202 protein-coding genes, 6 tRNA genes, 1 other RNA gene and 1 riboswitch (2 of these 210 cut by a window edge) are annotated in these 230,686 nt (G+C 61.8%); of the genes, 138 read left to right on the top strand and 71 right to left on the bottom strand.

Annotated features, from left to right (window positions below):
• From LDN75_RS16615 to LDN75_RS16600, 4 genes are all read left to right on the top strand, one after another.
• On the top strand, positions 1-691 hold the 3' portion of the coding sequence (locus LDN75_RS16615) for an ABC transporter ATP-binding protein (protein ID WP_223933582.1). It extends 41 nt beyond the left edge of the window; 691 of the gene's 732 nt are visible here — the last part of the coding sequence; its start codon lies beyond the left edge, outside the window; it ends in the stop codon at positions 689-691.
• A gap of 74 nt (positions 692-765) precedes the next feature.
• On the top strand, positions 766-2,880 hold the full coding sequence (locus LDN75_RS16610; RefSeq protein WP_223933580.1) for a DUF6541 family protein: 2,115 nt from the start codon (positions 766-768) through the stop codon (positions 2,878-2,880).
• Positions 2,881-2,882: 2 nt separating this feature from the next.
• Positions 2,883-3,368, top strand: coding sequence for a GtrA family protein (locus tag LDN75_RS16605; RefSeq protein WP_223933578.1), 486 nt, complete (start codon positions 2,883-2,885; stop codon positions 3,366-3,368).
• A 3-nt stretch (positions 3,369-3,371) separates the two neighbouring features.
• Complete coding sequence (locus LDN75_RS16600) at positions 3,372-4,328, top strand: glycosyltransferase family 2 protein (RefSeq protein ID WP_223933576.1); 957 nt, start codon at positions 3,372-3,374, stop codon at positions 4,326-4,328.
• Positions 4,329-4,398: 70 nt separating this feature from the next.
• Here LDN75_RS16600 and LDN75_RS16595 read toward each other — a convergent pair whose 3' ends face one another.
• Positions 4,399-7,734 carry a chitobiase/beta-hexosaminidase C-terminal domain-containing protein gene (locus tag LDN75_RS16595; protein ID WP_223933574.1) on the bottom strand — a complete coding sequence of 1,112 codons (3,336 nt, stop codon included), beginning with the start codon at positions 7,732-7,734 and terminating at the stop codon, positions 4,399-4,401.
• A 325-nt stretch (positions 7,735-8,059) separates the two neighbouring features.
• On the opposite strand from LDN75_RS16595, the gene LDN75_RS16590 reads away from it, so the two are divergent.
• Together LDN75_RS16590 and LDN75_RS16585 are read left to right on the top strand one after the other, a co-directional pair.
• Positions 8,060-9,019, top strand: coding sequence for a hypothetical protein (locus LDN75_RS16590; protein ID WP_223933572.1), 960 nt, complete (start codon positions 8,060-8,062; stop codon positions 9,017-9,019).
• Between the two features lie 35 nt (positions 9,020-9,054).
• Complete coding sequence (locus LDN75_RS16585; protein WP_223933571.1) at positions 9,055-9,483, top strand: hypothetical protein; 429 nt, start codon at positions 9,055-9,057, stop codon at positions 9,481-9,483.
• Positions 9,484-9,553: 70 nt separating this feature from the next.
• Here the strand turns inward: LDN75_RS16585 and LDN75_RS16580 are convergent, their stop codons facing one another.
• Positions 9,554-10,900: a neutral/alkaline non-lysosomal ceramidase N-terminal domain-containing protein gene (locus LDN75_RS16580; protein WP_223933569.1), complete on the bottom strand. Its 1,347-nt coding sequence runs from the start codon at positions 10,898-10,900 to the stop codon at positions 9,554-9,556.
• 247 nt (positions 10,901-11,147) lie between these two features.
• A complete protein-coding gene (locus tag LDN75_RS16575; RefSeq protein ID WP_223933567.1) occupies positions 11,148-13,868 on the bottom strand; it encodes a GH25 family lysozyme in 2,721 nt (906 codons plus the stop codon).
• Between the two features lie 286 nt (positions 13,869-14,154).
• On the opposite strand from LDN75_RS16575, the gene LDN75_RS16570 reads away from it, so the two are divergent.
• The 13 genes from LDN75_RS16570 to ssrA all read left to right on the top strand — a co-directional run bounded on the left by LDN75_RS16570 (position 14,155) and on the right by ssrA (position 24,589).
• On the top strand, positions 14,155-15,378 hold the full coding sequence (locus LDN75_RS16570) for an ATPase, T2SS/T4P/T4SS family (protein WP_223933565.1): 1,224 nt from the start codon (positions 14,155-14,157) through the stop codon (positions 15,376-15,378).
• Positions 15,378-16,235, top strand: coding sequence for a type II secretion system F family protein (locus LDN75_RS16565; protein WP_223933564.1), 858 nt, complete (start codon positions 15,378-15,380; stop codon positions 16,233-16,235). Before LDN75_RS16570 ends, LDN75_RS16565 begins: the two co-directional genes overlap by 1 nt.
• Positions 16,232-17,173 carry a type II secretion system F family protein gene (locus tag LDN75_RS16560; RefSeq protein ID WP_223933562.1) on the top strand — a complete coding sequence of 314 codons (942 nt, stop codon included), beginning with the start codon at positions 16,232-16,234 and terminating at the stop codon, positions 17,171-17,173. The genes LDN75_RS16565 and LDN75_RS16560 overlap by 4 nt, the downstream gene beginning before the upstream one ends.
• 92 nt (positions 17,174-17,265) lie before the next feature.
• The gene (locus LDN75_RS16555; RefSeq protein WP_223937691.1) at positions 17,266-17,508 is read left to right on the top strand and encodes a hypothetical protein; all 243 of its coding nucleotides are present in this window, start codon (positions 17,266-17,268) and stop codon (positions 17,506-17,508) included.
• Between the two features lie 45 nt (positions 17,509-17,553).
• On the top strand, positions 17,554-17,940 hold the full coding sequence (locus LDN75_RS16550; RefSeq protein WP_223933560.1) for a TadE family protein: 387 nt from the start codon (positions 17,554-17,556) through the stop codon (positions 17,938-17,940).
• 118 nt (positions 17,941-18,058) lie between these two features.
• On the top strand, positions 18,059-18,475 hold the full coding sequence (locus LDN75_RS16545) for a hypothetical protein (protein ID WP_346347145.1): 417 nt from the start codon (positions 18,059-18,061) through the stop codon (positions 18,473-18,475).
• 69 nt (positions 18,476-18,544) lie between these two features.
• Entirely contained in the window at positions 18,545-18,955 is a 411-nt protein-coding gene (locus LDN75_RS16540; protein ID WP_223933559.1) for a pilus assembly protein TadG-related protein, read from the top strand.
• A 70-nt stretch (positions 18,956-19,025) separates the two neighbouring features.
• On the top strand, positions 19,026-20,141 hold the full coding sequence (gene prfB / locus LDN75_RS16535) for a peptide chain release factor 2 (protein WP_223933557.1): 1,116 nt from the start codon (positions 19,026-19,028) through the stop codon (positions 20,139-20,141).
• A 180-nt stretch (positions 20,142-20,321) separates the two neighbouring features.
• Positions 20,322-21,086 (top strand): cell division ATP-binding protein FtsE, encoded by a 765-nt coding sequence (gene ftsE / locus LDN75_RS16530; RefSeq protein ID WP_223933555.1) that lies wholly within the window; start codon positions 20,322-20,324, stop codon positions 21,084-21,086.
• Positions 21,083-21,997, top strand: coding sequence for a permease-like cell division protein FtsX (ftsX, locus tag LDN75_RS16525; protein ID WP_223933554.1), 915 nt, complete (start codon positions 21,083-21,085; stop codon positions 21,995-21,997). Before ftsE ends, ftsX begins: the two co-directional genes overlap by 4 nt.
• Positions 21,998-22,052: 55 nt before the next feature.
• Positions 22,053-23,465 (top strand): M23 family metallopeptidase, encoded by a 1,413-nt coding sequence (locus LDN75_RS16520; RefSeq protein WP_223937612.1) that lies wholly within the window; start codon positions 22,053-22,055, stop codon positions 23,463-23,465.
• 152 nt (positions 23,466-23,617) lie between these two features.
• Entirely contained in the window at positions 23,618-24,088 is a 471-nt protein-coding gene (gene smpB / locus LDN75_RS16515) for an SsrA-binding protein SmpB (RefSeq protein ID WP_026540087.1), read from the top strand.
• Positions 24,089-24,220: 132 nt separating this feature from the next.
• Positions 24,221-24,589, top strand: a transfer-messenger RNA (tmRNA) gene (gene ssrA / locus LDN75_RS16510).
• Positions 24,590-24,610: 21 nt separating this feature from the next.
• Here the strand turns inward: ssrA and LDN75_RS16505 are convergent.
• A complete protein-coding gene (locus LDN75_RS16505; RefSeq protein WP_223933552.1) occupies positions 24,611-25,177 on the bottom strand; it encodes a transposase in 567 nt (188 codons plus the stop codon).
• A 365-nt stretch (positions 25,178-25,542) separates the two neighbouring features.
• Between LDN75_RS16505 and LDN75_RS16500 the strand changes: the two genes are divergently transcribed.
• On the top strand, positions 25,543-26,550 hold the full coding sequence (locus LDN75_RS16500) for a trypsin-like peptidase domain-containing protein (protein ID WP_223933551.1): 1,008 nt from the start codon (positions 25,543-25,545) through the stop codon (positions 26,548-26,550).
• A gap of 54 nt (positions 26,551-26,604) precedes the next feature.
• On the opposite strand, the gene LDN75_RS16495 is transcribed toward LDN75_RS16500, so the two are convergent.
• Positions 26,605-26,979 (bottom strand): hypothetical protein, encoded by a 375-nt coding sequence (locus LDN75_RS16495; RefSeq protein ID WP_223933550.1) that lies wholly within the window; start codon positions 26,977-26,979, stop codon positions 26,605-26,607.
• A gap of 114 nt (positions 26,980-27,093) precedes the next feature.
• Here LDN75_RS16495 and LDN75_RS16490 point away from each other — a divergent pair, with 114 nt between their 5' ends.
• Entirely contained in the window at positions 27,094-28,548 is a 1,455-nt protein-coding gene (locus LDN75_RS16490) for an MFS transporter (RefSeq protein ID WP_223933548.1), read from the top strand.
• 18 nt (positions 28,549-28,566) lie between these two features.
• On the opposite strand, the gene LDN75_RS16485 is transcribed toward LDN75_RS16490, so the two are convergent.
• From LDN75_RS16485 to LDN75_RS16455, 7 genes are all read right to left on the bottom strand, one after another.
• Positions 28,567-29,280, bottom strand: a complete 714-nt coding sequence (locus tag LDN75_RS16485) for a metal-dependent transcriptional regulator (protein WP_223933546.1) — start codon at positions 29,278-29,280, stop codon at positions 28,567-28,569.
• Between the two features lie 9 nt (positions 29,281-29,289).
• Entirely contained in the window at positions 29,290-30,096 is an 807-nt protein-coding gene (locus LDN75_RS16480; RefSeq protein ID WP_223937611.1) for a class I SAM-dependent methyltransferase, read from the bottom strand.
• Positions 30,097-30,184: 88 nt separating this feature from the next.
• Positions 30,185-31,591: an aminotransferase class V-fold PLP-dependent enzyme gene (locus LDN75_RS16475; RefSeq protein ID WP_223933544.1), complete on the bottom strand. Its 1,407-nt coding sequence runs from the start codon at positions 31,589-31,591 to the stop codon at positions 30,185-30,187.
• Positions 31,592-31,622: 31 nt separating this feature from the next.
• A riboswitch (SAM riboswitch) is annotated at positions 31,623-31,736 on the bottom strand.
• A gap of 182 nt (positions 31,737-31,918) precedes the next feature.
• Complete coding sequence (hisN, locus tag LDN75_RS16470; protein ID WP_223933543.1) at positions 31,919-32,731, bottom strand: histidinol-phosphatase; 813 nt, start codon at positions 32,729-32,731, stop codon at positions 31,919-31,921.
• 55 nt (positions 32,732-32,786) lie between these two features.
• Positions 32,787-33,902: a ribosome small subunit-dependent GTPase A gene (locus tag LDN75_RS16465; RefSeq protein ID WP_223933542.1), complete on the bottom strand. Its 1,116-nt coding sequence runs from the start codon at positions 33,900-33,902 to the stop codon at positions 32,787-32,789.
• A gap of 2 nt (positions 33,903-33,904) precedes the next feature.
• Entirely contained in the window at positions 33,905-35,293 is a 1,389-nt protein-coding gene (gene aroA, locus LDN75_RS16460) for a 3-phosphoshikimate 1-carboxyvinyltransferase (RefSeq protein ID WP_223933539.1), read from the bottom strand.
• Positions 35,294-35,299: 6 nt separating this feature from the next.
• The gene (locus LDN75_RS16455) at positions 35,300-35,815 is read right to left on the bottom strand and encodes a DoxX family membrane protein (RefSeq protein ID WP_223933537.1); all 516 of its coding nucleotides are present in this window, start codon (positions 35,813-35,815) and stop codon (positions 35,300-35,302) included.
• A gap of 191 nt (positions 35,816-36,006) precedes the next feature.
• On the opposite strand from LDN75_RS16455, the gene LDN75_RS16450 reads away from it, so the two are divergent.
• Both LDN75_RS16450 and rsrA read left to right on the top strand, forming a co-directional pair.
• Positions 36,007-36,819, top strand: coding sequence for a sigma-70 family RNA polymerase sigma factor (locus tag LDN75_RS16450; RefSeq protein WP_275959786.1), 813 nt, complete (start codon positions 36,007-36,009; stop codon positions 36,817-36,819).
• Entirely contained in the window at positions 36,816-37,076 is a 261-nt protein-coding gene (rsrA, locus tag LDN75_RS16445) for a mycothiol system anti-sigma-R factor (protein ID WP_216923992.1), read from the top strand. Before LDN75_RS16450 ends, rsrA begins: the two co-directional genes overlap by 4 nt.
• A 285-nt stretch (positions 37,077-37,361) precedes the next feature.
• On the opposite strand, the gene LDN75_RS16440 is transcribed toward rsrA, so the two are convergent.
• The 5 genes from LDN75_RS16440 to LDN75_RS16420 all read right to left on the bottom strand — a co-directional run bounded on the left by LDN75_RS16440 (position 37,362) and on the right by LDN75_RS16420 (position 44,128).
• Complete coding sequence (locus tag LDN75_RS16440; protein WP_223933536.1) at positions 37,362-37,976, bottom strand: PadR family transcriptional regulator; 615 nt, start codon at positions 37,974-37,976, stop codon at positions 37,362-37,364.
• Entirely contained in the window at positions 37,976-38,824 is an 849-nt protein-coding gene (locus LDN75_RS16435) for a DUF4097 family beta strand repeat-containing protein (RefSeq protein ID WP_223933534.1), read from the bottom strand. Before LDN75_RS16435 ends, LDN75_RS16440 begins: the two co-directional genes overlap by 1 nt.
• An 81-nt stretch (positions 38,825-38,905) precedes the next feature.
• Positions 38,906-39,334, bottom strand: a complete 429-nt coding sequence (locus LDN75_RS16430) for a serine hydrolase domain-containing protein (protein WP_223933532.1) — start codon at positions 39,332-39,334, stop codon at positions 38,906-38,908.
• Between the two features lie 237 nt (positions 39,335-39,571).
• On the bottom strand, positions 39,572-40,171 hold the full coding sequence (locus tag LDN75_RS16425) for a GDSL-type esterase/lipase family protein (RefSeq protein ID WP_223933530.1): 600 nt from the start codon (positions 40,169-40,171) through the stop codon (positions 39,572-39,574).
• 141 nt (positions 40,172-40,312) lie between these two features.
• Complete coding sequence (locus LDN75_RS16420) at positions 40,313-44,128, bottom strand: multifunctional oxoglutarate decarboxylase/oxoglutarate dehydrogenase thiamine pyrophosphate-binding subunit/dihydrolipoyllysine-residue succinyltransferase subunit (RefSeq protein WP_223933528.1); 3,816 nt, start codon at positions 44,126-44,128, stop codon at positions 40,313-40,315.
• A gap of 486 nt (positions 44,129-44,614) precedes the next feature.
• Here LDN75_RS16420 and LDN75_RS16415 point away from each other — a divergent pair, with 486 nt between their 5' ends.
• The 5 genes from LDN75_RS16415 (at position 44,615) to LDN75_RS16395 (ending at position 50,022) form a co-directional block, all read left to right on the top strand.
• Positions 44,615-45,967, top strand: a complete 1,353-nt coding sequence (locus tag LDN75_RS16415; RefSeq protein ID WP_223933526.1) for a hemolysin family protein — start codon at positions 44,615-44,617, stop codon at positions 45,965-45,967.
• On the top strand, positions 45,964-47,037 hold the full coding sequence (locus tag LDN75_RS16410; RefSeq protein WP_223933524.1) for a hemolysin family protein: 1,074 nt from the start codon (positions 45,964-45,966) through the stop codon (positions 47,035-47,037). The genes LDN75_RS16415 and LDN75_RS16410 overlap by 4 nt, the downstream gene beginning before the upstream one ends.
• Positions 47,038-47,172: 135 nt before the next feature.
• Complete coding sequence (locus tag LDN75_RS16405) at positions 47,173-48,144, top strand: zinc ABC transporter substrate-binding protein (protein ID WP_223933522.1); 972 nt, start codon at positions 47,173-47,175, stop codon at positions 48,142-48,144.
• Positions 48,145-48,315: 171 nt separating this feature from the next.
• A complete protein-coding gene (locus LDN75_RS16400; RefSeq protein ID WP_223933520.1) occupies positions 48,316-49,131 on the top strand; it encodes a metal ABC transporter ATP-binding protein in 816 nt (271 codons plus the stop codon).
• On the top strand, positions 49,132-50,022 hold the full coding sequence (locus LDN75_RS16395) for a metal ABC transporter permease (protein ID WP_223933519.1): 891 nt from the start codon (positions 49,132-49,134) through the stop codon (positions 50,020-50,022).
• On the opposite strand, the gene LDN75_RS16390 is transcribed toward LDN75_RS16395, so the two are convergent.
• Complete coding sequence (locus tag LDN75_RS16390) at positions 50,019-50,486, bottom strand: Fur family transcriptional regulator (protein ID WP_223933517.1); 468 nt, start codon at positions 50,484-50,486, stop codon at positions 50,019-50,021. The two genes, LDN75_RS16395 and LDN75_RS16390, sit on opposite strands and share 4 nt — an antisense overlap.
• Before the next feature lie 94 nt (positions 50,487-50,580).
• On the opposite strand from LDN75_RS16390, the gene LDN75_RS16385 reads away from it, so the two are divergent.
• Positions 50,581-51,270: an MBL fold metallo-hydrolase gene (locus tag LDN75_RS16385; RefSeq protein ID WP_223933516.1), complete on the top strand. Its 690-nt coding sequence runs from the start codon at positions 50,581-50,583 to the stop codon at positions 51,268-51,270.
• On the opposite strand, the gene LDN75_RS16380 is transcribed toward LDN75_RS16385, so the two are convergent.
• Positions 51,267-52,349 carry a PLP-dependent cysteine synthase family protein gene (locus LDN75_RS16380; RefSeq protein WP_223933514.1) on the bottom strand — a complete coding sequence of 361 codons (1,083 nt, stop codon included), beginning with the start codon at positions 52,347-52,349 and terminating at the stop codon, positions 51,267-51,269. The genes LDN75_RS16385 and LDN75_RS16380 overlap by 4 nt on opposite strands.
• Positions 52,350-52,446: 97 nt before the next feature.
• Here LDN75_RS16380 and LDN75_RS16375 point away from each other — a divergent pair, with 97 nt between their 5' ends.
• Genes LDN75_RS16375 through LDN75_RS16365 form a run of 3 tightly spaced genes read left to right on the top strand, consistent with a single transcriptional unit; the run spans position 52,447 to position 54,946 of the window.
• The gene (locus tag LDN75_RS16375) at positions 52,447-53,376 is read left to right on the top strand and encodes a sulfurtransferase (protein ID WP_223933512.1); all 930 of its coding nucleotides are present in this window, start codon (positions 52,447-52,449) and stop codon (positions 53,374-53,376) included.
• On the top strand, positions 53,373-54,521 hold the full coding sequence (locus LDN75_RS16370; RefSeq protein ID WP_223933510.1) for an NAD(P)-dependent alcohol dehydrogenase: 1,149 nt from the start codon (positions 53,373-53,375) through the stop codon (positions 54,519-54,521). Before LDN75_RS16375 ends, LDN75_RS16370 begins: the two co-directional genes overlap by 4 nt.
• Positions 54,518-54,946: an HIT family protein gene (locus LDN75_RS16365; RefSeq protein ID WP_223933508.1), complete on the top strand. Its 429-nt coding sequence runs from the start codon at positions 54,518-54,520 to the stop codon at positions 54,944-54,946. Before LDN75_RS16370 ends, LDN75_RS16365 begins: the two co-directional genes overlap by 4 nt.
• Before the next feature lie 82 nt (positions 54,947-55,028).
• Here the strand turns inward: LDN75_RS16365 and hrpA are convergent, their stop codons facing one another.
• Both hrpA and LDN75_RS16355 read right to left on the bottom strand, forming a co-directional pair.
• The gene (gene hrpA / locus LDN75_RS16360) at positions 55,029-59,060 is read right to left on the bottom strand and encodes an ATP-dependent RNA helicase HrpA (protein ID WP_263422330.1); all 4,032 of its coding nucleotides are present in this window, start codon (positions 59,058-59,060) and stop codon (positions 55,029-55,031) included.
• A gap of 206 nt (positions 59,061-59,266) precedes the next feature.
• Positions 59,267-59,437 (bottom strand): hypothetical protein, encoded by a 171-nt coding sequence (locus LDN75_RS16355; protein ID WP_223933505.1) that lies wholly within the window; start codon positions 59,435-59,437, stop codon positions 59,267-59,269.
• A gap of 81 nt (positions 59,438-59,518) precedes the next feature.
• On the opposite strand from LDN75_RS16355, the gene LDN75_RS16350 reads away from it, so the two are divergent.
• Complete coding sequence (locus LDN75_RS16350; RefSeq protein WP_223933503.1) at positions 59,519-60,487, top strand: helix-turn-helix domain-containing protein; 969 nt, start codon at positions 59,519-59,521, stop codon at positions 60,485-60,487.
• Here LDN75_RS16350 and LDN75_RS16345 read toward each other — a convergent pair.
• From LDN75_RS16345 to LDN75_RS16320, 6 genes are all read right to left on the bottom strand, one after another.
• Positions 60,484-60,786: a protealysin inhibitor emfourin gene (locus LDN75_RS16345; RefSeq protein WP_223933501.1), complete on the bottom strand. Its 303-nt coding sequence runs from the start codon at positions 60,784-60,786 to the stop codon at positions 60,484-60,486. The genes LDN75_RS16350 and LDN75_RS16345 overlap by 4 nt on opposite strands.
• Positions 60,787-60,867: 81 nt before the next feature.
• Positions 60,868-61,911, bottom strand: a complete 1,044-nt coding sequence (locus LDN75_RS16340; RefSeq protein ID WP_223933500.1) for a M4 family metallopeptidase — start codon at positions 61,909-61,911, stop codon at positions 60,868-60,870.
• 226 nt (positions 61,912-62,137) lie between these two features.
• A tRNA-Arg gene (locus tag LDN75_RS16335) sits at positions 62,138-62,210 on the bottom strand.
• Positions 62,211-62,363: 153 nt separating this feature from the next.
• A complete protein-coding gene (locus LDN75_RS16330) occupies positions 62,364-63,866 on the bottom strand; it encodes an oxidoreductase (protein WP_223933498.1) in 1,503 nt (500 codons plus the stop codon).
• Positions 63,863-64,735, bottom strand: a complete 873-nt coding sequence (locus LDN75_RS16325; RefSeq protein WP_223933496.1) for an FAD:protein FMN transferase — start codon at positions 64,733-64,735, stop codon at positions 63,863-63,865. Before LDN75_RS16325 ends, LDN75_RS16330 begins: the two co-directional genes overlap by 4 nt.
• Positions 64,736-64,740: 5 nt before the next feature.
• The gene (locus LDN75_RS16320; RefSeq protein ID WP_223933495.1) at positions 64,741-65,217 is read right to left on the bottom strand and encodes a hypothetical protein; all 477 of its coding nucleotides are present in this window, start codon (positions 65,215-65,217) and stop codon (positions 64,741-64,743) included.
• Positions 65,218-65,435: 218 nt separating this feature from the next.
• Here LDN75_RS16320 and argS point away from each other — a divergent pair, with 218 nt between their 5' ends.
• The 25 genes from argS (at position 65,436) to LDN75_RS16195 (ending at position 92,840) form a co-directional block, all read left to right on the top strand.
• Positions 65,436-67,085: an arginine--tRNA ligase gene (gene argS, locus LDN75_RS16315; RefSeq protein WP_223933493.1), complete on the top strand. Its 1,650-nt coding sequence runs from the start codon at positions 65,436-65,438 to the stop codon at positions 67,083-67,085.
• A 4-nt stretch (positions 67,086-67,089) separates the two neighbouring features.
• Entirely contained in the window at positions 67,090-68,553 is a 1,464-nt protein-coding gene (gene lysA / locus LDN75_RS16310) for a diaminopimelate decarboxylase (protein ID WP_223933492.1), read from the top strand.
• Positions 68,546-69,856, top strand: coding sequence for a homoserine dehydrogenase (locus LDN75_RS16305; RefSeq protein ID WP_223933491.1), 1,311 nt, complete (start codon positions 68,546-68,548; stop codon positions 69,854-69,856). The genes lysA and LDN75_RS16305 overlap by 8 nt, the downstream gene beginning before the upstream one ends.
• Positions 69,857-70,960, top strand: a complete 1,104-nt coding sequence (gene thrC / locus LDN75_RS16300) for a threonine synthase (RefSeq protein ID WP_223933490.1) — start codon at positions 69,857-69,859, stop codon at positions 70,958-70,960.
• Positions 70,961-70,962: 2 nt separating this feature from the next.
• Positions 70,963-71,937, top strand: a complete 975-nt coding sequence (gene thrB / locus LDN75_RS16295; RefSeq protein ID WP_223933489.1) for a homoserine kinase — start codon at positions 70,963-70,965, stop codon at positions 71,935-71,937.
• Positions 71,938-72,244: 307 nt separating this feature from the next.
• Positions 72,245-74,401, top strand: a complete 2,157-nt coding sequence (gene rho / locus LDN75_RS16290) for a transcription termination factor Rho (protein WP_223933487.1) — start codon at positions 72,245-72,247, stop codon at positions 74,399-74,401.
• A gap of 247 nt (positions 74,402-74,648) precedes the next feature.
• Positions 74,649-75,722 carry a peptide chain release factor 1 gene (gene prfA / locus LDN75_RS16285; protein WP_223933485.1) on the top strand — a complete coding sequence of 358 codons (1,074 nt, stop codon included), beginning with the start codon at positions 74,649-74,651 and terminating at the stop codon, positions 75,720-75,722.
• Positions 75,723-75,743: 21 nt separating this feature from the next.
• Positions 75,744-76,616: a peptide chain release factor N(5)-glutamine methyltransferase gene (gene prmC, locus LDN75_RS16280; protein ID WP_223933484.1), complete on the top strand. Its 873-nt coding sequence runs from the start codon at positions 75,744-75,746 to the stop codon at positions 76,614-76,616.
• Positions 76,617-76,628: 12 nt separating this feature from the next.
• Positions 76,629-77,417, top strand: a complete 789-nt coding sequence (locus LDN75_RS16275; protein ID WP_223933482.1) for an L-threonylcarbamoyladenylate synthase — start codon at positions 76,629-76,631, stop codon at positions 77,415-77,417.
• The gene (locus LDN75_RS16270) at positions 77,414-78,199 is read left to right on the top strand and encodes a WecB/TagA/CpsF family glycosyltransferase (protein WP_223933481.1); all 786 of its coding nucleotides are present in this window, start codon (positions 77,414-77,416) and stop codon (positions 78,197-78,199) included. The genes LDN75_RS16275 and LDN75_RS16270 overlap by 4 nt, the downstream gene beginning before the upstream one ends.
• The gene (locus LDN75_RS16265) at positions 78,200-79,156 is read left to right on the top strand and encodes a glycosyltransferase (protein ID WP_223933479.1); all 957 of its coding nucleotides are present in this window, start codon (positions 78,200-78,202) and stop codon (positions 79,154-79,156) included.
• Between the two features lie 282 nt (positions 79,157-79,438).
• Positions 79,439-80,557, top strand: a complete 1,119-nt coding sequence (locus tag LDN75_RS16260) for an MraY family glycosyltransferase (RefSeq protein WP_223933478.1) — start codon at positions 79,439-79,441, stop codon at positions 80,555-80,557.
• A 113-nt stretch (positions 80,558-80,670) separates the two neighbouring features.
• A complete protein-coding gene (locus tag LDN75_RS16255; protein ID WP_223933476.1) occupies positions 80,671-81,162 on the top strand; it encodes a hypothetical protein in 492 nt (163 codons plus the stop codon).
• The gene (locus tag LDN75_RS16250; RefSeq protein WP_223933474.1) at positions 81,149-81,484 is read left to right on the top strand and encodes a hypothetical protein; all 336 of its coding nucleotides are present in this window, start codon (positions 81,149-81,151) and stop codon (positions 81,482-81,484) included. The genes LDN75_RS16255 and LDN75_RS16250 overlap by 14 nt, the downstream gene beginning before the upstream one ends.
• 81 nt (positions 81,485-81,565) lie before the next feature.
• A complete protein-coding gene (gene atpB, locus LDN75_RS16245; RefSeq protein ID WP_216923956.1) occupies positions 81,566-82,366 on the top strand; it encodes a F0F1 ATP synthase subunit A in 801 nt (266 codons plus the stop codon).
• A gap of 77 nt (positions 82,367-82,443) precedes the next feature.
• Positions 82,444-82,647, top strand: coding sequence for an ATP synthase F0 subunit C (gene atpE / locus LDN75_RS16240; protein ID WP_009356484.1), 204 nt, complete (start codon positions 82,444-82,446; stop codon positions 82,645-82,647).
• A 56-nt stretch (positions 82,648-82,703) separates the two neighbouring features.
• On the top strand, positions 82,704-83,261 hold the full coding sequence (locus tag LDN75_RS16235) for a F0F1 ATP synthase subunit B (protein ID WP_216923955.1): 558 nt from the start codon (positions 82,704-82,706) through the stop codon (positions 83,259-83,261).
• Positions 83,261-84,088, top strand: a complete 828-nt coding sequence (locus tag LDN75_RS16230) for a F0F1 ATP synthase subunit delta (RefSeq protein ID WP_223933472.1) — start codon at positions 83,261-83,263, stop codon at positions 84,086-84,088. The genes LDN75_RS16235 and LDN75_RS16230 overlap by 1 nt, the downstream gene beginning before the upstream one ends.
• A gap of 84 nt (positions 84,089-84,172) precedes the next feature.
• Entirely contained in the window at positions 84,173-85,810 is a 1,638-nt protein-coding gene (gene atpA, locus LDN75_RS16225) for a F0F1 ATP synthase subunit alpha (protein WP_223937609.1), read from the top strand.
• A gap of 76 nt (positions 85,811-85,886) precedes the next feature.
• On the top strand, positions 85,887-86,777 hold the full coding sequence (locus LDN75_RS16220; protein ID WP_223933470.1) for a F0F1 ATP synthase subunit gamma: 891 nt from the start codon (positions 85,887-85,889) through the stop codon (positions 86,775-86,777).
• Positions 86,778-86,861: 84 nt separating this feature from the next.
• Positions 86,862-88,313 carry a F0F1 ATP synthase subunit beta gene (gene atpD / locus LDN75_RS16215; protein WP_223933468.1) on the top strand — a complete coding sequence of 484 codons (1,452 nt, stop codon included), beginning with the start codon at positions 86,862-86,864 and terminating at the stop codon, positions 88,311-88,313.
• Position 88,314: 1 nt separating this feature from the next.
• Positions 88,315-88,599: a F0F1 ATP synthase subunit epsilon gene (locus LDN75_RS16210; RefSeq protein ID WP_216923952.1), complete on the top strand. Its 285-nt coding sequence runs from the start codon at positions 88,315-88,317 to the stop codon at positions 88,597-88,599.
• Between the two features lie 10 nt (positions 88,600-88,609).
• Positions 88,610-89,041: a DUF2550 domain-containing protein gene (locus LDN75_RS16205; protein WP_223933465.1), complete on the top strand. Its 432-nt coding sequence runs from the start codon at positions 88,610-88,612 to the stop codon at positions 89,039-89,041.
• Positions 89,042-89,046: 5 nt separating this feature from the next.
• The gene (locus tag LDN75_RS16200) at positions 89,047-90,345 is read left to right on the top strand and encodes an alpha/beta hydrolase-fold protein (protein ID WP_223933463.1); all 1,299 of its coding nucleotides are present in this window, start codon (positions 89,047-89,049) and stop codon (positions 90,343-90,345) included.
• Positions 90,342-92,840, top strand: a complete 2,499-nt coding sequence (locus tag LDN75_RS16195) for a DUF2156 domain-containing protein (protein ID WP_223933462.1) — start codon at positions 90,342-90,344, stop codon at positions 92,838-92,840. The genes LDN75_RS16200 and LDN75_RS16195 overlap by 4 nt, the downstream gene beginning before the upstream one ends.
• 177 nt (positions 92,841-93,017) lie before the next feature.
• Here the strand turns inward: LDN75_RS16195 and LDN75_RS16190 are convergent, their stop codons facing one another.
• The 3 genes from LDN75_RS16190 to nucS form a co-directional block, all read right to left on the bottom strand.
• The gene (locus LDN75_RS16190; RefSeq protein ID WP_018776337.1) at positions 93,018-93,221 is read right to left on the bottom strand and encodes a cold-shock protein; all 204 of its coding nucleotides are present in this window, start codon (positions 93,219-93,221) and stop codon (positions 93,018-93,020) included.
• Between the two features lie 277 nt (positions 93,222-93,498).
• Positions 93,499-94,746, bottom strand: coding sequence for an amidohydrolase family protein (locus LDN75_RS16185; RefSeq protein ID WP_223933460.1), 1,248 nt, complete (start codon positions 94,744-94,746; stop codon positions 93,499-93,501).
• A gap of 32 nt (positions 94,747-94,778) precedes the next feature.
• Positions 94,779-95,474 (bottom strand): endonuclease NucS, encoded by a 696-nt coding sequence (gene nucS, locus LDN75_RS16180; protein ID WP_223933458.1) that lies wholly within the window; start codon positions 95,472-95,474, stop codon positions 94,779-94,781.
• Positions 95,475-95,523: 49 nt separating this feature from the next.
• On the opposite strand from nucS, the gene LDN75_RS16175 reads away from it, so the two are divergent.
• Both LDN75_RS16175 and LDN75_RS16170 read left to right on the top strand, forming a co-directional pair.
• The gene (locus LDN75_RS16175) at positions 95,524-95,868 is read left to right on the top strand and encodes an ATP/GTP-binding protein (RefSeq protein ID WP_223933456.1); all 345 of its coding nucleotides are present in this window, start codon (positions 95,524-95,526) and stop codon (positions 95,866-95,868) included.
• Positions 95,869-95,956: 88 nt separating this feature from the next.
• Positions 95,957-96,754 (top strand): alpha/beta fold hydrolase, encoded by a 798-nt coding sequence (locus LDN75_RS16170; RefSeq protein ID WP_223933454.1) that lies wholly within the window; start codon positions 95,957-95,959, stop codon positions 96,752-96,754.
• A gap of 13 nt (positions 96,755-96,767) precedes the next feature.
• Here LDN75_RS16170 and LDN75_RS16165 read toward each other — a convergent pair whose 3' ends face one another.
• Entirely contained in the window at positions 96,768-98,060 is a 1,293-nt protein-coding gene (locus LDN75_RS16165; protein WP_223933452.1) for an AI-2E family transporter, read from the bottom strand.
• Between the two features lie 242 nt (positions 98,061-98,302).
• Here LDN75_RS16165 and LDN75_RS16160 point away from each other — a divergent pair, with 242 nt between their 5' ends.
• The 8 genes from LDN75_RS16160 (at position 98,303) to LDN75_RS16125 (ending at position 107,752) form a co-directional block, all read left to right on the top strand.
• On the top strand, positions 98,303-100,081 hold the full coding sequence (locus LDN75_RS16160) for a hypothetical protein (protein WP_223933450.1): 1,779 nt from the start codon (positions 98,303-98,305) through the stop codon (positions 100,079-100,081).
• Between the two features lie 38 nt (positions 100,082-100,119).
• Positions 100,120-101,121, top strand: a complete 1,002-nt coding sequence (locus LDN75_RS16155; RefSeq protein ID WP_223933448.1) for a tetratricopeptide repeat protein — start codon at positions 100,120-100,122, stop codon at positions 101,119-101,121.
• A complete protein-coding gene (locus LDN75_RS16150; protein ID WP_223933447.1) occupies positions 101,121-102,221 on the top strand; it encodes an NADH:flavin oxidoreductase/NADH oxidase in 1,101 nt (366 codons plus the stop codon). Before LDN75_RS16155 ends, LDN75_RS16150 begins: the two co-directional genes overlap by 1 nt.
• Positions 102,222-102,334: 113 nt before the next feature.
• On the top strand, positions 102,335-103,099 hold the full coding sequence (locus LDN75_RS16145; RefSeq protein WP_223937608.1) for an ABC transporter ATP-binding protein: 765 nt from the start codon (positions 102,335-102,337) through the stop codon (positions 103,097-103,099).
• Positions 103,081-104,652, top strand: coding sequence for a transporter (locus LDN75_RS16140; protein ID WP_223933446.1), 1,572 nt, complete (start codon positions 103,081-103,083; stop codon positions 104,650-104,652). Before LDN75_RS16145 ends, LDN75_RS16140 begins: the two co-directional genes overlap by 19 nt.
• 86 nt (positions 104,653-104,738) lie before the next feature.
• On the top strand, positions 104,739-105,521 hold the full coding sequence (gene nagB, locus LDN75_RS16135; protein WP_223933445.1) for a glucosamine-6-phosphate deaminase: 783 nt from the start codon (positions 104,739-104,741) through the stop codon (positions 105,519-105,521).
• Between the two features lie 7 nt (positions 105,522-105,528).
• Positions 105,529-105,864: a DUF3039 domain-containing protein gene (locus LDN75_RS16130; protein ID WP_223933444.1), complete on the top strand. Its 336-nt coding sequence runs from the start codon at positions 105,529-105,531 to the stop codon at positions 105,862-105,864.
• A gap of 112 nt (positions 105,865-105,976) precedes the next feature.
• Positions 105,977-107,752, top strand: coding sequence for a DEAD/DEAH box helicase (locus tag LDN75_RS16125; RefSeq protein WP_223933442.1), 1,776 nt, complete (start codon positions 105,977-105,979; stop codon positions 107,750-107,752).
• A gap of 21 nt (positions 107,753-107,773) precedes the next feature.
• On the opposite strand, the gene LDN75_RS16120 is transcribed toward LDN75_RS16125, so the two are convergent.
• Both LDN75_RS16120 and LDN75_RS16115 read right to left on the bottom strand, forming a co-directional pair.
• Positions 107,774-108,400: an isochorismatase family protein gene (locus tag LDN75_RS16120; RefSeq protein WP_223933440.1), complete on the bottom strand. Its 627-nt coding sequence runs from the start codon at positions 108,398-108,400 to the stop codon at positions 107,774-107,776.
• Positions 108,400-109,728, bottom strand: coding sequence for a nicotinate phosphoribosyltransferase (locus tag LDN75_RS16115; protein WP_223933438.1), 1,329 nt, complete (start codon positions 109,726-109,728; stop codon positions 108,400-108,402). The genes LDN75_RS16120 and LDN75_RS16115 overlap by 1 nt, the downstream gene beginning before the upstream one ends.
• Before the next feature lie 37 nt (positions 109,729-109,765).
• Here LDN75_RS16115 and clpS point away from each other — a divergent pair, with 37 nt between their 5' ends.
• From clpS to rdgB, 6 genes are all read left to right on the top strand, one after another.
• Positions 109,766-110,128, top strand: a complete 363-nt coding sequence (clpS, locus tag LDN75_RS16110) for an ATP-dependent Clp protease adapter ClpS (protein WP_223933436.1) — start codon at positions 109,766-109,768, stop codon at positions 110,126-110,128.
• Entirely contained in the window at positions 110,121-110,687 is a 567-nt protein-coding gene (locus LDN75_RS16105) for a DUF2017 domain-containing protein (RefSeq protein ID WP_223933434.1), read from the top strand. Before clpS ends, LDN75_RS16105 begins: the two co-directional genes overlap by 8 nt.
• Positions 110,688-110,751: 64 nt before the next feature.
• Complete coding sequence (gene murI, locus LDN75_RS16100) at positions 110,752-111,888, top strand: glutamate racemase (RefSeq protein ID WP_223933432.1); 1,137 nt, start codon at positions 110,752-110,754, stop codon at positions 111,886-111,888.
• Positions 111,885-112,682, top strand: coding sequence for an MBL fold metallo-hydrolase (locus LDN75_RS16095; protein WP_223933430.1), 798 nt, complete (start codon positions 111,885-111,887; stop codon positions 112,680-112,682). The genes murI and LDN75_RS16095 overlap by 4 nt, the downstream gene beginning before the upstream one ends.
• A 78-nt stretch (positions 112,683-112,760) precedes the next feature.
• Positions 112,761-113,519 (top strand): ribonuclease PH, encoded by a 759-nt coding sequence (gene rph / locus LDN75_RS16090; protein ID WP_254186194.1) that lies wholly within the window; start codon positions 112,761-112,763, stop codon positions 113,517-113,519.
• Positions 113,516-114,178 (top strand): RdgB/HAM1 family non-canonical purine NTP pyrophosphatase, encoded by a 663-nt coding sequence (rdgB, locus tag LDN75_RS16085; RefSeq protein WP_223933428.1) that lies wholly within the window; start codon positions 113,516-113,518, stop codon positions 114,176-114,178. Before rph ends, rdgB begins: the two co-directional genes overlap by 4 nt.
• Before the next feature lie 73 nt (positions 114,179-114,251).
• Here the strand turns inward: rdgB and LDN75_RS16080 are convergent, their stop codons facing one another.
• Positions 114,252-115,016: a VTT domain-containing protein gene (locus LDN75_RS16080; protein ID WP_223937607.1), complete on the bottom strand. Its 765-nt coding sequence runs from the start codon at positions 115,014-115,016 to the stop codon at positions 114,252-114,254.
• Positions 115,017-115,146: 130 nt separating this feature from the next.
• On the opposite strand from LDN75_RS16080, the gene LDN75_RS16075 reads away from it, so the two are divergent.
• Positions 115,147-116,193, top strand: coding sequence for an exonuclease domain-containing protein (locus LDN75_RS16075; protein WP_223933425.1), 1,047 nt, complete (start codon positions 115,147-115,149; stop codon positions 116,191-116,193).
• Positions 116,194-116,253: 60 nt separating this feature from the next.
• Here LDN75_RS16075 and LDN75_RS16070 read toward each other — a convergent pair whose 3' ends face one another.
• Positions 116,254-117,324, bottom strand: a complete 1,071-nt coding sequence (locus LDN75_RS16070) for an ADP-ribosylglycohydrolase family protein (protein ID WP_223933423.1) — start codon at positions 117,322-117,324, stop codon at positions 116,254-116,256.
• 95 nt (positions 117,325-117,419) lie between these two features.
• Here LDN75_RS16070 and LDN75_RS16065 point away from each other — a divergent pair, with 95 nt between their 5' ends.
• From LDN75_RS16065 to LDN75_RS16040, 6 genes are all read left to right on the top strand, one after another.
• Entirely contained in the window at positions 117,420-117,776 is a 357-nt protein-coding gene (locus LDN75_RS16065) for a DUF202 domain-containing protein (RefSeq protein ID WP_223933420.1), read from the top strand.
• Positions 117,777-117,829: 53 nt separating this feature from the next.
• Positions 117,830-118,174: a DUF202 domain-containing protein gene (locus tag LDN75_RS16060; protein ID WP_223937606.1), complete on the top strand. Its 345-nt coding sequence runs from the start codon at positions 117,830-117,832 to the stop codon at positions 118,172-118,174.
• Between the two features lie 129 nt (positions 118,175-118,303).
• Positions 118,304-119,218 (top strand): aquaporin, encoded by a 915-nt coding sequence (locus LDN75_RS16055; protein WP_223933418.1) that lies wholly within the window; start codon positions 118,304-118,306, stop codon positions 119,216-119,218.
• A 71-nt stretch (positions 119,219-119,289) separates the two neighbouring features.
• Positions 119,290-120,465, top strand: coding sequence for an exonuclease SbcCD subunit D (locus LDN75_RS16050; protein ID WP_223933417.1), 1,176 nt, complete (start codon positions 119,290-119,292; stop codon positions 120,463-120,465).
• Positions 120,462-123,470 carry an SMC family ATPase gene (locus LDN75_RS16045; protein ID WP_223933415.1) on the top strand — a complete coding sequence of 1,003 codons (3,009 nt, stop codon included), beginning with the start codon at positions 120,462-120,464 and terminating at the stop codon, positions 123,468-123,470. The genes LDN75_RS16050 and LDN75_RS16045 overlap by 4 nt, the downstream gene beginning before the upstream one ends.
• Before the next feature lie 87 nt (positions 123,471-123,557).
• Positions 123,558-124,994, top strand: coding sequence for an MFS transporter (locus LDN75_RS16040; protein WP_223933414.1), 1,437 nt, complete (start codon positions 123,558-123,560; stop codon positions 124,992-124,994).
• Here LDN75_RS16040 and LDN75_RS16035 read toward each other — a convergent pair.
• The gene (locus LDN75_RS16035) at positions 124,985-125,596 is read right to left on the bottom strand and encodes a TetR/AcrR family transcriptional regulator (RefSeq protein ID WP_223933413.1); all 612 of its coding nucleotides are present in this window, start codon (positions 125,594-125,596) and stop codon (positions 124,985-124,987) included. The two genes, LDN75_RS16040 and LDN75_RS16035, sit on opposite strands and share 10 nt — an antisense overlap.
• Before the next feature lie 231 nt (positions 125,597-125,827).
• Between LDN75_RS16035 and LDN75_RS16030 the strand changes: the two genes are divergently transcribed.
• The 6 genes from LDN75_RS16030 to LDN75_RS16005 are packed head-to-tail and all read left to right on the top strand — an operon-like array spanning position 125,828 to position 132,606.
• A complete protein-coding gene (locus tag LDN75_RS16030; protein WP_223933412.1) occupies positions 125,828-127,528 on the top strand; it encodes an amidohydrolase in 1,701 nt (566 codons plus the stop codon).
• 47 nt (positions 127,529-127,575) lie between these two features.
• Complete coding sequence (locus LDN75_RS16025) at positions 127,576-128,568, top strand: ABC transporter substrate-binding protein (protein WP_223933411.1); 993 nt, start codon at positions 127,576-127,578, stop codon at positions 128,566-128,568.
• 27 nt (positions 128,569-128,595) lie between these two features.
• On the top strand, positions 128,596-129,369 hold the full coding sequence (locus tag LDN75_RS16020) for an ABC transporter permease subunit (RefSeq protein WP_223933410.1): 774 nt from the start codon (positions 128,596-128,598) through the stop codon (positions 129,367-129,369).
• A gap of 14 nt (positions 129,370-129,383) precedes the next feature.
• A complete protein-coding gene (locus LDN75_RS16015) occupies positions 129,384-130,148 on the top strand; it encodes an ABC transporter permease (RefSeq protein WP_223933408.1) in 765 nt (254 codons plus the stop codon).
• The gene (locus LDN75_RS16010; RefSeq protein ID WP_223933405.1) at positions 130,145-130,999 is read left to right on the top strand and encodes an ABC transporter ATP-binding protein; all 855 of its coding nucleotides are present in this window, start codon (positions 130,145-130,147) and stop codon (positions 130,997-130,999) included. The genes LDN75_RS16015 and LDN75_RS16010 overlap by 4 nt, the downstream gene beginning before the upstream one ends.
• Positions 130,996-132,606, top strand: coding sequence for a sulfatase-like hydrolase/transferase (locus LDN75_RS16005; RefSeq protein ID WP_223933403.1), 1,611 nt, complete (start codon positions 130,996-130,998; stop codon positions 132,604-132,606). Before LDN75_RS16010 ends, LDN75_RS16005 begins: the two co-directional genes overlap by 4 nt.
• A gap of 77 nt (positions 132,607-132,683) precedes the next feature.
• Here the strand turns inward: LDN75_RS16005 and LDN75_RS16000 are convergent, their stop codons facing one another.
• A complete protein-coding gene (locus LDN75_RS16000; RefSeq protein ID WP_223933401.1) occupies positions 132,684-133,643 on the bottom strand; it encodes a helix-turn-helix domain-containing protein in 960 nt (319 codons plus the stop codon).
• Positions 133,644-133,879: 236 nt separating this feature from the next.
• Here LDN75_RS16000 and LDN75_RS15995 point away from each other — a divergent pair, with 236 nt between their 5' ends.
• Entirely contained in the window at positions 133,880-135,355 is a 1,476-nt protein-coding gene (locus tag LDN75_RS15995; protein ID WP_223933399.1) for an APC family permease, read from the top strand.
• A 106-nt stretch (positions 135,356-135,461) separates the two neighbouring features.
• On the opposite strand, the gene LDN75_RS15990 is transcribed toward LDN75_RS15995, so the two are convergent.
• Positions 135,462-136,256 (bottom strand): MoaF C-terminal domain-containing protein, encoded by a 795-nt coding sequence (locus LDN75_RS15990; RefSeq protein ID WP_223933397.1) that lies wholly within the window; start codon positions 136,254-136,256, stop codon positions 135,462-135,464.
• Between the two features lie 124 nt (positions 136,257-136,380).
• Positions 136,381-137,127, bottom strand: coding sequence for an IclR family transcriptional regulator (locus LDN75_RS15985; protein WP_223933396.1), 747 nt, complete (start codon positions 137,125-137,127; stop codon positions 136,381-136,383).
• A 248-nt stretch (positions 137,128-137,375) separates the two neighbouring features.
• On the opposite strand from LDN75_RS15985, the gene LDN75_RS15980 reads away from it, so the two are divergent.
• Entirely contained in the window at positions 137,376-138,710 is a 1,335-nt protein-coding gene (locus LDN75_RS15980; protein ID WP_223933394.1) for an MFS transporter, read from the top strand.
• A gap of 65 nt (positions 138,711-138,775) precedes the next feature.
• On the opposite strand, the gene LDN75_RS15975 is transcribed toward LDN75_RS15980, so the two are convergent.
• A complete protein-coding gene (locus LDN75_RS15975; RefSeq protein ID WP_223933392.1) occupies positions 138,776-139,459 on the bottom strand; it encodes a phosphoribosyltransferase family protein in 684 nt (227 codons plus the stop codon).
• A 69-nt stretch (positions 139,460-139,528) separates the two neighbouring features.
• Between LDN75_RS15975 and LDN75_RS15970 the strand changes: the two genes are divergently transcribed.
• Positions 139,529-139,942, top strand: a complete 414-nt coding sequence (locus LDN75_RS15970) for a MarR family transcriptional regulator (protein ID WP_223933391.1) — start codon at positions 139,529-139,531, stop codon at positions 139,940-139,942.
• Positions 139,943-139,997: 55 nt separating this feature from the next.
• Here the strand turns inward: LDN75_RS15970 and LDN75_RS15965 are convergent, their stop codons facing one another.
• The 5 genes from LDN75_RS15965 to LDN75_RS15945 form a co-directional block, all read right to left on the bottom strand.
• Complete coding sequence (locus tag LDN75_RS15965) at positions 139,998-140,828, bottom strand: alpha/beta fold hydrolase (RefSeq protein ID WP_223933389.1); 831 nt, start codon at positions 140,826-140,828, stop codon at positions 139,998-140,000.
• Position 140,829: 1 nt separating this feature from the next.
• A complete protein-coding gene (locus tag LDN75_RS15960; protein ID WP_223933387.1) occupies positions 140,830-141,159 on the bottom strand; it encodes a biotin/lipoyl-containing protein in 330 nt (109 codons plus the stop codon).
• Positions 141,152-142,228, bottom strand: a complete 1,077-nt coding sequence (locus tag LDN75_RS15955; protein WP_223933385.1) for an alpha-ketoacid dehydrogenase subunit beta — start codon at positions 142,226-142,228, stop codon at positions 141,152-141,154. Before LDN75_RS15955 ends, LDN75_RS15960 begins: the two co-directional genes overlap by 8 nt.
• Positions 142,221-143,270 (bottom strand): thiamine pyrophosphate-dependent enzyme, encoded by a 1,050-nt coding sequence (locus LDN75_RS15950; protein WP_223933383.1) that lies wholly within the window; start codon positions 143,268-143,270, stop codon positions 142,221-142,223. Before LDN75_RS15950 ends, LDN75_RS15955 begins: the two co-directional genes overlap by 8 nt.
• Before the next feature lie 138 nt (positions 143,271-143,408).
• Complete coding sequence (locus LDN75_RS15945; RefSeq protein WP_223933381.1) at positions 143,409-144,794, bottom strand: amino acid permease; 1,386 nt, start codon at positions 144,792-144,794, stop codon at positions 143,409-143,411.
• Between the two features lie 175 nt (positions 144,795-144,969).
• Here LDN75_RS15945 and LDN75_RS15940 point away from each other — a divergent pair, with 175 nt between their 5' ends.
• From LDN75_RS15940 to LDN75_RS15915, 6 genes are all read left to right on the top strand, one after another.
• Positions 144,970-145,443, top strand: a complete 474-nt coding sequence (locus LDN75_RS15940; RefSeq protein ID WP_216923913.1) for an Lrp/AsnC ligand binding domain-containing protein — start codon at positions 144,970-144,972, stop codon at positions 145,441-145,443.
• Positions 145,444-145,555: 112 nt separating this feature from the next.
• Positions 145,556-146,275: an NUDIX domain-containing protein gene (locus LDN75_RS15935; protein WP_223933379.1), complete on the top strand. Its 720-nt coding sequence runs from the start codon at positions 145,556-145,558 to the stop codon at positions 146,273-146,275.
• Positions 146,272-147,579, top strand: a complete 1,308-nt coding sequence (gene nadA, locus LDN75_RS15930; protein ID WP_223933377.1) for a quinolinate synthase NadA — start codon at positions 146,272-146,274, stop codon at positions 147,577-147,579. The genes LDN75_RS15935 and nadA overlap by 4 nt, the downstream gene beginning before the upstream one ends.
• A gap of 46 nt (positions 147,580-147,625) precedes the next feature.
• Positions 147,626-149,374 carry an L-aspartate oxidase gene (gene nadB / locus LDN75_RS15925; protein WP_223933375.1) on the top strand — a complete coding sequence of 583 codons (1,749 nt, stop codon included), beginning with the start codon at positions 147,626-147,628 and terminating at the stop codon, positions 149,372-149,374.
• A complete protein-coding gene (gene nadC, locus LDN75_RS15920) occupies positions 149,367-150,257 on the top strand; it encodes a carboxylating nicotinate-nucleotide diphosphorylase (RefSeq protein WP_223933373.1) in 891 nt (296 codons plus the stop codon). Before nadB ends, nadC begins: the two co-directional genes overlap by 8 nt.
• A gap of 6 nt (positions 150,258-150,263) precedes the next feature.
• On the top strand, positions 150,264-151,430 hold the full coding sequence (locus LDN75_RS15915) for a cysteine desulfurase family protein (protein WP_223933370.1): 1,167 nt from the start codon (positions 150,264-150,266) through the stop codon (positions 151,428-151,430).
• A gap of 61 nt (positions 151,431-151,491) precedes the next feature.
• On the opposite strand, the gene LDN75_RS15910 is transcribed toward LDN75_RS15915, so the two are convergent.
• The 4 genes from LDN75_RS15910 to LDN75_RS15895 all read right to left on the bottom strand — a co-directional run bounded on the left by LDN75_RS15910 (position 151,492) and on the right by LDN75_RS15895 (position 154,283).
• Positions 151,492-151,977 carry a GtrA family protein gene (locus tag LDN75_RS15910; RefSeq protein ID WP_223933368.1) on the bottom strand — a complete coding sequence of 162 codons (486 nt, stop codon included), beginning with the start codon at positions 151,975-151,977 and terminating at the stop codon, positions 151,492-151,494.
• Positions 151,978-151,995: 18 nt separating this feature from the next.
• Positions 151,996-152,844: a fumarylacetoacetate hydrolase family protein gene (locus LDN75_RS15905; protein ID WP_223933366.1), complete on the bottom strand. Its 849-nt coding sequence runs from the start codon at positions 152,842-152,844 to the stop codon at positions 151,996-151,998.
• A gap of 89 nt (positions 152,845-152,933) precedes the next feature.
• The gene (locus LDN75_RS15900) at positions 152,934-153,458 is read right to left on the bottom strand and encodes a DM13 domain-containing protein (RefSeq protein ID WP_223933364.1); all 525 of its coding nucleotides are present in this window, start codon (positions 153,456-153,458) and stop codon (positions 152,934-152,936) included.
• A 150-nt stretch (positions 153,459-153,608) separates the two neighbouring features.
• Positions 153,609-154,283 carry a DUF1684 domain-containing protein gene (locus LDN75_RS15895; RefSeq protein ID WP_223933362.1) on the bottom strand — a complete coding sequence of 225 codons (675 nt, stop codon included), beginning with the start codon at positions 154,281-154,283 and terminating at the stop codon, positions 153,609-153,611.
• A 62-nt stretch (positions 154,284-154,345) separates the two neighbouring features.
• Here LDN75_RS15895 and LDN75_RS15890 point away from each other — a divergent pair, with 62 nt between their 5' ends.
• Both LDN75_RS15890 and LDN75_RS15885 read left to right on the top strand, forming a co-directional pair.
• A complete protein-coding gene (locus LDN75_RS15890) occupies positions 154,346-155,200 on the top strand; it encodes a hypothetical protein (RefSeq protein WP_223933361.1) in 855 nt (284 codons plus the stop codon).
• 70 nt (positions 155,201-155,270) lie between these two features.
• Positions 155,271-156,077, top strand: coding sequence for a transglutaminase family protein (locus tag LDN75_RS15885; protein ID WP_223933359.1), 807 nt, complete (start codon positions 155,271-155,273; stop codon positions 156,075-156,077).
• Positions 156,078-156,150: 73 nt separating this feature from the next.
• On the opposite strand, the gene LDN75_RS15880 is transcribed toward LDN75_RS15885, so the two are convergent.
• The 7 genes from LDN75_RS15880 to bcp all read right to left on the bottom strand — a co-directional run bounded on the left by LDN75_RS15880 (position 156,151) and on the right by bcp (position 165,261).
• Complete coding sequence (locus LDN75_RS15880) at positions 156,151-156,627, bottom strand: MarR family winged helix-turn-helix transcriptional regulator (RefSeq protein ID WP_223933357.1); 477 nt, start codon at positions 156,625-156,627, stop codon at positions 156,151-156,153.
• Positions 156,627-157,751 (bottom strand): LLM class flavin-dependent oxidoreductase, encoded by a 1,125-nt coding sequence (locus LDN75_RS15875; protein WP_223933355.1) that lies wholly within the window; start codon positions 157,749-157,751, stop codon positions 156,627-156,629. Before LDN75_RS15875 ends, LDN75_RS15880 begins: the two co-directional genes overlap by 1 nt.
• A gap of 136 nt (positions 157,752-157,887) precedes the next feature.
• Positions 157,888-161,097 (bottom strand): efflux RND transporter permease subunit, encoded by a 3,210-nt coding sequence (locus LDN75_RS15870; protein WP_223933353.1) that lies wholly within the window; start codon positions 161,095-161,097, stop codon positions 157,888-157,890.
• Positions 161,098-161,162: 65 nt separating this feature from the next.
• Positions 161,163-162,668, bottom strand: a complete 1,506-nt coding sequence (locus LDN75_RS15865; protein ID WP_223933351.1) for a malate:quinone oxidoreductase — start codon at positions 162,666-162,668, stop codon at positions 161,163-161,165.
• A 79-nt stretch (positions 162,669-162,747) separates the two neighbouring features.
• A complete protein-coding gene (locus LDN75_RS15860) occupies positions 162,748-164,415 on the bottom strand; it encodes an ABC transporter substrate-binding protein (RefSeq protein ID WP_223933349.1) in 1,668 nt (555 codons plus the stop codon).
• 228 nt (positions 164,416-164,643) lie between these two features.
• Positions 164,644-164,725: transfer RNA gene (locus LDN75_RS15855), tRNA-Leu, on the bottom strand.
• A 62-nt stretch (positions 164,726-164,787) separates the two neighbouring features.
• Positions 164,788-165,261 carry a thioredoxin-dependent thiol peroxidase gene (bcp, locus tag LDN75_RS15850; RefSeq protein WP_223933347.1) on the bottom strand — a complete coding sequence of 158 codons (474 nt, stop codon included), beginning with the start codon at positions 165,259-165,261 and terminating at the stop codon, positions 164,788-164,790.
• Positions 165,262-165,355: 94 nt separating this feature from the next.
• On the opposite strand from bcp, the gene LDN75_RS15845 reads away from it, so the two are divergent.
• Positions 165,356-165,805 carry a MarR family transcriptional regulator gene (locus LDN75_RS15845; RefSeq protein WP_346347144.1) on the top strand — a complete coding sequence of 150 codons (450 nt, stop codon included), beginning with the start codon at positions 165,356-165,358 and terminating at the stop codon, positions 165,803-165,805.
• A 68-nt stretch (positions 165,806-165,873) separates the two neighbouring features.
• Here the strand turns inward: LDN75_RS15845 and LDN75_RS15840 are convergent.
• The 4 genes from LDN75_RS15840 to LDN75_RS15825 form a co-directional block, all read right to left on the bottom strand.
• Positions 165,874-165,946, bottom strand: a tRNA-Lys gene (locus LDN75_RS15840).
• Positions 165,947-166,140: 194 nt separating this feature from the next.
• Positions 166,141-166,216: transfer RNA gene (locus tag LDN75_RS15835), tRNA-Lys, on the bottom strand.
• Between the two features lie 117 nt (positions 166,217-166,333).
• Entirely contained in the window at positions 166,334-167,464 is a 1,131-nt protein-coding gene (locus tag LDN75_RS15830; protein WP_223937605.1) for a PQQ-dependent sugar dehydrogenase, read from the bottom strand.
• Positions 167,465-167,606: 142 nt separating this feature from the next.
• A complete protein-coding gene (locus LDN75_RS15825) occupies positions 167,607-168,575 on the bottom strand; it encodes a hypothetical protein (RefSeq protein WP_223933345.1) in 969 nt (322 codons plus the stop codon).
• A 229-nt stretch (positions 168,576-168,804) separates the two neighbouring features.
• Between LDN75_RS15825 and ilvD the strand changes: the two genes are divergently transcribed.
• The 8 genes from ilvD (at position 168,805) to metG (ending at position 181,716) form a co-directional block, all read left to right on the top strand.
• A complete protein-coding gene (ilvD, locus tag LDN75_RS15820) occupies positions 168,805-170,526 on the top strand; it encodes a dihydroxy-acid dehydratase (protein ID WP_223933344.1) in 1,722 nt (573 codons plus the stop codon).
• A gap of 345 nt (positions 170,527-170,871) precedes the next feature.
• Positions 170,872-172,776, top strand: a complete 1,905-nt coding sequence (locus LDN75_RS15815) for an acetolactate synthase large subunit (protein WP_223933341.1) — start codon at positions 170,872-170,874, stop codon at positions 172,774-172,776.
• A gap of 2 nt (positions 172,777-172,778) precedes the next feature.
• Positions 172,779-173,291: an acetolactate synthase small subunit gene (gene ilvN / locus LDN75_RS15810; protein ID WP_216923893.1), complete on the top strand. Its 513-nt coding sequence runs from the start codon at positions 172,779-172,781 to the stop codon at positions 173,289-173,291.
• A gap of 101 nt (positions 173,292-173,392) precedes the next feature.
• Entirely contained in the window at positions 173,393-174,418 is a 1,026-nt protein-coding gene (gene ilvC, locus LDN75_RS15805) for a ketol-acid reductoisomerase (protein WP_263422329.1), read from the top strand.
• Between the two features lie 266 nt (positions 174,419-174,684).
• Positions 174,685-176,280 (top strand): phosphoglycerate dehydrogenase, encoded by a 1,596-nt coding sequence (gene serA / locus LDN75_RS15800; protein ID WP_223933339.1) that lies wholly within the window; start codon positions 174,685-174,687, stop codon positions 176,278-176,280.
• A 210-nt stretch (positions 176,281-176,490) separates the two neighbouring features.
• The gene (locus tag LDN75_RS15795; protein ID WP_223933337.1) at positions 176,491-179,301 is read left to right on the top strand and encodes an FtsX-like permease family protein; all 2,811 of its coding nucleotides are present in this window, start codon (positions 176,491-176,493) and stop codon (positions 179,299-179,301) included.
• Entirely contained in the window at positions 179,298-180,053 is a 756-nt protein-coding gene (locus LDN75_RS15790; RefSeq protein ID WP_223933335.1) for an ATP-binding cassette domain-containing protein, read from the top strand. Before LDN75_RS15795 ends, LDN75_RS15790 begins: the two co-directional genes overlap by 4 nt.
• A gap of 103 nt (positions 180,054-180,156) precedes the next feature.
• A complete protein-coding gene (gene metG, locus LDN75_RS15785) occupies positions 180,157-181,716 on the top strand; it encodes a methionine--tRNA ligase (RefSeq protein ID WP_223933333.1) in 1,560 nt (519 codons plus the stop codon).
• A gap of 110 nt (positions 181,717-181,826) precedes the next feature.
• Here metG and LDN75_RS15780 read toward each other — a convergent pair whose 3' ends face one another.
• From LDN75_RS15780 to LDN75_RS15765, 4 genes are all read right to left on the bottom strand, one after another.
• Complete coding sequence (locus LDN75_RS15780; protein WP_223933331.1) at positions 181,827-184,292, bottom strand: ABC transporter permease; 2,466 nt, start codon at positions 184,290-184,292, stop codon at positions 181,827-181,829.
• Between the two features lie 3 nt (positions 184,293-184,295).
• Positions 184,296-185,090, bottom strand: coding sequence for an ABC transporter ATP-binding protein (locus LDN75_RS15775; RefSeq protein ID WP_223933329.1), 795 nt, complete (start codon positions 185,088-185,090; stop codon positions 184,296-184,298).
• A 112-nt stretch (positions 185,091-185,202) separates the two neighbouring features.
• Complete coding sequence (locus LDN75_RS15770) at positions 185,203-185,916, bottom strand: response regulator transcription factor (RefSeq protein ID WP_223933327.1); 714 nt, start codon at positions 185,914-185,916, stop codon at positions 185,203-185,205.
• Between the two features lie 3 nt (positions 185,917-185,919).
• Positions 185,920-187,104, bottom strand: a complete 1,185-nt coding sequence (locus LDN75_RS15765; RefSeq protein ID WP_223933325.1) for a histidine kinase — start codon at positions 187,102-187,104, stop codon at positions 185,920-185,922.
• A 122-nt stretch (positions 187,105-187,226) separates the two neighbouring features.
• On the opposite strand from LDN75_RS15765, the gene LDN75_RS15760 reads away from it, so the two are divergent.
• The 10 genes from LDN75_RS15760 (at position 187,227) to LDN75_RS15715 (ending at position 197,753) form a co-directional block, all read left to right on the top strand.
• On the top strand, positions 187,227-188,279 hold the full coding sequence (locus LDN75_RS15760; RefSeq protein ID WP_223933323.1) for a 3-isopropylmalate dehydrogenase: 1,053 nt from the start codon (positions 187,227-187,229) through the stop codon (positions 188,277-188,279).
• Between the two features lie 117 nt (positions 188,280-188,396).
• The gene (locus LDN75_RS15755) at positions 188,397-189,509 is read left to right on the top strand and encodes a branched-chain amino acid aminotransferase (RefSeq protein ID WP_223933321.1); all 1,113 of its coding nucleotides are present in this window, start codon (positions 188,397-188,399) and stop codon (positions 189,507-189,509) included.
• Between the two features lie 208 nt (positions 189,510-189,717).
• Positions 189,718-190,521 (top strand): MBL fold metallo-hydrolase, encoded by an 804-nt coding sequence (locus tag LDN75_RS15750; protein ID WP_223937603.1) that lies wholly within the window; start codon positions 189,718-189,720, stop codon positions 190,519-190,521.
• Positions 190,522-190,560: 39 nt separating this feature from the next.
• Positions 190,561-191,337, top strand: a complete 777-nt coding sequence (locus tag LDN75_RS15745) for a fumarylacetoacetate hydrolase family protein (protein WP_223933319.1) — start codon at positions 190,561-190,563, stop codon at positions 191,335-191,337.
• 122 nt (positions 191,338-191,459) lie between these two features.
• Positions 191,460-192,980 (top strand): glutamate--tRNA ligase, encoded by a 1,521-nt coding sequence (gltX, locus tag LDN75_RS15740; protein ID WP_223933318.1) that lies wholly within the window; start codon positions 191,460-191,462, stop codon positions 192,978-192,980.
• Between the two features lie 12 nt (positions 192,981-192,992).
• Entirely contained in the window at positions 192,993-193,721 is a 729-nt protein-coding gene (locus LDN75_RS15735) for an HAD family hydrolase (protein WP_223933316.1), read from the top strand.
• A 137-nt stretch (positions 193,722-193,858) separates the two neighbouring features.
• Positions 193,859-193,930, top strand: a tRNA-Gln gene (locus tag LDN75_RS15730).
• Between the two features lie 127 nt (positions 193,931-194,057).
• A tRNA-Glu gene (locus tag LDN75_RS15725) sits at positions 194,058-194,130 on the top strand.
• Between the two features lie 207 nt (positions 194,131-194,337).
• Entirely contained in the window at positions 194,338-196,137 is a 1,800-nt protein-coding gene (locus LDN75_RS15720) for a dynamin family protein (protein WP_223933314.1), read from the top strand.
• Positions 196,134-197,753, top strand: a complete 1,620-nt coding sequence (locus LDN75_RS15715; protein ID WP_223933312.1) for a GTPase — start codon at positions 196,134-196,136, stop codon at positions 197,751-197,753. The genes LDN75_RS15720 and LDN75_RS15715 overlap by 4 nt, the downstream gene beginning before the upstream one ends.
• A gap of 8 nt (positions 197,754-197,761) precedes the next feature.
• Here the strand turns inward: LDN75_RS15715 and LDN75_RS15710 are convergent, their stop codons facing one another.
• Complete coding sequence (locus LDN75_RS15710; protein ID WP_223933311.1) at positions 197,762-198,298, bottom strand: DUF1697 domain-containing protein; 537 nt, start codon at positions 198,296-198,298, stop codon at positions 197,762-197,764.
• Between the two features lie 27 nt (positions 198,299-198,325).
• On the bottom strand, positions 198,326-199,045 hold the full coding sequence (locus LDN75_RS15705; protein ID WP_014922101.1) for an IclR family transcriptional regulator: 720 nt from the start codon (positions 199,043-199,045) through the stop codon (positions 198,326-198,328).
• Between the two features lie 151 nt (positions 199,046-199,196).
• On the opposite strand from LDN75_RS15705, the gene leuC reads away from it, so the two are divergent.
• The 6 genes from leuC (at position 199,197) to LDN75_RS15675 (ending at position 205,833) form a co-directional block, all read left to right on the top strand.
• A complete protein-coding gene (leuC, locus tag LDN75_RS15700) occupies positions 199,197-200,648 on the top strand; it encodes a 3-isopropylmalate dehydratase large subunit (RefSeq protein WP_223933309.1) in 1,452 nt (483 codons plus the stop codon).
• A gap of 9 nt (positions 200,649-200,657) precedes the next feature.
• Positions 200,658-201,257 (top strand): 3-isopropylmalate dehydratase small subunit, encoded by a 600-nt coding sequence (gene leuD, locus LDN75_RS15695; protein ID WP_223933307.1) that lies wholly within the window; start codon positions 200,658-200,660, stop codon positions 201,255-201,257.
• A 217-nt stretch (positions 201,258-201,474) separates the two neighbouring features.
• Positions 201,475-202,800 (top strand): UDP-N-acetylglucosamine 1-carboxyvinyltransferase, encoded by a 1,326-nt coding sequence (murA, locus tag LDN75_RS15690; RefSeq protein WP_223933305.1) that lies wholly within the window; start codon positions 201,475-201,477, stop codon positions 202,798-202,800.
• 11 nt (positions 202,801-202,811) lie between these two features.
• Positions 202,812-203,645, top strand: a complete 834-nt coding sequence (locus LDN75_RS15685) for a lysophospholipid acyltransferase family protein (RefSeq protein ID WP_223933302.1) — start codon at positions 202,812-202,814, stop codon at positions 203,643-203,645.
• Entirely contained in the window at positions 203,642-204,694 is a 1,053-nt protein-coding gene (locus LDN75_RS15680) for an NAD(P)H-dependent glycerol-3-phosphate dehydrogenase (RefSeq protein ID WP_223933301.1), read from the top strand. Before LDN75_RS15685 ends, LDN75_RS15680 begins: the two co-directional genes overlap by 4 nt.
• Entirely contained in the window at positions 204,694-205,833 is a 1,140-nt protein-coding gene (locus LDN75_RS15675; protein WP_223937602.1) for a D-alanine--D-alanine ligase family protein, read from the top strand. Before LDN75_RS15680 ends, LDN75_RS15675 begins: the two co-directional genes overlap by 1 nt.
• 11 nt (positions 205,834-205,844) lie before the next feature.
• Here the strand turns inward: LDN75_RS15675 and LDN75_RS15670 are convergent, their stop codons facing one another.
• Positions 205,845-206,354, bottom strand: coding sequence for a DUF3515 domain-containing protein (locus tag LDN75_RS15670; protein ID WP_223933299.1), 510 nt, complete (start codon positions 206,352-206,354; stop codon positions 205,845-205,847).
• A gap of 149 nt (positions 206,355-206,503) precedes the next feature.
• On the opposite strand from LDN75_RS15670, the gene thiL reads away from it, so the two are divergent.
• The 4 genes from thiL to rsmD are packed head-to-tail and all read left to right on the top strand — an operon-like array spanning position 206,504 to position 211,500.
• Positions 206,504-207,532, top strand: coding sequence for a thiamine-phosphate kinase (thiL, locus tag LDN75_RS15665; protein ID WP_223933297.1), 1,029 nt, complete (start codon positions 206,504-206,506; stop codon positions 207,530-207,532).
• A gap of 22 nt (positions 207,533-207,554) precedes the next feature.
• Positions 207,555-208,616: a DAK2 domain-containing protein gene (locus tag LDN75_RS15660; protein ID WP_223933295.1), complete on the top strand. Its 1,062-nt coding sequence runs from the start codon at positions 207,555-207,557 to the stop codon at positions 208,614-208,616.
• The gene (locus LDN75_RS15655) at positions 208,606-210,876 is read left to right on the top strand and encodes an ATP-dependent DNA helicase RecG (RefSeq protein ID WP_223933294.1); all 2,271 of its coding nucleotides are present in this window, start codon (positions 208,606-208,608) and stop codon (positions 210,874-210,876) included. Before LDN75_RS15660 ends, LDN75_RS15655 begins: the two co-directional genes overlap by 11 nt.
• Positions 210,877-210,933: 57 nt before the next feature.
• Positions 210,934-211,500 carry a 16S rRNA (guanine(966)-N(2))-methyltransferase RsmD gene (gene rsmD, locus LDN75_RS15650; protein ID WP_223933293.1) on the top strand — a complete coding sequence of 189 codons (567 nt, stop codon included), beginning with the start codon at positions 210,934-210,936 and terminating at the stop codon, positions 211,498-211,500.
• Here rsmD and LDN75_RS15645 read toward each other — a convergent pair.
• Together LDN75_RS15645 and LDN75_RS15640 are read right to left on the bottom strand one after the other, a co-directional pair.
• Complete coding sequence (locus tag LDN75_RS15645; RefSeq protein ID WP_223937601.1) at positions 211,497-212,291, bottom strand: fused MFS/spermidine synthase; 795 nt, start codon at positions 212,289-212,291, stop codon at positions 211,497-211,499. The two genes, rsmD and LDN75_RS15645, sit on opposite strands and share 4 nt — an antisense overlap.
• Positions 212,288-213,538 carry an aminotransferase class I/II-fold pyridoxal phosphate-dependent enzyme gene (locus tag LDN75_RS15640; RefSeq protein ID WP_223933291.1) on the bottom strand — a complete coding sequence of 417 codons (1,251 nt, stop codon included), beginning with the start codon at positions 213,536-213,538 and terminating at the stop codon, positions 212,288-212,290. Before LDN75_RS15640 ends, LDN75_RS15645 begins: the two co-directional genes overlap by 4 nt.
• 35 nt (positions 213,539-213,573) lie before the next feature.
• On the opposite strand from LDN75_RS15640, the gene coaD reads away from it, so the two are divergent.
• The 9 genes from coaD (at position 213,574) to LDN75_RS15595 (ending at position 220,258) form a co-directional block, all read left to right on the top strand.
• Positions 213,574-214,056: a pantetheine-phosphate adenylyltransferase gene (gene coaD / locus LDN75_RS15635; protein ID WP_223933289.1), complete on the top strand. Its 483-nt coding sequence runs from the start codon at positions 213,574-213,576 to the stop codon at positions 214,054-214,056.
• Between the two features lie 183 nt (positions 214,057-214,239).
• Positions 214,240-214,767, top strand: coding sequence for a YceD family protein (locus tag LDN75_RS15630; RefSeq protein WP_223933287.1), 528 nt, complete (start codon positions 214,240-214,242; stop codon positions 214,765-214,767).
• Positions 214,768-214,800: 33 nt separating this feature from the next.
• Positions 214,801-215,004, top strand: coding sequence for a 50S ribosomal protein L32 (gene rpmF, locus LDN75_RS15625; RefSeq protein WP_011775139.1), 204 nt, complete (start codon positions 214,801-214,803; stop codon positions 215,002-215,004).
• Between the two features lie 23 nt (positions 215,005-215,027).
• On the top strand, positions 215,028-215,738 hold the full coding sequence (gene rnc, locus LDN75_RS15620; protein WP_223933285.1) for a ribonuclease III: 711 nt from the start codon (positions 215,028-215,030) through the stop codon (positions 215,736-215,738).
• Positions 215,739-215,757: 19 nt separating this feature from the next.
• Complete coding sequence (gene mutM / locus LDN75_RS15615) at positions 215,758-216,714, top strand: bifunctional DNA-formamidopyrimidine glycosylase/DNA-(apurinic or apyrimidinic site) lyase (protein WP_223933283.1); 957 nt, start codon at positions 215,758-215,760, stop codon at positions 216,712-216,714.
• 46 nt (positions 216,715-216,760) lie between these two features.
• Entirely contained in the window at positions 216,761-217,195 is a 435-nt protein-coding gene (locus tag LDN75_RS15610; protein ID WP_223933281.1) for a hypothetical protein, read from the top strand.
• Positions 217,192-217,896 carry a hypothetical protein gene (locus LDN75_RS15605; RefSeq protein WP_223933279.1) on the top strand — a complete coding sequence of 235 codons (705 nt, stop codon included), beginning with the start codon at positions 217,192-217,194 and terminating at the stop codon, positions 217,894-217,896. Before LDN75_RS15610 ends, LDN75_RS15605 begins: the two co-directional genes overlap by 4 nt.
• A gap of 86 nt (positions 217,897-217,982) precedes the next feature.
• Positions 217,983-219,224 carry an MFS transporter gene (locus tag LDN75_RS15600; protein WP_223937600.1) on the top strand — a complete coding sequence of 414 codons (1,242 nt, stop codon included), beginning with the start codon at positions 217,983-217,985 and terminating at the stop codon, positions 219,222-219,224.
• Positions 219,221-220,258 (top strand): hypothetical protein, encoded by a 1,038-nt coding sequence (locus LDN75_RS15595; protein WP_223933277.1) that lies wholly within the window; start codon positions 219,221-219,223, stop codon positions 220,256-220,258. The genes LDN75_RS15600 and LDN75_RS15595 overlap by 4 nt, the downstream gene beginning before the upstream one ends.
• Positions 220,259-220,399: 141 nt before the next feature.
• On the opposite strand, the gene LDN75_RS15590 is transcribed toward LDN75_RS15595, so the two are convergent.
• The gene (locus tag LDN75_RS15590; RefSeq protein WP_223933275.1) at positions 220,400-225,142 is read right to left on the bottom strand and encodes a DUF4082 domain-containing protein; all 4,743 of its coding nucleotides are present in this window, start codon (positions 225,140-225,142) and stop codon (positions 220,400-220,402) included.
• 367 nt (positions 225,143-225,509) lie between these two features.
• Here LDN75_RS15590 and smc point away from each other — a divergent pair, with 367 nt between their 5' ends.
• A complete protein-coding gene (gene smc, locus LDN75_RS15585) occupies positions 225,510-229,094 on the top strand; it encodes a chromosome segregation protein SMC (RefSeq protein ID WP_223933273.1) in 3,585 nt (1,194 codons plus the stop codon).
• Positions 229,095-229,114: 20 nt separating this feature from the next.
• Positions 229,115-230,323, top strand: coding sequence for a signal recognition particle-docking protein FtsY (ftsY, locus tag LDN75_RS15580; protein ID WP_223933271.1), 1,209 nt, complete (start codon positions 229,115-229,117; stop codon positions 230,321-230,323).
• Positions 230,324-230,400: 77 nt separating this feature from the next.
• On the opposite strand, the gene LDN75_RS15575 is transcribed toward ftsY, so the two are convergent.
• On the bottom strand, positions 230,401-230,686 hold the end of the coding sequence (locus LDN75_RS15575; protein ID WP_223933269.1) for an MFS transporter. 935 nt of this gene lie beyond the right edge of the window; the window shows 286 of its 1,221 coding nt (coding positions 936-1,221); its start codon lies beyond the right edge, outside the window; it ends in the stop codon at positions 230,401-230,403.

Raw genomic sequence — 230,686 nt, 5'->3', positions numbered from 1 at the left:
CAACCTGCGTCACTCGCACTCCCTTAAAGAGACGCTGGTTTGGCTCGTCAAGGGACGCAAGGGAGAACTCACGAAGAAGTTCGATGCCCTGCACGATGTCAGCTTTGAGATTCAAGATGGGGAGACTGTAGCTCTCTTGGGCTTCAACGGCTCCGGTAAATCCACCTTGCTGAAGCTGATTTCCGGGGTCATCCTTCCAGATCAGGGCACGGTGCGGACCAAGGGCCGCGTGGCCGGACTGATCGAGGTTGGCGCCGGTTTCCACCCGGATTTGTCTGGCCGCGAGAATGTCTTCCTCAACGCTGCAATCCTTGGAATGACAGAGCAGGAGATTAACGAGAAATTCGACGAGATCGTTGCTTTCTCCGAGATTGAGCAGTTCATTGACACGGAAGTGAAGTTCTATTCTTCCGGAATGTTCCTGCGCCTGGCGTTTGCTGTTGCGGTCCATACGCAGCCGGACATCTTCCTTGTGGATGAGATCCTGGCCGTTGGCGATGAACCTTTCCAGCGGAAGTGCTTGGCCAAGATCAAGCAGCTGTCCGATGAAGGCAGGACCCTGGTGGTTGTTAGCCATGACCTGGACATGATTTCGCGGATCTGCGATAGGGGAGTCGTGTTGTCTTCCGGCACTGTCCAGTTTGAAGGGCCGGCCGATCAGGCTGTCGCCTGGTTGCGGGAACGCAACTAAGTCCGGCATCCAATAGCAAGAGTCGTCTGTCAACGGATGGCTAGTGGAAGCATCTAAGAAAGGCGATCGTAGGAATGGGTATCGGCCCACTGCTTTTGTGTGTACTCCTGATCGTTGTGTTGTGGTGGGGTCCAGGCTGGCTTCTCGGGGAAGCGCTGGGAGTGCGCCGAACCCTCCTGCCCGTCGTGGCACCACTTTTGGGCATGGGTGCCCTGACGGTCATCGGCGTGATGGGCAATTCCCTCGGGCTTAGCTGGCAACTGCTTCCAGTGGCCGCAGTTCTGCTGGTGTTGGCTGCGGTCCTGTTCTCCTTAAGGCTTCTGCTGAAGCGCCGGTTCCCTGACAGGTTCGAGGCACCCCTCCGAACGCAGCCCAGCATTTTCGGAAAGCATCGTTTTGCCGGATCCTGGTGGATCCTGTTGGCCGGACTTCTTGCCGGCGGTGCCGTTGCAGGGGTGTCATGGTTTGTTGGGACTGAAGGCCTCCTGGGCATTAACCAGGACTGGGACATCCCTTGGCACGCCAATATGATCCGGCTTATCTCGGTGAATCATGAATGGGACCCGGCCATTGCGGGCAATTTCGCCTACTACGACACCACCATTTCTGATGCGCCCATCCGTAGCTACCCGATCGCATTCCATGCAGTGCTCTCGCTGTTCTGGCCGATGAGTGGCGTCAGTATTCCGGTGTTCCTGAATGTTTTCGTCTTGGTGATGATGGCTGTCCAGCTGCCGCTGAGCGCCATGGCCTTGACGATGATTCTCACGCGCCGCCCGATTGCGGTGGCCGCTGCGGCTGCAGTCTCGGGTTGGTTCACTGTTTACCCCTATGACCTTCTATGGCGTGGCCCGCTGATTCCGTTCTTCGCGGGCATGGTGTTGGTTGGACCCTTCGTCTTTCTGGCTGTCAAGGGTGCCTTGGAACGGCAAAAGTTCTGGGTCCTTGGCATTGCCTTCGGCGCCGTGGGGCTCATTGCCGTCCACCCCTCGCTGGCATTCGTAGTACTGCCCGTGCTTGTCTTCTGGCTGCTCTCCGCACTCATACGGCGTAAGGGCAGGATCCTTGGTATCACTGTTTACCTGGCAGTGTCAGGGGTTCTGGCGATGATAATCGGCTTGCCGATTATCACTCAGATGCTCAAGGAATCTGAGCGGGTCTCCAAAATGACGTGGGCCCCGGACACTGATCGCAGTGGTGCCATCCAGAACATTGTCTTCCTGAACCATGGCTCCATGGCAATGCCGATCCTGACAGCTCTTGTTGCCCTTGGGTGCCTTGCAGTTGCTTTCAGGGTCCGCATGTGGTGGTACTTCGGCCCGGTCCTGGCCTTTGCGTTTCTTTCGGTCTACACCATGGGCAGTGACAGCCCTAGATTCCTTAACCTGACGGCTCCCTTCTACGACGACCAATGGCGCATTTTCGGTATCTTGGTAATGCTCCTCGTGCCGCTTGCCGGATTGGGTGTTGCCCAGTCCGCCGAGGCAATCGAGTGGGCGGTCCGCCGGCTCCGCAATCGTCGGGCAAAATCCCATGAATCCGAAGGCAAAGACGGACGCAGGCCGAACCACGTCATCATGGCTTCGGCCGCAGTGGCAGTCCTGTTGGCATGCGGCGTCGGAGCGGTCCCGTATTTCAAGCAAAACGCCGAGCGCATCAACATCAATACAAAGGTGGATGGACCCACCCTGAGCTCGTCTGAAGTGGATCTGCTCAGCAAAATCGACCAGTACGTCCCTCAGGACGCCACGGTGCTGAATGATTCCTGCGATGGTTCCGTATGGATGTACGCACTGGGAAACCGGATGCCAATGATCCGACACTTCGAGATACTTCCCACGAATCGGCAGCTACTGGTCCTTCAAAAGCTTCCCGAGCTTGCGACTGATCCCGACGTACGGGCGGCCGCCTCGGAGCTTGGTATCGAATGGGTATACATTGCTGACGGTCGGATCAGGGCCTGGGACGAGCCCAAGGCGGGGTTGACCCATCCGGATTCCATCCCTTACCTGAAGCTCGTTGTGCGTGATGGAAACGCGGCCCTGTACCGGATCGATTGGTCCCAGTTGCCTGGAGGCAAGGAAGCCTTTGAGGCCGCTGCCAAGGACCGCGTCCAGCTTGGTGGAGTTCCGGGAATCCTCGAGAACCGGAACCCCGACGGCATCGCCCCGCTTGGAAGGATCTGCTAGCCATGAAGGCATTCATCAAAAAGTTCCTCTCGTCCAGCTTGTTCCGCTTCCTCGTGGTGGGCGGACTGAGCTTCATTGTGGATCTCGGTCTGTTGGCGCTCTGTTTCCAGGTGTTTGGGTGGCCGCTTTGGTTGGCCACGGGTGCAGGCTTCTGGGGGAGTTTCTTCTTCAATTACTTCCTGCAGCGCCACTTTGCCTTCGGCGGTGGCGGAACCGCCCTGGGTGGAGTGCTGAGGTATTCCGGGCTCCTGGCTTTCAACACTGTGGCTGTCATGGGAATCGTGGAGCTTTTCCAGTTCCTCGGTGCTGGATATGTTGCCGGTAAAGTGGTTGCGACGATTGTGACCATGGGATGGAACTACTTCATTTACAAGCACTGGATCTTCCCGCAAAAGAAGCAACCGAAGAGCGCCAGCGAACAGACAGATGGCGGGTCGGGCACCGACGCGCCAGCACAGAAACTCACACCTAACAGCAGCGAAGGATAATCGATGTATCGAGGCGTTCGAATTGCCGCGGTAGTACCGGCCTACAAAGAAGAGAACCACATCGCGCAGGTCATCGAAACGATGCCTGATTTCGTCGATGACATTGTCATTGTTGATGACTGCAGCCCTGACGACACCTCAGGGGCTGCCCTTCGTGCCGACGACGGTCGGGTCACCTTGATCCGGCATGAGGTCAACCAAGGCGTAGGCGGGGCAGTCCTGACTGCCCACAAAGCAGCAATGGAGCTGGGCTCCGACATCAACGTCGTCATGGCCGGCGATGCCCAGATGGATCCGGAATACCTCCCCCAGTTGCTCGATCCGGTGGTGGATGGCTACGGCTTTGCGAAGGCAAACCGCTTCTTCTCCGGTGAGTCTTTTGCCGGTATGCCCGGTTACCGTATCTTCGGCAACATCGTTCTGTCATTCATGACCAAGCTCGCTTCGGGTTACTGGCACATCTTTGACCCCCAGAACGGCTACACCGCAATCCGGACCGAAGTTCTTCGCCGCCTTCCTATGAACAAGGTGGCCGCACGCTACAGCTTTGAGAACGATCTCCTGATTCACCTGAACATCCTCGACGTACCGATTGTGGATGTGCCGATCCCTGCTGTTTACGGCAATGAGGTTTCCAGCATCAAGCTTCGGAAGGTGATCCCCGAGCTTCTGGCCATGCTCTTTGGCGGCTTCTGGCGCCGGGTTTGGTGGAAGTACATGGTTTGGTCCTTCTCAGCGGTTGCTCTCCTGCTGATCGCAGGTATCGCCCTCATCGTCATGGGTCTCGTTGCCGGGATCTGGGTCCTCGCTGCAAGCGTGGGATCTCCGACTGCGGGATCGGTGATGTTGGCTGTGGTGCCCTTTGTGCTGGGTGTTCAGATGCTGCTCGTATCCCTGCAGTTGGATATACAAGCGAGTCCGAACCGCCCCACGATGCATCCCATGAAGGAACGTTCGTAGCTGGTTCTACGGTAAAAAAGGGGAGGGCCAGGACGTTTTTGTCGTCCTGGCCCTCCCCTTGTCTTTCATCCTAGGGGAGTGAGGTGAAACCTCCCCAGCCCCATCCGACCTGGCTCCTGGAGAGCCATCCGGATGTTCCGTTGCCGGGGTACAGGAAGAGGTTGCCACCGGAATCACGTGCCAGGACATCGTTCTTGCCGTCGCCGTTGAAGTCGCCGGGGCCCAGGATAGCGGTCATCCCGCTCCAGCCGCTTCCAACCTGGACCCTGCTGAGCCATCCGCCGGCTCCGTTCCCTGGATACAGCCAGAGAATACCTGAGGTGTCCCTGGCCAAGACATCGGTCTTGCTGTCGCCGTTGAAGTCGCCAGTACTCAGGATCGCTGTCATGGCGTTCCATCCAGTGCCAACCTGGGCACTGGATGCAAAGCCGCCGGTGCCGTTTCCACGGTAGAGCCACAGAGTGCCGGCCGAATCCCGCGCCAATACATCGGCCTTGCCATCGCCGCTGAAGTCGCCTGGCGCGAGGATGAGCGTCATGCCCGTCCACGCCGTGCCGGCCTGCACCCTGGGCTGGAGCCCGCCGGCCCCATTTCCGGGGTAGAGCCAGAGGACGCCGTTGGTATCGCGCGCCAGGACGTCGCTTCGTCCATCACCGTTGAAGTCCTTGGTGGGGACGATGGCGTTCAGCGTGTTCCACCCTGTGCCCAACGAACGTTGAGTCAGCCAACCGCCGGTGCCGTTGCCTGGATAGAGCCATAGCGTGCCGCCATTGTCCCGCGCAACGACGTCGTTCTTTGCGTCGCCGTTGTAGTCTTTCCAGGTGTTGGCTGGTGGCGCTGTCACGGTGTAGGCCTGGCTGACGATCGCCGAACTATTGTTGGAGGCATCCACTGCGAAGTACTTCAACGTCATCGCGGCGGTCAGCGTGATGGCTGTGGAGTATTTATTGGCGGCTGTGGCTGTCGGTGTAGTGCCGTTGGTTGTGAAGTAGATGCTGGATCCGGCTTCATTAACCGTGAGGGTGATCTGCTGGTTTACTGGGTAACTGCCCGCAGGGGGTGTCGCAGTGACCACCGGTGGGGTGGTGTCCAGAATTGTGTAGGCAACGGTTGTAATCGCTGAGGCGTTTCCGTAGGCGTCCACAGCAAGGCCCTTCACTGTGGTGTTGGCCGTGAGTGCGAACGGATTCGAGTATGCTTTCGTGCTTCCCGTGACTGCAGTAGCGGGCGTGCTCCCATCCGTTGTGTAGAAGATACTGCCTGATTCGCTGGAAGTCATCGTGACAAGCTGCCCTGAAGCGTAGGCTCCGGCAGCCGGAGCAACTGTCAAAACTGGCGCTGCGCTGTCAAGTACGTACGTTTGAGTCGCAACGGTTGAATCGTTCCCCGCGGTGTCCCGTGCGAAATACTTCAATGTCATCGACGTCAACGCTATCGGCCCTGAATAGACAGGACTGGATGTTGTAGGCGTCGCGCCATCGGTTGTGACGTAGATCGTGGCTGCTTCGTTGACCGAGAGGCTGATGGTTTTGCCGGGCCCGTATGTTCCTGCGGCAGGATCGACAGAGACCACCGGCGGTGTTGTGTCGGCAGCGAAGACTGTGACATTCCTGGTAGCAGTAGACGTGTTCCCTGCGTTGTCCCGGACTTCCACCGTGAACGTGACAGGACCATTGGGTAGGTTGGTGTACGACTTTGGTGACGTGCATGCTGTGAAGGCGTTGGCGCCCAACTTGCACCTGAACCCGGCAACGTCCGTGGACGTTGAGGCAAAGGTGAACGACGGCGAGATGCCCACTGTTGCACCCTCTGCAGGAGAGGTGATGGACACCTGCGGTGCAGTCAAGTCGGCGGTCACAGTCACCGATGCCACGGTGCTGATGTTGCCTGCCATGTCTGTCGCCCGCACTCGAAGGACGTGCTGGCCCGCGGTAGTGAGGTTGAAGACGAACCCGTTACTGCAAGCCGTGAAAGTTGTCGTCGAATCTACCGAGCAGGACAGGATGGTATCCGCCTCGGAGGTTACGCCCAGGACAGGCGCACCGTTGACTGTTGCCCCAGCGGTAGGTGAGGTGATGACCGGAGCGGCGGGGGCGGTCAGATCAACCGTGAATGACCGGGATACCGGAAGCCCCGTCGGTGCCGCACGTACCGAGAATGTGTACGCGCCGTTGGCCAAGGCTGTGGCTGGCGTATACGTGCCACCCGTGCACACCTGCCAGACAGGTGTTGCGGTGCTCAATTGGAGGCTGCATTCAAGTGCGCCGCCGGGAGGCGTCGAGGCTACCGTAAAGGTAGGAGTGGAGTCATTGGTGAACGCTGGGTTGGCTGCCTGGGTTCCGTCTGCCGCCGTCGGACCGCTCACGATCGAAGGTACGACGCCACCAAGGGAGAGCAATCTTCCCTGCTGGGCGGGTTTGGCAGGATCCAGCTGACCTGGATCTTCCATGACCAGCAGCTTGCCGCCGCGCATTGCCAGGCCGCCAATCTTGCTGAAACCGAGGGCCCATTGGTTGTTCACGGTGTCAGTGCTCAGGTCAATGCGCGAGACCGTGTCCTTGCCGGCGTCGGCCGTGGTGGTTCCCACACTTGTTCCCGTGTAAAGGACCAGGGGCGACTGCCAGTCGTAGTAGATGGCTGTCGGCTTGCCGACGTTATAGAGAGGCGCGGGTACGAAGTTGGTGAGTACGCCGTCCTCAGGTGCCGTGAACACGGTCAGTCCCGAGGTTTCAGCGACATAAACAACGACGTTGCCGGCACTGTTGCGGTGGGTGGCAGCAAGGCTCAAGGAGCTTGTGCTCACTGAAGCTATTGATTCGATGCTGGGATGGAGAGCCGTTGGATCCACGATCTTCACAATCGACCGGGCATTTGCGAACGACAAATAGATGTTGCCATCGGGGCCGTCACTGACGGCATTCGGGCGGAGGTCGCCGTCGAAGATGGTCAACTGGCTGTCGTAGTCGAATAACCCGGCGGTGGGGTTCCAGACCGCACGAACTACCTCGGAACTTCCGACGGCGGCATCCGGAATGAACGCGATTTCGTCACCATTGCCGTTGTTGGCGGGAGACGGATCGATCATTGCAGGAGTCCCAGCCAGCGCGGGACCCCTTTTGTGTCCAGCCAAGGTGCCTCCAAGGCAGGTGCCTGTTTCGAGGCCGCCCGGTGTAGCTCCTGATGCCTCGGTCACGCGGCAGAATCCGGCACGAGCATCCGAAACCCAGATCCTTCCACCGGGATCCACAACAGCGCCTGCGGCCTTGGTCAGACCAACAGCCAGCGTCTGGCGGGCTTGGTCAGCTGCGGCAGGCCCTCCGGTAAGCACTCCTGTCAGCGCCGCAGCAGCGAGGCTGGCAGTGGCAAGAAGGGCGGTTAATGTACGGCTATGCCGTCTTCGATCCACTCGGCCCCGGGACGGGCTATGGGAGTCTACCTGAGAGGTTCTTGAGCGACCGGCGAGGGCAAGACATGCCAAACCAAGCTGAAGAACACTGCGATTGCGCGTGTCCACCGAGGGATCCCCACTTCATTCGGATGCTCCCCAGCTCCGCATGCATTGGTTATTCGCCCCACGCCGTTCCCGGCTGCGTCTACGTACATCTTCCCCCAATTTCCACATTTGTCACTAGTGACTTTTTGATGCAGGGCATTTTTTTGGCCTCGCGTTCGCCGGTTCCAATGTCTTGACCGCGCCTACGCAGCCCCGCACGATTGAGGTGGAGGTCACAATGCGCAGACTGTTTCCGATCGTGGTGCCGCTGGTGGTGCTGTTGGCCGCCTGCACGGGTCCGTCGCCCCAACCCACCCCGGGAACGACTACGGCGTCGGCAACAGCAACCACCAGCGGAACAGCGGAACCCAGCCACTCGCCGTCGACGGTTCCCAGCAGCAGCACCTCAGGGGACGGCGAACCGTTGGGGGAGGGCGATGAACCCGACCGCTACGCCTATCGCTGCACAAGTCTTGACGCCTCGCCGGAAGTCCAGTTGTCGAGTCTGGCGGAGGTCTGGGCCGCGACAAATTACACACGGATGGGCTCGTGCGATGTCACCTACACCGGCCCGGAACCGTTCCAGCCGACGCCTCGGGAAGCAGAGGCAATTTCGACGGCGGCGCCGGGCGGAGCGGGCGATGATGACGGCCTTGCTGTGATGCTGGACGTCCTCCGCCTGTGTACGCGGGTCAGCGATGAAAGCGGTCCCGGCGGTTTCCAGGGCGCAGGTCACGGGGCGTTGCTCGCCGCAGCCTCGCTTTGCCCAGATGCTCCGCAGGGCAAAATCATCGCAGCGTGGGCCGATGGCACACGGGTAGGCGATGGCATGTACCAAGTGGGGGAGTCAGTCCAGCCGGGCAAGTATCAACTGGTCAAGCAAGGCCCTGTCGCAGCTGAATGTAAGTGGTCCGTTGCTGCTGCGGGGGGCGCCCTTGCTGCCGGCGGAGGGCTCCCAGCGGCGGGCCAGAGTATCGATCTCGCTACCGGCCAAAACTTTACTAGTGACAAATGCGGAATTTGGGGGAAGATGTACGTAGACGCAGCCGGGAACGGCGTGGGGCGAATATCCAATGCATGCGGAGCTGGGGAGCATCCGAATGAAGTGGGGATCCCTCGGTGGACATGCGCAGGCGCAGTGTTCTTCAGCTCGGTGTGGCAGCTCTTGCCCTCGCCGGTTGCTCAGGAACCAGTGTAGAAACTTCCCAACCACCAGCACTCGATATGGCGCCTGTGGTCGCAAACGACAACAAAATCCCCGTTGAACGTCCGGAACCTTTGATCCGGTATCAGTTCACGTGCACAGCGGCCGATGGCAGCCTGATAGGCAAGTTCTCGAGCCTTGACGAAGTCTGGGCGTCCACGCGATACATGCACGTCACTGACTGCCAAGTGGACTATGTCGGAAATGGACCGCATACCCTGACTCCCGAGGAGACGGCCGCCGTCAATGCCGCCCTGGCAGCGGGTGCCGTTCCGGGAGACGCCTCGGCCCTTTGCCTGCGCATCATTAAGGCCTGCACCCGGACGGATCCCAGGACGCTCGCAGCCTCACTGGCCGCTTATGGAGTTCCTGTGGTGAAGGGGGCCTTGACGCTTGCGCCCTTGGCGCCACAGGCGGCCGTGCTCACCAAATGGCTTAAGACGGCAGTGTCCGGATAGGCGGGCGGCTCCCACAAACAGGCAGGGCGCGGACCTCTTTGGGTCCGCGCCGTTTTCACAGTTCCTGGCGTCAGGCAAGCAAGCTATTCATCGCATTGATCAGCGTGGTTTCCACGCCATTCGTGCCCGCCTTGAAGTGGGCCAGATGCCCGTAAACGGTCATTGATCCACCGGCTATTCCCGGGAAATCCGGTTCCCAGCCGCCCTCATAACTGCCAAGCGGCATGAACGGTGGAAAGAATTCGTTGCTGGGTATGTAGCAGCAGGATTCGTTCGCGTATCCACCAACGAGGATTCCGTTGGTTCCGCCGTTGCGATTGCGGAAATAGGCCGCATAACCGCTGACGAGTTCGCCCCCGATCATGGCGATCTTTAGTTGCGGACTGCCGTTGAACTTCCACACCTGGAAGGGGGAAGGCACCGCTGTTTTGTAGCTATTGCTGTCGATCCGTCCGATCATGACCTGGGCGTGACGCTGATACCACAGCGGCTGGCCGTTGGGGTTCGCCAAACGAGCCACATATGCGGCGCGAACGGCGGCCAGGTTGTCCGCCGTCGGTGTGATATCCAGTGGAAGCTGGACCTCCTGATAGCGCGTCACCATCGGGCCGCTGAGTGCCCGGCCCGCGGACTGCATGTTTGAATTGACAGTCGCGCCGAGGGCGTCCCCATGCTGGTCCCTGAGTTCCCAGCTGCGGACTCCTCCGGGGTCCTGGTCCCCGGCTGGTCCCTGCACGAACATCGCGAAACAATTCGGGTTCCGGTTCTCGATGTAATTGCAGGCGCCCGCCGCGAAATCTCCGTCAAAGAGTGTGCGCAAACCTGCACTGATCGGGTGGCAGCCGTAGCTGAAGATCACGGCTGCGGGTGTGCCGTTGCCCCGCCTGGCTACCAGAATGGGGACGGCGGTTTCTGTGTATGGCAGGCCTACCCTGTTCGCGGAAAAGTTCTGAGTTGAAACTTTGTAGTCGAAGGTGACTGACTCTTCATTCGCGTTCAAGGCTTCCTGCGCTAGGTTCACGACCGTGTCCTCCAGGTCGTCGCTGTACGAACGGACCAATCCCAGGTCTGCCAGTCCGTAGGCCATGAAGGGATGCAGGGTGTCGATCAGGGCGGGACCATTGTGCGTATGTGTCGCTTGGATCAGGATGTCGCTGCTTGACCAATTGGCGAGTTGGATGATCCTGTCGCGGATCCGCTGATGCATGGCACGAGGCAACGCCAAGACATCCAACGAGATGATGATGTGGGGGTGGGTGTCTTCCCAGATGAGGATCGCCCGAGCGTAGAGGGGCTCGAACGGCGAGCTACTGGTGGCCTCGCGTCCGCCGTCGGTGGTTCCATATCCGGCCATGTACGGATTCGTGCTCAGCGACGGCGTAATATCAGCGCTTGCAGTTCCAACTCTAAACGCCATAAAAGATCACTCCTTGATTGTGCGCAATGGGTGATCTTCGCTTGCCCCCAAACAAAGTCCGTATCCCAAAATGCGCTGAACAGCCAATACGTGAGACCACCTTCATTAGACCATGTGATCCCCGAATTTAGGCCGCTCCACGGGGATATTTATCGCATGGCCGGACGTCGCACAGGCTGGAAATCAACCGAGGGCCCTTTCACGGAAGTTTTCCACGAAAGGGCCCTCGAAAGGGGCGGGTTGCATGCTATTTGGCGGCTGGCGCCAGGATCGTGAGGCTGTTCCAGCCCGTGCCGATCCGAGATAGTGTTCCCCACGACCGGTTCGAACCCACAGGGTAGTACCGGAGCTCGCCAAGTGTGGTACGGGCGATGATGCCGCTGGAGCCGGCTCCGGCAAATCCGCGAACCGCACCGAAGCTGGAAATAATATTCCAACCTGTTCCGACCACGCCGGGAGCTTCCTGCATAAAGTTGCCAGTGCCGTTCGAACGGTACAGCTTCAGATCACCTTCTGAGTTCTTGGCCAGGAGGTCCGCATTGGAATCTTTGTCAAAGTCCATCTGCACTATGTCCAGGCCGGTCCAACCGACTCCAATGGATACGCCTGTGGACACCGTTTTTCCCGTGGGGTTGCTGAAGTAATACAGGCGACCAGTGGAGTCGTATCCTACGAGGCCGGGATGGGCATCTGCTTTCTTCCACGTGCCAACGGTCAGCGTCCAATCCTTCCAGTTGCTGCCGAGGGCGATCGGAGACCCAAAACCGCTGCCTGTCCGGCCCGGGTAGACGTTTAGCCGGCCGTCGGACCACTGCGCAACAATGTCCAGGGCGCCGTCTCCGTTCCAATCGGTGACGAACCCGGCCTTCAAGCCGGCCCATCCCGTTCCGATGAGGTCCTCCGGGAGAAGCGCGGTGGTGCCCGTTCCGGGATAGCGGTAGAGGTTGGCGTCTGGGCGGACCGCCACCACATCCTCTTGGTCGATGCCGAGGGTTGTCTCTACATCCAGGGGAGCGTCGCTGATCCGGATTGCGTCATCCCAACCCAATCCGATGAGACTGCGGTTGCCCCACGACCCTGAGACTGCAGGGTAATAGTAGAGGTCACCGTTGGCGGTACGGGCGTGAAGCCCCTGCGACCCGGCGTCACTGAAGCCGATGGCTGAACTGACCGACGTCATGCCGTTCCATCCGGAACCAATCACTTGGGGGGCTTCGTTGAGGAAGCTGCCCAAACCATTCGAGCGATACAAGCGAAGGGTGCCGTCGGACGTTCGCGTAACTATGTCCTGGCTGCCGTCGCCATCGAAGTCGATCTGGTTCAGTTGGTGGCCACTGAAACCGGTCCCTATCAGGGTCCCGTTGCTGAGCGTTCCACCGCCTGTGTTCGGGTACCGGTACAAATTGCCCAGGTAGTCCTGTCCTATGACTCCCGGATAGGCATCCTTGGAGTTCCACCACCCCACAGTCAGGGACATTTCCTGCCAGCCGGAACCGACCTGGACGGGGGCGTAGAAGCTACCCCCGGGAGCTCCCCGGAAGAACTTCAACGTCCCATCGGGCCATTGCGAAAGAATGTCCTGGACACCGTCCTGGTTCCAGTCCACTACGTACAGCGATTTTGCTCCTGCCCACCCCGAGCCGATTGCCACGGGGCCACTGATCCGGCCGCTTCCGCTTGCCGGGAACACATCCAGGCGGCCAGTAGAGCTTGTCGTGAGAATGTCCGCACCGGACTTGATGGATGGGTTGGAGGGGGTTGAGACGCCGCGTGCGAACGTTCGCAGCTGGTCGTAACTACCGTTGAAGATGTTGGAATCACCTTCGAACGGCCCTGTGCTGCTGTACTGCCACATGCTGTAATCGCCCCAGCTTGCGGGCAGGTAGCCGGGAGAATTCGTGGGGTTGTTCCAGTAGGAAGCAATCCAAAGTGGGTAGCTGCCGAACGTGGAGTTGCCTACGCACGTATTCCACCAGTCCGTGGTGCTGTAGATAACCGGGAAGCGGCCCGTCAGGGCTTTGACCGTGTTGCCGAAGTCCGCAGCCCACTGGCCAAGCTGTGCTTTGGACATGTTGTAGCACGTGTTGCCGAAGTAGAACCCGTTGATGGTTCGCCCGGCGTAGGGGTTGTATTCGATGTCCAGGACGGGTGGAAGCGTGTAGCCATCCGCTGCCCATCCGCCTCCGTTGGCGACGAAGTACCTTGCCTGGTCCGCACCTGAGGACCAGTTGGGGATGGCGAAGTGGTAAGCGCCGCGTACCATTCCGACGTTGCGTGAACCGTCGTATTGCTGCGTGTAGTTTTCGTTGACGTAGTAGTTGCCCTCGGAGGCTTTTACGTAAGCCCAACGTGAACCTTGGTTCCATTGGCTCTGCCAGTTGACGTTGCCTTGGTGCGCACTGACATCCTGTCCGTGGACACCAATAGTAGGCCTCCAGTGCCCTGGGTCGGCCGCCATGGGCACCACTTGGCCGACTGCCCGTGCGCCGGCAGGCCCTGAATTTCCGTTATCTTGCTTTGCCGCCACCACCCTGGGCGAGCGCTGACCCATTTCTGCTCCACCCGCCGGAATTGCGGCACGCATTGCCGCCTTCATGGTTTCGGCGTCCGGAGCGTTGCCGGGCATTGCCAGGGTCGTTGGAAGCGTAGCTGGATCGTCCGCCGCGGGGCCGACAGCCGGCAGGGGTGGAACAGCAGGAGGAGGCTCGACGGCGGTGGGCGACGGCTTCTGACTCGTCACCACCGGGGCGCTTTCCGCCGGGACAGCCCGGGGTTCTGTCGACGGAAGGAGTGAGCCTGGCGCTGCCGGGGTCTCTTCGGCGGTGGGAGCTGGAACCGGCCGAGGGCCGGAATTCACGGCCCATGCAGGAACGCCGGGAAAGGTGCCTGCCAGCAGGGCCAGGCAAAGGGCGATTCCAGTCCTGGCAAGTGGCATGCGACGGACCGACTCTACTGAGGTTCTTGTCATATCCAATTCCGGCCCTGTGCCGCGGCTCAGCGGCGCATGGTGTGGCTTGCTGACAAGCTCCGGGGCGGGCGCCTGCGCATGGGACCAAAGGCCAGCTCCTAACGGGCTTTACCCTAACATTCCGGAACTGGAGTGACTAGTGGGACTGGGGATACTGGAGGGACTCTTGTTTCAATAGTTATCCACAAGCGGCCAAGCAGGACTTGGACCCGGACCATGGCTGTCCTAGCGTAGGTGACTCGAGAGACGCCTCTCGGATACGGACACGAAGGTTTTTGGGGGATATATGGAGGCTGTTCGGATTGTGGAGGGTGAGGTCCGCGAGCTTATTAGGCGCCGCGGGTTAGACCCCCTCGAACAGGCAGCGGACGTTCGGCGCTTGGTGGAAGATGCCGTCAACGACTATGACGAAAGGGCTCTCCTGGGACCCCTTCCGCCACTGGGACATCTGGAAACTGCCCGCCGGCATGTCTTTGATGCCGTAGCCGGATTCGGTCCGCTGCAACCTTTCCTGGATGATCCCGGCATAGAGGAAATTTGGATCAACGCGCCTCACGAAATCTATGTCGCGCGCAATGGGGACTCCGAACTCACGGGAATCACCCTGGGCGAGCAGCAAGTCCGGGATCTCGTGGAACGGATGCTCAAGAGCTCGGGCCGGCGGTTGGACTTGTCGTCCCCGTTCGTGGATGCGGCCCTGCCGGATGGATCCCGGTTGCATGTTGCCATTCCTGACATCACCCGGAAGCACTGGGCCGTCAACATCAGAAAGTTCATCGCCAGGGCGAGCCGGCTTGAGCATCTCGTCGAATTGGGCAGCCTCACGCCCCAGGCTGCGAGGTTCCTCGGTGCAGCGGTTGCAAGCGGCCTTAATATTCTGGTCTCAGGTGCCACCCAGGCAGGGAAGACCACAATGCTGAATTGCCTTGCGGCAAGCATTGGCTCACGTGAGCGCGTAGTGACGGTTGAAGAGATCTTTGAATTACAACTCCCACTGCGTGATGTCGTGGGGCTCCAGTGCCGGCAACCGAACCTCGAAGGCCACGGTGAAATTCCGTTGCGAAGACTCGTTAAGGAAGCCCTTCGCATGAGGCCTGACCGTCTGGTGGTCGGTGAAGTCCGAGAAGCCGAAAGCCTCGACATGCTGATCGCGTTGAATTCCGGGCTTCCGGGCATGTGCACGGTCCACGCAAACTCGGCCCATGACGCGGTCACCAAGATTTGCACCTTGCCCCTACTGGCAGGGGCGAACATTTCCAGTGCATTCGTCGTGCCAACAGTCGCCTCATGTATTGACTTGGTAGTCCACTGTGCCCGGCAGTCCAATGGGCGCCGGCAGGTAACCGAAATCCTGTCGCTGGGACGCCGTGTGGAAAACGGCGTCATCGAATCCTCCGTGGTGTTCCGCATGCTTGAGGGGCAGTTGCAGCCCAAAGCCAACTCCATGCCAGCCGTCGACAAGTTTGCCTTGGCTGGTTTTGATGTCGCAGCCCTGCTGGAGCTGAACTGATGGCCCCGTTACTGGGGATCCTTTGCGGCAGTGGAGCTTTCCTCATTTGGTGGTCGACCTGGGAGCATCCACCAGCAGCCACGGCCAGGGAACCCCATCCCCGGCGGTTGGAACTGCTCTTGCTCTCGGCAGGCATAGAAAAGGTCACCGGTGCGGGCCTGCTTCTCAGCTGCGCTGGCTGCGGACTCGTTGCGATGCTCCTATTCTTCGTTCTCACCTCTTCACTGCCCGTCTGCCTTTGCTTCGGGATCTTCGGCGCTTGGATCCCTTTTGGCCTCGTACGTCGTCGGGCGCGGAAACGCCGCGCGATGTTGCGCCAACTCTGGCCGGATGTTGTGGACCATCTCAGGTCAGCCATTCGCGCTGGCCTGGCATTGCCAGAGGCCCTGATCCAACTCGGGCATAAAGGGCCAGACGAACTACGCAGCCTGTTCCTTGATTTTGGTGCCGACTATCGATCGGGCGGTCACTTCGACTCGGCGGCAAACAGGCTCAAGGACCGCCTGGCAGATCCGGTGGCTGACCGGATTATTGAGGCACTCCGGATGACGCGGGAAGTGGGTGGCTCGGACCTTGGACGCATGTTGGGAACGTTGGCCGGCTTTCTGCGGGAAAGCGCCCGGACGCGCAGCGAACTCGAGGCCAGGCAATCCTGGACAGTCAACGGTGCCCGGCTTGCTGTCGCTGCGCCGTGGATAGTCTTGGTGGTTATGGCTGGCAGGCCGGAAGCCATGCTTGCCTATAACACCGGGGTGGGGGCCATAGTCCTGCTGGGCGGACTGCTTGTCTCGGTCATTTGTTATGCAGTCATGCTGCGCATTGGGGCGTTGCCCGAGGATGAGCGGGTCCTGCGATGAGCACGTCGACCGCCATTGCAACGCTCCTCGGACTACTCCTCGGCGGAGGGGCATGGTTGATTCTGGTACGACTTCCATTTATGCGTGGCAGGACCTTCGCGGATCGAATTGACCCGCAGCTTAAGTCGCACAATCTCGAGTCGCGCCTCCTCAGGGCGCCAACGCATAATCTCACACCCTTCGGACCTCTGGAACGCATACTCCGCCCCGTTATCCAGGACGGAATCGGCCACTTGTCCCGCTTCAATGGTGGTGGAGCAGCGCTGCGAAAAAGACTGGCTCGAGCCGGGTCGGCGAAGACGGTGCTGGATTTCCGTGCGGAACAACTTGTGTGTGCCGCAGGTGGATTCTTTCTCGCCCTGCTCGGCGTAGGGCTGGGTGCTGCCTCCGGACGATTCAGCCCGCTTCCATCGCTGATGGCGGTGATCGGAGGTGCTTTGTGTGGATACTTGCTTCGCGATTTCATGCTTGGCCAAAAGATCAAGCGTCGCGAATCGGTGATTCTCGCGGAGTTTCCAAGCCTTGCCGAACTCATGGCACTTGCCGTCGCGGCCGGTGAGAGCGCCGTGGGTGCGATGGACAGGATATCCCGCAGCTCCACCGGCGAGCTTGCCAAGGAATTCACCGCTGTTCTGGCCGACACGCGTTCAGGAAAGTCACTGGTCCAGGCACTCCAGGCGTTCTCGACCCGAACAGAGCTGCCGCCCCTCGTCCGTTTCGTCGACGGGTTGGTGGTGGCCGTGGAGCGGGGGACTCCATTGGCCGATGTACTCCGGGCACAAGCTGCCGATGTCCGGGACGCTGCGAAGCGGGAACTTATGGAATCAGCCGGTCGAAAGGAAATCGGCATGATGGTGCCTCTTGTATTTGGAGTCCTTCCACTAACGGTCATTTTCGCAGCGTTTCCAGCACTCGCTGCGCTGCAGTTGAGCCTTTGACAGGACCCAGCCGGCACATTGACCACCTAGCCTTATCCCTCCACAGCACCTACACATCCAGAAACACAAATCAAACACACATTGGGGAAGTAATGAACAAGCACGGACGCCCGTTTTCTGCCACAAACACGATGACCTTGCCCCTTTTCCCATGGGCGTTCGCGGTGATGGCGGGAAATGCAGTATCGCCACTGGAAGATGGTGAGCGCGGTGACGTCCCTGGATGGGTGATGATCACCTTAATGTCCGCCATATTGGTCGCGGGTCTTCTCGCCATTGCATCGCCGGCATTGGCGGACCTCTTCGCGCAGGCCATGGCCAAAGTGGGCGGCTAGGACATGGGGCAGGTACGCTGCCGCGTACAGAATCGCCATCTCCACGTGCCCAGCGCAAAGGAATCTGGGGAACGGGGTTCTGCAGTTGTGGATTTTGTGCTGGTTGGCGCACTGCTGACGTTGTTTTTCATGGCAATCGTCCAGCTCACGCTTGTCCTTCACGTGCGGAACACGCTTATTGATGCTGCAGCGTCGGGAGCTGGGTATGGGGCCCTTGCCGATCGAACGGCCGCAGACGCGAAGGCAAGGACATCCGAACTGATCGAAATGACGCTCAATGGCGACTTCGCAACAGACGTGGCTACCGCTGAAACAAGACTGGATGGAATTCGTACCTTGGAAGTGACCGTGAGGGCCCCCATTCCAGTCGTGGGGCTCATCGGCCCTGGAGGATTCATGGAGGTGAGCGGACATGCTGCGCTGCCGGAGTAGCGTGCAGAGTCCGACGCCGTTACCCACTTCCACAATGCACGCCATGAGGCATCGGCTGGGTGGGATCCGGCAGCCGGAGCCCGACCCCTCACGAGACACGGCTGCGAATTGGGCAGGCGTGGAAAGTCAACGGGGCAGCGCAATGGTGGAGTTCACGTTCCTGGCTGTGTTGCTCATGGTTCCGGTGGTCTATTTCCTGGTAACCGTAGGCCAAATCCAAGGCGGATCCTTCGCGGTAGTCGGTGCGGCAGATCAGGCAGCAAAAGTTTTTGTTTCGCAGACTAAACCCGCCCTCGCGAGGACTGCCGCGGAGCAGAGTGTCCTCGTGGCGCTGAAGGATTACGGCTATCCGGCGCAAGCGGCCAAAATTCAAATCTCATGCGACCGGTCAGACTGCCTTTCGGCAGGGGCAACAGTGACGGTATCGGTTCGACTGACTGTCCCCCTACCGATGGTTCCGTTTGGTGACGCACTTCATTTGGACGCTGCCGTGCTCAATGCCTCTGCTACTCAAGTCGTTGGGCGCTTCAAATGAGCCAAAAGTGAGGAGGAGGCACAGGTGATGGCGAAAGGGCGGATAAGAGGCAGTGCCGAAGAGGGGCAAATGAGTGTGCTGATTGTTGGCTTCGTGCTTCTGGCGCTCCTGCTGGCCTCGGTGGTCATTGCTACTTCGGCGATCTACCTGGAACACAAGAAACTCCTGTCCTTGGCTGACGGTGCGGCCCTTGCCGCGGCTGATTCGTACGTAGTGGGCGACATCGAAGGAATCAGTGCGCCCTCAGCATCGCTGGTGGATGAGCGGGTACTGGGCGCAGTTGATCTGTATCTGGGCAGCAGCGATGCCTTCTCCAAGCACGATCACTTGGCAATTGCTCCTGGAACGGGCAGTTCAAACGGTGGTACCGCGGTGGTGGTCTTGAGTGCCATCGCCCATCCGCCGTTGGTCAATTTCCTGCTGCCCGGGGGAATTCCCGTTGAAGCCAGATCCACGGCCAGGTCCCGGCTCACGCAATAGCGCAATGATACGGACGCAATGACGTAGCCCAGTCGGGGGAGCCCGGCTGATAGCGTACGCTGGAAAGACCATGGCTGAGATTGATTTTCCCGCAGAAATCCGCGCGCTTCGCGCCACTTACAGTTCCATCGAGAACGTCACCGATGTTGATGCCTTGAAGGCCGAGATCGCCGAATTGAGTGAGCAAGCTGGGGCGCCGGACCTTTGGGATGACCCCGCATCCGCGCAGGTTGTCACTTCGCGTTTGTCCCACCGGCAAGCCGAAGTGGAGCGCTTGTCCAAGCTGGCTTCCCGGATCGACGACCTCGAAGTTCTCGTGGAGCTCGGCCAGGACGAGGGCGACGAAGCGTCCATGGACGAGGCAGCCAAGGAGCTTGCCTCTATTCGCAAGGCCCTCGCCGAGCTCGAAGTTGTCACCCTGTTGTCAGGCGAATACGACGAACGGGAAGCTGTGGTGACCATCCGGGCAGGAGCAGGTGGCGTTGACGCCGCTGACTTCGCCGAGATGCTGATGCGTATGTACCTGCGGTGGGCGGAGCGCCACGGTTACCCCACCACCGTGATGGACACGTCCTATGCCGAAGAAGCAGGTCTGAAGTCCGCCACGTTCGAGGTCAAGACGCCGTACGCTTTTGGCACGCTGAGCGTCGAGGCTGGCACACACCGCCTTGTCCGTATCAGCCCCTTCGACAACCAGGGCCGCCGGCAGACCTCGTTCGCCGCCGTCGAGGTGATCCCGCTGATTGAACAGACCGACTCCATCGAGATTCCGGACAACGAAATCCGCGTTGACGTCTTCAGGTCCTCCGGGCCTGGAGGACAGTCAGTCAACACGACCGACTCCGCCGTGCGCCTGACACACATTCCCACGGGGATCGTCGTGTCAATGCAGAACGAAAAGTCGCAGCTTCAAAACCGGGCCGCGGCCTTGCGTGTGCTGCAGTCGCGGTTGCTGCTTGTTAAGAAGGAACAGCAGGACGCTGAAAAGAAGGCCTTGGCTGGCGACGTCAAGGCATCATGGGGAGATCAGATGCGCTCCTACGTGCTCAATCCGTACCAGATGGTCAAGGACCTGCGCACGGAACACGAAGTAGGCAATACGTCGGCGGTGCTGGACGGCGACATCGATGACTTCATCGATGCCGGTATCCGTTGGCGCACGGGCAACCGGAACGCAGCCAGCTAGGTTCTCGATTCGCCGTTCCGGTAGTGTCCGATTCGGCGACACGCCCCGGAAACCCCCGGAATCCCGGCTGCTGCGTGCGTATAGTCGAGTGGCCGGTGCTCTCACTTCCCCCATCGAAAGCCCGCGCTCCGGCTGTTGGACTGGGCGAGTACGTCATGTCCGGCGGGGTTCTAAAGGGCCATGATCAGATTTGAGAATGTCACCAAGGTCTACGAGCAGAATGCCCGACCGGCGCTCGATTCTGTCAGCCTTGAGATCAACCGCGGTGAATTCACCTTCCTTGTGGGCGCCTCGGGCTCAGGAAAGTCCACGTTCCTGAGATTGATCCTGAAGGAAGACAAAGCATCCTCAGGTTCGGTTTACGTAGCCGGCCAGAACGTGGCCAACATTTCGAGCTGGCGAGTGCCCAAGCTGCGAAGGGGTATCGGCGTCGTCTTCCAGGATTTCCGCCTGCTCCCGCAGAAGAATGTCTTCGCGAACGTGGCATTTGCCATGCAGGTCATCGGCAAGAGCCGCTCCATCATTCGGGAGACAGTTCCTGAAGTATTGAAGACCGTGGGTCTTGAGGGCAAGGAACGGCGGATGCCCCACGAACTCTCAGGTGGCGAGCAGCAGCGCGTGGCCATTGCCCGTGCGGTGGTAAACCGCCCAGGTATCCTCCTCGCGGACGAGCCCACCGGAAACCTTGACCCCATTACCTCGATGGGAATCATGGGGGTCCTGGACAAGATCAACCAGAACGGCACCACTGTAGTCATGGCTACCCACGACGACGACATCGTTAACGAAATGCGCCGCCGTGTGGTGGAACTCAAGAATGGCAAGGTCATCCGAGACGAAGCTAAGGCCCTGTACACGTCCATGATCCCGGTTGTGGGTGAATCCCGCCGGCTCCGGGATGCCAGTGGCGAAGAAATCAACCGCGCGCAGGGGGCACAGCTGTGAGGCTCCTTTTCATCCTCGGGGAAATCGGCAGCGGTTTGCGCCGCAACCTGTCCATGGTGATCTCGGTCGTATTGGTGACCTTTGTTTCCCTGACGTTCGTTGGCGCAGCGGGTATGCTGCAGATGCAAATCAACCAGATGAAGGGCTACTGGTACGACAAAGTCCAGGTTGCCGTATTCCTTTGCAACGACGGCTCGACGGCGGTTGGTTGCGCCTCGGGGCCAGCCACCAAGGAACAGCAGGACAACCTGCAGGCCATGTTGGAGTCTCCCGCCGTCAAGCAATACATCAACGACTTCCAGTTTGAATCCCAGGCCGAGGCCTACAAACACTTCAAAGAGCAGTTCTCCAATTCACCCATTGTTGATTCTGTGTCCGAGGACCAGTTGCCGGCCTCGTTCCGCATCAACATGAAGAACCCTGAGAAGTACCAGATCATCAGCGAAACATTTTCCTCGCAGCCGGGCGTTGAGACGGTGAGTGACCAACGCCAGGTCTTGGAGCGCATCTTCTCTTGGATGAATGGCGCTTCTGTGGCCGCGATGGGTGTGGCCGCGGTGATGATCTTCTGTGCGGTGCTTCTAATCACCACCACGATCCGGCTCTCCGCCTTCAGCCGGCGCCGGGAAACGGGCATCATGCGCCTGGTGGGCGCCTCGAAGACAGTCATCCAGTTGCCGTTTATCCTGGAGGGCGTGATCGCCGCCGTCGTCGGGGCCGTGTTGGCATCCGTGACGCTGTGGCTCATGGCACACTTCTGGCTCAACGGTGACCTCTCCAGGCAGTTCCTTAACACTCCCTTCATCTCATCGACGCAGGTCCTGGTGATCGCGCCGGTGCTGATTGCGCTCGGCGGTGGCTTGGCCGGGATATCCTCCTTGTTGACCCTCCGGCGCTACTTGAAGGTTTAGTGATGACGGACGTATGGCGACGAACGACTGTGCTGACAAGCGAAAAGGACTCATGATGACCACGTTGGACCGGAACTCCCTGCGCTGGCGCCTTGCGTCCGGCCAAGCCAGGATTCTTGGTGGCGTGCTCGCTCTGGGCCTCGCTGTGAGCCTCCTGTCGGGTGCCCCCGCTGCCCACGCGGACAGCCTGGACGACCAGCAAGCTGCGCTCGAGGCTGAGTCGGCCCGCGTCCAGGCGTCCTTGGAGTTTGTGGACTCGAAGATCGCCAAGGCGGCGGGCGATCTCGTCATCTACCAAGGACGCCTCCCCGGCGCCCAGCAGGCACTTCTGGAAGCACAGGGCCGAGTGGCCAGTGCCGTCAAGGAGGTCGAGGCTTTGGCTGCCAGGGTGGAGCTTGCCCAGCAGAACAAAGCCAAAATTACTGAGCAGCTTGAGAGCGACAAGCAGAAGATCACCGATACGAAGAAGCTGATCGGACAGATCGCCTCACAGGCCTATAAGTCGGGGGGCGTTCCCACCAACATCGCCCTGCTCTTCGGATCCAACGAGTCCGGCAGCCTGACAGAATCCATGGACCTTGCTGATCAGGCCATGCGCAGCCAGAACGCTGCAATGACCAAGCTAACCCAGCAGAACGCTACCAACGTGAACTCCCAGGCACGATTGGCCGCAGTCGAGGCTGAGATCCAGGACCTGAAGGCCAAGGCTGACGCCGCGCTTGAGCGGGAGAAGGCAGCACGCGACGAGGCTGCGAGTAAGAAAGCCGAAGTCGACAAGCTCATCGAGGACACTACCCGCCTGAATGGACAACTGCAGGCGGCAAAGCCGGGCATCGAAGCCGATCTGGCCCGCGTGAAAGCGGAACAGGACTCTGTCGCGGCCGAAATCGTCGAGAGGGACCGCAAGCTGAGGGAGGCGTGGGAAGCCGAACAGCGTCGGCTCGCGGCGGAAGCTGCTGCCGCTGCGGCTGCCGCTGCGGCAGCGCAAGGAAGACCGGCACCTCCTGAGCAGCCGTATGTTCCCCCGGTGGGTTCGCCCTCCGCCTTTGGTTTGCGGCACCCGTTCGCCAGCTATGTACCCATCACGTCAGGATTCGGCTGGCGGGCAACCCCGCCCGGCACCATCGATTTCTACGGTACGGGCGGTTACATGCACACTGGCATCGACTTCGGCGCGGCCTGTGGTACGCCGGTCTATGCTGCAGCGGCTGGTACCGTCTTCAACTCTGGTTGGAACTCGGCCGACGGCGGTGGATGGCGCGTGAAGCTGTCCCACGGCGTGGTGCAGGGCAACTCCCTGACAACGATCTACTACCACAACAGCAGCATTGTGGTGGCCAATGGCCAGCAAGTTTCGCAGGGGCAACTTATTGCGTACTCGGGTAGCACAGGTAACTCGACGGGGTGCCATGCACACTTCGAGACCTGGCTGAACGGTGCGGCAGTGGATCCCATGACCCTCCTCTAGGGGCCGGTCCGGTGCCTTCTTCAGGGAACAGGCGTCAGGGAACAGGCGTCAGGGAACAGGCGTCAGGGGACGGGCTTCAGAAGCTCAGAAACCAGGGCCGGCGGGCTCTGGCGTACACTAGTTGAAATCCGCATCTAACAAGGAGTTCTACCGTGCCCAAGGAAAGTGGCCGTAAGGTAGTGGCCACCAATCGGAAGGCCCGGCACAACTACCATGTCCTGGATACCTACGAGGCCGGCATTGCGCTAATGGGTACCGAAGTGAAATCCCTCCGTGAAGGCCACGCCTCCATGGTGGACGGCTTCTGTACCTTCTACAATGACGAACTGTGGATGGAGGGTATCCATATCCCTGAGTACCATCAGGGGAGCTGGACCAACCATGCCGCGCGCCGCCGTCGGAAGCTTTTGCTCCACCGCGAAGAACTGGACAAGATCTCGCAAAAGATCCGCGAATCCGGCTTCACGGTGGTGCCGTTGCAGCTTTACTTCCTGGACGGTAGGGCAAAGGTTGAAATTGCCATAGCACGCGGTAAAAAGGACTACGACAAGCGCCAAACGCTGCGTGAGCAGCAGGACAAACGCGAATCGTTGCGCGAACTGCGGGAACGCAACCGCCGGTAGGCGTTGGACGCCAACGCGCCCCGCCAAAGCTTGTGTCGTGGGAATGATCTTCGGGGCGCATGCGTTATGATGGATAGTCCGGTAGGGATTTGATCACTTGATGAATGCCTTGCCGGTTTGGTAACAAAATACGGGGATGATCGGTTTCGACGATGTTAGTCGCGACAGGTGAAGCGGGCCGAGGATGCAGAATTATCTCGTAAACGCTGTCTGCAAACCAATAAGTGCCGAATCTAAGCGCACTGACTTCGCTCTCGCTGCCTAAGCAGTAAGACAGTCCGTCAGCCCGGGGTTGCTATCGCCCCGGTTCCTGGCGTCATTTAGATAGCCACTGCTGTTTGCCTTCGTCATTGAGGTAAACGGGACTCTTAGATGACTGGGCCCGGATCAGCCACCTGTTTGCAGGATGGCTGGGGCCGAGAAAATCCGACGCAAACTGCGCCCGGAGAAGCCCTGACAAAACGACATCGGACGGGGGTTCAATTCCCCCCATCTCCACCGTGTGATGTAGCGGGACATCCTTTACGGATGTGTCGGGACATCATTGACACCCCCGGTCTTCGGACCGGGGGTGTTTTGTTTTTTCTGGTAGCCGCGGTCTGGGTTGATTGTGAACTCCGCGAGGACTTCGCCGGTTCCGTGTTCGATGGTCAGGACGTGTTCTTCGTGGCCGAGCAGGATCACTCGTTTGTGCTTGTGGAGTCGACCGATGCCCAGGTGGCGGAGGCGTCCGGCGTAGCGGAGTGAGACTTTCCCGTCGGCATCGACCCGGTCGGTGCGGGTCCGCCAGTGGTCGCCTTGGATGGCGAGCTTCGGGGCGGCTTTGGGGGCGGCGTTGTAGGTGGTTGCCGGTGTGCGCCGGTTCAGGGCACGGTGCGGGCGTTCGTGGTTGTAGATCTGCTTGAACTTCGCGAGCTGGTGGTTCAGGTCCTCGAGGGTGTGGGCGCGAGGCTGCCCGGCAAGCCATTTTTTCAGGGTCTGGTGGAATCGCTCGATTTTGCCTTGGGTTTGGGGATGGCCTGGGTGGCCGTTCTTCTGCGTGATGCCGCCCTCAAGGACGGCCAGGACGATGACCTTGTTCTTCGACATGGCCCAGCCCATCAGGGCATGTGTCGTCTATGTCCCGCGACATGCCGGCAGTGTCGACGATGTCCCGCCACAGGCACTGTCAAGGATGTCCCGCCACATGTGTAAATGATGTCCTGAAATCACACACCCCCATCTCCACCGGAAAGCCCTCGGATCCTTGTGATCCGGGGGCTTCTTCTTTGCCCGAACAGGATGCTCGGGGCCGTTCACCCACGGCGTAGGGGAACGAGGACTAGCGGGCATGTCCCGGCCGTTGTACAGGGTAGGCACTGAACGTACTGGATCCAGTCGCTAATCATGGATTGGAGCCGGACAGGACGTGCATGGCCGCCGGCAAACGGCGCCACGGCAGCAGGAGGCATGGGATGAGTACCGAGCCAGAGTTTGACATTCCGGACGTCGGCCCGGAGCAAGAATCGGATGCGCGCGAGGATGGCGACGCCTTGGATGCGTACTCCCAGATCGTCATTCGCGTCGCGGACTCCGTCACGCCCCACGTCGCCGCGATCGAGATGACAAGTGCGCGCCGGAACGGTCAACTGCGTGTGGGCAGCGGATCGGCTGTGGTTTTCACTGGTGACGGGTACATGCTGACCAATGCCCACGTCGTGGCAGGCATCCAGTCCGGAAGGGCAGTGTTCGCGAACGGCAAGCAGACGGACGTGGAACTCGTGGGTGCTGACCCATTGTCTGACCTTGCCGTCGTTCGTGGTCTCAAGCCCACTCCGCCACCCGCCATCCTGGGTAACGCCGATTCGTTGCGGGTTGGCCAGCTGGTGATCGCGGTGGGCAATCCCTTGGGCCTGGCCGGATCAGTGACTGCAGGGGTGGTCAGCGGCTTGGGACGATCCATTCCCGTCAGGGCAGGTGAGCACAGGCGTGTTATTGAGGACGTCATCCAGACCGACGCTGCCCTCAACCCGGGCAACTCCGGTGGCGCCCTGGCCGACACCCGGGGCCGCATCGTGGGCATCAACACGGCCGTGGCTGGATTGGGCCTTGGACTCGCCGTACCTATTAATAGGACCACCCAGCGGATCATCGCCTCCCTGCTCAGGGATGGGAGGGTGCGCCGCGCCTACCTGGGTTTGGTGAGTACGCCTATTCCGCTGGATGCCAGTGCGGTGGTGCGGACTGGCCAAAAAGAGGGGCTGCGTGTGGTGGAAGTCATTGCCGGCTCGCCCGCGGAATCATCCGGGCTCCAGCCAGGGGACCTGGTGCTTCGCGCCCAGGGCAGGGCTGTGTCCAGTGCAGAGAGCCTGCAGAAGCTGCTGTTTGCCGAGGCCATAGGCGAACCTTTCCCGCTGACCGTGCTTCGTGATGGCAAAACGTTGCAGCTGATAGCGGTTCCTTCGGAGATGAGCCAGCAGTGATGAGCCAGCAATAAAGAGAAAGGCAACAGTGAGGCGGGCAGCAGCCGGACCAGCCTAGGCTCGCTCCTCGCGCACGTCGACCACGCCGATGAAGCGGCTGCCAACACCTTCATATTCGCTGCGTACGTCGCCCAAGAACAGTTCCGGCAATTCACTGTTCTTGTGGTGTCCGCAAAAGACGAAGGAGAAGTCGGGCCACCACTTCTTGGGCCGTACCGCCTCTGAATACCCGCACACGGCGCATGTAAGGTGGACCCAGACAGGCCGTTTGCCCGTTCGGTTGGCACGTGACTGGACCAACCAGGCCGGTGGATTGTCCTGGAGATCGCGAAGCTCGGCTTCTGACAGCCGTGACGGAATGCCGTGGCGCTGGGCCATTTCCATGGAGATATCAAGGGCCAATGCTGCGTCACGTCTGCTAATCACCATTCAACGATACGGGACATCGCGGCGGAGGAATGCCAGGGCTGCCTATGACGAATGGCCGGAGGGGCGGACTTGCTCCATAGTCTCTCCGGACCAAGCCCACCTGAAGCGTAGGCTGTGCACATGACGGATGCTTCCGCCCTGCCGCCCCGGACACCGCTTCAAAAACGGGTGCTCGTGGTTGCAATTGTGGCTTCTTTTATTGCCATCCTGGATGGTTTCGTGGTGAACCTGGCACTCCCGGCCATCGGGCGCGAGCTCGGCGGTGGCTTGGTCATCCAGCAATGGGTGGTGGATGCGTATCTATTGACCCTCGGGGCCCTGATTCTGGTAGCCGGTTCATTGTCCGACCACTTTGGCCGGGCACGGATCCTCGAATGGGGGCTGGCGGGCTTTGCCCTGACGTCAGTGATGTGCGGCCTGGCTTGGAACGGGGAGGTCCTTGTGGTGTCCCGCGCACTTCAGGGTATTGCGGGGGCCCTCCTTGTGCCCAGTTCGTTGGCCATGATCATTACGTCCTTCTCCGGGCCATCCCAGTCCAAAGCGATTGGCCAGTGGTCCGGCTGGACGAGTGCTGCCGCCATCGTTGGGCCGCTGATTGGCGGGGTCTCGGTGGACATGTTGTCCTGGCGCGTTATCTTCTTCATCAACGTTATTCCGGCCATTGCAATTTGGCCTCTGCTCGCGGGCCTTCGGGCCTCCGACGCGGCCAGGGACAAGAGCAAGGGAATCGACTACCTCGGTGCGGTCCTTGCCATGATCGGTCTGGGTGGTCCTGTCTACGCCTTTATTGAACAGGGCCGGATGGGTTGGTCGAGTGTGCAGGTCTGGATGCCACTCGTGGTCGCTGTCGTGGCCATGGCGTTGTTCGTTGTCCACGAAGCGAGGACCAAGCAACCGATGTTGCCGTTAAGGCTGTTTGCCATTCGCAACTTTGGCTGGGGCAACCTGGCGACGCTCGCGATTTACGGTGGGATATCGCTTGGATTCTTCGTCCTGGGAATCTACCTCCAGCAGGTGGGAGGCATGGGGGCTACCATCGCGGGAATTGCACTGCTTCCAGCGACCGTCATCCTGATGCTGACGGCGTCCTACTTCGGTGGGTTGGCCGGAAAGTATGGTCCGCGATGGTTCATGACTGTGGGGCCGCTGTTGTGCGGTGTTGGTTTTCTCATGTCCCTATCCGTCCAGGAGCCACTGAACTACTGGACCCAGGTGTTGCCGGGCCAGATAGTCTTTGGTGTGGGACTCACCACCCTCGTCGCGCCACTCACTGCTGCGATTCTGGGCGCGGTACCGCAGGAAGAGGCCGGAATCGGTTCGGCCGTCAATAACGCTGTGGCCCGTATCGCCGGCCTCATCTGTATTGCTTTTGCCGGCCTGATCGTCGGTCCGGTGTTCTCACGGCAAGGTTTGTACAACGCCTTGATAGTCACGGCGGTACTGTTCGTTGTCGGGGCGGTGGCGTCCGCCGTCGGGATCCGTAACCCCGCTCCGGAAGCCGCAGTTGCCGCTGGGAGCGAACCGGATGCAGCGTCCGACGACGGCGGGTCGGCCAGCCAGCGTACGTAGCCTGGGCAGCGCATCGGGTCATCGTGCGGGAAGTACGCAACCTTCGTGGACTTCGGCGCTCTGGACCCAAAGTGCCGAGGTAACTTCGTCGGCAAGATCAAACTCGCGGCGCTGTGGACCGCTGCCAATCCGAACAACGAGGGCTCCGCCGAAAGGTTTGCGGCCCACAACTTCCACCGGAGCGTCCAAGGTGATCTCTTCCGACGCGAGGTAGCGGAGGAGATCGGGGTTTTCATCGCTGATCCGGGTGATGCGGCCTGAGTGGCCCTCGTCCAACTCGATCATGCGGTAGGCGTGCGGCAACTCCACCGATCCGTCTGCCGAGGGAATGGGGTCGCCATGGGGATCCCGGAGGGGATGGCCAAGCTTGGCGGCCATGCGCTCGATGAAGGTATCGGACACAGCGTGTTCCAACATCTCAGCTTCGTCGTGGACTTCATCCCAGCTGTAACCGAGTTCGTCCACGAGGTAAGTCTCAATGAGGCGGTGGCGCCGGACCATGGACAGTGCCAGGCGCATGCCCTCCGGAGTCAGCCTGATAGCACTGTAAGGCTGGTGATCCACCAAGCCCTGGTCCTTGAGTTTGCGGACCATTTCAGACACCGAGGAATTGGCAACGCCAAGCCGCTGGGCAAGCTGGGAGGACGTAATTGGTTTGTCCTGCCACTCCGTGTAGGAGTAGATGACCTTGACGTAGTCCTCGATCGAGGAGGAGGGCGTACTGGTCTTCACACACCAAGCCTACCGTGGCAGGGCGCCCTGGATCTTGCGGGCCCGCCAAGTCTGCGTCACGTACGGCAGTTCCAGGAGCTGGCCGGGGGCGTGGCCCAGATGATCGTAGAGGTACCATTCCAGGTTGCCCATGACCTTCGCCCGGGTGGCCTCGTTGGCGCGGAGGTAGTAGCTGCGCGATTTGGTGAGCTCCATGATGTCCTCCGGCGACACAGCGTCCAGCCAACTGGTGAGATGGCTCTCCACATCCGTGAATTCCGGTCCGATAACTGGCCGGAAGCCGGGCTTGTGCACATCTCCGGCGTGCATGATGCGCGATAGCCGGTGGACCCAGGGCACAGAAGTGTCCAGTTGGTTCCATACGAGGCCAAGAACTCCGTGGGGGCGAAGGATTCGGGCGATTTCCGTGCTGGCCTTGAGCGGGTCACACCAGTGCCAGGCCTGGGCAACGCTGACGACGTCGAATGCTGAGTCCGTCAGCCCTGTTGCCTCGGCCGTTCCCTCCAACGCCTTGACGTCAGGATAGGACTTTTGCAGTTGCTCCAGCATGTCCAAGGAAGGATCGACGGCGGCCACCTCAAGTCCGCGTTCCACCAAGAGGGCAGTGAATTTTCCCGTTCCCGCTCCGAGATCCGCGGCGGACTTCGCTCCCAGAGGAAGAAGCCAGTCCACTGAATCTGCGGGATAGCCGGGCCGAACGCGATCGTAGTGTTCCCCGCCGTCCTGAAAGCTCAGGCCCAGCTCGCGGCGGCGGGTGGCATGCAGCTTGGGTCCACCGGGGCTACCCGTGCCTCCGGAAAGACCTCGGGAATGCATGGCCACGCAACAACTCCTTTACCGCAAACGCCTGGGATACCCTACGAATTTACCGTAAGGACCATGCTGACGATCCGGCTCAGGCCGCTTAGTCAATAGTGCAGGGCGCGGCACCTGCGGTGCCGGGCGTATTCGGTGCCCATTCCGGGTAGCTGCGGTGGTCATTGGCCGGTACCCAGCGGCCCTCGTCCACCACGTAGTCCCAGCCGAGCCCGGTGCGCTTGAGTTCCTCGATACCCGCCAGCAGCCGTGTGGCATCCTCCAAGCGGGAGCCCACGCCGAAGCTGGCCCGCAGCGAGCCCGAAGGGAGTCCGAGCCGCTTGAGCAGGGGGTGCGCGCAGAAGCGGCCGTCACGAAGCCCTACACCGTGTTCTGCGGCGAGGTAAGCCGCGACCAATCCGGCGTCGAATCCTTCCACCGAGAAGTTGACCACGCCGATGGTGTCCTCGGAGTCGCTGAAGATCCGGTGGACGGTAACGCCGTCGATTGCCTCAAGTCCCTGTACCAGGTACGAGCGGATGGCCGCTTCATGAGCATGCCAGGCCTCTTGGTCCAGCCCGGCGAGCACCTGCGTAGCGCGCGCCAATGTTGCCGCGCCCAGGACGTTGGGGGAGCCGCCCTCGTGACGTGCGGGACCGGAAGCCCAACTGACCGAGTCGAGGCGGGCTTCACGAACAGCGCCGCCGCCGGCAAGGTGGGGAGTGCCGGCGTCAAGCCAGTCAGGGCGCCCTACAACAACGCCGGCGCCGAACGGAGCGTAGAGCTTATGCCCGGAGAATACGATGTAGTCGACGTCTGATTCGGTGATGTTGATGCGGCGGTGAGGGGCAAGCTGGGCTGCGTCCACCACAATCCGTGCACCGTATTCGTGCGCCAGGGCGGCTAGTTCGGCGATCGGCAGGATTTCGCCCGTCACGTTCGAAGCCCCGGTAACTGCCAGCAAGGACACGCCGCCTTGACTGAGTTCCTCGCGGAGCTTTGCCACGGTAGCGGTCAGTGTAGAAGCAGCTACGACGCTGCGGTGCGGAACGCCCTGCCAAGGCAGGAGGTTGGCATGGTGCTCGATGTCCAGGTAGAGGACCTCGCCGGTCGGCTTTCCGTCGAGTTGCGGAAGGCAGCCTGCCAACAGGTTGAGTGAATCCGTGGTGTTCCGGGTGAAGATGACGGAATCGTCGGGGCGGCCGCCAATGAACTCACGCACGATGTCGCGGGAGTTCTCGTAGACGGACGTGCTGATCTGGGAAGCGTAGCCCGCACCGCGGTGGACACTCGCGTAGTAGGGGAGGATCTCATTGAGATACGCAGAAACGATGGTCAGGGCCGGAGCCGACGCTCCGTAATCGAGGTTGGCGTAGCGGACGTGGCCACCCTGGATCAGGGGAGCTTGCAGCTCCGCGCCCGTGACAGCGGCCAGGGGCCTGCCTGCAGCGGCTTCCTGCGCTGCTCCGACCGCAAAGGACGGCAGGACGGTGGAGTTGAACGTAGCAGTGCTCATGGGACCTCACTCAAGAAGGACCCCCACAGGGGATCCGCGCTTGCCGTATCCCTTCCGGACCGGCCAGGTCGTCACCCGGGGCACCCCACCGCGAATGGAGGGTTGCCGGCCAGCAAACCGGGGTTTAGCGCTGGCACTCGTGACCTGTAAAGAGGTTAGGGCAAGCCTCCGGCCTGTTCCAAAGTCGCTTCGCTTTGTTAAGCGGATTGTTACGAAGCGTGCCGAAACAGCCCTTTGGGCGAAGAAAAAACGGCGGATGCCCCGTAAAGGAGGCATCCGCCGTCGAAAATTCTATCCACAGCCAGATGTCTTGCTCGTATCGCTGGATCAGAGGAGGTCATCCAAGGCGGGGTTTAGCCGTTTGAGGACCTCTGAATGCAGGATGGAGTTGGTGGCCAAGGCGTTGCCCCCGAAGGGGCCATCCTCGCCTTCCAACGAGGTGAAACGGCCGCCGGCTTCCGTGACGATGGGTACAAGCGCGGCCATGTCGTAAAGGTTCAATTCCGGCTCGCAGGCGATATCCACGGCCCCCTCGGCCACCAAGCAATAGGACCAGAAGTCGCCGTAGGCACGCGTGCGCCAGATGTCTTCCGTCAGACCTAGGAATTCGTCGAGATTGCCGCGTTCCTTCCAACCGGAAAGGCTGGAATATGACATCGAAGCATCGGCCAGGCGCGAAACGTTGGACACCTTGAGCCGGGTGGCCGAGGCCAGGGAGCGCCCCATATAGGCGCCCATGTCCTTTGCCGCCCACCAACGTTTGCCGAGTGCGGGAGCACTGACAACTCCAACCACCGGCTCGCCTTCGTCCACGAGTGCGATCAGGGTGGCCCACACTGGAACGCCACGCACGAAGTTCTTGGTGCCGTCGATGGGGTCGATGATCCAGCGCCGGGAGCCGTGGCCGCTGCTGCCGAACTCCTCGCCGAGGACAGCGTCCCGGGGGCGCGAGCGCGACAGCTGGCCCCGGATTGCTTCTTCCGCAGCCTTGTCGGCATCAGTAACGGGAGTGAGGTCAGGCTTGGTCTCGACCCGCAGATCCAGTGCCTTGAAGCGGTCCATGGTTTGGGCGTCCACGGAATCCGCCAGCACGTGGGCCAGTCGCAGATCATCGTTGTAGCTGGATACGGGTTGGGTCATGCCACCAAACTATCGTGAAACTTTCCCTGCAGTTGGATCCGTGTTCCACCAATGTTTAGTTGACGGTACCCAGTTCCTTGGTTTCCTTCGCTTCCAAACGCGGGTCTGCGCCCAGCAGCCGCCGGAGCGAAGACAACCGTGCCACTCCGGAAGGACCGGCGTTTCCCTCGTTCACCCACGCGTCAAGTCCACAATTGATGGCACTGGCATCGTGTTTGCAGCCGCGGTCGCAAGCTTCGGTGCCCGGTTCCAAATCGGGGAAGGAATGCAGGATGCGATCGGGGTCCACGTGCGCGAGTCCGAAGGAACGAATACCGGGGGTATCGATGATCCAGCTACCGGACGGCGCGTCCGCCAGCTTCAAGGCCAACGCCGACGACGACGTATGCCGGCCCCTTCCGGTGACAGCATTAACGCCACCCGTAGCGCGCTCAGCGCCGGTCAGGGCGTTGACCATGGTGGACTTGCCGACTCCCGAATGGCCAAGCATGACTGTCACTTTGCCATCAAGGTGGGCCCGCAATTGGGCAACGGCGCTGCTGTCCAGACGCGCGGACAGTCCGTCGTCCGATCGGGCGTCAATACCGGAAGCTTCGGCGTCGGCCGTACGGCTGATGATGACAGGGAAGTCCAGGCTGAGATAGTTGGACAACAGCTCGGCAGGATCCTTGACGTCAGCCTTGGTGACGAGCAGCAGTGGCTCGATCCCGGCGTCGTAGGCTGCAACCAAGGCGCGGTCGATAAAGCCAGTGCGCGGTTCCGGGTTGGCCGCGGCGACCACCACCACAAGTTGGTCCGCGTTGGCCACCACCACTCTTTCGATGGGGTCGGTATCATCGGCGCTGCGGCGAAGGACCGTCTTGCGTTCTTCGACACGCACCAGCCTTGCCAGGGTGTCCGGCGCCCCCGATACGTCGCCCACCAGCGCGACGAAATCGCCGGGGACCACGGGATTTCGCCGTAGTTCACGCGCGCGTGCGGCGATGATAATACGCTCGTCCGCGGAGTCTTCCCCAACGATGGCCGTGTAGCGCCCGCGGTCTACCGTGATGATCCGGCCGATGACTGCGTCATCATGGCTGGGGCGGTCCTTGGTCCGGGGCCTTGATCCTTTTTTGTTCGGACGGATCCGGACGTCCGATTCGTCCCAGGAGCGTGCGTCGCGGCCCATGGTCAGTTGCTGGCCTCACTGGTGACGGTCTCATCGTCGCCTGTGCGCTGCTGCAGCATGGCCTCCCACATCTGTGGAAATTCGGGCATCGTCTTGGACGTCGTGGCGATATCTTCCACCTGCACACCTTCAACGGCGAGCCCCAGAATGGCGCCCGCCGTAGCCATGCGGTGGTCGGCATAGCTGTGGACGACGCCTGCGTGCAAAGCAGCCGGGCGGATGATAAGGCCGTCGGCTGTTTCCTCTGCGTCGCCGCCCAGCCGGTTGATTTCAGCGGCCAACGCGGCGAGCCGATCGGTTTCATGGCCACGAAGGTGGGCGATACCGGTCAGCCTTGACGGGCCCGTAGCCAGGGCGCACAGCGCTGCGACCGTGGGCGCAAGTTCGCTGGTTTCGTCGAAGTCCGCGCCCTTGATTTCCGGACCGCCCTTCACGGTGAGGGTACCGTTCTCGAGGGTTACGGTGGCCCCCATGGCAGTGAGTATGCTGCGCCAGAGGTCGCCAACCTGGGTGGTTTGCATGGGCCAATTGGGGATCCGGACGGTTCCGCGGGTTGCCAGTGCAGCAGCGAGGAACGGGCCGGCGTTGGAAAGGTCCTGTTCGATCCGCTGGTCGAATGCCTGGATGGCTCCGGGGGAGACCCGCCAGTGGTTGGGCACCGAGTCATCGACCTTGACGCCGACGCTGCGCAGGACGGCCACGGTCATGTTGATGTGGTCAAGGCTGGGCACTGGCTTGCCGACGTGCTCCAGGTGCAGGCCCTCAGTGAACCGCGCCCCGACGAGCAGCAAAGCCGAGACGAATTGGGACGATGCGCTTGCGTCGATCACCAGGTGGCCACCCCGGACCTCGCCCGTGCCGTCCACCGAGAAGGGAAGGGCCGACGGCGTCCTGCCGCCTTCGGTGGCGACGGGAACTCCGAGAGCGAGCAGTGCTTCGATGATGGTCCCCATGGGCCGCTTGCGGGCGTGGGGATCGCCGTCGAACATGGTCGAACCATTGCGCAGCGCAGCCAAAGGTGGAACGAACCGCATGACTGTCCCGGCAAGGCCGCAATCGATGGCAGTGTCCGCACCCGCAGCTGAAGGATCCATGGGGGTGATCTCAAGGTCCGGTCCGTAACCACCGTCGCCGGGTACCTCGGTGACGGTGGCGCCCAGTTGCCTCAGCGCCTGGATCATCAGGACGGAGTCACGGGAATGAAGGGGGGCCCGGAGCCGGGAAGGTCCGTCGGCCAACGCTGCAAGGACCAGGAACCGGTTGGTGAGCGATTTTGAGCCCGGCACCGTCACTGTGGCATCCACTGGCCTTGTGGCATAGGGAGCCGCCCACAGAGGCAGGGTATGGATGGAGTTCGTTGAGCCCGTGTTTGCTGCGGTGGTACCTGTCATGCTTCCTTATGCTCCAACTGCGTTGTCTACGGCCTTGCGTACTGCTTTGTCTGCCCTCTTGAACTGCTTTCCGGTGACCTTCCTGGCGTCGGCCGCCAGGTGTTCGGCCCGCCATGCCAGGCTCGGGCGGCCTTCTGTGTCGACAGACGCCAGCAAAACGCCGCCGGTAAGGGAAATGTTCTTCAGGAGTTGGGCCCGGCGTGCATTCCGGCCTTCCTTGGAGCTGATGTCCGCTGACCGCCACTCCACATAGGAGTTCAGCGCGGAAGTCAGCGCCAGAACCGTCGCAGCGAAGCGGGAAAATTTGCCAAGCCCCAGCAACGCGCCGGCACCTAGTTGCGCCCCGCCGATAACCCGGGCCAGGACTTTCTCGTCAGTCGGGAAAGGCAGGGACTCAGAGGCGCGGCGAAGCACAGGCGACAATTGCTTCGCAGTGTCGTCCGCGTTCTTGAGCTTGTCCAGACCTGCGATGACGAAGCTGGACGCGAGCATCGGCCGCGCGAGAAAACGGATAACAGACATGTCTTGCCTCCTGGATGGCTTGTCATAATTTCATGACGTTATTCAGTAAGTGCTGTGTTCAAGGGGTGCAGTCTGCTCTAGTCTTGCACCTTTGCGGAATATTTACCCAGCGCCTGCCGTTGTGAACAACAAGCACGGTGAAGACCGGGCCGCGGCATGGTGTTGCCGCTTCGCTGAACGGAGTTGGTTTTTTGACCTTGGTTAAGGACCGAGTGGGTCTCCTGGAGCCTGGGTATCCTGCGCAGCCGGATTCCCGGAAGCTGACAGTAGACTTGGCAACGATGAGCACCATTGAACCGGCCGCAGCGGCCATGTACGAAGCAGCCGACTCGTCCCCGGAGGATAGCGCCGCCGATGCCCCGGCACCGGCCGACGTCGATGTCGCTACGGAAACTCCCGAACAGCGGCGGGAACGCTTCGAGCGCGACGCCATGCAGTATGTGGACCAGCTGTATTCAGCGGCTATGAGGATGGCTCGTAATCCGTCCGACGCCGAGGACCTCGTCCAAGAGGCTTATACCAAGGCGTTCTCGGCTTTCCACCAGTACAAGCCGGGGACCAACCTCAAGGCCTGGCTTTACCGGATCCTGACGAACACCTACATCAACCTCTACCGGAAACGGCAGCGGGAACCGCTGCAGTCCAACTCGGACACGATCGAGGATTGGCAGTTGGCCAAGGCTGAGTCGCACACGTCGTCGGGCTTGCGCTCCGCCGAGGCTGAAGCCTTGGACCACCTGCCGGATTCCGACGTCAAGAGCGCATTGCAGGCCATCCCGGAGGAATTCCGGTTGGCTGTCTACTTCGCGGACGTCGAGGGATACGCGTACAAGCAAATTTCAGAGATCATGAACACCCCCATCGGCACTGTCATGTCGCGACTGCACCGCGGCAGGAAGATGCTGCGGGACATGCTGGCGGACTACGCCGCAGAACGGGGCTTCAAGGCCCACACCGAAGACCAGGCCACGGCCGGGAGCAACAATCAGGAGAAAGAGCAATGAGCGACTGCCAGGGATTGGGCGATTGCGACGACACTCGGATGCAGCGGATCTATGAGTACCTCGATGGCGCGCTGACACGCGAGGACCTCACGGAAATCAAACAGCACCTGGATACTTGCGAGGAGTGTGCCGAGCAGTATGACCTTGAATGCCTGATCCGCACCATGGTCAAGCGTTCGTGTACCGAGTCCGCGCCGGAGAACCTCAAGAACTCAATACTTGACCGGATCCACTCCATCAAGCCGGTGGAGGCCTGATCCAGCGCTGGCCGCTGATCCAGCCAGGGCTTCGGTAAAGGCCCAACAACGCCAAGGGCCCCGGAAACCGTAAGGTTTCCGGGGCCCTCGCTTTTAAGCCTTGACGCTAAGCCGCTGGCTTAGGTGTTGGGACGCTTGCCGTGGTTCGCGCCGCCGCGCTTACGGTCACGACGCTTACGTGCACGCTTGCTCATAGCTGGCCTCCTTCAATGATTGATACTCAATAGAGCTGCCCTCCAGTTTCGCACATCCGGGCGTTCGGTCGCGAACCGGGTTGGGCGGTTGTCAGCTTCGCAGCGAATTCCTGATCGAGATGCGGGCCTGGTCCAACACGGCACGCACTGTCTCAAGGGTGACGGGATTCAACGGGTGCGAGGCGCTGTGCTGGCGCAGCTCCACGCGGATGTCATCCCGGAATGATTGGACCAACAGCTCGGCCTCTTTGAGCATTCGCTGGCCCTCAGGGGAGAAGCCTGCTGTCCGGCTCTGGTAGGTGGCGGCCGTCGCATTGATGCGTGCGGCCTCAGCCGTGGCGGCGAGATCTGCCTTCAGCCCACGCATGTTGCTTCTGATGTCTTCCCGCAGGTTGTCTGCCAGCCGGCGAACAGAGGCCGAGATATTATCCTCGACGTCCGCCAGCTCCAGGCGCCGACGGTTCAGTTCCGCCAGCCCTGCCTCCGTGATGAAGTACTTGGTGCGCCGGCCTTCTGTCCTTGTGACCACAAGGCCTTCCTCCTCCAGCTTCCCAAGACGCGGATAAATCGTCCCGGCGCTGGGGGAGTAGGTACCGCCGAAGCGGTCACCCAAGTCCTTGATCAGCTCGTATCCATGCTTGGGCCCTGGCTCAAGGAGTGCCAGTAGGTACAAGCGCAGGGCGCCGTGCGCAAAAACAGGAGGCATCAGAGACCTGCCTCCCCGGGCACCGGGTGGTCATTTTCAGAGGCCGGCTCTGTGCCGTGGATGATGTATGTCTTGCCCGAGACTGTATTGGTCCGCACCACCATGAGCCGTTCATCCGGACCGACGATTGTCTCCACCTTGCTTCCGGGCTGGGCATACATCTGGTCATCAATGATGACGGTGCCGCTGGCGGACTTTGCAATGATGTCCAGGCCGACGTCGTGCGGCAGCCGGATGGTCAGGTCACCTGACACGGAATTGGCTCCGAGGTCGTTGGTGTAGTCGTGGAGATCGAAGCTCAGGTCCCCGCTCACAGTGCTGGCCCTGACATTCTTGAAGTTGCCCGAAGCGGTGACTTCACCCGAGACGCTCTTGGCGGTCAGGACGCCGTCGTGGTTTCTTGCGATGACTTCGCCACTGACGGTGTTGACGTGCAATTCACCGCTGGTCCCATCCGCCATAACCGAGCCCGAAACTGTGTTGAGCCGGACCCGGCCGTTGATGCCGGAGACCATGCCATCGCCGTTCACGGTTCCCGCTTCGACGTCCACTCCAGGCGGCAGCGCGATCCCGACCACTACCGAGTTGGTGCTGGTGTTGTTGACAGTCCCCATCAGGTTTCGGAACCATCCTTGTGGTCCTTGGAGCTGATGGCGTACCTCGAGGCGGCCGTTCACGAGTGTGATGGTCAGGGGGTCGCCGCTGATCTCGCTGACCTCTATCCGGACGAAGGGTTCGTCGTGGGTGACGACGTCGAACCTGCCCTTTACTATTCCAAGTTTGAGCGAGTGGACATCATCCACGTCGATGGTTTGTGGGCCGGTTACGGTCCAGAGCTCGTCAGGCATGATCCCTCCAAATTGCGATATATCGCGTTGATGAAAACACGATATATCGCGAATGAAGAAGAGGCAATGGCCTGGGGAGAATCAAGCGGCAGGGCGGTAGATCTTGCCGATCAACGCGCGGGCGATGGATCCAGGAGGCTTTCCCTCGATTTTCTCGGCAATGAGACCCAAGAGGACCGTGTTGGTGTTGGAGTAGTGGAACCCCTCGCCTGGCCCAAAATATGGGGGATGGGCGAACGCCAGGGCAAGGAGCTGTTCCGGCTCCCATACTCTCTGCGGTTCCTGGTCCATGGCAGAGTTGAGCTCCAGGGTCTCGGTGTAGTTGAACAGCCCACTGCGCATGGTCAGGAGTTGTTCCACGGTGATCCTGTCACCGCCGGGAACGTCGGGTCGATGCTTGGAAACGGGATCGTCCAGGGAAAGCTTGCCCTCCTGCACGAGTTGCAGGATGACGGTGGTTGTCCAGGTCTTGGTGACAGATCCGACTCGGATATGATCGTCCGCCGACACAGGGCGTTCGCTACCCCGAACGCCCGTGCCCTAGGAAGCGCTGAGTTTTCCTTCCGGAGTGCGCAACAGCACCATGGCGCCTGGCACCATGAGTCGAGGGTGCCTGCGTGGCCGGCGACGACGATCATGCCGATCGCGATGGAGGGCCGGAACTGCAGGAAACTGTGGCAGCCAGGATGGCAACAACTGCCGCTGTGGAAACGGCTCTGACACAACCCTGCAGGTCCGGCGTCATGGCTACTCCGGTTGAGCGATATTAAGCCATTGGAACCAGCCACGGTGCAGGACGAGCCACGCAATCAATCCGTAGCCGGCCTGTCCCGGTGTTCCCCCATTGGCTGCGAGGTCCGTCCTCCACTGCTCATGGTTGAGCAACGGGGAGAATGTGTCAACGTAGTGGTGGTTGCGCCGGGTGGTGACATCGGCAAAAGCCGTGTTGAGATCGGCCAGGCGCTTGTTGCGAGCGGGGTCCAGGGTGGGCGGGGGACCAACGACGAAGACTTCGACCCCACTGTGCGATGCACCATCAAGGATGTTGGCGAGGTTCAAGCGGCTGCGCGCCGTGGAAAGGCCGAACTCCAGGTCGCGGCCGGAGAGTCCTATCACCAGCCGGTTTTCGTGCGAGTCGCTGAAACGCCGGCCAGCTTCGTCCTGCCATCGGGAAGCCAAGCCCTCAGTGCCTTCCATGGGGCAGGGGAGTGAGAAGCTTTCCACCACGACGCTGTCCTGGGGTGTACGGGCCAGCACTCTTCCGAGCCAACCCAAGGCGCGGGGGTCACCCAGGCCAGCGAGCAATTCATCTCCTACAGCCGCGATACGCAGCTTCCTGTCTTCCACGGTTACCTCTTCACACTCGTTACGGTCCTTGCACGGCTTTTGGATCTGCGGCCGGCTTGATGAACCGGGTACCTGTCCCATTAAACAGAACTGCCCGGTCGGAGGTGCATTGACAGCACCTCCGACCGGGCAGTTTTTTGGCTACTTGCGTTCGAACGCCTGCTTGATCAAGGCATCCTGCTCAGCAGCGTGGCGCTTCATGGAGCCTGCGGCAGTAGATGCAGATGCCGGACGCGATACGAGGCGGAGCTTGCGATCCAGCTCCGGTGCCAGGTTCAGGCCCATGAACGGCCACGGACCCTGGTTGGCGGGCTCGTCCTGGGCCCAGACGATGTCCGCGTTCGGGTACTTGGCGAGCTCTGCATCAATCTCGGCCTTCGGCAGCGGGTACAGCTGCTCCACGCGGATGATCGCCGTCGAGGTGTCCCCGGACTTCTGTCGGTTGGACAGGAGGTCATAGTACAACCGGCCGGAAACCAGGATGACGCGGTCCACGTTGGCAGCCTGCACTTCGGGATCACTGATGACTGGCCTGAACCCGCCGGTGGTGAAGTCCTCGACGGCGGACGCGGCACCCTTGAGGCGGAGCAACTGCTTCGGCGTGAAGATGATCAACGGCTTGCGCGGACGGCTGTAAGCCTGGCGACGCAACAGGTGGAAGTGCGACGCTGCCGTGGTGGGGTTGGCGACGATCATGTTGTCCTCGGCACAGAGCTGCAGGAACCGCTCGATGCGTGCCGATGAGTGGTCAGGACCCTGGCCTTCGTAGCCGTGCGGCAGCATCAGGACGAGCGAGGAACGCTGGCCCCACTTTTGCTCTGCGGAGGAAATGAATTCGTCGATGATGGTCTGCGCACCGTTGACGAAGTCACCGAACTGGGCTTCCCACAGCACGAGGGCGTCGGGGCGCTCCACCGAGTATCCGTATTCAAAGCCCATGGCGGCGTATTCGGAGAGCAGGGAGTCGTAGATCCACAGCTTGGCCTGGTTGTCCGAGAGGTTGCCCAGAGGCAGCCACTCGTTGCCATTGGCGCGATCGTGGAACACTGCGTGACGCTGCACGAAGGTACCGCGGCGCGAGTCCTGGCCGGCCAGGCGGACGGGAACGCCTTCCATGATCAGCGAGCCGAAGGCCGCGATCTCGCCGAAGCCCCAGTCAATGCCGCCTTCACGGGACATTTGCTCGCGCTTTTCCAGAAGCTGCTTGAGCTTGGAGTGAACCGTGAAGCCCTCAGGGATCTCAAGGTGGGCCTTGCCGATCCGTGCCAAGGTCTCAGGGGAGATGGCTGTAGAAGCCGGCGAGTTGATTCCAAAGTCCGCCTGCTGGGCAATCGGGCGCTCGATGTCCGAGACCGCAGCAGAATCAGCCGTGATGATCGGGATGGGGGAGGTCTGCGCAGCATGCGTCTCAGCGAAGACCCGCTCCAGGCGTTCCTGGTAGTCACGGAGCAATTGCTCTGCTTCTTCCTCGGTGATATCGCCACGACCGATCAGCGATTCTGTGTACAGCTTGCGCACCGAGCGCTTGGCTTCGATCAGGTTGTACATCAGGGGCTGCGTCATCGAGGGGTCGTCACCTTCGTTGTGACCACGGCGGCGGTAGCACACCATGTCGATGACGACGTCCTTGTGGAAGCGCTGGCGGAACTCGTACGCGAGCTGCGCAACGCGCACCACGGCCTCAGGGTCGTCGCCATTCACGTGGAACACGGGGGCCTGGATCATCTTGGCAACATCAGTGGAGTACGTCGATGAACGCGAAGAGGACGGTGCCGTGGTGAAGCCAACCTGGTTGTTCACGATCACGTGGATGGTGCCGCCGGTGCGGTAACCACGCAACTGGGAAAGGTTAAGTGTCTCGGCAACAACGCCCTGGCCTGCGAATGCTGCGTCACCGTGAACCATGATGGGCAGGACCGGGAAGGATTCGCCCTGGTCCAGGCGGTCCTGCTTGGCGCGGACGATGCCTTCGAGTACGGAATCGACTGCTTCAAGGTGGGAGGGGTTGGCGGCGAGGTAGACCTTGGTCTGCTTGCCGTTATCCGAGGTGAACGTGCCTTCAGTGCCGAGGTGGTACTTGACATCTCCGGATCCCTGGACCGAGCGCGGGTCCTGGGTGCCTTCGAATTCACGGAACACCTGTGCGTAGGTCTTGCCTGCGATGTTGGTGAGCACGTTGAGGCGGCCACGGTGGGCCATACCGATGGCGACTTCGTCCAGGCCGTCGTCGGCGGCGTCCGAAATGACGGCGTCAAGCAGCGGAATAAGCGACTCGCCGCCTTCAAGGGAGAAGCGCTTCTGCCCGACGAACTTGGTCTGGAGGAAGGTTTCGAAAGCCTCGGCTGCGTTCAGCTTGGAAACTATGCGCAGCTGCTCTTCGCGGCTCGGCTTGGAATACGGGTGCTCCAACTGGTCCTGGAACCACTTACGCTCAGCCGGCTCCTGGATGTGCATGTATTCGATGCCCGTAGTGCGGCAGTAAGCATCCCGGAGAACACCCAGGATGTCGCGGAACTTCAGCTGCGGCTTGCCGCCGAAGCCACCGGTAGGCCATTCGCGGTCCAGGTCCCAGAGCGTGAGGCCGTAGGTCAGGACGTCCAGGTCAGGGTGCTTGCGCTGAACGTATTCCAGGGGATCCGTGTCCGCCATGAGGTGGCCACGCACACGGTAGGAGTGGATCAACTGCTGGATGCGGGCAACCTTGTTGATCTCGTCTGCAGGGTCAACCTGGAGATCAGGGCTCCAACGGACGGGCTCGTAGGGAATGCGGAGGGCTTCAAAGATTTCATCGTAGAAGTTCTGTGCGCCAAGCAGGAGCTGGTGGACGAGCTTAAGGAACTCGCCACTGCCTGCGCCCTGGATAACCCGGTGGTCGTAGGTAGAGGTCAGCGTGAGGATCTTGCTGATGGCGTTCTGGGCGATGATCTTCTCGCTGGCACCCTGGAACTCCGCCGGGTAATCAAGGGCACCGACGCCGATGATGGCTGCCTGGCCCTTGGACAGACGCGGTACGGAGTGCACCGTGCCAATGCCGCCGGGGTTGGTCAGGGAGACCGTGGTGCCGGCGTGGTCATCCGCCGTGAGCTTGCCGCTGCGGGCACGCTTGATGAGGTCCTCATAGGTGTGCCAGAACTCGGCGAAGTCCATGGTCTCCGCCTTCTTGATGTTGGGAACCATCAGGAGGCGGGTGCCATCGGGCTTGGGCATGTCAATAGCGATGCCGAAGTTGACGTGGGCAGGCTGGACGGCGCTCGGCTTGCCATCAATTTCGTCATAGTAGACGTTCATCGACGGGAACTGGGACAGCGCGCGAACTACTGCGTAGCCGATGAGGTGCGTGAAGGACACCTTGCCGCCGCGGGCACGTGCAAGGTTGGAGTTGATGACGACGCGGTTGTCGATCAGCAGCTTGGCGGGAACTGCCCGGACGCTCGTGGCGGTTGGCACTTCAAGGCTGGTCACCATGTTGGTAGCGATGGCCTTGGCCGGTCCGCGGAGGACGGAAACGACGTCTTCTTCCGGAGCAGTTGGCGCTTTGGTGCTCTTGGGTAGCTGGGCGGGAATCGGTTGTGCGGCGTTGCCGCCGACGGGCTTCTTTGCTCCGTCCTTGGCTACCGTGGCCGGGGCTTTCTTCGCCGGGGCCGCAACAGCAGCTTCACCGGCAGCAGCGGCAGGGGTGGTCGCAGGGGCAGCTTCGGGAGCGGCCGGCGCCGGTGCCGGTGCCGCTGCAGCCGGAGCTACCACGGGAAGTACTTGGGTGGGGGGATTGGCAGCGGCTGGGGCTGCGGAGGTTCCGTTGGAAGAAGTGCCGTCACCGGTGTCGAAGGATTCGAAGAGCGGCCACCACTTGGCGTCGACCGAATTCTTGTCCTGCTGGTACCGCTCGTACAGTTCGTCAACGAGCCACTCGTTTCCGCCAAATTCCTCTGGTAGACGGTGGCTGGGCTGCTCTGGCACTTGAAATACGCCTCTTCCATGAGTTTTGATTTCCCGCTGGCCAAGGTTGCTTTTCCGCAACGATGCACCAGGGTCCGGGTCCCGCGAACTCAGACCTTTGTCAGTCTAGTTAGGATCGTTGGTTAACTGCCAATAGTGGTGACCTAAATCATGTTGAGGCCGACGTAATGCTCGGGCACTCCATTTTCTTCAAGCAGGAGACCACTGCGCGGGCCCGCGGCACCTGCCCTGTAGACTGAAACCCTTATGGACAGTAAATCTAGGTGCCGGCCTGGGAACTGTCGGGGGAGCCAATCAGGCAACTCCGCACAGCGCACCCCTCGAGCCGGCAACACCCGTTCACATGCCCATCACGCGCCGGCGTTCCAAGCCGGTGGTGCCACGGACCATGCGTCTGAGGCACCCGATCAGCCTCCGCCGGGGCGAATCTCCCCCGTCAGCGGAACTTCCAAACTGCAAGCGCCTGCCCTTGGAGGGATGCGCTAAGTGGAATGGGTTCTTCTCCTTGCCGGCTTTGCCCTGATTCTTGGCACCGGCTTCTTTGTAGCAGTTGAGTTTTCCTTGGTCGCCTTGGACCAGGCCAGCGTTCAGCGGGCAGTCGAGAACGGCGACCACGCCGCGGCTCCGCTCCTGAAATGCTTGAAGTCCCTGTCCACCCAGCTTTCCAGCTGCCAACTTGGCATTACGATGACCACGCTCCTGACAGGTTTCGTCATGGAGCCATCTGTGGGGCAGCTGCTTGTGGGTCCGCTGGGCCTGCTTGGCCTCACTCCGGAAGTCGCACACTCCATAGCCCTGGTTGTCGCGATGGCCTTCGCCACCCTGCTGTCGATGCTCCTGGGCGAGCTGGTGCCCAAGAACATGGCCATCGCCCTGGCATTCCCGCTGGGCAAGAGGCTGGCCCGTGCGCAGCTCATTTTTACCGCCGTCTTCAAGCCCGCGATCGTGGTGCTCAACGGTTTCTCCAACAGGGTGCTGAACCTGTTTGGACTGGAAGCGAAAGAGGAAATCTCGGGAGCGCGGACTCCGGCCGAGTTGGCTTCCCTCGTCCGGCGCTCTGCCGAGCTGGGCACGCTGGACGCCGGCACCGCAAACTTCGTAGCGAGAACCTTGAACTTTTCGGGGCGCACAGCAGCGGACGTCATGACGCCACGGATCCGGATGGAAACGATCGACGCGGACCAGCCCGTGGCTGACATCCTCGACGCCGCCCGGAGGACCGGATACTCCCGCTTCCCGGTCATCGGTGACTCGGCTGACGACATCCGCGGCGTGGTCCACGTCAAGAAGGCAGTGGCCGTGCCCGCGGACCGTCGGGCAAAGCTGCAGGCAGGTGCCATCATGACGGACGTACTTCGCGTTCCAGAGACCATCCATCTGGATGCGCTTCTGTCCGAACTGCGCGAAGGAAACCTGCAACTGGCTGTTGTACTCGATGAATATGGTGGCACTGCCGGTATCGCTACCCTGGAAGATCTTGTGGAAGAGATCGTTGGCGAGGTCTCGGACGAGCACGACAAAGTCCGTCCGGGCCTTCTGCAGAGTGCGTCCGGCGACTGGTACTTTCCCGGCCTGCTGAGGCCGGATGAAGTGTCCGAACAAATCCCCAACCTGACCGTTCCAGATGAGTCTGCCTACGAAACTGTTGGCGGTTACGTGATGAGCAAGCTTGGCCGCATTGCAAAGGTGGGTGATGTGGTGGACGCCGGCGGGGGCACGTTGACGGTGACACGGATGGACGGGCGGAGAATTGACCGGATCTGCTTCCACCACATTGCCGATGACGAGGCCACGCTTAAGGACACGCAGAATGACCGCCACGAAGCAGGTGCCGTATGAGTGACTGGGCAGGAATTGCCTGGCTCGTGGTCCTCTTGATCGGCAATGCCTTCTTCGTTGCTGCTGAATTCGCCGTCATGTCCGCGCGCCGTAGCCAGATCGAGCCTTTGGCGGAGGCTGGCTCAAAGCGGGCCCAAACCACCTTGCGGGCCATGGAGAGCGTGTCCCTGATGCTGGCCTGCGCACAACTGGGCATTACAGTCTGCTCTCTCCTGATTCTTCAGGTTGCAGAGCCGGCCATCCATCACCTTTTGGCGGAGCCGCTTGAGATGGTTGGCGTGCCGATGGAACTGGCGGATGTCATCGCCTTCGCGATTGCACTCCTGTTCGTCACGTTCCTGCACGTGACCTTCGGAGAGATGGTACCCAAGAACATCTCGGTCTCCGTGGCAGACAAGGCGGCCCTCCTGTTGGCGCCGCCGCTGATGTTTATTGGCCGTCTGGTCAAACCGGTGATCTGGACACTTAACTGGCTGGCAAACCACATCCTCCGATTGATGAAGATCGAGCCCAAGGACGAAGTGTCGTCCTCGTTCACCCTCGAGGAAGTCCAGTCGATTGTCCAGGAGTCCACGCGGCATGGCCTGGTGGACGACGACGCAGGTTTGCTCAGCGGTGCTTTGGAATTCTCTGAACACACGGCGTCGCACATCATGGTTCCGTTGGACAAGTTGGTGGTCCTCAGGACGGCGACGACTCCGATCGAGTTGGAAAAGGCTGTCAGCCGTACCGGCTTCTCGCGTTTCCCCATGGTGGACGACGACGGCGAACTCGCCGGATACCTGCACGTCAAGGACATCCTCTCCATACCGGAGGAGGGGCGCCGCCATCCTATTGCTGAGGGGCGGATCCGTTCCCTGGCGAACCTCTCCCCGGAGGACGAGATCGAACAGGCGATGTCTGTGATGCAGCGGACCGGGTCCCACTTGGCCCGCGTGGTTGATCCCGGAGGGGCGACGCAGGGCGTGTTGTTCCTTGAGGACGTGATCGAGCAACTGGTGGGCGAGATCCGCGACGCCACCCAGGCGACGGGAATCCGCCGCCTGGGCGGTCCGCAGACGCAGCAATAGCGACAATCATGGCTGGCGTCGGCCTTTGGGTGGTCGACGCCAGACATGCTAAATAGGAATCATTCCCATTTAGGGCTAAGCTGAACTCAACCAGTAGATGTTTTTGATTCTCATTTGAGTAGATGTGAGGTTCCCGTGCGCCGTTCCGTCGCCCGCATGTCAATGGCCGCTTCTGCCGGCCTTGCCGCCCTGTTGCTTTCTTCCTGTTCCGGAAGCGCCGGGGCAGGAGCGCCGTCCTCATCGTCGGGAGCCATTGAAGTGGTGACCTCCACGAACGTGTACGCGGATGTCGTCAAAGCTGTTGGCGGGGACAAAGTCAAAGTGAATGCGATTATCACCAAGACCAGCCAGGACCCGCATTCCTACGAAGCCAGTGCACAGGACAAGCTGGTTATTTCCAAGGCCAAGCTCGTGGTGGAAAACGGCGGAGGCTATGACGAGTTCCTCCACAAGATTGCCGACGAGACCAAGGTCGGCCACGAAAACATGATCAGCGCCGTTGAGGTCTCGGGGCTGGCTCCCGAAGAGGAAAGCCATAGCGACGCTGCGTCCTCCGAAGAAGAGCACAACCATGACCACGGCGGGTTCAACGAGCACGTCTGGTACAGCCTGGACACGATGGCCAAATTCGCCGATGCGGTTGCCAGCAAGCTCGGTAGCCTGGATGCTGCGTCGGCCTCGACTTTTTCAGCCAATGCCGCCACGTTCAAGGCGAAGCTGACAGAGATCAACGGGAAGCTCGGTGCCCTCAAGGAAGCCAACGACCACGCTCCTGTGGCGATCACCGAGCCCGTTCCCTTGTACCTGCTGGCAGCAGCTGGCCTGGAGAACAAGACTCCGGAGGCCTACAGCGCTGCCATTGAAGAGGGGATCGACGTTCCGGCATCTGTCCTGAAGGAAACAACTGACATGGTCAGCGCCGGAGGTGTCCGGCTGCTGGCTTACAACGAACAGACGGAAGGGCCGCAGACTGAGTCCGTCAAGCGGGCCGCGGAGGCTGCGGGCGTGCCGGTCGTGAACTTCACGGAAACATTGCCGGACGGAAAGGACTACGTGCAGTGGATGACAGGCAACGTGGATTCCATCGCGGCTGCACTCAAGAAGTAGATTTCCTGGCCTTCCATTGCGGTGCCGGCCCCGTGCGCGTCCTAAGATATTCAGGATGGCTGCGGGGCTCCCGTCTCTCACCAGCACAGGATCCTGCACCAGCACAGGCGCCAACCTAGAGGCGCCAACAACAGTTGCGTTCGCCAGCAACGCATGAATCGAGGACGACTTTTGACACCCGTAGTGAGCCTCCGCGGAGCGAGCCTTCAGTTCGGCAAGAGGACACTTTGGCGTGATCTTGACCTCGACATCAATCCGGGGGAGTTCTTTGCCGTCCTCGGGCCCAACGGCAGTGGTAAGACCAGCTTCCTGAAAGTTCTGCTGGGCCTTCAGGAACTGAAGTCGGGAACGGTTTCCTTGGGCGGGCACCCGGTTGAACGGGGAAGCAAACGGATCGGTTACATCCCCCAGCAAAAGTCCTTCGCGCCCGATACGCCTTTGCGCGCACGTGACCTGGTTGGGCTGGGCATCGACGGGCACCGTTGGGGTATGCGGCTGTCCTCGGGCAAGGTAAACCAGCGCATCGATGAACTGCTGGAGCTGGTGGGAGCCTCGGACTATGCGAAGGTGCCTGTCGGGCAGTTGTCCGGCGGAGAGCAGCAGCGGCTTCGGGTGGCGCAGGCATTGGCCACGGAACCACAGGTGCTCCTTTGTGATGAACCGCTGCTGTCCTTGGATCTGCATCATCAGCAGGGCGTCAGTTCGCTCATTAACGAGCAATGCCATGCGCGCAACAGTGCCGTTGTCTTCGTAACCCACGAAATCAATCCCGTAATCGACTACGTTGATCGCGTCCTGTACTTGGCTGGCGGCCATTTCCGCGTCGGGACGCCACAGGAAGTCATGACCACTGAAGTTTTGTCGGAGCTTTACAACAGCCATGTGGAGGTCATCCACGCCAACGGGAGAATCGTCGTCGTCGGGCTTCCTGACGCGACCACGCACTTCCACGACGACGCGCACGCCACCGCTGGGCAGGAGTTCTAAATGGACCTGGATGGAATCCTGCAGACCATCTTCAACTTTGAGAACTATGGCGAATTGCTGGTACTTGTCCAGAACTCCATCTGGGCCGGGGCTGTCCTGGGACTTCTTGGCGGGCTTGTTGGCACGTTCGTGATGAAACGGGACCTGGCCTTCGCCGTCCATGGCATCTCTGAACTGTCCTTCGCGGGTGCGGCTTTTGCCCTGCTGATCGGGGCCGACATCATTTTCGGCTCGCTGATTGGCTCAGTGGCTGCGGCGGTCCTGCTGGGATTCATGGGTGTGAGGGCCCGTGACAAGAACTCGATCATCGGCGTGATCATGCCGTTCGGGCTTGGCTTGGGCATCTTGTTCCTTGCCCTGTATGAGGGCCGTGCCGCAAATAAATTCGGCTTGCTCACAGGCCAGATTGTTTCCGTGGACACTGTCCAGCTTCAGGCCCTCGCCGGCACGGCCGTTCTGGTGATGATTGCCCTTGCCGCAATCTGGCGCCCGCTCAGTTTCGCAAGCGTGGATCCTGAAATGGCTGAAGCCCGCGGTGTGCCTGTTCGTGGCCTGGCGATCGGCTTTATGGTGCTGCTTGGAGTCAGCGTGGCCTTATCCATCCAGATTGTCGGCGCACTGTTGGTCTTGGCACTGCTCATTACGCCAGCCGCGGCCGCACTGCGGGTTACTACCTCACCACGCCTTGTGGTGCTGTTGAGTGTTGTGTTCGCGACCGTCGCCACGGTGGGTGGCATTCTGCTTGCCCTTGGCAGCCGGATACCCATTAGCCCCTACGTCACCACGTTGTCATTCCTTATCTACGTGGCGTGCCGCGTGATCGGGCGGGTGCGGGCAGACCGTGGGCTCAATGGCCGCGTCTCAAGGGACCAGCCTGCGGGCGCCCTCTAAAGCCTGCCGGCGGCCTTCTTGGCTGTGCATTCGGGGCACAGTCCAAAGATCTCGACAGTGTGCGCGACCTCAGTGAAACCATGCTCAGCGGCTGTACGCGCCGCCCAGGTTTCGACGGCGGGGGCCTCCACTTCCACAGCTTTGCCGCAGTTCCGGCACAGCAAGTGGTGATGGTGTCCCGTCACTGTGCAGCGGCGGTAGACGGCTTCGCCCTCACCGTTGCGGAGGACATCAATGAGTCCATCGTCTGCAAGGGACTGCAGGATGCGGTAGGCCGTAGCAAGGGATACAGAGATGCCCTTGTTCTGCAGCAGTCGGTACAGTTCCTGGGTGCTGACGAAGTCGTCCAATTCATCCAGGGCGGCACTGACGGCCAGGCGCTGCTTGGTAACGCGCTGCTCCCTGACGCCGGTGGCCGCAGGCGAAGCTGGGCCTGTCGTGGCGGAATTGGTGCCCTGTGGCATTGAAAGACTCACTTCCCTGGGAACGCTGGCAAACCCCAATTTTACCAGCAGGGGAGGCTTGGAAACTGTCGGCGGCCGCCCCTAGGCTGTGACCATGAAGCTCACCAAGTTCACGCATGCCTGTGTCCGCCTGGAGAAGGACCGGCGGGTCCTGGTTATCGATCCCGGCACCTTCTCCGAGTCCGAGGAAGCCTTGGCAGGCGCACATGCAGTACTTGTAACCCACGAGCACAACGACCATATTGATCGCCCGGCCGTGCTGGCCGCCCTACGCAGCAACTCTTCGCTTGAGGTATATGCGCCCGCGGGCGTTGCGAAATCCCTCACCGAGGCAGCACAGACCGACGCAACTGGATCCGACGCTGGATCCGACGCTTTGGTCAGGCGCATCCACGTGGTTGAACCGGGATCCGGTTTCGAGGCAGCGGGGTTCCAGGTGCGGACCTTCGGTGGCCAGCATGCCGTTATCCATGCGCAGATTCCCGTGGTGTCCAACATCGGTTACCTGGTGGATGGGAATGTCTTCCACCCGGGTGATTCATTCGTGGTCCCGGACGGAATCAATGTCCAGACTCTCCTGGTGCCCATTCATGCGCCATGGTCCAAAGTGGGGGAAGTGGTGGACTTTGTCATCTCCGTGCGCGCACCCCGGGCGTTCCCCGTCCATGACGGTCTGCTTAATGAGCTGGGCAGGGGAATTGTGGAGGGCCACGTCACCCGGATCGGCGCCCGTTACGGAACCACTTACACGCGACTCGCACCCCGCGAATCCATAGAGGTCTAATCCGTCCAAATACCGGTTTCGTGGAAGCGGTCCAGCGCAGCTTCGTACGGTGAAGGGTCCAGTCCTTTGCTGGCCAGCCACGCGGCGTCGTTATAGCTGCCGGTATAGCGCTCGCCGCCGTCGCACATGAGCGAGACAATGCTTCCCTTCCGCCCCTGGGAAACCATCCGGGCCACGAGTTGCCAGACGCCCCAAAGGTTGGTGCCCGTGGAGGGCCCTGCGTGCAAGCCCGTGAGCTTGCGCAGGTGCCGCATTGCTGCCACGGAAGCTGCATCCGGGACCTGGATCATGTGGTCGATTACAGCCGGGACGAAGCTCGGCTCGGCGCGCGGACGGCCGATACCTTCAATGCGGGACGGCAAACCGGTGGCCGCGGCAGGGTCACCGTCCCGCCATGCCGGGTAGAAGGCAGAGTTCTCCGGGTCCACCACTGCAAGGCAGGTGCTATGCCTGTTGTACCGCAGGTAGCGGCCGATGGTCGCACTCGTGCCGCCCGTTCCTGCGCCCACTACGATCCACTCGGGTACCGGATGCTCTTCGCGGGAGAGCTGCTGGAAGATTGATTCAGCGATGTTGTTGTTGCCCCTCCAGTCCGTGGCGCGCTCGGCGAAGGTGAATTGGTCCATGTAATAGCCGCCCGACGTTTTCGCCGTCTCCTCCGCCACCGCGTATACCTCCGAGGCGTGGTCCACAAGGAGGCACGCGCCACCAAATTCCTCGATGAGGGCGATCTTTTCCGGGCTGGTGGTCTTGGTCATCACAGCGATGAACGGCAGGCCAATGAGACGGGCGAAGTACGCTTCCGAGACTGCAGTGCTGCCGCTGGAGGCTTCCACGATCGTGGTGCCCTCCGTGATCCAGCCATTAACCAGGCCGTAGAGGAACAGCGAACGGGCCAAGCGGTGTTTGAGGCTGCCGGATCGGTGCGTCGACTCATCCTTCAGGTAGAGATGGACGCCCCAATGCTCGGGCAGGGGGACTGCGTAGAGGTGCGTATCTGCCGAACGGTTGTTCTCAGCTTCGATCTTGCGAATGGCCTCGTTGGCCCAAACCCTGTCCTGGATGCACGAATTGCTCACCGGACAAGCGTACCGGCGCGGTAGGGAACACAAGACTAGGCTGGAAGACTGGCAAGGGTGGCAGAGCGCCCACGCACTCAGACCTGAAGGAGAGCAGATGACCATTCTGATGGACGCGTCCGAAGTACACCGGCGGCTCGCGGCGGGCGTGCGGACCATACTCCTGGACGTTCGATGGGTCCTGGGGAGAACGGATGGACGTAGCCGGTACTTGGAAGGCCATCTGCCAGGTGCGGTTTTTGTGGACCTGCCCAGCGAACTCGCGGACCACGCGCAGCCCGCCTTGGGCCGCCATCCCCTTCCGTCCGTGGACAGCTTCCAGGTTGCCGCGCGACGATGGGGGATCAACGACGGCGACACCGTAGTCGCGTACGACGACAGTGGCAGCATGGCCGCGGCCCGAGCCTGGTGGATGCTGAGGAACGCAGGCGTGGAAAACGTCTACCTGCTCGACGGCGGCCTGGCCGCTTGGCGCGCGGAAGGTCACCCGACGGAGGCAGGCGAGGTGACTCCCGACGTCGGGAATGTCACCCTGGGCGGCGGCAACATGCCGACGATCACCGAGGAGGAAGCTGCGCACTGGCATGAACAAGGCGTACTGCTGGATGCACGGGCCGGGGAACGGTACCGGGGCGAAATCGAACCGATCGATCCCCGTGCCGGACATATTCCGGGCGCTGTGAGCGCACCGACCACCGGAAACGTCACCGCGGAAGGCACGTTCCTGCCAGCGGAGGAATTGCGCAGGCGCTTCGCTGAATTGGGAGTTGACGCCTCCGCCAACGTCGCTGTGTATTGCGGTTCCGGCGTAACGGCCTCGCATCAGGTCGCCGCCCTGGAACTTGCCGGATATTCAGCGGCGCTCTTCCCGGGTTCGTTTTCGCAATGGTCAAACAATGCGGACAATCCCGTAGCCGTTGGCAGTGAACCGTTCGAGGCTGAACGCGAGGCGAAGGATGGGGATACCCCAATCGCCCGCCGCCCAAGTGGCACAAGCGCCGTTGCCGGGAGTAGCGTCGGATCATGACGCCTGGACGCCCCGTGCCCCCGCCCCTAGCGAAGCCAATCCCCGTGCAATCATCGGAACTGGCAGGATCCACGCTCGCGGCAGCGTTTGGTGCCACCTCCCCGGACAGCGGACTGGTACCGCTGACCGTGGCGCGAAGGGCGCCGAAGGAAGACGATGTGGAGATCGCGATCGAGTTTTGCGGTCTTTGCCACTCGGATGTTCATGCGACACGTGGTGAATGGCGTTTGCCACCCTATCCGCTGGTCCCGGGCCACGAGATCGTTGGCCGGGTTACCCGAGTCGGCGCCGCAGTGCAGGGTTTCGTTCCTGGTGACCGTGTCGGCGTTGGCTGCCTGGTGGATTCCTGCCGCGAATGCGAGAGCTGCCTGGAAGGACTGGAGCAGTACTGCGAGCGGGGCAATGTTGGCACGTACGGAGTTCCGGACCCGCGCAATGGCGGCGCAATCACGCAGGGCGGATATTCGACGTCGGTGGTGGTTGACCGGCGCTTCGTGCTGCGCATCCCTGAAGCCCTGGACGCCGCGGCCGCCGCTCCGCTGTTGTGCGCCGGAATCACCACTTATTCGCCGTTGAGGTATTTCGACGTCGAAGCGGGAGATTCGGTGGGAGTGGTGGGGCTTGGCGGCTTGGGCCACATGGCCGTCAAGATCGCCAAGGCCATGGGCGCGGAGGTAACTGTGTTTACCACTTCTGAAGCGAAGTTCGGCGCCGCACGGGAATTGGGAGCGGACCACGTGGTGTTCTCGAAGGACCCCGAGGCCATGGCGGGTGCCAACCGCAGCATCGATGTCATGATTGACACCGTCGCCGCGCCACACGACCTCAACCCCTACTTCCGCACGCTGCGGCTTGATGGAGCACTTTTCCAGCTTGGACTGCCGGGTGAAGACATGCCGCCCGTCAGCCCGGGGCTCCTGATACGCCGTCGATTGGCCTATACAGGTTCGCTGATTGGCGGGATCGGGGAAACCCAGGAGATGCTCGACTTCTGCGCCGCGCATGGAGTTGCCAGCGACATTGAGATCGTAGGCGCCGAACAGCTCAATGAAGCGTACGACCGCATGGTGGCCGGGGACGTAAAGTACCGTTTCGTGCTGGACACCGCAACACTTCAGGAACCGTCAGAAAGGGCAGATGCATGAGCACGCTGTTCACCAAGATCATCAATGGGGAAATCCCAGGCCGCTTCGTCTGGAAGGACGAGGACGTTGTGGCTTTCCTGACCATCGCCCCGATCACGCCGGGCCACACGCTGGTGGTGCCTCGTGAGGAAGTGGATTCCTGGACGCACGCCAGCCCGGAGCTGTTGGCCAAGGTTATGGACGTTGCCCAGAGCATCGGCAAGGTCCAGGAAGAGCTCTTCAGTGCCAAGCGCGTGGGCGTCCTGATGGAAGGCTTCGAGGTTGAGCACTTGCACGTGCACATCTGGCCCGCCTATTCAATGGCGGACTTTGAGGTGCACAACGTGGACCATAACCCGGATCCTGCGGTCATGGATGCCACGGCCGTGAAGCTCCGCGCTGCCTTGCGGGCTGCCGGCCACGAAAGCTTCGTGCCCGAGGACTGAGCGTTCCAGACAAGTTAACCCGGCGGTGCTGAATCAGCACCGCCGGGTTGCTTTTAAGTCGGACCTAAGCAGGCGGCCGGACCTAGGCAGGCGCCAAGGCCTGGTTGAGGACCGTTCGGATTCGCTTCTCGGAGACCGAGTAGGCCGTACCCAATTCGACGGCGAAGAGGCTGACGCGCAGTTCCTCGATCATCCAGCGCACCCGGGTTAACTCCGCCCCTGCCCGGCGTCCAGCGTGCAACGCTGACACAGCGTCGTCGTAGTCATCCTCCAGCGCCTGAACGATTGCCATATTCAGTCCATCGCGTTGCACGTTGCCCGGGAGCTTCTCCAGCCGCTTCTCGATCGCTTGCAGGTACCGCGGGAGCTGGCTCAGCTGCGCGTAGCCCGTCTGTGCCACAAAGCCCGGAAAGACCAACTGTTCCAGTTGGCTCTTCATGTCATTCAGGGCGCTGATGAGGGGCAGGCTGGCACTGGACTTCAGCTGCTTCTGGATCCTGCGCGTGCTCGCCAGGATGCGTTCGACGACGGCTGTCACCGTAAATACCGTATCTATCAGCTCAGCGCGGACTACTTCATACAACGCATCAAAGGCTTCTTTATCCCAAGGAAGTGCCTCTGGCGTCAGTTTGTCGATGGCGGCGAGGGCGCAGTCTGCGATCAGGGCACTGACGGAGCCGTGTGGGTTTTGGCTGAACGTCAGCTTCTCCGTATTGCTCAGATGCTCCAGCACGTATCGGTCCGGGGCGGGGATTCGCAGTGCCAGGAGCCGGATCACCCCACCACGCATGGCAGCTTCCTGCTCTTGCCGGGTTTGGAAGACGCGGAGGGCTACAGATGTACCCTCATCCACGATCGCCGGGAAGCCGGTGACGGCGTGTCCCTTGACCGTTCGGGTGACTTGGCGCTCCACGGTCCCGAAATCCCACTCGGTGATCCCAGTGCGTTCGGCAACAACTCCAGGAGCAGGGGAGGCGTCGGGGTGCACGCCATGATGTGCATCAGGGCTCAACCTGGCGCCGGCCGCCGAACTTGACCCGCCTTCTGAACTGGCCCCGGCCGCTTTTCCGTTTGACGCGCCCGGCCTTCCGGTTCCTTTGCCACCCTTGCCCGGGGCCGTCGTCGCCGGTGTCGCGCCGAGCGACTCTGCGATTGCCCGACGAGTCGCCGGGGCCAGCTTTTCCTGCAGCTGTGGCAGGTCCTTGCCTTCATCGAGGACCTTGCCCTTGCTGTCCACCACCTTGAAGCTCACCCGAAGGTGGGGAGGCACTGCCTCCCAATTCCATGATCCCGGTGGGATGATGTGCCCGCGAAGCCGGCGAAGAACCAGCTCCAAGGATGGCTCGAGCTCGTCCGTGGCGGGGTCGAAGTCCTTTTCCAAGGCTGCGGTAGCCTGGCGGGCAACGTCAGGTGCAGGCACAAAGTTCTTCCGGACCTGCTTCGGGAGGGATTTGATGAGCGCCGTGACCAGCTCCACGCGTTGTCCCGGAATCTGCCACCGGAATGGTGCATCGTCCAATTGGTTCAGGAATAACACCGGAACCTCTGCGGTGACGCCGTCGGAGGGATTCGGAGCAGACCCGGGAGCTACCGGGTGGAACTCATAGCTCAGGGGGAGTTCGAATCCCTTGTGCAGCCACGTCTTGGGGTAGGCGGAATCATCCAGGGCCTCGGCGTCCTCGCTCATCAACAGCGATTGGTCGAAGTCCAGCAGCGCAGGATCCGCTTGGCGGGCCTCCTTCCACCATTTGTCGAAATGCCTTTCAGACACGACGTCCTTGCCCACCCGGGCGTCATAGAACTCGAAGAGCGTCTGGTCATCCACAAGAATGTCCCGCCGGCGCATTCTGGTCTCAAGCTCCTCGATCTCCTGCAGGAGCGCGCGGTTGCGGTGGAAGAACTTGTGGTGGGTCTTCCACTCGCCCTCCACCAGTGCGTGGCGGATGAAGAGTTCACGGGACAATTCCGGATCGATGCGGCCGTAGTTGACCCGCCGGTTTGGGATGATTGGCACGCCGTACAGCGTGACTTTCTCGTGGGCCATCACAGAGCCCTGCCGTGCGGACCAATGGGGCTCGCTGTAGGAGCGCTTCACGAGGTCCGGGGCTACCTGCTCCACCCACAAAGGATCGAACCTGGCAGCTACCCGTGCCCACAAGCGGCTCGTTTCCACCAGCTCGGCGGCCATGACGAATGCAGGAGATTTCTTGAACAGGGCAGAGCCGGGGAAGATCGCGAAGCGGCTGCCGCGGGCGCCCGCGTATTCCCGCTTGCGCTCATCAAGGAGGCCGATGTGGCTCAGCAGGCCTGACAGCAGGCTGATGTGGATCCCCTCGTGGTTGCCTACGGGGTCAGCTTCACGCTTATTGTCCAGCGTGATGCCCAGGGGCTTGGCGAGTTGGCGAAGCTGGGTGAAAAGGTCCTGCCACTCACGGACGCGAAGATAGTTGATGAACTCGTTACGGCACAGTCGCCGGAACTGTGTGGAGGACAACTCGCGCTGCTTCTCCTGGACGTAGTTCCACAGGTTGAGGAAGCCGGTGAAGTCCGAGTTCTCGTCCCGGAACCGCGCGTGTTTCTCCGAGGCGAGCTGCTGCTTGTCGGTCGGCCTTTCGCGTGGATCCTGGATGGTAAGGGCTGCCGCCAGGATCATGACTTCGCGGACACACCCGCGCTTTCCGGCTTCGACAATCATGCGGCCGAGCCGGGGGTCCACCGGCAGTTGGGCAAGCTTCTGCCCGACGGCGGTCAGGCCACTGCCGCCCGGACGGTTACCGCGGGGATCTTTGGACGCAGGCGTGCCCGTTGTCGCCGGGCTGAGGGCGCCCAGTTCGCGCAGTAGGGTGACGCCGTCGTTAATGGCGCGGGAATCAGGCGGTTCCACGAACGGGAAGTTCTCAACGTCTTTGGGACCGCGGGCAACACCCATGGCCGTCATCTGGAGAATAACGGCGGCAAGGTTGGTCCGCAGGATCTCCGGGTCCGTGAACTGCGGGCGGGACTCAAAGTCCTCTTCGGAGTAGAGGCGGATGGCAATACCCTCGGACACGCGGCCACAACGCCCGGACCGCTGGTTCGCCGAGGCTTGGGACACGCGTTCGATCGGTAGCCGTTGGACCTTGGTCCGGTGCGAGTACCGCGAGATGCGGGCCGTGCCGGTATCGATCACGTATTTGATGCCGGGGACAGTCAGCGAGGTTTCCGCGACGTTCGTGGCGAGGATGATGCGCCGCTTTCCACCGGGATTGAAGACCCGATGCTGCTCCTGCAGGCTCAACCTGGCAAAGAGAGGCAGGACTTCAGTGCCGGCGAGGCGTCGGTTGGTCTGTATGCGGCCATTGATGGCCTCGGCGGCGTCGCGGATTTCGCGCTCGCCGGAGAAGAAAACGAGGATGTCGCCGGGTGCTTCCTTGGCCAGCTCATCCACGGCGTCACAGACTGCATCCAGTGGGTCCCGGTCCTCTTCCAGTTCGTCGTCGGAGCTGTCCTCGTCCGCGCCGGCAGGCTGTGACAAGGGCCGATACCGAATCTCTACCGGGTAGGTGCGGCCGGAAACCTCGATGATGGGCGCGGGGGATTCCTCCGTGCCGAAGTGCTTTGCGAAGCGTTCAGGATCGATGGTGGCCGAGGTGATGATAATTTTCAGGTCGGGCCGCTGGGGCAGGATCCGCTTGAGATATCCCAGGATGAAGTCGATGTTGAGGCTGCGCTCGTGGGCCTCGTCAATGATGATGGCGCTGTACCTTCGCAGGAGCTTGTCCCGTTGGATCTCGGCAAGGAGGATGCCATCGGTCATGAGCTTGATTTTGGTTGATGCGCTGACCTCCCCAGTGAAACGGACCTGGAAACCGACTTCCTGGCCAATCTCGACGTCCAGCTCCGACGCTATGCGCTCTGCAACGGTCCGGGCCGCCAGTCGGCGTGGCTGCGTGTGGCCGACCAGGCCTTTATCGCCCAAGCCGAGTTCCAAGCACATCTTGGGGATCTGGGTGGTTTTGCCCGAGCCGGTTTCGCCGGCAATGATGGTCACCTGGTTTGCGGCGATCGCCGCCATCAGATCCTCGCGGCGCTCGGATACCGGCAGCTCAGCGGGGTAGGAAATATGAAGTGTCATGGCTGCTGCCAGTCTACTGTGGCTTCTCGCCAACGTCCGCTGTCCCCGTCACATGTCAGGCAGGCCCGGCAGTCCTTCAACAGCAGCGCTGGAAGCGGGGCGCATAGGGACGCCCGTCGTTCAGGAAATCCTGATGAATTCCGTGAAGGACGGGCGTCGGTGGGATGGGCCGTTGCTGAGTGCTTCCAGTGCGCTGCCGGTGGCGGCTAGTAGATACGTGGATTCCAATACGGCGTGCTGGGAGCATCAAAGGCGCTCCAAGGCTCCTTGGAGTTGACGGGCGGGTTGTGGCCGCGGCCGTCCTTCAAGAGGGCGCCCAAGGTGGCGGCGACAGCAGTGACTAGGACGATGAAGAGGATGATTCCGAAGATTTCCATGCCTCCATCCTTCTCCGGGGGACATCCAGGAAACAGTGGCAGAAATGCCCCATTTAGACAATTTTCTGCCACACTTGAGATATGTTGAAGTCAGTAGCCGTGATAGTTGTCCCCAACTTCTCGATCTTCGAGTTCGGTACGGCCTTTGAGGTCTTCGGAATCGATAGATCTGACCGTGGCGCAGGCGTACCTGCTTTCGACTTCAGGGTGTGCGCGCCGGAACCGGGGGACATTCGAATGAAGTCCGGGCTCTCGTTGCACGTCGACCTTGGACTGGAGGCTGCTGCTGATGCTGACCTCGTCATCATGGCGCCCTTCGGGAGGGACCAGGAGGTCCCCGAATCTGTCATGGATGCACTCCGGGCGGCTCACGCCCGCGGCGCGTGGGTGATGTCCATCTGCTCCGGCGCTTACGCGTTGGCCCGGGCCGGCCTGCTTGATGGCCGGCGATGCACCACCCATTGGCACTACTCGCAGGATCTGGCGAGCCGCTACCCGGCAGTGGTAGTGGATGAGAATGTCCTCTATGTACAGGATGGAACCATCATTACCAGCGCAGGAACTGCCGCCGGAATTGATGCCTGCCTCCATCTTGTCCGTGTAGAGCTGGGAGCCAACGTAGCTGCCGCGATCGCGCGCGACATGGTAGTCCCGCCACATCGCGACGGCGGCCAAGCCCAGTTCATAGACCGGCCAATGCCGCGCTGTGGGTCAGCGCCCATGGAGGAACTCCTGCGGTGGATGGTTGAACACCTCGACGAAGAACACAGTGTCAACGAGTTGGCTGGCCGGTTGCACATGTCGCCCAGAACATTCGCACGCCGCTTCAGGGCGGAAACAGGGACTACACCTGCGGCTTGGTTGAACTCCCAGCGTGTGCTCCGGGCGCAGGAACTGTTGGAGTCCACGGAGCTCAATATCGATGAGATTGCCCGCGAAGCAGGGTTCGGGCATTCCGTTCTGCTGCGCCACCACTTCACCAAGGTGCTGGATACGAGTCCGCAGAGTTACCGGAGGGCCTTCCGTGGGCAATTGGCCGAGGCGATCTAGCGGCGGACCCCCAGGCGGCCGCGGGATTCGGAGCCTTCAGCCTTGGCGCATTCCACCAGCTCCTGCCAGGGTCCTGTGACGGCGCGCTCGGGCAGCGTCGCCCGCCGTTGGCCTGCCCTGATGGAGTACATGAAGCGATCCGGTTCGTTCGCCGTCCTGGCGTGGTTCTTTGCCTCGTCCCAGGGGCATGCCTCAACGATCGGGAGCCAGCGCTCTTTTTCATCGTCAGAAACTGCCTCCACGCTCCAGACGCGTGTCATTGCGGCTATGCCCCCACTGCGTTGGACGGTGATTTTCATGACCGGCTGCTTCTCGTTCGACGTGTTGGCCTAGCCAACGACGGCGGGACGGCCCGTGGCCGGACGGTCCCGCCGGCTGGTCTAAACCTTGACCTTCACAGTCTCCCACGCCTTAAGGACGGCGTCATGCTCTACGGAACCAACTCCAAAAAGTTCTTCAGCTGTAGCCGCAGTGGTCTTGGCGAACTTGCCAAAGGTGCAAGCTGGCGGAAGTGACCCTCCAGTGAGCGTCCCGTACCAGATCTGCCCCGGCACACCCCAAGCGTTGCCGCCCAGCTCGGAGGCAACAAGGTAGAACGCCCTGTTGGGGATGCCCGAATTGATGTGCACTCCGCCATTGTCCGCACTGGTCCGAACGTACGTGTCCATGGAGTCAGGTTGCGGGTCCTTACCCAGGATGTCGTCATCGTAGGCGGTACCGGGGGCCTTCATCGAGCGCAAGGCCGCACCTTGGACCTTGTCGGTAAAAAGGCCCTCGCCGATCAGCCAGCTTGCTTGCTCGGTGGTTTCCTGCTTCAGGTACTGCTCCACGAGCACCCCGAAGACGTCCGACATGGACTCGTTCAGGGCTCCGGCCTGGTTACGGTAATTGAGCCCAGCAGTAAATTGAGTGACACCGTGGGCCAGCTCGTGGCCGATTACGCTGACGGACTTGGTGAAGCGCTGGAAAATCTCACCATCGCCATCCCCAAAGACCATCTGGTTCCCATCCCAAAAGGCATTGTCGTACAGATTGCCGTAGTGAACGGTCGCGTCCAGTGCCAGGCCGGCACCATCGATGGAATCCCGGCCGAAGATCTCTGCATAGAGTCGGTGCGTGCTGCCCAGGCCGTCATAGGCCTCGTCGGCAGCGGCGTCCCCAGTAGGGGCAGTGCCTTCCTTGCGGACCACCCGGCCGGGCAGGTTTTCGGAGGTATCGGCGTCGTAGATGGTGCGCTTGGGTGGGCCCGGCTTGGCCGCCAGGGCGCTTGGTGCCACCGCGGGGGCCGGGGACGCGCGGACCGCCTGAAGATCCTTAATATGCAGGAGCGACTCCTTCGCGGCACGGGCAACAGCCCATAACCGTGGTTCGCTCTGGGCAGCAATCCTTCGCAGCATGTAAGGCGGAATGATCGAACACTTCACGGTAACCCCTCTTGGCTCTTGGCGACTGGCAGTTGTGATCAGCCTAGGAGTGGGGGATGACAATTTTGGGGTGTGCGCCCGGCAAGCCCCGAACTGATAGTGGCAACCCGGGTTGCGGAAGATGGCCCGCCCCGGGTTATGCAGTTGCGGGAGGGGGCATGGGACAACGTGTATGGATGGAATGCAAAAAATACCCCGCCAGTTGGACTGGCGGGGTATCCGTATGTGCCCTCGATAGGATTCGAACCTACGGCCTTCTGCTCCGGAGGCAGACGCTCTATCCCCTGAGCTACGAGGGCATCCGGGGTTCCCTCCGTTGCCGGTGGGACGTCCTAGAGCTTAGCAGCCACTGAGCCCCAAAAGAAAACGCGGCGCGGGTCCAAGCACAATGCGCTCTTGAGCGCCGTGCACCACAAGGCGGGGCGGGTAGCGCCAGCGCGGCACCCTGCGGGTCAGTACCCTGCGAACGAGTCAACATGTACCCGCCGCGCGCCTGCGCCGCGTGCTGCGGCACGCAGGGAGTCCACGCTCGCCGGGGAACCAGAGACGTATACCTCGCGGTCTGCGATGTCCGGTACCAGTTCCTTGAGGCGCTGCGCGTCGATTCTGGAGGTTCCGGCGTCGTGCATGAAATCCGGGGGAGTGGAGCCGTCCGCGAGCCGGGCGATGACCTTCACCCCGGATTCCTCCAATTGCTCACAGGCGGCGAGTTCGCTGCGCCCTGCGGCAAGGTACAGGACCACGGTGTCCCGGGTGGCGGCGTCGGACGCAAGGTGGGAAAGAAACGGCGTGATTCCGATACCAGCAGCTATCAGCAGGACCGGCTTGGCGGCGTCGCGCGGGAGCACGAAGTCTCCGCCCACCGCAGTGGCGGAAATCGTGTCACCAGGCTTCAACGCCAACAGGGTCTTCTTGGCAGTGGACAATGGCTCGGCAGTTCCAACGCCGAAAGTTACTTCCGGAGCGCCGGGGGCGCTGGTGATGCTAAAGACGCGGCGGCGGCCCTTCCCGTCAGATCCTGAATGCGGCAGGTTCAGCTCCATGAATTGACCGGCTGTGAAGCGGACAGGGCGCTTTGGCTCGAACCGGAACTCCCTGGTACCCGGCGTGAGGGCACGGGATCCTTTGAACGCCAGCTCCACGCGGCCTCGCTGGCCGAGGAAGAAAGCGATGAGGTTGCCCACCAAGAGCGCGAGCTCAGGGGAATTGGCCACGAAGCCGAGGTTGTACGGAACCGCAAAGACAACGCCTACGACGCCGGCAAGCGCCAGTTGCTGCCAGCGGCGCGGAGGGAGTGTGAGCGGCTCGGTAAGCATGAAACCCACGAAGAAGAGCAGGGGGCGCTGGGCCAACGGCTGCCACAGGGCCTGGCCGAACGTCATGCCGCGGCCCAACAATTCCACACAGACGATACTTGTGGCCATCAGGAGGAAAACTGTGGCCATGAGTATTTTTCGGGTGCGGTAAAGGACCGCAAGCACCCCTGGAACAAGGAGCCACAACATGGCGGGCGTTGCTGCCCACCACGTGGCTATGTTCAGTCCAGTCAGGCCCGTGATGAAAGCGCCCGCGGCAGCCGGGTTGAAAACGTGGCGCCCACGGAAAGCCAATGCGTACTTGGAAGCGCTGGCCAGGACGCAAGCCAGCGCAACACCCACCATGTCGGTGGGGACGAACGTGGGCCAGAACAGGAAATACAGGAGCAAACCGGTAATGAGTGAAGACTCCGAATGCGGTGTGGTCCTGAAAACGACGGCAAGCAGACGGTTTGACGCATAGGTCACGCCCAGGCACAGGCAAAGGTGAACCAGCATCTGTGGCAGGCCAAACGTCAGCCACCCCAGGACGTTCAAAAGCAGGCTGTAGCCCGCCAGCACACCGAGCACCCACAAAATCAAGCGGTACATCGTGAACCGGCCCAACCAGGTGTCCAATCCCGACTTCATGGCATTCATGTGAACAGTCTCCCCTCAAAGCCAGCCGAAAATGTGGCTGTACCATCCGAAAACACCCGCAGCCACGAAAAGTCGAACTCAGCCTCAAGGAGGGCGGGCTCCACCATGAAGAGAGCCGTGGCCAGCGCATCGGCCACCATCGCGCTCGCAGCCATGGTCCAGGTGGCGACTGTGGTTTGAATGGGTTGCCCGGTGATTCCATCCAGTACGTGGTGCAGTCCGTCGCCCCAGGTCCGGCGGTTGGAAGCAGAAGCGCAGAGGGCGGAATTATCCAACTCCACAGTGCCGATTGCCTGCTTCGGGTTGTACGGATGTTCCAAGGCCACAGTCACGGGCAGGCTTCCCGCATGCAGCAAGTCACCGCTGCCATCCACAAGGAAGTCCAGATGGCCGGCGGAACGGAGGACTTCACCGATCAGGTCCACCAGCTGTCCTTTTCCTGCGGCGCCAACGTCCAGTACCAAAGGAACCTTGGCCGATACCGTGGCCCCCGACCATTCAAGGACGTCTTCCCACTTGGCCGCACCCTCCGGGCTGCCTGAAGGAATCAAGGTGTAGCTGGAGTCATAACCAAGGCGGTTCAAGCTACTGCCGATCAGGGGTGTCATGGACCCATTACTGAGCCGGTACAGCGTTTCGTAGACGTCGTGGAGGGCCACAGCGTGCCCGGGCAGGGAAATCCGCCCTGGCCCGCGCTGCAGTTTGGACACCAGGGAATCGGACCTGAACCGCGAATAGGTTTGGTCGTAATCAGCCACGGTTGCAAGCACTTGGCGCTGAACATCCGGTGCCAGAATCGCCGACGTGGAAATCTCCCAGTGCGTACCGATCCCTTCGAAGCTGAAGATGCTCCAGCCCGGGTGCGGCATGGCTGCTACTTTGCCTGGGACTTGATCTGTTCCACGGCTTCGTTGAAGCCGCCAGAGGTCAGGGATGAGCCGGCCACCTTGGAAACGTTGAGTTCGTCGATGTCTTTGCCGACGATCTGCGCCGCGATACCGCTGGCGAACTCGCCTTGGAACTTTTTCGTGTTTGGGTTGGACGGGTGAACGGTGATGTTCACGGCCGATACCTTGTCCCCGGCCAGCGTGAGCTCAACTCCAACTGTCTCCTGGCCGTTCGGCGATGTGTACGTTCCGTCTGCGCTGTATGTGCCGTCCTTATACGTTGAGCTACCGTTTCCAGCCGAAGCGGATGAAGAGGGACTGCCCGTCGAGGCCTGTCCGCCATTCTGGGTAGCGGGCGACTGGGTTGAAGGGGCTTGCGTTGCCGGGGCGCAGGCAGCTGCCGTCCCGATGATGGAGACGCTGGCGAAGCCGACGTAGAGGCTCTTGCGGAGTGGCGTAGTCACGTTCTGCTCGTTTCAACTGGACAAGATGTGGTCAACGGATGGTTGCGGTCCCTGGATGACCGCTAAAGCCACCTCTTACGTCTTCACAACGTTGAAATCAGCGTAATGGTTCAGCCTGTGGGCGCCGCCAGCCGTTTATGTGTATCCGCTGTGTCCAAGATATCCACATATACGAGCCTTAATTCCTCGAGTTCGCAGGCCCCCGGTAGGCTGGATACGTGACTCCCGAAGAACTCTCTGCTGCCATATCCACCTGCCTTAAGGACGCCGTCTCTGCCGGCGAAATCGCCTTGGCGGAATCCGCTGTCCCCGGCGAAGTCCGGGTGGAGCGCCCCAAGAACAGGGACCACGGAGACTGGGCCACCAATATTGCCCTCCAATTGGCTAAGCAGGCCGGTACGAATCCGCGCGAGTTCGCGGGGATCCTTAGCAATCGCCTGCAGGAAATCCCCGGCGTGACCGGGGTGGAAATCGCAGGCCCCGGCTTCCTGAACATCACCGTTGATGCTGCCACGGCAGGCGCGCTCGCCAAAGCGATCGTTGAGGCGGGCTCGGCGTACGGGACCAACCGGGTGCTCGCGGGCCATGTAGTGAACATGGAATTCGTTTCTGCCAATCCCACCGGTCCCCTTCATATCGGCCATACCCGGTGGGCCGCGCTCGGCGATGCGATTGCGCGTGTACTCCGGGCTTCCGGTGCCGATGTCACTGCCGAGTACTACATCAACGACGCCGGTTCGCAGATGAACGTGTTTGCCAACTCCGTACTCTCCCGGCTCCATGGCCGGGGCGTCCCGGAGGGCGGCTACCCCGGTGAGTACATTCGCGAACTCGGCGATGAAGTGCTCAGGGCCCACCCGGACATCCACGAACTGACGGACGAGGCTGCGCTGCCAGTCATCCGTGCTGCTGCCTACGAGGCACAAATGGCAGATATCAAGGCAACGCTGGCAGATTTCGGTGTGGAGTTCGACGTCTTCTTCTCAGAGAAGGAACTGCACGACGCCGGTGCCATCGAATCTGCCGTTGCCCGCCTACGCGAACAAGGCCACGTGTTCGACGACGGCGGTGCGGTTTGGTTGCGCACCACCGACTTCGGCGATGACAAAGACCGCGTCATGATCCGCGCCAACGGCGAACCGACATACTTCGCTGCCGATGCCGCGTACTACCTCTCCAAGAAGGACCGCGGTTTCACCGAGAAGATTTACCTACTCGGTGCCGACCACCACGGTTACATCAACCGCCTGAAGGCCATTGCGGCGTGCGCGGGCGACGATCCCGAAGTGAACATCGAGGTCCTCATCGGACAATTAGTGTCCGTCAACGGCGCCAAGTTGTCCAAGCGTGCGGGCAACATCATCGAACTCAAGGACCTCATTTCCTGGCTGGGCAAGGATGCAGTGCGCTACTCCCTGGCGCGGTTCCCGGCTGATTCGCCTCTGACACTGGATCCGGAGCTGCTCAAGAAGAACAGCAACGAGAACCCCGTGTTCTACGTCCAATACGCCCATGCCCGCTCCAGGGGAACCGCGCGCAATGCCGCCGAGGCTGGCGTGGACCGTTCCGTGTTCGACGCATCACTTCTGGATCACGCGACGGAGAACGAGCTTCTCTCCTACCTAGGCAGTTACCCCTCCATCGTGGCCAAGGCCGCCGAGCTCCGCGAACCGCACCGCGTGGCACGCCATCTTGAAGTCATCGCCGGCGCCTACCACCGCTGGTACGACGCCTGCCGTGTCTCGCCGCAGGGCGAAGAGCCTGTCCAGGACGTCAACCGCACACGACTGTGGCTCAACGACGCCACCAGCCAGGTGCTTGCCAATGGACTCGGACTGCTGGGCGTTTCAGCCCCGGAACGGATGTAGAGCCATGAACACGAACGCTTCGCCGCTGGCCCCTGGGTGGTTGGCTGTCCCTGAAGACCTCAACGCACTGCAGTCGCCCATGTGGGCTGCCGGAGTGGAGAAGAACGATGCCGGTGAGGTCACCATTGATGGTATTTCCGTCAGTGACCTGAAGGAACAATTCGGCACGCCCCTCTTCGTGATGAGTGAAACTGACTTCCGGTCCCGTGCACGTGCCTTCAAGGACGCCTTCGACGACGCTTTCGCAGACATCTGCGGGGGAGTGGACGTCTACTACGCAGGCAAGTCCTTCTTATGCACGGCCGTGGCCAGTTGGGTGGCCGAGGAAGGCCTGCGCCTGGACACGTGCTCAGGCGGCGAACTTGCCGTTGCAGCCCGCGCAGGAATCGACGGCGCCAACCTCGGACTGCACGGCAACAACAAGTCCGATGCCGAGATCACCCGCGCGCTGGACATGAAGCTGGGCAGGATCGTGGTGGATAGCCTCGACGAGTTGGAACGTGTGGCGAAAATCGCATCGAGCCGCGGCGAAACGGCCAAGGTGATGCTGCGCCTGACCCCCGGTGTCCACGCCCATACGCACGAGTTCATCGCCACAGCACATGAGGACCAGAAGTTCGGGCTCTCCATGGCTGAGGACTCCACCGAAGAAGCCGGATTGTCCGCCGCCGAAGAAGCCGTAGCGGCAGCGACGTCCTACCCGAGCGTGGAGCTTCTGGGCCTGCACTGCCACATCGGCTCACAGATTTTTGAGCCGGACGGCTTCGAGCTGGCAGCGGAGAAGCTCCTGGGCTTCCTCGCCGTCATGCAGGCCAAGTACTCCATCGTCCTGCCGGAATTGGACCTCGGAGGTGGATACGGCATCGCCTACACCCCGGTGGACACGCCGCGCCCGCCAGCCGAGATCGCGCAGGCGATGGCCGCCGTCGTACGGTCCAAGTGCGCCGAGTTGGGCATCACATCACCGCGTATTTCCATCGAACCTGGCCGCGCCATTGTTGGCAGCAGCACGTTCACCTTGTACGAGGTCGGTACGCTGAAAACGGTCCGCGTGGACGCACCCGGTGGAGCCGAAGGGCAAGAGAACGTTACGTATCCGCGTCGCTATGTGTCGGTAGATGGCGGAATGAGCGACAACGCCCGTCCGGTGCTTTACGACGCGGATTATTCGGCGATTTTGGCGTCCCGTGACTCCGACGCAGCTCCGCAGCTGTCCCGCGTAGTGGGCAAACATTGCGAGAGCGGCGACATAGTTGTTAGAGATGTATATCTGCCCGCGGATGTGGCAGCCGGTGATTTGCTCGCAGTACCGGGTACCGGCGCCTATTGCTGGGCCCTCTCAAGCAACTACAACTACCTGGCCCGGCCTGGCGTTGTCGCTGTGCGCGACGGAGCCGCCAGGCTTATTGTCCGCGGGGAAACCGAAGAAGATCTCTTGAACCGCGACATGGGAGTGGCGAATGTCTGAAGTGCGAACCCTGAAGGTGGCCCTGCTGGGCTGTGGCAACGTTGGGGCCCAGGTCGCGCGGATTCTTATTGACGACGCCGAGGCATTGGCTGCACGCAGCGGTGCCCGTCTGGAGCTTTCCGGTATTGCTGTTCGCAATATCGATTCCCCCCGCGACGTCGAACTGCCGCGTGAACTCTTTACCACGGACGCCGAGACCCTGGTTAAGGACGCAGACCTCGTCATCGAGCTCATGGGCGGGATCGAACCCGCGCGTACGCTCATTGTCACCGCCATCCAGAATGGTGCATGCGTTGTCACCGGCAACAAGGCATTGCTCGCCCAGGACGGCCCCACTCTTTATGAAGAGGCTGACAAAGCTGGAGTCCAGCTGTCCTATGAAGCCGCGGTGGCCGGTGCCATTCCCATCCTGCGTCCGATTCGCGACAGCCTCTCCGGGGACCGCATCACCCGCGTGCTCGGCATCGTCAACGGAACCACCAACTTCATCCTTGACCAGATGGACAGCACCGGTGCCCAATTCGCGGACGCCCTCGCCGAAGCGCAGCGCCTGGGCTATGCAGAGGCTGACCCCACGGCAGACGTCGAAGGCCATGACGCAGCTGCCAAGGCCGCAATCCTGGCATCACTGTCCTTCCACACCCGCTTCTCCTTGGACGATGTCTACTGCGAAGGGATCACCAAGGTCAGCGCCGCCGACATCGCCTCGGCCAAGGAAGCCGGCTTCGTCATCAAGCTGCTCGCGATCGCCGAGAAGATCGACAATTCAGAAAGCGGCATTTCGGTACGCGTGCACCCGACGCTCCTGCCCCGCGAACACCCGCTGGCCGCCGTCCGCGGTGCCTTCAACGCCGTCTTCATCGAGGCCGAAAACGCCGGTGAGCTGATGTTCTACGGCCAGGGTGCCGGCGGTACCCCGACGGCGTCTGCCGTGCTCGGTGACCTCGTCTCCGCTGCCCGGCGCTTGGTCCTGGGTGGTCCAGGCCGAACGGAAACAACTACCGGGCACGTTCCGGCACTGTCCATTGACGCTTCCAACACCAGCTATTACATCGGTCTGGACGTAGCGGACCAAGCTGGAGTGTTGGCTCGCATCGCCCACATTTTTGCGGAGAACGGCGTATCCATCGAAATCATGCGTCAAACGATCCACCGCGATTCTGCCTCGAATGTTGAGTCGGCTGAGCTGAAAATCGTGACGCACCGTGCATCCGAAGCTGCACTCGCAGCAACCGTCGAGGCCGTGAAGGGCTTGGACGTCATCAATTCTGTGACATCCGTACTGCGGGTAGAAGGGGTCTAAGTGGCTCACCAATGGCGCGGAGTAATCCGCGAATACGCTGATCGTTTGCCCGTAACGGAAGCCACCAAGGTCATTACACTCGGCGAGGGCGGCACGCCCCTCGTCCACGCCCAGAAGCTTTCCGAGCTGACCGGCTCGCAGGTGTACCTGAAGGTCGAGGGCATGAACCCCACAGGTTCCTTCAAGGACCGCGGCATGACCATGGCCATGACTGCGGCCGTGGAAGCGGGCGCCAAGGCTGTGGTGTGCGCTTCCACCGGTAACACCTCGGCCTCGGCCGCGGCTTACGCAACGGCTGCCGGGCTCAAGTGCGCCGTGCTGGTCCCCGAGGGCAAGATCTCCATGGGCAAGCTCAGCCAGGCGATCGCGCACGGCGCCACGCTGCTGCAGGTTGACGGCAACTTCGACAACTGCCTGGACATCGCCCGCAAGCTTGGCGAGTCCTACCCGGTGTTCCTGGTGAACTCGGTCAACCCTGCACGTATCCAGGGCCAGAAGACCGGCGCCTTCGAGGTTGTTGACTCCCTGGGCGATGCCCCGGACATCCATGTGCTGCCTGTCGGCAACGCCGGCAACATCACTGCCTACTGGAAGGGCTACAAGGAGTACTCTGCTCCCTTCGAGACGGCCAACGGCACACTGCCCGCCGTTTCCACCAAGACGCCGGTCATGTGGGGTTTCCAGGCCGCAGGTGCCGCGCCGTTCGTTGCCGGGCACCCCATCACGGAGCCTGACACCATTGCCACTGCCATCCGCATCGGCAACCCGGCTTCATGGGACACCGCTGTCGCTGCCCGCGACGAATCCGGCGGCCTGATCGAAGCTGTCACGGATGAGGAAATCCTGGACGCCCACCGCTGGCTCTCTTCCAAGGAAGGCGTCTTCGTTGAGCCGGGCTCTGCTGCGGGTGTGGCAGGCCTTATCAAGAAGCACGCTGCTGGTGAAGTTCCTTCCGGCAAGACCATCGTCATCACTGTTACCGGCCACGGACTCAAGGACCCCCAATGGGCTCTCCGTACGGAGGACGGTAGCGACGTCCAGCCGGTCAAGGTTTCCAACGACGTCGTTACCGTTGCCGCGGAACTGGGACTGGAAGAAAAGTAAGAGTGGAACAAACGCAGCCCACCGCGACCGATCGTGAATTCGTCGCGGCAGGCCAGCGGCTGACCGTCAAGGTCCCTGGTACGAGCGCCAACCTGGGTCCCGGCTACGACAGCCTCGGCTTGGCCCTGTCCATTTACGACACCTTGACGGTGGAAACGCTCACCACCGGAGAGCTCGAATTCCAGCTCTCCGGTGAGGGCGCCGATACCCTTCCCCGCGACTCCAGCCATTTGGTGGTGCGTGCGATCGACCTCGCCTTGGACCGTTTGGGTTTCAAGCACTCGGGCCTGAGGATCACGGCGGACAACGTCAATCCACATGGACGCGGATTGGGTTCCTCGGCCTCTGCAGTCGTGGCGGCCGTTACGGCTGCCAATGCTTTGGTTCCGAAAGAGGCACAGCGGGATCTCGACTGGATCCTTCAACTGACCAGCGAAATGGAAGGCCACCCGGACAACGTCGCCCCCGCGATTTTCGGCGGACTGGCGCTGTCATGGCAGGACAGCGAGCAGTACAGCAGTACGCGTGCTGAAGTAGCCCGGTCCGTGGTTCCCGTGGTGGCTGTTCCGGATTACGAACTCTCCACCGAAACTGCCCGGGGGCTGTTGCCTGCGTCTGTGGGCCACCACGCTGCTGCAATGAACTCCGGGCGCGCAGCGTTGCTGATCCACGCGCTGACCACCCAGCCGGAATTCCTGCTGCCCGGCACCGAAGACTACCTACACCAGAGCTACCGCGCCGAAGCGATGCGGCCCAGCGCAGACCTCATTGCAGCGCTGCGGACTGCCGGCCACGCCGCAGTGGTTTCCGGTGCTGGTCCCACGGTCATGGTTCTCGCCAACGGGCCCGGCGAGGCCGCAACGGTTGCCGAATTCATCGAGGCCTTCACAGCGGCCAACACACCCAACGTCAGTTGGCGCGTGATGACGCTGGCTGTGGACGTTGAAGGTGCTAGAGTGGAAGTGCACCGGCGGTAAAGCCGCGGGCAGTTCCCTGATTTTGGATCTTGGCGGTTTCGCTGTTCCTTTCGTCAACTGTGCCAACGTCTGGCGGTGCCGTCTCCTTCCGGCCTGTCTCAGGTGCCGCAGAACTCTCTCTGTTCCCTGAATATTCAGTCGGCTGTCCGGGCAACTGGATTCAATGAAGACGATCAGTATCCGGCCCTGTTGGCCACAATCCATCAGGCACGGCCGAAATCACCGGCTGCAGATCTGAACTGCAGCCCAGAACAAATCATCGCGTCCAGCTCTCGCTCTGGACGCCGTCGAGGGGGAAGGATCCTTCGTGACAGAAACCACTGAGCTGGCTTCAGCTGTGGACACAACAACTTCTGCTGCTGAGTCGTCAACAGCAGCAACCACCAAGAGCAGTGGCCTTGCAGGCCTTAAGCTCGCCCAGCTTCAGGCTCTTGCCAGCCAGCTGGGGATCTCGGGCGGGTCCCGTATGCGCAAAGGGGACTTGGTAACCGCCATTTCCGCCCATCGTGCCGGGACCTCTACCGCCAAGGCCCCGGCCAAGGCGTCGTCGAGGGCTGCCACCGCGCCCAAGGAAGCGCCGGCTGCCGAGGTCAAGGTTGCAGAAAGCAGCGCTCCTGCCGCTGAAGTAAGCGCCGAAGCGCCGACGCAGGAAGCTCCTCGCGGACGTGGACGTGGCCGAAGCCGCCGCGCCACCAGCGATGGCGTTGTGGCAGCGGCAGACTCTGCTGCGCCGGCTGAAACGCAGACAGCGCCGGTTTCGGAGGCTGAAGCAGCACCGGAGGCCAGCGAAGCCGGCACCGAGCGCCGCCAGCCCCGCACCCGCAATCGCCGTCGCGGCGAGGCGGCTGCAGCTCCGGTCGAAACCGAAGAAGCCCCGGCCGCTGAGCAGCGTGCCGAGCGGACGGAACAGCGTGAGCAGCGTGCTGAGCGGACGGAACAGCGTGAGCAACGTGCTGAGCGGACGGAACAGCGTGAGCAGCGTGCTGAGCGGACCGAACAGCGTGAGCAGCGTGCTGAGCGGACCGAACAGCGCGAACAGGCTGACTCCGGCGATCAGTCGCAGCGTGAACGTCGTGACTCCCGCGGACGGCGCGAGGACAGCGTCGATACCGAAGAGACTGGCAACCGCCGCAACCGCCGCAACCGTCGTGATCGCAATGATCAGAACGACCGTAGCGACCGCCGCGGTCAGGACAGCCGGGACGGCAACACCCGCAGCGACCGCTTCCGCGATCGCAACGAACGCCGCCGTGGCCGTGCACAGGGACCGGATGTTGACGACATCGAAGTCACCGAAGACGACGTCCTGCTGCCCGTAGCAGGCATCCTGGATGTCCTGGAGAACTACGCGTTCATCCGTACGTCCGGCTACCTCCCGGGAGCAAACGACGTTTACGTTTCCCTGGCGCAGGTCAAGAAGTACAACCTTCGCAAGGGTGACGCCGTAGTTGGTGCCATCCGTGCACCACGCGAAGGTGAAGACCGCAACCAGCAGTCCTCACGCCAGAAGTTCAATGCCCTCGTTCGCGTCACTTCAGTCAACGGTAAGACGCCGGAAGAACTGAAGGACCGCGTCGAGTTCGCCAAACTGGTGCCGCTGTACCCGTCTGAGCGCCTGCGCCTGGAAACGGACCCCAAGAAGATTGGTCCGCGTGTCATCGACCTCGTGGCTCCGATCGGCAAGGGCCAGCGTGGCTTGATCGTCTCCCCGCCGAAGGCAGGCAAGACGCTCATCCTGCAGTCCATCGCCAACGCGATCACAACCAACAACCCTGAGGTCCACCTCATGATGGTGTTGGTTGACGAACGTCCCGAAGAAGTAACGGACATGCAGCGCACCGTCAAGGGCGAGGTCATTGCCTCCACCTTCGATCGTCCCGCAGATGACCACACCACGGTTGCTGAGCTCTCCATTGAACGTGCCAAGCGCCTCGTGGAAATGGGCATGGACGTGGTGGTCCTGCTGGACTCCATGACCCGCCTTGGCCGTGCGTACAACCTGGCAGCACCGGCCTCCGGCCGCATCCTGTCCGGTGGTGTGGACTCCGCAGCCCTGTACCCGCCCAAGCGCTTCTTCGGTGCAGCCCGAAACATCGAGAACGGTGGCTCGCTCACCATCCTGGCAACCGCTCTCGTCGAGACCGGCTCCAAGATGGACGAAGTCATCTTCGAAGAGTTCAAGGGCACTGGCAACATGGAGCTCCGCCTGTCCCGCCAGCTGGCAGACAAGCGCATCTTCCCGGCCGTGGACGTCAACGCATCCGGTACGCGCCGCGAAGAGAACCTGCTCTCGCCTGAAGAAGTCAAGATCATGTGGAAGCTGCGCCGCGTGCTTTCCGGCCTGGAGCAGCAGCAGAGCCTTGAGCTGCTGACCAACAAGATCCGGGAGACGCAGAGCAACGTCGAGTTCCTCATGCAGGTACAGAAGACGACGCTCGGAGCGAAGTCGGACAACGACAAATAGCGTTACGTGGGGTGGGGCCGTCAAGTATTTTTGCCGGCCCCGCCCCTTCGCGTTGCTGCTGACGTACTGCGTACGTCAGCAGCAACGCTACGACAGGCCCGATGCCACTCCCGGGCCGGCAAAATTACACGACGGCGGACTCGTCACCTTTGCGTCCAGCCGTCACCTCCCCGGCGCGGGAATTCGTGCGGCCTACGGAATCGTTGGCGCAAATTAGACTTGGATACGAGTCGAAAGAGGTTTGAAAATGTTTGAGTCCGTACAGGGATTGCTTGATGAGCATGCTGCTATCCAGGCGCAGTTGAGCGATCCTGCTGTTTATGCCGATCAGTCTGCGGCCCGGAAGTTGGGGCGGCGTTCTGCCCAGCTCCAGGGCATTGTGGAGGCGTACAACAAATGGCGCGGGCTCAATGATGATTTGGAAGCTGCCAAAGAGATGGCAGACGAAGATCCCGAATTCGCTGCAGAAGTTGTGCAGTTGGAGGAGCAGATTCCTGCGGCACAGGAGCGGCTGCGCCGTTTGTTGATCCCTCGTGATCCGGACGATGCCCGCAACGTGATTCTTGAAGTCAAGGGCGGCGAAGGTGGCGACGAAGCTGCCTTGTTCGCTGGCGACCTTCTGCGGATGTACATGCGTTACGCCGAGTCGCGGGGCTGGAAGACTGAAATGATCTCCGCCACCGAATCCGATCTTGGTGGATACAAAGACGTCGCCGTGGCCATCAAGGGCAACTCCAACGACCCCGCAGAGGGCGTCTTTGCGCGGTTGAAGTTTGAAGGTGGCGTCCACCGCGTGCAGCGCGTTCCGGTGACGGAATCGCAGGGCCGCATCCACACTTCCGCGGCGGGTGTCCTGGTGCTTCCCGAAGTGGACGAACCCGAAGAACTTGAAATCAACCAGAACGACCTCAAGATCGACGTCTACCGGTCCTCCGGTCCCGGTGGCCAGTCCGTGAACACCACCGACTCAGCAGTCCGCATCACCCACTTGCCTACGGGCATCGTGGTGGCCATGCAGAACGAGAAGTCGCAGCTACAAAACCGCGAAGCGGGTATGCGCGTGCTCCGCGCCCGGCTCCTGGCCCACCAGCAGGAACAGATCGACGCCGCCAACTCCGAACAGCGCAAGTCGCAGATCCGTACAATGGACCGCTCGGAGCGCATCCGCACCTACAACTTCCCGGAAAACCGCATTGCGGACCACCGCACGGGCTACAAGGCGTACAACCTCGACGCCGTGATGAATGGTGATCTGGAACCCGTTATCCAGTCGGCGATTGAAGCGGATGAGCAGTCCCGCTTGGACGCCCTCGGCGAATAGCCGAGCACCACGGGTATAGATATGGCGTTTTACCCAGGACAGAGCCTCGCGGACGCGGTTCGCGAGGCTACTGCCGTTTTGTCCGACGCCGGTGTCCCCACCCCGCGCGTCGATGCCGAACTTCTTGCGGAGCACCTGTTGGGAGTGGGCCTGGGCCGGTTGCGGGCAATGCTCCTGGGTGATTCCCCCGCCCCTGAAGGCTACGCCGAACTCGTGGCTGAGCGTGCCGGACGCGTACCGCTTCAGCACATCACCGGCGTCGCGTATTTCCGCCACCTTGAGCTGCAGGTGGGGCCGGGTGTGTTTATTCCCCGGCCCGAAACGGAATCCGTTGTCCAGCTTGTCATCGACCACGTCGCCGGCATGTCCCACCCTAAGATCGTGGATCTCGGCACCGGTTCCGGAGCCATTGCCGGTTCAATAGCCCACGAGGTTCCAGGAGCCGAAGTCCATGCAGTGGAATTCAGCATATTTGCCCATGCCTGGGCCAGCAGGAACCTGGAACCGCTGGGAGTCACGTTGATCCAAGGCGATCTCAGGAATGCGCTGTCCGAACTCAACGGCAGCTTCGACGTCGTCGTTTCGAATCCGCCGTACATCCCAGCCGAAGCCATACCAAACGAACCTGAAGTGGCGCTGCACGATCCTCCTGAGGCACTGTACGGTGGGGGAGCTGACGGCATGGAACTCCCGACGGCGGCAGCAGCCTCTGCACGCCGCCTCCTGAAGCCTGGCGGCTACTTCGTCATGGAACACGCGGAAGTCCAGGCCGACTGGATCACCGGCATGTTGCGTCGCGCGGGACGTTGGCAGGACATCACCACGCACTTTGACCTTAACGGCAAGGAACGTGCCACGAGCGCGGTGCTGGCAAACAAGGCTCCTGATGAGTGAAAGAATAGCGCTGTGACCACAACCTACAATTGCACTTCCGACGACCAGCGGGCTGAAGGACTTCAACACGCGCAGCGTGCCATCAGCGAAAAGAAGTGCATCGTGCTGCCCACGGACACCGTATATGGCATCGCAGCAGACGCCTTTTCCCCCTTGGCCGTGACAATGTTGTTGGCTTCCAAGGGACGCAGCCGGCAAATGCCCCCGCCGGTCCTGATTCCACGCATCAATGCCCTGGATGGACTGGCGAGCGATGTGACTGCCGACGCCAGGGCTTTGGCACAGGCGTTCTGGCCAGGTGGCCTGACGCTCATCCTGCATGCCCAGCCGTCCTTGGACTGGGATCTGGGTGATACAAAGGGCACGGTTGCCCTGAGGATGCCCGACGACGAACTCGCCCTTGAGCTCCTGGGCCTCACCGGGCCACTGGCTGTCTCATCAGCCAACCGCACGGGTCAGGAAGCAGCCCAGACCGCTTCCGAAGCACGGCTGCAGCTGGCAGATTCCGTAGAGGTGTACCTTGAGGGCGGCTTCCGGCCTGTGCAAGGTACTGCTGCAGTGCCGTCCACGATCGTGGATGCGACGTCCTCGCCGTTCCGGGTAGTGCGTCAGGGAGCCATATCCCTGGAACGCCTCCGTGAGGTTGTTCCTTCCGTTGTGGGCGTTGACGAGCCCGTCTCCGAGGCGGCCACAACGCCAGAGGCACCGATCGAAGTAACGGAAGCCCCCGCCGTCGAGGATCCGGCCCCTGCTGTCTCAGCATCCGAGCCCGACGCCCCACGTGAAGTCAAGCCCGAATGATTCCAGACCGCCAGCGCGTCCCCGTCCTTGACGTCGACGCGACTCCGCTGCGCGTCAATGAACTGATCGATGCCCTGGGCGGACTCATCTCTGCCGGAACCACCGGTACTGTGCTGGGTCACAATCTTCACAGCATTACGCTCTTCCATTCGTGTGCAGATTTCCGTTTACTTTACGATCAAAGCTCGATCGTCCTCCTCGACGGCGCCCCGGTAGCCATGCTTTGGGGCTTGGCCCATAAACGGCAACTGAAGCCGCTGGGACAGGGCCCTATGGCATACCGGCTGGGTTCGATGGACTGGATTCCTGCCCTTGGGGGAGTGCATGGCCTGGAACGCGTGGCCGTGATCGGTGCCGGACGCGCAGCCAATACGCAAGCGGTGGCCCGGCTACGGTCGATTATTCCTGAGGCAACAGTAGACGGCATGCCCGGCGAAGGATGGGACGACGCCCTGGAAATCGCTGTCGTTGAGTGGCTAAAGAGCTTCCGTCCGCAATTGGTGCTGCTGGGCCTTGGCATGCCGCTCCAGGAGACCGTCCTGCGTCGACGACTCACGGAGTTTCCGCCCGCTGTGTATTGTGCCGTTGGCGGCGCCATCGAACAGGTTGCCGGCGTCCAGAAGCTCGCGCCACGTTGGCTCGGCCGCCTGGGCCTCGAATGGGCGTGGCGACTGGTTCTCCATCCCGGCCGCGTTGCCTACAGAGTTTTTGTTGAACCGTGGAAGCTTGCGGGCCTGCTGATCCGGCGCCACTTCCAACCATCCCAGACCAAAGGCCAGTAAATGTCGTCCAAACCTGTTGTGGTCGCCGTCGTGGTGACCTTTAACCGGCGTGAACTCCTTGAGACCACTTTGGCGGGCATCACCGCCGGCGCCGAGGTGCCGGACGCCGTCGTTGTCGTGGACAATGCCTCCACGGACGGAACGGCAGAATTCCTCAGAACCTACAGTGGCCCCGTTCCCACGGACGTCGTTACGCTCAATGCCAATGTGGGCGGTGCGGGAGGTTTTGTCGTGGGCATGGAGCGTGCGGTCCTGGACCACCGGGCCGACCACGTCTGGATCATGGACGACGACACCGAGCCGCAGCCGGGCGCACTTCGCGAGGCCCTGGAGGTGTCCGAGGCCTACGAGCAGGAAACGGGCGAAGCTCCCGCCTTCATCGCCAGCCGGGTGGTGTGGACGGACGGGCGTGACCACCCTATGAATCGCATGCGTCCACGCATTGGGGCCAGCGAGGCGGCGCGCAGCATGGCTACCCGCTTGGGCGCGGTACAGATTCGCAGCGCTTCGTTCGTTTCCGTCCTGATTCGTGCGGACGAGATCCGGCGTCACGGACTCCCCATTGCCGACTACTTCATCTGGAACGACGACCTCGAATTTACGGCGAGGGTTTCGCGCCACGGAACTGCCTTGGCCACCAACGCATCGGTAGCCAACCACCACACCAAAGTGTTCGGAGATGCAGGCGCGGACCCCGGTCCCCGTTTTTACTACGAAGTCCGTAACAAGCTCTGGGTCTACACGCGATCCAACGCTTTGGCCCCATGGGAAAAGGTCCTCTTTACCGGAGCATCCCTGCGCAACTGGGCAAAGACCATTGCTTCTTCGTCGAACCGCAAAGTACTGCTTGAAGGCTTGTTCAAGGGCTTGCGGCACAGTTTGAAGGCACCCAGGTCCAATGCCGAAGTGCTTGAAGGCATCTACGCCCTGCGCAACGTCCAGGAGCCAGCCAAATAGAAGCCTGCCGCTTTGGCACAGCACATCTGCTGTGGCTTTGCGGCTGCGTCACGCCGGTAGTCACGGCCGTTGGCATTAGTATCGTGACTAGAGTCCACAGAAATCCCAGCATCATTCGGCACAGCCGGTGCAGGCATGGCGACGGAGTAGTTCCATTTATCGACAGACAGAAATCCACACCTTGACCTGCCCAGAACTGCATGGCTTTCCAGCGGCGCACCGGCTGCGTACGTTGGTCTGCGTTCCTGATACGGGCAGCGGGCAGCCTTCCGGAGCCGCGTCATGATCATGTATCTGCTGATGGCACTCACGGCTGCAGTGGTGTCTTATGCGGGAACGTGGGGAGCCCGCGTGCTGGGGAACAAATTGCGGCTTTACCGTCCCATCCGCAGCAGGGACATGCACTCCGCGCTCATCTCGAAACTGGGCGGGCTTGGCATCTTTGCGGGCTTTTTTGTTGCCCTTGTGGTGTCAAGCAACTCCTTCTTCGTCAAGGACATCTTCAGGCACAACGATGCTCCCTGGGGCATTCTCGCCGGAGCCGTAGTGATCGTGGCGGTGGGGGTGGCAGACGACATCCTCGACATCCGCTGGTGGATCAAACTCCTCGGGCAGGCAGCAGCCGCTTTCATCGTCGCGATTTGGGGTGTGAGGATGTCCGTGGTTCCTTTCATCCCGGAACCGATACTGATTGATTCCGAACTCATCCAGATTGTCCTGACAGCCGGGCTGATTGTTACCACCATGAATGCCGTCAATTTCATTGATGGCCTGGATGGACTGGCTGCCGGGGTAGCCACGATAGGCGGCGGGGCATTCTTCCTCACGGCGTACTGGGTCCACCGGAACAACCCTTCAACTGACAATTCAGATCTGGCGACACTCCTAATGGCGATCCTGGTGGGTGGCTGCATCGGATTCCTTCCGCATAACTGGTTTCCGGCCAAGATCTTCATGGGCGACTCCGGCGCCATGCTCATCGGTCTCCTGATGGCTTCAGCCGGTGTAGTGGCCACGGGCCAAATTGGATCCGGGCTCTATGACCGCGCCAACGGTATTCCTACGATCATCCCGATCGTCTTGCCGTTCGCCGTACTATCCCTTCCACTCCTGGATTTCGGAATGGCCGTGGTTCGCAGAACTGCGCGTGGGCAGTCTCCCTGGTCCGCAGACCGTGGGCACCTCCACCACAAGCTGGTGGACCTCGGGTACTCGCACCGCACGGCCGTCGTCATGCTTTATGTTTGGACCTGCATCCTGGCCTTCGGCGGCGTGGCCTTTGCGGTGTTCCCTTGGCAGATTGTTTTGATTGTGGTGGTTGTTGCGGCCCTTGTCATGGCCGCCGTAACGGCATGGCCATACTTCACCCGGAATGCGGCGAGGCCGGGGGAGCGCTCATGACGTCCGGTTATGGTCACAGTTCTATCTCATGTAGAATTCTTTCTGCGGACAGTCACTCGCCCGTAACCCCACTTTGAGAATATGGCACCTGTGCCACGAGGATTGGTATCCCCATGACATCCAACGCCGATTCCGGACGCCCGTCCGGTAAACGTGTTGTTGGAGTTTCCGGGGAGACGTCCAATCTGTGGCTCCGCTTGCTGCTCTTGAGTTCCGCTGCTGCTCTAGCCGGCCTGGCCGTGACAAGTATCGTGGCAGCATTCATGAACGGCGGCCAAGGCGCGCTTTCAGCGGCTTTCGGGGCCGCGCTGGTCATGCTTTTCTTTGCGATCAGCCTCTTGATCGGTCATTTTGTTGGCCGCAATAACCCTTCCGGCGCTGTCGGCCTGTTCGTTGCGACGTACTTCGTAAAGGTCGTTGGATTTGCCGTGGTCCTCTTTGTGATCGGCACTCCCGACTGGCTGCACGGCCGATGGTTCATCATCGGGGCAGTTGTGGCGGTGGTCCTTTGGCAGGCTGCAGAGATCTATGGTTTCAGCAAAGCCCGCCTGCAGATCTACAACGATCCTGCGGATGGGAAAGGCGGCCCTGATGTATCTGCGTAAGCGCAATTCCCGGCAGGCCAGCCCCGCTCAATCGCAAGGTGTGGCCAACGAATCTTCCGAGGCCGGAAACGATGGCGGATACAACGCCGGCATCGCCGTCTTCAGCTACATCGTTGGCGGGATCATTGTCTGGAGTTTGATAGGCTGGGGTCTGGATAATCTGTGGGGGACCCGCTGGATTGTGCTCCTTGGCGCTCTGCTGGGAGCCGCAGGAGGGTTCTATCTTTCCCATATGCACGGCCTCACCAGGCAAAGCTCTTCTTCTGGCGAGAGCAACGCAGACAGCGGTCCGTCCACGGACGGGGACAGTAATGCCAAATAATTTCACACGGAATATGGATGCGTCGAGCGCGTCCGGCTTCCAACCAATGCCCAATGATGGACACAGCAGAGAGGAAACGCGTTGATCGCGCTTGCGCTCCCCGCCCAGGATTCGGGGTCATTCACCCCACCCGGAATCGACGAAATGCACCTGCCGGCAATCCTGCCTTGGGGTGCGCACGATGGCTTCTCCAAGCAGATGCTGCTGGTGATCCTTTCGGTCGTCATTATCGCTACATTCTTCATCCTCGCTGCACGTAAGCAGCAGCTGGTTCCCGGCAAGCTGCAGTTCGCAGGCGAAATGGCCTATGGCTTCGTCCGCAACAGCATCGCCAAGGACATCATCGGCGGCAAGGACTTCATCAAGTATGTCCCGCTGTTGTTCAGCTTGTTCTTCTTCATTCTGGTGAACAACATCTACGGCGCCATCCCCGTGATCCAGCTCCCGAGCTTCTCGCACGTAGGCGGCGCCTATGTGCTGGCCGGCATCGTGTACTTCACCTGGATCATTATCGGCATCAAGAAGAACGGCCTGAAGTATTTCAAGCTCGCAACCGTTCCGTCCGGCGTGCCGTGGTACATCCTGCCGATCGTTGTTCCGATCGAAATCATCTCCAACTTCCTGGTCCGTCCCGTTACGCACAGCCTTCGTCTGTTCGCGACCATGCTGGCAGGCCACTTGATCGTCATGCTCGCCGGTTCCGGTATTGAGTTCCTGATCATGCAGGAGAACGTCCTCTTGAAGGGCACTTCCGTTCTCGTCCTCGTCGGCGCTATCGCCATGTACATGCTGGAGGCCCTGATCATGGCCCTGCAGGCTTACGTGTTCACGCTGCTGACCGCGATCTACATCGAAGGCGCACTGCACGCCGACAGCCACTAGGCTCAAAAACTTCCCCTTGAGGGGATTGAAGTAAACCAAACAACCTGCCACATGGGTGGCATCTTGAAAGGAAAAAAATGGAAGGCAATCTCAACCTCGTAGGTTACGGTCTGTCCGCAATCGGCGGTGGTATCGGTGTGGGTCTCGTATTCGCGGCTTACATCAACGGTGTTGCTCGTCAGCCGGAAGCTCAGCGCGTGCTGCAGCCGATCGCATTCCTTGGTCTGGCACTGACCGAAGCTCTTGCCATCCTCGGCCTCGTCTTCGCTTTCGTTCTCTAGTCTTCGGCTTCCGAACAAAGCGAATTCCGCAACCGAGTAGATAGGACGGGTGAAATATGAATCAGCTGATCATCTCAGCCGCCACTGAAGGCGAAGAGGCCACTAACCCTCTCGTTCCCAATGTTTGGGAAATGGGCGTCGTCCTCGTCGGCTTTGCTGTCCTCCTGTACATCGTGGTCAAGTTCATTGTCCCGATGTTCGAGAAGACGTTCGCAGAGCGCGCCGAAGCGATTGAAGGTGGCATCGCAAAGGCAGAAAAGGCTCAGGCCGAAGCTTCTGCAGCTCTCGAAGAGTACAAGCAGCAGCTCACCGATGCCCGCGCCGAAGCCAACCGGATCCGCGAAGAAGCACGCGCTGAAGGCGCCCAGATCCTCGCTGACCTGAAGGCCAAGGCAGCTGCCGAGTCTGCCCGCATCACCGAGCAGGCACACGCCGCCATTGAGTCCGAGCGCCAGGCAGCTGTTGTCTCGCTTCGCTCAGAGGTGGGTACTTTGGCTACCACGTTGGCTGGCCGCATTGTTGGTGAAGCACTCACTGATGATGAGCGCGCCGCACGCGTTGTGGACCGCTTCCTGGCAGATCTGGAGACCCAGAACGCAGGTGCAGCTAAGTAATGGCAGGTATATCGAGCGAATCGCTGACCACGGCGCTGGCGCAGTTGGAAGCCAAGCTTCCTTTTGCCTCGCTGCAGTTGGCAAAGGACCTCTTCGGAATCCTGGGAACGGTGGACAGCTCGGCTGGCTTGCGCCGCGCCCTGACTGACCCGTCCCGTAGCGGAGACGAGAAGTCGGCGCTGGTCAAGCAGCTGTTTAGCGGAAAAGTCTCCGCTGATGCTGCTGAAATCGCAGGCGGATTGGCTAGCTTACGCTGGGCATCTGCACGCGATATCGGCGATGCACTCGAGACTCTTGCCGCCACGGTTGTCATTGCCGTAGCTGAAAACAAGTCGGCCGTTTCTGCCTCTGGTATTACGGGGCTGGAAGAGCTGGAAAACGATCTGTTTGCTTTCAACCAGACCGTCGCTTCCAGCCACGAAGTACAACGTGCTCTGTCTGAGCCGCAGGCATCCGCCGCGGCCAAGGTGGTACTGGCCGAGAAACTTGTTCCTGGCATCAGCGAGGAAGCAAAGGTTCTCATTGGCCAGGCCGTAACACAGCCGCGCGGTGTCAAGCCGAGCAAGCTCGTCGAGTCCTTCGCCAAGCTTGCAGCAAAGCGTCAGCAGCGCTGGATTGCAACTGTCAGCGTTACCCGTCCGTTGACGGAAACGCAGGCCAGCCGTCTGCAGGCCGGGCTGGATGCCCTGTACGGCCGCGAGCTCAAGGTCAACGTCAATGTTGACCCGCGCCTGATTGGTGGAATCCGCGTCCAGGTAGGCGATGAAGTGCTTGACGCTTCAGTTATCGGCCGCCTGACCGACCTCCGCCGTCAGCTCGCTGGCTAGCCAGACAAAGCACAACTTAACTGATATAAAACCCGGTCATCGTGAGCAACGATGATCACGAAAACAGGAGAGCAGGGACTGCAGATGGCCGAATTGACCATCAACGCCGACGACGTCCGTAATGCGTTGAACGAGTTCGCGGCGTCCTACGAACCCGGAAACGCAGAGCGCGTAGAGGTTGGTCGTGTGACCACCGCAAGTGACGGCATCGCCCGTGTTGAGGGTCTTCCCTCGGTCATGGCGAACGAGCTGCTTCGCTTCGAAGATGGCACGCTGGGCCTCGCCCAGAACCTTGACGTCCGCGAGATCGGTGTCATTATCCTCGGTGACTTCACCGGTATCGAAGAAGGCCAGGAAGTTCACCGCACCGGTGAGATCCTGTCCGTTCCGGTTGGCGATGCCTTCCTCGGTCGCGTTGTCGACCCGCTGGGCCAGCCGATCGACGACCTCGGCGAGATCAAGGCCGAGACCACCCGTGCACTGGAACTCCAGGCTCCGGGCGTCACCGAGCGCAAGTCGGTTCACGAACCGATGCAGACCGGCCTCAAGGCTATTGACGCCATGATTCCGATCGGCCGTGGCCAGCGTCAGCTGATCATTGGTGACCGCCAGACGGGCAAGACCGCAATCGCTGTGGACACCATCATCAACCAGAAGGCCAACTGGGCTTCCGGCGATGTTACCAAGCAGGTACGTTGCGTTTACGTTGGTGTTGGCCAGAAGGCTTCCACCATTGCCGCAGTACGCCAGACCCTTGAGGACCACGGCGCGCTGGAATACACCACCATCGTGGCCTCCCCGGCCTCGGACCCCGCTGGCTTCAAGTACCTGGCACCGTATGCAGGATCGGCCATCGGCCAGCACTGGATGTATGGCGGCAAGCACGTTCTGGTGATCTTCGATGACCTGTCCAAGCAGGCTGAAGCCTACCGCGCCGTGTCGCTGCTGCTGCGTCGTCCGCCGGGACGTGAAGCTTACCCCGGTGACGTCTTCTACTTGCACTCCCGCTTGCTGGAGCGTTGCGCAAAGCTCTCCGACGAGCTCGGCGCAGGCTCGATGACCGGCCTTCCGATCGTCGAAACCAAGGCAAACGACGTTTCCGCCTACATCCCCACCAACGTGATCTCCATCACCGATGGCCAGATCTTCCTCCAGTCGGACCTCTTCAACGCCAACCAGCGCCCTGCTGTTGACGTTGGTGTGTCCGTCTCCCGCGTTGGTGGCGCTGCCCAGGTCAAGTCGATGAAGAAGGTCTCCGGTACCTTGAAGCTGGACCTTGCCCAGTACCGAGACATGCAGGCATTCGCCATGTTCGCCTCGGACCTGGATGCGGCTTCCCGCCAGCAGCTGACCCGTGGCGCACGCCTGATGGAACTGCTCAAGCAGGGCCAGTACTCACCGTTCCCGGTTGAGGACCAGGTTGTTTCCATCTGGGCTGGTACCAACGGCTACCTGGACGACGTCCCGGTTGAGGACATCAGCCGCTTCGAGTCCGAGTTCCTGGAGCACCTGAAGCACAAGTCCTCCATCCTGACCACGCTGGCTCAGACCAACGTCCTGGATGACGACACCGCCGCAGCACTGAAGGAAGCAATCTTGTCCTTCAAGAAGGGCTTCTTCGGTGAAGGCGACAACCGACTGGTTGGCGCCGGCCACGAAGAGCACGAAGCGATTTCCGGCGGCGACGTCGACCAGGAAAAGATCGTCAAGCAGAAGCGCTAGTTTCGATGACCTGTTCTGCCGGGGTCCGCAAGGGCCCCGGCAGGGCAGTACATCGAGAACTTAGGAAAGGATAAGTATGGGAGCCCAGATTCGGGTCTACCGTCAGAAGATCAGCTCGACGACGTCGATGCGCAAGATCTTCAAGGCGATGGAACTGATCGCTACCTCGCGCATCGGTAAGGCCCGCGCCCGCGTAGCAGCTTCACTGCCTTACGCGAACGCGATTACCCGCGCCGTTTCTGCTGTCGCAACTCAGAGCGAAATCGACCACCCGCTGACCACTGAGCCGGAGCAGATCCGCCGTGCCGCAGTCCTGATTATTACTTCGGACCGTGGCCTTGCAGGATCCTACTCCGCGAGTGTAATGAAGCAGGCTGAAGGTCTCACCGAGCTTCTTCACGCAGAAGGCAAGGAAGTCAAGGCGTACCTGATGGGCCGCAAGGCGCAGGCGTACTTCGATTTCCGCAACCGTGAATACGCCCGCAATTGGACTGGCGGCACGGATGCACCGGAATTCGAAACCGCACAGGAAGTCGGAGCTGCACTCCTCGAAGACTTCGCCACTGACTACGAAGAAGGTGGCGTGGACGAAATCCACGTCGTTTACACCCGATTCAAGTCCATGGTGACGCAGGAGCCGACGGTTATCCGTTTGCTCCCGCTGGAGGTCGTCGAAGAAGAAGCTGCTTCGGAGTCCGATCTGCTGCCGTTGTACGAGTTTGAACCGGAAACGGAGCAGGTCCTTGATGCCCTGCTCCCGCGTTACATCGAGTCCCGCATCTTTGCAGCCATGCTGCAGGCTGCAGCTTCCGAGCTCGCTGCCCGCCAGCGCGCCATGAAGTCGGCCGGTGACAACGCCACGGAACTGATCAAGAAGTACACGCGCCTTCGCAACACGGCCCGCCAGGCCGAGATTACGCAGGAGCTTTCCGAGATCGTGGCCGGCGCCGACGCCCTCGCGTCCTAGCCGGTAACGGATTCGGCTCGAAGCCGCACCTGCACCAAACAGATAAACTTAACCCCACGCCATCTACTGAGTGAAGTGAGAGAGATGACTGCCACTGCTACCGAACACGTAGCAACGGCCGGTGCCACCGGCCGCATTGCCCGTGTTATTGGTCCGGTTGTCGACGTCGAATTCCCGGCTGACGCAATCCCCTCGATTTACAACGCTCTGACCACTGAGATCACACTCAATGGCCAGACCAAGACCATCACGTTCGAGACCTCCCAGCACCTGGGTGACAACCTCGTCCGCGCCATCTCCCTGCAGGCTACCGACGGACTCGTCCGCGGTACCACCGTGCGGGACTCCGGCGCTCCGATCTCCGTGCCCGTCGGCGACGGCGTCAAGGGCCACATCTTCAACGTCCTCGGCAAGCCGCTGGACGTCGAAGAATCCGAGATCAAGGCTGACGCCTACTGGCCGATCCACCGCAAGGCTCCGGCTTTCGCTTCCCTCGAGGGCTCCACGGAGATGCTCGAGACCGGCATCAAGGTTATCGACCTCCTCACCCCGTACATCAAGGGTGGAAAGATCGGCCTGTTCGGTGGCGCCGGTGTTGGCAAGACGGTTCTGATCCAGGAAATGATCACGCGTGTTGCCCGCAACTTCGGTGGTACGTCTGTGTTCGCCGGTGTTGGCGAGCGTACCCGTGAAGGTAACGACCTCTGGGTCGAAATGGAAGAGGCTGGGGTTCTCAAGGACACCGCCCTTGTGTTCGGCCAGATGGACGAGCCGCCGGGAACGCGTCTGAGGGTCGCACTGTCGGCTCTCACAATGGCGGAATACTTCCGCGATGTTCAGAACCAGGACGTGTTGCTCTTCATCGACAACATCTTCCGCTTCACGCAGGCTGGTTCGGAAGTTTCCACGCTGCTTGGCCGCATGCCGTCCGCAGTGGGTTACCAGCCGAACCTTGCTGACGAGATGGGTCTCCTGCAGGAGCGCATCACCTCCACCAAGGGCCACTCCATCACGTCGATGCAGGCCATTTACGTGCCTGCTGATGACTACACCGACCCGGCTCCGGCAACGACCTTCGCACACCTCGACGCGACCACGGAACTTTCCCGTGAAATCGCCTCCCGTGGTCTGTACCCGGCCGTTGACCCGCTGACGTCGACCTCCCGTATTCTGGACCCCCAGTACATCGGCAAGGACCACTACAACACGGCTGTCCGTGTTAAGCAGATCCTGCAGAAGAACAAGGAACTCCAGGACATCATCGCCATCCTTGGCGTTGACGAACTGTCTGAAGAAGACAAGATCGTCGTGTCGCGTGCACGCCGTATCCAGCAGTTCCTGTCCCAGAACACCTACACGGCCAAGCAGTTCACCGGTGTCGAAGGCTCCACCGTGTCCATCAAGGACACCGTTGAAGGCTTCACCGCTATCTGCGACGGCGAGCTGGACCACATCGCAGAACAGGCGTTCTTCAACGTCGGTGGCCTGGATGACGTCGAGCGCAACTGGGCCAAGATCCAGGAACAGACCAAGTAGTATGGCTGAGCTCGAGGTTGAGATTGTCGCAGCGGACCACTTTGTGTGGTCCGGCGCGGCCAAGATGGTGAAGGCCCGCACCAGCGATGGTGAAATCGGAATCCTGCCGGGCCACTCACCCCTCCTGGCCATCCTGGCCGAGGGTGAGCTGGCAATCCAGCCGGTTTCCGGTGACCGTATTGCGGTAGTTGTCGACGGCGGATTCTTCTCCGTCGACAACGATCGCGTGGTCATTGTTGCTGACAACGCCCAACTGGGCGAAGCGGCTACAGCGGGGATCCGATAGCACGACCTTGATGGACGATTCCCTTATTCCGTTCATCGCCCTGGCAACGGCGTTTGCGTTGCTGATCTTCACACTGTGCCTTTTCGGGGTGCGCCGCTTCAATCTGCGGCGTGCCCTGGGCACGGTCGACGCCTCCATTTGCACGGCTGGAAACAGCTGGCAGATGGGGGTTTGTCGTTATCAGGACAATGAACTTGAGTGGTTCCGCTTGATGTCCCTCAGCGTGATCCCGAAGCATCGATATAAACGCAGTTCGCTGGAGCTGCTTGGCCGGCGTCAACCTACTGAGGAAGAACTCGTCAGGGTGCAACCTGGCGTGGTCGTGGTTGAACTTCAATACGAAGGAAGGAAGTTCATGCTTGCCATGAACTTCGATGCCTACGCAGGCCTGTCGTCCTGGTTGGAAGCCGGACCTGTTATCGGCGTTGGAACCTGGCGCTAGGCGTCATGGATTTCCTCCTGGACGTCAGCCTTGTTGATGGACCATTCCTTTGGTTGAGCATCGCCGGGGGTGTGGCGGGAGCGGCTTACCTTCTGTGGCGGCCCCGGCGTTCCTGGCCCCTGGTCGTGGCAGCCTGCTTGGCTGGTGCCATAGGCGTGGTGGCGCTGCTCCATTGGATTCTGGTTGATCTGATGGCCGTTTTCTCGGAAAACCTTCCATTTGAGACGTTGGCCTGGTCCGTTCCGGCGGTCTCAGCCGCCCTGCTGTGTGCGGCGCGCTTTCCCCGCACCACTTGGAAAAGCCGGGCTGGTAGCCTGGCAGCGATGCTTGGTGTGGTCCTGCTGAGCGTCGTCCAAGTGAACGTCTACTTTGGGCTCAACAACACTGTCGCGGACCTTCTTGGTACGGCAGTCGCCAGGATTCAACCGCTGGAGGCCAGCCTTCAACGTGCCCCGGACGCCAAGCCCGGCCCAGCGCCGTCGCTGTGGATAGCTCCCGAATCAATGCCGCGCGGCGGCATCCTTAGGAAGGCGGAAATCCCGGGAACCACGTCCGGCTTCACCGCACGTGAAGCGTACATCTACCTCCCTCCGGCCTACCAGACCGCCGCACGACCAAGTTTGCCGGTGCTGGTGCTCTTTTCGGGCCAACCTGGTGGCCCGGCCGACTGGTTGACTGGTGGCCAGCTACGCGCCCAACTGGACAGATTCGCTGAAGACCATGGCGGTATTGCCCCGGTCACAGTCGTTGTCGACCCTAATGGATCGGGCAACGCCAATACTATGTGCATGGATAGCCGAATTGCGCAGGCAGACACTTACTTATCCCAGGACGTACCTGCCTGGATCGCTTCCACTCTGGACGTATCGAACGATCATCGGCTATGGGCAGTGGGTGGTTTCTCGTTCGGCGGTACGTGTGCGGTGCAGATGGGCACAAGCCATCCCGAGCTGTTCCCGTCGGTGGTGGGTTTTTCCGCTGAGCGGGAACCGTCGCTGGCGAAGGATCGTAACAAGACCATTGCGGACTCGTTCGACGGCGACGTAGCTGCGTTCGAGTCCAGAACCCCGTTGTTTTTGATGCAGCAACGAAGCTTTGCAGGCAGCGGCCTCTACTTGGCAGCAGGGGCAACGGACCCTGAGTTCACCGACTACATGCACGTTCTTGCCGACGCTGCCAAGGAAGCAGGTTTCACCACGCAAACCCAGTCCGTCCAACATGCTGGCCACTCCTGGGACGCAGTGGTCCGTGGGATGCCTGATGCTTTGGACTTCTTGTCTTCCCGTTGGGGTCTTCCCCAATGAGCCTCGCCTTGAAAGGCGTCGTGCAGCCGGTCCTGAGACAGGCCTACAAACATCTCCGCGCCACACCGTTTACCTCACTTGTGCTTGCCCTGTTTGTGGCAGTATCCATTCTTTCCGGGAGCATCCTGGCGGGCCCCGAAGAATCGATGCTGCCTGTGGCGGGCGTGACCCTGGCCGGTTTGCGGTCGGGGGAGTGGTGGTCGATATGGACATCCCTGTTCTTCACCACCAACCTGCTGGCATTCGTCACTGCGGCTCTCATGATCCTGTTCCTCTTGGGGCTTGCGGAGCGGAGTTTCGGTTTCTTGCGGACGGCTGGAGTTTTCCTGGGAAGCCAGTTTGCCTGCGTTGCGGCCTTCCTCACGGTCACCCAGGTAGCTCGGTACATCGATGACGGTTGGATCTCCAGGATGGTGGATACCCCGCTGATAGGACCGTATGGTGCCTTGATCGCCACAGCACTTGCAGCCAGTGCCCTGCTCCCAACGCTCTGGCAACGACGCCTGCGCACCGTAGTCCTCTCGCTATCCCTGCTGTTGGTGCTGTATATCGGACACGCTGAGACGGTGATGGGCCTTGTGGGAGCGCTGATTGGCCTGGGGGCCGCGTGGTGGACCCAGAGCAGCCAAGGGCACCTGCACCTACACCGCTCCACAGGCCGCGAGGTCCGGAACCTGCTGGCGCTTACCATGGCGATTTTTGCTGCCGGCCCCATCCTTACGGCTGCCGCCAAGAGCCCTTCTGGTCCGCTGGCCTTACTGAGGGAAGTCATTCTTAACCCGCTCCCCACGCTGAGTCAATTGGAAAGCAATTGCGGCGGAACCATCGACGTGGCTTGCCTTGAGCTAAGCCGCCAAGGCTACACGGGCCCTTTCGGCCTTGCCCTGGCTGTTGTGCCTGTGGTGCTGCTCCTGATATGTGCCGACGGCATGCGCCGTGGCCGGCGGTTGGCCCTCGGGATAGCCATTGGTGTCCAGTTGGTAGTGGTGGGACTTTCGACCGTTTACTTGGGACTCTTCGCGAGCATGCCATTGCCTTCTGGGCGTCAAGTGGCCCTGATGAATCCGGCAGTTGCCCATCTCATCCCCTTGGTTCTGGTTCCGCTGACTCTTGCTTGCGTTTTATTCGCCTACCGCGGACACTTCCGTGTGGAGTCCTCCGCCCGTTTGCGGCGGCGTGTCTTCTGGCTGGTTGGACTCACCGGTGGGACGTTGGCCCTTGCCTACACTGCGGTGTGGCTGGCCTCCGGCGGCATGACGCGCGACGGCGGCTTGTTGGGTTTGGGTGCAGAACTCGCAAGGCAGTACTTGCCGGTTCCGTTGCCCAGCGTGTACCGCAAAGTGTTTGCTGAGCGCGACGCTTTTGAAGTCTTTCTGTTTTCCTACTCCGGTACCTTCTTCTGGCTTGTGGCGTTGATTGGGGTCTGGCTCCTTCTCATCCGAGGCCATCATTCCGCTGGGTTGGACCACTTGGGGCGCGATCGCGCACGTGAGTTGGTGAAAGCCGGCGGTGATTCGTTGTCCTGGATGGCGCTCTGGGAACCGAACAAATACTGGTTCACTCCGGGCGGCACAGGGGGAATGGCCTACCAGCAACACGGCCACGTCGCCCTGACATTGGCGGGTCCCGTGGGCCCAGCGGAGCACCATGCGGAAACCGCACGGGGCTTCCTTGAGTACTGCTCCCAACATGCGTTGATACCTTGCCTTTACTCGTGCACGGATGAGTTGTGGCCCATGCTTCAGGCCCGGGGTTTTCGTAGGGTTGCTGTCGCGCAGGAAACCCGATTGAGGATCAGGGACCTGGAGTTCCGCGGCAAGGAGTGGCAGAACGTCAGGACATCCCTCAACCGGGCAGCAAAGATGGGGATCACCGCCACATGGGGCCGGTATGCCGGGTTGCCCCATGCCCTGCGTGCGCAAGTGGGCGAGGTGTCCGAGGAATGGGCTGCACAAAAACGCGTGCCGGAGATGGGATTCACGTTGGGGGGTCTGGATGAGCTTGAAGACCCCGATGTGTTGTGTTGCGTGGCCACAGATGCAGAGGGGTTTGTCTACGGAGTGACAAGCTGGCTTCCTGTCTATCGGAATGGCAGCGTTGTGAGCTGGACTTTGGACTTCATGCGTCGCCGTGGTGATGCGTTTCCGGGCGTGATGGAATTCCTGATTGCCTCGGCCATCCTCCATCTCCGGGACTCCGTGGAGGTCATCTCGCTTTCCGGTTCGCCCTTGGCCCGGGAGAAGGGTGAGATTGATCAGCGCGCCGAGGGGCTCGCAGGGATGCTGGACTTGATTGGCCAAGCCCTGGAACCCGTTTATGGTTTCCGGTCGCTGGCTTCCTTTAAGTCCAGGTTCCAACCGGACTACCGCACGCTGTACATGTATTACCAGGATCCGTTACACCTCCCGGCAATAGGCAGGGCACTGAGCCGCGCATACCTTCCCGGATTGTCAGTGCGACAATCTGCCAGGCTACTGCGAACTCTGGTCGGTTGAATTGTCACCGCCTATTCTGCAAAAGGGTTTAGCATTTCTTCACTGTTTGTAACAGCAGTTGTCGAAATATCAGACATTTCAACGGCCTATCCGACTGTTAAACACGTTTGGTCCCGGCTGGAAGCCGGGACCAAACGTTTTGTTGAAACTGCAACAAGCATAAATCAACAGATAAAACTAGACGACCGTAACGCCGGTTGCCTGGGGGCCCTTGGCGCCCTGACCGATCTCGAACTGAACGCGCTGGTTCTCATCGAGGGTCTTGAAGCCGCCGGTCTGGATCTCGGAGTAGTGAACGAAGACGTCCCCATCCGAGTCATCCGGGGTGATGAAGCCGAAGCCCTTTTCAGCGTTGAACCACTTGACGGTTCCCAGTGCCATGTATTTCTCCTCATTATGGAACATCAGTCCGATACACCTCGTACCGGCCTTGTTACTCCGCGAGAAGATCCGGATTCCGTCCAGGGCTGGCCCGTCCGGTTTCGCAGGAGCTTCACGCTCGCAACTCGTCTTGCGAGCATGAAAACCACCTACACAAAGACTGCTACAACACTTTCATGTGCCGTGCCGGAGGTCAACGGTCTTTTAGGCAATTCGGGAAAATTTTCGGTAAAAAGAAGGTAACGCGGACGCCCACAATTCACGTGGGCTGAGTCCACTAAGCCAGCCACTGTCCGTTGCGCATGACTGCAGTAAGGCCGAGTTCCTGATCGGTAGTAATAACATCCGCGCGCAGGCCCCGACGCAATCCACCGATTTCGTCAGAGAGGCCAAGGATGGCTGCGGGCACCGCAGTGGCCGAACAGATGGCGTCCGGAAGGGCGACGCCCGCCGCTACGGTCTTGCGGACCACTTCCAGGAGCGTGGCTGTGCCGCCCGCGATGGAACCAGTAGCATCGAGGGTTGCAACGCCATTGCTGACGGTCACCGGCGACGGCCCGAGCATATAGTTTCCGTCCGAAAGTCCGGCTGCGGCCATCGAATCCGTGACCAGGAGAATGTTGCTTGCGCCCACCAATTGAAAAACGGTAGCCACAATGCTGGGGTCCAGGTGGGTGTCGTCCGCGATGAGCTCCACCACGGCTTTCCCCGCCTGGGCGGTCCGCAGGCAAGCAGCAACCGGGCCCGGCGCACGGTGATGCATCGGGGGCATCCCATTGAAAAGATGCGTTACCGTCGGCAGCGAGCTGACGCCGTCGAACCCTGCAGATTCAAGTCCCTCACGGGCTGCAGCCAGCGACGCCGCGGCAGTGGCGTCGTCGCAATCCGTATGTCCCAATGACGGCGTCACGCCGTGGAAGGTCATCAAGTCCACCAAGGCGGCGGCACCGGGCAATTCCGGGGCATACGTCATGGTGGCAAGCTTGCCGGCGGCAGCACCGACGAGTTCGTTCATGAGGTCCAGGTCCGGCTCCAGCAGGTAGTCGGGATTCTGCGCGCCGCATCGTGCGTGGGAGAGGAAAGGTCCCTCAAGGTGGATGCCTGCTACGAGACCCTCGTCTGCGAGCTTCACGTAGAGCTCAATTCCCCGAAGGAGGTCCTCCCGGGGTGCCGTGACCATGCTGGCGAGGAGGGTGGTGGTACCGGAGCGATGCAGGAACTCCACAGCCTTACGGGCCGAGGCCTCCTCCCCGCCTGGGAAGTCGCCGCCATTTCCGCCGTGGCAGTGGACGTCCACCAAACCAGGGAAGATAAAGTGGCCGCTGGGCGCGCCGATGCGTATCGCGTGCCCGAATCCTTCAAACTCATCCGCGTCAAAGCCGTCCGCCGGACCTGCATACGCGATGCGGTCACCCTCGATGGCCAAGAGGCCGTCTTCCACCACCACGCCGTCGCTTACGAGTGTTCCCGTGAGGATTTGGTGGCTGGGCGCGGAAGAAGGGGCGAAATGGTGTGCGGCAGTCATGACTCTGATTCTAGTGGCCTGCGGCACACTCGCTAGAAGAGCCGGGACTCGCTGTCATCCACACCGCGCATGGCGTCATAATCCAGCGTAATGCAGTCAATTCCGCGGTCGTTGGCCAGGACTTTGGCCTGCGGCTTGATCTGCTGCGCCGCAAAAATCCCACGGACCGGTGCCAGCAGGGGATCCCGGTTCAGCAATTCCAGATACCGCGTGAGCTGCTCGACGCCGTCGATGTCGCCGCGCCGCTTCAGCTCAATCGCCACTGTGGCGCCGTTGGCGTCACGGGCAAGGATGTCCACAGGGCCAATGGCGGTGAAGTATTCCCTGCGGATGAGTGAATATCCGGTTCCGAGGGTCTCGATCTGCTCTGCCAGGAGTCGCTGCAGGTCAGCTTCCACGCCGTCCTTGATCAGTCCGGGATCAATACCCAGCTCATGCGAGGTGTCATGGAGTTGCTCATAAATGTTGATGATGAGCCGGTCATCTGTCTTGGCCGACTGCACGGTCCACTGCTCAACCACGCCCTCTTCCACCTCAGCCTCTTCAGGGGAGGTTACGCGGAGTGTGGCGGGAGGGCTCATCCAGTTCAGCGGCTTGTACGAGCCGCCGTCGGAGTGCACCAACACCGAGCCATCGGCCTTGACCAGCAGGAGCCGGGTGGCGAGTGGGAGGTGGGCCTTGAGACGGCCAACATAATCAACAGAACAACGGGCTATGACGAGTCGCACCCGCCTTACCTTACCGGGTGGCGGCCAGTCACTGGGGCAGAATGGAATTATGCCCCGCTCCAACCGCCCTCGCCGCAACGGCCCAAGCACACGTTCCAACAAACCTGCCGGCAAATGGGCGGACGAGGCCCCCGAGCTGGACTTGGAACGCGCCCGGGCGGGTATTGCCCGCAGGGAAAGCGCGCCGGACGGTGACTGGATGGTCCGCACAATGACGGCCAGGAAAGCGGAGAAGCAGTATATCTGCCCAGGATGTTCGACAGCCATCCTGCCGGGGATTGCACACCTGGTGGTGTGGTCAGACAACCACCTCTTCGGCGAAGCCGCCGGACTCGCCGAACGAAGGCACTGGCACACCAACTGTTGGACTTCACGGACCTACCGGTACCGCTGACCCGGTACCGCTAACCCGGTACGAATGGTCATGTGCCGCTGATCACCTCCCGCTGATCGGCCCCGCTGATTCGCTTAGGCTTGGAGGCATGACTTTCGACCCCGCCTCGTTCGTTTTCACTGCGCAGGATGCTCCGTCGGCGATCCGGGCCAGCACCGTCCTTCCCGCCCGCCGCGAGAATGTGGAATTCACCACCGAAGACGGAAAGGTCCTGCTGGGGGAGCTCGCCCTGCCGGAGTCGGGAGATATCACGGCGACGTTGATTACCCTCCACCCGCTGCCGACCCATGGCGGTTTCATGGACTCGCATGTCTACCGCAAGGCGTCCTACAGGCTGCCGGCGCTGGCAGGCGTGGCGGTCTTGAGGTTCAATACCCGGGGCACGCACTCACCGCGCGGTACCAGCCAGGGCCAGTTTGAAGAGGGCATCGGCGAGCGTTACGACGTCGAGGCGGCCGTCCGTTTCGCCGTTGAGCGTGGCCTGCCGAACCGGTGGTTGGTTGGTTGGTCGTTCGGGACGGAACTTGCGCTGATGTATGGCGCGGTGGAGCCGGTGGCGTCCCGGATTGAGGGGGCGGTCCTGCTGTCGCCGCCGCTGCACAGGGCCACGGATGTCCACCTTAAGGAGTGGGCTGCATCCGGCAAGCCGCTGACCGTGCTGGTTCCGGAACACGATGATTATCTTCAGCCAGCGGAAGCAGCCCAGCGCTTCAGCCTGGTACCGCAGGCCCGGCTCGTCGGCGTCGACGGTGCCAAGCACCTGTGGGTGGGGGAGAAGTACGCGGCGCGGGTCCTGGACGAAATCGTCGACGACGTCACTCCGGCAGGTGCCGGTGTGGACGGCCTGCCACGGGAGTGGGCGGGGCCGGTAGCCACCGCGGCTTGAACGTCCAGGAAAGTCAGTGCCTGTCTTGCCGCATAATGAAGACTTCCTTGATCAGCAGCATGATGGCCGCCGCCGTCGGAATGGCAATCAAAGCACCGAGGACGCCCAGCAGGCTGCCGCCGGCGATGACTGAGATCACGGCCACGGCGCCGGGAACGGCAACTGCCCGCTGCATGATGCGCGGAGAGATGAAATAGGCCTCGAACTGCAGGTAGGCAAAGTAGGCGATGGCGTAGATCACGGCCGTTTGCCAGCCGGCTGTGAGTGCCACGAGGATGACCACTACGGCGGCGATCATGCCGCCAACCAGCGGAATGAAGGCCAGCAGCGCCACCACGAAAGCAAGCAGGACGCTAAAGGGAATGCCGAGGATGCTCATGACGATGAAGGCAAAGAGGGCGTTCAGCAGGGCAACGCACGCCTGGCCAATCACATAGTTGCCAACCGAATCGGTGATCGCTTCCGAAAGGGCCTCGACGCGGGGCCGGCGCGACCTCGGCGCCAGGCGGTAGGCCCACCTCTTCATGGACGGGAGAGCTGCCAGGAAGTACAGGCTGAGCACAAGGACAATCAGCGTGCCAAACAATCCGTTGGCCACCGTGGAACCGAAGCCCACCACACCGCCGAAGATGCCGCCCATGGCTTCGGGGTCTTTGACGAACTTATCCAGTTCGGTGGTGATGCGGTCGCGAACGCCGAACTGGCTGTCCACCGTCCGGAAGAAATCAGAGTCGAGGAAGCCTCGGATCCATTCCGGGGCCTGCCGGACGATCTCCGACACCTGTTCAACGATGGTCGGAATCAACGTTGCAAAGAACCCGGCAACCGCGAGGACCAGGACAGAGACAGATATGAGGATGCCGCCAGGGCGCGGAACCTTTCGGGTCTCAAGCCAACGGACTACCGGGTCCAGTCCGAGGGCGATGAAGAGGGCCGCCACGATCCACAGGATCAGCTGGGTGGTATTGCTGGCGATGTAGAAGACCAGCAGCGCCACGCCGACACCCGCGGTGCCCATGAAGCCTACGTACAGCGGGTGTTGGGATGACATGCGGGGCCCTGGAGCGCCGAAACCATTGTCCTCGTCGGCCTTGATGCCTTCCGCTGCGGCAACGGGCTCGTCCTCAGGGGGCATCTCGAACCGGACACGGGTGCGGGCGCCGGGTATGGGCTGCCTCAGCTTGCGGGTTATTGCGGCCAGGCGTCCGGTGCGGACCGGAACGCTGGCGGAAGTCCCATCTGCGGGGGCGTCCACGACACTTGACCCTGACTCATCGATGGGACGGGGCTCCAAGTGGTCTTTCACGCGGTTCTACTGCCTTTTCTACGTTGTTGCACTGATTGTCTACGTTATTGCACGGTAAATACGGTGATGGCGCTGCGGAAGCAGGCGGTGGTGGCCCGGATATCATGATCATCGCCACACTATCAGGAGCCCGGAATCACGCCGTGGCGGCGCCATTGCAGGGAACCAAGCGTCTCCATCGGGACGGGCCGATCTGACTCTTTGATAACAAAACGGTTACCCTTGAAGTTCAACGACCGCTGATGATAGGTGATCCTGTGCGTTTGAAGACTGCAGCCTTGCTGGTGCTGCTGGGCCTGCTGACGATGCTGGCCGGCATTGGCCAGCTGACCTTCTGGGCCCCCGCGGAGACCGTGACGGCCTCGGCTCCCAGTGACACAAAAGCTGCCCCGCTGACCGTGATCGACCAAAAGTTGATCGCCCTCCATGACGGGCCGGTGAAGATCAAAATCCAGGGCGAAGGCAACTTCATCGTTGCTACGGGCCGCCCGGACGACGTCGAAGCCTGGGTGGGTAAAACTGCCCACAACACCCTGACGGGTGTCTCCCAGGACCAGAAGTCCCTTGAAGTGGCCTCTACTGATGGCGAGGCAACAGCCCCTTCTCCCGTGGGTTCGGACCTCTGGGTTAACACAGAAGACGCCAGTGGAGAGCTGGACTACACCTGGAATCCGCCTGCCGGAGGCGAGTGGTCCCTCCTGGTAGCCAGCGACGGAACCAAGCCGGCGCCGTCGTCAATTTCAATGACTTTCCCCAATAACGCAGCTACGCCGTGGGCAGTGCCCCTGATCGTGCTTGGCATCATCATCATCCTTGCCGGAGCGGCCCTGCCGTTCGTAACCAAGGCCATCAGCAATCGCCGCAAGGGCGACGAGCACCGCAAGGGGGGCGACTTCGACGGGCCGCACAGCGGCGGGGAAACCACCACCCTGCCGGTCCAGGCCCCGCCTGGCAACGCCGAAGGTCGCCGGGGCGCCGGAACGGAAGGCTCCAGCCTGCGAATTACTGCCGTTGCCGCAGCACTTGCTGCCGCCCTCGTGGGAGGCACGGCGATCGCCGCCCAGGCCACTTCCAGCCCCGGCGCGACGAACCCTTCCAGCCCCTCTTCTTCGGGTGCGACGGAAGGCGACGCAGCACCTGTGATGCTCGAGTCGCAGCTGCAGCGCATCCTTGAGCAGGTTGCCAGCACTGTGGACGCCGCAGACGCCGCAAAGGATGCTGCGAAGCTCGCGCCGCGCGTGGACAAGATGGAGCTCCAGGTCCGCACCCAGAACTACAAGATCCGCTCCACGGTTTCCGCTTACGAGCCCCGCATGCCGGTTCGAGCCACCAAGCTCCAGAGCAGCGTCATCAGTACCAAGCGCGACTGGCCCCGTACTGTCTTTGCCCTGACCCAGGGCGAGGGCAACGTTGTGCCCCAGGTCCTGACCCTGGTACAGCTTTCACCGCGGGAAAACTACAAGCTCTGGGGCAGCGCTCCGCTGCAACCGGGCACCAACTTCCCGTCGTTCCCCGTCCCACGTGACGGAACCGCTCCTGCTGCGGCCGACGACAAGACCGGCCTGGCTTACAGTGGCAACGAAGCCTTGGGAATCCTCGGGGAGATGCTGACAACCCCCGACTCGCCGAACAGGAGCAAGCTGGCCGATGGTCAGTCCTCGCCCTACATCGCCGGTGCCCTTGCTTACCAGGCGGATACCGTGAAGAACGGAACAAGTGCCAACTTCAAGTTCTCCCACACACCGGTGAACAACCAGACCGTTGTGCTGCGCACGGCCGATGGTGGCGCCCTGGTAGTGGGCCGCTTGGACTTCGCCTTCGAAGGAACACCGAAGGCGGCTGGGGACAAGCTCATTCTTGAGGACGACTCCGCTGTTTTCGCCGGCGGCAAGGAAACCACCACCGGGATGGTTCTGAACTTCGCCGAGTCGGTGGCGGTATACATTCCGCCGGCGGGTTCTGCTGATCCCATGAAGCTTGTAGCAGCTACCCGGGGACTTGTGGGAGCCAGCTTCAAGTAGGGCATGCCCTTGGCAAGGCAGCGGCTAGAGTGGACGGTATGAGTTCGCCCGGATACCGACCCACTCCAGCCGCTGCCAGCCAGCTCAACCTGCGCGGCGCCGTCGACCTCTCGTCGTTGCGCCGCCCTGCCGCGCCACCCCAATCGCCGCCCGCCAACGGGGCTGCCGATTCCGGTACTCCGGAATCGGGTGGACCCAGCGGAGCCGAATCGGGACGTGCGCCCCTTCGCGTGGACGCCACCGAAACCAATTTCCAGGATCTGGTGCAGTTGTCCGCCCAGATACCTGTCCTCTTCCTTCTCTGGTCACGCTATGCCGCCGAATCTCCGGCTGTCCTGGATGCAGCCGAGCGCGTCGTCGAAAGCTATGGCGGACGTTTGGTTCTTGCTGCTGCTGACGTTGATACGTTCCCTCAACTTGCACAGGCCTTTCAGGTCCAGGCAGTTCCCACGGCTGTCGCGGTGGTCAAAGGCCAGCCCGTGCCGTTGTTCCAAGGTCCTGCGGATGACGAGCAGATCCGCAGCCTGGTTGATGAACTGCTCAAGGTGGCAGCTGCCAATGGCGTGACCGGGAGCATCGGTGACGCTGGGCAGGAGGGTGAATCGGAACCAGCACCACTGCCTCCCCTCCACCAAGCCGCCATCGATGCGATCGAGGCCGGAGACTACGCCGGAGCAGCCCAGGCCTATAAGCAGGCACTGCTGGAAATGCCCGCCGACGCCGATGCCAAAGCAGGTCTGGCGCAGGTGGAACTGATGGCCAGGCTCGAGAAGATCTCAGCCCCCGAAGCAGAAAACCTCCGGAAACTGGCCGCGCAGGAGCCTGATAATGTTCAGGCCCAGTTGGGCGTGGCCGACCTCGACATCTCCGGCGGCCACATCGAGGATGGATTCAACCGCATCATCGCGTTTATCGGCCGGAATTTCGGTCCGGAGCGGGAGACCGCCCGGCTACGCCTCCTTGAACTCTTCGAGGTGGTCGGTACGTCGGATGAGCGGGTGGCCAAAGCCCGTCAAGGACTTGCGAGGGTTCTGTTCTAGTGCCCTCCGCGCTGTTCACGCCCCTGCAGCTGCGTTCGCTCGGCATTGCGCATCGTGGATGGGTCTCACCCATGTGCCAGTACAGCTGCCATCCGGAAACCGGGGAAGGCGTACCCAACGATTGGCATTTGATGCACCTCGGATCGTTTGCCGCTGGTGGTGCGGCCTTGATCCTGAGTGAAGCCGCTGCGGTGAATACCGCCGGCCGGATCAGCCCGTTGGATGCGGGCCTGTACTCCGATGAGCAAGCGGCGGGCTGGGAAAGGATTGTGCACCTCGTCCACCGGCACGGCGCCGTTGACTGCAAGATCGGCGCGCAGCTCGCGCACGCCGGGCGCAAAGCGTCCACGTACTGGCCGTTTTCGGGCCGGTCCGGTTCCGTTGCCGCGTCCGACGGCGGCTGGGCTACGTTTGGTCCTACCACCCAGGCCTATGACGGCTATGCTGCTCCCCAGGCAATGGGCGAAGACGACATCCAGGGAGTAATCGCCGACTTTGCAGCTGCGGCTGCGCGCGCTGTTGCCGTAGGTTTCGATACCGTGGAGATCCATGGCGCCCATGGGTATCTTCTGCATCAGTTCCAAAGCCCTCTGATCAACACCCGGACGGATAGGTGGGGTGGCGATGAGGATGGGCGGAACCGGCTGATGCTTGCCGTGGTGGACGCAGTGCGGGAGGTCATTCCTGATTCCATGCCCTTGTTGTTGCGGATCTCCGCGTCTGATTGGGCTGAAGGGGGAGTGGACGTTGAGGCTTCCGTCCGCCTCGCGAAGGCAGCGTCGGAACACGGGGTGGACCTCGTGGATGTCTCCAGCGGCGGGGCGGTTGCACATCAGGACATCAGGCCCGCTCCCGGGTACCAGGCTGGATTTGCCGAACAGGTAAAACGCGACGCCGGTGTACTCACCGGTGCGGTGGGCTTGCTGACAAGTGCCACCCAGGCCGAGGATATCGTGGCGAACGGGCGCGCCGATGCCGTCTTCATGGCCCGGGCCGCGCTACGGGATCCGCATTGGTGGCTCAGGGCCGCTTACGAGCTCGGACACGATATTTCCTGGGTTCCGCAGTACCAGAGGGCCATCCCCCGCCACGGCTTCTAGCGCCTCCCGACGCCACTGGAAGCCGGGGCTAGGCTGGACCCATGACGGAATCACGCCATGAACCAAGCCATGAACAAGTGTCCCAGCCATCGCATCCCCAGGCGGACTTGCCAATGCCGGCCCCAATGTCAGCCCTGTCCATCCGTGGCTTGGCCAAGCGGTTCGGCGGGAAGATTGCTGTCGATGGCGTGAGCCTGGAGGTTCCTGTTGGTTCGTTCTATGGAATGGTGGGTCCGAACGGTGCCGGCAAGACCACCACGTTGTCGATGGCCACTGGACTGCTGCGGCCGGACTTCGGAACGGCGTTGGTCCACGGCGTGGATGTCTGGGCCCAGCCCTTGGCTGCCAAGAAGCTCATGGGTGTGCTGCCGGACGGCGTCCGCTTGTTTGACAGGCTGACCGGGGAGCAATTGGTCATGTACGCGGGCCTGCTCCGCGGCATGGACCGGGACGTGGTTCGCCCTCGTGTAGCCGAACTGCTGGCCGCCTTGGACCTGGAAGCCGATGCCGGATCCTTGGTGGTGGACTATTCGGCCGGCATGACCAAGAAGATCGCCCTGGCTTCGGCGTTGATCCATGCTCCCCGCCTGCTGGTATTGGACGAGCCTTTTGAATCGGTGGACCCCGTATCTGCGGCCAATATCAGGGGCATCCTGGAGAGCTATGTATCTTCCGGTGGAACTGTCATTGTCTCCAGCCATGTCATGGACCTTGTACAGCGCATGTGCAGCCATGTGGCGGTCTTGGCAGCAGGGCGCGTGCTGGCTGCGGGGTCCGTGGATGAAGTGCGCAACGGTTCCACACTGGAGGAACGGTTCGTTCAGTTGGTGGGCGGCGGGCACCGGACGGAGGGGCTGGAATGGTTGCGCACCTTTTAAGCCTTAAGTGGCGGTTGCTCCTCAACGGCTTCAAGCGCAGCCCGGCACAGCTCATCGGCATGGGCATCGGGATCCTGTACGCACTGGGAATCATGGTCCTGTTGATCGGAGCATTGATTGCCCTGCGGTGGGCGGATGCTGAAATCGCCCATACCGTGGTGGTGTTGGGAGGTGCTGCAACACTGCTTGGCTGGGCGGTGGTTCCCCTTCTTGCTTCCGCGGCGGACATGACGCTGGATCCGGCACGCTTCACCCCGTCCGCGATTCCAGCCCGGCAGCTGCTCACTGGCCTTGCCTTGGCAGGTTTCATAGGAATCCCCGGTCTCTCCACGGCTTTGACCGCGCTTGCCACTGTTGGCACTTGGTGGCGCAGTTTTCCAGCTGTGGCGGGTGCGTTGCTGGGCGCCATATTGGGGGCGCTTACTTGCATACTGTTGTCCAAAGTGGTGACGACGGCGACCACCAGCCTGGCGTCGTCCCGCCGGTTCAAGGACGTCAGCAGCATTGTCTTCTTCATCCCGCTCATGTTGATGGGTCCCATCATCGTGGGTATCGTCGACGGAGTCCGTGGTTCTGCGGACTATCTCCCTGCGCTTGCCCGTACAGTCTCATGGACTCCTCTTGGCGCGGCCTGGTCCCTGGGTGGGGACCTCGAGGCCGGAGATGTTGCTTCGGCCGGACTGAAATTCCTCATCGCTGCCGCAACCGTTTCCGGACTCCTGCTGTGCTGGCACGTGCTGCTGCAGCGTGCCTTGGTGACGCCGCCGTACGCTGGAGGTTCGGCCAGGAAGGGCGGTAAGCGTGGCCTGTTCGATGTCCTGCCCGGCACTCCGGCCGGGGCGATTGCTGCCCGGGCTTTGATTTATTGGCTGAAGGATCCTCGCTACGCGGGCTCGCTGGTGGTGGTGCCACTATTTCCCGTGATCTTCTTCTTCAGCGGTAGCCAGAGCGGCGATTACAGCATGCTCATGCTTCTTGGGCCGCTGACTGCTTTTGTCATGGCCTGGTCCATCTGCGCTGACGTTTCCTATGACAACACCGCTTTTGCGCTCCATCTGGCATCGGGTGTCAGGGGTGTGGATGATCGCTTGGGGCGTGCCACGGCATGCTTGGCCATTTCCCTGCCTCTTGTGCTTCTGTTTGCCATAGGTCCGTTCTTCTTTACGGGTTCCTGGGAGTGGGCTCCGAACCTGATCGGTCTCTCCTTGGGTACGTTGTTCACGGGGTTGGGCCTGTCCTCAGTGATCTCGGCGCGATACAACATTGCGGTCCCATTGCCTGGCGACAGCCCGTTTAAGAAGCCGCCCGGCAACGTTGCCCAGACACTCGCCGTGCAGATGATAGGCATGGGTGTCCTAGTTCTTTTGCTCCTCCCGCAACTTGCGCTCATGGGAGCCCAACTGTTAAGCGGCAGCGTGGTGCCGGGCTGGATTAACCTTTTGGTGGGCCCACTTCTGGGCGCAGCCCTGTTCGTTGTTGGCCTGCGCCTGGGAGGCAAATGGTTGGACGCCCGGGGGCCGGAGATGTTCGCCGAGCTCAGTGTGAACCGTTAGTCCCGTAATAACCATGGCAAGCTCATGGGACATGGGATAACCTCGTTGTCAGATACCTCGCAATTTCTACTGGAAAGGCTGTGACGATGGAAGTTGTCATTCTCCCCGGCACCAAGCAGATCGGCGCCCTGGCGGCAGATGCCATCGAAGCCCTTGTGCGCCGCAAGCCCAATGCGGTCCTGGGCTTGGCCACGGGTTCCTCTCCCTTGCCGATCTACGACGAATTGGCCCGTCGCTACGAAGCCGGCAGCGTGGACTTCAGCGAGGCGCACGCGTTTGCGTTGGACGAATACGTCGGACTGGAGGCCGGGCATCCGGAATCCTACCGCGAGGTTATCCGGCGGGAGTTCACTAACCGGGTGAATATCAAGCCTGAGAATGTGCATGGCCCGGACGGTGCCGCCGAGGACCTGGAAGCAGCCTGCCAGGCCTATGAGGATGCCATCAAGGCTGCGGGCGGCGTAGACCTGCAGATTCTGGGAGTGGGCACGGACGGCCACATTGGGTTCAATGAGCCCGGTTCATCCCTTGCGTCCCGCACCCGTATCAAAACCTTGATTGAGCAGACACGCAAGGATAACGCCCGCTTTTTCGACAGCATCGACGACGTTCCGCACCATGTGGTCACCCAGGGCTTGGGCACGATCATGGATGCCCGCCACGTCATCCTGGTGGCTACGGGTGCACAAAAGGCCCAGGCGGTGCGTGACTTCGTCGAGGGCCCGGTAGCTGCCATATGCGCTGCATCGATCCTTCAGATGCACCCGCACGCCACGATTCTGGTGGACGAAGCGGCTGCGTCGTCGCTGAAGTTGGCCGACTACTACCGCCACACCTATGACAACAAGCCGGAGTGGCAGGGCCTGTGACGGTAAGATGGATGCCATGACTACGCTTCCTCCGGATCCATTCGAAAACGACCCCATGCGCGAGCTTTCCGGAGCCGGTACGTCCACATCCACCATTGAGCGCGAGGAAACGCGCCAGGAAGTGGAGCCCGGCGACCGCGAGCGATTCGCGCATTATGTCCGCAAGGAAAAGATCATGGAGTCGGCTATGACCGGCGAACCCGTCATTGCCCTCTGTGGCAAGGTCTGGACGCCGGGGCGCGATCCCCAGAAGTTCCCCGTATGCCCGGAGTGCAAGGAGATCTATGAAGGCCTCCGTCCCGGCAAAGACGGTGGAGACAGCGGCCCGGGCAACTCCAAGTAGTGGGTGGGAAGAGAACACAGGCCCCATCTGATCGCGACCGCAGTGCGGTCCGTTGCCGCGTGCCCGGAGAGCCGGGGCTAATTTTCGCTGCCATCAGGCCGGGGGAGTCCGCATGACAGAAACATTATTTGGTGGCCCATCCCTGCCACCCGCCTATCCTGAACGCGCCGCATGGGGCACAGCTCCCAAGCTGCGTGCATGGCAGCAGGAGGCTTTGGACCTCTACATGGCCCGTCATCCGAAGGACTTCCTCGCCGTGGCTACGCCGGGTGCTGGTAAGACGACCTTCGCGCTGCGTATTGCAACCACGCTTCTGGACAGTGGTGTTGTTAACAGAATTACGATCGTCGCACCCACCGACCACTTGAAGCGGCAGTGGGCTGACGCCGCTGCCAGGGTAGGTATTGCCATTGACCCCAACTTCAAGAATTCCGATGGTCAGCATGGCCGTGGATTCGTGGGTGTCGCTGTGACGTATGCCCAAGTGGCGAGCAAGCCAATGCTTCACCGCGCCAAGACAGAAGCCGCCCGGACGTTGGTCATCCTGGACGAAATCCACCACGGTGGAGAGGCGCTGTCCTGGGGAGATGGCTTGCGCGAGGCCTTTGATCCAGCGGCAAGGCGCCTCTCCCTGACCGGTACCCCCTTCCGTTCCGATACTTCGCCCATCCCGTTCGTGGAGTACGCAGAGGACCGCGATGGTATTCGGCGCTCCAAAGCCGATTACACGTATGGCTACGGCAATGCCCTCCGGGACCACGTGGTGCGTCCCGTGCTTTTCATGGCCTACTCCGGCCAGATGCGGTGGAGGACCAGTGCCGGTGATGAAATGGCAGCCTCCCTGGGGGAAGCGGCGGTCACCAAGGACATCACCTCACAAGCGTGGCGCACTGCGTTGAACCCGGCCGGCGAATGGATCCCGGCAGTCCTTGCTGCCGCGGACAAACGCCTCAGCGAGGTTCGCCGGACTGTTCCGGACGCCGGTGGACTGGTCATTGCCACGGACCACGAGGACGCCCGCGCCTACGCAGGACAGCTTAAGAAGATCACCGGTCAATCGCCCACCGTGATTCTTTCTGACGACTCCAAGGCTTCCAGCAAGATCGAGGACTTCTCCGAGGGAGACAAGCGTTGGATGGTCGCCGTCCGTATGGTGTCCGAAGGTGTGGACGTTCCGCGTCTCTCGGTCGGTGTCTACGCCACGTCAACCTCTACGCCGCTGTTCTTCGCCCAGGCAGTGGGCCGCTTTGTGCGTGCCCGCAAAAGGGGAGAGACGGCGTCGGTCTTCCTGCCGTCAGTGCCGCCGCTCATGGTGCTGGCCAACACCATGGAGGCCGAGCGGGACCACGCGCTTGACCGGCCGGAAAAGGACGAGGACGGACTCTTCAACCCTGAAGAGAACCTCATGGCCGAGGCCAACCGCGAGGACAAGGCTTCGGATGAGCTCACCAAGGGCAAGTTTGAAGCCCTGGACTCGCAGGCTTCCTTTGACCGCGTCCTCTTCGACGGCGGTGAGTTTGGTACCGGAGCGGACATTGGCTCTGATGAAGAGTTGGACTTCCTCGGGATCCCCGGTCTTCTTGACGCCGAGCAGGTGGGGACGCTGTTGCGGCAGCGTCAGCACGAGCAGCAGTCGCGCAAGAAGCGCCAATCCCCGTTGGCAGCCGCGGCTTCTCCGGCCGTGCCCGATCACCGCATGCTCATGGACTTGCGCAACGAACTGGCCAAGAACGTCGCCGCATGGTCCGCCCGGACAGGCACACCCCATGGGGTGGTGCACACTAAACTGCGCGAGCTATGCGGCGGACCTGCTGTAGCCCAGGCGAACGAGGAACAACTGCAGGCACGCCTGCGTAAGTTGCAGGACTGGTTCATCGGCCGGAAGTAGCTGGTCCTGGCTGCCTTCAACCTAGCTGCGTTCGACCTCGACGCCGGCTGCCTCCAGTTCGTCGAAGGTCTCGCTGAGGTCCTCGGCGATTCCTGCTGTGAGTTCTGCAATGACCGTGGTGTTGTACCCCGCTTGGACGGCATCAAGGGCAGTTGCCCTGACGCAATAGTCCGTCGCGATGCCCACGACAACGACTTCTTCGACGTCGTGGCTTTGGAGCCAGTCATCGAGCCCGATGGCATCTTCATCCAGGGCCTCGGACACGGCGGCGCCGGCCTTGAGGTCGCCGGAAGGGACGTCGTCCTCCGGTGCGAGGACGCCCTCGAACCCGGAGTAGGCCGCGGTGTACTGTCCTTTGCGGAAGTAGGCCTGGATGTATTCCGGGTCCAGGTCCTCGTGGAGTTCGGCCCCTTTGGTCCGGGCGCGGCAATGTGGCGGCCAGGAATCCACCATGTCCGGATCATCGGAGAAATGGCTTCCCGGTTCGATGTGCCAATCCTGGGTTGCCACGATGTGGTCGAAATGCTGCTGGTTTGCGTCCACGTACTCGGTGATGGCACCGGCCACGGCAGCGCCTCCTTCGACGGCGAGGGTGCCGCCCTCGCAGAAGTCGTTCTGGACATCGACGATGATCAGGGCCCTGGACATCAGTTCTCCTCGTAGATGGTGGGGATGGCGGCTTCGCCGCGCTGCAAGCGGTTCACTACGGCAGGCAGTTCGGCCATGCTGGCTGCGTGGCGTTCTTTGGCGCGGACCACTCCTTCGGGGCCTGTCCAGCCGGGCAGGAGTTCGCCGTTCTTGATGAATTGCTGCAACAACGAACGGTCATTTCCGTCGTCCTCCGGCCGGTGGCCTATTCCAACGATCTCCTGTGTAGCCCGCCCGTGTTCGTTGAGTTTGCGGAGGGCGTACTTGCGTCCGCCTACGCTGGCTTTGTTCTTGGCTGCCTTCGCAACCGAGATGAACTCGCCGGCGTCGTTGGTCCTGCTGACCAGCTTGTACACCATGCTCGCGGTCGGAGCGCCGGAGCCCGTAACCAGGGACGTGCCAACCCCGTAGGAGTCCACCGGAGCGGACTGCAGGGCCGCTATGGCGAATTCGTCGAGGTCGGAGGTGACCACAATCCGGGTATCCAGGTTTCCAAGGTCATCCAGCAGTTGCCGGACCCACTGGGCCTGGGCAACAAGGTCGCCCGAGTCCAAACGGACGGCGCCCAGTTTGTCACCTGCGAGTTCGACGGCGGTGCGCACGGCTGTCTCGACATCGTAGGTGTCAACAAGCAGCGTGGTTCCCGGCCCGAATGCAGCGATCTGTGCTTCGAAGGCCTCGCGTTCTGTGTCGTGGAGGAGCGTGAACGAGTGGGCGGCAGTGCCCACCGTCTTGATGCCGTATCGGCGTCCGGCCTCGAGGTTGGAGGTGCTGGCGAAGCCTGCGATCACGGCGGCGCGTGCTGCCGCCGTCGCGGATTCCTCCTGCGTGCGCCGGGAGCCCATCTCGATGCACGGGCGGTTGCCGGCCGCTGACGTCATCCGTGATGCGGCGGAAGCGATGGCACTGTCGTGGTTCAGGACGGAGAGGATGTAGGTCTCCAGGATGCAGGCTTCGGCAAACGTGGATTCGACGATCAGGATGGGGGAGTTTGGGAAGTAGGCGTCGCCTTCTGCGTAACCCCAGATGTCTCCGTTGAATTTGTAGTTGGCGAGGTAGTCCAGTGTCTCCTGGTTGACCACCTTGTTCCGCTCAAGGAACGCGAGCTCGGCCTCACCGAAGCTGAAGTCGGCGATCCCTTCCAGAAGGCGGCCGGTTCCGCCAACCACGCCGTAGCGGCGGCCGTCAGGCAGTCGCCGGGCGAAGGCTTCAAACACCGAGCGGCGGTGGGCGGCCCCGGAGTGCAAGGCGGCCTGAAGCATCGTCAACTCGTAGTGGTCGGTGTACAAGGAAGTGGCGGGGTGGTCCCAAGACGTGGCTCTACTCACGAATTCACTCTAGTGCGAGCCGCCATAGAATGGACAGATGACCCCTAGCGTTGCATTTGGCACGGACATTGATGAGCGGACGGAAGCTGCAGAGCAGACGTCTACCGATGTCCTGACCGCCCCGGATATCCCTTGGAACCTGGTGATCTGGAATGATCCCGTCAACCTCATGAGTTATGTCAGCTATGTGTTCCAGACGTACTTCGGTTACTCCGAGTCCAAAGCGCACAAGCTCATGATGGAGGTCCACAGGAAGGGCCGTTCCATCGTGGCGCATGGGAGCAAGGAACAGGTTGAGCAGCACGCAGTAGCCATGCACGGCTTCGGCCTCTGGGCCACCGTGGAGAAAGCGGCAAGCGGAAACGAAGCACCCGGGAAGGGCGGCCGCCAGCGTGGCTAAGGCATTCAAATACGGACTCAAGGGAATCACCGGTTACCTCGAGCCTGCCGAACGGGATCTTTTACGGGGGCTGCTGGACGATGTCATCTCCATGCTGGAGTCCGATGTCAAGGAGAACGAGGACCCGCTGACCGCGTTGATCGGCTTGGACATGGACGTGAAGCAACCGAGCGATCGCGCCCTGTTGCGGCTCTTGCCAAACGTCATGAAGGACGACGACGGCGGCTCGCTTGAGTTCCGGCAACTCACCGAACGCTCCGTTCGGGAAAACAAGATTGGCGCGTTGAAGGCTACAGCCATGGGTCTGGACAAGGACGATCTTGTACTGACGCCGGAGGACGCGACACGCTGGTCGATGGCGTTGAACGACGTTCGCCTGGTATTGGCCGAACGGCTGGACATCCGCGACGAAGCGGACGCCGAGCACATCCACAGCATGCAGGACTGGAGCCAGGCAGAAGATGTGGAGAGTTACCTGGCGTTGGTCTACAACTTCACCACCTGGCTCCAGGAGTCGCTGGTGCAATCGATGATGGCGGCAAGGCAGGCAAAATCCTGATCAGAAAGGCCACCGCTGGGCAGCTGTTTGTGACACATCAGACACGAGGCGGAGGCCACAGGTAATGGCCGCAACACAGGGGAAGCCTTATTCTCGAATAATCATGACTTCAGCATCTGGCAGTTCAACGGGCGGCAGTTCACCAGGCGGCAGTTCAAGAGGCGCCGGATCACCAAGCGCCGCGGCAGGGGCCCCGGTTGCTGCCTCCCCGGGTGGGCTGCCGGTCTCCAACGAGCTCATGGGATCCCGCCCGATTGGCGTCTTCGATTCCGGTGTGGGTGGATTGACGGTAGCCCGGTCCATCATCGATCAACTCCCCAACGAATCAATCCTGTACGTGGGGGATACGGCCAATGGTCCCTATGGGCCGCTGCCCATCGCCGAAGTCCGGGCCAACGCCCTGGGCGTGATGGACGAGCTGGTGGATTCGGGCGTGAAGCTGCTGACCATTGCCTGCAACTCTGCCTCTGCCGCGGTCCTCCGGGATGCTCGTGAACGCTACACGGCGCGTTACGGCATCCCTGTTATCGAGGTCATCCAACCAGCAGTGCGGCGAGCGGTGGCGGCCACCCGTTCCGGCAGGATCGGTGTCATTGGAACGTCCGCTACTGTAGGCTCGCGCGCCTACGAGGACACTTTCGCGGCAGCCCCGGATCTTGCCATCACCTCTGTGGCTTGCCCGGCCTTCGTGAGCTTTGTTGAAGCCGGCATCACCACCGGCCCGGATCTCCTGGCAGCGGCCAATGAGTACCTGGAGCCACTCAAGCACGCCGGCGTGGACACTGTGGTGCTGGGCTGCACGCACTACCCCTTGTTGACCGGGGTGATCTCCTTTGTCATGGGCGAGGACGTGACGTTGGTGTCCAGTGCGGAGGAAACCGCCAAGGACGTCTACCGTGCCCTGGCCAATCACGGTATCCAGCGAACCGATACCAGTGCCCCGAGCCATGAGTTCATTGCAACAGGCGATGCCGTCCAATTTGAAACACTGGCGCGCCGCTTCCTTGGCCCCGAGGTCTTGTCCGTCAAACACGTTGACCACGTAGCTGCGCAATACCCCACCGGCAGCCTTGCGCGCATAACCCCGGAAATGCTGGAAGCGGCACGGGCCGGGGCCGGATTGTCGCGACGTTCCTACTTCGTGCAACCGGAAAGGGGACCCAGCCCAGGTTCCAGCGCACCCTTGGGACGTGGCCTGTGAAACTGACCATCGTGGGCTGTACGGGGTCCTTTCCCGGTCCCGGCTCGCCGGCGTCGTGCTATCTGGTGACCGCACACGACGGTGAGCGGGAATGGAAGATCGTGATGGACCTCGGGAGCGGAGCGTTGGGAGCCATCCAGCGGTACACGGATCTTGAGGACATTGACGCCATTTTCCTCACGCACCTGCACCCGGACCATTGCATGGACCTGTGCGGCCTTCACGTAGCCGTCCGGTGGAAGCCCGGCGGTTGGGGTCGGGACCGGATCCCCGTGTGGGGGCCTGCAGCCACCGCGGACAGGATGGCGACAGCCTACGGGCTGGATCTGGATCCGGGCATGCACGAGGAGTTCGACTTCACTCATTGGGCTGAACAGAAGCCTGTTACGGTGGGCCCGTTCACGGTGACCCCTTACAGCGTCAACCATCCGGTGGAGGAGGCATACGCACTTCGCGTCACTGCAACGGAGCCAGCCAAGGACGGTACGCCGGTGACCCGGGTGCTGACATATTCGGGGGACACCGATTCCTGCCAGGGCCTGGAAGATGCAGCCAGCGGCGCCGACTTGTTCCTGTGCGAGGCCGCGTTCGAGGAAGGCCGCGATGACGGCATCAAGGACGTCCACCTCACGGGCAAGCGTGCCGGGGAGGCCGCCAGGAACGCCGGAGCCAAGCGCCTGCTCCTGACCCACATTCCGGTGTGGACTTCGCAGACCAAAGTAATGTCCGAGGCAAAGCCGGTGTTTGCCGGGGACGTCGCTGTTGCCGTCGCCGGGGTCCACTACACCATCTAGGCCTATCAAGGTGGTGCCGTGCGCGCCCGACGTGCCGTCCGGCGTCGGGCGTTGTCACATCGTCGCTAAGCTTGAAGCATGACTTCTGAAGCTACAGCCACACCCGTTATCCGCGCCGATGGCCGGACGCCCGACCAATTGCGTCCCATCAGCATCACCCGCGGCTGGTCCAAGCAGGCCGAGGGCTCGGCGCTCATCGAGTTCGGCAACACGCGGGTACTGTGCACAGCTTCCCTGACGGAGGGTGTTCCCCGCTGGCTCAAGGGCGAGGGCCGTGGCTGGGTGACCGCCGAATACGCGATGCTTCCCCGGGCAACGAACACCCGCTCCGACCGCGAGTCCGTGAAGGGGAAGATCGGCGGACGCACACACGAGATCTCCCGCCTCATTGGCCGTTCGCTGCGCTCCATCATCGATACCAAAGCGCTCGGCGAGAACACGATCGTCCTTGACTGCGATGTCCTGCAGGCCGACGGCGGTACCCGCACCGCTGCGATCACCGGTGCTTACGTGGCACTTGCCGAAGCGATCCGCTTTGCGCGCGAAAACAAGCTCATCGCCCGCAATGCCGAGCCGCTGGTAGACACGATTGCTGCCGTTTCGGTGGGCATCATCGATGGCGTGCCGATGCTGGACCTCCCGTACGTCGAAGACGTCCGTGCCGAAACCGATATGAATGTGGTGGTCACGGGATCCGGGAAGTTCGTTGAGGTCCAGGGCACCGCAGAGGGCGCCCCGTTCGACCGCGATGAACTCAACGCCTTGCTGGACCTCGCCCTGATCGGCACGGGCCAGCTTGCGGCCATCCAGCGCGAGACACTGGCGGAGGCTCCGTGAGCGGCGACGGTGCCTCCAGTGCTCCGCGGCTGGTCCTGGCAACACATAACCAGGGAAAGCTGAAGGAACTTCGCGAGCTGCTGCGCGGCCAGGTCCCAGGGCTCGACGTCGATACCCAGGTGGTGGACGCAACTGCTGCCGGTGCGCCGGACGTCGCCGAAACCGGAGTCACTTTTGCAGAAAACTCACTGCTTAAGGCGCGTGCCGTGGCTGGGGTAACGGGTTTGGTAGCCATCGCTGACGACTCGGGGCTTGCCGTTGACGTCTTGGGCGGTGCACCGGGCATCTTTTCCGCTCGATGGTCGGGAAAGCATGGGGACGACGCAGCGAACCTGCAATTGCTGCTCGCCCAACTCTCCGACGTACCCGACTCCTTCCGCGGGGCCGCCTTTGTCTGCGCAGCAGCCTTGGCAGTGCCCGGGGCAGATGGAATCAGCCACGAAACAGTTGAGTACGGGCAGCTCGAAGGTACGCTGCTGCGCGAGCCCCGGGGGGAGGGCGGGTTCGGTTATGACCCCGTGCTCCAGCCGGTGGGAATGGATCGCAGCTGTGCGGAACTGACATCCGAGGAAAAGAACGCCATCAGCCACCGGGGCCAGGCGTTCCGGGCTTTGCTCCCCGCAATCGTCGCCGCACTTTCGGGTGTCCACTCCAGTTAGCGGGGGATCAACGAAGAAGGCACCCGGCCAACGCCGGGTGCCTTCTCCTGTCTGCCGTCAACTTCGCTAAAACCTACTTGTCGCGGTGTTTTCCGCCTTCGTGCTCCTCGATGAATTCCTCCACGGGGTTGCTCCCTTCCGCGGCAGCCTTACGCTTGGCAACGACGCCACGGGCTACCTCGATGATGATGGGAATGACCGAGATCAGGACAATGACGATGAAGATGATGTCCAGGTTGCTGCTGACCCACGGAACGCGGTCCCCCAAAAGGTATCCAAGCAAGGTGACACCACCGCCCCAGAGCGTGGCGCCGATCACGTTGAAGAGGAAAAACTTGCGCTTGTCCATTTGTGCCACGCCGACGATCACCGGAACGAACGTGCGGATGATGGGGACGAAGCGGGCAAGGATCAGGGCTTTGCCGCCATGCTTCTCAAAGAACGCATGGGCGCTTTCGACGTTCTCCTTCTTGAACAGCCGGGAGTCCGGGCGGTTGAAGATGGCAGGGCCGGCCTTTGAACCAATAAGGTAGCCGGTCTGGTTGCCGATGATCGCCGAGACGATGATGAGGCCCGCAAGGGCCCAGACATTGAACTTGATGGTGTCTGTGGCCACCAGGAGACCAGCGGTAAAAAGCATGGAATCGCCGGGCAGGAAGAAGCCCACCAGCAGGCCGGTTTCAGCAAAGACGATGCCGCAAACCAGCAGCACAACCCACGGCGCCAAGGCTGGATCAGCCAGGAAGACCTGGGGGTTCAGCCAGTCCGGCAGGAACGAGGCCATGGGCGGACGCACTGGTCCCGCGCCCCCGAAAGTGGATACGGCAAAGTCGCTCATCGCAGAAAAGATCACCCATCAAGCCTACTGGACGGCCGTCGTCGTAACCCTCACCACAAAGCGGCCGGAAAGACAGCCCCGCCGCGGAAACGGGCAAGAGCGCACCCTTTGGAGCCTGTAACCTTGTCCAGTGGCATTGGACTTTACGGCGATCGACTTTGAAACAGCCAACGGCTTCAGGGGGTCGCCATGTTCGGTCGGCCTCAGCAAAGTCCGCGGCGGCGTTGTGGTGGAGGAAGCCTCCTGGCTCATGCGGCCACCGGAGAACCACGACCATTTCGAGTTTCACAACACACGCATCCATGGCATCCGTGCCGAAGATGTTGCCGGACGTCCCAGGTTCGGAGAACTCTTCCCGGAAATCGGTGCCTTCATCGGTGACGACGTCCTGGCAGCCCACAACGCAGCCTTTGACCTGGGTGTGATCCGGTCCGGCTTGGAGGTCTCCGGGCTTGCAGGCCCGGCTTACGAATACGTCTGCACGGTCATGCTGTCCCGCCGCTGCTACTCGTTGGTGTCCAACTCGCTGCCTTACGCTGCGGAGGAAGCCGGAGTGCCGCTGGTCAACCACCACGATGCCGCCGAGGACGCACGCGCCTGTGCAGGAATCCTGGTGGACATCGCCCGCCGTAACAACGCCAACAGCATCGCGGAACTCTATCTTTCGCTGGGCCTGACGTTACCCAGGCAACCAGCGTTCGATCCCATGAACGGCCTCTCCAAGCCCACCCTCGCCGCTCTCGCAGGCAGGGCGACCGCAGGCAGGGCGACCGCAGGCAAGAACGCAAATAGCCCGGCGGAGCAAACCTTGGAAGCCGCCCTGAGCGGTCCCGGACGTGCATGGTCAGCGTGGCCCGAGGAAGGCCCTAATCCGTTGCCGAATCCCACGGCCGAACCCGGGCATCCGCTATTCGGCCAGACGGTGGTGTTCACTGGCGACCTCATCATGACCCGCCCCGAGGCCAAGTCCCGGGCTGCAGAGATGGGTGCACGCCCCGAAAGCAGGGTGACCGCGCGCACCACGGTCCTTGTGGTGGGAGATGGATTCGTGGCCGGGGACCTGCGTGCCGGGCGGCTGACGGGCAAGGCCAAGCGGGTCTTGGAACTCCACGCGAAAGGCCAGCAGATCGAAGTGGTCTCGGAGGGCGAGTTCCTGCAAATGGTTGGCGGTAACTAGCGCCGTCGTTCTGTTTTCACAGGAAACGTGGCGCTGCGACGAGCGTGAGGCGAGGGCTGGTCAGCCTGTGGTGACAGCGAGCAGCCGGTCCGCCATGCCACGAATGACCTCCGTGCCTTCCAGAGCCCCGAGCCATTCGGCAGGAAGGCATGCTTCGCCGTAGTAGGCGCCCAAAATGTTCCCGGCGATGGAACCGATGGAATCGCTGTCGCCACTGTGGTTGATGGCCACCGCGATGGCCTGGCGGAAGTGCTCCATGGGCTCGCTGACTTGCGTGGACAGGACGGCATAAAGCCCGACGGCGAGTGCCTCCTCGGCAACCCAGCCCTCACCCAGCGCCGTGACCAGCTTTTCAGGACTAAGGGGAGTGGGCTCCGAGGACAACCTCAACGCCGCTTCCAAACGCTCGGGCAGTTCGGGGGCTTTGGTGGGCACGTGGTTGACGTAGTCCAAGGCACCGGTAGCTGCGGTTCGGATGTCGCCACCGGCCACAATATTGTGGATCAACAAACTGAATGCAGCAGCGCTTAGCCGCGCTGACGGGTGTCCATGCGTCAATGACGCAGCATCTGAACTGAGTTTGTAGACGGCCTCACGGGAAATATGGGGAACGAGTCCGAAAGGTGCCGAACGCATGACTGTGCCACAGCCCTTGGAGTCGGGGTTGACTGGCCTGGCCACAGTGCCCATTTCTCCTGAAGCCAATCCGCTGAGGCACGTGTTTCCCGGAGCCCGGCGACGCCGCAGGACTTCCTGGCCGTCAATCCATCGCGGTTGTGGAACTGGAGCAGAAGGGGACACGGCAACGTCCTGGGTTGCCAGCCAGCGAAGGTAAGCCAGCCAGAGGCAAGCGATTTCATCTGCGGCGACCCCATCGTTTGCCCATTCGAGCGCGTCGACCAGGCCGTCCACTGTGTACAGCGTCATCTGGGTATCGTCCGAAAACTGGCCGACGGCGTCGAGCTGGTCAAAGGAGGTGAGGCCGGCGGAACCGTAACGGGCACGGATGGCCTCGAGGCGATCGAACTCCACTGCATAGCCAAGTGAATCGCCCAAGGCGCCTCCCAACAACGTCCCGTGGACGCGGGATTCAAACGACGGGCTGGTGGGGGAGGAGGCTTCAACTCTCATGCAATCAACTTACCGTGCCGTGGTAGGCCGGTGATGTGGTAAGCCGCTGATATGGTGAGGAGGCTGCCCAGCACTAGGAAACTTGGAGAGAGAACGTGCGTGAACCGGCTTGGCGACGGACAGGCAAGACACCTGACTACAGGTTTTCCTTGGCGAACGAACGCACCTTCCTTGCGTGGATCCGGACGTCATTGGCGTTGCTGGCGGGAGCCATTGCCATCGATCAACTGGCTCCGAACATTGCCCCACAGCCGGTCAGGATCGTCCTCTGTGTGCTCTTGTCCCTGATCGGCGCTGGTCTGGCTGCGCTTTCCTACCGGAGATGGGGGCAAATGGAAGCTGCGATGCGCAACGAAGAAGCCTTGCCGTTCTCCTGGCTCATGCTGTTGATGACTATCGTGGTGGCCGTCGCGGCCTTCACCTTCGCCGTCTTGATATTGGTGGCCCGTTGACCGGGGAACCGCGTTGATGATGCAGGCCTGGAGAGCATGGAGGCCTGGTGGCCATGGACGTCCGTGATCCCGGCCTTCAGCCGGAACGCACCACGCTGGCCTGGCGGCGAACGCTCATATCGCTAATGGTGGTTGATCTGTTCATCTGGCGCAGTTGGCTGACCTCGGAGCCCTCTACGGGCCATCTGGTTCCTGGCCTTCCCGGCCTGGACTACCAAGGCATTTGCGCCCTTATGGCCGCTGCCGCCACCATCGTCCTGGCTTGTGCGGTGTGGGTCCGTTCACGGCAGCTTCACGGTGGAAACGAGGCAGCCTCGGCGCGACTCATCTTTGTCAGTACCCTTGCCGTGATAGGGCTGGGCGGAACAGCGATCGCGGCCATCGCCTTGGGCGGCTAAGCTCGGAACGGGACCCAGCGTGGACCCAGCATCTGTTCAGATTCGACTGGCAGGATGCTCAAGTATCCCTCGGCCAGCATCGAAGCCGATCAGCGGGTCCACACCACCAATCGTAAGGAACCATTCGACATGACCTCACCTGTGCAAGCCACGTCCGACCCCGAACCGGGCCTCCTCGCGCGGCTGTCGGCTGAAGCCGTCGGTTCGCTGTTTGTTGTGCTCGTAGCGGTGGGTGTGTCGATTTTCTCGAACCCGTCCTCAGCGCCCCTACCCGCTGCACTCGCTACGGGCCTGACCGTTACTGTGGCCATGCTGGCCTTCGGTCATGTATCCGGTGGTCACTTCAATCCAATAATCACGCTGGGCAACCTGATTGCCGGCCGTATTCGTGCGGTGGCGGCCGTTGCCTACCTTGCGGCCCAGATCATCGGCAGCGTGATCGGCGCAGCCTTGGCCTATGTGGTAGTTCTGACAGTTCCGGTCTTGACGGATGCGCGGGCAGCCTTCGGTTCTGTGGCGGCAGGCTATGGCGAGCATGCCGCTGCCCAAACCCAGATGGCGGGGGTCTTTATCGTTGAGGTTGTTGGCTCTGCCTTGCTGGTTGCGGTGTTCCTCGGAGCGACTGCCGGACGCCGTGCGTTTCCGGCCGTGGCTCCCTTTGCCGTAGGCCTTTGCGTTGCCGTGTTGCTGCAGTTTGGCCAAGTCCTTGGCAACCTTCCCTTTAATCCGGCACGCGCAACTGCCTTGGCTTTCTTCAGCCCTTCGTGGGCGATCGAAGGATTGTGGCTCTTCTGGGTGGCCCCGCTGATGGGCGCCGCACTTGCGGGACTCGCCTTCCGAGGCTTTGGCTACGCCTCCGCTGCCACCAGCCTTGGAGATGACGCCACGTCAGCGGCGGCCGGAACCTTCGAGGACGAGCACTTGGACGCCGACGACACTGACGATTTCCAGGCAGATGGAGAGGCCGCGGAGACCGGGGTTGTCCGGAATGAACCTGCCGCAGCTGATGACGCGCGTAACTTCTTCGACGGCAAGAAGGGCTAGGAGACTGACAGGATCGACGGCGGGCGGCCTGTCTGCGCTTTTTTGTCGGTGCCCAACGTTAGCTTGAAAATATGCGGTTACTCCATACCTCGGATTGGCACCTCGGCCGGTCGTTCCACGGCGTTGGCATGCTTGAAGCCCAGCGCGGTTTTGTGGACCAGTTGGTGTCCTTTGTCGAAGCAAAGTCAGTGGACGTCGTCCTCATTGCGGGCGATGTTTACGATCGCGCCCTGCCTGGACTGGATGTCGTCAAACTTCTCGACGACGCCTTGGTGCGCATTACCCAGGCCGGGGCCACTGTAGTGCTCACCAGCGGCAACCACGATTCCGCCATTCGGCTCGGATTCGCATCCCGCTTGCTCGAACGTGGAGGAGTTCACCTCAGGACGAGGGTGGAGGACCTGGACGTTCCGGTGCTTATTCCCTTCGAAAAAGATGGCGACAGCAGCGCCGCACTTGCGATCTATGGGATCCCCTATTTGGAACCACGGCTTGTCGCGGAGCGGCTGGCGGTGGAGGCCGCGAGTCATTTCGAAGTAACGCGTGAAGCATGCGAGCGGATTCGGCGCGACGTCCAAGCCCGCCGGAAGTCCGGAACGGTGCATCCGGTGGTCCTGGCACACACCTTTGCCAGCGGAGGGATCACTTCGGACAGTGAACGGGACCTGAGCATAGGCGGCTTGGGCGCCGTGCCCCTGGATCTCTTCGAGGACTTTTCGTACACGGCCCTGGGTCACCTGCACGGTCGGCAGGAGCTTGCCCCGCACGTCCGCTACTCCGGCTCCCCACTGGCCTATTCGTTCTCCGAAGCCAAACACCGCAAGGGCGCTTGGTTGGTTGATATCGATGCCGACGGAAGCATCGATGTCCAGGAAGTTCCATGGGAAGCTGCCAAGGGCTTGGCGGTGTTGCGAGGCAAGCTGAACGATCTCCTCGAGTCAGACGAGCACTCCTGGGCAGAGGCGGCCTATTGCCAAATAACACTCACGGACGCCCAGCGGCCCGCCCAGGCCATGGAACAGCTCCGAACCCGCTTTCCCGACACCCTGGTCCTCTCTTTCGACCCCGAGGGTGCCGGGACCCAGGAAAAAGTCAGTTATAGCAGCAGGTTGGCAGCGGCCCAGGACGACCTCGAGGTCTGCTGCGGGTTCCTGGAACATGTTCGGGACCGCAGCCCCGGATCTGCGGAAGAGGCTGCCCTGCATGACGCTCTCGAGGCCATCCGCTTGGAGGAAGCTGAACTGTGAGAATTCATCGACTCGACATTGAGGCCTTCGGGCCGTTTGCCACCGCGCAGCACATCGATTTCGATCAACTCAGTGCGCAGGGCTTGTTTCTCCTTAACGGTGCCACCGGGGCTGGCAAGACCAGCATCCTGGACGCCATCTGCTTCGCTCTATATGGGTCCGTTCCCGGTGCCCGCCAGGAAGGCAAGCGCCTCCGCAGCGATCATGCAGCCCCCGGCGCGGAACCGCGCGTGGTGTGCGAATTCTCGGCCCGCGGCAGGCGTTTCGAAGTCAGCCGTTCGCCGGCCTGGGAACGGCCGAGCGCTCGTGGCCGGAACGGGTTCACTACCCAACAAGCCAAGACCCTGCTGCGGGAGTGGGTTTCCGGGGGCTGGGAGGAAAAATCTTCGCGGAATGACGAAGTAGGCGCCGAGCTCTCGGACCTTTTGGGTATGGACCGGGACCAGTTCACACGCGTCGTGATGCTGCCCCAGGGCGACTTTGCTGCATTCCTGCGTTCGAAAGCGGCTGACCGGCTCGAACTCCTCCAAAAACTCTTTGGGACGCAGCGATTCGAGGCCGTGGAGCGGCAGATAGCACGTCAGGCGGCGGAGGCAGCCCGTGCGGTGGAGGACAACGCGGCAGAACTGACGATTCTGCTTGGCAGGGCCGCCTCGGAACGGGAGCAGTTGGGGCTTTCGGATGCCGTAACGGATGTGGAAACAGCTGCCGGAGCGCCCGAGGTATGGCTCGCGGCGCTGGAGACGGAGTTGCTCGCAGAAAGCGTGCGGCGAAATGACGAAGCCAGCGCAGCTGATGCCCGGGCCGTGCGGCTTGCGGAGCAGCTTCAAGAGGAGCAGGACAAAGCCCAGCGGCATGCCCGGCTGGCTGCCGGGATGCAACGGCGCGTACTGCATGAATTAGCTGCGGCGCGGGCACTGGAGAACAAGGAAAAGCTTGGAGGGCATCGGCGTGCGGCTGTCCTTGGGGGACAACTGGAGGCCGTGGATGCCACGGAGGGGAAATACCGGTCTGCGCTCGGAGATAGGGACAAGACCCGTGAGCAGCTCCTATCCGCCGGCTTGGATGCGGCACATCCGGTCGCGGCCCTGGAGAAAGTAAAGTCCACCCTCGCCGTACTCGATGCCAGGCTTCCGGACGAGCGGCGTATGGAGGATGTGGCCAGCCGCCTGGCAGCCAAACGGGAAGAACATTCCAACCATCTGGCAGCCGCCCAAGCAGCAGCAGAATCGTTGGAGCGCCTTCGCGCCGATGAATCCGCACTGAGGGCTGGGATGGAGCCACTGGAGCCCTTGGCCGCCCAAGCCGATGACCTGGAACGGGAGGCGGCCGCTGCGGCCGGACTAGTCTCGGTTGTGTCCCGTCATGCAGCAGCCGCCGCCGAGCTGAAGGACGTCAGTGAGCGTCACACCCAGGCACGCAGCAAAACACAGGACCTCAGGCAAGCTTGGCTTGACGTGAGGGAGGCCCGCCTTGCCAATGCAGCCGGTGAGCTCGCGGCAGCCCTTGCACCGGGGCATGCTTGTCCCGTTTGTGGCAGCAACGATCACCCAAGCCCGGCAGCGGCGGCTCGTTCGGCGCTCTCCATCGCCCAGGAAGAAGACCAGGCCAACCAACTTTTTGAAGCCAGCGAGAAGGCTCTGGAACGCATCGCGGAGGAGGTATCAAGCGCCGCCCAGTTGCTGGCGGGCTTGGCCGCCCAGGGTGGCTCAGCGGACCCGGACGAATCGGCCGCGCGCCTGGTGGCATCGGAAGCTGCGGCCCTGGAAGCCCGGAAAGCACGTGGCGCGTTGGATAAGCTCCGTAGCAAGCAAGACGCACTCGCCAAGCGCATCACATTGCTCCAGGAGGAACACTCCGGCTCTATGAATGCCGCTATGCAAGCAGCCTCAGCTGTAGAAGTGCTCCAGGAACAGCACCGTGCGCTTGAGGACGAGCTCGAAGGCCTGAGACAGGGCTTCCCCAGCCTTCGCGAGCGGTCAGGGGCCCTCACGTCCCAGCGGCTGCTGCTTCAGGCAGAAGTGGATGCCGTCAACGAACTCCAGCGTGCCGGGACCGCACGCATGGAAGCGCTCGCAGCGCTGGAAAGGGCCCTGCCCGGGTCAGGGTTTTCCTCGGCCGAGGATGTGCGTCGCGAGCTCCTGTCAGCGTCGGATGTTGTGGCTCTGGAGAAGGCGTTTGCGGATTTTGAGGCCGAGGCTGCCCGACTGGATGAACTGTTCGCTGGTGAGGACCTCGTCATGGCAGCCAAGGAAGTCAGCATCGGCGAGCTTCCCCTGCCGGAGGACGAGCTCAGCGTCGCGAAGACTGAGGCTGCCCGCGCCATGGAAGCCGCAAAAGAACTGGCGCTGTCCGCGGGGCTCGCAAGCAAGGCAGCCCGGTCTGTGCAGCGGATCCGCGTGGAGTATCGGAACCTTGCCGAGGCAGGACGGGAACCTCGCCAGCATGCCACCTTGTTGGCTGGGCTGGCGGACACCCTTCGTGGGGCAGGCGAAAACAACTACCGCATGAGCCTGAACAGCTACGTGCTGGCTGCCCGCCTGGAACAGGTGGCGATCGCGGCGTCGGAGAGACTCGTTGCGATGAGCGATGGACGCTACACGTTGCAGCACACGGACGCCCGGGCTGCGCGCAACCAGAAATCCGGTCTTGGACTGGAAGTGGTGGATGAGTGGACCGGCCAGCGGCGTGATACGTCCACCCTCTCAGGCGGAGAGTCCTTCATGGCCTCTTTGTCGCTGGCCCTTGGCCTAGCGGACGTTGTGCAGCAGGAGGCCGGTGGTGTGGACATCGAAACGCTGTTTGTGGATGAAGGATTCGGGAGCCTGGACGAGCAAGCCCTTGAACAGGTCATGGATGCCTTGGAAGGATTGCGCGACGGCGGCAGGGTTGTGGGGCTGGTCAGCCACGTCGCAGAAATGAAGCAACGCATCAGCAGCCAGCTTCATGTGGTCAAGGGCAGGCATGGTTCCTCGGTGGTTGTTGCCGAAGCAATGCCTGCCTGAGCCCGGATCCGATAGACTTGATCCGTTACACCGGGTCGCGCGCATCGGGAGGAGGGACGATGCGCAGACTTTAGCGAACCCGGAACAATGGAAAAATCTTCTTTGGCTTCCAAGCCACTGCCTTCACATCAGACCCCGACGCCGTCCACCAACCGATCACGCCTGCCCGGGAGGTTCGCGCGGCTGCCCGAACTGGCCGGACCGGGGTTCCTGCCCCTCGGACTCTTCGCAAGGCTCCCTTTGGCAATGCTTACCGTGGGGACCTTGACCCTGGTTACAGCGGTGAGCCATTCATACGCAATCGGTGGCATGGCCGCCGGGGCCGTGGGCATCGGTTCAGCGGTGGGCGCTCCTGTCCTTGGTTCGCTGGCTGATCGTGCCGGCCAACGTATCGTCCTGCTTGTGGCGGCGGTGGTCAACACCTTGGCCGTCGTCGGCCTTCTTGCCGCCGCCTACGTGACCCCAAGCTATATCTCCGTGGTGGACGCGACAGGCGTGCTCGTAGCAGGTTTCCTCGCTGGCGCGAGCTGCCCACAGGTTGGCCCCATGGCCCGTGTTCGCTGGATGGCACTGACCACCCGGAACCTGTCCTCAGCCCGAAGTACCAGTGCTTCCAGGAGAGACAGTGCTTCCAGGAGAGACAGTGCCGGAACCGAACCGGTAGTGCCCGCGGGAGGTAGCCGGAGCGTCGCTGGCAGCCGTGCCGATCTTGACACAGCACTTTCCTATGAGGGCACGGCCGACGAGGTCACCTTCGTGCTCGGACCGGCCTTGGTTGGAATTCTGGCCAGCCTCATTGCTCCGTGGCTGCCGCTCGCCGTGGCAGCGGTCATGACCATCACGCTGGTCCCTGCCTTCGCCGTCCACCCCAGCCAGCAGGCCGTGGTGCCGGCACCGCGCAAGGCTGCTGGCGCCGTCGTGGGCAGCGCCGGTGACCACGCCGCGGGACGACGCAACCGATGGGCAGGCGCCGTCGTGGCTGTGCCGGTCGTGGCGATGGTGTGCATGGGTACCTTTTTTGGTGCTACGCAGAATGCCCTGAGCGCTTTTGCTGCCCAGTACGCTACCGCGGAAATTGCTGGTCTCCTCTACTCCGTGATGGGTTTGAGTTCGGCCGTGGCGGCGCTGTCCGTTGCGTTCTGGCCACAGCGCTTCAGCCTTGCTGCCCGATGGGTAGCTGCTGCCTTGGCGATGTCTTTGTTCGCACTGTTGCTGCTGGTTCCGTCTGGCATTTGGCCCATGGTGTTCGTGCTGCTCTTGCTGGGAATCCCGGTGGGTCCAGTCATGGTCACGGTGTTTAGTATCGGTGGTGTGGTTGCCCCTGCTGGCCGCATGGCTACGGTGATGACGGCCCTGGCCAGTGGGATAGTGGCCGGCACGGCGCTGGGTTCCTACCTTGCCGGGCAGTTGGCGCAGACGCAGGGCCCGGGGGCGGCCTTCCTGGTATCCATGGCTGCCGCAGCAGGCTTGTTGGTACTGGGAATTCTGACGTATCTGGTCATGAAGCGCCGGCCTCAGGAATAGTCCAGGGCTCCGGCGAGGGAGCGGGCCATCAACTCCACCAGGCGCATGGACCGCTCTTCATCGGGGTCGGCCAAGTGCTGCATGCTGATGCCGTCGATGCCCGAAATGAAGAGCCGGGTGATGTCCTCCAGGTTGTGGGGGACTGGCTCGCCGGCAGCATCGACCGCGCCACGGAAGAGCTCCAGCGTTGAACTGACCCAGCCGTCGTACATGGAGCGGTTCATCAGCAGGGCCTGGGGCTGGTCATCTGCTTCGACGCGGAACCGCCGGAGCAGCAGTTCGAAGGTGGTCACCTGCTCGTGTGGGTTCTCCAGCATTCGCGTCCAAATGCGCCGTGCATGGGCGCCGATCATATGGCGCAGGCCCAAGCCCGGATCAGCCACTGGCTCCAGTGCTTTCGCGTAGTCCCTGCTCAGGAAGTTGTAGACCTCTTCCAGGAGTTCGTCCTTGCTTCGGAAACAGTAGTGGAGCGCCGCAAGGGGCGCGTCGGCTTCGCTGGCGATCCGGCGCGTAGTTGCCGAGGCGAGTCCATCCTGGGCGATGACCCGCGCCGCAGCCTCAACAAACTGCAGCCGCCTAGCTTCGGCGGGAACCCTGGCCATCCGCGCCCCTTCCTGTCCTCAGTCTTTCCGTGATCAGGCAGCCCAATCATCGGTCTCATCGATCCTAGGCGTTCTGAGCCCAAGCGTGCTTTTGGCAATACCGCGCGGACCTTGGAAAAGATCCTGAAAAGAATTTTACCGGAAAACCTAGTCAAGTGACCCAGTCAAGCGACATACTCTTTCTAGAACGTTGCCTGCATCACAGTGGATGCAGTGATCTAGGGAGAACCGATGCAAGAATTTGCCGATCTGGTGATCGTCAATGCCTCGGTCCACACAATGGACCCGGCAGAACCTGACCGGATGGCTCACGCCATAGCCGTCAAGGATGGCCGCGTCATGGCGCTGGGAACGGAAGAAACTGAGCGGGCGATCGGGCCCGTCACTTTAGTTGTCGACGCCGCCGGAGGCGCTGTCATTCCTGGCATCAACGATGCCCACCTGCATTTCGTCTCGGCAGCGATGGCCGCCTTTGGTTACGTACGGCTGGATTCATCAGTGGCGGCTGACTGGGCGGCAGTGGTGGATGTCGTCAACAATGCGCCCGCCGGCGAGGACGGCTGGGTTCGCGCACATGGTTGGGACGAGGCACTGCTCGGACCAGCAACCGGACAATTGCTGGATTGCCGCCCGGGTACGCCGGTTGTGGCGTTCGACAGCACGGGCCATCAACTTCTGGCCAACCGGGAGGCGCTGCGTCGTGCCGGCATCTCTGCTTCTACTGCAGACATCGACGGCGGCAAACTGGTGCGGGCGGCCGATGGCAGCCCAACAGGCCTTCTTCAGGACGGTGCCATGCAACTCGTCTCAAGGATGATGCCACCGGTGCCGGAGGCCACGCTTCGCCCCGCGCTGCTGCAACTCCAGGAACAGCTGCACTCGCTGGGCATTACCTCGCTCACGGATCCCGGCCTGGGTCCTGCAAGTGCCGGACTCATGGACGGCGCAGGCTCGACGGCGGCGCTTGAGTTACTCGGGGACCTCGCCGTGGCTGATGAACTGACGCTAAGGATCAATGTCCTGATGCTGTTCGCGGGAACCGGGGGAGCCAACGCGAACGCGATCGACGAGGGCTTGAAGAGCGGCCTGGCGGAAACGTACCTGAACAGGGGCATTGATCCGGCGCAGTTGCGGATTGCCGGCGTCAAGGTCTTCGCCGACGGCATTCCCCGCAGCGGTACCGCGTGGATGAGCGAACCTTACGGAAAGGCCTGCACGCACGGCCGGCTGGTGATCCAAGGTGCCGATGACGCTCAAAGGGTCGCGGAACTGAACAAGATCCTGGGGCTCATCAATGACGCGGGAATGCAGGCTGGAGTCCACGCCACGGGAGACGCAGCCACGACCGCGGCCGTGGAAGCGATCGTGGCAGTATCCGATAGTCCCGGGGAAGGTGGTTCCAAAGCAGGAAACCGCCATTACATCATCCACGGCGCCTTCAGCGATACCGAAACCCTCGCCACGATGTCTTCCCACGACATCGGCTACAGCACCAACCCGCTGATCCGCGAGGAAGCCGGGGACATGATGCGCCAGGTACTGGGCGAGGATCGGTTTTCCCGCCACCAGCCACTGCGTTCAGCACTGGATGCCGGCGTGCACTTCAACCTGGCCTCAGACGCGCCCGTGACCAGCCCGGATTGGCGCCGCACTGTAGCGGCTGCTGTTCGACGGGCCACCCGGTCCACGCCGGGAAACTCCGGTGATCCTGAACGGATAACCGGGCGCCAAGCACTCGCTGCGATGACCATTGACGCGGCCTGGCAAGATCACGCCGAACATTTCAAAGGAGCCCTGATACCGGGAATGGCCGCGGATCTTTGCCTGCTGTCAAACCCCTGGCCGGATGACGGGGAGATCGAGAAGCTCCTCGATGCCGAGGTCAGGCTCACGCTGAGCGGTGGCCGCGTAGTCCATCAGTCCAACACCTAGAACAATCCCCATCCGTTCCAACCATTTCGCGATTCAAGGAGCACCACATGCGACGCAGTATTCCTTTGGCACTGGCCGCAGTACTGTCCATGGCACTTGCAGCCTGCGGCGGCGGGTCAAGCCCGGCTTCCACCCCGGCCGCTGACGGGACCACCACATTGAAGGTGGGTACCATCGGTATCGGATCCGATGCCGCGATCCGGCTTGCCATCAATAAGGGCTATTTCAAGGAACAGGGTCTCAACGTCGAGACTTCCGTTATTGCCAACCCGCCCGCCGGTATTGCAGCTGCCCAGAGCGGACAGATCGACCTCACCTATACACCCTCCATCCCGCTGCTGAATGCCCTGAGCCAGAACGTGCCACTCAAGATCATCGCTGCTGCCGATGGCTATAAAGACGGCGCAGGGAAATCCAGCGATCTCAACCGGGTCGATGACACAGGGCTCCTGGTCCAGAAGGCATCGTCGATCTCCCGGCCCAAAGACCTCGAAGGCAAGAGCGTCAGCGTCCCGGCCCGCAAGGCACAGTTGGAGGTCACAGTCAGCAAGCTCGTCAAGGACGACGGCGGCGACCCCGCCAAGGTGAACTGGATGGTCCTGGATCCTTCGTCGGCCCTTCAATCCCTGAACTCCGGACGCGTCGACGCAGCGTCACTCGTTGCACCTTTCACCTCGAAGGCGATGTCCGAGGGCAACAGGCTGCTGGCATCCCCTGGCGTCGAATTCTTTGAACAGGGCGCAATCGGTCTCTGGGTATCGGGTGCCAACACCGTGAAATCCAAGGAGAAGGCCTTGCAGGGTTTCAAGGCAGCCATTTATAAGGCCAACGCCTACGCCAATGGCCACATCGAAGAGGCGCAGCAACTCAGCGCTGAGATCACCAAGACCCCTCTGGACGTCGTGAAATCAGGAGCAGTGAACTACTGGCCTGAGGACGTCCGCACAGAGGACATCGAAAGGGCCAACAAGAACCTTGCGGACCTCGGTTTCCTTAGTGCACCTGTGAAGCTGCCGGGCGATCTTGTCTTCGGAAAGTAGGCGCGAACCGAGCATGGGAGATTCATCATGAAAGGGTCCATTCGCCCGTTGACCTTCAGCGCGCTGGGCATTGCGGCAGCGCTGATCATCTGGCAGGTGCTTGCCGAGGCAAAGGTGGCAGGAAATGCCCTGCCGCCAGCCACCACTGTATTCAGCACCCTGGCAACCATCCTGGGGACGGCTACGTTCTGGTCATCGTTGGGAGCCACGATCGGGATCGCCCTGCTCGCGCTGGCTTTGTCTGCGGTGGCAGGCGTCGTCCTGGGTCTGCTTGTCGGGAGTTTTGAGACCGTCAGGTTCGCTACCTTGGCGGTGCTGGAATTCCTGAAGCCCGTTCCGCCCATCGTTATTCTTCCCCTGGCCGTGCTGGTGCTCGGCCCAACAGGAGAGATGTCCATGTTCCTGGTGGTGTTCGGCTGCCTCCTGCCGATCATCATGCAGACTGTGGACGGAGTCCAGAGTACCGATCCCGTGGCGAGGGACACCGCACGGTCCTATGGGATGGGCGAGTCCGAGATCCTTGCCCGAGTGGTGCTTCCCAGCGCCATGCCCTATATCGGAACAGCCATGCGGGTGGCAGCACCGGCCGCGTTGGTGGTCACTGTAGTGGCGGGCCTGCTCGGCGGTGGTCCTGGCCTTGGCCAAAGCATCTACCAAGCCCAGGCCGCCGGTGACTACGCCAGCCTCTATGGTTTGGTGATCGTGCTGGGTGTCCTGGGCCTGTTCTTCCAAGGCGCCACCCGTCTGGCCGAGCGCCGGGTCCTGCGCTGGCATGAGTCCTACCGTGAAGTGGTGCCGTGATGAGAAACCGCACAATGAGAAACTGGTTGATCGGCGCGGGTGCGCCCGTGCTGCTGTTGGCGGCATGGTGGCTCCTGTCCGAGAACTCCACAGACCCCTTCTTCCCGCCATTGCGGACTATCCTTGTCCGGTTCCAGGAGCTATGGCTCTTTGAGCACTTCCAGTCGGACGTATTGCTAAGCCTGGGAAACCTGTTCCTGGGATTTGCCATTGCCGCCGTTGCGGGGATTGCCATCGGGTTTGTGACGGCTCTTGTTCCCCCGGTTCGCTGGATGGTGGATCCTTTGATCCACTTCCTTCGGGGAATCCCGCCGGTTGCCCTGGTACCGATCTTCATCTCCCTCATTGGATTCGGCACGCAGATGCGCGTGACCAGCATCGCGTTGGCGGCGCTCTTCCCCACGATGATCGCGACGGTTGACGGTATCCGTGGGGTGGGGAACGATCTCATGGATGTGGCCAGGGTCTATAGGCTGACCCGGAAGGAACGGGTTCTGAATGTCCTCCTTCCCGCGGCCGCGCCGCAGATCTTCTCCGGCTTGCAGGTCAGCCTGCAGGTTGCCTTCATCGTGATGATCGCCAGCGAGATGTTGGGCAGTTCCCAAGGCATTGGAGCCATGACGCTGCTGGCACAGCAGAGCTTCATGACCGCGGACATGTGGGCTGGGATCCTGCTCCTGGGCGTCATCGGATTCCTGGTCAATGTCCTCTTCAGCGTGCTCAAGCGCAAGGTCCTGTCCTGGTACATCGGCTCCCGACGCATGGCGCGTGCAGCATGAGCATCCGACAGGCTACGAGCCTTTCCACCCGAAACAGAAAGTCCGCCATGGCACAGCAACCAGAAACCCGCATCAACGCAACCACCCCACGGTTGGACGTGGCACACCTCGCGAAGAGCTACGGCAGTGGGGAAAAAACACATGCAGTCATCGAAGACCTCACTTTTACCGTGGATGCCGGCGAGGTTGTCTGCATCGTCGGTCCCTCCGGCGTTGGAAAGACGACTCTCCTGAAATGCCTGGCCGGGCTCCATCCTGCCAGCAGCGGACGGGCAGCCATTGATGGCCGGACCATCAGCGGCCCGCCCCCCGAAATGGCGCTGGTGTTCCAGGACTACAACCGTTCCCTCATGCCATGGCTCACCGTCCGGAAGAACCTCATTCTTCCTTTGCGGCACCTCAAGTTGCCCGCTGCGGAACTGAAGGAACGCTGCGACAGCGCATTGGCAGCCGTCGGGCTTTCCCACGCGGATAACCAATACCCCTGGCAACTGTCCGGCGGCATGCAGCAGCGCGTGGCGATCGCCCGCGCCCTCGCGTACCGGCCGGAAATCCTCATCATGGACGAGCCCTTCGCTTCGGTGGACGCACAGACCCGCTTCGACCTCGAAGACCTGTGCCTGAAGATCAGGCGCGACTTCAACATGACCATTCTGGTGGTAACCCATGACATCGACGAGGCAGTCTACCTGGCAGACCGCGTGGTGGTCCTGGGTTCCAAACCCGCCCGCGTCCTGAAGATCGTCGACGTCGACCTGCCGGCTCCCCGCGACCAGATCACCACGCGCTCACTCCCGGAGTTCGCGCGCCAGCGCACCGAAGTGTTGTCCCTCATCAAGAGGCCGGCATGACGGGGGAGCACCGAGCTACGGCCAAGGGCCGGCCCAACGTCCTGTTCTTCATCGCAGACCAATTAAGGGCCGACCACGTGGGCTTCGGCGGCAATCCCAACGTCCGGACACCGAACCTTGATGCGCTCGCAGCCCGGAGCGTGGTTTTCGACAATGCGACCGTGGCGAACCCTACCTGCATGCCTAACCGGGCCAGCTTGATGACTGGCAGGTGGCCCTCGGCGCACGGGACGCGCTGCAACGGAATAACTCTGGATCCGCTGACGCAGACCGTTCCCGGATCCTTGGCCGCGAGCGGTTACCGCACTGTGGGAGTGGGAAAACTTCACCACCAGAACATGGGATGGGAGTTTGAGCCGCACCAGGCAAAGGAGATCCGGACCACCGATCCCATGCTCCTTGATCCGGCCGTGGGCGACGCACGCCGGCAAGGCTACGCGCCGGGCTGGGATCGCTGGGAGAACCGCGATGCGCATGATGAGCGCTTTATCGGGCTCCCGGCCGACTATTACGGCTATCAACACGTGGACCTCGTCATTGGTCATGGGGACCGGCCAGGAGGCCACTATGTTCATTGGGCGAGGGAACGTGGCATCGACCCGGAGACGTTGGGCGGGGCGGGCAACTCCGCCAGCCGGTACGGCGGATGGGACCAGGTGTACCAGACAGCCATTCCCGCCGAGGTACATCCCACCAGCTACGTGAGCGAGAAGGCAATCGAGCATCTGAAGGACGCGGCAGGCCAGGACCAGCCCTTCTTCATGTTCGTCTCCTTCCCTGACCCCCACCATCCTTTTTCACCCCCGGAAGGCTATTCGGACCTCTACGATCCCGGTGCCCTGCCCCTGCCACTGGGTTTCGACCAGGACCATTCAGCGTCGCCGCCGCACATCCAGGCAATGATGGAGCACCGGGGCCGGCCGAACCCCGACCCCACCATGACCTGGGCAGCAACGGAGGAACAGTACAGGCACGCGGCGGCGGCACAGTACGGCCTGATCACCATGATGGACGAGCACATTGGCCGAATCCTGGACGAGCTGGAACGCCAGGGCCTGGCCGAGGACACCATCATCGTTTTCACCAGTGACCACGGAGACTTGTTTGGGGACCACGGCCTCATGCTCAAGCACTTTGTCCACTACCGCGCAGTCACAAATGTTCCCTTGCTGCTGCACGTTCCCGGCACCTCCCCGTGCCGCACCGGGGCACTGGTTTCCAGTGCCGACCTGGCGCCAACCTTGCTTGAGCTCACCGGTGCCACGGCGTACCGGGGTATCCAGGGCCGCTCGCTGGTTCCGCTGCTGCACGGGGCTGCGGAGGGCCACCGTGAAGCTTTGCTCGTAGAGGAGGAGCAGCCGTTTGGGCTCGACGGGCTTCCAGGGCCGGTGAGGATGCGGACGATCATCACGGCAGAGGGCCGGCTGACAAAGTACTTCGGTACCGGCGTGGCCGAACTTTACGATCACCGCACCGACCCCGGGGAGCTGCTCAACCGGGCGGGTGATCCGGCCTTCGCTGGGTTGGAACTCCGACTGCTGCGGGCGATGCTGGACGAGATGGCTGCCGTGGCAGACGAAGGGACAGCCCCGACGGCGGCAGCCTAGCCACCTTCACGGAATCCCAACTGCCCAAAGACCGGACTGCCCGACGTCGGTCGCTTGGGTCCCGGCGAAGGTTTCCGTCAGCGGCTGTTGCGGTAGCCGGTGGGGGAGTTCCCGAAGGCAGCCCGGAAGATCCGGCTGAAATGCGCTGCGTCAGTAAACCCCCATCGCGCTGCAATGGCCGTAACCGGCCGGTCAGCCAGAACAGGGTCCAGGAGGTCGCGCCTGCAGCGTTCGAGCCGGCGCTGCCGGATGGACGCGGCCACGGTGGTGCCAATCTCCTGGAAAAGATCGTGCAGGTGGCGGGTGGAGATGTAGTGGGCCGCGGCTATGCTTCCCGGGGAAAGCGCGGGGTCACCCAGATTGGCCTCGATGTAGTCATGGATCCGGCCCAGGAGGAGGAGGTGTGGATCGCGGCCGGTCTCGATCAGCTGGTCGAGCTCGCCGTTGAACAAGGTAGTGACGAGGTCCAGTGCGTTGTGGACCAGGCGGAGGCCATTGGCCCCCGAGAGGGCTTCGAGGTTATCGGCAAGCTTGACAAGGAAGGGGCTGATGAGCTCGCCGAGGCCTTCATCGCCAGGAATCCGGAGGGCGGTTACGTGGCCCATGGCTTCGGCCGGCAAGTCGAGCAGGACGTGCGGAAACATCAGCACCAAGGTGCGGAAGTCGTCGTCGAACGTTAGCTGGTAAGGACGGGAGGTGTCGTAGATGGAGAGGTCCCCGGGTCGAAGCACCGCTTCGCGTTCGTCCTGAACCAAACGGCCGGAACCGGAGAGCTGGATGCTGAGCTTGAAGAAGCGTCCCGGGGACTTTGCGATCAACTCAGGCGTTCGCAGGACCGTATGTGGGCCAGCCGTCACTTCGACCACGGAGATTTGACCCAGGACCCGGGCTCGCATGGTCCCGTGGAAGGCAGAATCCTTAGGACCTTTGGCCAGTAACGGCACAAAGGACGCGGAGATGGCCCGGCTCCATTCCTGGAACGAATCCGCCACCACTGTGTGCACGGTTGCGGGGCCGGTATCAGCCGCGACGGTCATCAAACTCCCTTTCAATGCCCGCCGTACCTGGTGGCACCGGTACAGAATGCCACCAGCGCGGACGTGAGCTTGCCCACGATTCTACACCGGGGGACTTTGCCCGGGATGGGCTTGCGTGCACCGACAAACACCTTGCCGCGTGAGACAAGTCACTCGGTGCCTTTGCGGTGGAAGATTGCGGAATGACCGACACCGTGCCGCGCAATCTCCGTCCGGCACCGAGGCAGGAGCACAATATGAGCGTGGATATCCCCGTCAAGGGCAAGATCGCTGGGCCAGCAGACACCAAGAGGCGTCTTGGCGTCCCAGCCGTGACCTTCATGATTATTGCGGCCTCCGCGCCGCTGACCGTCCTTGCAGGCGGAGTGACCACCACTTTCGCGGTCACCGGCGTAACAGGTGTTCCGCTTTCGTTCTTGATTCTTGGCGGCATCCTGGCCCTCTTCGCGGTAGGGTACGCGGCCATGAGCCGTTACGTCACTAACGCCGGGGCGTTCTACGCCTACATCGCGCAAGGTATTTCCAGGCCAGCCGGTGTGGGTGCCTCGTTGGTCGCGTTAATGGCATACAACCTCATGCAGGTGGGCATCTATGGGCTCTTCGGTTTCACAGTTTCCTCACTGCTCTCGGCCCGGTTGGGCATCAGCGTGCCCTGGTGGATCCCAGTGCTGGTCTGCATCGCAATTGTGGGCTGGCTGGGCGTTAACCGGGTGGACCTCTCGGCAAAGGTGCTGGGTGTCCTGGTGGCCCTGGAATTCCTGGTGGTCATTGCCTATGACCTCATCAGCCTGGCCGTAGCGCCGGAAGGAGTCACGGCAACCTCGTTCAGCCCGGAAAGCCTGTTCGTCCCTGGCATTGGTGCGGTCCTTTCCTTCGGAATCGCTGCCTTCATGGGCTTCGAATCCGCCGCCATCTACGGCGAAGAGTCCAAAGATCCCAAGCGCACCGTTGCCCGGGCCACCTTCGCAGCGGTTGCAATCATCGCCCTTTTCTATGCGGCCTCGGCGTGGGCAATGACTGTGGGCGCAGGCCCGTCCGCAGTGATCGAAACATCCACCAACAGCGGTCCGGACATGATCTTCGCCTTCCTTGGCACCAACGGAGGCGTACTCCTGAGCGATATAGCGCAAATTCTGTTCGTGACCAGCCTCTTTGCTGCACTGGTCAGCTTCCACAACGCTGTGGCGCGCTATTTCTTCTCGCTCGGGCGGGAACGCGTCATCCCGCCGTTCTTCGCAGCTGTCCGTACAGGGAGCCGCGCACCGTTCGCTGGCTCGCTGGCGCAGACGCTGATTGCCGTCGTCGTGACTGTTGCCTTCGCCATCGCGGGATCCGGGTCTGAACTTGGTGAACTGTACCCGGTGCTGACCATGTTTACCTGGCTGACCAACAGCGGCGCCTTGGGGCTGGTCCTGCTCATGACAGTAGTGTCGATCGCAGTGATCGGATTCTTCCGCCGAAACCAGCATGGGACCGGCCTTTGGGTACGGGTTGTGGCGCCTGGGCTTGGCTTTGTCCTCCTGGCGATTGTGTTTGTGCTCATCCTTGCCAACTTCAATGTCCTGCTTGGACAGACGGAATCGACGGCCGCTACATTCGTCCTGCCCTTGGTAGTGCTTCTGCCGGGTCTGGTGGGAATCGCATGGGGGCTGCGCCTGCGGCACTCGCAGCCCGGCCTTTACGCCAGGATCGGCCACGGCTCCGAGGACTGAGACTGCTTCGGGCGCGGAAAGCAGCAGCGCCACAGGGAAAGAAGCCCCGGCGGGTGCCGGGGCTTCTTTTCGTTCCTATTGCGGCTGCAAATTCAATCCGGGCAAGCTACACCGAGGGGTCAAGCTCCGGTGCGTGGTGGGTGATGCTGATCAACCTGCCATGGGCGCCGAAGGTGAAATGCACGGGTTCGGTGCCGGCCTCATCCCATCCGAAAAGGCTGCCGTGCGAGCGGATTGCTTTGGCGTCCCGGTGATCGGCGATGGTGACAGAGCCGCAGGGTATGACCTTTTCGCGCCAGGTAAAGACGAAAATACCGGGCCGGATTTCGAAGACCGTGTTGGAATCGGTGTCTGCGAGCCCCCGCTCGGGACCCGCGAGGCACTGCCAGGTGTACCAGGTGGGGCTGAGGTAGATGTGTTCGTAGGCGTGCGCATCGCTGTACACCCATTCGACGCGTCGGCCGATCAGGGCCGGGCTTTCCGCGATTGCTGCTCCATCGGCGGTGAAGCCTTCGAGGGTCCCAGTGCGGAAATCGTGGTGGACTGCGGTTGAGCCTTGGGATGCGCGCCCCAGCAGTGCGCCGATATAGAGCGCCCTGCCGTTGGCCAGATCCAGGATCAAGGAAACGGCGAGGTCCCGCTCAACGGGACTATGCCACTGGGCGTAGTAGAGCTCTCCGGTGACAATGAAAGCCTCATAGGGCGCCGTCCCGCTGTGCCCGGCCGCAGCCCACTGGACTTCTTCGTCATCGAAGCTGAAAGTCATGGGTCCGCCATCGCTGCGGACGGTAAATTCCTGCCCCGCCAGGTCCTGGACGGTGGGGGCTTTGTTGGCATCGAAGCCAGGTGCCAGGCCGTCCAGCGGCAGCCAGTTGGAGGTGTCAAGAAGATTGAGGCTCATGGGTTCCTTCTCAGTGCTCGACGATAAGAAGGGCAGGAAAATTCCTGTCCTTCTTCGAGTATTGGGCTCCCATGGCTGTGGGTCTTGTGCTGTGAGGCAGGGCATTTGACCCAGGAGGAATGCTTCAGGCCAACTGGCTCTCGATCCGCATGGCGCTGGCGGCCAACTCCTTGCCTACGGCATCGGCGTCCTGGTCCAAACGGATATAGACCACCGCTATTGCGGCTGGCCGTCCGCCAGGGACGTGGATTGGTGCGGCGATTGAGGACAGCCCCGCGATGACTTCGTCGTGGCTGGTGGCGTAGCCGGTGCGTCGGGCCTCGTGTGCTTCAGCGCGGTAAGGGATGCCGGCCCCTACTTGGCGCCAACGGTCCTCGGTCATGGTCGACTGGATAGCGATTCCCGGCGCGCCAATACCTATAGGGTGGCGGCTTCCCGGATGTTGGGCGAGAGCCGCGCCGGAATGCCGGGGTTCCACGGTGACCAAGGTGACGCATTCCTGGTGGTCCCAAACGGCCAGGAAGGCGGTCATGTGCAAGGTATTTGCCAGTTGGGTGAGCTCAGGCAGGGCAGCTGTTTGCAGGTTCCGCGAGACACCCCGGGCCAGGACCGCCAGTCCAGGGCCGGGTTGCACCCGTCCTGAATCGTCCCGGATCAGGAGCGAGTGGTCCTCCAGCGTCCGCAGGATGCGGTAGGCAACAGAGCGGTGCACTCCAAGGGCTTCGGCTAGTTCGGCAATGCTGAGGGGGCGTTCGGCCTCGGCAAGGATCTCCAGCGCTCGGATTCCCCGTGAGAGGGTCTGCGACGGCGGCGCCTGGGTTGCTGCTTCCTGCGGACTTTTGACGTCGCTGCGGGGACTCATGCGAACCATCCTATGTTGGCGGGAGAGAGCATGCGGCGGCCAACTCTTGTGTTGCTCGCCTCACCAAGATATCGTTCCATATACGAATTGGTGATTCAACTATAGAACAAAGTTGTTCTCGAGCCTCACGGTCACCTTTACGGCTGTGAAAATGCTGTGCCCTGGGTCACGGTATGTAGTATTCTTTCCTAACTGACCGTTCTGTCGGTTAATGCAAGCCACGCGCCGACCAGTCACTCTCACCCCCTGGAGTTCCAATGACCGCAACTTCCACTGTCGACTCTCCGTCGGGCCCAAGCAGTAGGCGCGAAGAGCGCCGGGTCCTGGCGGGGACCCTGGTTGGCACCACCATCGAGTGGTACGACTTCTTTATCTTTGCCCAGCTCACGGCAACACTGTTGTCGCCGTTGTTCCTGACTCCGCTCGAAAAATCGAATCCCGGAGTGGCGCAAATCCTGTCCTTCGCCACCATCGGCATCAGTTTCCTGTTCCGGCCGCTGGGGGCCTTTGTTGCCGGGCACCTTGGCGACAGGCTGGGGCGCAAGGCCGTTTTGGTCATGACACTGGTAATGATGGGCGCTGCCACGGCGCTGATCGGTGTGCTGCCTACCTACGGGACGATCGGGCTGTGGGCTCCCATCCTGCTGATCACCCTGCGAGTGGTCCAGGGCTTCTCGGCAGGTGGCGAGTGGGGTGGCGCTGCCCTGATGGCTGTGGAACACGCTCCGATTACCAAGCGCGGACTCTTCGGTGCTTACCCGCAGATTGGTGTGCCAATCGGCATGATCCTGGCAACCGGCCTTCTGTTTTTCCTGCAGTCGGGCATGTCGAAGGATGACTTTGCCGCCTGGGGTTGGCGCGTGCCGTTCCTGCTCTCCGTGGTTCTGATCGTGGTGGGTTACCTCATCCGCCGCGCTGTTGGGGAAAGCCCGGTCTTTAAGGAAATCGCCCAGCGCAAAGCGGAAAGCAAGGCGCCCCTGAGCGAGCTCTTCCGGAAGAACAAGAAGGAAGTCGTCCTCGCAGCCCTGATCTTCATCGCCAACAACGCCGCCGGCTACCTGCTGATCGCCTTCTTTATCTCCTATGCCACCAAGGCGCTGAAAATGCCTGCGCCGCCGGTCCTCCTCGCAACCACGGTTGCTTCCTTTGGATGGCTCATTTTCACCATGGTGGGAGGCTGGCTCTCGGACAAGATTGGTCGCGTAAAGACGTTCCTGCTCGGTTACGGCTTGGTCTTCGCGTGGATGATCCCCATGTTTGCCTTGATCGATTCCAAGGACATCCTGCTCTACGGAACGGCCCTGTTCGTCCTCACTATTGGGCTTGGTTTGTCCTATGGTCCGATGTCCGCCATGTACGCGGAGATGTTCCCTGCGCACGTCCGCTATTCGGGAATCTCCATCGGCTACGCCTTGGGCGCTATCCTCGGGGGTGCCTTCGCACCTTTGATAGCCCAGGCGTTGTTGGACACCACCAAATGGTCCGGCTCAGTGGGCCTATACATCATGGGCCTGTGCATCATTTCTGCCGTGGGCGTGATTCTTGCCAAGGAAACCAAGGGCCGTCCCCTCGGTTTCAGCGTTCACCACTAGGCCAGGATCAGTTCCAGTCCGGCGGGCGCGGTCGTGAGGCCGGGCCCGCCCGGGGCGTTAAAATGCTATTTCGCCCGGGGAGCCTTCGCGCCTTCGAGCTGCTCCACGACGTCGGCGTCCGTCAACTGCTCGAAGCGCTCATAAAAGGCTCCAACAGCGTGGAATTTACCCGGAGTGTGCAGCGCCATCACGAAGTCGCAGACCCGCGCCAACGATGTTGAGGCTTCCAGCGAGGCCACGGGAACGGCAGCGACGATTGTGCCGGCACCTGCCGCCCGCACGGCCTCAACGGCCGCACGCATGGTGGCCCCTGTAGCTAGGCCATCGTCCACCAAAATGACGGTCATACCTCGAAGATCGTGCTCGATTCCCGGATATTGCCTTGCCCGGCGAAGTAGTTCGGCGCGCTCATGTGCCTCAACGGCATCCAATGCGGCTTGGCTGATGCCATGGGCGAGGACGTGTTCCTTGAGCGGCTTGTTAACGATGCGGACGACGTCGCCCTGGCACCACGCAAGTGCGCCATAGGCAGTCTCCTCGCGTCCAGGTATCCCCAGTTTGCGGACCAAAATAGTACCGAAGGGCAGATAGAGCGCGTTGGCCGCAGCCACGGCCAGGGGCACGCCTCCACGGGCAAGGCCAAGGACGATGGTGTCTTGCCGTTCCCTGAACTGGGGGAGTCCTTCGGCCAGGCGCCGGCCGGCTTCCGCCCGGTCCTTGAAACGCATGCCCATCTGCCCCACTTCCACGTAATTTGGCTTCTTCCAGCGTACCTTTCAAAGCTTGCCGGGTGAGGCATCCGCTGGAAGCATGGCCTTGTGAACAAGCCCATTGGATACTGGATCAAAAGGCTCGACGCCGCGCTGGAACTCCAGCTCGATGCCACGCTGGCCAGGGTCAGGCTGAGCCGGCGGCAGTGGCAGACCCTGGGCACCTTGGCGGAGGGAACGGTCCGCCCTGATGAGCTGGATGAGATCATGCGCCCGTTCTGGGGCGATGACATCCGTTTGAGGGAGCGGGAGCTTGCCTCCTTGGTTGGCCGGGGAATGATCATTATGATTGATGACCGTCTGGCGCTTAGCGAGCTTGGCCGGGAGAAGTACCACGAGGCCCTCCGCTATGTGGAAGCCGCCCGCAAAGACCTTTCCATGGGCATCGGAATCGATGAATACGCTATGGCGTTGAGCGTCCTTGAACGAATGAGCCTTAATGCGGAGAGACTGAGCCGTTAGCGCCAGCTGAGCACAAGAGTGTCAGCAAGCGCAGTAGTGTCAGCCGGCACAGCGGCTACACGCCCAGGAACTCGATGGCGGCGTCCTTGAAAGCCCGGCTGGTGATCACGTTGGTATGCGTGCGTCCCGGGACCACCAAGGTCTCCACCATGGCACCCCGCTTGCCGGCAATGGACGCAAGCTCCGGCATGGTGGCCGCGCGATCGTCTTTTTCGCCCGCAACCAAAAGGACGGGCACGTGCGGTGCAGCTTCGGCAGGATCGAAGGGCTCACCCTTGATGGCCTCGATAAGTGAAAGCATGGCGAACAGGTCATTGCTCGGCAGCAACTGCGCCATCTTCAGCAGCCCCGCTGTGGACTGGTCCGCAATGGGTGTGCCATCGGCCAGGTGCCGCTGAGCGGCGGCGAGGTCGAAGGCTGCCAAGGGATCCGCTGAACTCGGTCCGCCCAGGACGATCCGGTGAACCAGGTCCGGCTGTGTCGCGGCGAACTCCCAAGCCAGCCGGGATCCCAAGGAGTAACCCACGATGTCCAGTCCCGTGGAAGGGTCGCCGTCGCGCAGGGGCCGTGCGCCGGCGTCGGTCACAATCTGCAGGAGGTCAGCGCGAATCCGGCTAGGCGTGTAGGAATCCAGGTCCTCGGGGGAGTGGCTTTGGCCGTGACCGGGAAGGTCCACCGTGATGACCCGGCGGCCGGCTTCCTGGAGCGTGGTGATCCATCCGCTGTCCGCCCAGTTGAGCTTGCTGGATGAGGAGAAACCGTGGATCAACAGGACGGGTCGTAGTCCGGCATCGGTGGTGGGTTCATGCACTTCAACGAACAATTCGGGGTCTGTGCCCTCAACTGTGTGCCTGTGCTGTTCCACGGTGTGCCTGCCGGTCATCATGTCAGTCCTCATCGAGTACGGCGCTCAGGCGGACCCGGCGCTTGGGTGCTTCGTCCTTGGGAACAGTGCCCACGATCCCGGCGGTGTCATCCGGTACCTCGAACACGATCAGCGGTTCGCCGACGTTGATGGTGTCACCGGGCGCCCCGTGAATACGCACCACTTTACCCGCCTGGGGGCTTGGCAATTCCAGCGCCGACTTGCTCGTTTCGAGCTCGACGAGGGGTTGGTTGCGTTCCACCTGTTGTCCCGGTGAGACGAGCCAGTCAAGCACGATTGCCTCGATGAGGCCTTCACCCAGATCGGGGAGCGGGAAGGAAATTTCAGCCACGGCGGTACTCCAATACGCGTTGGATCCCAAAGAGGATGCGGTCGATGTTCGGAATGTATTCGTCCTCCAAGTCGCCGGAGGGGTACGGCACGTCGAAGCCTGTCACGCGCTCCACCGGAGCCTTCAGCGTGTCAAAGCAGCGCTGCGTGATCAATTGCGCGACTTCGGCGCCAAGGCCTGAGGTCAGGGGCGCTTCATGTACGACGACGGCGCGTCGCGTCTTCCCGACGGACCTCGCCAGGGCTTCGGCGTCGATCGGTTTCAGCCAGCGCAGGTCCAAGACCTCGACGTCGATGCCATCTTCCGCTGCAAGTTCTGCTACCTGGAGGCAGCGGGCCACCATGGCACCCCATGCGACGAGGGTCAGGTGGCGGCCTTCCCGAGCCACGCGGGCGCCGGTGAGGCTGCCTCCGTCGTCCATGCCGCCGTCGGGCGTTGCTGGACCGGGAGTCGCGGTGGTGACGTCCACCGGCCCTTTCTGCCAGTAGCGGGACTTGGGTTCCATGAAGATCACCGGGTCCGGACGTGTCGCCGCGTACTTGAGCAGGTGGTAGGCGTCGTGCGGGTTTGACGGAGAGACCACCTTCAGTCCCGGGACGTGCGCAAACAGCGCTTCCAGGCTTTCGCCATGATGTTCAGGGGCACGGATGCCGCCGAAGCTGGGGACGCGCAGCGTGATGGGCATCGGAAGCGTACCGCGGCTGCGATAGTTCATACGCGCGATCTGGCAGATGATCTGGTTGATCGCGGGGTAGGCGAAGCCGTCGAACTGGACTTCCGGAATGGGGTGGAAGCCGGCCATGGCCAGGCCCACCGACATGCCCAGGATGCCGGACTCGGCGAGCGGAGTGTCGAAGACGCGGTCCTCGCCGTGCTTTGCCTGGAGGCCATCGGTGATGCGGAAGACGCCGCCGAGGCGGCCGCAGTCTTCGCCGAAGATGACCGTCTTGGGGTCATCGGCCAGGATTTCGTCCAGTGCGCGGTTGAGGGCCTGCTGCATGGACATGTGCAGAGCGGGGGCAGCCGTGTCAGTCGCTGTCCCCGGCGTTTTTGTGATCGTCTCAGGCATGTTCGGACTCCTTGCGCCACGCAGCGGCTTGGGATTGAAGGGCGGGCGTTGGTTCCTGGAAGACCAGGCTGAACATTTCGGCTCCCGGCCGTGGGCCAAGGGCCTCGATGCCGGAACGAACGACTTCCTCTTCCTTCTCGGCTCTCCGTTGTGCCTCGGCGAAAAACGCTTCATCCGCTACGCGGTCGGCGAGGAGCCGCTGCCGAAACCGCTCAACGGGATCCTCGCCAGCGCTGAGCCGTTCCTCATCCAGGCTGCGGTATCGGCCGGGGTCGTCGGCGGTGGAGTGCGGGCCGCGGCGGTACGTCATCGCTTCAATGACAACCGGTCCGTGACCTGCACGGCAATGGGCGAAAGCCGCTCGTGTGGCCTCGTAAACTGCGACGACGTCGTTGCCGTCCACCTGCACGGAAGGGATGCCGTATCCGGCCGCGCGCGCCGCGACCGAGCCGCCGGCAACCTGGCGTTCCGTGGGGACGGAAATGGCCCAGCCGTTGTTCTGGATGAAGAAGACCACCGGCGCCTTCATGACCGCGGCGAAGTTCATGGCCTCGTGGACGTCGCCCTGGGATGATGCTCCGTCGCCGAAGTACGTCATGGCGACGCCGGTTTCACCCTCCGGCAGGCGGGAGAGTGTCTGGCCGTGGGCCCAGCCGACGGCGTGGAGCACGGAGCCCGCAACCACCGCTTGGATGGGAGCAAACCGGGACTCCAGGGGGTTGTACATGCCTCCATGCCAGGTCGCCTTGTGCGTGGACATGTAGCCCACCATGTCCAGGCCCATAGCCCGGGCCACGCCCATCTCGCGATAGGTCGGGAAAACGAAGTCGCGGCTCCGGTCCACGGCGTAGCCGCTGCCCACCTGTGCGGCTTCCTGGCCGAGCTCGGGCGCATACCCGGGAATGATGCCCTGGCGTTGCCAGGCGACGGCCGCGGAGTCCAAATGGCGGACTGAGGCCATCAAGGAGTAAAGCTCGCGCAGTTGTTCGTGCGTGAGCGGAGCCGCGTCATCGACGGCGGCAAACACGGGTTTCGTAGTCATGGCTGTGACCCTAGTCACCAGTCAGGGGTGTGCGCAATCAGCTATGTTTCAACGAAACACTTTGTACAATTTGGACAAGCAAAGAGGTCCTGTGCAAAACAAATTGCACAGGACCTCTTAGTTTCAATGAGCAGGCGGCTACTTGGCGTGCATCGACTGCTTTCCGGCCTTCGCCTTGGCATTGAGGAAGCAGCCAGCGGCGATAACCAGGATCAGGATGAACGTGCCGATCAACTGGCCGGCACTCTCGGGGTTGGCAAGGCCAACCGCGAGGATGATGCACAGCAGGACAATTCCCAGGATGGTGAGGGCAGGGAAGCCCTTCATGCGCAGTGGCAGTTCGGTGCCTTCGCGGTCGGCCCGGCGGCGCAGGATGAACTGGGAGACCAAAGCGGTGCCCCACACCATCAAGCACGTGGAACCCACCAGGTTCAGGAGGGCTGGCAGTACGTGCTCTGGGAAGAGCAGTTCCAGCACGGTGGCGATGAAACCGAAAGCAACGGAAATTCCGACGGCGGCCACTGGCACCTTGGAGCCGTTCAGCTTGGACAGGAAGCCGGGAGCCTCGCCGCGCTCTGACAAGGAGAAGATCATTCTCGAGGCGCCGTAAAGGTTGGCATTCAGGGCCGAAAGCAAGGCAACTACGGCCACCAAGGTAATGGCGGCGCCGGCTCCCGGGATTCCGGCCAGGTCCAGGACGCCTGCGAACGGGGACTTCAGTCCTTCGGAGCCAACGGGAAGAGCCGCCGCGATGACAAAAACAGAGCCGATGTAGAAGACCAGGATGCGCCATACCACCGTGCGGATCGCCTTGCCAACGCTGTGCGCGGGGTTTTCGGTTTCAGCAGCAGCGACGCTGACGATCTCCGTCCCGCCGAAGGCGAAGATCACGACGAACAGCGCGGACGCGATTCCCCCGATGCCATTGGGTGCAAAATCCCCGAAGGTGGACAAGCCCGGCGAGGCTACGTTGGGCAGCCAGCCGAACAGCAGTGCCGCGCCGATGAGGAGGAAGATGACGATAGCGGCAACCTTGAGGATGGCGAACCAGAATTCGAACTCGCCAAAATTGCGGACGCCCACGAGGTTGATGCCTGTGAACGCCACCATGAACACCAGGGCGAGAACCCAAACCGGAATCACCGGACACACGGTGAACAGCAGGCCCGCCGCGCCAAGTGCTTCGGCGGCGATGACCACCACCAGCTGAAGCCACCAGAGCCAGCCAATGGTGCCGCCAGCGGTCTTGCCCATGGCTTTTTCGGCGTAGACCGAGAATGCTCCGCTGTTGGGATTTGCGGCGGCCATCTCTCCCAGGGCCCACATGACCAGGATGATCAGGGTTCCCGCTACGAGGTAGGAGATCAGGACTGCCGGGCCGGCGGCCTGGATTCCTGCGCCGGAGCCCAGGAAGAGTCCTGCTCCGATGGCGCTTCCCAGCCCCATCATGGTGAGCTGGCGTGGCTTGAGCGAATGGCCAAGGCCGGTTGTCGGGACGGGAGCCGCGATGGACTTCGTTGTCATACGTGTCTACCTTCTATGGATTTCATACTCGGTTTAGCTGGCTGCCTCTTGGGCTGGGCAAGCTGGGCGTCGACGACGCAGCAAGAGCCGTGGAATAATTCTCGCAGTTTGTAAGATACATCACTTTTTGCCGTGGCGATGTGATGGGTAAGGATCCCCGGGGACAGGAACTTTGATGCTGGTCGATGCGCTTGATGCAAAAATTGTACGTTTCTTCACGGATTCACCGAGGTCATCGGTGTTGGAGGCCTCCCGTGTGCTGAGGGTTGCCAGGGCCACGGTGCAGTCCCGGATTGACCGAATGATTGAAAACGGAGTGATCGGCTCCTGGGTTCCGCAGCCGGATCCCGCCAACTTCGGTTTTCCCGTGGTGGCGTTCTGCTCCGTTACCATCACTCAGGAAATTGGCCATGACGCCATCATCCAAAGCCTGAGTGCGATTCCGGAGATCATCGAAGTCCATACGGTGACCGGCAATTCGGACCTCATGGTGCGTATCGCGGCCCGTTCCAACCCGGACATGCAGCGCGTGTTGGACGCCATGATCGCCACGAAGTCCGTGGTCCGTTGTTCCTCCGTTATTGTGCTCAACAGCCACATCCAGGGCCGGACCCTGCCGTTGATGGAAGCCGCGGCCAAGTCAGTGTGACGCAAAGCATTTTGCCTGGAGGCCGCAGAGTCGTACCATTAGTTCTAGTCAGAATGACTTTAACTCAGATTCCAGTGTGTGGAGGAAGATCTCCAGGCGGCGACGAAGCGAGGTGAACGCCGTGAATCCGATCTCAGCGAACGTTGCTGAACGCCGCTTGGCGCCGCCGTCGTTGGCTATTTCAACGGTGATCTTCGCCCTCCGTCCCAGCGAAAAATCCGGTCGTCCCACACTGTGGCTTCCGCTGGTCCGCAGGATCCGCGAGCCCTACAAGGACATGTGGGCCCTTCCCGGTGGACCCCTGGCACACGACGAGTCTCTCCAGGACGCGGCATCGCGCAATCTCCGGGAGACAACGGGCCTGGCGCCGCAATATCTTGAGCAGCTCTACGCATTCGGCGGGCTGCACCGCTCGCCCAGCCAGAGGGTCGTATCGATCGTCTACTGGGCCCTCGTCCAGCCGACCGAAGCCGCCCTCGCGGACGAATCGGAAAATGTGCGTTGGTTCCGGGCGGACCGGCTTGGCGAACTCGCCTTCGACCACAACGCGATCGTGGACTACGCACTCTGGCGGCTCCGGAACAAGATGGCCTACGGTTCCATCGCCTACCACCTGCTGGGAGAGTTCTTCACTCTCGCGCAGGTTCGCGAAGTCTACGAGGCCGTCCTGGACCGTCAACTGGACCCGGCGAACTTTCGCCGGCACATCAAAGCCACACCGGAAATTGAAGAAACCGGTGAATACCTGCAGGGCGGAAAACACCGTCCGCCACGCCTCTACCGCTTCACCGGCACGCCCGGCCTCGGGCCAGATAACAGGAGTACACCATGAGCAGCGTCAACACTGCCGTCCAGCTGATCACGCGGGAGGAAGCCGAAAAGGGGCTTTCCGCAGCAGGATCCACCTGCAGCCCGGCCCTGGCCAAAGGCCCCTGGGAGTATGACCTCGCCGAGGCACTTGCCGGTGCGCCCGCGTACGGGCCAGGAGCCTCCAGCAGCGACGTCGCTCCCAAGGAAACGCCGCGCCAGGGACAGCTCCCGGACGAGTACAAGCGGGCAACGGATGACGAACTGGATGCCCGGATCCGCGCTGCCAAGGCAACGCTCGGGGAGCGCGCCGTCATCCTGGGCCACTTCTACCAGCGGGACGAAGTGATCCAATACGCCGACTTCGTGGGCGACTCCTTCCAGCTGGCCAACGCTGCACTGACCAAGCCGGATGCCGAAGCCATCATTTTCTGCGGTGTCCACTTCATGGCAGAGACCGCCGACATCCTGTCCACGCCTGAGCAGGCTGTCATCCTGCCCAACCTCGCGGCAGGCTGCTCCATGGCGGACATGGCTGACGAAGACTCCGTGGAGGAATGCTGGGAGCAGCTCGAGGAAATCTTCGGCACCGACACCGACGCCGAGGGGCGCGTTCCCGTCATCCCCGTCACCTACATGAACTCCTCCGCCGCACTGAAGGCCTTCTGCGGCCGCAACGGCGGAATTGTCTGCACCTCCTCCAACGCCAAAGTTGTCCTGGAATGGGCCTTCGAGCGCGGGCAACGGGTCCTGTTCTTCCCCGACCAGCACCTGGGCCGCAACACCGCCAAGGCCCTTGGCGTCCCCCTGGAGCAGATGCCCATGTGGAACCCGCGCAAGGAACTGGGCGGCAACGATGAACAGACGCTGCTGGACTCCCGGGTAATCCTCTGGCACGGCTTCTGCTCGGTCCACAAGCGCTTCAACGTAGGCCAGATCGAGAAGGCCCGCCTCGATTTCCCGGGCGTCAACGTGATCGTGCACCCCGAGTGCCCCATGGAAGTTGTGGATGCCGCGGATTCCGCCGGTTCCACCGACTTCATCAAGAAGGCCATCGCGGCCGCAACCGAACCCACCACGTTCGCCATCGGCACCGAGATCAACATGGTGAACCGTCTCGCGGCTGAAAACCCGCAGCACACCATCTTCTGCCTCGACCCGGTCATCTGCCCCTGCTCCACCATGTACCGCATCCACCCCGGCTACCTCGCCTGGGTGCTGGAGGAACTGGTCGAAGGGCGCATCGTCAACCGCATCACCGTGGACGACGCTGTGCAGGAAAACGCCAAGATTGCGCTGGAGCGCATGCTGGCGGCCAAGCCCGCCTAACCCGCTACCCACACCGGTCTTCCGGACTATCCGAAACGAGCCTCACATGACTTCAGGAAGCCTTGCTGAAGCACCCAAGCCCAAGCGGCTGATCGTCGTCGGAAGCGGCATCGCAGGACTGTACTCAGCCCTGCTGGCAGCCGAAGCCGGAGCCGAGGTGGTGCTGCTCACCAAGGGCGCGCTCGCAGACAGCAACACATACTTCGCCCAAGGCGGCATCTCAGCCGTCCTGGACGAACCCGCTCCGGGTGACACCGTTGCTGCCCATATCGCTGACACCCTTAATGCCGGCGCCGGCCACTGCGATGAGGAAGCAGTGCGGGTGCTGTGCACCGAGGCCCGGATGGACATTGCCGGGCTTGGGCGCTTCGGCGTCCGTTTCGACCATGACGACGACGGCGATCCCTCCTTGGGGCTGGAAGCCGCCCACTCTGCGCCCCGCATCCTCCACGCTGGGGGCGACGCCACAGGCGCCCGGGTAGCAGCTGCACTGATCAAGACTGTGCTGGACTTCCACGCCGCTGGAAGAATCCAGGTGATCGGGCATGGCCAAGTCACATCACTGTCGCTGGACAGCGGCCGCGTAGTGGGCGTCACCTTCCTGCAGCACGGGCGTTGGCAGGATATCCGCGCTGACGCGGTCCTCCTTGCCACCGGAGGGGCTGGACAGTTGTTTGCCCAAACCACAAATCCGTCCGTTGCCACAGCAGACGGACTCGCCCTCGCCCGGCGGGCTGGAGCCGAAGTCACAGACCTCGAATTTTTCCAGTTCCACCCTACGTGCATGGTCCGCACTGGGGATGCCCTGGAAGCAGAAGGCAACACTGACCCCCTGCTCATCTCCGAAGCCGTCCGCGGCGAAGGCGCCATTCTGGTAGACGCCAACGGTCAACGCTTCATGGCTGACTACCACCCGGACGCCGAGCTCGCCCCCAGGGACGTCGTCTCCCGCAGCATAGCCCTGCACCTTGCAGCGCTCGGAGACCCCAATGGCCACGTCTTCCTCGACGCAACCGTCATCGAGGAAGAGCGCGGGAAAGGCTTCCTCGAGAAGCGCTTCCCCACTATCAGCAAACGCACCCGCCAAGCCGGCTTCGACTGGAGCCGTGAGCCCGTTCCGGTCGCTCCAGCGGCGCACTACTGGATGGGCGGCGTGGTGACCGACCTTTACGGCCGGACTTCTGTCCCTGGGTTGTTGGCCGCTGGTGAGGTTGCGTGTACTGGTGTCCAAGGCGCTAATCGGCTGGCCAGTAACTCGTTGCTTGAGGGACTCGTGTTTGGGCGGCGGGCTGTTGAGGGGTTCTTGGGGCGTAGTTCCACAGGTCCCTTGGCGCCTGCGCTCGCGCCTCGTACCGGCGATCGCCTCGCAGGCTCGGCGGCCGGTTCGGACGCTCACGCGACAACGGCGCTGTCGGGACCTCTGGAACTACCTGTTGATGACCGCTCCTTCGCGTCCAAGGCAGTTGGCGCATTTTCGCGGCCGGCTCTTCGGCGGCTTATGACTGCCAAGGCTGGCGTGTTGCGTACCGGTCAGTTGTTGGCAGAGGCCGCAGAAGCTCTTGGTTCTTGGGAGGGCGACGTTGTTCCCTTGGAGGTTCCTGACTCTTTGGATCCTCGGGAGCATGAGGATTCCAACTTGCTGTTGGCTGCGCAGTTGCTCGTTCATGCTGCACGGGAGCGGCGTGAGTCGCTTGGGGCGCACTACCGCAGTGACGGCGTGAAGGAGCCAGACGTCGTCGACGATTTTGACAAGCCTTACACCATGAGCCGGAAAGCGAGCCTCGTCAATGACTGACCTGACGTCCATCACCAACCTGACCCTCCCCGCAGCGCCTGTACGGGACATCCTGGAGCGGGCCTTCGCGGAGGATGCGCCCAGCGGTGATATCACCTCGCAGCTGCTGATCCCCGTCGACGCGCGTGCCACGGCAGTCCTGAATGCCCGCGTCCCGGGTGTTTTCAGCGGTGGAACGGTATTCCGCGACGCCATGAAACTCGTTGACCCGGACACGGACGTCCAGCTGCTGCTGGCCGACGGTGAAGCGTTCGACGCCGGCACACACCTCGCCCGCGTTACCGGCAGCGCACGCTCGGTGTTGTTGGCCGAACGCGTCGGGCTCAACCTCGTGCAGCGGATGAGTGCCATTGCCACCAAGACCGCAGAATTCGTCAGGCTGGTTGAAGGGACCCGTGCCAGGATCACGGATACCCGCAAAACCACGCCCGGGCTGCGTGTCCTGGAACGTTATGCCGTCCGCTGCGGCGGGGGAGCGAACCACCGATACAGCCTCTCGGACGCCGTGCTGGCCAAGGACAACCACCTGGCCGTCATGACAGGCGGAGACTCTGCCAAACTGACCGAACTGCTCGTAGCCGCCAAGGCCCAGCTGGGACACACCACGCACTTTGAAGTCGAGGTGGACCGTGCAGAGCAGATCGAACCAGTGCTCGCCGCGGGGGTGGACACCATCATGCTGGACAACTTTTCCATCGATGAACTCAGGGCAGGCGTCAAGCAGGTAGATGGACGAGCCAACGTGGAAGCCAGCGGCAACGTCAACCTCAACACCGTGGCAGAGATCGCCGCAACGGGCGTGGACGTCATCTCGATTGGCGGGCTGACGCACAGTGTCGCCGCGCTGGACCTCGGCCTGGACGTCGAACTCAAGACAGTCTGACTCTCCATGATCTTCCTGGACGCAGCAGCCACCACGCCAGTCCGGCGTGAAGTACTCGAAGCCATGTGGCCGTACCTCAGCGGCGAGTTTGGCAACCCATCCAGCCATCACAGCCTGGGCGAAGCGGCAGCCACTGCGCTCGCCGAGGCGAGGTCCGCCGTCGCGAAGGTCCTCAATTGCCGCGCGGGCGAGGTGACCTTCACCTCGGGTGGAACGGAGGCTGACAACCTTGCCGTCAAGGGAATCGCACTCGCCCGGCAGGCAGCCGATCCCACGCTTAAACGGGTGGTGATAAGTGCCATCGAGCATCCTGCGGTGGAAGAATCCGCGCGCTACCTGGAACGCGTGCATGGCTTCACTGTGGACGTCGTGCCGGTGGACCCGAACGGGCTGGTCACAGTGGATGCGCTCCGGGCCGTTCTTGGGCCGGAGACAGCCTTGGTGAGCATCATGTATGCGAACAATGAGATCGGGACGGTTCAGCCCGTGGCCGATCTTGCTGCCGCAGCCCATGCGTTTGGCATCCCCTTCCACACTGATGCCGTTCAAGCGGCAGGCTGGTTGAGCGTGGACGTCAAAGCCTTGGGCGTGGATGCGCTGAGCCTTTCCGGCCACAAGCTGGGCGCGCCCAAGGGATCCGGTGTCCTGTTCACGAAGGGCAGCATGCGCCTGGAGCCCTTGGTTCATGGGGGAGGCCAGGAGCGGGGAAAGAGATCCGGAACAGAGAATGTAGCCGGGGCCGTGGCATTGTCCACGGCACTGACGCTGAGCCTGCGCGAGGAGCCGGAGTTGGCGGCCCGGGTTTCGGAGCTGCGAGAGCGGTTCGTCTCGCACATTCTTCAAACCGTTCCGGGCGCCTTGCTGACAGGGCATCGGAGGCAGCGGCTGCCGTCGATCGCGTCGTTCTGCTTCCCTGGAACCAGCGGTGAATCGGTCCTGCTTGAGCTGGAGCGCCTTGGCGTGGTCTGCTCCAGTGGCTCCGCCTGCGCGGCGGGATCGGACGCACCATCGCCGGTGCTGCTGGCGTTGGGCATTGCCCCGGAGATAGCCCAGACAGCCGTCCGCTTCAGCTTCGCCTCAACGGTCACCGAGGCCGAACTTGAGCAAGCCGCCGCATCCGTGGAAACCGCCGTCGGGCGTGTCCGGAACCTGGCGTCCCCCAACCCCAACTAGCTCGCATTAGTGGTTGTTTTGAGAGCCCAGGGCAACCACTACTGCCAGTCACTTGGGGTTTCTAGACGTGCCGGGCGCGGCGGAATATCCAGTGCCTCAGCAGGGTGAACCGGACCCCTGTAGCGACGAAGCCCGAGAGTGTGGTGGTCCAGAGTTCTTCGCTGACAGTGGCCTCGGGGCTCACAAGGTGCAGGATGCCCAGGCTCCCGCCGGTGATGACCAGGGCAATAACGATGACGATCAAGCCATGCACGTGGTCCTGGCCGCGTTTCCTGCGGCCCCTGATCTTGAAGGTCAGCCTGCGGTTCAGCGCTGTGTTCATGAGCGAGGTGACGATCAAGGCCACCGCGTTGGCGAGTTGGGGATCAATCCAGGGACGCAGCAGCGCGTAGAGGGCAAGCGAACTCGCCGTGCAGAGAATACCGACGCCGGTGAAGCGGATCAGTTGCCGCACCAAGGGATACTTGAGGAGGCCCGCATGCCTCGTGCGCGCAGGCTTGGCGGGGGGAGGCGGGCGCAGTTCGGTGGCGTCTGCGGCTGTCTCCATGAGGTTAAGCCTGACACACTATGCGGGCACGTCCTCCCAGGAAGCAGTGGTGACGGGGTTGTGGAGCTCGCCTATTCCTTCCACCCGGCACACCACGGTGTCACCGGGCTGAATACGCGCGCACTCGGCGGGGAAGCCAGTCAATACCAGGTCGCCGGGGTGGAGGGTCATGAACGAGGTCAGGTAGACCATGATTTCGTCCACTTTCCAGCCGAGGTCGGCGGAGCTGGCGGTTTTGAGCCCGGCGCCGTTGTGGACGATCCCGATGGAAAGATCTGCGGTGTCCAGATCGGTGACGATCCACGGACCCGCAGGCGTAAAGGTGTCCTGGCTCTTGGCGCTGATCCAGAGTTCGTCGGTCTTCTGGAGGTCGCGTGCAGAGACATCGTTCCCGATGGTGTAGCCGAGGATTGCCGACCCCGCCGTTTCCAGCGTCAAGCCCCGGGCGGTACGGCCGACGACGACCGTCAGCTCAGCTTCCGGGTCCACGTAGCCCACGTTTGAACTCAGCTGGATGGCTTCGCCGGGGCCGATGACGCTCGACGCAGCCTTGTGAAAAGCCTGCGGGGGAAGGTCCCTGCCCGCCTGCCCGGTGTTGTGGGCCATGCCAAGGACGTTGGCGGGCACGGATGGCGCAAGGAATCTGAAAGCATTTTCGCTCACTTCAACACCTGGCTCCCAGCCATCGCGCGCGGGGCTACTGGCATTTGTCCTTGATGCCTGGAAAGGGGAATCGATAACCATCCAATGCTTCCCAGACTCGGAATCGAAGTCCGTGGCGTCATTGGCCACGAAGAATTGCTCGTGCAGATCCTGCGAATCAAGGGGGCGGACGCGGGCGATGCGTCGGGGAAGGTGGGAAGTCATGATGACATCCTACGTCCTGCAATGTGTTGTGGGGCCTGCTTTACGCCCCAAGACTCCATCAAAGCCCGCACAAGTGCCCCCGCAAGGCATCAGACCAGCTGCGCCGATCCGAACGCAACGCTGAAACGGTCACACCAGAGCACCACTGATGACAGCCCGGAGAGGTCCACTCCAGATGGGATGACGTAGTTCTGGTTCCCGTGGGTGGCTTTGATGGGGCCCAGGTCCACATATCGACCAGAGCGGTATTTGTACCAATCGCCTCCTGCGTCAAGGCTGCTGAGCCAGACCTTGACGTCCGGACCATCGCTGCTGGCCAGGTTGTCCAGCCTCAGTACACGCGTGCCATCGGGCAGTTCCAGAAGCTGTGCAGTACCAGTGGTCTGGTGCTCCTGGGACTGGAAATTGCCGGAGCCCAGCACTCGCGGGTCAGTCTTGACTGCCAGCGTTGAAGCGGGAGGAGCCACCGGCAGGGCCTCGTTCACGCGGCTGCTCGTGAAAAGCCGCCAGGGCTGGAACAGCGCGGCCCCAACGATGACCACGATCAAGACCGCCACGCCCGCCATGCTGGCAAGGACTCTGTGAGCACGGATCATGCGCCCGATTCCGTTCATGCTTCAAGGCTAGGCTTCATAGCCGGGCCGAGGGCGTTTCAGAGCTTACCGTTCCGTGACGTTGCGCCACCCCAGCGAGCTCCACCAATTGCGCAGTTCCACTAATTGCGCAGTTCCACTAATTGCGCAGTGCCGGCTCTTCAGGACGCGCTAGCCGGCTCCCAGATACAGCTCGCCGACCGGTACCTCGGCTGAGAGCCTGTTGGCCGGACCGGCAAGCGGGCACGCCCAGGCTTCGTTGTAGGCACAGGAGGGGTTATACGCAAAGTTGAGGTCGAGGATGAACTCCTGCCGTTCATCTATGCGGCGAACACCATGGTAGGCGCCCTTCACAGTGTCCAGGAGGTACCTTCCGGCACCGTAGCTTCCACCCTCTTTGCCGGCGGTAGCGTCGCGCAACGGCACGAAGATGCCGCCGCCGTAGCTTCGCAGCCGCCAGACGGCCAGTGATCCCAGTCCCGGCAACTCAAAGGTTCCGATCCTCACGAACGGAACTACGCCGTCGGTCCCTGTTTGGACATTCATTTCCTGTCCCGTGCCCTCGGGCGACAACGGAACGTACATCCGGAATGCGGGGTCATAGTCGGCCGTGCGTAACCCGGAGAATGATGCTTTCATTTCTGCTGTCAGTGCCGACGCCGGATGGGTAGCAAACATCCGGTCCCGCTCCTGGCGCCAATAGTTGTGTGCATCGAACGGATCCGTAGCCGCGAGCTGCCGCACCTGGTCATAGAGGGCGAAGGTCCGCAACCGCCAATCCGCAATATCAACAGCGGACATGGTGGGCATGTTGTCCTCGAATGCGTCGTGCTGATCGGGAGCCATGTCTTCAGCCTAGTACGCAGTCAAATCCCGTGTTCGGCCTTCGCCGCCGATAAGCTGTGCGCATGAAGGGCGCTATCCACCTGAACGGCCTGACGGCGAAGCTGCGCCTCGGCGCACTGGCATTGGGTGTCATCCTGCTCACGGCAACCGCGGCCTGTTCCACTGAGAACAAGGGGCCGCAGGTTTCCCCGACTGCCGGCTCCCATACCAATAGTTCAGAGTCAGGCCTCCCGTCCGAGGGCTCTGGGTTGAAGAGTACGACGCCGCCCGGGGACGCCGTCTCCAGCCCGCCGTCCGTGGCACCCGGCTCGAGCTCTGGCCCGAGCCCGGCAGCCACGGCGCTGACCTGGAAGACCTACACGGATCCCGCCAAAAAGGTCAGCTTCGAACTCCCCGGGGATTGGATTGCACAGTCCGTCACGGCTGAAGCCGGTTCACTGCCAGGTGCCCTGAGGGTCGAAGTCAAAGATGGCGGGGGCCGATACATCGCGACCCTCCAGACTGGCCTACCCCCTGCAGGTCCTATCGCTTGCCCCGCTGGCCAAAGCCATCCTTACGTTGTGATCAGCAGCGTGCCACTGGATGTCCCGCACTCCGACGGTCCGGACACCATCGATCCCCGCGTCGTTTTCCGCGTGATCCAAGGCTACAAATTCTTTGGATCCTATGGCATCACGAACATGGTGGGCGGCGCGGACGGTCAGGCCTGCGAACTCAGGAACCGTGTGCAGGGACCTTCCGGCAAGGGCGACTACTCCTTCGGCGATGTCACGGCAGTCCATGCCTTCGCCGCAGATGAAAAAGTGGCTCCGGCAAAGACTTTCGACACCTTGGACCTGGCCGCGAAGTACGCCGCCCATGATTCTGAATTCGCCAACGTCCAGCGGATGCTACTGTCTCTGAAGGTCAATCTGTAGTCCTGCGGTTCGCTGATCCACACCATGGCGGCATCGGGGCTGTCCCGCCGCAACCCACCCCCGGAGATTAATGGAACGCAACGTTGCTGCCAAGCTCGTTTTCAAGACTGTAGCCAACACGAAAGTGGCCATGGCCATCGCCGTGGCCAACAATCCGGGGTATGCATCAGTGGCTGAAACACTCTCCATCACCATTGATGGTAATGAGGTTCCCTTCGCTGAGCTCAGCGACCATCACGGGGGGCGTTTCCAGTACATGGAGTTCACGGAGCCGAGCGAGGTAACGGTTGACTACCAAGCGACCGTCCATGGCTTCGCCCACCGCGAGACGCCCACTCCGATGGAACTCATCCGGTATGTGCGGCCAAGCCGGTATGCCGAATCCGACAGGTTGCTCCCCACCTCTTATGCCGAGTTCGGCAGCCTCAGTGGGGCGGGACTGCTGCACGCCGTCCGCAACTGGGTCAATGGAGAGCTGCGTTACGTCAGTGGATCCTCGCGGGGCACTGACGGTGCCGTGGAGACGCTCCTGCACCGTCGTGGTGTTTGCAGGGACTTCGCCCATTTGGCCATTGCCCTCTTAAGGTCCAAGGATGTCCCCGCGCGTCTCGCGGCTGTGTACGCACCCGGTCTAAGTCCCATGGACTTCCACGCCGTGGCGGAGGCCTACATCGATGATGAATGGCACATCATCGATCCCACCGGGCTGGCCCCCCGCGAGTCCATGCTACGCATTACCGCTGGTCGCGATTCTTCGGACACAGCCTTCCTGTCCACAGTGGGTGGCAGCCTGTCACTTAAGACGCTCAAGGTCAGTGCGTCGGTCAACGGTGACCTCCCGGTGGAGGATCCCGGGCGGCTCGTCAGCCTACGCTGAGATGACGGGAAGACGGCGGGCCTCGATCAGCCCGCCGTCTTCCCGTACCCGCCCGTCTTCAAACCCGGCAAGCCTACCCGTGCGCGGCTTGGTGTCCTGCCACCGAAGCCCGCAGTTTCTCCGTCAGCCGCAACAGCTCCCGCTGCTCCTCGACCGTAAGTGCGGGTCCGACGAGCTGGGCAATGTCCCGCACGTGTTCCCGACCGATTGTTTTCTGCAGCTCACTGCCTGATTCGGTCAGGGACAGCAGTACTCCACGACCGTCGTCGGGGGCTGTTGTCCGCTCCACCAAACCGCGCTTCTCCAGGCGGTCCACCAAACGGCTCAGGCTGGATTGGCTCAGCAGCACTTTGTCATTAATCTCGTTCAAGCGCAGCTGGCCCGAAGGGCAACGGGAGAGCGTGAAAAGGACGTCATACTCTTTGAGAGGCAGGGACTTGAACGCAGGACCTGACTGAAGCTTCCGCATCACCGCCACCTGGGAACGGAACAAGGACTCCCAGGTTTCGGCGGCGAGGCGAACGGCGGAGGACGCCGAGGGGCTGGACATCAGGCCTCCTGACCCGGGGCCCCAGCTGGAGCGGACTCGTTGACGCTGGCTTCCATGGCCGCGGCAACGCGGGAAGCGTGGGTCGGCGCGTCCGGCACGTGGGCCGGCTTCAGGGCAGCGTATTCCTTGCGCAGCACGGGGAGGACTTCCTCACCGAAGAGGTCCAGCTGCTCCAGGACGGTCTTCAGGGGCAGGCCTGCGTGATCGATCAGGAACAACTGCCGCTGGTAGTCGCCGAAGAACTCACGGAAGGTGAGCGTCTTCTCGATGACTTCCTGCGGGCTGCCCACGGTCAGGGGCGTTTGTGAGGTGAAGTCCTCCAGCGAAGGTCCGTGGCCGTACACCGGTGCGTTGTCGAAGTAGGGGCGGAACTCCTTGACGGCGTCCTGGGAATTCTTCCTCATGAAGAACTGGCCACCCAAGCCCACGATTGCCTGGTCTGCCGTGCCGTGCCCGTAGTGCTCGTAGCGCTCGCGGTAAAGGCCGATCAGCTGCTGGTAGTGCTCCTTGGGCCAGAAGATGTTGTTGGCGAAGAAACCGTCGCCGTAGTAGGCAGCTACTTCAGCGATCTGCGGCGTACGGATGGATCCGTGCCAGACGAAGGGGGCAACGCCGTCCAGAGGGCGCGGTGTAGACGTGAAGTTCTGCAGGGGTGTGCGGAACTTGCCGGACCAATTGACCGTATCCTCATCCCACAGCTTACGGAGCAGGCTGTAGTTTTCGATCGCGAGCTCGATGCCGTCCTGGATGTTCTTTCCGAACCAGGGGTACACGGGAGCCGTGTTGCCGCGACCAAGCACCAAGTCAACCCTGCCATCGGAGAGGTGTTGGAGCATCGCGAAGTCCTCGGCGATCTTCACGGGATCGTTCGTTGTGATCAGCGTGGTGGCCGTCGAAAGTGTGATGCGTTCGGTTTGGGCCGCGATGTAGGCGAGGGTGGTGGTGGGGGAGGAAGAGAAGAAGGGGCGGTTGTGGTGCTCGCCCAAGGCATAGACATCCATGCCGATCTCTTCGACTTTCTTGGCGATGGCCACGGAAGCCTTGATGCGTTCGTTTTCCGTGGGGGTACGGCCTGTGGTGGGGTCAGTGGTGATGTCGCTGACGCTGAATACGCCGATCTGCATGATGTGCCTTTCTCCCTGCCCGTGGTCCCGGGCTCTGTAAACAGTGTATCCCAAACTAGATGCATTTGCATGTATCACTGCCTGTAACAGGACAGGGCCGGGAATTGTTCCCGGCCCTGTTGGCTGTGATGCGGCTCTACTCCGCGGGGTTGTTCGCCGCCCGGCGTCCCGTCACGCGGGGCACCATTCCAGTGGTCCAATCGACAAAGTCATCTGTCCCGGTCGCGCCATTTCCTTTACCTGGCGTTACGTCGGGGCGCTGCCGCAACTGCTTCAGGAGTTGATTCTTCTCCCGGCGTCCCTCCACCAGCTTGTAAAGGACGGGGACAAGGATGAGTGTTAGCGCCGTCGAGGAGACCAGGCCACCGATCACCACGATTGCCAGCGGCTGCGAAATGAAACCACCACCACCAGTGAGCCCCAGGGCCATCGGAGTCAGCGCGAACACCGTGGCCAACGCCGTCATCAGGATGGGGCGCAGGCGCTGGCGGGCGCCGTGGGTGATGGCATCGGCCACGCTCATGCCCGCCGCGCCGTTGTGCGGCTTACGGTATTGATTGATGAGGTCGATGAGCACAATTGCATTGGTGACCACAATGCCAACCAGCATCAGCATGCCAATGAGCGACGGCAACCCTAGAGGGACACCGGTGGCCAGCAGCAAGCCCACGGCTCCAGTGGCGGCGAACGGAACAGAAACCAGCAGGATCAGGGGCTGCACCAGCGATTTGAAGGCGGCAACCATAATCACGTAGACGATCGCGATCGCGGCCAGGAGAGCCAGGCCAAGTTGTCGGAACGATTCTGCCTGCTGCGTGGTGGCACCACCGATCGTGGCAGTGACGCCGGCAGGCAATTCGACGGACGCCAACCGCTTCTGCACCTCGGTGCTGACGCTGCCCAGGTTGGACCCCGACGGCGTGACGGTCACCTTTGCGGTCCGCTGGCCGTTGCTGCTCGTGATGGACACGGGCGTGTCCACTTGTTCGACGGTGGCGATACTTTCAAGCGTTACTGGACCACGCGCCGTCGGAAGTGGCAGTGCACGTACCGCCGCGATGCTGGTAAAGCGCGTTCCCTTTCCAATCTGGACCGGGTAGTCGTTGGTCTCGATGCGTACCGTACCTGCCGGGACCGGGCTCACGGTGGACGCCAGGAAGCCGCCCACTTGTTCCTCTGTCAGTCCAGCCGCCACTGCCTTTGAACGATCCACGCGCACTTGGACGACAGGCTGGTTTGCGGCGAGGTTGGTGGACACCTCGGTACTGCCTGGTACGCCCTGCATGGCATTGACCATGGCATCACTGGCGGACTGGAGATCAGCGGAATTTGCGGCCTTGATGGTGACGTCCACAGTGGAGGAGGTGCCAAAACCGCCCTGCTGGGAGCCCACGGTTATTTTTCCTGCAGCTCCCGTAAGTTTGGACCGGACGTCGTCCTGGAGCTTCTTCTGGTCTACTTTTTCGTCCGTGACAATCGTGAAGGTCGAGTTGGAGGAACCCGTGGAAGTCAGCGCGGCGAAACCAGTCTGGGCATTGCCGGAGGTTACTTGGAAGTCCTTGATGCCATTCACGCCGCGGAGGATTTCCTCGATCTTCTTAGCCTCATCGCTGGCGGCCTGCAGACTTGTTCCGGCTGGTAGGACCTGGCGCACGGTCATGCTGTTCTCGCCCGAGCGTCCCAGAAGGTCCGTGGCAAGCAGGGGCGAGACAGCGGCTGTTGCTGCTAGCACCAAGGCTGCTGCAGACAGGGTCATCACGGGGTGCTTCTGCGTCTTCGCGAGAATTGGCAAATAGCCGCGCTGGAGCAGGCTCCGCTTTTCCGCTTCGCGAGCCTTCTCGGCAGTGTCCTTGTTTGTTGCCTCCGCACCGTTGCGGGGGGAAGACAGGAACCAGTAGGCCAGGACGGGAACGATCGTGAGGGAAACCAGGAGGGAAGACAACAGGGCGATGGTTACCGTCAGGGCGAAGGGTCGGAACAACTCGCCGGCCAGGTCGCCCACGAACGCTATGGGCAGGAAGACCGCCACCGTGGTGAGGGTGGACGCCGTAATGGCGCCGGCCACCTCGCGGATTGACGTGATGATGGCGGTCAGCTTGTGCTCGCCGTAGCTCAAGTGGCGCTTGATGTTCTCGATAACCACAATCGAGTCGTCAACAACACGGCCGATTGCAATGGTGAGTGCGCCCAGCGTGAGGATGTTCAAGGAGTAGCCCGTGGCCGAAATGCCGATGAAGGTGATCAGCAGGGATAGCGGGATGGATACGGCGGTAACCAGCGTGGAGCGGACGGACATGAGGAAGACCAAGATGACGGCGACTGCGAATCCCAGTCCGAGGAGGCCTTCGGTAGTGAGGTCCGTGATGGACTTTTCAATGAAAGGAGCTTGATCGAAGGCAGGAGTGAAGACAGTGTTGTTGCCCAGCTCGGCTTCCATCGGTGCTATGGCAGCGCGGACCGCATGCGAGATCGCCACGGTGTCGCCTTCGGGCTTCTTGGTGACGGATATTGCCAGCGATGGCTTGCCATTCGTGCGCGTGATGGAGGTGGCGGCATCGTCCTCGATGCTGACATCGGCCACAGTTCCGATGGTTGCCGAATCCTTTGCGCCCGATAGCGGTAAGCCTTTGATGACGTCGAGGGAATCAACCGGGCTGCCGAGCTGAAGCGACAGGGATTTGCCCTGGTCCTCAATGGTTCCCACGGGAACCAGCGTTCCGTTGTTCTTCAGCGTGCTGCTGATGGACTGGACGGATGCGCCTTTGGCCGCAAGATCGGCGGGGCGGGGCTGGATCAGGATGTGTTGCTTGGCGCCGCCAGTCAGGTCGGCGCCGCGGACACCGTCAATCTTCTGCAGCCGGGGGATGCTCAAGCGCTGGAGGTCGGCATTAAGTTCGCTCAGCGGTTTATCCGAGGAAACGGCGAGGAACACGATGGGAAAGTCGCTAATGTTGCCCGCAATGGACTGAGGCTCCACGTCCGCCGGAAGCACGCGTTTGGCGTTGGAAATCGCGCGGTCGATCTGGTTGCGTGCACGGTCAAGGTTGGAGCCGTACGTGAACACCATGGTGATCTGCGAAACACCATTGCGGGACGTTGAGGTAGTGGACTCGAGTCCCTCAACGCTGTTCAGGGCCGTCTCAAGTGGCCTGCTGAGCTGTTTGTCCACTACTTCGGGAGAAGCGCCCGGCATGGACGTGATAACTGTGATCTGCGGAAACTCGATCGACGGAATGAGTTCCTGTTTGAGCGAGCCCATGGTGATCACGCCGAACACCGCCGCAAAGACGGTGATCAGCGCGATCAGGGCACGGTTTCCCAGGGACAGCGTGGCCAGGCGGAACATTGCATAGTCTCCTGAGATCTACGGAATAATTCGGCTGACGGGAACCGGCCGCAGCCCCGGCGGGCCTAGCTCTGGAGGGCGTTGGCCACTTCCAGCTGCAGCGACCGTGCAGTGCTTGCCTCAAGCTCCGCGGCAAGTTCAGGGTTCTCGTTAAGCTTCACGCCATAGCCCGGCATCATGTCCTTGAGCTTGGACTGCCAGCCCTTGAAGTTCTTGGGGAACGTCTTCTGCAGCAGTTCAATCATGATCGGGACCGCGGTGGAAGCTCCCGGGGACGCTCCCAGCAGCGCGCCGATGGAACCATCGCGGGACGCAATGACCTCGGTGCCGAACTGCAGGATGCCACCCTTTTGCGGGTGCTTCTTGATGATCTGGACACGTTGGCCTGCAGTGATCAGCTCCCAGTCACCGCCCACAGCCTCGGGGTAGTACTCGCGCAGGGATTCCACCTTCGCTTCGTGGCGCTTGGCCACCTCCTTGATGAGGTACGCCGTGAGGTCCATATTGTCCTTGGCCACTGCCAGCATGGGAATGATGTTCCCCGGGCGGATGGACAGCGGGAGGTCCAGGTAGCTGGAGGTCTTCAGGAAGTTCGTGGAGAAACCGGCATACGGTCCAAAGAGGAGGGAGCGTTTGCCCTCAACGAACCGCGTGTCCAGGTGGGGTACGGACATGGGCGGGGCGCCAACAGATGCCTGGCCGTAGACCTTGGCGCTGTGCTGGGAGGTGATGGACTGGTCTGTGCAGCGGAAGAACTGGCCGGAGACGGGGAAGCCGCCATAGCCTTTGCTTTCCGGGATTCCCGAGGCTTGAAGCAGGTGGAGTGCGCCACCACCGGCACCCACAAAGACGAACTTGGCGTGGATGCGGCCATGCTCACCAGATTTGGGGTGCTTAAGGGAAAGGTCCCATCCGCCGCCTGCCGCACGGTGGATGTTGGTGACGTCGTGGCCAAAGTTGACCTCGGCGCCGGTGGCCTGCAGGTAGCCGGTCAGCTCACGGGTTAGTGCGCCGAAATCGACGTCGGTGCCTTCCGCCGCGCGGGTGGCTGCAACGCGCTGCTTGCGGTCCCGGCCCTTGACGATGAGCGGAGCCCACTTGGCGATCTTGTCCTGGTCCTCGGTGTATTCCATGCTGCGGAACAGCGTGTTGGGCTTGAGGGCCTCGTACCGTGTCTTCAGGAAGTTCGCGTGATCATCGCCAATGACAAAGCTCATGTGCGGAACAGTGTTGATGAAGCCCTTGGGAGAGCCAATAACATTGCTGTCCACCAAATGGGACCAGAACTGGCGGGACAGTTGGAACTGTTCGTTGATGTGGATGGCCTTGGAAGGATCCACGGATCCGTCCTTGGCTGCGGGGGAGTAGTTAAGCTCACACAGCGCAGCATGTCCGGTGCCGGCGTTGTTCCATGGTCCGGAGCTTTCGAGTCCCGCTTCGTCGAGTCGTTCAAAGAGGGAGATGGTCCAGGTGGGTTCGAGTTGCTTGATGAACGCACCAAGGGTGGCACTCATGATTCCGCCGCCAATAAGGACGACGTCGGCATGTTGAGTCTTGGAAATGAAGGTCACGATCAATCTCCGTTAGCGGCGGCACTGGCTGTCACAGAATATCCCCGGGCAGACGCAATACTGAAATTGCGGGGAATCGTCAAGGCTTTAGGCGGACGTTTGTGAAAACTTCGTTGAGGACTGGTGAAGCGGGGTAGCTTTCCACCTTGTCGGACAGGGCCAAGGCAGAGATAGGGAAGGCTATCGGCACGGCGGGCACCGACGCCGCGATCTCGGCATTGATGGACTGGTACTGGGTATTCCGTTCATCACCATTGGGCAGGGCGCGGGCCCGCTCGATCTTATGGAAGACTTCCGAATCCGTATAGCCGAACTCACCCCTGGCCTCTCCGAAAAGGGGCCCCAGGAAGTTGTCAGCATCCGCGTAGGAGCCATTCCAGCCGAGCAGGTGAAGCGCGTGGTCGCCAGGGGACTGTACCTTTTGCAGATAGCCGTCCTCCCAATCCACGGGGACCGGCTTGATGTTGATGCCTACAGCAACGAGCTCGCGACTGATCTCGGCGTAGATCTTCTCCGGCGTGGGCATATACGCCCGGGTGGCGTTCCGCGGATAGTAGAACTTCAGTTCCTCGCCCTTGTAGCCGGCCTTCTCCAGAAGCTCCTTCGCCTTCTCCGGGTTGTAACCCAAGGAAGGAGCATTGTTGTTGAAACCACTGAGCTTCGGGGGAACAAATTGTGAAGCTTGCGCCGTGTTGTCGATGAAGAACCTGCGGATCAGTGATTCCTTGTCGATTGCCATCTCGATAGCTTGGCGGACCTCCAACTTGTCCAAGGGTGCCACCGCTTGGTTCATGCCCAGGTACATCACGGAGAACGGGTCACGCTGGATGATCTGGACGCCCTTTTTTACGAGTTGGTCAAAGGTGCCGGAAGTCACAAGATCGTAGGCGTCGATCTTGCCGTCCAGGAGCGCTTGCTGCCGCGTTTCAGCGTGGTCGTAAGGGACGAAGTTGATGGTGCCGATTTGGCCCCTATTGCCCCAGTAGCCCTTATAGGTGGCCAACGTTATCTTGTGTTCGTCCCAGGTGCTGAAAACGTAAGGACCTGTCCCCACTGGATGGCTGGCGTAGGCCGAGACCGCCTGGCCATTCTGCACCTTGTCCAGGACGTTGGCCTTCTGTCCTTCCAAAGCCGTGGGGGAGGACATCGCAAAGGCGGGGAGCGTCAGCGCCTGCAGGAAGCCCGTGAAGGGTCGGGTGAGGTTGATCTGGACGTTGCTGGCGGAAAGCACCTTGCAGTCCTTGAAAATCGAAAACACCGGCTCGTCCGAATACGCCTTGAAGACGCTTTGGAAAGAGATCCCCGGCGCTTGTTTCCTCAGGTCCGCGGGAAAGGTAAACCAGCGGTTGAAGTTGGCGCAGACGGCGGCAGCATCGAACGGCGTTCCATCATGGAAGGTCACTTTTTCACGGAGCTTGAAGTCGTAACTCAGCCCGTTGTTGCTGTCTTTCCATTCCGTGGCGAGCAGTGGAGTGGTTTGACCGGTTGTGCCGTCCACGCCCACCAGCCCCTCAAGGACCTGACGAGTGATGCGGTATGACTCAGAATCCGCTGTCATCGCAGGGTCGAGCCCCAACGGCATGGACGCCGTGCCGAAGTTGAAGGTGGCCGTCGGCTCCGCAACCGCCGTGCTGCTTGCTGATGAGGACGCTGCAGGGCCCGGCGTTCCGGTACACGATGCCAGGCCCAGGGTCACGGCGACTGCCGTGAACATTTTTCCCAGCCGCCGTATCTTGCTGCTTGCCACTCTTGTCCCCTCAAGCCGGTCGGAAGTGCTGTGGCCGGCTTCGGCCAGACCGCATTCCAGTCTAGTTGAACGCCCTCAGTGCCCGTTCGGGCGTGTTGTGCGGGGCGTGGTCCCCGTCTGCTTGAGGAAAAACACCCCGGGTCCGCATGAACCGCTCAGCGAACCGGGGGTGTTTCAGAATCCGTGGCTCTTAACCACTGCGTTACTGCTGTGTTGCTCGAACCACTGTGCGCAAGGGGGGACTTGAACCCCCACGCCCGAAGGCACAGGAACCTAAATCCTGCGTGTCTGCCAATTTCACCACTCGCGCTGGCTGGCCACTGGACTGCCCATGGGCTGACCGGAGCCTTCTTCCGGCCTCCAGTGTACCCGCTACTTGTCCAGTTTGAGGTCGCGGCGGAGCTTGGCGACGTGGCCTGTTGCCCGGACGTTGTATTGGGCCAAGTGGACCTTTCCGTCCGGATCCACCACGATCGTGGAACGGATCAGGCCCATGTAGGTGCGGCCGTAATTCTTTTTCTCGCCCCAGGCGCCGTAGGCGTCGGCTACCGAGTGGTCTTCGTCCGAGAGCACGGGGAATGTCAGTTGTTCTTCGCCCGCGAACTTGGCCAGTGCCTTGATGGAATCGGGAGAAACTCCCACTACTTCGTAGCCTGCAGCCTGGAGGGACGCGAGGCTGTCCCGGAAATCACACGCTTCCTTGGTGCAGCCTGGCGTAGATGCTGCTGGATAAAAGTAGACAATGGTCTTTCGTCCACGGAAGTCCGAAAGATTGACGTCGTTGCCATCTTGGTCCCGAAGTGTGAAGTCCGGAGCTACATCACCCGGAATAAGACGTTCTGCCATAATTTGCTCCTTGCTAACGTTCGCGACTCCCCAGCTTAGTGGCCAGAAGCAACGGCAACACGTGCCGCGCGCATATACTGGCGGCATGCCAGATATGGAGAGATGGCCCACCACGCGATTGCTATCAACGGCAGCGCGACTCGTGGAAATCTCGTGGAATGAAAAATTGAAGAACATCGGACTGACGCATGCCGGCGTTATCGCCATGGAAGTCCTTGCTGCGAAGGGGCCCATCACGCAGGCGGCGTTGGCTGAAGTTGCAAGGGTCAAGGCGCAGACCATGGGCACCACACTTGCAAGGCTTGAACTGCATGGACACGTGAGCCGTCAGCGAAGCGATTCGGATCGTCGCAGCCACGTTGTGACGCTTACAGACGCAGGCTCCGCAGCTTTGGCCGAAGCGGTGCGACTTGAGCAGGACGTGCTCGCACCGGTTGAGGTAGATACCGCCCGGCTGCGGGAGGAACTTAGGACCGTGGTACGGGGACTTGCCGGGATACCCGCGCTTGACCGCCCGGCAGGGGACTCCAACCCTCCGGCCTGAGGGCCGACCCGCCCGAGGAAGCAGAAAGGCTCCGGATCGTCGCAACGATCCGGAGCCTTTCCTTTCTGTGCACCCCCCGGGACTCGAACCCGGAACCCATTGATTAAGAGTCAATTGCTCTGCCAGTTGAGCTAGAGGTGCAGCTATTGATTCGGTCAATCCAGGGAATCATATTCCCCATTGACGTCCGCAACGACAGATAACTCTACACCACTTTTTGCCGGTGACTAACCAGAATTATTCCAGCATGATGTATTGCACGAAGAGTGGTGTTCGAGCAGGACAAAGGCAACGAAAAAAGGCCTTGGAGTGAATATCACTCCAAGGCCTTTCCTTGGTGCACCCCCCGGGACTCGAACCCGGAACCCATTGATTAAGAGTCAATTGCTCTGCCAGTTGAGCTAGAGGTGCAGCTGTTGATTTCGACCAACCCGATGGCTTTGTTTCCCTCGGCGATCTCCGCAACGACAAGTAACTCTACACGACTTCAGCGGATGAGGGAAATCGGCGGCGCCGAGGCTTGTTGCTTCACGGGTGGGGCCGCAAAATCAGCGCAAAATCAGGGTTTCTGTTGTTGCTGAGGACCCACAACGTCCCATCAGGAGCCCTGGCGACGTCCCTCAGCCGGCCGTACTCGCCTGTGAAGTAAGCCACAGGTGTACCGGCTTTGTCGCCGTTGAGCGGCACGGCCCAAAGCCGTTGGCCACGAAGGGCTCCGGTGTAGGCCATGCCGTCGGCAATTTCCAATCCGCTGGGCGACGCGTCAGCGGTTGAAGGCCACACAACTTTGGCGTCAATGAGGCCGTTCCGGCCCGGGGCGCCTGTCACGGTGGGCCAACCGTAGTTACCGCCAGGGGTGATCAGGTTCAATTCGTCGTCCACGTCCGGACCAAACTCGCTGGCCCACAACCTCCCTTCACTGTCCCATGCCAAACCCTGAACGTTCCGGTGTCCATAGCTATAGACGGGGTTGTCGCCGAACGGGTTGCCCGGAGCGGGGCGTCCTTCGGGAGTTAGGCGGAGGATCTTCCCGCCCAAGGCGTTCGTATCCTGGGGTTGTTCCCGTCGCTGCGAATCGCCGGTGCCTACGTAAAGGAACCCGTCAGGGCCGAAGCGGATCCGCCCGCCGTTGTGGGTTGAAGCCTTCGATATTCCGGAAAAGACCACTTCAGGGCCGCCCAGGATCAACTTGCCTCCTGGCTCTTCCGACAAGCGCATTCTGGCGATCCGGTTGTCGGTGGCTGACGTGAAATAGGCGTAGAGCCAACGGTCGGTGGTGAACCCAGGAGACAGTGCAAGGCCCAGCAGCCCGCCTTCACCACCAGGTTCGACGCCGGCAACCTCGCCCATGGTTGTAGCCCGGCCATCACGAATGCTCTTGACCTGGGCCGAATCACGTTCGGATATCACCGCTGTGCCGTCCGGCAGGAAGACGACGGACCACGGCAGCTGTAGACCGACGTCGAGCTTTTGCTGTACGTCCAGTTTTCCTGGAACAGCTGGCGCCGACGCCGATCCGGTCCCAGTCCCCGGCGATACGGAGACGCTGGAACTGATGGGGCCATCAGGCGTGGCTGCCGGCCCGGGTGATGACGGACTACCCGTGCAAGCTGCCAGAAGAAATACCGGCAGTAGAAGCGCTACGGCACGAACCGGCATTACTGCACCACTGGCAGGTACCCGGCAGAAACCGGCAGCAAGCCGGCCGCCTGCCTCTCCTGGAAGCCTGTCCATATCGCGCTCTCCCGCGAACGATCCCCGAAACTGAATCAGTAATTGTCCGGTTTAGTGCCTGTCCGGTTTAGTGCCTGTTGCGCGGCGGGGGGCGGAATCCGGCCGCTTCCGCGTGTGCGGCCGATTCAAACCAGACATCGGCGCTGGCTTCGTCGTAGCCGGCGGTATCTTCATCGTGATAGGTCATGGTCGCGGCATCGGCCTTGACTGGATAGCCATCGGGGCCACTGCCGTCCGCTGCGGCTCCTGCGGAGCCAACCCCGTATGGATGCTCCGCGGCCAGATGGCCTGTTGGGGCGGTTGAATCGTCGTCGGCCATTTCAGAGGCCGCGGTCTCGGCACCAGCCAGCGTGGCCGAGTGCGGGTCTGTATATTCGTGATGGTGAATCGGGGTTCCGCCTGCATCGGTCCACGAGGATTCCCACTCTGCCTTGTCTGCGGCACTGTCTCGTGCCTCATCCATTTTTGACGTGTCATCGGCACGCGTTACGTCATCCGCTGTGACCCCGTCCGCGGGTTCGGCAACAGCGGGATCGGAAATGGCGGGCTCGGAAACAGTGGGCTCCGCCACCATGGGTGCGGATGGCGGCGTCCCGGCAGCCTCCCAGTCATCGACGTCCCCGGCTGTGACCTGTGCGTCCGAATCCACCACCGGTTCGTCGACTACGGGCTCCTCCACCTCAGGCGTTTCAATGACAGGTTCGTCCACGGGTGGTCCGGCGTGTGCTTCTGCTTCTACGCGTGATTCCATACTGGATTCGGTGGGGCCGCTGCCCTCGGCCGCTGCCTTCCCCATATTCGTGACGCCAGCCAAGCCTGCTACGCCTGCCACGGCCGTAGCTGTATCAGGCATGGGCATCGCGTCGCTGGGTTCCATGGCGGCGGGAGCGGTGGTGCCCGGCCGGCCCGGAGTCCCGGTGCTATGGGTATCGCCTAACGGTGCAGTAGGTGAATTCCTGGTGTTGTTGCGGCTCAGGAGCCACCAAACAATCGCGACGATCAGCACAATAACAATGACCCAAATCAACCAGTCCATGGTGAGGCCCTTCTGCTCACAGGGTGCAGTTAGTGGTATTTCCGACGTTACGTGGCTGTTAATGGGGTGTCCAGCGTTTAGGCGCGGTCCACCGCCGGTTGTGATGCAGTTGGTGTTCTCGTGGAAATGGCCGGTTTTCCGTCGGGGAAGAGGAAATATTCTTCTCTTGGTGCTTAACCCGGGCCGATTACGTCGTAGGCCGCTGCCGTGGACACATAGACTTTGGAACATGAGCGACGCCACCCAAATTGCGACAGATACCAAACCGGACATCAAGCCCCGCAGCAGGGTCGTAACCGACGGAATTCACGCCGCGCCCGCGCGTGGTATGTTCCGTGCCGTTGGGATGGGGGATGACGATTTCGCCAAACCGCAAATTGGTGTAGCCAGTTCCTGGAACGAAATTACGCCTTGCAACCTCTCCCTCAACCGTCTTGCCCAGGGTGCCAAGGAAGGCGTCCACGCAGGCGGTGGATTCCCCATGCAGTTCGGCACCATCTCCGTCTCGGATGGTATTTCCATGGGCCACGAGGGCATGCACTTCTCCTTGGTCTCACGTGAAGTCATTGCTGACTCCGTGGAGACCGTCATGCAGGCCGAGCGCATCGATGGTTCTGTCCTCCTGGCTGGTTGCGACAAATCCCTCCCCGGAATGCTGATGGCTGCCGCCCGGCTGGACCTCGCCAGCGTCTTCCTCTACGCGGGCTCGATCATGCCCGGCTGGGTCAAGCTTGAGGACGGCTCCGAGAAGGAAGTCACCCTGATCGATGCCTTCGAGGCTGTTGGTGCCTGCGCCGCAGGCAAGATGAGCCGCGAAGACCTTGACCGTATCGAAAAGGCAATTTGCCCGGGCGAAGGCGCTTGCGGCGGTATGTACACTGCGAACACCATGGCCTGCATTGGCGAGGCGCTGGGCATGTCCCTTCCGGGTTCAGCCGCCCCACCCTCGGCCGACCGCCGTCGTGATGAGTTTGCACGCAAGTCCGGCGAAGCGGTGGTAAACCTGCTCCGCCTGGGCATCACCGCCCGCGACATCATGACGAAGAAGGCTTTCGAGAATGCCATCGCCGTCACCATGGCCTTCGGTGGTTCCACCAACGCGGTGCTGCACCTGTTGGCTATCGCGCGCGAGGCCGAGGTGGAACTGACGCTGGACGATTTCAACCGTATCGGTGACAAGATCCCGCACCTTGGCGACCTCAAGCCGTTCGGCCGCTACGTCATGACTGACGTGGACAGGATCGGTGGCGTTCCGGTCATCATGAAGGCACTGCTCGACGCCGGTCTGCTGCACGGTGACTGCCTCACCGTCACCGGCAAGACGCTTGCGGAGAACCTCGCCTCGATCAACCCGCCGGACCTCGACGGCAAGATTCTCCGGGCACTGGACAACCCCATCCACAAGACTGGTGGCATCACCATCCTTCACGGCACCATGGCTCCGGAAGGGGCCGTGGTGAAGAGCGCCGGCTTCGACGCGGATGTCTTTGAGGGCACAGCCCGCGTCTTCGAGCGCGAGCAAGGGGCCCTGAATGCACTCGACAATGGCGAGATCCACAAGGGCGACGTCGTGGTCATCCGCTATGAAGGACCAAAGGGCGGTCCGGGCATGCGCGAAATGCTCGCGATTACCGGTGCCATCAAGGGCGCAGGCCTGGGCAAGGATGTGCTGCTTCTGACTGATGGGCGCTTCTCCGGCGGTACCACCGGTTTGTGCATCGGCCACGTTGCGCCTGAAGCGGTCGACGGCGGTCCCATCGCCTTCGTCCAGGACGGCGACCGCATTCGTGTGGACATCGCGGCACGTTCGTTCGACCTCCTGGTGGACGAATCTGAGCTTGAAGCCCGCAAGGTCGGCTGGGAGCCGCTGCCGGCAAAGTTCACCAAGGGGGTCCTGGCCAAGTACGCAAAGTTGGTCCACAGCGCCTCGACCGGCGCTTACTGCGGGTGATGCCTGCCTCGGACTCCGCCTGCCTTTGGGCAGGGGAGTCCGATGGGCGGACACCGCTGTCCATATGGTGAGATACGATAGTGGTCAATTGACACGTATCTCATTTAGAGGGAACACTGAACGCATGATCTCATTCGTTACCGTCGGCGTCGTCGTACTTACCAAGCGCGTGGCTTAGCCCGACTGGTAACGAACTGTCACGCGCAACCCCTCGAAAAGCCGGAAGGCTGAGGGGTTTTTTTATTACCCGCGGTCGCTCGGTGTGACCGCGTGCAATGCGCAAAGCAGTGAAGCAGTACCAAGAAGCAAGACCCATCAATTGAAGATCCACTAAGGAAGAGTCCGATGAGCAAAGGATCGCCGATCAGCCCCTCGCTGATGGCTGCAAAGTCCGCTGGAGCCCCAAAGGCTCCGGAAAAGGTCGACCGTACGGCTGAAGCCGTCGTCGTCGACACTGCTGCACCTCTCTCTCCTGTACTTGGGCCGAACAACGTTGTACCCCCAACGGTGATGACCGGCTCGCAAGCAATTGTCCGTTCGCTCGAAGAACTCGGCGTGGACGATATTTTCGGTTTGCCCGGTGGCGCGATCCTGCCCACCTACGACCCCTTGATGGCCTCCAGCATGAATCACATCCTGGTCCGTCACGAACAGGGAGCCGGCCACGCCGCGCAAGGCTACGCCATGGTTACCGGACGGGTTGGCGTTTGCATCGCCACCTCGGGACCCGGTGCCACCAACCTCGTTACCGCCATCATGGATGCCCACATGGACTCCGTGCCGATGGTGGCCATTACCGGCCAGGTCGCCAGTGGCGTCATTGGTACGGACGCATTCCAGGAAGCGGACATCGTGGGCATCACGATGCCCATCACCAAGCACTCCTTCCTGGTGACCGACCCCAATGACATCCCGCATGTCATGGCAGAAGCTTTCCATCTTGCTTCCACCGGCCGTCCAGGACCCGTCCTCGTGGACATTGCCAAGGATGCCCAGGTTGGCCAGATGACCTTCTCTTGGCCTCCGAAGGTGGACTTGCCGGGCTACCGTCCCGTGGTCCGTGGCCATAGCAAGCAAGTCCGCGAAGCCGCAAAGTTGATCGCTGCCTCCAGCAAGCCCGTTCTCTACGTGGGTGGCGGTGTGGTCAAGGGACACGCCTCTGCAGAACTCATGGAACTGGCGCTGGCAACCGGAGCGCCGGTAGTCACTACCCTGATGGCCCGCGGGGCCTTCCCTGACTCGCATCCACTCCATGTTGGAATGCCGGGCATGCACGGTTCAGTATCCGCAGTCACCGCCCTGCAGCAGGCAGACCTCCTCATCACCCTCGGTGCCCGGTTCGATGACCGCGTCACGGGTGTGTTGAAGACGTTCGCTCCTTTCGCCAAGGTGATCCACGCAGACATCGATCCCGCGGAAATCTCCAAGAACCGGACTGCCGATGTCCCCATTGTTGGTTCAGTGAAGGAGATCATTCCTGAACTGACCGAGGCCGTTAAGACGCAGTTTGAGCAAAGCGGCGCACCCGACCTTGACGCCTGGTGGGCGTTCCTGGGCAACCTGCGGGACACCTACCCCTTGGGCTGGACTGAGCCCGAGGACGGATTGTCGGCCCCGCAGCGCGTCATCAAGCGCATTGGCGAGCTCACAGGTCCGGAAGGTATCTACGTGGCCGGAGTGGGCCAGCACCAGATGTGGGCTGCGCAGTTCATCAAGTACGAGCGCCCCCACGCCTGGCTGAACTCCGGGGGAGCCGGAACCATGGGATACTCGGTTCCTGCAGCGATGGGTGCCAAGGTTGGCGAACCGGACCGCGTGGTCTGGGCCATTGACGGCGACGGCTGCTTCCAGATGACCAATCAGGAACTGGCAACGTGCGCCATCAACAACATCCCCATCAAGGTTGCCATCATCAACAACTCCTCGCTGGGCATGGTCCGCCAATGGCAGACACTGTTCTACGAAGGCCGCTACTCGAACACTGACCTGAACACTGGCCATGACACCGTCCGCATTCCGGACTTCGTGAAGCTGGCGGACGCCTACGGTTGTGCCGCATTGCGTTGCGAGCGGGACGAAGACATCGATGCCACCATCCAGAAGGCGCTTGAAATCAACGACCGCCCCGTGGTGATCGATTTCGTTGTCAGCCCCAACTCAATGGTGTGGCCGATGGTCCCCGCAGGTGTCAGCAATGACCAGATCCAGGTTGCCCGCAACATGACCCCGGAATGGGAAGAGGAGGACTAGGCATGAGCCGCCACACACTGTCCGTTCTGGTCGAAGACAAGCCCGGCGTGCTGACCCGCGTAGCCAGCCTCTTCGCCCGGCGCGCATTCAACATCAACTCCCTGGCTGTGGGGCCCACCGAGGTTCCCGGCATGTCCCGCATGACGGTTGTCGTCGATGCCGACGGCGACCTCATCGAGCAGGTCACCAAGCAGCTCAACAAGTTGATCAACGTGATCAAGATTGTTGAGCTGACTTCCGAATCTTCCGTACAACGCGACCACATCCTGGTCAAGGTACGTGCGGATGCCGCGACACGCCTGCAGGTAACCCAAGCTGCAGACCTGTTCCGTGCCGCCGTCGTCGACGTCTCTACAGACTCGTTGGTGATCGAGGCAACCGGTACCCCCGAGAAGCTTGCTGCACTGCTCTCAGTGCTCGAGCCGTTCGGCATCCGTGAAATCGTGCAGTCCGGCACCCTGGCCGTTGGACGGGGATCCCGCTCCATGAGTGACAGGGCGCTCCGCTCCGCGTAGGAAACAGGCATAGGCCCGCGTTAGCATGCCATGCCGAGCGTTGCGTCCAGTACCGCAGCACCACATCAATATCCAGAAACCACTCAAGAGGAGTTACGCAAGTGACTGAAATGTTCTACGACGACGACGCAGACCTGTCGATCATCCAGGGTCGCAAGGTTGCCATTGTCGGCTACGGTTCCCAGGGCCACGCCCACGCACTGAACCTGCGCGATTCCGGCGTCGAGGTTGTTATCGCGCTGAAGGAAGGGTCGAAGTCGACCGCCAAGGCAGAGGACGCCGGCTTCACGGTCAAGAACGTTGCCGACGCCGCCGAATGGGCCGACGTCATCATGATCCTGGCGCCGGACCAGCACCAGCGCTCCATCTACAACGACTCCATCAAGGACAAGCTGACCGAAGGTAAGGCCCTGGCTTTCGCCCACGGCTTCAACATCCGTTTCGGTTACATCGAGCCCCCTGCCGGCGTCGACGTCATCCTGATCGCTCCGAAGGCTCCGGGCCACACCGTGCGCCGCGAGTTCGAAGCCGGCCGAGGCATCCCGGACATCATCGCCGTTGAGCAGGACGCATCCGGTTCTGCTTGGGAGCTGGCGAAGTCCTACGCCAAGGCCATCGGTGGCACGCGTGCCGGTGTCATCAAGACCACTTTCACCGAAGAAACCGAAACGGATCTCTTCGGCGAGCAGTCCGTCCTCTGTGGCGGTGTTTCCCAGCTGGTGCAGTACGGCTTCGAAACCCTCACTGAAGCCGGCTACCAGCCGCAGATCGCCTACTTCGAGGTCCTTCACGAGCTCAAGCTCATCGTTGACCTCATGTGGGAGGGCGGCATCGCCAAGCAGCGCTGGAGCGTCTCCGATACCGCAGAGTACGGCGACTACGTTTCCGGCCCGCGTGTCATCACCCCCGAGGTGAAGGAAAACATGAAGGCTGTCCTCGCGGACATCCAGAGCGGAGCCTTCGCGAAGCGCTTCATCGAGGACCAGGACAATGGCGCCGTCGAGTTCAAGGAACTGCGCGCCAAGGCTGAGCAGCACCCGATCGAAGAAGTTGGCCGCGAGCTGCGTTCCCTGTTCTCCTGGCAGCAGCAGGACCAGGACTACGTCGAAGGTTCCGCAGCCCGCTGACCCTTTTGCCAGTGCCCCAAGCACTGAAACCGACGCCCGTCCGGCGAACAAAGCCGGGCGGGCGCCGCTGTTTGCAGCCGCCCGTCCCCATGCGGCGTCCTGTGAATTTCTTCACAACTTCCCCAACCCGGCCGTAACATCGTTCACCGGCACCGGAATCCCTGTCCAGGTTCGATATTCTGGGCTGGTCCCGGCGTCGTGTCCGGGCCCCGCATCCGCTCCTTGTCCAGTTCTGTCCCAAGTTGTCCAAAGTAAGGTGCCACCCCGTGTCAGCCACCAAACCCGTCGTCCTCCTCGCTGAGGAACTTTCACCCGCCACCGTCGAGGCATTGGGCCCGGACTTTGAAATCCGCCAAACCGACGGCGCCGACCGTTCCCAGCTGCTGTCCGCCATCGCCGACGTCGACGCAATCCTGGTTCGTTCGGCTACCCAGGTTGATGCCGAAGCCATTGCCGCTGCGAAGAACCTCAAGGTCATCGCCCGTGCCGGCGTGGGACTGGACAACGTGGACATCAAGTCCGCAACGCAGGCCGGCGTCATGGTGGTCAACGCCCCAACGTCCAACATCGTTTCAGCGGCCGAGCTTACGGTGGGCCACATCCTGAGCCTCGCCCGCCACATTCCCCAGGCCAGCTCCGCGCTGAAGAACGGTGAGTGGAAGCGTTCCAAGTACACGGGCATCGAACTTTTCGAAAAGAAGATCGGCATCATCGGCCTGGGCCGTATCGGTGCCCTTGTGGCAGCCCGCCTGCAGGGCTTCGACACCGAGATCCTGGCCTACGACCCCTACATTACGGCCGCTCGTGCCGCGCAGCTCGGGGTCAAGCTCGTCACTCTTGATGAACTCCTGGAAAACGCTGACTTCATCACTATCCACATGCCAAAGACCCCCGAGACCGTGGGCATGCTTGGCGCCGACGCCTTCCGCAAGATGAAGGAAACGGCCTACGTCGTCAACGTGGCCCGCGGTGGCCTGGTGGACGAGGAAGCACTCTACATCGCCCTGAAGGAAGGCCAGATTGCCGGTGCCGGCGTGGACGTCTTCGTCAAGGAACCAAGCACGGACCTGCCTTTCTTCGAACTCGACAACGTCGTCGTGACGCCGCACCTCGGAGCATCCACTGACGAGGCCCAGGAAAAGGCCGGCGTCTCGGTGGCCAAGTCCGTTCGGCTTGCCCTGGCTGGCGAGCTCGTCCCGGATGCCGTGAACGTTGCAGGTGGCGTGATCGCCCCGGACATCCGCCCGGGTATTCCGCTGATCGAAAAGCTCGGCCGGATCTTCACGGCGCTGACCCATGCGTCGCTCACCCAGATCGACGTCGAGGTTGCCGGCGAGATTGCCGCACTGGACGTCAAGGTGCTTGAGCTCGCTGCTTTGAAGGGCGTCTTCGCTGATGTCGTCACGGAGCAGGTCTCCTACGTCAACGCCCCGGTCATCGCCGAGCAGCGTGGCATCAATACGCGCCTTATCACCACCCCGGACGCCGAGGACTACCGCAACGTCCTCACGATCCGTGGTGCGCTCAGTGACGGTTCCCAGATTTCCGTTGCGGGTACCCTGACAGGTCCCAAGCAAGTGGAGAAGCTTGTGGGCGTCAACGGTTATGACGTGGAAATCCCCATCAGCGAGCACTTGGTCGTCGTGGCGTACGCAGACCGTCCCGGTGTCATTGGCACCATCGGCCACATCCTGGGCATGAACAACATCAACATCGGTGGCATGCAGGTTGCGCGCCAGACCGAGGGTGGCCAGGTCCTGGCACTCCTGACCATCGACAGCTCCGTTCCGCAGCAGGTACTGGAAGCCATCAAGGCAGGAATTGGCGCCGATATGGTCCGCGAGGTTGACCTGGAGGACTAGGACTGACAACCATCAGCCAAGTTCGCGTGCTGGTGACACACCACTGACACGCAAGGGTGGCCGGTCTGCTTACAATGGCTGGGTCCGGGATTCGGACCCGGCAGCAGGCCGGCCACTACTTTTTGCACATAAAGCCCGGGATTCCTTTGTGTTTTTCGAGGATTCACGGACCATGTGTGCGCGCCCGCAATCAAGGTCTCAGGGAGCCCAATGAACGCCGTCCAAAGGTTCATCAGAAGCCGTGTGCTGCTGCTGACCGCGGCCATTTTGATCGTCGCTATGTGCTTGTCCGTCCTAGTCCAGAGCCAGTCACAGGCCGCTCTGAACAGGACTGTGGATGAGAACTCGCGGGGACTCTACGACATCCTGGTCCAGGCAAAGCCGGACCCCTCACAGGACGGAGACGGCGGTGCCCTCATCCAGCCGGAGATCGCCAATGGCCAAGGCGGGATCAGCTTTGAGCAGTTGGAGAAAATCCGGACGATGGGACAGACAGCCGTAGCTGCGCCCATCAGCCTGGTTTCGCGGGTATCGCAGAACCTCGAGGCTCCCCGCCTCAATGCCATGGACTATCTGGGCTACAACGCTGGCCTGGCCGGTGGAGTAACTGCCGGGGACCCCTCCGCCATGGACTCCAGCAAGTGGCCTGCCGCTGAATCGGTCTTGTCCGACAAGCCCAAGAAGTACCGGCTGACGGCCTCCGCCACAAGCTCAGACGGGGTCAACCAGCAAACGCTGTTCAAGACCAGCGCCGAAGGCACCCTCGGCAAGGGCCGCTTGATCCAGGAACAGGCTGCCGGGGGAACGAATGTCCGGATCGCAGGCCCGGACGGCGAGACCGGGATTAAGTTCCCCGCTCCCGCCCTTGGCTCGGAGCACAACCTCTTCAATCTCTCCGTTGCGCTGCCGCTGGCGCCCGAGGTGACAGAGTCCGTCGTCGCCGTCGATCCTGCCTCCGAGCGTGCCCTCCTGGGCTCTGCAGGTGACTTCCTTGCACCCTTGCAGAAGGCTCCGCCAGCGGACGCCCGCAATGCGGGCGCTATTGGCCGGCATTTCGAAAGCCTTTTCACCAGCGGCCTCAGCATGGACCAGCTTGAAGAAGGCCCAGATTTCCTCGGCGTGAAGCTGAAGTACTGGGCTCCTTTGATGACGCAGTACCAGCAGGCAAAGCGTGACGGATTGCTGACCAATGATTCACAGGCCATTCCGCTGATTGTTCGCTCGGGGACGTCCCTTGATTTGAAGTACTCCGTCAAGATCGAGGAAATCGACAACAGCGGCAAAGTGGTCAATGAGGTGGGCACAGTAACGCGCTCCCTGGACAAGGACTACCTGCCTTTTGTTTCCAAGGCCCCCTTTGCCCTTGAATGGCCGGGTTCCACTGATCACAGCCAGCTCCTTGGCAGTACTGCCTCCTTCGGCCAAGGGCTTTACAACCCGGCCACCTGGAGTACCGCTTTTGCTGCCGCGCCCAAGTACAAGGAGGGCGGCGAGGCCTCCAACGGTGCTTCGGACAAGACGGCAACGCCGGGGGACTGGGTGACGGTCAACCGCCTTCCCGAAAAGTCGTCCTTCGGTGCAGCTGTGGACCAGACCCAGCGCAAGCCTGTGGATGAGCGCTCCTACCGGGAAGACCTGGAAACCGGAAAAAAGCCCGCTGCTCCCATGCCCATGGTCTACGGAACCTTTGATCCGGCGGACGTTCAGGCTGCAGCCGGCGACGTCAACAAGCTCCCACTCGGTGGCTATGACCCCGCTCCCTTGACCCTGAGCAAGGACGCAGAGGGCAAGGACGTCAATGGCACTGTGCTGAAGCCTTCACTCAGCGCAACTGGCCTGGTCAGCCAATCGGCCGGTGCCATCACCGATTACTACGGCCTGGCCGCAGCCCGCGGCTACGACACCAACGCCGACGTCATCGATGCCATCCGCGTCCGCGCCAATGCCACTGGAACGTGGAAGCAGGCCCAGCCGGACGTTGAAAAACTGGCCGCCCAGATCCGTGAACTCGGACTTGAAGCGACCGTCGTTGCAGGTTCCGCCCGTGAAGACGCCAATATCTTCGTCCCGGGCTACAGCAAGGACGACGCCGGCAAGGAATCTCCGCTGGGCACCGTCCAGCAGTCCTGGGTGCGGCAGGACGCCGCCGACGCCGTATCGGGTTCCCTGACGGGCACCAACATCACGTTGCTCTTCCTGACACTTCTTGGCGCTACTCTCCTGACGGGTGCTTCGACTGTCAGCTACATCCGCCAGCGCAGGAGCGAAGCCGGCATCCTGAGGGCCATGGGCTGGACACAGAAACGCATCAGGTCCTGGGTGCTCGAAGAGTTTGCCGTCGGCGCTGCTGCTTTGGCCGCGGCAGGAGTCATTTTGAGCCTGCTGAGTTGGAACCTCGCTACCGTGATCGTCTCGGTGACCATGCTCATCATCTACGTGGGCGCAGCTTTGCTGGCTGCCCAGCAACTACGTCACCGTGTGGTGGTGGACCAGGAACCGCAGCACGATGAACGCCTTGTAACTGTTGACTCGCCTTTGACGTTCGCCAACAGGCAGCTCACCACCAACCGGTTCAACTCCGTCTCCCTGGCCGTCGCGGTGGGTGTGTTCGGCGCCGCTGTGGGGGCCTTGATCGCACTGCTGATCGACATTCCCCGGGCGGCCGGAGCCAGTGCCTTGAGCGGTCTGGCAGCTGCGAGCATTGCGTTGCCAAGCGTCACCCTGGCGGTCTTCGGCGTGGTTGTGGGCCTACTGCTCACTCTTGTCACAGGGCGGTTCGAACTCCACGCGAAGCGCGAGTATCTGGGCACTTTGCGTGCCATGGGCTGGAACCCGGACATGCTTGGCCAGGTCCGCTTCTTTGAAAATGCACTTGTCGGCACTGTGGCGCTTCCCTTGGGCGTCCTTGGTGCCCTTGGACTGGGGCTCCTCCTTGCTCCGTACGCAGCACTCTGGGCCGGATTGGCCGGGCTGCTGGCCGTAATTTGCTGGATTCCGATTGCAACGAAAGTAGTCAAATGACTGACAACCTCAACCCCGAGCTGACGGCGACCCCGGAATCCACGGACGAGTCGCTGCAGACGCGCGCCAACACCATCGTGAAGTCATCCGACCACGCCACCCCGCTGGAACTCAGCCGTGTCACTATCCACTACGGCGGAGACAAGGGCGGCGCGGAGGAAGTCGACGTCGTGGATGACTTCAACCTCACACTGCACGCAGGCGAGATGCACTGCATCGCTGGCCGAAGCGGCTCAGGCAAGACCAGCATCCTGACCGTCAGCGCAGGACTTACCCTCCCGACGTCGGGCACCGTGTTCTGGGAAGGCCAATCCCTGGCGTCCATGGGCGACGACGAGATCGCTGACCGGCGCCGTGCCTTGATTGGCTACGTGGATCAGGGCGGCGCCTTGATCGACGGCATGAGCGCCCTCGAGAACGTGCTGCTCCCCGCCGTTCCGGATGGAGAAGTGGAGCAGCGCACGGAGATGGCCAAGGACCTCCTTGACCTGGTGGGTCTCGGACGCCGCATGCGGCACCGTCCCGCACAGCTTTCCGGCGGTGAGCGCCAGCGCGTAGCAATCGCACGGGCCCTGATCCTGGGGACCCGCGTGCTGGTGGTGGACGAACCCACTGCCAGCCTCGACCGTGCTGCGGCCAACCGCATCATCGGCATCCTGAAGGACACCACGAGCGATGGCATTGCTGTACTCGTAGCTTCGCACGACCATGAACTGGTGCGGCTCAGCGATACGCTCACCGAACTGAACTAGTCCACAAGACTGCTCCTTCGCCGGAATGTCCGGCACAGACCGGACCGGCCGTCATTTGCGGCCGGTTCAGTCATTCCATCCGAAAAAAAGGTAACTTCTTAGAGTGACGTCTGCAGAGAAATCCCCGTTCTACATCACCACCGCCATCAGCTACCCCAACGGCGTGCCCCACATCGGGCACGCCTATGAGGTCATCGCCACTGATGCCATGGCGCGTTTCAAGCGCCTCGACGGCCATGAGGTGTTCTTCATGACCGGAACGGACGAGCACGGGCTCAAGATGCAGCAGTCGGCCGAGAAGGAAGGCATTACCGCCAAGCAGCTCGCCGACCGCAACTCGGCGGCATTCAAGCAGATGAGCCAGGACCTGGGAATCTCCCATGACCGCTTCATCCGCACCACGGACCCGGACCACTACGCGGCGTCGCAGGCCATCTGGAAGAAGATGGAAGCCAATGGTGACATCTACCTGTCCAAGTACGAGGGCTGGTACTCGGTCCGCGACGAAGCGTACTACGTCGAAGACGACACCGTCGTCAAGGAAGATGGCCTCCGCTATTCCAAGGAGACGGACACCCTGGTGACCTGGACGGCAGAGGAAAGCTACTTCTTCCGCTTGTCCGCATATCAGGAGAAGCTCCTGGCGCTCTATGAGGCCCGGCCTGAGTTTGGTGCGCCTCAGTCCCGGTTTAACGAGGTCATCAGCTTCGTGAAGCGCGGCCTGGAGGATCTGTCCATCAGCCGCACCACGTTCGACTGGGGCGTCCCTGTCCCGGGCGATGAGAAGCACGTCATGTACGTCTGGGTGGATGCCTTGACGAATTACCTCACCGGTGCCGGATACCCGGATGTCGAGTCCGAGTCCTTCAAAAAATTCTGGCCGGCCGATGTCCACATCATCGGCAAGGACATTTCGCGCTTCCACGCGATCTACTGGCCCGCCTTCCTCATGAGCGCCGGCCTCGAGTTGCCCAAGCGCGTCATGATCCACGGCTTCCTGACCAACAATGGCGTGAAGATGTCCAAGTCCCTGGGCAATGTTGTCGCCCCACAGGACTTCGTAGCGCAGTACGGACTGGACCAGTGCCGGTTCTTCTTCCTCCGGGAAGTCCCGTTTGGCGCCGATGGCAGCTACAACCATGAGGCCATTGTGGGTCGCATGAATTCGGACCTGGCTAACAACTTCGGCAACCTGGCGCAGCGTTCGCTGTCCATGGTCGCGAAGAACTGTGACGGTAAGGTGCCCGTCCCCGGAGACTTCACGGCGGAGGACAACGCGCTGCTCGCCAAGGCCGGAGAACTGCTGGCTACGGCCAGGGGGGCTTTTGACAAGCAGGAGTTCAGCCGTGCCCTGGAAGCTATCTGGACAGTGCTGGGCGACACCAATGCCTACTTCGCTGACCAGGCGCCGTGGGTACTGCGGAAGACCGACGTCGAGCGTATGAATACGGTGCTTTACGTCACCCTGGAAGTTGTCCGCATTGTGTCGATCCTCGCCCAGCCGGTCATGCCTTCCTCGTCCGCCAAGCTCCTTGAGGTGCTCGGGCAGCCGGAAGGTGAGGCCAGGCAGTTCTCGGCCATCGCCACTCCGATCGTCCCGGGAACTGAACTTCCGGCCCCGGCGCCGATCTTCCCGCGCTACGAGGAACCTGCCGAAGCATAACGTTCTCTCACATAACAGCCATTAAGCAGAAATGCTCTCTCACTTCCTCCCACTCGGGAGAGGGAAGTGAGAGAGCATTTCTCGTATGGCGTGATGATGTGAGAGAACGTCTAGGCGGTGGCCAGACCCTCAACCGGAGAAAGGCGCGCCGCACGACGGGCCGGAATCACAGAGGCAAGCAGGCCCGCCACCACGGCAACACCGAAAACAGCCGCGATCTGCAGCCACGGAACTGCAGGAACAACATCAGCCACTCCGCCCAGGGTGGCCTGCGCACCGAGCCAGCCATAGACGATGCCCATGCCCGCACCAAGGACTGCGGCCACGCCGGCCACGAGCACCGCTTCGATGGCCAGCATGCCGCGGAGCTGGCCCTTCGTCAGGCCCAGTGCCCTCAGCAAGGAGTTTTCCCGCGTTCTCTCAAGTACGGAGAGGGACAGAGTGTTCGCCACACCGATCAGGGCAATCACCACGGCAACTCCCAGCAAGCCTGTGACCACCAGCAGGAGCACGTCGATGATGCTGTTGAACGTCACGCGCTCGATCGCTGCGCCGCTGACGGTGCGTTCATGCACGCCCAAAGCGGCTGCCATCTCCTTCTGGATTGCTTGGACGCGGTCACCGGAAACGGAATCGTCCAGTTTGACCCACACCATGGCGGGTGCGTCCTGCAGCGCTCCTGCTGTGATGCTTGAGCTTTCCACGAAGGCCGGAACGTGGCGGGTCCGCAGGACCTTCGCGTCGAGGAGTGCAGTACCAGTCGCCGTCCTGATGGTTGCGCGACCACCGGCGGAGTCTTCGGGCAGGTAGACCGTACCCGGGCTCGGCTTCAGGTTGTTGTCGCGCAGGATGGAAGCAGCATCGGCGGACGAGAGCGAGTAGACGGTGGTCCCGCCGTCGGGAGTGGACCCGGCGAGCGTGCCAACTGCCGGTAGCAGGACCGCATTGCTGACCCCGTCGAGTGTCTTGATACGCGAGATGGCTTCTGCTGGATTGGCTGGACCGTCTACCGCGGTCATCGCAGCGAGATCCACAGGGTAGTTCTCGGCCAACGTCGCATTGAACGCTTGCCGGGAAGTGGCGGCTCCGGTCATCATGAGCGAAACCAGCGTTACGCCGATCAGCAAGGCAGCAGCGGTCGCCGAGGTACGTGCCGGGTTGCGCGTCGCGTTGACGGCGGCGAGCTTGCCGGGCACGCCTGCGGGTGCGGCCAGACGGCCGGCGAGGGCAACGACTGTGGGAATGAACAGGGTGGAGCAGAGCAGAATCCCGACGAAGGAAACCGCGCCACCGAGCAAAGCAACCAGCAGCGAGACGGTGGTGCTACCGAAAATCAACAGTGATACGCCGCCCACCAGGGCAATCAGGCCCGAGACCAGCCGGACTTTGCCTCGCCGGTTGCCCACTGAGGCGTCGTCGGCGGGCCTCAGCGCAGCCAGCGGTGCGACCGCCGTAGCCGCCTTGGCGGGGACGAGGGCTGCGACGACGGTCAGCAGCGTGCCGGCAACGAGCCCGGCGAAAATTGCCGACGGCGGTACCGCCAAGGTTGCGAACGCCTGGCCGGGCTGGGACTTGGCCCATGCGATCAGCCCGGTCATCAGGCCCGTAGCAGCCAGGACACCCAGAATCGATGAGGCGAAGCCAACCAGGAGGGCCTCCATTATGACGGAGCCGCGGATTTGCGAACGGCCAGCTCCCAAGCAACGCAGCAGCGCCAATTCGCGGGTCCGCTGTGCCACGAGCACGGAAAAGGTGTTGGCCACCACCAAAGTGGAGACGAGAATAGCGACGCCAGCGAAGGCGAGCAGGACAATGGTCAGTTGGTCTTGACCTGCACTGAGCATGGCGACCGTGGACGTGACCTTCTCCTGGGCCGTTTCCAGCACAGGTGCGTCGGCTTCCGCTGATTCCATCCGGTGTGAGATGTAATCCTTGGCCGCGCCTGTCTCTTCGCCGGGCTTGAGGGTGAACTGCATGCCTGTGTATCCGACGCCAGCGTCCTGGACTGCATTCAAGACTGACTCTGAAGCGACAAGCTGGGCCGCCGAGGAGGAGAAGGGATCATTCGTGGTCTGTATCAGGCCAGAAACTCTCACCTTGGCGTTCTTGACCGGGCCGCCACCGTGCAGGTCCAAGGTGCTGCCAACCGTGAGGCCAAGATGCTCTGCGGACTTGACGTCGATGACGGCTTCGAAGGGTTGCGACGGCATGGAACCGGAGGAGAGGACGGCGCCTTCCAAGGATGGAGGTGCTGCATTTCGCAGGCGCCCGTACTGCTCACCGCCGCCAGCCTCGAACGTCACATAGGTGGAACGCTCGGCGTAACTGTCCTCCACAGCGGGGGAGGACGCGGCGGCGTCCACCGCGGCTTGAGTGAACGCTTCGCCGTTTCTGGGTGTGGCAACAAGATCCGCGTTGCGGTAACCCTCACCGATACTGGCACCCAGCGATGCATTGGTGCTCGCGCCCACCATGAGGGTGGCGGAGAGGAACATGACGGAGAGCATCACGGCGAGCCCGATTGCAACAAATCGTCGGAAATGCGTCGTCAATTGAGATAGGGCAACACGCAGCATGCCCTATGCCCCCAGCTTGCCGAGAGCGGTCAACACGGATTCGGCCGTGGGATCGTGGATCTCGCCTACCAGCCCACCGTCACTCATCAGCACCACGCGGTCGGCATAGCTTGCGGCCACGGGGTCGTGCGTCACCATGATGATTGTCTGGCCCATCTCCTGGCTGCTCCGGCGTAGCAGCGCCAACACTTCGCCGCCGGCTTTGGAGTCCAGGTTGCCGGTCGGCTCGTCGCCAAATACGACGTCGGGGCGCGTCAACAGCGCGCGGGCTACGGCGACGCGTTGTTGCTGGCCGCCGGACAACTCGTGTGGCCGGTGCTTCAGCCGGTCCTTCAGCCCGAGGGTGCTGACAACGGTATCCAGCCATCCGGCGTCGGCGGATGTTCCCGCCAAAGCGAGTGGCAGCGTGATGTTCTGCTCCGCTGTCAGGGTGGGCACCAGGTTGAAGGCTTGGAAGACGAAGCCGATCCGCTCTCGTCGAAGCGCAGTGAGCTGCCGGTCCTTGAGCCCGGTGATCTCGGTGCCGCCCAGGATGATCCGTCCGGAGTCCACCGTATCCAGGCCAGCGAGGCAATGCATGAGCGTGGACTTGCCCGATCCGGAAGGTCCCATGATGGCGGTGAATTTTCCGGCGTCGAAGCCCACCGAAACGTCCCTCAGGGCCAGGACACGCGTATCGGCGCGTCCGTAACTTTTTGTCAGCGCGAAGGCTTCGACCGCTGGATGAGGTCTGCCTCGGTCGGCTTCGCCGGGACGGCCATTACCGGAAGCGTGGGGGAGAGGCGTGAAAGTTGTCATGTTTTCACGCTATGTTCCCCGGATCCGGTCTTGGATCCGGCCAAGGGCCCATTGTGTGCCGGCCCGGCTCATACCGTGGTCTGAGACCGGCGACCACCTGGGTAGGGCGAAACTAGCTCCCCGGGGCCACCACGCCTGTCTCATAGGCGATGACCACTACCTGTACGCGGTCCCGCGCTCCTAGCTTGGCCAGAATGTGGCCCACGTGGGTCTTCACGGTCGCCTCGGAAAGGAAAAGCCCTGCGGCGATCTCCGGATTCGATTGTCCCTGGGCGATTAGCTGGAAGACCTCGCGCTCGCGGGCCGTAAGGCGTTCGACCGCTGCTGTGTGTTCACTCTGTTCAGGCGTCTGGTTTCTGAGCAGCGGAGCCACATGGTCCAGCAGCCTGCGCGTGGTGGATGGAGCGATCACGGCGTCGCCCCGGTATACGGTACGGATGGCTTCAAGGAGCTCTTCCGGTGGGGCGTCCTTCAAGAGGAACCCGCTGGCGCCCGCCTGGATCGCTGCCAAGGCATATTCGTCGAGGTCGAAGGTGGTCAGGACCACAATCTTCACGTCGGCGCGTTGTGAACCGGCGGGCTGTGCTGCTGCCTGCTCCAGGATTCTCCGGGTGGCCTCAATTCCGTCCATCCCGGGCATGCGAACGTCCATCAGGACAACATCGGCCGCGGTGGCATTGAGCGCCTGGACGGCTTCGATGCCGTTGCCGGCTTCGGCCACCACCTGCAAGTCGGCCTGCGAATTGATGAGCATGCCAAAGCCCGAGCGGACCAGCTGCTGGTCATCGACGAGTGCTACCCGGATGGGTGCGGGCAGTTCAGGCATGGCTCAGGCCTCCGAATAGGGGATGAAAGCGGACACACGGAAACCGCCGCCCTGTTCGGGGCCTGCGGTCAATGAACCATCGTAGAGCGAGATGCGTTCGCCCATGCCCCGGAGGCCGTTGCCACCGCCAGCGGTGGGCGGATCAGCGGCGGCGCCCCGACCGTCGTCGACGACGTCCAGCTGTAGACCGCGGCCCTGCCACGTGAGCGCCACACTCGCCACCGCCTGGGGTCCGGCATGCTTCACGACGTTGGTGAGCGCTTCCTGGATGATCCGGTACACAGTGAGTTCGGCCCCTGCCGGAAGTGCCCGGCGCGGCGCGCCGACTTGTTCGAAAGTGACCTGCAGCCTGGCAGCGCGGAAGCCCAGCAGGAGCTCATCAAGATCGGAAAGCCTCGGTTGGGGCCTTGTTGGCGCGTCCTCGTCCGAGCGCAGTACCCCGAGCAGCCTTCGCATTTCGCCCAGGGAATCCCGGCCCGTTGCGGCGATCGTGGCCAGCGCTTCGGTGGCCAGTTCCGGCTTCGCCGCAGCGGCATACCGGGCGCCATCGGCCTGCGTGATGATGACGGACAACGAGTGCGCCACGATGTCGTGCATTTCCCGGGCGATGTGGGAGCGTTCATCAGCGGCGGCCAGTTGGCGCTCCTGCTGTTGTTCGATTTCAAGGCGCCGTGTCCGGTCCTCAAGGGCTTGGAGTTGGAGGCGACGTACACGCGTCAGGTCGCCCAGCGTCCAACTCACCAGCACCAGCATCCAGATAAGGACCGTGTAGAGGGCGCCGATGGTGAGGCCCATGATGCCGGACTCCGCAGGGCTTGAGTATTCACGGGTGGTGAGCATGACGCCGCCCAGCAAACCAAGCAACAGGACCGTCCGGCTCGCCCATGCCGGCCCATAGGCGGCGGTGGCATAGATAACCAGCGGAACAGCGATCTGGCCGGCCACGGGTTCGGCGCCGATCGCCCACTGGACCAGGCACACCAAAACCACGACGGCGGCCGCGACCACAGGACGCGTCCGTCGCCACGCCAGGGGCAACAGGAGGCCGCACGAGATGAAGAAGAGCAGCGGGCGGTCGGCCAGCAGATAGACAGGTCCGAACAAGAGTACGAGCAGGCACGTTGCCGCCATATCTACCTTGAAGCGGTTGGTTCGGAACCATTCGTATACAGCGTGCCTTCTATCCACGGTACGACTCTATGTGCTGGGTTTGGTCACGGGCGTCATGCTCTGGTCTGATTTCCAGCTGACCATGTTCGAAGAGTGAGACGATTTTGACCAGCATGTGGATTCGTTGGCTAGATAGACCTATGAGCGCATCGTCCATCAATCTCGCTGTCATCCCCGGCGACGGCATTGGCCCCGAGGTCATCGCCGAAGCCGTCAAGGTCCTGGAAAAGGCTGTCGCCGCCGAAGGCGTCACCCTGGAGCGGACCCACTACAAGCTCGGTGCGCAGCACTGGCTTGAGACCGGCGAGACCCTGCCTGACGAGGTCCTTGCAGACCTCCGCACGCGCGATGCCATCCTTTTCGGCGCCGTTGGTGCGGCCCCGGGTGACACCCGGATCCCGTCGGGCATCATCGAACGCGAGATGCTCCTCAAGCTGCGCTTCAGCCTGGACCACTTCGTCAACCTGCGCCCGTCCCGGTTGTACGGAACCATCGGCAGCCCCTTGGCCAACCCCGGCGCCATCGACTTCATTGTGGTCCGTGAGGGCACTGAGGGTCCCTATGTGGGCAACGGTGGCACTTTGCGCGGCGGCACTCCGCACGAGGTCGCCACTGAAGTCTCCCTTAACACTGCACACGGTGTTGAGCGGGTTGTCCGCGACGCCTTCCGCCGGGCCAGCGAGCGTCCGCGCAAGCACGTCACACTAGTCCACAAGCACAATGTCCTGGTCTTCGCCGGACACTTGTGGAAGCGAACAGTCGAGGCCGTGGCCCAGGAATTCCCCGAGGTCACGCACGACTACCTGCACATCGATGCTGCAACCATCTTCATGGTTACCGATCCCTCCCGCTTCGATGTCATCGTCACCGATAACCTGTTCGGCGACATCCTTACTGACCTCGCTGCTGCCATCACCGGCGGCATTGGCTTGGCGGCATCGGGCAACATCAACATGGACCGCACAGCACCGTCCATGTTCGAACCCGTCCACGGATCAGCACCGGACATCGCCGGGCAGCAGAAAGCCGATCCCACTGCGGCCATCCTCTCCGCGGTGCTCCTGCTGGACCACCTTGGCTACACCACGGCGGCCCGCAAGATTGAGGCGGCAGTGGTCGCCGACGTCGAAAGCCGCACCGGCGAGCCACGCAGCACGGCTGCCATTGGCGACGCCATTGCGGCGGCACTTTAGGCCCATTTCTCAGGCGTAAGCTTGTCTTGAATTATTTACCTGCTTCCCTGGTCCACCGCTGAACCGCATCCTCCGGGACCCGTTTCGCGCCACCAGATAGCTGACTGTGGAGGAAACATGACTCAGACTGCCCACGGCGTCGAATTCAGCCAGCAGCTTTCGGAAACCCCGAAGTCTGCTGAGGAGCGTGCAGCCGTCCTGGCGAACCCAGGCTTTGGCGATTACTTCACCGACCACACCGCCGTCGTTGACTACAAAGTCGACGCCGATGGCAATGGTGGTTGGCAGAACGCCCGGATCGAGCCCTACGGACCTATTTCCCTGGATCCCTCGGCTGCAGTGCTGCACTACGGCCAGGAGATCTTCGAGGGCCTTAAGGCATACCGCCACGCAGACGGTTCCGTGTGGACCTTCCGTCCGGAAGCGAACGCCGCCCGCCTGAACAAATCCGCCCGTCGCCTGGCTCTCCCGGAACTGCCCGAGGAATATTTCCTGGGCGCCATCCGTGAGCTCGTCCAGGCGGACAAGGAATGGGTTCCTTCCGGCGATGGCGAAGCGCTGTACCTGCGCCCGTTCATGATCGCCACCGAGGCCTTCCTCGGTGTGCGGGCTGCCCGGGAAGTGTCCTTCCGCGTCATTGCGTCTCCCGCGGGTAACTACTTCGGCGGCGAGCTGAAGCCCGTTTCCATCTGGATATCCCGTGAATATGCTCGCGCGGGCCGCGGCGGAACAGGTGCAGCCAAGTGCGGCGGCAATTACGCTGCTTCCTTGATTGCCCAGCAGGAAGCCGAGGCCAACGGCTGTAAGCAGGTGCTTTTCCTGGACCACTTCAACGACGACGCCGTGGAAGAACTCGGTGGCATGAACGTCTTCTTCGTCATGAAGGACGGCTCCCTGGTTACTCCTGCCCTGACCGGCACCATCCTGGAGGGCGTAACGCGCTCTTCCGTCATTCAGGTTGCGAAGGACATGGGTCGGGAGGTTGCCGAGCGCAAGATCACACTCGACGAGTGGCGCGACGGAGTTGCTTCGGGCGAGATCGCCGAAGTCTTCGCTTGCGGTACGGCGGCTGTCATCACCCCGATCGGTGTCCTGAAGGACGCCACGGAATTCATCGGATCCGAGGACGCCAAGGCCGGTGAAACCACTATGGCCATCCGCCAGCAGCTCCTGGGTATACAGACCGGTACCATCGAGGACACCCACGGCTGGCTTACCCGCCTGGTCTAGTCCGAGCACAACCAGTCCAGGACACAGCAAAAAGCGAACGACGGCGGCCCTTCCACTTGGCAGACAAGCGGAAGGGCCGCCGTTGCCATGCCCAGGGACAGGGCGTCGGTGGAAAGTGGACAGGATGTGAGAGGGCGTCGGTGGGAAGTGGACAGGATGTGAGAGAGCGTCGGTGGTGGTGCAAGATGGGACAGTGACTTCAGAATCCATGGGGACTTCCAACGACTCACCTGCCGGTGGCTACACCCCTGCACTGCAACGAAGCAGCAGCCTCACCCGCTTCCGGCTGGCACCAAACCCGGGCCCGATGAGCTTGGATGGCACCAACTCCTACGTCATCGGCGCCGCGGATTCCGGCCATGTTGCCGTAGTGGATCCCGGCCCGGAAGACGAGAGGCATTTGGCTGAGCTGGCAGCGGCGGGCGTCGTCGACGTCGTGCTTATTACGCACCGTCATGCTGATCACACAGCCGCGTCTGCAAGGTTCCATGAACTGACAGGTGCTCCCGTCCGGGCCGCTGCTGTTGAGTACTGCCACGGCGGCGAGCCTCTGGTGGACGGCGAAGTCCTGCACGCTGGCGGCGTGGAGATCCGTGTCGTGGCAACGCCCGGCCACACGTCGGATTCCCTTTGCTTCCATCTCCCCGCAGACGGCCCAAATGGGTCAGTCCTCACTGGTGACACGATCCTCGGCCGCGGCACCACGGTGCTGGACTACCCCGATGGCCGATTGGGCGATTACCTCGCCAGCCTGGACCGGCTTGAATCCCTGGGCCCGGCAACGCTTCTTCCTGCCCACGGCCCGGTGCTTGAAGCCTTGGACGTGAAATGCCGCGAATACCGCGAACATCGTCAGCAGCGGCTCGACCAGATCAGGGCTGCACTTGAACAGCTCGGCCAGGACGCGCCCATTGCTGCGGTGACTGATGCGGTTTATCCCGACGTCGATCCTTCCGTCAGGTGGGCAGCCGAGACTTCGGTTGCGGCCCAGCTGGATTACCTTCGTAGCTAGCGGGCGAACGCCTATCCGCCGGACGGTAGGCTTGAGCCCATGCGTATCGCCCGGTTTGTAGTTGATTCTGATCCCCTTTATGGCGTTGTTGAAGGCGAGCCCGGCAGTGAGGAAATCACTGTCATCCACGGCGATCCCTTCTTCAACGGCGTCGAACGTACCCACGTTAAGCACAAGCTTGAGGATGTGCGGCTCCTTGCCCCGATCATTCCGCGTAGCAAAGTGATCGGCGTTGGGCGCAATTTTGCCGAGCATGCTGCTGAGCTCGGCAACGAGGTTCCCCAACATCCGTTGCTCTTCCTCAAGCCGAACACCTCCGTCATCGGGCCAAACGATCCGATCGTCCTCCCGGAATTCTCCGATGAGGTCTCCTTCGAGGCTGAGCTGTGCGTCATCATCGGCCGTATTTGCAAGGACGTCCCCGAGGAACGCGCCGACGACGTCATTTTTGGTTACACCTGCGGAAACGACCTCACGGCCCGGGACGTCCAGAAGACCGACCTCCAGTGGGCCCGTGCCAAGGGCTTTGACACCTCCGCTCCGCTCGGCCCGTGGATCGAAACTGAACTTGATCCTGAAGACCTCTCCATTCAGGGCCGGCTCAATGGTGAACTTCGGCAGGACGGCAGCACCAAGCAGATGATCCGCGGCGTGCGTGAGCTCGTCTCGATCGTCTCCCAGGCCTTTACGCTCCTTCCGGGCGATGTCATCATGACCGGGACGCCTGCCGGCGTGGGCCTGGTCAATGAGGGCGACCGCTTCGAAGTGGAGATTGAAGGCATCGGCCGCCTGTCCAACCCGGTGGTTCGCCGCTAGCCGCCGGACCAGGGCAAAATGCTCGACGACGGCGCGGACCTTTCGCACGAAAGGTAAGGGGCCGTCGTCGAGCCTTTCCGGCGGGCTACCGGCCCAATATCAAGCGGTAAAGTTGAAGCACTATGACTACTGCTTCTGCGTCCAACGCTGCCCCCAGCGCCATCCCTGCCGTCAACGCCGAGACTCCAGTCCGCGTCCGCTTCTGCCCGTCACCTACGGGAACGCCGCACGTTGGCCTGATCCGCACTGCCCTGTTCAACTGGGCTTATGCGCGCCACACCGGTGGCAAGCTGATCTTCCGGATCGAGGACACTGATTCTGCCCGCGACAGCGAGGAGAGCTACCACCAGCTGCTCGATGCCCTCAAATGGCTCGGTATCGACTGGGATGAGGGCGTCGAGGTAGGCGGACCGCATGAGCCGTACCGCCAGTCACAGCGCGGAGATATCTACCAGGACGTCATCGCCAAGCTCAAGGCCGGGGGACACGTTTACGAGTCCTACTCCACGCCGGACGAGATCGAAGCCCGCCATCGGGCAGCTGGCCGCGATCCGAAGCTGGGCTATGACGGCTTCGACCGCCACATGACCGAGGAACAGCTTGCACAGTTCAAGGCCGAAGGCCGCGATGCCGTGCTGCGCCTGCGCATGCCGGATGAGGACCTGACTTTCAACGACCTCGTTCGAGGCGAGATCACGTTCAAAGCCGGCTCAGTTCCGGACTTCGCCGTGGTCCGTGCCAACGGTGCCCCTCTCTACACTCTGGTCAACCCGGTGGACGACGCCCTCATGGGCATTACCCACATCCTCCGAGGCGAGGACCTCCTGAGTTCCACGCCCCGACAGATCGCGCTGTACCGCGCGCTCTACGCCATCGGCGTGGCGGAGTACATGCCGGAGTTCGGTCACCTGCCTTATGTGATGGGCCAGGGAAACAAGAAGCTGTCCAAGCGGGACCCCGAATCCAGCCTGTTCCTGCACCGCGAGCGTGGCTTCATCCCCGAGGGACTCCTCAACTACCTTTCGCTGCTGGGCTGGTCCCTGAGCGCGGACGAGGACATCTTCAGCGTTGAGCAGCTTGTGGCCAACTTCGACATCCACGATGTCCTGGGTAACCCGGCGCGCTTCGACCTCAAGAAAGCTGAAGCCATCAATGGGACCCACGTGCGCCTGCTCGAGCCGGAGGATTTCAAGCAGAGGCTCGTCCCTTATCTTCGCGCTGAAGGCTTCGTGGGAGAGATCCTGACCTCCCGGCAGGAGGAGATCCTCGCCGAGGCAGCTCCGTTGGTTCAGGAGCGCATCACCTTGCTGGGTGAGGCTCCAGAGATGCTGGCCTTCCTCTTCAAGGCTGATGACGCGATTGATATTGCAGACGACGCCCGCAAGGGGCTGCCGGAGAATCTGCAGGAAGTGCTTGATGCGGCACTCGCTGCGCTGGAGCCCATAGAGGAATGGACGGCTGAGAACATTCAGACGGCGCTCAAGCAGGCATTGGTCGAGGACCTTGGCATCAAGCCCCGCGCTGCTTTTGGACCGGTACGCACCGCTATTTCAGGCCGGCGTATTTCTCCTCCGCTGTTCGAGTCGATGGTGATCCTGGGCAAGGACTCCTCACTCGCGCGCGTTCGCGCGTTCCGGGGCTAGGCGGCAGCGGTCATGGCTATTGCAAGTTCCTTCGGAACTGTCCGCGGTGTTCTTTTCGACATCGACGACACCTTGGTGGACCTTGAGTACGCCATGACAACAGCCCTGCGTGATGTCAGCGAGCATCTCCTGCCCGGCCTTGACCAGGCCGGGTGGGTGAAGTTCGGCCGTATCTTCACCCACGAAACAACGCACTTCTATGACCGTTACCTTGCCGGTGAGCTGACCTTCAATGAGCAGCGCCTTTTGAGGGGCCGGGCAGCGCTGGGCCATTTTGGCGTGGAGCTCGGAGACGGTGAGGAATCGCAGTCGTGGGTTGCCGAGTACCATCAGCGGCAGACGGCCTACGTGCGCCCTTTCGACGACGTAGCTGGCGTGCTTGACGCGCTCGACGCCGCGGACGTTCCGTACGGCGCTGTCAGCAACAACGTTCATGACTACCAACGGGCCAAGTTGGACGGAGCAGGCCTGTCCAGGATCAAAATCCTCGTGGGGACGGACACTGTGGGCGTGCCGAAGCCGGACCCTGCTATCTACCTTGAGGGCGTCCGGTTGCTGGGCACGGAGCCGGCGGAGACACTCTATGTCGGGGACAACCGGCTTCTTGACGCGGACGGCGCAACGGCAGCAGGCCTGATTGGCGTGTGGCTGAACAGGACCGGGGAATTGGTGGAAGAGTTCGCCGGGCGCCAGGTCGATTCCCTGTCGAGACTGCTCGTCAAGGCACCGTCTGCGGCCTGATATCCATGTGATGCAGGTTACGGCCTTGCGATTTGTGCAGGTGGCAAGACTCCGGTAGAGTCATTACTCGTGCTGAGGGGCACGGAGGGAAAAGCCAAGGGAAACCGAGGCAAGGAACTCCGGTCCAAAAGTCACTTTGGGATATGGTGTAATTGGCAACACTACGGTTTCTGGTACCGTCATTCTAGGTTCGAGTCCTGGTATCCCAGCTCTGAAATTCCGCGCTATTGCAGCGGAAAATCGGAATTCCACTTCGCTTAGCCGATTTGGAAGAGAGCTGAAAGTATGAAATACTCATTCAGCTTGATCGCCGGAAACGGCGACAAAAAAGTGCAAGGCCCCATCGTATAGCGGCCTAGTACGCCGCCCTCTCACGGCGGTAACGCGGGTTCGAATCCCGCTGGGGTCACAAACAAATCCCCCCGGAACTTCGGTTCCGGGGGATTTCTTGGTTTAAACGCATTTCCGGCCAGGTGCGGGGATAGGCCAGGGGATTATCAATGGAACGCCCAGGCAGGCCGCACACGCAATCGGACAGTCTGGCCAAATGGACATTCCCGCCAAGCCGACACTCCCGCTGAGCCGCAGGCGGCCATTGGGCTGGCATGATGATGCTGTGACCGCACATGAAGAGCCGACAAGAGCAGGGCTCAGTCCTGTCCCGACCAAAGCGCAGGCTGATGCTGTCAACACCCTTGAAGCAGCGCGTACGGAACTAGCCGGCCTCGCCCTGCCTTTGGCCCTGCCCGAAGCCGAAGAGGGGCGCCGCTGGATCAGGGAGACCCTTGCCCAGCTCGACGACTACGTGATTCCCAGGTACCGCAGCCTGGACGCTCCTCTGCTGGCCGTCGTCGGCGGTTCTACCGGTGCCGGTAAGTCGACGCTGGTTAACGCGCTGGTGGGCTCCCCGGTGACACGTGCCGGGGCCATCAGGCCCACGACCCGCCAGCCCATTCTCCTGCACCACCCGCAGGACGCGGAGTGGTTTGAGGGCCAGCGCATACTTCCCAACCTGGAGCGGATCAGGGGCAGGGTTTCCACGGACCCGTTGCCTGCAAATCAAGCCGGGATCGCACCGGATGCCCAGGCAATCACGTCCCTCGTGCTCGTGGGGCACGACCACGTGCCCCAGGGCCTGGCGATTCTGGATGCGCCCGACGTCGATTCGATTTCCGACAACAACCGGAGGCTCGCAGGCCAGCTGCTCGCCGCAGCGGACCTTTGGGTGTTCGTCACCACGGCAAACAGATACGCCGACGCCGTCCCGTGGCGTCTGCTCCTGGATGCGGCTTCGCGGGACATCACGGTCGCCGTGGTGCTGGACCGCGTGCCACCGGCAGCGGAGGAAGAAGTCAGGACGGACCTAAAGGCGATGTTGGATCGTCAGGGCCTGGCTGCTGCGGAACTCTTCGTGGTGCAGGAAAGTGGTTTGGACGATTTGGGAATGCTGCCGCCCGAAGCTGTCAGCGGATTGAGACTTTGGCTTGCCAGCCTTGCCGCTGATGCGGCCGGACGAGCACACGTTGCAAGGCGTACGCTCAATGGTGCCATCAAAGCAGTGAGCGCCCGGCTTGAAGCTATTGCAGCTGCGGCTGCGGCCCAGGATGCGGCCGCCCGTGAGCTGCGCTCGGCCTGCGTTCACGAATACGACGACGCCCTACTGCGCATTCTGGAAGCGACCAAGGACGGCGCCCTGCTCCGCGGGGAAGTGCTGGCGCGATGGCAGGATTTTGTGGGCACGGGTGAATTCTTCCGTGCACTGGAGCAGAACATAGGGCGTATGCGGGACCGGATGGGAGCATTCTTCAGAGGTGAACCCGCCCCGGCTGTGAAAGTGGAGACCGCGATCGAGACAGGTTTGCAAGCCGTGATTCTTGATGAGGCCGCCAATGCCGCAGAAAACGTCGACAGGCGCTGGCGCTCGGATACGGCTGGCCGCCAGCTCCTGGGTGCCGCAGATCTATCAGGGACCAGTCCCGGCTTTGATGCGAAGGCCGCTGGCGCCATCCGCTCCTGGCAGGAAGGACTCATGGAACTGATCCGCACCCAAGGTCAGGAAAAACGCACGCAGGCCCGTTGGCTCTCCTTCGGCGTTAACGGGCTTGGCGCAGCGCTGATGGTGGTGGTTTTCTCCATGACTGCCGGTTTGACGGGATTGGAGATAGGTATTGCCGGTGGAACGGCTGTTGTGGGGCAGAAGTTGCTTGAAGCTGTCTTCGGTGAGGATGCCGTCCGGCGGCTGGCCCAACAGGCCAGAGCCGATCTCCAGACCTCCTGCCAACGCCTTCTCGAGGAAGAGCGGGACAGGTTCCTCGGCCGCCTCGATGCCGCGGGTCCCTACCCCGGCGACGTGCGCGGCGGGATGGACCTCGCCCGCCACGCCCAGGCCCTCCGCCGACTGGCGGGGGCAGCATGAGCCGGCACAGCCAGATCCGGGAATCGTCCCAGCTCCAGCGGCGGCTCGAAGCACTCAACACCGCACGGGAACTTGCCGAAGGGGTTCTGCCAGAGCAGGAACTGCAATCCGTATATGAGGTCCTTGAGCGGGCCACGTCCAGACGCTCGTTGTCGGCAGGGCACACGGTCGTCGGCTTCTTCGGAGCCACAGGAAGTGGCAAGTCGTCTTTGTTCAATGCCGTCTCCGGCAGCAATCTTGCTACCGCCGCGGCCCGCAGGCCCACAACGTCCGCGCCGTTGGCAGGCATCTGGGGCGAGGAAGGCAGCGGACCCCTGCTGGACTGGCTCGGAGTACAGGAGCGGCACAGCCTGCCCGAGGGCCCAGGCCTGGCCAACGCTGAGAGCGGCCTGATCCTGCTTGATCTTCCTGACTTTGACTCAACGAAAGTGGAGAATCGGCAGATTGTCCAGCGACTGGTAGGGATGGTGGACGTCCTGGTCTGGGTGCTGGACCCGCAGAAGTATGCGGATGCCGCCGTGCACAACGACTTCCTGCGCCCGATGGCTTCCCATGGAGCAGTCACGTTTGTTGTCTTGAACCAAATAGACAAGCTTAACGATGCTGACACCGCTGATGTGCTTAATTCCCTGAAAGGAATCCTGGAGCGCGACGGTCTGGATGACGTTCGGGTCTTGGGCGCCTCGGCACTGACTGGCGAAGGCATCGATGCCGTCCGTGGTGCCATCCGGGACGTCGTGCTCCAGAGGGAGGCCACCACAAAACGCCTTGCTGCCGACGTCTCCAAGGCTGCCGTCGAACTGTCCCAGGTTTCAGGTGCAGGCGAGGCTCGCGGCGTCAAGGCAAACACCAAGGCTAAACTCGCCAATGAATTGTCGACGGCGGCCAACGTACCTGTGGTGGTTGATGCGGTAGCGCGATCCTTCAAGAGGGAATCGGCGCGCAGGACGGGATGGCCCGTGACGCGCTGGTTGCTGCGCTTCCGGCCTGATCCCCTGCGGAGGCTGAACCTGGGCAGGCAGGACGCCAGGCCCGAACTCAACCGGACTTCCTTGCCGGTGGCGGGCGCACCCGAACGTGCGAGGACGGATGCCGCGGTGCGTGATTTTGTGGATGAGGCTTCGGAAGGCGCTCCTGGCCCGTGGAGGGCGTCCATCCGTGGTGTGGCCAGGGAAGGCCGCGAGCAACTGCCGGATGCCCTGGACCAAGCCATCGCTGGGACGGATCTCAAAACATCAAAACGCCCGTTCTGGTGGTTGTTGTTCAACTCACTTCAATGGATCGCACTTCTCCTGGCCGTCGGTGGCCTTGGTTGGCTTGGGGTCCTGGCCGTGCTCGGCTATTTCCAAATGCCCGTGCCCGAGGTGCCGCGGACCGAGGGATGGCCCTGGCCTACGTTGATGGTGGCCAGCGGAGTGATTCTGGGGATTGTTCTCGCGGTCTTCGGCAGAATCATCGGCGGCTGGGCCGCGCGCCTGCGCGCCAAAGGGGTGGCCAAAAGACTGAAAGCGGCTATCGCAGGTGTGGCCGAGCAGCGCATTGTGGAACCTGTTGAGGTGGAAATTGCCAGGTTGAGCGCCTTCAATACTGCACTAAGAACCGCGCGCGGACGGTAGGTGTGCAGCTAAAGGTCCGAGGCTGCGTCCCTGACTTTGACAAGGGTCCGAAGGTTGCGCGTTGTGGTGCTGGCCTTGTAGCGCGGTTTGGCGGAAAGTTTGCTGAAGGGACTTTCCAACGTTCCCCCGGCGGGTGAAAGCCATGCGGAAGCTTCCGGTCCAAGCCGCACCTGTTCCACGCCACCAAGGGCTTCGCCGGCCTCAAAGAGTTCGTCCAGCATGTTCCTGTCAGAGGCGAGCGTTATGTAGCTGTGCGTGGTCTTGTCGTCGGCGGGGTACGGGCAGGCATCCACGAGTTCGGCCACACGCGAAGAAGTGAGGACAACAACCCAGGCGTCGTAGCCGAAGGAATCACGCAGGCACTTTTCGAACTGGGCCTTGACGTCCTTGAGACTCAAGTCACTCTTCAGGACAACGTTTCCACTGGCCAGCAGTGTCTTGACGTCAGAGAACGGGTAGGCCTTAAGTGCTGATTTCAGCTCGGCCATCTTGATGTTGATCCCGCCGACGTTGATGCCCCGGAGGAATACGGCATAGGTGTTCATGGACGTCCCCCTTCAAAGACAGCGGGTCTAGTCGTTGTTCTTGCGCAAGGCTTCGGTAAGTACCCGGGCGGCATTGCAGACAACCTCGGCGTGCAGCCGTCCGGGTTGGCGCGTTAGGCGCTCAATCGGACCTGAGATGGAAACCGCAGCTATGACCCTTCCGGAGGGTCCGCGGACGGGAGCGGAAACCGAGGCGACCCCAGGCTCGCGTTCGCCAAGGCTCTGACCCCAGCCCCGGCGTCGTACTCCTGCCAGGACGGTGGGCGTAAAGCGGGCGTTCTGGAGTCCTTCCAGCAGGCGGTCGTGGTCTTCCCAGGCGAGGAGGACCTGCGCCGCGGAGCCGGCCTTCATGGACAGTTGGGTGCCCACCGGAATGGTATCGCGCAGGCCGATCGGCCGCTCCGCAGAGGCAACGCACACGCGCCAATCGCCCTGCCTGCGGAAAATCTGGGCACTCTCGCCGGTAGCGTCACGCAGTTGGATAAGTACTGGCCCCGCGGAAGCGATGAGCCGGTCTTCACCAGCCGCGGATGCGAGTTCCACCAGGCGGCTGCCGAGGACGAACCGCCCCTGGATGTCGCGACTGACCAGGCGGTGGTGGACCAAGGCCAGCGCGAGCCGGTGAACGGTGGGCCGGGCGAGCCCCGTAGCCGCTACAAGCTGTGCGAGTGTCGTGGGCCCGGCCTCGAGGGCATCGAGTACTTGGGCCGCTTTATCAATGACACCGACTCCACTAGAATTGTCCATGTAATGATATTGCCGTCTCAATATCTGAGATGCAAGTTGTTTCACTGGCCTATTTTGCGACCGTGCTGGTTCAGTGGTTGCAAGAGTTCAGTGCTTGGAAGAACAGTTCAGTGGATGAAGACCATCCAACTTCAGTGAAGGGAGCAAGGCCGTGGGAAAGACACTGGCCGAGAAAGTCTGGGACGCGCACGTGGTGCGCAAGGGTGAAGGCGAAGGAGCCAACGCCCAGCCCGACCTTCTTTTCATTGACTTGCACTTGGTCCACGAGGTGACGTCACCGCAGGCCTTCGAGGGGCTGCGCTTGGCTGGCCGCAAGCTCCGGCGCACAGACCTCACCATTGCGACGGAAGACCACAACACTCCCACCCTGGACATTGACAAGCCCATTGCGGACCTGACCAGCCGCACGCAGATTGAGACGCTGCGCGCCAACTGCAAGGAGTTCGGCGTCCGCCTGCACTCGCTGGGGGATAAGGAACAGGGCATCGTGCACGTCGTGGGTCCGCAGCTGGGTCTGACCCAGCCGGGCATGACTGTGGTGTGCGGCGACTCCCACACCTCCACGCACGGTGCCTTCGGCGCGCTGGCCATGGGCATCGGAACCTCTGAGGTCGAGCACGTCATGGCAACCCAGACGCTGTCCTTGAAGCCGTTCAAGACGATGGCGATCAACGTGGAGGGCACGCTGCGCCCGGGCGTCACCGCGAAGGACATCATCCTGGCGGTCATCGCCAAGATCGGTACCGGTGGAGGCCAGGGCTATGTCCTGGAATACCGCGGATCCGCGATTCGGGCCCTGTCCATGGATGCGCGCATGACCATCTGCAACATGTCCATCGAGGCTGGCGCGCGTGCCGGCATGGTTGCTCCGGACCAGATCACCTACGACTACATGCAGGGCCGTCCGCATGCGCCCGAAGGCGATGACTGGGACGCCGCGATCGAGTACTGGAACACCCTGCACACCGACGCCGACGCTGCGTTCGACGTCGAAGTGGACCTCGATGCCAACACCCTGGAGCCGTTTGTCACCTGGGGCACCAACCCCGGCCAGGGCGTTTCCCTCTCGGCCAAGGTTCCGGCCCCTGAGGACTTTGGCGACGAGAACGCCAAAGCCGCCGCGGAGCGCGCGCTGCAGTACATGGGCCTCGAGGCAGGCACCCCCATGAAGGACATCCGTGTGGATACGGTCTTCCTGGGCTCTTGCACCAACTCCCGGATCGAGGACCTGCGTGCTGCCGCTGACATCATCCGCGGCCGCGAGAAGGACCCGAATATCCGCATGCTCGTAGTTCCGGGTTCCGCCCGTGTCCGCCTCGAAGCCGAAGCTGAGGGCCTGGACAAAATCTTCAAGGATTTCGGTGCCGAGTGGCGCTTCGCCGGTTGCTCCATGTGCCTTGGCATGAACCCGGACCAGCTGGAACCGGGGGAGCGCTGCGCATCAACGTCCAACCGCAACTTTGAGGGTCGCCAGGGCAAGGGTGGCCGTACGCACCTTGTCTCTCCCGTGGTGGCTGCTGCGACAGCCGTTCGCGGAACGTTGAGCTCGCCGTCGGACCTTGAACCGGCTTCGGCAGGCACATTGACCGGAATCGCAGTCTAGGAGGATCCCATGGAAGCATTCACTACCCACACCGGCATCGGTGTTCCGCTGCGCCAGAGCAATGTGGATACCGACCAGATCATTCCGGCGGTCTACCTCAAGCGCATCACGCGCACAGGCTTCGAAGACGCCCTGTTCGCCGCATGGCGCAAGGACGAGTCATTCATCCTAAACCAGGCTCCCTTCACGTCCGGCTCCGTGCTGGTGGCCGGCCCGGACTTCGGGACGGGATCATCGCGCGAGCATGCCGTCTGGGCTTTGAAGGACTACGGCTTCAAAGCTGTCCTGTCTTCCCGGTTTGCCGATATTTTCCGCGGCAACTCAGGCAAGCAAGGACTGCTGGCCGCCCAGGTGGCACAGGATGACATCGAGCTCATCTGGAAGGTCCTGGAGAACAGCCCCGGCACCGAGGTCAAGGTGGACCTGGTCTCCAAGACGGTGGAATGCGGCAATGTCGTGGCTCCGTTCGAGATCGACGATTACACGCGCTGGCGCCTCCTGGAGGGCCTTGATGACATCGGGCTGACTTTGCAGCACGAGGAAGACATCACGGCCTACGAGGCCACACGGCCTACCTTCAAGCCGAAGACGCTCCCGGCGAAAAGCTGAGACCACACGATGTTTCCCTCCGCGGCTGGAATGCTGCGGGACAGGACCGGCGGGCCCCTTAGGGTAGGCTCGCCGGTCCTTTTTTTCGGGGGATTGATGGACGCCGGATGTGCCCGCCACGCGGTGGCTCCATTTCGGTTAGGTAACCCGAGCTTCTATGCTTAGCTGGAGCCTTTGTAAGTATGGGGGGCGAGTAGTCGTGAGGAAACCGGTATAGATGAGTAGTGTTCTGACAATCCGCGGTGGCGTCCCGTTGACAGGGCGAGTGACCGTTCGCGGTGCCAAGAACCTTGTGCCCAAGGCCATGGTGGCCGCGTTGCTGGGCAGCGAACCATCAGTGCTTCGGAACGTGCCGGAAATCAAGGACGTGGAGGTTGTCACCAGCCTCCTGAAGCTCCACGGTGTGACTGTGGTCAAGGACCCCGCTACGGGAGACCTAACCTTGAATCCCAAGGATGCCAAGACGGCGTCCAGCACCGCCATTGACGCGCATGCCGGCGATTCGCGCATTCCGATCCTGCTGTGCGGTCCACTGATCCACGCAATCGGAGAGGCCTTCATTCCAGACCTTGGTGGCTGCAAAATTGGCGATCGTCCTATCGACTACCACCTGAACGTCCTGCGCCAGTTTGGTGCCGTTGTGGAAAAGCGCCCTGGTGGCATCCACATCTCCGCGCCCAACGGCCTGCATGGGGCCAAGATTTCCCTTCCGTATCCGTCTGTTGGCGCAACCGAGCAAGTATTGCTGAGCGCTACGAGGGCGGAAGGAATCACGGAGCTCAGCGGGGCAGCAACTGAGCCCGAAATCATCGATCTCATCGCCGTGCTGCAGAAGATGGGCGCCATCATCAGCGTCCAGACCGATCGCACCATCCGTATAGAGGGTGTCAAGGATTTGGGCGGCTATAACCACCGGGCCCTTCCGGACCGCAACGAAACAGCGTCCTGGGCCTCGGCCGCGCTGGTCACCCGTGGCGACATTTTTGTTGAAGGCGCTTCGCAGCGGGACATGATGACTTTCCTGAACACCTATCGCAAGGTGGGGGGCGGCATGGACATTGGCGACGACGGCATCCGTTTCTACCACCCTGGAGGCAAGCTTTCCCCGTTGGTCCTGGAGACGGACGTGCACCCCGGCTTCATGACTGACTGGCAGCAGCCCTTGGTGGTGGCCCTGACCCAGGCCGAGGGTGTGTCCATTGTGCATGAGACGGTCTACGAGAACCGTTTCGGCTTCACGGATGCCCTGGCCCGCATGGGGGCCAACATCCAGGTCCACCGTGAGTGCCTCGGCAGCGTCCCGTGCCGCTTCGGACAGCGGAACTTCCTTCATTCTGCAGTGATCTCCGGTCCGACCCCCCTGCGGGGCACCGATATCGACATCCCGGATCTTCGTGGGGGGTTCAGCCACCTCATCGCAGCACTGGCAGCCACAGGTACATCCACGGTCACTGGCATCGATATCATCAACCGCGGATATGAGCGCTTTACGGAAAAGCTCGCTGGCCTGGGCGCCGATTTCGACATCATCACCACCAAGTAGCGGGGGACCCTTTGAAGGAATCGGCCAAGAGCCGGGCCACGTTCATGCTCCTGGCGGGCATTGCGCGTCCGTTGATGAACGTCCTGATGGGCAAGAGGTGGGAGGGCACTGGGAAGCTCCCGGCGGGCGGCTTCATCGCCGTACCGAACCACTGCACCGAGATTGATCCGATTGTGATCGGGCACATGCTGTACAACCAGAAGCGTCCACCGCACTTCCTGGCGAAGGCAGGACTCTTCAAAGCCCCTGTGCTGGGAGCTTTGCTGCGGGCGACCCAACAGATTCCGGTTGAACGCTCGACGGCGGGAGCGAACCGCTCGCTGCAAGTGGCCAAAGAGGTGGTGGACGCCGGAGGCGCCATCATTATCTACCCTGAAGGAACCCTGACGCGGGATCCGGACCTGTGGCCCATGAAGGGGCACACGGGTGCTGCCCGGCTCGCGTTGCAGACGGGTGCGCCGGTTGTTCCGATGGCCCACTGGGGTGCGCATGAGGTTTTTCCCAGATACGCCAAACGCTTCCACGTCTTCCCTCGAAAGACCGTCAGGATTCTGGTGGGTGATCCCGTGGACCTGAGCTCCTTCGCGGGCCGGCCCATGGACCGGGCAACCCTGTCTGAAGCTACTGATGTCATCATGGACGCGGTCACCGGACTCCTGGCAACCCTCCGCGGTGAGGAGGCACCCGCCGAACGGTGGGATCCGGCCGTCCATAAGCAGGCCAAGCATGGCCGGTTCGTGGAACGGGGTTCAACTCCCGCACCGGGTGGAGCGCCAGAAAAGGCTGCTGAACCCGCTGGCAACGAAGCTTCTCCTGGGGATCCGGAATCGGAGGGCGGCAAATGACGGTAAGTGAAAGCCCTGTCCCTGCTCCGGACACCGTCGCCGTCCTGGGCGCGGGATCCTGGGGAACCACGTTCGCCAAGATCCTGGCCGATGCCGCTGCCAGTAGCGGGGTGGAGCGGAAGATTCGGATTTGGGGACGCCGCGCAGGGGTGGTTGACCAGATCAATGCTGAGCACCGCAATGAGCAGTACTTGAAGGATATCGAGCTTCCGCCTGCTGTTACGGCATCCACGGATGTTGCTGAGGTCCTGCGGGATGCCGGACTCGTGGTCCTGGCAGTGCCGGCCCAATCGCTTCGGCCCCAGCTGGGTGAATGGAAGCGCCTGCTGGCACCGGACGCAATTGTCGTTTCCCTTATGAAAGGCCTCGAACTAGGGACTGACGCGCGCATGAGCGAGGTCATCGCCCAGGAGCTTGGAATCCCGGAATCCCGCGTGGTGGTGGTTTCCGGACCCAACCTCGCCATGGAGATTGCCAGGGAACAACCCACTGCGTCCGTGGTTGCGTGCAGCGACGCCGATACCGCCGCCGCAATCGCACTCTGCTGCACCGCACCGTACTTCCGTCCCTACACCAGCACCGACGTTGTAGGCGTGGAGATCGGTGGGATCGTCAAGAATGTCATCGCGTTGGCTGTGGGTATTTGCGAGGGCCGCCAGATGGGGGATAACACCAAAGCCTCCGTCATCACGCGCGGACTTGCCGAGACGTCCCGGCTTGCCCTGGCGTTGGGTGGAGAAGCCCACACCATGGCCGGTCTCGCAGGGCTCGGCGACCTTGTTGCGACGTGCTCCTCCGCGCTGTCCCGGAATCACACAGCTGGAAGGCTGTTGGGCGAGGGACTCAGCCTCGAGCAGGTGGCCGAACAGATGACGCAAACCGCTGAAGGCATTAAGTCCGGCCCTGCCGTGCACGAGTTGGCGGGCAAACTGAATGTCGAAATGCCCATTACGGCCGCCGTTGTGGCGGTGCTTGAGGGCAAAATGTCCGTTGATGACCTGGGGCCGCGATTGCTGGCCCGGGCACTGAAGTCCGAAGGCGACTACTGATTGTGACTGAAGAATCCACCCCCGTGACCGGCCGTAGACCCCGTGTGGCGGTCCTTTTCGGCGGACGTTCCAGCGAACACGCTGTTAGTTGCGTGACGGCGGCAGGCGTCATGGGTGCCATTGACAAGAGCAAATACGATGTGGTGCCTATTGGCATTGCCAAGTCAGGACAGTGGGTCCTTGCGTCGGGGGATACCAGCCAGTGGTCTTTGAGTTCGTCGGCACTTCCTGAGGTATCGCAGTCGGACCGGACTGTCACCTTGGCCGAGGTGGGCGGCGAGCACCAGCTCATAGTGACTGCGCCGAATGCCATCCCTGAGGAACTCGGTTCCGTGGACGTTGTCTTTCCTTTGCTCCATGGTCCTTGGGGCGAGGACGGAACCATTCAGGGTCTCCTGGAACTATCCGACACCCGCTATGTTGGTGCCGGAGTGCTGGCCTCTGCGGTGGGCATGGACAAGCACTTCATGAAGGTAGTTTTTGAAGCCGCTGGACTGACTGTGGGTCCTTACATCGCCGTCACCGATCGCGAATGGCTCACGGATGCCGAGGCTGTCCGCAAGCGCGTGGACAAGCTCGGTTTCCCGGTCTTCGTCAAGCCGGCCCGTGCAGGCTCTTCCATGGGAATCTCCAAAGTGGACTCGTTGGAGGGCCTGGATGCTGCCATCGAGGAAGCCCGCCGCCACGACCTGAAGCTGGTCATCGAAGCCGGCATCGTCGGGCGCGAAATCGAGTGCGCCGTCCTGCAAGGCAGGGGCACCGACGCGCCGCGCACCTCCATGCCCGGCGAAATCGCGGTGGCTATCGGCGAACACCAGTTCTATGACTTTGCTGCCAAATACGTCGAAGACGGTGCCGCTGCACTGAGTTGCCCGGCTGATATGCCGGATGAGGCCATTGCCCGCGTACGGGAATTGGCTGCTGTCGCCTTCGACGCCGTGGGCGCGGAAGGTCTGAGCCGCGTGGACTTCTTCTATACTCCGGCTGGTGAATTGATCATTAACGAAATCAACACCATGCCGGGCTTCACTCCAAAGAGCATGTACCCCCAGATGTGGGCGGCTTCAGGGCTGGCGTACCCCGAGCTGATCGATGAACTCATCCACTTGGCCCTGACCCGAAAAACGGGCCTGCGCTAACCCGGGGAACACTACTTTGTGGTTGGCAGGTTCTGCAGGTCTTCCTGGCCGACGCAGTGGCGTGTGGCTTTAATCTTGCCCGCAGCGGCCGCAAGTTCGGTGAGGACTGTGGCGGAGCTGATGTTGGCGGCTTCCAGTTTGACAGGATCGACCAGGATTTCGGTTGCGGGTTCGCGGCCGAAGGTGGTCAGGGTGTAGACGCCATCGCCCTCTTTGATGACCCAGTCGATGTCATTGACACTGACGCAGCGGTCAGTAGTTGGCCCGGGGACGTTGACGCCGCAACGCAGGATGATCTGTGAGGGATCGCCCCATGCTGCCGTGGCCTGGCTGTTGGTCTTGCGAAGCGCGGCGTCGCCGATCTTGTCCGGGAGCGCCACCATCATGGGTGCGCAGGCGGGATTGGCTGCGTCAGTGGCCGCCGTGACGTCGACAGTGGGTGCGCAGGCTGACACTGCGAGGACGGACATTGTGGCCAAGGTGAAGGCCACGGCTGTCCGCGGGAGGGTCTTTCGGTGCATTGGTCCAGCCTATCCCGACCACGCGTCCCGGTGGATTGCGGTTGATGCGGCTTGTGGCTGAAGCACAGTTGCGGGAGTCACATTGCCGCCGGATCGGGCCTCACAGGCTGCGGCGATATTTTGTCGGTGTGTCGCGATAGCGTAGAGCCGTGCCACCAAAACAGCCATCCACAGAATATCCAACAGTCGGAGACCTCTCCGAGTCCGAGCTCCTGGCCCGGATCTTCCCTCGCCTGAACAGCAGCCCCAGCATCCTCCTGGGTCCCGGTGACGACGCCGCCTTGGTGGCCTCCACGGACGGCCGCACGCTCATCTCCATCGATACCCAGACCCAGGACCAGGACTTCAGGCTGGAGTGGAACAACGGTTATCGAACCACAGGGTACGACGTCGGCTGGAAGTCCGCCGCACAGAACCTCAGCGATATCAATGCAATGGGTGGCACGGCCACGTCGTTGGTGGTGAGCCTGACCATGCCGCCAGCCACACCTGTGGAGTGGGTTGAGGACTTCGCAGATGGCCTCACCGCTGGAATCATCGGGCTCGGCGCTCCTGATTGCTCCGTAGCCGGGGGAGACCTGGGCCGTGGACGAGAAATAGCGGTGACCGTCGCCGTCGTAGGTACGTTGGCTGGACGGGCGCCCGTGCTCCGTTCCGGGGCGAAGGCCGGAGATGTGGTGGCGGTGGCAGGCACGTTGGGGCGTGCTGCAGCCGGACTGGCTCTCTTGGAAAGCGATGTCTCCTTGAAGGAGCTCACATCCGGGCAACGGGCACTTATGGATAGCCAATGCCGCCCTGTGCCACCATTGGCTGCGGGGCCGCTGGCGGCGCGTTCGGGGGTCACAGCAATGATGGATATTTCAGATGGCTTGTTGCGGGACGGCGGCAGGCTTGCTGCGGCAAGCAACGTTATCCTGGACTTCGACGCCGTTGCCTTGAAAACCCACACACTTCCGCTGGAGCCAGCTGCCGCGTTGCTGGGCGTTGATTCAATGCCCTGGGTTCTCGGTGGGGGAGAAGACCATGGGCTGCTGGCTACGTTCCCAGCGGGAATTCAGCTGCCTCAGGGCTTCACTGCGATAGGCTCAGTTCAGGCCGTTGCCCAGTCACAGGGCAGCGGCGTCCGGATTGCCGGGCAAGCTGCTGACACCGTGGGATGGGATCATTTTGCAGACTAAGATCGCCGCGAATGCGCACGCCATGAAACGTTGGCTCGGCAAGACAGAGGTGGTCCTTGGCAACCATAGCGACCGCCTCAACGCGATCAACATCTTCCCGGTCGCCGATGGCGATACTGGAACCAACCTTTATCTCACCGCGCGGGCAGCTGTGTCAGCTTTGGGGGGAACCGCTCCTGACGCCATCGAAACCGGTAACGACGTCGGTGCCGTGCTCTCGCGCGCCGGTCAGGCTGCCATGGAACAGGCCAGGGGCAACTCGGGCACCCTCTTTGCGGTCTTCCTGTGCGCGGCGGCCGAGCCACTTGCCGGAAAAGCGCGCCTGAGTGCGCCGCTTCTGGCCACGGCCCTCAACCGGGCCCAGATCCGGGCCTGGTCGGCGTTGAGTGAGCCAGTATCCGGAACCATGCTTTCCGTCCTTGAGGCAGCCGCCCACGCGGCCCAAGCGGCGGACTCTTCCCAGAACGGTGATGACAGCAACCACGCCCTGGGCCTTGCTTTGGATGCAGTGGTGGATGCCGCTTTCCAAGCCGTCGTTCGCACCGAGGACGAACTCGCACCGCTCCATGAGGCGCACGTGGTGGATGCCGGCGGTGTAGGTATGTTGCTGGTGCTGGACTGCCTCCGTTCTGCGGTCCTCGGTGAAGAGTTGCAGGAGGAGCTCCTCGATAGCCTCCATGGCTACCAGCTCCAGGATCCGCACATCCACCAGCAGATGCCGGCCGACGACGGCGTGGAAGTCATGTGTACCATCAACCTTTCGCCCTTGGACGCAGCCGTGCTGCGCCAACGCCTGGATGAGATGGGCGATTCCGTCATCATGAGCCAGGTCGGCAATACTGCAGGCAATCCTGACGACGACGACGAATCCGGTATTGAAGCCAGTTATCGTTGGCGCGTGCATGTCCACGTACCTGATCCCGCGCCAGCTGTTGCGCTGATTCGGTCGCTGGGGGAGCCCACAGACATTGCCGTCAGCCAACTTGCCCTGCCCCGCGATGCCGCAGGCGGACACCAGGACCAGGACGCAACCCAAACTGCAGAACCCAGCAGCACCCCGGGCCAGTCACGGCATGAATACTGAGCTGGAACTGCCCCTCGAACGCAGGATCGGCAAGCGCTCGGCTTCGGTCATTGACAAGCACCTTGGCCTCAAGACAACCGGCGCCCTGCTGAACTACTTTCCGCGCAGGTATTTGAGCCGGGGCGAGCTTACTCCCATCAGCAACCTTCCCCTTGACGAGGAAGTCACGCTGATTGCCCGGGTCCTGTCCAACAGCACCCGTCAGATGCGTGCCAGGCGGGGTTCCATCACGGACGTCGTGGTGACCGACGAAGCCGGTGGAAACCACGTCCCGGGCACCCTGAAAGTCAGTTTCTTCAATGGGTTCCGGGCCAAGGCGGAGCTCCTTCCGGGACGCCGGGCGATGTTTTCCGGCAAGGTGACCCGCTACGGGGGCGCCTTGGGGCTGACTAATCCGGACTTCCTGTTGTTGGATGAGGATCCGGACGCAGACGGCTCCATTGACCCGGAAAAGCTGGCAGCCATGCCCATCCCCGTCTATCCCGCTACGGCAAAGCTAACAAGTTGGTCCATTCACAAAGTGATTACCGCGCTGCTGCAAACCGTGGACCTCGACGCCCTGGCGGATCCGCTGCCGGAGTCCATCGTCAGCAGGGATGGGCTGCTCAGTGTGGCCGAAGCTTATCGCCTCATCCACTCCCCTGAGACGGCCAAGGATTGGCAGCGGGCACAGGAACGATTCCGCTACCAAGAGGCGTTGGTGCTGCAGGCGGCACTGGCGCGACGCCGTGCCCAGCTTGCCGCCGAGGAAGCCACTGCCCGGCGTCCGGTCGCAGACGGCCTTCTGGCCGCGTTTGACCGGAACCTGCCCTTCACGCTCACTGCTGGCCAGACTGCGGTGGGAAAGACACTTTCCGAAGAACTTGGCCAGGACACACCAATGAATCGCCTCCTGCAAGGTGAGGTGGGTTCCGGCAAGACCATCGTGGCCCTGCGGGCGATGTTGCAGGTGGTTGATGCTGGTGGACAGGCTGCGCTCCTCGCCCCCACCGAGGTTTTGGCCGCACAGCATTTCGACTCCATCCGGCGCACCTTGGGTTCATTGGCCCGCGATCACATGTTCGGCGGCGCCGGCATGCTCGGTGCAGGCATCCTCGGTACGGATGCCGGGCAGGCTGGCGTCCAAGTGACGCTGCTGACCGGCTCCATGCCCACGGCTGCCAGGAAGCAGGCCATGCTCGACGCCGCATCGGGGAACGCCGGCATCGTCATCGGCACCCATGCGCTATTGAGCGACAAAACCAGTTTTCAGGATCTCGGCTTGATCGTTGTGGATGAGCAGCACCGCTTCGGCGTGGAACAACGGGACGCGTTGCGTGCCAAGGCCCAGCGACCCCCGCATCTGCTGGTTATGACTGCCACGCCGATTCCCCGCACAGTGGCGATGACCGTGTTCGGCGACCTTGAGACCTCCATCCTGGATGAACTCCCTGCAGGGCGTGCCCCCATTTCCACTCATGTTGTGGGGCTCGCGGAGAACCCCGGCTGGGCGGATCGAATCTGGAAACGCTCACGGGAAGAAGTCGACGCCGGCCATCAGGTTTACGTTGTATGCCCCAAAATCGGCGCGGATGACGACGGCGACTTCAGCCCCGGAGAGGCCGAACCAACAGACGCCGAACTCTCGGACGAAGGTCCGGGCCGCGAGCTTGCCTCGGTGACTGCCGTCGTCGAAAGCCTTGTGGAGGAGCCTTCGTTGGCCGGAGTGACTATCGCGCCCCTCCATGGCCGGCAGGATCCGCTGCTTAAGACCGAAACCATGGCATCGTTCGCGGCAAACCAAACCAAGGTGTTGGTGTCCACCACTGTCATTGAGGTGGGTGTCGATGTCCACAATGCCACCCTGATGGTGATCCTGGACGCCGAGCGCTTTGGTATTTCACAACTCCACCAGCTTCGCGGACGGGTGGGCCGTGGCGGCCTGCCAGGAACTTGCCTGCTGGTTACTACATTGGAGCCCGGGCACCCGAGTCGTCGACGATTGGAGGCTGTGGCGTCCACCACCGACGGCTTCGAGCTCTCCCAGGAAGACCTGAAACTCCGCCGTGAAGGCGATATCCTTGGTGCTTCCCAATCAGGTGGCCGGTCCACGCTCAAGCTGCTCCGTGTCCTGGAGCATGAGGACCTCATTGCCCGTGCCCGCGCAGACGCGCAGGCCCTGGTGGCCGAGGACCCGGCACTGCGGCACCAGCCGGTCCTTGCCGCGACCATTGATGACTACTTGAACCCTGAAAAGGAGGCGTTCCTTGAACGCGGTTAGAGATTTCCCAGGCCTGGGCATCTGCAAACGTTCGGACATGCGTTACGGAGAGGCACTGTGAGCCGGATTATTGCCGGCATGGCAGGTGGGAATCCCCTCACCAGCGTGCCCGGCACGGCAACGCGGCCCACTACGGACCGCGTCAAGGAAGCGCTGTTTTCCCGTCTCGAATCCTTGGCCGTCATCGATGATTCGCGGGTGCTGGATCTCTATGCCGGCTCTGGAGCCCTGGGTGTCGAGAGCGCCAGCCGGGGTGCACGCAGCGTGGATTTGGTGGAGTTCGATGCCAAGGCCAGCGATGCGTGCCAGCGCAACGCGGACATGGTGAATCAAATCCTGGGCGCCAAAAAGGTTTCAGTCCATCGGTCCAAGGTTGAGTCTTTCCTGGAGCGTGCCACAGGACGCGATACGTGGGACCTGGTGTTCCTGGACCCGCCTTACCCCTTGGACGAACCAGCGTTGAGTGCGGTGCTCGCCAAGTTGTCGCCCCACTTGGATGAAGGGGCAGTGGTAGTGGTGGAAAGGTCGTCCAGAAGTGCCGAACCGTCCTGGCCCGAAGAACTGGAATGTTTCGCTGACAAAAAGTACGGCGAGACCAAGCTATGGTTCGCTGAACCTGCCTAGTCCGAGATTCTGTCCAGATCCACGCCGTGGAGGACTGTTGCAGGGTGTGGGCCCCGCTCAAGTAATGCGCCGGTCCACGCTGGCGGCCATGGCGCACGGGTGCCTACCAGGATGATATTGCCGGGGTAGCGCCCGGCGAACATTCCCGTCTCGGCGAAGGCGGCGACGTCCGCCAGGGCCTGCCGAAGGGCAGCTACCTGGCTTCGCACCAGAGTCAGTGCCGGTTCATCGCCCACGTTCACGATCAGTATGCCGTTGGGCCGCAGCCGGGCAGCGGCCTCTTCATAGAACTCCCGGCACGCAATATGGGCTGGTGCCTCGGGCCCGGAGAAGATATCAAGGATCACGACGTCGAACCCCACCTCCGCGGGAAGTTCGGCCAGGGCCTCGCGTGCGTCGCCTATGTGCGTGTGCAGCCGCGTGCCTTCCGGCATAGGCAGCTTTTGCAGGACGAAGTCCAGTAGTTCGCGTTCGAGTTCCACCGCATACTGGTCCGAACCGGGACGGGTGGCCTGGATGTAACGGGCCAACGTCAGGGCACCGGCGCCGAGATGGAGCACGGACAGCGGCTCGGCTGGCTCTGCAACCAGATCCACCACATGACCGATTCTCCGAAGATACTCGTAGAAGATCTCCGCAGGGTTGGCCAGATTCACGTGGGATTGTTCAGCGCCACCGATGCTGAGGATATAGCTGCCTTCAATGAGCGTATCGGAGTCAATAGTGGCGTGCTGTCCTGTGGTCCGAAGGAAACGCGCGGCTTGATGGCGGCCTGAGTCGTTGCGGTTCAGAGCAGGTCCTTGAGCCCGGCCAGTCGTTCGGCAGCTTCTTCCAAGACACTGGTTTTCTTGCAGAAGGCGAAACGCAGCAGGCTGCGGGTCCGTTCTGCCCCTTCAGGATGGCAAAAAACGGGAACCGGGATCGCGGCGACGCCAACCAGGCCCGGCAACCGGCGTGCCAGGTCCACGGAGTCCTTGATGCCCAGCGGTTCTGTGTCGACGTTGACGAAGTACGTGCCGCTGGGCGTGTAGACGTCGAATCCTGCGGCGCGAAGGCCCTCGGAGAGGACGTCCCGTTTATGCCGCAGGGTTTCAGCGATGCCTGCATAGAATTCGTCAGGTAGGGCAAGCCCCACGGCGATGGCGCTCTGGAACGGCGTTCCAGAACTGTACGTCAGGAACTGTTTGACGGTGCGGACAGCGGCAACCAGGTCCTCGGGTCCCGTGAGCCAGCCGATCTTCCACCCTGTGAAGGAGAACGTCTTCCCGGCAGAAGAGATGGTGAGGGTCCGTTCGGCGGCGCCCGGCAGGGAAGCGACCGGAATATGGGATACGCCGAAGGTGAGGTGTTCGTAAACTTCGTCGCTGACAATGATGGCGTCGTACTTGGTGGCCAGCTCCACCACCTTTGCCAGAACCTCTAGAGGGAAGACGGCGCCGGTGGGATTGTGCGGGTTGTTCAGGAGCACCACCTTGGTGCGGCTGCTGAAGGCGGCTTCCAGCATGGACAAGTCCGGAAGGAAATCCGGAGCGGGCAGGGGAGCAGTGACATGTTGTGCCCCTGCCAATCCGATGACAGCCCCATAGGAGTCATAGAACGGTTCGAAGGTCAGGACCTCGTCGCCGGGCTGGATGAAGGCAAGGAGTGACGCAGCAATGGCTTCCGTGGCGCCCGTAGTGATGATGATTTCCGTCTGCGGGTCCGGGGTAAGCCCGTAGAACCGGCGTTGGTGTTCCGCGACGGCTTCCCGCAGTTCCGTGATGCCCTTGCCGGGTGAGTATTGGTTGGCTCCTGCGGCGATGGCTGCCTGTGCTGCGGCCTTGATTTCCGCGGGGCCGTCCTCGTCGGGGAAGCCCTGTCCGAGGTTGATCGCGCCGGAAGAGATGGCCAAGGTGGTCATCTCTTCGAAGATGGTTACTCCGAGGTTTCCGTCAGGCGAAAGCAGGTTGGCGCCGGTTGCGGCCCGCTGCCATGGCGCGGAGGCATTGGCCGTTGTGTTGAGCGGTAAAGTGCTGCCTGCAGGTGACATGTCAGCCATGGTATCCCGGTGAAGCTATGGGGTAGGTTCGTGTCATGAGACGTGCGGTATGCCCTGGATCCTTTGACCCTATCCACAACGGACATCTCGAAGTCATCGCGCGGGCGGCAGGCCTGTTTGACGAAGTCATCGTGGCCGTGTCCACCAATTACGCCAAGAAGTACCGCTTCAGCCTTGAAGACCGGATGGAGATGGCCCGCGAGACTCTGGCGTCCCTGCGTGGCATCATTGTCGAGCCCATGGGCGAAGGACTGTTGGCCGAGTACTGCCGGCATCGGGGCGTTTCGGCAATTGTCAAAGGCCTGCGCTCGTCCTCGGACTTTGACTACGAACTACCGATGGCCACCATGAACCGTCAGCTTACCGGCGTCGAGACTGTCTTCCTGCCGGCAGAAGCGCACTACGTCCACCTGTCCTCCACCTTGATCAAAGAGGTCAATGTATTGGGTGGCGACATCTCCGACTTCGTACCGAAATCCGTGTTGAAGCGGCTCCTCGCTGGCGAGTCTGGAACGTAACCCTCCCGCAAGGGGGTAGTCTTGACAGGTACCTCGCAGCTTCTTGCGGAGGATCCCAGCTGAAACCGTCGCGCTCTGCGCGCGCCCGGCGCCGGTTTGAGTCCTCAGGCTTGATCAGGCTAAGATGGTACGTCGGTCATATGTTCTACAGGAGTTCTCATTAAGCGAGATGCAAGTTCGCCCTTGGCGCTGGTAGTCAAGGATCTTGGACGCAGTCCAGGGACCATGCGGACACTCAACGAACATGTACCTGCGCCAAGTGACCTTGGTGTGGCGCTCATTGGTGTGAAGGAAGGCTCGGATGTCGAGTTGGATCTTCGCCTTGAGGCCGTACACGAAGGAATTCTGGTATCAGGATCCGTAGTCGTCGAAGTAACCGGCGAGTGCGGTCGATGCCTGGATCCCCTTGCGTATGACCTTGAAGTCAATGTGCAAGAACTTTTCTTCTATGAAGGCGTGCAGCTTTCTGACGAAGAAGACGATGAAGAGCAACGTCGAGTCGAGCACGATCTAATCGATCTTGAGCCGGTGTTGCGGGACGCAGTTGTCACTATGCTGCCGTTCCAGCCGGTGTGCCGGGAAGACTGCCAGGGCCTTTGCTCCGAATGTGGAGCACGCCTGGAAGACGAGCCGGGGCACCACCACGAGGTCATTGACCCTCGCTGGGCTGCCCTAGCTGATCTGGCTAAGACTGACCGGCAAACTGATTAGTAAGTGTTGGACTAAGAGAGAAATGAGATAGCCGTGGCTGTTCCCAAGCGGAAAATGTCTCGCGCAAATACACGCGCCCGCCGTGCCCAGTGGAAGGCAACTGCCCCCAACTTGGTCAAGACCATCGAAAACGGTCAGGTTACTTATAGCCTGCCGCACCAGGCAAAGGTCGTCACCGACTCCGCCGGCACCGCGCTGTTCCTTGAATACAAGGGCCGCAAGGTAGCAGACGCCTAATCTGCCACATAGGCTGACAAAGGATGTCTTCAACTGAAGAGCTTCTGAAGCGTCTCGGTGTCTCCATTGACACCGAGACGCTTCGTCTTGCTCTGACACATCGCTCATACGCGTATGAGAACGGTGGGATTCCCACCAATGAGCGTCTTGAATTCCTCGGCGACTCCATTCTGGGGTTCTCCGTGACCGATTCGCTCTACCGTGAGAACCCCGCGCTGCCTGAAGGTGAACTGGCAAAGCGGCGATCCGCCGTCGTGAGTACGCGTGCCTTGGCCGGTATTGGCCGCGAGCTTGGCGTGGGTGAGTTCATCTATCTCGGGCAAGGCGAAAAGCTCACCGACGGCAAGAACAAGGCCTCGATCCTCGCGGACACGATGGAAGCACTGATCGGCGCCACATACCTCTCCAATGACATCGAGACTGCGCGGCAATTGGTGATGCGATTGGTGGGTCCACTCCTCAAGGACGCGGGCGCCCTCGGAGCCGGTACGGACTGGAAGACGAGTATCCAGGAACTGACTGCCAGCCGCCAGCTAGGAGCAATCCACTACGCCGTTGAAGGCTCGGGACCGGACCATGCACGTACGTTCGAGGCCGTCCTGAACATTGGTGGAACTCCTTATGGCCGCGGCTCTGGCCACTCGAAGAAGGAAGCCGAGCAGGAAGCTGCCGCTGACGCTTGGCGTGCCCTGACGGCACTGGACCAAACGCCTGCCGGACCCGGTTCCGCCTGAAGTCCAATCCACAAATCCAATGCCTGAACTTCCAGAAGTAGAAGTGGTTCGTCGTGGCCTGGCCCGCTGGGTTCGCGGACGAACGATCACGGGCGTCGAGGTCCTTGACCAACGGTCAATCCGCCGCCATAACCTTGGCACCGAAGACTTCGTCGGCAACCTCGAACACGCCACGGTTCTGGACGTTGTCCGACGCGGCAAATTTCTCTGGATGCCGCTCGCCATGGACGGCGCGCAGGCCGTTGACGGTCCATTGCCCAAGGTAGCCCTCATGGCCCATCTGGGGATGAGCGGACAATTGCTCATGCAGGACCCCCATGTCCCGGACGAGAAGCACCTCAAAGTTAGAATCTCCCTCAGCCCGGTGAACGGAATGCCGGAGCAATTGCGATTTGTGGACCAGCGCATTTTCGGTGGCCTTTTCGTAACATCCCTGGTGCCGACTTCCGACGACGGCCCTGGAGGCTTGGGGGAAACGCCCTTGCCTGAGATCGCTGAGGAAGCCTCCCACATTGCCCGTGACCCGCTGGACCCTTACTTTTCCTTCGAGGCGTTCTATCGCAAAGTCAGGAGCCGGAAGACAGGCCTGAAGCGGGCCTTGCTGGACCAGTCGGTCATTTCCGGGATTGGCAACATCTATGCGGACGAGGCCCTCTGGCGCGCCCGCCTCCATTACGCCCGGCCTACTGATACGTTGCGCCGCGTCGATGCCGCCCGGCTTATGCAGGCGGTAGAAGACGTCATGAACGCGGCATTGGCGGCTGGAGGCACGAGCTTTGATTCCTTGTACGTGAATGTCAACGGCGATTCGGGATACTTCGCTCGCTCGCTGAATGCCTATGGAAGAGCCGGTGAATTGTGCAGCCGTTGCGAAGCAGCAGGCTTGCACAGCATCATCAAGCGTGAGCAATTCATGAACCGCTCTTCCTACACGTGTCCGGTTTGCCAGCCACGGCCGCGAAACGGGCGTTGGTAGGGCTAAAACTGTTCCGGAATCCGGATCGCAATGGCAGACTGTCCCCATGAAAAGCTTGGCGGTTCGGATCGCCATCGCATTGGTTTTCAACGCCATCACGTTGTGGGTGGCGTCAGTTCTTCCCGGGGTCCGTTTGGGAGCCGGGTTTCTTTGGGCCGTCGTGGTGTTCACGGCGGCCACGCTTTTGGTCAAGCCCTTGATCCTGGCCTTTTTCCATCGCCGTCACGCGCAGCGGGCAGACCGGCGTACGTGGGTGGTCACCAAAGCCCTGACGGTGCTTGCAGGGCTGCTGGCCACATTCGCCATCCTTGTGGTGACGAGCATCTTTTCCAATGGGTTCACCATCAACGGCATCTTCGGCTGGATCGCGGCGACCGTGGTGATCTGGTTGGCATCATTCATTTACGATTTCGTCGACGACGGGCTTGAGGCGAAGGCCAATGAGCTCCTCGGCGGCGCGGCAAGTCCGGGCAAGCCATGATGGCCCGGCGCCTGGTGATCGCGGGCATCTGCCTCGCCGTGCTGATTGCGGCCGTTGCTCTCGTGCTGGACCAGATGGCCTCCAAACCCGGACCTGTTACGGCCCAGAGTCCGGCATCCTCGAGCCCGGGCGCGAACCCCTCGAACGGCACTGCTTCCGGCAGCGCCAGCCCATCTCCCTCCGGCAGTCCGACGTCGGGCAGTTCCGAAAGCAGCCCAGCGGACGGTGGAGGCAACGGTGCAGGCGACGGCGGAACAACAGCCAAGCCACTCGAGGTCCTGCCCCCGGTCACGTCCACACCCACAGGGCTCCCGGAGCCGTCTGCACCGGCCCCACTCATCACTGCTCCGTTACCGAAATCCGGCACAGCGAAGGGCTCGCTGGTGGAGGGCTGGCCGGGCAGCGTTGTGGCCATGCCGGCCGGGACCACCGTGGGATCCACCAGCATCTCGACCTCCGGCAACGTCCTGCAGTTGACTGCGGACGGAATCGTGGGCACTTCGCAAGAGGACGTTCTGGCTGCCTTCCGCCAGTCCTTGGTCCCCCAAGGCTTCTGGTCCGAGGATGCCACCGCGCCGGACGGAGCCGTAGCAGCGAGGTTCGTGCGTGGCACGGACATAGTGACGGTGTCAGTGTCGGTGACCGGAACCGGCATTTCACGCTTCCAGCTTTTGGGCAGCCTGCACGCGGCGGCGGACTAGGGGCACGTATGTACATCTCACTTTCGGATCGTAGCGGTGGCAAACGGGAAAAGCCCCGAGCAGCCACGACGGCACTATCCAGCGAGGTGCCGTTTCGTTTGTCTCCCGTCATCCTGTGGCTGGGCGTTGTCAGTATGGTGACGGATGTGTCATCCGAATCCGTGACGGCGATCCTTCCGCTGTATGTGACAGGATTCCTGGGCCTTTCGACCATCGCCTTCGGATTCATCGACGGCATTAACCAAGGCGCAAGCGCCATTGTGAGGATTGCCGCTGGCTGGGCCGCGGACCGCAGCGGCCACCCGAAACGGATCGCGTTGGCTGGCTATGGGCTGTCCATGCTCGCCCGGATAGGGTTCCTGTTCGCAGGAGGGTTCTGGGCGGTAGCTGCCATTGTGACCGGTGACAGGATTGGCAAAGGCATTCGGACGGCTCCACGTGATGCGCTCATCACTGTTTCAGCGCAACCGGAACATCTGGCCCGTTCCTTTGGCGTGCACAGGATGTTGGACAACATCGGTGCGGCGGCGGGGCCGATGATTGCTTTCCTTGTGCTGCTCATGATTCCCAATGGCTTCAGCACCGTGTTTGTGGTGTCGCTGGCCTTTGCCGTCATCGGCGTTGCAGTGCTCGGATTGGTGGTGCCGGACCTCCGGGCGGATGGGCTCCAAGGGATCGAAGCCAAGAGCGACACCGAACAAACCGCCGGCTCCCGGACGCAACGCCAAAGGCTCTTTGCGTTCTCGTGGAGCCATCTGCGGGAGCCGGGCCTGGGCAAGTTGCTGGTTTCTGCGGGGCTCCTTGGATTGCTGACCATCGGCGATGGTTTCGTTTACCTCGTGCTGCAGAACCGGGATTCCTTCGCGGTGCAGTGGTTTCCGTTGCTTTTCGTCGGCACCAATGTGGTGTTCCTGGCCTTTGCGGTTCCGTTGGGACGGCTGGCTGACCGGGTGGGCAAGGTGCCGGTCTTCGTGGGCGGTCACATCGCGCTGCTGGCTTGTTACTTCCTGGCTGCGGCGCCTTTCGGTGGCCTTTTGAGCACTTTGGGCTGCCTGGTCCTACTGGGTGGGTTCTATGCAGCCACTGACGGAGTGCTGGCGGCGTTGGCCAGCCAACTGACACCTCCGGGGAAGCTTGCCACGGGAATCGCCTCCGCGCAGACTGTGGTTGCGTTGAGCAGGATGACCGCTTCCGCTGGATTCGGCGTGCTGTGGTACGCCGTTGGTGCTTCCACAGCCATGGTTGTTGCGGGCGCGATGTTGGCCAGTGCTGTGGTTGCCGTCATCTTCATCCTTCCCGGGGCCAGGCCAAAGCTGGGCAGCGAATGAGCACTACCTTCACCGGTGGGAGGCTGCGCTGGGGCATCCTCCTTGCGGTAACGGCGGTGGTGCTTGCTGCTGCGGGGATTTATGCAGTTGGGGCGTATCAGCGGTTTGAGCAGAGCCGTACGGCCGCGCCTTCCGTAGGGGTCACTGCAGGCCAACCGTTGCCGGCCGTTCCCTTCGTGCTTTTTCGGAACACGGCAGGCGGACAGGGGTATGGCAACGCCGCGACTGTCGCGTTGTCCTCTCCTGATGGCACGCGTGCCGTGAGCGAGCAGGCCTGTGACAGGGTCTACGGCACAGGATCCACGGTAATTTGCCTCAAGACGAACCGTGGCCTCGTGACCGCTTTCGAAGCCGCCGTCCTGGACCGTGACTGGCAGCAGCAGCGTGCATGGCCGGTGCCGGGGATACCGAGCCGGACCCGGATCAGTGCGGACGGGTCCATGATTGCAACCACCGTGTTCGTCACGGGCCATTCATATGCGACTGCAGGGTTCTCCACCGCTACCGAAATCAACTTCACTGCGCCTGGTTCGGCTGGTTCGGGAAACCTGGAGGACTTCGCCCTGATAGTCAATGGGGAGCGCTTGCAGGCCACAGACAGAAACATTTGGGGCGTCACCTTTGCGCCCGGGCAAAGCGACGTCTTCTACGCCACTGCGGCTTCCGCCGGGCGTATATGGCTTGTTCGCGGCAGTTTGTCGGCCAAGACACTGACTGCGGTCCACGACAATGTCGAGTGCCCGTCCATCTCGCCGGATGGCACACGGATTGCCTATAAGAAGAACGACGCCGGGCCGTTGACTGCGCACTGGAAAGTCGCATTGCTTGACTTGGCTACGGGACGGGAAACTGTCCTTTCGGAAAAGCGAAGCGTGGATGACCAGATCGAATGGTTGGACGATCAAAACGTGCTTTACGGATTGGCGGATGAAAACAGTCCAGGCGACAGCAACGTTTGGAAGCTGGGGACGGATCCGGCGTCCCAACCCAGCCTGTTTATTCCCCATGCGTGGTCGCCAAGCGTAGTCCGCTGAATGATGCTGGTGAACGGTGAGGGCGCTGGGGTTGATGCTTAAATGCTGACGTCCGGCCCTGGAGTTCAGGGGGCCGGACGCCAGCAGTACGGAGGCGAGGTTAGCGCATCAGCAGAACCTCAGCAGGCCACTCGCCTGGGCTTAGGCTGGAGGGGTAGTGGTGGCGTACACCACGTCCACAAAGTAGTTCGTAGCGTTCCAGGAATTGGCCGGCATTGTTCCAGAGGCACCATACCGGTACAGACCGTTGTTGGGTCCCGAAGCGGTGAAGACGCCACTCGTCCATGTCTGGTTGAAGAAGCCGGTGGTGTAGGAATATCGGCCATTGGGCGCCCGGTAGGAGACAACGTAGGTCTGGCCCGTCACCAGTGCCACTGGTGTGGACAGAGTGGCTGTTTGCCATCCGGTCGCTGTCTCGTTGACGAATGTCACTTGTGCCAGGCGTGTGCCGGCTGCGTTCCACAGCGACCCAACATGGGTCCCGGTGTTCCCGGTCCCTTTGTAGAAACGGATGCCTGTCACATTGCCTGCCTGGGAAACGCTGAACGCGGTCCCCAGTTCCACGGCCTTCGTCTCCGAAGCCGAGGCCACTTGCGGTTGAAGCGCCCCAAAGATCGTGGACTGTTGCACGGTGGGGCTGGCTGTAGTGAACTGCCAACTGGTAGTCGGCAGGGTTTGCCCCTGTTGCGAGACCACGTTCGTCACACTGACGGACACCGCCGTGCTGTTCGGCAGGGCCGTTGCCGGCGTGAACGTGACAGTCCGGCCATCGGTTGACAACGCGGTGCTGCCGGCCACAGATGCGCCATTGGCAGTCACAGTCATCGATGCTCCCGCCCGGATAGCCGAGGACAGTGTTATGGAGGGTTTGACGTCGGTGGGAATGCCGGTGGCGCCCGGCGACGGTACTTGCGCCGTAACCGTCAGAGGAGGCTCCGGCACCGTGAGCACCAAGTCAACAAGATAGCTTGCCGTGGACGGTACGTTCGGGAAATCGCTGCTGTAGGAGTAGGCACCCGCATCTGATGTGGTTCGCAGGGGTCCGCTGGTCAGACCCTCACCGAAACCGCCCGCAGTGTAAGAGTATTTGCCAGTCGGAGTCTTGTACGCAACAACGTATTCAGTATCAGCAGCAATATTCACTGGCTGGCTGAAACTCGCTGTTTGCCAGCCCATACTCGACTCGTTGGTGAATGTGACCGATGCCAGGAGCTGCCCGCTGCCGGAGTAAAGCCAACCCGTGTGGGTGCCGGTGTTTCCAGCAGACTTGTAGAAGCGGACGCCTGTAACCTGGCCTGCGGTATCGCTGGAGAAGCGGACGCCCAACGTCAGCGGGGCACCATCATCAACCTCTGCAGTGGTCGGCGTGACGGAGTCCTGGTACAGCGTGCAAGGGCAGGCCCCCGGTGTGCGCGGGGCTGGAACTGTGGTGAAGGTCCAGGTTCCTCCAGTCAACGACTGCCCGGAGGTAGACGATGTCGCAGCCAGTGTGGCCGTGAATGACGTACCAGCGGCGAGGGGCGAGGCGGGGGTGAACGTCACTTGGCGCGTTGTTTGGTCATAGCTCGTTGTTCCTGCCACGGCGGCGCCACCTGTTACCTTCACTCCAAGCGTGACGCTGGACGGCGTCGCCGCTTCGGACAGTACGGCACTGACCTTGCTGTCCAACGGAACACTGGATGCACCGGGCAAAGGCGACTGTGCGCTTGCCGTGAAGGCAGGCGGTGGAATCATAGCGATGACGTCAACCAGGTAGCTCGCAGTTGACCGGGAAGCAGGGAAGCCTCCGCTGTAGGTGTAGGCACCAGCATCCGAGGATGCCCGCAAAGGTCCAACGCTCATGCCTGAACCGAAGCCGTTGGTGGTTGCGGAGTACGTGCCGGTCAGGGACGTGTAGGACACAATGTATTCCGTGTTGGCGGCGATCTGGACAGGCTGGCTGAACATTGCCGTTTGCCAACCCGAAGCACTCTCATTGGCGAAGGTTACTGTCGTCAGCTGCTGACCGGATGCCGTGTACAGGGCACCGTTGTGCGTGCCGGTGTTGCCGGCCGACTTGTAGAACCGGACGCCGGTAACTTCACCGGCCCTGATGCTTGAGAAACGCACCCCAAGCGTTAGCGGAACTCCGTCCCGGATCTCGGCGATTCCCGGCGTAACGCTGTCATCGAAGAGGCTGCACGGGCAATCCCCGGCAACCGGCAAGGTTGCCGCTGTCGTAAAGGACCAGGTCCCGCCGGCCGTTACAGATCCGCCGATCGAATCCGTGCCTGACAGAGTGGCCGTGTATTGCGTGCTGAAAGCCAAAGCAGACGACGGCGTAAACGTCGCCCGACGCGTTGCGGAATCGTATGTCGTGGTGCCGGCCACCGGGCCGGAGGACGACGTCAAAGTTAGCTGGACGCTGGATGCAGTGACGGGTTTGGAGAACACGGCACTGACTTTGGTATTGACGGAAACGCTCGACGATGACGGGTATGGCGTTTGTCCGGAAACCGTCATCGGCGTGGTGTCAACCGTGCTGAAAAGGGCGTCGACGAAGTAGTTGCCGCCGTTGTGGCTTGCGATCGGGAATCCTGATCCGCTGTAGACGCCTGCCGGCTGGGCGCCGAAGCCGCCGGCAACTGTTAGCGGCGCATCGGTGGAACCGCCATAGGCCCACTGGAATTCCTTGCTGGCATAGTGACCGTTCGGAGTCCAGTATGAAACCGTGTATGTCTGGCCCGCGGCAACGGGCACGGCCTGGCTGAAGAGGACCTGCTGCCAACCGGATGGTGTTTCGTTGGCGAAAGTGGCCGTGGCGAGGCGCTCGCCCGAACCGCTCCAGAGTGAGCCGATGTGCGTTCCTGTATTGGCCTGGCTCTTGTAGAACCTCACGCCAGTGATGAAACCATCCACCGTGGGAGAGAACCGCAGTCCCAGTTCGTAGGAGCCGGCGTCGCCGGAATCCTGTATGGCGGGGACAGTTTGGCCAAATACGCTGTACGGGCCCGTGACTGTGAGGTTTCGTACCGAAGCGGCACCAATGTTGGCGCTGTCATCGATGGCCCGGACCTGGACAGTGGCCGCTGAGAGGCCTTTCTGGATGTAGGTGTAGGTCCAGTTTTGCTTGCCTTGGGCCGGGTGCCACGTAGTGCCGCCGTCGGTTGACACCTCTACACCGGCCACAACGCCGCCGCTGTCTGAAGCTGTACCGGACACGGTGACACTTGCGCCATGGGCAATGGTGGCAGCGTTGGCCGGTGCGGCAATGGAGACAGTTGGCCCGGTTCGATCCGTGCTGGCCGTGGCGGCGACGATGCCCGCTGCCCGTGTAGCGGGTTGGGCACCCATGTCCGCAAGCAGGTTGACTTGGGCCTGGCGCATCCGGGGATCGGCCGCTTCGCCTCCGCCGTCGTGTTCCTGGTCAAGGCCCCATGTCCATTGGACGCTGCCGGCAGAGAACACCAAGGCGCCGCTCGGGGCACGATACAGAGTCAGATGATGTGTCGTCCGGCCCGGCTTGACGGTGTTGCCGAAGTCCTGCAGGTACTGGTCAACGTTCCCAACCGTGGTGGACAGCTGGATCAGGCCCGCTGGCCGGAAGCCATTGTCCAGGTCCTCGTTGGACTCATATCCGATGGTGTGTGGGGCCAAAGCCGCCGAGGAACCTGCCGGCAGCGAAGTCAGGGATGTATTCCGCCACAGCCTCGTCTTCCCTTCCTCAGCGGAGACGGTCACGGGGAGATCGGTGTAGTTGGACATATAGAGAGTCCCAGTTAGCCCGTTCTCCGGCAAGCCGGCGCCATTGCTCTGCGAAGCAAACCGGGGATCACGCCACGTGCCGGTCCATTGGGTACTTGGGTCGCTCTTGCTGTTGGCCCACGTCTCCTTGTAGCAAGTCAAAGTGCGGCCAGCGCCCCCATCAACCGTCGAGGCCTCGAAACGCGTGCGCCAGTACATCTCATTGCCGGAAAGGAACTGCAGGTTTACCCCCGCGTCCCTGGCCGCCGTGACGGCGGCGCGTTGCGGACCGGACCAGTATTCATCGTGGCCCACTGACAGGAAGACCTTGTGATTAAGCAACTGGGCGCCGCTGCGGTCGGTATCCAGGCCACTTATGTAGCTGACGTCGTATCCGTTCTGCTCCAGGAAGCGCACCATCGGATACTCGTTGGCGAAGTAGAAGTCCCGTCCGCCGATCCCGCCACGCGTATCCATGGGACGGTTGTAACTGAGTTTGTAGGCCCGGCCGTTGGCCGCGCCCTGGTAGAAGTTGGATCCGCCGTAACCGTTGTACGCCTGCCATGTGGTATCGGAGGTCTGGAAGACGACGTCGGAATGGTTGCCATCGTTTCGCACAATGAACGTGATGTGGCTTTGGTCTCCGTTGTCAGGCCGCGTTAGGAGAGCTATGTAAATTCCCGAGACCGCTGTCGACGGAACCTGCCAGGTAGCTGAAACGGCCCAGTTGCCGCAGTCATAGAGTTCGGTGGTCAGATCGCTGATGCATTGGGGCTGGTTCTGCCGCAGTACCGAAGGCGTCACGTTGGCGATCTTCCGGGCTCCATTACCCCCGTACCAACCTGTGCGATAGATGGCAATGGTGTAGTTGGAGGCGTTCGTATCGATCTTGAACTTGATTGGCTGCCCGGCGTTGACACTGATCTCCGTGGAAAATCCCTGTATCCCGGCATCCCCTGCTCCGGCAATGTCCCACTCTGAAGGTGGACTTCCGGCTTTGGAGTTTTCACAAACGATCGGATTCACCACGGGATCGCAAGGTCCCGCTGCAACGGCCACAGGGGCGGTGAGGGGCAGCAGAGCTGCAACCATGGCAATCACCAAAGGCAAGAGAAAGCCTTTGAGGACTCGCTGTGGTCGGGTAGCTGAAGGACCGGTCATCAGAACTCCTGGAGTGGTACGCCAATTGCGAATGTGGGTCCGCGTCTAGCGCACGGTCCCTGCTTGCCGCTCCCCAGCCAGGGTCAAACCAAGATCTTCAGTTATGGAATATGGGTCTCTGCACTTGGATGATCGTTCCGAACATCTGGACCGCATCCAGCCTCTACCCGAGGGACCTTCAGGTCGAAGCCGGACCACCGGAGCGAATCCGCCAAGTAACCCTTGGCAGGAGTGTAGGGGCGCGGCATCCCTGCCGCAAGGCTTTCCCGTTACAGATCCATGGATTTCGGCCAAACGGCAGTAGATTTAGGGGGAGACAGCCGCCCGCAAGGGCTGTCAACAGGCCACCCAGGAGAACCGAACCGCCTTGCATTTGAAAAGTCTGACTGTCCGCGGATTCAAGTCGTTTGCGTCGGCCACCACGTTCGACTTCGAGCCCGGCGTCACCGCAGTCGTCGGTCCGAATGGCTCGGGTAAGTCCAACGTTGTGGATGCCTTGGCGTGGGTCATGGGGGAGCAAGGCGCAAAGACCCTCCGCGGGGGAAAGATGGAAGACGTCATCTTTGCCGGCACGTCCGGTAGGCCCCCTCTGGGACGAGCCCACGTTTCACTGACCATCGACAACGCCGACAACGCGCTTCCCATTGAGTACAGCGAAGTCACCATCTCACGGACACTGTTCCGGACGGGTGGTTCGGAGTACGCCATCAACGGGGCCCCTTGCCGGCTCCTGGACATCCAGGAGCTCTTGTCCGATTCCGGACTGGGACGCGAGATGCACGTGATCGTGGGCCAAGGCCAGCTGGACCGCGTACTGCACGCGACGCCCGAAGACCGCCGCGGCTTCATCGAGGAAGCCGCCGGTATCCTGAAGCACCGCCGCCGCAAGGAAAAAACCGTCCGCAAGCTCGAAGCCATGCAGGCCAATCTTTCCCGGCTTGGCGATCTCACTGCGGAGATCCGGCGTCAATTAACGCCTTTGGGCAAGCAGGCGGAAATCGCCCGCCGCGCACAAACAGTCCAGTTCGACGTCAGGGACGCCCGTGCGCGGCTCCTCGCCGACGACCTCGTCCAACTGATGACTAGCCTCGAGCAAGACGTCGCAGACGAGGCCGCCCTGAAGGAACGCCGCCAAGTGGTTGAGGCAGAACTGGGCCATGGGCGGCGACGCCAGGCCGCTTTGGAACAGCAGGCGGCTGAGGCAACCCCGCGGCTCAATGCTGCACGGGACCATTGGTACCAACTGTCGGCAGGCCGGGAGCGGCTACGGTCGCTGGGGTCCCTGGCCGCTGAGCGTCGCCGGCTACTGGGCTCCTCGGAGGCTGTGCCGGACTCCGGCCGAGATCCCGAACAGCTGGAGCGGCAGGCGGCGAGGGTTCGTGAGGAACAGGCCGCCCTGGAACACGACGTCCTGGCAAAGCAGGCAGCCCTCCTGGAAGGAACAGTCGCCAAGGATTCTGCGGAGGCGCTCGCCGCCGCCGAGGACAAACGGCTGACGGCCATGTTGAGGGCAGCTGCTGACCGCCGGGAAGGTCTGGCCAGGCTCGCGGGCCAGGTCGCGGCCGCACGCTCCCGTGCCGAGGCGGCGGAGGCCGAGCGCGGTCGGCTCCGGGAATCACTCGCTGCGGGTAACGAGCGCCGCCGCCACGCCCAGAGCGAATTCACCGCACTCGAATCCCAAGTTGCGGGGGTTGAAGACGGCGAAGAGAGTCTTGACGCCGAGTACGAGAACGCCAATGAGGCCCTGGACTCCGTGCTGACGGAGATCGAAGAGTTGAAATCCGCAGAGCGGGAAGCACTTCGTCAACGGGACGCCCTGACCGCCCGCCGCGACGCACTCCTTTTGGGACTCAACCGCAAGGACGGCTCGGAGCGCCTGCTCTCCGGCGATGTCCAAGGCATTCTGGGGCCGCTTGCCGGGATGCTGGCCATTGAGTCCGGTTATGAGGCCGCGATATCGGCGGCACTGGGCTCTGCATCGGACGCGCTCGTTGTTGGGGACTCTGCTGACGCCGTGGCCGCGATCCAACTGTTGAAAGAGGACGACGCCGGCAGGGCCGCGCTGCTCATGGCTGACGCCGTGGCCGGGGCTACTGAAGCACCATCCTCCTCGCGACTCCCGGCTGGCTGCAGATGGGCCGTGGACGTCCTCAAGGTCACTGAACCAGCTGCCCAGGGTGCCTTGGCGCTCCTGGCCGGAGTCGCCGTCGTCGATGATCCGGCAGGAGCCGCAACGCTGATCGGCGAGCACCCCGGACTCAAGGTGGTCACCCGTGCAGGCGACGTTTTTACTGCGCTGACCGCCCAAGGCGGATCGGCCACGGCGCCCTCGCTGTTGGAGATCCAGGCAGCAGTGGACGACGCCGTAGCCAGCCTTCAGGAGGTTACGGCACGCTTGGAACGGGGACGGTTCGCCCTGGCTGCGGCCGAAGCGCGTCGCGTCGAAGCCCAGGACCGCACTGATGCCGCCTTGGAAAGACTGCACGAATCAGACGCCAGGCTTGCGGCCGTAGCCGAACGCCTGGGACATCTGAATTCCCTCCTCCGCAGCGCCGTTGGCGAAAGCGAACGGCTTGAGGCTTCGCTGGCACGGGCGGAAGCGAACATCGCAGAAGCCCGGCTGGACCTGGAAGTCGCGGCAGAGCGGCTGGCGGCTGCCCAGGAAGCGCCCGACGACGAACCGTCCACCGATCAGCGGGATGAGCTTGCATTACAGGCCAGGTCGGCCCGCGCCTTGGAAATGGAGGCGCGGCTTGCCCTGCGGACCGCGGAAGAGCAGCTAGGAGCCATCAGTAATCGCGCGGCCGCCCTGGAACGCGCCGCAGCCACGGAACGGCGGGCCCGCGAAGAAGCTGCACGGCGGGCCCAACGGCGCCGCGCACAGGCCCGGCGTGCTGCGGCTGTTGCGTCAGCCGTGGAGCAGGCGCTCCACTTCATCGATATTTCCGTGGATCTGGCAGGGCAGGAACGCGACCTTGCCGAGCACGTTCGGGAACAGCTGGAGAAGGAGTTGACCCGGGTGCGCTCGGGGAACGATTCCCTGGCAAAGGAACTCGCCGAACTTACTGACTCTGTGCATAAGGACGAGATGGCCAGGACCCAGCAGCGTCTTCGAATCGAGGCCTTGGAGGCTCGTTCCATCGAAGAACTCGGGCTATCGGCCGAACAGCTCGTTGCAGATTACGGCCCTGATCAACCGGTCCCACAGCCAGCTGGCGCAACCACGGACAAGTGGGCGGAACTCCGGGCGCCGGTGGACGAAACGGGTGCACCGCTCGTGGAAGGAATTCCCTTCGACCGGGCGGAGCAGGAGAAAAGGCTCAAAAAGGCCGAGCGCGAATTGGCGGCACTGGGCAAAGTCAACCCCCTGGCGCTGGAAGAGTTTGCCGCCCTTGAGGAGCGTCACCAGTTCCTCAGTTCCCAACTGGAGGATCTCAAGTCCAGCCGGAAGGACTTGCTGGACATCATCAAAGAGGTGGATAACCGCGTCCAGCAGGTCTTCACCGAAGCCTTCGCCGATACCTCAGCGCAGTTTGACCACGTCTTCGCACGGCTCTTCCCCGGAGGCGAGGGCAGGCTGGTCCTGACGGATCCGGACGACATGTTGACCACTGGCATCGAGGTGGAAGCCAGGCCGGCAGGTAAGAAGATCAAGAGGTTGTCCCTGCTCTCCGGCGGCGAGCGGTCACTCACCGCTGTGGCACTGCTGGTGGCGATCTTCAAAGCCAGGCCGTCGCCGTTTTACGTCATGGACGAAGTGGAAGCGGCCTTGGACGACACCAACCTGGGCCGGCTCATCACGATCTTCGAAGAGCTTCGGGAGTCCAGCCAGTTGATCGTCATCACACACCAGAAGCGCACTATGGAAGTGGCCGACGCCCTCTACGGCGTCACAATGCGTGGCGACGGGGTGTCCACCGTCATCAGCCAGCGGCTCGGTGCCGGGGCATAGCTTTATGAGAAGGTAGGGGAGTGAACGATTTCCTACCCATAATTCTGTCCATTCTCGCTGCGCTCGTCGTGCTCGGCGGGCTGGTGCCGGTACTGATGAAGGCCCGGAAGTCAGGGGCCAAGTACCCCGGAACCCGGGACGCCAATGACCCGGTTCAGTCATCGGCCGCAGGCAGCGGAACCCTTGTGGAGGATCGGCCGGATGCCGTAACAGCACCTCCTGCCCCAACCTTCGACGGAAGAGTTGAAGGTGCTGATGTTCCGGATGATGCCGCTGGGTTGGAGACCATCGCCGTTGAGACGCCGGCGCCAGTGGAAGGCCGCCTGACCCGCCTCCGCGCCCGTTTGGTGAAATCGAACAACATTCTGGGCAAGGGTCTGCTGGCTCTGCTGTCCGGGGACAAAATCGACGATAACGTGTGGGACGAGGTTGAGGAGACACTGCTTCTTGCCGACCTCGGCACCGAGCCCACCATGGAGTTGGTCGATGCCCTCCGGGAACGCGTCAAGGTGTTGGGCACCCGCAGCCCCGAGGATGTCAAAGCCATGCTCCGTGAAGAACTCATCAAACTCGTCGATCCCACCATGGACCGTTCCCTCAATGTCGAGCGCAAGGGCGACCGACCCGCCGTCGTGCTTGTTGTTGGCGTCAACGGCGTGGGCAAGACGACGACGGTAGGTAAGCTGGCGCGCGTGCTGGTGGCCGAAGACAAGGACGTGCTGCTGGGTGCGGCCGATACTTTCCGCGCGGCCGCAGCCGAACAGCTGGCTACATGGGGTCAGCGTGTTGGCGTTCCCACGGTCAAGTCGGACATCGATGGTGCCGACCCAGCCTCCGTTGCCTACGAAGCCGTCAAAGCAGGAATCGACCAGGAAGTCGACGTCGTCATGGTCGATACCGCCGGGCGCCTCCAGAACAAGACCGGCCTGATGGACGAGCTCGGCAAGGTCAAACGAGTGATCGAGAAGTTGGCTGAGGTGGACGAGGTCCTGCTGGTCCTTGATGCCACAACGGGTCAGAACGGCCTCAACCAGGCACGGGTCTTTGCCGAGGTGGTCAACATCACAGGCATCGTGCTGACCAAGCTGGACGGCACAGCCAAGGGCGGCATTGTCGTCGCCATCCAGAAGTCCCTTGGCGTGCCCGTCAAGCTCATCGGTCTCGGCGAAGGCCCTGACGACCTCGCACCCTTTGAAGCCGAGGGCTTTGTGGACGCGCTGCTTAATTAGTCCCCGTCCATCCAACAGTCTCCACGCTGGCTGGCTGGCAGCGGTGGTCCTCGGTGAGGGCAATCGCTGCTTGCCAGTCAGTTTTTGGCTTTAAGGGGTTCGCGCGCCACCAGCCATGCAGCGGCGGTGAGCAGCAGAACGCCGCCGGTGACAGCGAAGGCGAGCCCGTAGCCGAAGCGGTCGGCGAGGATCCCGGCTACGACGGGGCCGATGATGGCCCCGGTGTCCGCGGCCATCTGGAAGACCGCCAGCACCTTGCCGCCGGATCGTCCCCGCCCAATGACATCAGCGACGGCGGCCTGTTGCGCAGGACCCAGCAAGCCGGAACCGAAGCCCGCCACAGCCGAAGCGGCGAAGAATGCC

Source organism: Arthrobacter sp. StoSoilB5 (genome assembly GCF_019977235.1).
In the GTDB taxonomy this organism is placed as follows: Bacteria; Actinomycetota; Actinomycetes; order Actinomycetales; family Micrococcaceae; genus Arthrobacter.
The sequence above is the reverse complement of the archived record's forward strand: the minus strand, read 5'-3'. Positions and strand labels throughout refer to the sequence as shown.

Bases quoted from the DNA above. Each gene is read 5' to 3' on its own strand.
- LDN75_RS16610 (WP_223933580.1), top strand. From the start codon at position 766: ATGGGTATCGGCCCACTGCTTTTGTGTGTACTCCTGATCGTTGTGTTG.
- LDN75_RS16605 (WP_223933578.1), top strand. From the start codon at position 2,883: ATGAAGGCATTCATCAAAAAGTTCCTCTCGTCCAGCTTGTTCCGCTTC.
- LDN75_RS16600 (WP_223933576.1), top strand. From the start codon at position 3,372: ATGTATCGAGGCGTTCGAATTGCCGCGGTAGTACCGGCCTACAAAGAA.
- LDN75_RS16590 (WP_223933572.1), top strand. From the start codon at position 8,060: ATGCGCAGACTGTTTCCGATCGTGGTGCCGCTGGTGGTGCTGTTGGCC.
- LDN75_RS16580 (WP_223933569.1), bottom strand. From the start codon at position 10,900: ATGGCGTTTAGAGTTGGAACTGCAAGCGCTGATATTACGCCGTCGCTG.
- LDN75_RS16575 (WP_223933567.1), bottom strand. From the start codon at position 13,868: ATGACAAGAACCTCAGTAGAGTCGGTCCGTCGCATGCCACTTGCCAGG.
- LDN75_RS16570 (WP_223933565.1), top strand. From the start codon at position 14,155: ATGGAGGCTGTTCGGATTGTGGAGGGTGAGGTCCGCGAGCTTATTAGG.
- LDN75_RS16565 (WP_223933564.1), top strand. From the start codon at position 15,378: ATGGCCCCGTTACTGGGGATCCTTTGCGGCAGTGGAGCTTTCCTCATT.
- LDN75_RS16560 (WP_223933562.1), top strand. From the start codon at position 16,232: ATGAGCACGTCGACCGCCATTGCAACGCTCCTCGGACTACTCCTCGGC.
- LDN75_RS16555 (WP_223937691.1), top strand. From the start codon at position 17,266: ATGAACAAGCACGGACGCCCGTTTTCTGCCACAAACACGATGACCTTG.
- LDN75_RS16540 (WP_223933559.1), top strand. From the start codon at position 18,545: ATGAGTGTGCTGATTGTTGGCTTCGTGCTTCTGGCGCTCCTGCTGGCC.
- prfB (WP_223933557.1), top strand. From the start codon at position 19,026: ATGGCTGAGATTGATTTTCCCGCAGAAATCCGCGCGCTTCGCGCCACT.
- ftsE (WP_223933555.1), top strand. From the start codon at position 20,322: ATGATCAGATTTGAGAATGTCACCAAGGTCTACGAGCAGAATGCCCGA.
- LDN75_RS16520 (WP_223937612.1), top strand. From the start codon at position 22,053: ATGACCACGTTGGACCGGAACTCCCTGCGCTGGCGCCTTGCGTCCGGC.
- LDN75_RS16505 (WP_223933552.1), bottom strand. From the start codon at position 25,177: ATGTCGAAGAACAAGGTCATCGTCCTGGCCGTCCTTGAGGGCGGCATC.
- LDN75_RS16500 (WP_223933551.1), top strand. From the start codon at position 25,543: ATGAGTACCGAGCCAGAGTTTGACATTCCGGACGTCGGCCCGGAGCAA.
- LDN75_RS16495 (WP_223933550.1), bottom strand. From the start codon at position 26,979: ATGGTGATTAGCAGACGTGACGCAGCATTGGCCCTTGATATCTCCATG.
- LDN75_RS16480 (WP_223937611.1), bottom strand. From the start codon at position 30,096: ATGCATTCCCGAGGTCTTTCCGGAGGCACGGGTAGCCCCGGTGGACCC.
- LDN75_RS16475 (WP_223933544.1), bottom strand. From the start codon at position 31,591: ATGAGCACTGCTACGTTCAACTCCACCGTCCTGCCGTCCTTTGCGGTC.
- hisN (WP_223933543.1), bottom strand. From the start codon at position 32,731: ATGACCCAACCCGTATCCAGCTACAACGATGATCTGCGACTGGCCCAC.
- LDN75_RS16465 (WP_223933542.1), bottom strand. From the start codon at position 33,902: ATGGGCCGCGACGCACGCTCCTGGGACGAATCGGACGTCCGGATCCGT.
- aroA (WP_223933539.1), bottom strand. From the start codon at position 35,293: ATGACAGGTACCACCGCAGCAAACACGGGCTCAACGAACTCCATCCAT.
- LDN75_RS16455 (WP_223933537.1), bottom strand. From the start codon at position 35,815: ATGTCTGTTATCCGTTTTCTCGCGCGGCCGATGCTCGCGTCCAGCTTC.
- rsrA (WP_216923992.1), top strand. From the start codon at position 36,816: ATGAGCGACTGCCAGGGATTGGGCGATTGCGACGACACTCGGATGCAG.
- LDN75_RS16440 (WP_223933536.1), bottom strand. From the start codon at position 37,976: ATGCCTCCTGTTTTTGCGCACGGCGCCCTGCGCTTGTACCTACTGGCA.
- LDN75_RS16435 (WP_223933534.1), bottom strand. From the start codon at position 38,824: ATGCCTGACGAGCTCTGGACCGTAACCGGCCCACAAACCATCGACGTG.
- LDN75_RS16410 (WP_223933524.1), top strand. From the start codon at position 45,964: ATGAGTGACTGGGCAGGAATTGCCTGGCTCGTGGTCCTCTTGATCGGC.
- LDN75_RS16395 (WP_223933519.1), top strand. From the start codon at position 49,132: ATGGACCTGGATGGAATCCTGCAGACCATCTTCAACTTTGAGAACTAT.
- LDN75_RS16390 (WP_223933517.1), bottom strand. From the start codon at position 50,486: ATGCCACAGGGCACCAATTCCGCCACGACAGGCCCAGCTTCGCCTGCG.
- LDN75_RS16385 (WP_223933516.1), top strand. From the start codon at position 50,581: ATGAAGCTCACCAAGTTCACGCATGCCTGTGTCCGCCTGGAGAAGGAC.
- LDN75_RS16375 (WP_223933512.1), top strand. From the start codon at position 52,447: ATGACCATTCTGATGGACGCGTCCGAAGTACACCGGCGGCTCGCGGCG.
- LDN75_RS16370 (WP_223933510.1), top strand. From the start codon at position 53,373: ATGACGCCTGGACGCCCCGTGCCCCCGCCCCTAGCGAAGCCAATCCCC.
- LDN75_RS16365 (WP_223933508.1), top strand. From the start codon at position 54,518: ATGAGCACGCTGTTCACCAAGATCATCAATGGGGAAATCCCAGGCCGC.
- hrpA (WP_263422330.1), bottom strand. From the start codon at position 59,060: ATGACACTTCATATTTCCTACCCCGCTGAGCTGCCGGTATCCGAGCGC.
- LDN75_RS16355 (WP_223933505.1), bottom strand. From the start codon at position 59,437: ATGGAAATCTTCGGAATCATCCTCTTCATCGTCCTAGTCACTGCTGTC.
- LDN75_RS16350 (WP_223933503.1), top strand. From the start codon at position 59,519: ATGTTGAAGTCAGTAGCCGTGATAGTTGTCCCCAACTTCTCGATCTTC.
- LDN75_RS16345 (WP_223933501.1), bottom strand. From the start codon at position 60,786: ATGAAAATCACCGTCCAACGCAGTGGGGGCATAGCCGCAATGACACGC.
- LDN75_RS16330 (WP_223933498.1), bottom strand. From the start codon at position 63,866: ATGAATGCCATGAAGTCGGGATTGGACACCTGGTTGGGCCGGTTCACG.
- LDN75_RS16325 (WP_223933496.1), bottom strand. From the start codon at position 64,735: ATGCCGCACCCGGGCTGGAGCATCTTCAGCTTCGAAGGGATCGGTACG.
- lysA (WP_223933492.1), top strand. From the start codon at position 67,090: ATGAACACGAACGCTTCGCCGCTGGCCCCTGGGTGGTTGGCTGTCCCT.
- LDN75_RS16305 (WP_223933491.1), top strand. From the start codon at position 68,546: ATGTCTGAAGTGCGAACCCTGAAGGTGGCCCTGCTGGGCTGTGGCAAC.
- prfA (WP_223933485.1), top strand. From the start codon at position 74,649: ATGTTTGAGTCCGTACAGGGATTGCTTGATGAGCATGCTGCTATCCAG.
- prmC (WP_223933484.1), top strand. From the start codon at position 75,744: ATGGCGTTTTACCCAGGACAGAGCCTCGCGGACGCGGTTCGCGAGGCT.
- LDN75_RS16270 (WP_223933481.1), top strand. From the start codon at position 77,414: ATGATTCCAGACCGCCAGCGCGTCCCCGTCCTTGACGTCGACGCGACT.
- LDN75_RS16265 (WP_223933479.1), top strand. From the start codon at position 78,200: ATGTCGTCCAAACCTGTTGTGGTCGCCGTCGTGGTGACCTTTAACCGG.
- LDN75_RS16260 (WP_223933478.1), top strand. From the start codon at position 79,439: ATGATCATGTATCTGCTGATGGCACTCACGGCTGCAGTGGTGTCTTAT.
- LDN75_RS16255 (WP_223933476.1), top strand. From the start codon at position 80,671: ATGACATCCAACGCCGATTCCGGACGCCCGTCCGGTAAACGTGTTGTT.
- LDN75_RS16250 (WP_223933474.1), top strand. From the start codon at position 81,149: ATGTATCTGCGTAAGCGCAATTCCCGGCAGGCCAGCCCCGCTCAATCG.
- atpE (WP_009356484.1), top strand. From the start codon at position 82,444: ATGGAAGGCAATCTCAACCTCGTAGGTTACGGTCTGTCCGCAATCGGC.
- LDN75_RS16235 (WP_216923955.1), top strand. From the start codon at position 82,704: ATGAATCAGCTGATCATCTCAGCCGCCACTGAAGGCGAAGAGGCCACT.
- LDN75_RS16230 (WP_223933472.1), top strand. From the start codon at position 83,261: ATGGCAGGTATATCGAGCGAATCGCTGACCACGGCGCTGGCGCAGTTG.
- atpA (WP_223937609.1), top strand. From the start codon at position 84,173: ATGGCCGAATTGACCATCAACGCCGACGACGTCCGTAATGCGTTGAAC.
- LDN75_RS16220 (WP_223933470.1), top strand. From the start codon at position 85,887: ATGGGAGCCCAGATTCGGGTCTACCGTCAGAAGATCAGCTCGACGACG.
- atpD (WP_223933468.1), top strand. From the start codon at position 86,862: ATGACTGCCACTGCTACCGAACACGTAGCAACGGCCGGTGCCACCGGC.
- LDN75_RS16210 (WP_216923952.1), top strand. From the start codon at position 88,315: ATGGCTGAGCTCGAGGTTGAGATTGTCGCAGCGGACCACTTTGTGTGG.
- LDN75_RS16205 (WP_223933465.1), top strand. From the start codon at position 88,610: ATGGACGATTCCCTTATTCCGTTCATCGCCCTGGCAACGGCGTTTGCG.
- LDN75_RS16200 (WP_223933463.1), top strand. From the start codon at position 89,047: ATGGATTTCCTCCTGGACGTCAGCCTTGTTGATGGACCATTCCTTTGG.
- LDN75_RS16195 (WP_223933462.1), top strand. From the start codon at position 90,342: ATGAGCCTCGCCTTGAAAGGCGTCGTGCAGCCGGTCCTGAGACAGGCC.
- LDN75_RS16190 (WP_018776337.1), bottom strand. From the start codon at position 93,221: ATGGCACTGGGAACCGTCAAGTGGTTCAACGCTGAAAAGGGCTTCGGC.
- LDN75_RS16185 (WP_223933460.1), bottom strand. From the start codon at position 94,746: ATGACTGCCGCACACCATTTCGCCCCTTCTTCCGCGCCCAGCCACCAA.
- LDN75_RS16175 (WP_223933456.1), top strand. From the start codon at position 95,524: ATGCCCCGCTCCAACCGCCCTCGCCGCAACGGCCCAAGCACACGTTCC.
- LDN75_RS16170 (WP_223933454.1), top strand. From the start codon at position 95,957: ATGACTTTCGACCCCGCCTCGTTCGTTTTCACTGCGCAGGATGCTCCG.
- LDN75_RS16160 (WP_223933450.1), top strand. From the start codon at position 98,303: ATGATAGGTGATCCTGTGCGTTTGAAGACTGCAGCCTTGCTGGTGCTG.
- LDN75_RS16155 (WP_223933448.1), top strand. From the start codon at position 100,120: ATGAGTTCGCCCGGATACCGACCCACTCCAGCCGCTGCCAGCCAGCTC.
- LDN75_RS16145 (WP_223937608.1), top strand. From the start codon at position 102,335: ATGCCGGCCCCAATGTCAGCCCTGTCCATCCGTGGCTTGGCCAAGCGG.
- LDN75_RS16140 (WP_223933446.1), top strand. From the start codon at position 103,081: ATGGTTGCGCACCTTTTAAGCCTTAAGTGGCGGTTGCTCCTCAACGGC.
- nagB (WP_223933445.1), top strand. From the start codon at position 104,739: ATGGAAGTTGTCATTCTCCCCGGCACCAAGCAGATCGGCGCCCTGGCG.
- LDN75_RS16130 (WP_223933444.1), top strand. From the start codon at position 105,529: ATGGATGCCATGACTACGCTTCCTCCGGATCCATTCGAAAACGACCCC.
- LDN75_RS16125 (WP_223933442.1), top strand. From the start codon at position 105,977: ATGACAGAAACATTATTTGGTGGCCCATCCCTGCCACCCGCCTATCCT.
- LDN75_RS16120 (WP_223933440.1), bottom strand. From the start codon at position 108,400: ATGTCCAGGGCCCTGATCATCGTCGATGTCCAGAACGACTTCTGCGAG.
- clpS (WP_223933436.1), top strand. From the start codon at position 109,766: ATGACCCCTAGCGTTGCATTTGGCACGGACATTGATGAGCGGACGGAA.
- murI (WP_223933432.1), top strand. From the start codon at position 110,752: ATGGCCGCAACACAGGGGAAGCCTTATTCTCGAATAATCATGACTTCA.
- rph (WP_254186194.1), top strand. From the start codon at position 112,761: ATGACTTCTGAAGCTACAGCCACACCCGTTATCCGCGCCGATGGCCGG.
- LDN75_RS16080 (WP_223937607.1), bottom strand. From the start codon at position 115,016: ATGAGCGACTTTGCCGTATCCACTTTCGGGGGCGCGGGACCAGTGCGT.
- LDN75_RS16070 (WP_223933423.1), bottom strand. From the start codon at position 117,324: ATGAGAGTTGAAGCCTCCTCCCCCACCAGCCCGTCGTTTGAATCCCGC.
- LDN75_RS16060 (WP_223937606.1), top strand. From the start codon at position 117,830: ATGGACGTCCGTGATCCCGGCCTTCAGCCGGAACGCACCACGCTGGCC.
- LDN75_RS16055 (WP_223933418.1), top strand. From the start codon at position 118,304: ATGACCTCACCTGTGCAAGCCACGTCCGACCCCGAACCGGGCCTCCTC.
- LDN75_RS16050 (WP_223933417.1), top strand. From the start codon at position 119,290: ATGCGGTTACTCCATACCTCGGATTGGCACCTCGGCCGGTCGTTCCAC.
- LDN75_RS16040 (WP_223933414.1), top strand. From the start codon at position 123,558: ATGGAAAAATCTTCTTTGGCTTCCAAGCCACTGCCTTCACATCAGACC.
- LDN75_RS16035 (WP_223933413.1), bottom strand. From the start codon at position 125,596: ATGGCCAGGGTTCCCGCCGAAGCTAGGCGGCTGCAGTTTGTTGAGGCT.
- LDN75_RS16030 (WP_223933412.1), top strand. From the start codon at position 125,828: ATGCAAGAATTTGCCGATCTGGTGATCGTCAATGCCTCGGTCCACACA.
- LDN75_RS16025 (WP_223933411.1), top strand. From the start codon at position 127,576: ATGCGACGCAGTATTCCTTTGGCACTGGCCGCAGTACTGTCCATGGCA.
- LDN75_RS16020 (WP_223933410.1), top strand. From the start codon at position 128,596: ATGAAAGGGTCCATTCGCCCGTTGACCTTCAGCGCGCTGGGCATTGCG.
- LDN75_RS16015 (WP_223933408.1), top strand. From the start codon at position 129,384: ATGAGAAACTGGTTGATCGGCGCGGGTGCGCCCGTGCTGCTGTTGGCG.
- LDN75_RS16010 (WP_223933405.1), top strand. From the start codon at position 130,145: ATGAGCATCCGACAGGCTACGAGCCTTTCCACCCGAAACAGAAAGTCC.
- LDN75_RS16005 (WP_223933403.1), top strand. From the start codon at position 130,996: ATGACGGGGGAGCACCGAGCTACGGCCAAGGGCCGGCCCAACGTCCTG.
- LDN75_RS16000 (WP_223933401.1), bottom strand. From the start codon at position 133,643: ATGACCGTCGCGGCTGATACCGGCCCCGCAACCGTGCACACAGTGGTG.
- LDN75_RS15995 (WP_223933399.1), top strand. From the start codon at position 133,880: ATGAGCGTGGATATCCCCGTCAAGGGCAAGATCGCTGGGCCAGCAGAC.
- LDN75_RS15990 (WP_223933397.1), bottom strand. From the start codon at position 136,256: ATGAGCCTCAATCTTCTTGACACCTCCAACTGGCTGCCGCTGGACGGC.
- LDN75_RS15985 (WP_223933396.1), bottom strand. From the start codon at position 137,127: ATGGTTCGCATGAGTCCCCGCAGCGACGTCAAAAGTCCGCAGGAAGCA.
- LDN75_RS15980 (WP_223933394.1), top strand. From the start codon at position 137,376: ATGACCGCAACTTCCACTGTCGACTCTCCGTCGGGCCCAAGCAGTAGG.
- LDN75_RS15965 (WP_223933389.1), bottom strand. From the start codon at position 140,828: ATGATGACCGGCAGGCACACCGTGGAACAGCACAGGCACACAGTTGAG.
- LDN75_RS15955 (WP_223933385.1), bottom strand. From the start codon at position 142,228: ATGCCTGAGACGATCACAAAAACGCCGGGGACAGCGACTGACACGGCT.
- LDN75_RS15950 (WP_223933383.1), bottom strand. From the start codon at position 143,270: ATGACTACGAAACCCGTGTTTGCCGCCGTCGATGACGCGGCTCCGCTC.
- LDN75_RS15945 (WP_223933381.1), bottom strand. From the start codon at position 144,794: ATGACAACGAAGTCCATCGCGGCTCCCGTCCCGACAACCGGCCTTGGC.
- LDN75_RS15940 (WP_216923913.1), top strand. From the start codon at position 144,970: ATGCTGGTCGATGCGCTTGATGCAAAAATTGTACGTTTCTTCACGGAT.
- nadA (WP_223933377.1), top strand. From the start codon at position 146,272: ATGAGCAGCGTCAACACTGCCGTCCAGCTGATCACGCGGGAGGAAGCC.
- nadB (WP_223933375.1), top strand. From the start codon at position 147,626: ATGACTTCAGGAAGCCTTGCTGAAGCACCCAAGCCCAAGCGGCTGATC.
- nadC (WP_223933373.1), top strand. From the start codon at position 149,367: ATGACTGACCTGACGTCCATCACCAACCTGACCCTCCCCGCAGCGCCT.
- LDN75_RS15915 (WP_223933370.1), top strand. From the start codon at position 150,264: ATGATCTTCCTGGACGCAGCAGCCACCACGCCAGTCCGGCGTGAAGTA.
- LDN75_RS15910 (WP_223933368.1), bottom strand. From the start codon at position 151,977: ATGGAGACAGCCGCAGACGCCACCGAACTGCGCCCGCCTCCCCCCGCC.
- LDN75_RS15905 (WP_223933366.1), bottom strand. From the start codon at position 152,844: ATGACTTCCCACCTTCCCCGACGCATCGCCCGCGTCCGCCCCCTTGAT.
- LDN75_RS15900 (WP_223933364.1), bottom strand. From the start codon at position 153,458: ATGAACGGAATCGGGCGCATGATCCGTGCTCACAGAGTCCTTGCCAGC.
- LDN75_RS15895 (WP_223933362.1), bottom strand. From the start codon at position 154,283: ATGGCTCCCGATCAGCACGACGCATTCGAGGACAACATGCCCACCATG.
- LDN75_RS15890 (WP_223933361.1), top strand. From the start codon at position 154,346: ATGAAGGGCGCTATCCACCTGAACGGCCTGACGGCGAAGCTGCGCCTC.
- LDN75_RS15885 (WP_223933359.1), top strand. From the start codon at position 155,271: ATGGAACGCAACGTTGCTGCCAAGCTCGTTTTCAAGACTGTAGCCAAC.
- LDN75_RS15880 (WP_223933357.1), bottom strand. From the start codon at position 156,627: ATGTCCAGCCCCTCGGCGTCCTCCGCCGTTCGCCTCGCCGCCGAAACC.
- LDN75_RS15875 (WP_223933355.1), bottom strand. From the start codon at position 157,751: ATGCAGATCGGCGTATTCAGCGTCAGCGACATCACCACTGACCCCACC.
- LDN75_RS15870 (WP_223933353.1), bottom strand. From the start codon at position 161,097: ATGTTCCGCCTGGCCACGCTGTCCCTGGGAAACCGTGCCCTGATCGCG.
- bcp (WP_223933347.1), bottom strand. From the start codon at position 165,261: ATGGCAGAACGTCTTATTCCGGGTGATGTAGCTCCGGACTTCACACTT.
- LDN75_RS15845 (WP_346347144.1), top strand. From the start codon at position 165,356: ATGGAGAGATGGCCCACCACGCGATTGCTATCAACGGCAGCGCGACTC.
- LDN75_RS15830 (WP_223937605.1), bottom strand. From the start codon at position 167,464: ATGCCGGTTCGTGCCGTAGCGCTTCTACTGCCGGTATTTCTTCTGGCA.
- LDN75_RS15825 (WP_223933345.1), bottom strand. From the start codon at position 168,575: ATGGACTGGTTGATTTGGGTCATTGTTATTGTGCTGATCGTCGCGATT.
- ilvD (WP_223933344.1), top strand. From the start codon at position 168,805: ATGAGCGACGCCACCCAAATTGCGACAGATACCAAACCGGACATCAAG.
- LDN75_RS15815 (WP_223933341.1), top strand. From the start codon at position 170,872: ATGAGCAAAGGATCGCCGATCAGCCCCTCGCTGATGGCTGCAAAGTCC.
- ilvN (WP_216923893.1), top strand. From the start codon at position 172,779: ATGAGCCGCCACACACTGTCCGTTCTGGTCGAAGACAAGCCCGGCGTG.
- LDN75_RS15795 (WP_223933337.1), top strand. From the start codon at position 176,491: ATGAACGCCGTCCAAAGGTTCATCAGAAGCCGTGTGCTGCTGCTGACC.
- LDN75_RS15790 (WP_223933335.1), top strand. From the start codon at position 179,298: ATGACTGACAACCTCAACCCCGAGCTGACGGCGACCCCGGAATCCACG.
- LDN75_RS15780 (WP_223933331.1), bottom strand. From the start codon at position 184,292: ATGCTGCGTGTTGCCCTATCTCAATTGACGACGCATTTCCGACGATTT.
- LDN75_RS15775 (WP_223933329.1), bottom strand. From the start codon at position 185,090: ATGACAACTTTCACGCCTCTCCCCCACGCTTCCGGTAATGGCCGTCCC.
- LDN75_RS15770 (WP_223933327.1), bottom strand. From the start codon at position 185,916: ATGCCTGAACTGCCCGCACCCATCCGGGTAGCACTCGTCGATGACCAG.
- LDN75_RS15760 (WP_223933323.1), top strand. From the start codon at position 187,227: ATGAGCGCATCGTCCATCAATCTCGCTGTCATCCCCGGCGACGGCATT.
- LDN75_RS15755 (WP_223933321.1), top strand. From the start codon at position 188,397: ATGACTCAGACTGCCCACGGCGTCGAATTCAGCCAGCAGCTTTCGGAA.
- LDN75_RS15750 (WP_223937603.1), top strand. From the start codon at position 189,718: ATGGGGACTTCCAACGACTCACCTGCCGGTGGCTACACCCCTGCACTG.
- LDN75_RS15745 (WP_223933319.1), top strand. From the start codon at position 190,561: ATGCGTATCGCCCGGTTTGTAGTTGATTCTGATCCCCTTTATGGCGTT.
- gltX (WP_223933318.1), top strand. From the start codon at position 191,460: ATGACTACTGCTTCTGCGTCCAACGCTGCCCCCAGCGCCATCCCTGCC.
- LDN75_RS15735 (WP_223933316.1), top strand. From the start codon at position 192,993: ATGGCTATTGCAAGTTCCTTCGGAACTGTCCGCGGTGTTCTTTTCGAC.
- LDN75_RS15715 (WP_223933312.1), top strand. From the start codon at position 196,134: ATGAGCCGGCACAGCCAGATCCGGGAATCGTCCCAGCTCCAGCGGCGG.
- LDN75_RS15710 (WP_223933311.1), bottom strand. From the start codon at position 198,298: ATGAACACCTATGCCGTATTCCTCCGGGGCATCAACGTCGGCGGGATC.
- LDN75_RS15705 (WP_014922101.1), bottom strand. From the start codon at position 199,045: ATGGACAATTCTAGTGGAGTCGGTGTCATTGATAAAGCGGCCCAAGTA.
- leuD (WP_223933307.1), top strand. From the start codon at position 200,658: ATGGAAGCATTCACTACCCACACCGGCATCGGTGTTCCGCTGCGCCAG.
- murA (WP_223933305.1), top strand. From the start codon at position 201,475: ATGAGTAGTGTTCTGACAATCCGCGGTGGCGTCCCGTTGACAGGGCGA.
- LDN75_RS15680 (WP_223933301.1), top strand. From the start codon at position 203,642: ATGACGGTAAGTGAAAGCCCTGTCCCTGCTCCGGACACCGTCGCCGTC.
- LDN75_RS15670 (WP_223933299.1), bottom strand. From the start codon at position 206,354: ATGCACCGAAAGACCCTCCCGCGGACAGCCGTGGCCTTCACCTTGGCC.
- LDN75_RS15660 (WP_223933295.1), top strand. From the start codon at position 207,555: ATGAAACGTTGGCTCGGCAAGACAGAGGTGGTCCTTGGCAACCATAGC.
- LDN75_RS15655 (WP_223933294.1), top strand. From the start codon at position 208,606: ATGAATACTGAGCTGGAACTGCCCCTCGAACGCAGGATCGGCAAGCGC.
- LDN75_RS15640 (WP_223933291.1), bottom strand. From the start codon at position 213,538: ATGGCTGACATGTCACCTGCAGGCAGCACTTTACCGCTCAACACAACG.
- coaD (WP_223933289.1), top strand. From the start codon at position 213,574: ATGAGACGTGCGGTATGCCCTGGATCCTTTGACCCTATCCACAACGGA.
- rnc (WP_223933285.1), top strand. From the start codon at position 215,028: ATGTCTTCAACTGAAGAGCTTCTGAAGCGTCTCGGTGTCTCCATTGAC.
- mutM (WP_223933283.1), top strand. From the start codon at position 215,758: ATGCCTGAACTTCCAGAAGTAGAAGTGGTTCGTCGTGGCCTGGCCCGC.
- LDN75_RS15610 (WP_223933281.1), top strand. From the start codon at position 216,761: ATGAAAAGCTTGGCGGTTCGGATCGCCATCGCATTGGTTTTCAACGCC.
- LDN75_RS15605 (WP_223933279.1), top strand. From the start codon at position 217,192: ATGATGGCCCGGCGCCTGGTGATCGCGGGCATCTGCCTCGCCGTGCTG.
- LDN75_RS15595 (WP_223933277.1), top strand. From the start codon at position 219,221: ATGAGCACTACCTTCACCGGTGGGAGGCTGCGCTGGGGCATCCTCCTT.
- LDN75_RS15590 (WP_223933275.1), bottom strand. From the start codon at position 225,142: ATGACCGGTCCTTCAGCTACCCGACCACAGCGAGTCCTCAAAGGCTTT.